Origin of the sequence: Pseudomonas sp., assembly GCF_002796985.1 — a bacterium.
GTDB lineage: Bacteria > Pseudomonadota > Gammaproteobacteria > Pseudomonadales > Pseudomonadaceae > Pseudomonas.
This window is the reverse complement of record NZ_PEKX01000007.1, coordinates 171,142-401,827: the sequence shown is the minus strand read 5'-3', so window position 1 is coordinate 401,827 and position 230,686 is coordinate 171,142. Positions and strand designations below refer to the sequence as shown.

At 64.1% G+C, this 230,686-nt stretch carries 205 protein-coding genes, 1 tRNA gene, 1 pseudogene and 2 riboswitches (2 of these 209 running past the window's edge); of the genes and pseudogenes, 88 read left to right on the top strand and 119 right to left on the bottom strand.

Annotated features, from left to right (window positions below; genetic code table 11):
* From CTR55_RS07365 to cmoB, 5 genes are all read left to right on the top strand, one after another.
* Positions 1–80 carry the end of a lysoplasmalogenase gene (locus tag CTR55_RS07365; RefSeq protein WP_296285264.1) on the top strand. Its footprint begins 595 nt before the window's first position, so the window shows 80 of its 675 coding nt (coding positions 596–675); the start codon falls outside the window, past its left edge; it ends in the stop codon at positions 78–80.
* A 1-nt stretch (position 81) separates the two neighbouring features.
* Positions 82–828 carry a transporter substrate-binding domain-containing protein gene (locus CTR55_RS07360; protein WP_296285263.1) on the top strand — a complete coding sequence of 249 codons (747 nt, stop codon included), beginning with the start codon at positions 82–84 and terminating at the stop codon, positions 826–828.
* Between the two features lie 87 nt (positions 829–915).
* Positions 916–1,488: a hypothetical protein gene (locus CTR55_RS07355; protein WP_296285262.1), complete on the top strand. Its 573-nt coding sequence runs from the start codon at positions 916–918 to the stop codon at positions 1,486–1,488.
* A gap of 113 nt (positions 1,489–1,601) precedes the next feature.
* Positions 1,602–2,342, top strand: a complete 741-nt coding sequence (cmoA, locus tag CTR55_RS07350) for a carboxy-S-adenosyl-L-methionine synthase CmoA (protein ID WP_296285261.1) — start codon at positions 1,602–1,604, stop codon at positions 2,340–2,342.
* A complete protein-coding gene (gene cmoB, locus CTR55_RS07345) occupies positions 2,339–3,307 on the top strand; it encodes a tRNA 5-methoxyuridine(34)/uridine 5-oxyacetic acid(34) synthase CmoB (protein ID WP_296285260.1) in 969 nt (322 codons plus the stop codon). The genes cmoA and cmoB overlap by 4 nt, the downstream gene beginning before the upstream one ends.
* Positions 3,308–3,422: 115 nt before the next feature.
* Here the strand turns inward: cmoB and pdxJ are convergent, their stop codons facing one another.
* The 12 genes from pdxJ to rpoE form a co-directional block, all read right to left on the bottom strand.
* Complete coding sequence (pdxJ, locus tag CTR55_RS07340; RefSeq protein WP_296285259.1) at positions 3,423–4,166, bottom strand: pyridoxine 5'-phosphate synthase; 744 nt, start codon at positions 4,164–4,166, stop codon at positions 3,423–3,425.
* A complete protein-coding gene (recO, locus tag CTR55_RS07335; RefSeq protein ID WP_296285258.1) occupies positions 4,159–4,863 on the bottom strand; it encodes a DNA repair protein RecO in 705 nt (234 codons plus the stop codon). The genes pdxJ and recO overlap by 8 nt, the downstream gene beginning before the upstream one ends.
* Positions 4,864–4,951: 88 nt before the next feature.
* Complete coding sequence (era, locus tag CTR55_RS07330; RefSeq protein WP_296285257.1) at positions 4,952–5,893, bottom strand: GTPase Era; 942 nt, start codon at positions 5,891–5,893, stop codon at positions 4,952–4,954.
* Positions 5,886–6,578 carry a ribonuclease III gene (gene rnc / locus CTR55_RS07325; protein WP_296285256.1) on the bottom strand — a complete coding sequence of 231 codons (693 nt, stop codon included), beginning with the start codon at positions 6,576–6,578 and terminating at the stop codon, positions 5,886–5,888. Before rnc ends, era begins: the two co-directional genes overlap by 8 nt.
* Positions 6,575–6,952 carry a DUF4845 domain-containing protein gene (locus CTR55_RS07320; protein WP_296285255.1) on the bottom strand — a complete coding sequence of 126 codons (378 nt, stop codon included), beginning with the start codon at positions 6,950–6,952 and terminating at the stop codon, positions 6,575–6,577. The genes rnc and CTR55_RS07320 overlap by 4 nt, the downstream gene beginning before the upstream one ends.
* 144 nt (positions 6,953–7,096) lie before the next feature.
* Positions 7,097–7,951, bottom strand: coding sequence for a signal peptidase I (gene lepB / locus CTR55_RS07315; protein WP_296285254.1), 855 nt, complete (start codon positions 7,949–7,951; stop codon positions 7,097–7,099).
* A 5-nt stretch (positions 7,952–7,956) separates the two neighbouring features.
* Positions 7,957–9,756, bottom strand: a complete 1,800-nt coding sequence (lepA, locus tag CTR55_RS07310; RefSeq protein WP_296285253.1) for a translation elongation factor 4 — start codon at positions 9,754–9,756, stop codon at positions 7,957–7,959.
* Between the two features lie 144 nt (positions 9,757–9,900).
* Complete coding sequence (locus CTR55_RS07305) at positions 9,901–11,322, bottom strand: DegQ family serine endoprotease (RefSeq protein WP_296285252.1); 1,422 nt, start codon at positions 11,320–11,322, stop codon at positions 9,901–9,903.
* A gap of 36 nt (positions 11,323–11,358) precedes the next feature.
* Positions 11,359–11,829, bottom strand: coding sequence for a SoxR reducing system RseC family protein (locus tag CTR55_RS07300; protein ID WP_296285251.1), 471 nt, complete (start codon positions 11,827–11,829; stop codon positions 11,359–11,361).
* Complete coding sequence (locus CTR55_RS07295) at positions 11,826–12,770, bottom strand: MucB/RseB C-terminal domain-containing protein (RefSeq protein ID WP_296285250.1); 945 nt, start codon at positions 12,768–12,770, stop codon at positions 11,826–11,828. Before CTR55_RS07295 ends, CTR55_RS07300 begins: the two co-directional genes overlap by 4 nt.
* A 21-nt stretch (positions 12,771–12,791) precedes the next feature.
* Positions 12,792–13,376 carry an RseA family anti-sigma factor gene (locus CTR55_RS07290; RefSeq protein WP_296285249.1) on the bottom strand — a complete coding sequence of 195 codons (585 nt, stop codon included), beginning with the start codon at positions 13,374–13,376 and terminating at the stop codon, positions 12,792–12,794.
* Between the two features lie 31 nt (positions 13,377–13,407).
* Complete coding sequence (gene rpoE, locus CTR55_RS07285; RefSeq protein WP_017516654.1) at positions 13,408–13,992, bottom strand: RNA polymerase sigma factor RpoE; 585 nt, start codon at positions 13,990–13,992, stop codon at positions 13,408–13,410.
* A 461-nt stretch (positions 13,993–14,453) separates the two neighbouring features.
* Between rpoE and nadB the strand changes: the two genes are divergently transcribed.
* Positions 14,454–16,070, top strand: coding sequence for an L-aspartate oxidase (gene nadB, locus CTR55_RS07280; RefSeq protein WP_296285248.1), 1,617 nt, complete (start codon positions 14,454–14,456; stop codon positions 16,068–16,070).
* Here nadB and CTR55_RS07275 read toward each other — a convergent pair.
* Together CTR55_RS07275 and CTR55_RS07270 are read right to left on the bottom strand one after the other, a co-directional pair.
* Entirely contained in the window at positions 16,039–16,491 is a 453-nt protein-coding gene (locus CTR55_RS07275) for a protein YgfX (protein WP_296285247.1), read from the bottom strand. The two genes, nadB and CTR55_RS07275, sit on opposite strands and share 32 nt — an antisense overlap.
* Positions 16,475–16,729 carry a succinate dehydrogenase assembly factor 2 gene (locus CTR55_RS07270; protein ID WP_296285246.1) on the bottom strand — a complete coding sequence of 85 codons (255 nt, stop codon included), beginning with the start codon at positions 16,727–16,729 and terminating at the stop codon, positions 16,475–16,477. Before CTR55_RS07270 ends, CTR55_RS07275 begins: the two co-directional genes overlap by 17 nt.
* A gap of 157 nt (positions 16,730–16,886) precedes the next feature.
* Between CTR55_RS07270 and CTR55_RS07265 the strand changes: the two genes are divergently transcribed.
* A complete protein-coding gene (locus tag CTR55_RS07265) occupies positions 16,887–17,822 on the top strand; it encodes a folate-binding protein (RefSeq protein ID WP_296285245.1) in 936 nt (311 codons plus the stop codon).
* A gap of 45 nt (positions 17,823–17,867) precedes the next feature.
* Positions 17,868–18,704 carry an HDOD domain-containing protein gene (locus tag CTR55_RS07260; RefSeq protein WP_192289745.1) on the top strand — a complete coding sequence of 279 codons (837 nt, stop codon included), beginning with the start codon at positions 17,868–17,870 and terminating at the stop codon, positions 18,702–18,704.
* Between the two features lie 160 nt (positions 18,705–18,864).
* On the opposite strand, the gene CTR55_RS07255 is transcribed toward CTR55_RS07260, so the two are convergent.
* Positions 18,865–20,271, bottom strand: coding sequence for a sensor histidine kinase (locus tag CTR55_RS07255; protein WP_296285244.1), 1,407 nt, complete (start codon positions 20,269–20,271; stop codon positions 18,865–18,867).
* Positions 20,264–20,935 (bottom strand): response regulator, encoded by a 672-nt coding sequence (locus CTR55_RS07250; RefSeq protein ID WP_024765529.1) that lies wholly within the window; start codon positions 20,933–20,935, stop codon positions 20,264–20,266. The genes CTR55_RS07255 and CTR55_RS07250 overlap by 8 nt, the downstream gene beginning before the upstream one ends.
* A 285-nt stretch (positions 20,936–21,220) precedes the next feature.
* On the opposite strand from CTR55_RS07250, the gene CTR55_RS07245 reads away from it, so the two are divergent.
* From CTR55_RS07245 to CTR55_RS07195, 11 genes are all read left to right on the top strand, one after another.
* Complete coding sequence (locus CTR55_RS07245; RefSeq protein ID WP_296285243.1) at positions 21,221–22,510, top strand: OprD family porin; 1,290 nt, start codon at positions 21,221–21,223, stop codon at positions 22,508–22,510.
* Between the two features lie 29 nt (positions 22,511–22,539).
* A complete protein-coding gene (locus CTR55_RS07240; protein ID WP_296285242.1) occupies positions 22,540–23,517 on the top strand; it encodes a tripartite tricarboxylate transporter substrate binding protein in 978 nt (325 codons plus the stop codon).
* A 49-nt stretch (positions 23,518–23,566) separates the two neighbouring features.
* Positions 23,567–24,034, top strand: a complete 468-nt coding sequence (locus CTR55_RS07235; RefSeq protein WP_296285241.1) for a tripartite tricarboxylate transporter TctB family protein — start codon at positions 23,567–23,569, stop codon at positions 24,032–24,034.
* A 10-nt stretch (positions 24,035–24,044) separates the two neighbouring features.
* A complete protein-coding gene (locus CTR55_RS07230) occupies positions 24,045–25,565 on the top strand; it encodes a tripartite tricarboxylate transporter permease (protein WP_296285240.1) in 1,521 nt (506 codons plus the stop codon).
* Between the two features lie 188 nt (positions 25,566–25,753).
* Positions 25,754–26,116, top strand: a complete 363-nt coding sequence (locus tag CTR55_RS07225) for a hypothetical protein (RefSeq protein ID WP_296285239.1) — start codon at positions 25,754–25,756, stop codon at positions 26,114–26,116.
* A 53-nt stretch (positions 26,117–26,169) separates the two neighbouring features.
* Positions 26,170–26,943, top strand: coding sequence for a hypothetical protein (locus CTR55_RS07220; protein ID WP_296285238.1), 774 nt, complete (start codon positions 26,170–26,172; stop codon positions 26,941–26,943).
* Between the two features lie 24 nt (positions 26,944–26,967).
* A complete protein-coding gene (locus tag CTR55_RS07215) occupies positions 26,968–28,773 on the top strand; it encodes a lipase family protein (RefSeq protein ID WP_296285237.1) in 1,806 nt (601 codons plus the stop codon).
* Positions 28,770–29,081, top strand: coding sequence for a hypothetical protein (locus CTR55_RS07210; RefSeq protein ID WP_296285236.1), 312 nt, complete (start codon positions 28,770–28,772; stop codon positions 29,079–29,081). Before CTR55_RS07215 ends, CTR55_RS07210 begins: the two co-directional genes overlap by 4 nt.
* A 4-nt stretch (positions 29,082–29,085) precedes the next feature.
* Positions 29,086–29,277 (top strand): hypothetical protein, encoded by a 192-nt coding sequence (locus CTR55_RS07205; RefSeq protein ID WP_296285235.1) that lies wholly within the window; start codon positions 29,086–29,088, stop codon positions 29,275–29,277.
* 43 nt (positions 29,278–29,320) lie between these two features.
* Positions 29,321–30,100: a hypothetical protein gene (locus tag CTR55_RS07200; RefSeq protein WP_296285234.1), complete on the top strand. Its 780-nt coding sequence runs from the start codon at positions 29,321–29,323 to the stop codon at positions 30,098–30,100.
* Positions 30,097–30,723 (top strand): hypothetical protein, encoded by a 627-nt coding sequence (locus tag CTR55_RS07195; protein WP_296285233.1) that lies wholly within the window; start codon positions 30,097–30,099, stop codon positions 30,721–30,723. The genes CTR55_RS07200 and CTR55_RS07195 overlap by 4 nt, the downstream gene beginning before the upstream one ends.
* Before the next feature lie 143 nt (positions 30,724–30,866).
* On the opposite strand, the gene ung is transcribed toward CTR55_RS07195, so the two are convergent.
* The 3 genes from ung to CTR55_RS07180 form a co-directional block, all read right to left on the bottom strand.
* Positions 30,867–31,559, bottom strand: a complete 693-nt coding sequence (gene ung / locus CTR55_RS07190) for a uracil-DNA glycosylase (protein WP_296285232.1) — start codon at positions 31,557–31,559, stop codon at positions 30,867–30,869.
* Between the two features lie 54 nt (positions 31,560–31,613).
* The gene (locus tag CTR55_RS07185) at positions 31,614–32,177 is read right to left on the bottom strand and encodes a hypothetical protein (RefSeq protein ID WP_296285231.1); all 564 of its coding nucleotides are present in this window, start codon (positions 32,175–32,177) and stop codon (positions 31,614–31,616) included.
* 111 nt (positions 32,178–32,288) lie between these two features.
* Entirely contained in the window at positions 32,289–33,167 is an 879-nt protein-coding gene (locus CTR55_RS07180) for an AraC family transcriptional regulator (RefSeq protein ID WP_296285230.1), read from the bottom strand.
* Between the two features lie 162 nt (positions 33,168–33,329).
* Between CTR55_RS07180 and CTR55_RS07175 the strand changes: the two genes are divergently transcribed.
* From CTR55_RS07175 to CTR55_RS07150, 6 genes are all read left to right on the top strand, one after another.
* Positions 33,330–34,493 carry an isobutyryl-CoA dehydrogenase gene (locus CTR55_RS07175; protein WP_296285229.1) on the top strand — a complete coding sequence of 388 codons (1,164 nt, stop codon included), beginning with the start codon at positions 33,330–33,332 and terminating at the stop codon, positions 34,491–34,493.
* A gap of 237 nt (positions 34,494–34,730) precedes the next feature.
* Entirely contained in the window at positions 34,731–35,549 is an 819-nt protein-coding gene (locus CTR55_RS07170) for an enoyl-CoA hydratase (RefSeq protein WP_296285228.1), read from the top strand.
* A gap of 10 nt (positions 35,550–35,559) precedes the next feature.
* Positions 35,560–36,663, top strand: a complete 1,104-nt coding sequence (locus CTR55_RS07165; protein WP_296285227.1) for an enoyl-CoA hydratase/isomerase family protein — start codon at positions 35,560–35,562, stop codon at positions 36,661–36,663.
* Positions 36,664–36,849: 186 nt separating this feature from the next.
* Complete coding sequence (mmsB, locus tag CTR55_RS07160; RefSeq protein ID WP_296285226.1) at positions 36,850–37,734, top strand: 3-hydroxyisobutyrate dehydrogenase; 885 nt, start codon at positions 36,850–36,852, stop codon at positions 37,732–37,734.
* 71 nt (positions 37,735–37,805) lie between these two features.
* Positions 37,806–38,438 (top strand): potassium channel family protein, encoded by a 633-nt coding sequence (locus tag CTR55_RS07155; RefSeq protein WP_296285225.1) that lies wholly within the window; start codon positions 37,806–37,808, stop codon positions 38,436–38,438.
* Positions 38,439–38,566: 128 nt separating this feature from the next.
* Positions 38,567–39,208 (top strand): NAD(P)-dependent oxidoreductase, encoded by a 642-nt coding sequence (locus tag CTR55_RS07150; protein WP_296285224.1) that lies wholly within the window; start codon positions 38,567–38,569, stop codon positions 39,206–39,208.
* A gap of 569 nt (positions 39,209–39,777) precedes the next feature.
* On the opposite strand, the gene CTR55_RS07145 is transcribed toward CTR55_RS07150, so the two are convergent.
* The 3 genes from CTR55_RS07145 to CTR55_RS07135 are packed head-to-tail and all read right to left on the bottom strand — an operon-like array spanning position 39,778 to position 44,677.
* Positions 39,778–41,148 carry an HlyD family type I secretion periplasmic adaptor subunit gene (locus CTR55_RS07145; protein ID WP_296285223.1) on the bottom strand — a complete coding sequence of 457 codons (1,371 nt, stop codon included), beginning with the start codon at positions 41,146–41,148 and terminating at the stop codon, positions 39,778–39,780.
* Positions 41,138–43,294, bottom strand: coding sequence for a type I secretion system permease/ATPase (locus CTR55_RS07140; RefSeq protein ID WP_296285222.1), 2,157 nt, complete (start codon positions 43,292–43,294; stop codon positions 41,138–41,140). Before CTR55_RS07140 ends, CTR55_RS07145 begins: the two co-directional genes overlap by 11 nt.
* A gap of 21 nt (positions 43,295–43,315) precedes the next feature.
* Positions 43,316–44,677, bottom strand: a complete 1,362-nt coding sequence (locus CTR55_RS07135; protein ID WP_296285221.1) for a TolC family outer membrane protein — start codon at positions 44,675–44,677, stop codon at positions 43,316–43,318.
* 338 nt (positions 44,678–45,015) lie between these two features.
* Between CTR55_RS07135 and CTR55_RS07130 the strand changes: the two genes are divergently transcribed.
* Both CTR55_RS07130 and CTR55_RS07125 read left to right on the top strand, forming a co-directional pair.
* A complete protein-coding gene (locus CTR55_RS07130; RefSeq protein ID WP_296285220.1) occupies positions 45,016–56,307 on the top strand; it encodes a retention module-containing protein in 11,292 nt (3,763 codons plus the stop codon).
* Between the two features lie 116 nt (positions 56,308–56,423).
* A complete protein-coding gene (locus CTR55_RS07125; RefSeq protein ID WP_296285219.1) occupies positions 56,424–56,753 on the top strand; it encodes a tryptophan synthase subunit beta in 330 nt (109 codons plus the stop codon).
* 728 nt (positions 56,754–57,481) lie between these two features.
* Here the strand turns inward: CTR55_RS07125 and lapD are convergent.
* The 3 genes from lapD to CTR55_RS07110 form a co-directional block, all read right to left on the bottom strand.
* Positions 57,482–59,425: a cyclic di-GMP receptor LapD gene (gene lapD, locus CTR55_RS07120; protein WP_296285218.1), complete on the bottom strand. Its 1,944-nt coding sequence runs from the start codon at positions 59,423–59,425 to the stop codon at positions 57,482–57,484.
* 60 nt (positions 59,426–59,485) lie between these two features.
* A complete protein-coding gene (gene lapG, locus CTR55_RS07115; RefSeq protein ID WP_296285217.1) occupies positions 59,486–60,247 on the bottom strand; it encodes a cysteine protease LapG in 762 nt (253 codons plus the stop codon).
* A 108-nt stretch (positions 60,248–60,355) separates the two neighbouring features.
* Entirely contained in the window at positions 60,356–62,329 is a 1,974-nt protein-coding gene (locus tag CTR55_RS07110; RefSeq protein WP_296285216.1) for an alkyl sulfatase dimerization domain-containing protein, read from the bottom strand.
* Positions 62,330–62,426: 97 nt separating this feature from the next.
* Here CTR55_RS07110 and CTR55_RS07105 point away from each other — a divergent pair, with 97 nt between their 5' ends.
* Positions 62,427–63,338 (top strand): LysR family transcriptional regulator, encoded by a 912-nt coding sequence (locus tag CTR55_RS07105; RefSeq protein ID WP_296285215.1) that lies wholly within the window; start codon positions 62,427–62,429, stop codon positions 63,336–63,338.
* 52 nt (positions 63,339–63,390) lie between these two features.
* On the opposite strand, the gene CTR55_RS07100 is transcribed toward CTR55_RS07105, so the two are convergent.
* Together CTR55_RS07100 and CTR55_RS07095 are read right to left on the bottom strand one after the other, a co-directional pair.
* Positions 63,391–63,555, bottom strand: coding sequence for a hypothetical protein (locus tag CTR55_RS07100; protein ID WP_296285214.1), 165 nt, complete (start codon positions 63,553–63,555; stop codon positions 63,391–63,393).
* A gap of 123 nt (positions 63,556–63,678) precedes the next feature.
* The gene (locus CTR55_RS07095) at positions 63,679–63,936 is read right to left on the bottom strand and encodes a DUF1145 domain-containing protein (RefSeq protein ID WP_081517603.1); all 258 of its coding nucleotides are present in this window, start codon (positions 63,934–63,936) and stop codon (positions 63,679–63,681) included.
* 267 nt (positions 63,937–64,203) lie between these two features.
* A riboswitch (guanidine-I (ykkC/yxkD leader) is annotated at positions 64,204–64,302 on the top strand.
* A gap of 57 nt (positions 64,303–64,359) precedes the next feature.
* On the opposite strand from CTR55_RS07095, the gene CTR55_RS07090 reads away from it, so the two are divergent.
* The 13 genes from CTR55_RS07090 (at position 64,360) to CTR55_RS07030 (ending at position 80,567) form a co-directional block, all read left to right on the top strand.
* Positions 64,360–65,424 (top strand): putative urea ABC transporter substrate-binding protein, encoded by a 1,065-nt coding sequence (locus CTR55_RS07090; protein WP_296285213.1) that lies wholly within the window; start codon positions 64,360–64,362, stop codon positions 65,422–65,424.
* A 203-nt stretch (positions 65,425–65,627) separates the two neighbouring features.
* Entirely contained in the window at positions 65,628–66,443 is an 816-nt protein-coding gene (locus tag CTR55_RS07085; RefSeq protein ID WP_296285212.1) for an ABC transporter permease, read from the top strand.
* Positions 66,440–67,246: an ABC transporter ATP-binding protein gene (locus tag CTR55_RS07080; protein WP_296285211.1), complete on the top strand. Its 807-nt coding sequence runs from the start codon at positions 66,440–66,442 to the stop codon at positions 67,244–67,246. Before CTR55_RS07085 ends, CTR55_RS07080 begins: the two co-directional genes overlap by 4 nt.
* Before the next feature lie 10 nt (positions 67,247–67,256).
* Positions 67,257–67,976, top strand: a complete 720-nt coding sequence (locus CTR55_RS07075; protein ID WP_296285210.1) for an urea amidolyase associated protein UAAP1 — start codon at positions 67,257–67,259, stop codon at positions 67,974–67,976.
* Positions 67,977–67,987: 11 nt separating this feature from the next.
* Entirely contained in the window at positions 67,988–68,623 is a 636-nt protein-coding gene (locus tag CTR55_RS07070) for an urea amidolyase associated protein UAAP2 (RefSeq protein WP_296285209.1), read from the top strand.
* A gap of 251 nt (positions 68,624–68,874) precedes the next feature.
* Complete coding sequence (locus CTR55_RS07065; RefSeq protein WP_296285208.1) at positions 68,875–72,681, top strand: 5-oxoprolinase/urea amidolyase family protein; 3,807 nt, start codon at positions 68,875–68,877, stop codon at positions 72,679–72,681.
* 332 nt (positions 72,682–73,013) lie between these two features.
* A complete protein-coding gene (gene atzF / locus CTR55_RS07060) occupies positions 73,014–74,822 on the top strand; it encodes an allophanate hydrolase (RefSeq protein WP_296285207.1) in 1,809 nt (602 codons plus the stop codon).
* A gap of 239 nt (positions 74,823–75,061) precedes the next feature.
* Entirely contained in the window at positions 75,062–76,138 is a 1,077-nt protein-coding gene (locus tag CTR55_RS07055) for a DUF2157 domain-containing protein (RefSeq protein ID WP_296285206.1), read from the top strand.
* Positions 76,135–76,968, top strand: coding sequence for a DUF4824 family protein (locus CTR55_RS07050; protein ID WP_296285205.1), 834 nt, complete (start codon positions 76,135–76,137; stop codon positions 76,966–76,968). Before CTR55_RS07055 ends, CTR55_RS07050 begins: the two co-directional genes overlap by 4 nt.
* Before the next feature lie 99 nt (positions 76,969–77,067).
* Positions 77,068–77,295, top strand: a complete 228-nt coding sequence (locus tag CTR55_RS07045) for a cysteine-rich CWC family protein (protein ID WP_296285204.1) — start codon at positions 77,068–77,070, stop codon at positions 77,293–77,295.
* On the top strand, positions 77,295–77,999 hold the full coding sequence (locus tag CTR55_RS07040) for a pseudouridine synthase (RefSeq protein WP_296285203.1): 705 nt from the start codon (positions 77,295–77,297) through the stop codon (positions 77,997–77,999). The genes CTR55_RS07045 and CTR55_RS07040 overlap by 1 nt, the downstream gene beginning before the upstream one ends.
* Positions 78,000–78,390: 391 nt before the next feature.
* On the top strand, positions 78,391–79,443 hold the full coding sequence (locus CTR55_RS07035; protein WP_296285202.1) for a L,D-transpeptidase: 1,053 nt from the start codon (positions 78,391–78,393) through the stop codon (positions 79,441–79,443).
* Between the two features lie 377 nt (positions 79,444–79,820).
* The gene (locus CTR55_RS07030) at positions 79,821–80,567 is read left to right on the top strand and encodes a murein L,D-transpeptidase catalytic domain family protein (protein WP_296285201.1); all 747 of its coding nucleotides are present in this window, start codon (positions 79,821–79,823) and stop codon (positions 80,565–80,567) included.
* Positions 80,568–80,631: 64 nt separating this feature from the next.
* Here CTR55_RS07030 and CTR55_RS07025 read toward each other — a convergent pair whose 3' ends face one another.
* A complete protein-coding gene (locus CTR55_RS07025; protein WP_296285200.1) occupies positions 80,632–83,505 on the bottom strand; it encodes an HD domain-containing phosphohydrolase in 2,874 nt (957 codons plus the stop codon).
* Between the two features lie 3 nt (positions 83,506–83,508).
* Positions 83,509–84,345: a transporter substrate-binding domain-containing protein gene (locus CTR55_RS07020; RefSeq protein WP_296285199.1), complete on the bottom strand. Its 837-nt coding sequence runs from the start codon at positions 84,343–84,345 to the stop codon at positions 83,509–83,511.
* A gap of 514 nt (positions 84,346–84,859) precedes the next feature.
* Here CTR55_RS07020 and CTR55_RS07015 point away from each other — a divergent pair.
* Both CTR55_RS07015 and CTR55_RS07010 read left to right on the top strand, forming a co-directional pair.
* Entirely contained in the window at positions 84,860–85,753 is an 894-nt protein-coding gene (locus tag CTR55_RS07015; protein ID WP_296285198.1) for an alpha/beta hydrolase, read from the top strand.
* 155 nt (positions 85,754–85,908) lie between these two features.
* A tRNA-Gly gene (locus tag CTR55_RS07010) sits at positions 85,909–85,982 on the top strand.
* Positions 85,983–86,129: 147 nt separating this feature from the next.
* On the opposite strand, the gene CTR55_RS27375 is transcribed toward CTR55_RS07010, so the two are convergent.
* The gene (locus CTR55_RS27375; RefSeq protein ID WP_363710651.1) at positions 86,130–86,300 is read right to left on the bottom strand and encodes a hypothetical protein; all 171 of its coding nucleotides are present in this window, start codon (positions 86,298–86,300) and stop codon (positions 86,130–86,132) included.
* A gap of 285 nt (positions 86,301–86,585) precedes the next feature.
* On the opposite strand from CTR55_RS27375, the gene CTR55_RS07005 reads away from it, so the two are divergent.
* Positions 86,586–86,795, top strand: coding sequence for a cold-shock protein (locus tag CTR55_RS07005; protein ID WP_296285197.1), 210 nt, complete (start codon positions 86,586–86,588; stop codon positions 86,793–86,795).
* Positions 86,796–87,106: 311 nt separating this feature from the next.
* On the opposite strand, the gene CTR55_RS07000 is transcribed toward CTR55_RS07005, so the two are convergent.
* The 5 genes from CTR55_RS07000 to CTR55_RS06980 form a co-directional block, all read right to left on the bottom strand.
* Entirely contained in the window at positions 87,107–88,096 is a 990-nt protein-coding gene (locus tag CTR55_RS07000) for a tyrosine-type recombinase/integrase (RefSeq protein ID WP_296285196.1), read from the bottom strand.
* Positions 88,096–89,391: a hypothetical protein gene (locus CTR55_RS06995; RefSeq protein ID WP_296285195.1), complete on the bottom strand. Its 1,296-nt coding sequence runs from the start codon at positions 89,389–89,391 to the stop codon at positions 88,096–88,098. Before CTR55_RS06995 ends, CTR55_RS07000 begins: the two co-directional genes overlap by 1 nt.
* Before the next feature lie 627 nt (positions 89,392–90,018).
* On the bottom strand, positions 90,019–90,408 hold the full coding sequence (locus CTR55_RS06990; RefSeq protein WP_296285194.1) for a hypothetical protein: 390 nt from the start codon (positions 90,406–90,408) through the stop codon (positions 90,019–90,021).
* Entirely contained in the window at positions 90,401–90,616 is a 216-nt protein-coding gene (locus CTR55_RS06985) for a hypothetical protein (RefSeq protein ID WP_296285193.1), read from the bottom strand. Before CTR55_RS06985 ends, CTR55_RS06990 begins: the two co-directional genes overlap by 8 nt.
* A gap of 22 nt (positions 90,617–90,638) precedes the next feature.
* On the bottom strand, positions 90,639–90,854 hold the full coding sequence (locus CTR55_RS06980; protein WP_023084896.1) for a hypothetical protein: 216 nt from the start codon (positions 90,852–90,854) through the stop codon (positions 90,639–90,641).
* Between the two features lie 126 nt (positions 90,855–90,980).
* On the opposite strand from CTR55_RS06980, the gene CTR55_RS06975 reads away from it, so the two are divergent.
* From CTR55_RS06975 to CTR55_RS06955, 5 genes are all read left to right on the top strand, one after another.
* Positions 90,981–91,256, top strand: a complete 276-nt coding sequence (locus CTR55_RS06975; RefSeq protein WP_296286482.1) for an XRE family transcriptional regulator — start codon at positions 90,981–90,983, stop codon at positions 91,254–91,256.
* Between the two features lie 89 nt (positions 91,257–91,345).
* Positions 91,346–93,352 carry an ATP-binding domain-containing protein gene (locus CTR55_RS06970; protein ID WP_296285192.1) on the top strand — a complete coding sequence of 669 codons (2,007 nt, stop codon included), beginning with the start codon at positions 91,346–91,348 and terminating at the stop codon, positions 93,350–93,352.
* A gap of 12 nt (positions 93,353–93,364) precedes the next feature.
* Positions 93,365–94,006, top strand: coding sequence for a hypothetical protein (locus CTR55_RS06965; RefSeq protein WP_296285191.1), 642 nt, complete (start codon positions 93,365–93,367; stop codon positions 94,004–94,006).
* Positions 94,007–94,534: 528 nt separating this feature from the next.
* Entirely contained in the window at positions 94,535–94,765 is a 231-nt protein-coding gene (locus CTR55_RS06960; RefSeq protein WP_296285190.1) for a hypothetical protein, read from the top strand.
* 84 nt (positions 94,766–94,849) lie between these two features.
* Positions 94,850–95,206: a YkgJ family cysteine cluster protein gene (locus CTR55_RS06955; RefSeq protein ID WP_296285189.1), complete on the top strand. Its 357-nt coding sequence runs from the start codon at positions 94,850–94,852 to the stop codon at positions 95,204–95,206.
* Between the two features lie 913 nt (positions 95,207–96,119).
* Here CTR55_RS06955 and CTR55_RS06950 read toward each other — a convergent pair.
* Positions 96,120–97,703, bottom strand: coding sequence for a choline dehydrogenase (locus CTR55_RS06950; RefSeq protein ID WP_296285188.1), 1,584 nt, complete (start codon positions 97,701–97,703; stop codon positions 96,120–96,122).
* Between the two features lie 142 nt (positions 97,704–97,845).
* Between CTR55_RS06950 and CTR55_RS06945 the strand changes: the two genes are divergently transcribed.
* The gene (locus tag CTR55_RS06945) at positions 97,846–98,892 is read left to right on the top strand and encodes an AraC family transcriptional regulator (protein ID WP_296285187.1); all 1,047 of its coding nucleotides are present in this window, start codon (positions 97,846–97,848) and stop codon (positions 98,890–98,892) included.
* A 24-nt stretch (positions 98,893–98,916) separates the two neighbouring features.
* Here CTR55_RS06945 and CTR55_RS06940 read toward each other — a convergent pair whose 3' ends face one another.
* From CTR55_RS06940 to CTR55_RS06930, 3 genes are all read right to left on the bottom strand, one after another.
* Positions 98,917–101,451, bottom strand: coding sequence for a LuxR C-terminal-related transcriptional regulator (locus CTR55_RS06940; RefSeq protein WP_296285186.1), 2,535 nt, complete (start codon positions 101,449–101,451; stop codon positions 98,917–98,919).
* A 149-nt stretch (positions 101,452–101,600) separates the two neighbouring features.
* On the bottom strand, positions 101,601–102,965 hold the full coding sequence (locus tag CTR55_RS06935) for a DUF1329 domain-containing protein (RefSeq protein ID WP_296286481.1): 1,365 nt from the start codon (positions 102,963–102,965) through the stop codon (positions 101,601–101,603).
* 22 nt (positions 102,966–102,987) lie between these two features.
* Positions 102,988–104,883 (bottom strand): DUF1302 domain-containing protein, encoded by a 1,896-nt coding sequence (locus CTR55_RS06930; protein ID WP_296285185.1) that lies wholly within the window; start codon positions 104,881–104,883, stop codon positions 102,988–102,990.
* 399 nt (positions 104,884–105,282) lie between these two features.
* Between CTR55_RS06930 and CTR55_RS06925 the strand changes: the two genes are divergently transcribed.
* Together CTR55_RS06925 and aspT are read left to right on the top strand one after the other, a co-directional pair.
* Positions 105,283–105,894 (top strand): hypothetical protein, encoded by a 612-nt coding sequence (locus CTR55_RS06925; RefSeq protein ID WP_296285184.1) that lies wholly within the window; start codon positions 105,283–105,285, stop codon positions 105,892–105,894.
* A gap of 78 nt (positions 105,895–105,972) precedes the next feature.
* Complete coding sequence (aspT, locus tag CTR55_RS06920) at positions 105,973–107,661, top strand: aspartate-alanine antiporter (protein WP_296285183.1); 1,689 nt, start codon at positions 105,973–105,975, stop codon at positions 107,659–107,661.
* A 43-nt stretch (positions 107,662–107,704) separates the two neighbouring features.
* Here aspT and betT read toward each other — a convergent pair whose 3' ends face one another.
* From betT to CTR55_RS06850, 14 genes are all read right to left on the bottom strand, one after another.
* Positions 107,705–109,678, bottom strand: coding sequence for a choline BCCT transporter BetT (betT, locus tag CTR55_RS06915; RefSeq protein ID WP_296285182.1), 1,974 nt, complete (start codon positions 109,676–109,678; stop codon positions 107,705–107,707).
* A gap of 129 nt (positions 109,679–109,807) precedes the next feature.
* Positions 109,808–110,335 carry a PqiC family protein gene (locus tag CTR55_RS06910; protein ID WP_296285181.1) on the bottom strand — a complete coding sequence of 176 codons (528 nt, stop codon included), beginning with the start codon at positions 110,333–110,335 and terminating at the stop codon, positions 109,808–109,810.
* Between the two features lie 29 nt (positions 110,336–110,364).
* Positions 110,365–112,005, bottom strand: coding sequence for an MlaD family protein (locus CTR55_RS06905; protein WP_296285180.1), 1,641 nt, complete (start codon positions 112,003–112,005; stop codon positions 110,365–110,367).
* Entirely contained in the window at positions 111,986–112,618 is a 633-nt protein-coding gene (locus CTR55_RS06900) for a paraquat-inducible protein A (protein WP_296285179.1), read from the bottom strand. Before CTR55_RS06900 ends, CTR55_RS06905 begins: the two co-directional genes overlap by 20 nt.
* A complete protein-coding gene (locus CTR55_RS06895) occupies positions 112,615–113,211 on the bottom strand; it encodes a paraquat-inducible protein A (protein WP_296285178.1) in 597 nt (198 codons plus the stop codon). The genes CTR55_RS06900 and CTR55_RS06895 overlap by 4 nt, the downstream gene beginning before the upstream one ends.
* The gene (locus CTR55_RS06890; RefSeq protein WP_296285177.1) at positions 113,208–115,718 is read right to left on the bottom strand and encodes a fused MFS/spermidine synthase; all 2,511 of its coding nucleotides are present in this window, start codon (positions 115,716–115,718) and stop codon (positions 113,208–113,210) included. Before CTR55_RS06890 ends, CTR55_RS06895 begins: the two co-directional genes overlap by 4 nt.
* A 124-nt stretch (positions 115,719–115,842) precedes the next feature.
* Positions 115,843–117,417 (bottom strand): arylsulfatase, encoded by a 1,575-nt coding sequence (locus tag CTR55_RS06885; protein ID WP_296285176.1) that lies wholly within the window; start codon positions 117,415–117,417, stop codon positions 115,843–115,845.
* A 110-nt stretch (positions 117,418–117,527) separates the two neighbouring features.
* Entirely contained in the window at positions 117,528–118,526 is a 999-nt protein-coding gene (locus tag CTR55_RS06880; protein WP_296285175.1) for an HAD family hydrolase, read from the bottom strand.
* A 14-nt stretch (positions 118,527–118,540) separates the two neighbouring features.
* Positions 118,541–119,863, bottom strand: coding sequence for a hypothetical protein (locus CTR55_RS06875; protein WP_296285174.1), 1,323 nt, complete (start codon positions 119,861–119,863; stop codon positions 118,541–118,543).
* The gene (locus tag CTR55_RS06870; RefSeq protein ID WP_296285173.1) at positions 119,860–121,434 is read right to left on the bottom strand and encodes a VWA domain-containing protein; all 1,575 of its coding nucleotides are present in this window, start codon (positions 121,432–121,434) and stop codon (positions 119,860–119,862) included. The genes CTR55_RS06875 and CTR55_RS06870 overlap by 4 nt, the downstream gene beginning before the upstream one ends.
* On the bottom strand, positions 121,434–122,441 hold the full coding sequence (locus CTR55_RS06865) for a VWA domain-containing protein (RefSeq protein WP_296285172.1): 1,008 nt from the start codon (positions 122,439–122,441) through the stop codon (positions 121,434–121,436). The genes CTR55_RS06870 and CTR55_RS06865 overlap by 1 nt, the downstream gene beginning before the upstream one ends.
* Positions 122,428–122,925, bottom strand: a complete 498-nt coding sequence (locus tag CTR55_RS06860; protein ID WP_296285171.1) for a DUF4381 domain-containing protein — start codon at positions 122,923–122,925, stop codon at positions 122,428–122,430. Before CTR55_RS06860 ends, CTR55_RS06865 begins: the two co-directional genes overlap by 14 nt.
* Positions 122,922–123,863, bottom strand: a complete 942-nt coding sequence (locus CTR55_RS06855; RefSeq protein ID WP_296285170.1) for a DUF58 domain-containing protein — start codon at positions 123,861–123,863, stop codon at positions 122,922–122,924. The genes CTR55_RS06860 and CTR55_RS06855 overlap by 4 nt, the downstream gene beginning before the upstream one ends.
* A 14-nt stretch (positions 123,864–123,877) precedes the next feature.
* Positions 123,878–124,858, bottom strand: coding sequence for an AAA family ATPase (locus tag CTR55_RS06850; RefSeq protein ID WP_296285169.1), 981 nt, complete (start codon positions 124,856–124,858; stop codon positions 123,878–123,880).
* Between the two features lie 242 nt (positions 124,859–125,100).
* Between CTR55_RS06850 and CTR55_RS06845 the strand changes: the two are divergent.
* The 4 genes and pseudogenes from CTR55_RS06845 to CTR55_RS06830 form a co-directional block, all read left to right on the top strand.
* Positions 125,101–125,241 (top strand): annotated as a pseudogene (locus CTR55_RS06845) (transporter); the annotation flags it as partial.
* A 167-nt stretch (positions 125,242–125,408) separates the two neighbouring features.
* Positions 125,409–126,080 carry a DUF3313 domain-containing protein gene (locus CTR55_RS06840; RefSeq protein ID WP_296285168.1) on the top strand — a complete coding sequence of 224 codons (672 nt, stop codon included), beginning with the start codon at positions 125,409–125,411 and terminating at the stop codon, positions 126,078–126,080.
* A 234-nt stretch (positions 126,081–126,314) separates the two neighbouring features.
* Entirely contained in the window at positions 126,315–126,773 is a 459-nt protein-coding gene (locus tag CTR55_RS06835; RefSeq protein ID WP_296285167.1) for an AraC family transcriptional regulator ligand-binding domain-containing protein, read from the top strand.
* Between the two features lie 172 nt (positions 126,774–126,945).
* Complete coding sequence (locus tag CTR55_RS06830; RefSeq protein ID WP_296285166.1) at positions 126,946–127,155, top strand: helix-turn-helix domain-containing protein; 210 nt, start codon at positions 126,946–126,948, stop codon at positions 127,153–127,155.
* Positions 127,156–127,182: 27 nt separating this feature from the next.
* Here the strand turns inward: CTR55_RS06830 and CTR55_RS06825 are convergent, their stop codons facing one another.
* Positions 127,183–127,854 carry a hypothetical protein gene (locus CTR55_RS06825; protein ID WP_296285165.1) on the bottom strand — a complete coding sequence of 224 codons (672 nt, stop codon included), beginning with the start codon at positions 127,852–127,854 and terminating at the stop codon, positions 127,183–127,185.
* A 611-nt stretch (positions 127,855–128,465) separates the two neighbouring features.
* Between CTR55_RS06825 and CTR55_RS06820 the strand changes: the two genes are divergently transcribed.
* Together CTR55_RS06820 and CTR55_RS06815 are read left to right on the top strand one after the other, a co-directional pair.
* Positions 128,466–128,762 (top strand): type II toxin-antitoxin system RelE/ParE family toxin, encoded by a 297-nt coding sequence (locus CTR55_RS06820; protein WP_296285164.1) that lies wholly within the window; start codon positions 128,466–128,468, stop codon positions 128,760–128,762.
* Positions 128,759–129,055, top strand: a complete 297-nt coding sequence (locus CTR55_RS06815; RefSeq protein WP_296285163.1) for an addiction module antidote protein — start codon at positions 128,759–128,761, stop codon at positions 129,053–129,055. Before CTR55_RS06820 ends, CTR55_RS06815 begins: the two co-directional genes overlap by 4 nt.
* 31 nt (positions 129,056–129,086) lie before the next feature.
* Here the strand turns inward: CTR55_RS06815 and CTR55_RS06810 are convergent, their stop codons facing one another.
* Both CTR55_RS06810 and CTR55_RS06805 read right to left on the bottom strand, forming a co-directional pair.
* Positions 129,087–130,307 (bottom strand): cytochrome c biogenesis protein DipZ, encoded by a 1,221-nt coding sequence (locus CTR55_RS06810; RefSeq protein WP_296285162.1) that lies wholly within the window; start codon positions 130,305–130,307, stop codon positions 129,087–129,089.
* A gap of 82 nt (positions 130,308–130,389) precedes the next feature.
* Entirely contained in the window at positions 130,390–130,662 is a 273-nt protein-coding gene (locus CTR55_RS06805) for a DUF2790 domain-containing protein (RefSeq protein WP_296285161.1), read from the bottom strand.
* Positions 130,663–130,887: 225 nt separating this feature from the next.
* Here CTR55_RS06805 and CTR55_RS06800 point away from each other — a divergent pair, with 225 nt between their 5' ends.
* From CTR55_RS06800 to CTR55_RS06785, 4 genes are all read left to right on the top strand, one after another.
* On the top strand, positions 130,888–131,628 hold the full coding sequence (locus CTR55_RS06800; protein WP_296285160.1) for a response regulator: 741 nt from the start codon (positions 130,888–130,890) through the stop codon (positions 131,626–131,628).
* Positions 131,625–132,935: an ATP-binding protein gene (locus CTR55_RS06795; RefSeq protein WP_296285159.1), complete on the top strand. Its 1,311-nt coding sequence runs from the start codon at positions 131,625–131,627 to the stop codon at positions 132,933–132,935. The genes CTR55_RS06800 and CTR55_RS06795 overlap by 4 nt, the downstream gene beginning before the upstream one ends.
* Before the next feature lie 118 nt (positions 132,936–133,053).
* The gene (locus CTR55_RS06790; RefSeq protein WP_296285158.1) at positions 133,054–133,692 is read left to right on the top strand and encodes a hypothetical protein; all 639 of its coding nucleotides are present in this window, start codon (positions 133,054–133,056) and stop codon (positions 133,690–133,692) included.
* A 94-nt stretch (positions 133,693–133,786) separates the two neighbouring features.
* Complete coding sequence (locus CTR55_RS06785) at positions 133,787–134,302, top strand: DoxX family protein (RefSeq protein ID WP_296285157.1); 516 nt, start codon at positions 133,787–133,789, stop codon at positions 134,300–134,302.
* A gap of 456 nt (positions 134,303–134,758) precedes the next feature.
* Here CTR55_RS06785 and CTR55_RS06780 read toward each other — a convergent pair whose 3' ends face one another.
* The 5 genes from CTR55_RS06780 to CTR55_RS06760 form a co-directional block, all read right to left on the bottom strand.
* Entirely contained in the window at positions 134,759–135,022 is a 264-nt protein-coding gene (locus tag CTR55_RS06780) for a hypothetical protein (RefSeq protein WP_296285156.1), read from the bottom strand.
* Between the two features lie 12 nt (positions 135,023–135,034).
* Entirely contained in the window at positions 135,035–135,808 is a 774-nt protein-coding gene (locus CTR55_RS06775; RefSeq protein WP_296285155.1) for a putative DNA-binding domain-containing protein, read from the bottom strand.
* The gene (locus CTR55_RS06770; RefSeq protein WP_296285154.1) at positions 135,801–136,646 is read right to left on the bottom strand and encodes a DUF692 domain-containing protein; all 846 of its coding nucleotides are present in this window, start codon (positions 136,644–136,646) and stop codon (positions 135,801–135,803) included. The genes CTR55_RS06775 and CTR55_RS06770 overlap by 8 nt, the downstream gene beginning before the upstream one ends.
* A gap of 61 nt (positions 136,647–136,707) precedes the next feature.
* Complete coding sequence (locus CTR55_RS06765) at positions 136,708–137,223, bottom strand: hypothetical protein (protein WP_296285153.1); 516 nt, start codon at positions 137,221–137,223, stop codon at positions 136,708–136,710.
* Positions 137,224–137,623: 400 nt separating this feature from the next.
* Positions 137,624–138,001: a RidA family protein gene (locus CTR55_RS06760; protein ID WP_296285152.1), complete on the bottom strand. Its 378-nt coding sequence runs from the start codon at positions 137,999–138,001 to the stop codon at positions 137,624–137,626.
* 448 nt (positions 138,002–138,449) lie between these two features.
* Here CTR55_RS06760 and CTR55_RS06755 point away from each other — a divergent pair, with 448 nt between their 5' ends.
* The 5 genes from CTR55_RS06755 (at position 138,450) to CTR55_RS06735 (ending at position 144,709) form a co-directional block, all read left to right on the top strand.
* Entirely contained in the window at positions 138,450–139,781 is a 1,332-nt protein-coding gene (locus CTR55_RS06755) for an OprD family porin (protein ID WP_296285151.1), read from the top strand.
* Between the two features lie 379 nt (positions 139,782–140,160).
* Positions 140,161–140,505, top strand: coding sequence for a hypothetical protein (locus CTR55_RS06750; protein ID WP_296285150.1), 345 nt, complete (start codon positions 140,161–140,163; stop codon positions 140,503–140,505).
* 192 nt (positions 140,506–140,697) lie between these two features.
* Positions 140,698–142,368 (top strand): sensor domain-containing diguanylate cyclase, encoded by a 1,671-nt coding sequence (locus tag CTR55_RS06745; RefSeq protein WP_296285149.1) that lies wholly within the window; start codon positions 140,698–140,700, stop codon positions 142,366–142,368.
* A gap of 385 nt (positions 142,369–142,753) precedes the next feature.
* Positions 142,754–143,557 (top strand): type 1 glutamine amidotransferase, encoded by an 804-nt coding sequence (locus tag CTR55_RS06740; RefSeq protein WP_296285148.1) that lies wholly within the window; start codon positions 142,754–142,756, stop codon positions 143,555–143,557.
* 378 nt (positions 143,558–143,935) lie between these two features.
* A complete protein-coding gene (locus tag CTR55_RS06735; protein WP_296285147.1) occupies positions 143,936–144,709 on the top strand; it encodes an SDR family NAD(P)-dependent oxidoreductase in 774 nt (257 codons plus the stop codon).
* Here CTR55_RS06735 and chrA read toward each other — a convergent pair.
* The 11 genes from chrA to CTR55_RS06680 all read right to left on the bottom strand — a co-directional run bounded on the left by chrA (position 144,706) and on the right by CTR55_RS06680 (position 160,319).
* A complete protein-coding gene (chrA, locus tag CTR55_RS06730; protein WP_296285146.1) occupies positions 144,706–145,902 on the bottom strand; it encodes a chromate efflux transporter in 1,197 nt (398 codons plus the stop codon). The two genes, CTR55_RS06735 and chrA, sit on opposite strands and share 4 nt — an antisense overlap.
* 58 nt (positions 145,903–145,960) lie before the next feature.
* A complete protein-coding gene (locus CTR55_RS06725) occupies positions 145,961–147,226 on the bottom strand; it encodes an RNA polymerase sigma factor (protein ID WP_296285145.1) in 1,266 nt (421 codons plus the stop codon).
* A gap of 308 nt (positions 147,227–147,534) precedes the next feature.
* A complete protein-coding gene (locus CTR55_RS06720) occupies positions 147,535–147,975 on the bottom strand; it encodes a nuclear transport factor 2 family protein (protein ID WP_296285144.1) in 441 nt (146 codons plus the stop codon).
* A 32-nt stretch (positions 147,976–148,007) separates the two neighbouring features.
* A complete protein-coding gene (locus tag CTR55_RS06715; protein ID WP_296285143.1) occupies positions 148,008–148,790 on the bottom strand; it encodes a DUF899 domain-containing protein in 783 nt (260 codons plus the stop codon).
* A complete protein-coding gene (locus tag CTR55_RS06710; RefSeq protein WP_167523265.1) occupies positions 148,787–148,939 on the bottom strand; it encodes a hypothetical protein in 153 nt (50 codons plus the stop codon). Before CTR55_RS06710 ends, CTR55_RS06715 begins: the two co-directional genes overlap by 4 nt.
* A 31-nt stretch (positions 148,940–148,970) precedes the next feature.
* The gene (locus CTR55_RS06705; protein WP_296285142.1) at positions 148,971–149,501 is read right to left on the bottom strand and encodes an SRPBCC family protein; all 531 of its coding nucleotides are present in this window, start codon (positions 149,499–149,501) and stop codon (positions 148,971–148,973) included.
* 39 nt (positions 149,502–149,540) lie between these two features.
* Positions 149,541–149,909 (bottom strand): YciI family protein, encoded by a 369-nt coding sequence (locus CTR55_RS06700; protein WP_296285141.1) that lies wholly within the window; start codon positions 149,907–149,909, stop codon positions 149,541–149,543.
* 261 nt (positions 149,910–150,170) lie between these two features.
* The gene (gene recD, locus CTR55_RS06695) at positions 150,171–152,213 is read right to left on the bottom strand and encodes an exodeoxyribonuclease V subunit alpha (protein WP_296285140.1); all 2,043 of its coding nucleotides are present in this window, start codon (positions 152,211–152,213) and stop codon (positions 150,171–150,173) included.
* The gene (recB, locus tag CTR55_RS06690; protein WP_296285139.1) at positions 152,210–155,914 is read right to left on the bottom strand and encodes an exodeoxyribonuclease V subunit beta; all 3,705 of its coding nucleotides are present in this window, start codon (positions 155,912–155,914) and stop codon (positions 152,210–152,212) included. The genes recD and recB overlap by 4 nt, the downstream gene beginning before the upstream one ends.
* Positions 155,911–159,378 (bottom strand): exodeoxyribonuclease V subunit gamma, encoded by a 3,468-nt coding sequence (gene recC, locus CTR55_RS06685; RefSeq protein ID WP_296285138.1) that lies wholly within the window; start codon positions 159,376–159,378, stop codon positions 155,911–155,913. The genes recB and recC overlap by 4 nt, the downstream gene beginning before the upstream one ends.
* A gap of 101 nt (positions 159,379–159,479) precedes the next feature.
* Positions 159,480–160,319 (bottom strand): DUF535 family protein, encoded by an 840-nt coding sequence (locus CTR55_RS06680; RefSeq protein WP_296285137.1) that lies wholly within the window; start codon positions 160,317–160,319, stop codon positions 159,480–159,482.
* Positions 160,320–160,613: 294 nt separating this feature from the next.
* Between CTR55_RS06680 and ppk2 the strand changes: the two genes are divergently transcribed.
* Positions 160,614–161,381 (top strand): polyphosphate kinase 2, encoded by a 768-nt coding sequence (gene ppk2 / locus CTR55_RS06675; protein ID WP_296286479.1) that lies wholly within the window; start codon positions 160,614–160,616, stop codon positions 161,379–161,381.
* Between the two features lie 49 nt (positions 161,382–161,430).
* On the opposite strand, the gene CTR55_RS06670 is transcribed toward ppk2, so the two are convergent.
* Positions 161,431–162,321: a LysR substrate-binding domain-containing protein gene (locus CTR55_RS06670; protein ID WP_296285136.1), complete on the bottom strand. Its 891-nt coding sequence runs from the start codon at positions 162,319–162,321 to the stop codon at positions 161,431–161,433.
* A 128-nt stretch (positions 162,322–162,449) separates the two neighbouring features.
* On the opposite strand from CTR55_RS06670, the gene CTR55_RS06665 reads away from it, so the two are divergent.
* A complete protein-coding gene (locus CTR55_RS06665; protein WP_296285135.1) occupies positions 162,450–163,067 on the top strand; it encodes a glutathione S-transferase family protein in 618 nt (205 codons plus the stop codon).
* A gap of 97 nt (positions 163,068–163,164) precedes the next feature.
* On the opposite strand, the gene CTR55_RS06660 is transcribed toward CTR55_RS06665, so the two are convergent.
* Positions 163,165–164,367 (bottom strand): MFS transporter, encoded by a 1,203-nt coding sequence (locus tag CTR55_RS06660; protein WP_296285134.1) that lies wholly within the window; start codon positions 164,365–164,367, stop codon positions 163,165–163,167.
* 185 nt (positions 164,368–164,552) lie between these two features.
* On the opposite strand from CTR55_RS06660, the gene CTR55_RS06655 reads away from it, so the two are divergent.
* Positions 164,553–164,783: a DUF2789 domain-containing protein gene (locus CTR55_RS06655; RefSeq protein ID WP_296285133.1), complete on the top strand. Its 231-nt coding sequence runs from the start codon at positions 164,553–164,555 to the stop codon at positions 164,781–164,783.
* 34 nt (positions 164,784–164,817) lie between these two features.
* On the opposite strand, the gene CTR55_RS06650 is transcribed toward CTR55_RS06655, so the two are convergent.
* The gene (locus CTR55_RS06650; protein WP_296285132.1) at positions 164,818–165,093 is read right to left on the bottom strand and encodes a metal/formaldehyde-sensitive transcriptional repressor; all 276 of its coding nucleotides are present in this window, start codon (positions 165,091–165,093) and stop codon (positions 164,818–164,820) included.
* A gap of 60 nt (positions 165,094–165,153) precedes the next feature.
* Here CTR55_RS06650 and dmeF point away from each other — a divergent pair, with 60 nt between their 5' ends.
* The 3 genes from dmeF (at position 165,154) to CTR55_RS06635 (ending at position 167,365) form a co-directional block, all read left to right on the top strand.
* Positions 165,154–166,122 (top strand): CDF family Co(II)/Ni(II) efflux transporter DmeF, encoded by a 969-nt coding sequence (gene dmeF / locus CTR55_RS06645; RefSeq protein WP_296285131.1) that lies wholly within the window; start codon positions 165,154–165,156, stop codon positions 166,120–166,122.
* A 99-nt stretch (positions 166,123–166,221) separates the two neighbouring features.
* Complete coding sequence (locus CTR55_RS06640; RefSeq protein WP_296285130.1) at positions 166,222–167,151, top strand: pseudouridine synthase; 930 nt, start codon at positions 166,222–166,224, stop codon at positions 167,149–167,151.
* Positions 167,152–167,230: 79 nt separating this feature from the next.
* Complete coding sequence (locus CTR55_RS06635) at positions 167,231–167,365, top strand: hypothetical protein (RefSeq protein WP_017519380.1); 135 nt, start codon at positions 167,231–167,233, stop codon at positions 167,363–167,365.
* Positions 167,366–167,662: 297 nt separating this feature from the next.
* Here the strand turns inward: CTR55_RS06635 and CTR55_RS06630 are convergent, their stop codons facing one another.
* Positions 167,663–167,968, bottom strand: coding sequence for a PsiF family protein (locus CTR55_RS06630; protein WP_296285129.1), 306 nt, complete (start codon positions 167,966–167,968; stop codon positions 167,663–167,665).
* A 224-nt stretch (positions 167,969–168,192) separates the two neighbouring features.
* Between CTR55_RS06630 and CTR55_RS06625 the strand changes: the two genes are divergently transcribed.
* From CTR55_RS06625 to CTR55_RS06615, 3 genes are all read left to right on the top strand, one after another.
* The gene (locus tag CTR55_RS06625; RefSeq protein WP_296285128.1) at positions 168,193–169,269 is read left to right on the top strand and encodes a sigma-54 dependent transcriptional regulator; all 1,077 of its coding nucleotides are present in this window, start codon (positions 168,193–168,195) and stop codon (positions 169,267–169,269) included.
* Between the two features lie 237 nt (positions 169,270–169,506).
* Positions 169,507–169,722: a hypothetical protein gene (locus CTR55_RS06620; protein WP_296285127.1), complete on the top strand. Its 216-nt coding sequence runs from the start codon at positions 169,507–169,509 to the stop codon at positions 169,720–169,722.
* Positions 169,723–170,007: 285 nt separating this feature from the next.
* A complete protein-coding gene (locus tag CTR55_RS06615) occupies positions 170,008–171,480 on the top strand; it encodes an inorganic phosphate transporter (RefSeq protein ID WP_296285126.1) in 1,473 nt (490 codons plus the stop codon).
* Between the two features lie 61 nt (positions 171,481–171,541).
* Here CTR55_RS06615 and CTR55_RS06610 read toward each other — a convergent pair whose 3' ends face one another.
* A complete protein-coding gene (locus tag CTR55_RS06610) occupies positions 171,542–174,322 on the bottom strand; it encodes a PAS domain-containing sensor histidine kinase (RefSeq protein WP_296285125.1) in 2,781 nt (926 codons plus the stop codon).
* 8 nt (positions 174,323–174,330) lie between these two features.
* A complete protein-coding gene (locus CTR55_RS06605) occupies positions 174,331–174,801 on the bottom strand; it encodes a TadE/TadG family type IV pilus assembly protein (protein ID WP_296285124.1) in 471 nt (156 codons plus the stop codon).
* A gap of 274 nt (positions 174,802–175,075) precedes the next feature.
* Between CTR55_RS06605 and CTR55_RS06600 the strand changes: the two genes are divergently transcribed.
* Both CTR55_RS06600 and CTR55_RS06595 read left to right on the top strand, forming a co-directional pair.
* The gene (locus CTR55_RS06600; protein WP_296285123.1) at positions 175,076–175,555 is read left to right on the top strand and encodes a prepilin peptidase; all 480 of its coding nucleotides are present in this window, start codon (positions 175,076–175,078) and stop codon (positions 175,553–175,555) included.
* Between the two features lie 151 nt (positions 175,556–175,706).
* Positions 175,707–176,540: a response regulator transcription factor gene (locus tag CTR55_RS06595; protein WP_296285122.1), complete on the top strand. Its 834-nt coding sequence runs from the start codon at positions 175,707–175,709 to the stop codon at positions 176,538–176,540.
* Between the two features lie 18 nt (positions 176,541–176,558).
* Here CTR55_RS06595 and CTR55_RS06590 read toward each other — a convergent pair whose 3' ends face one another.
* The 9 genes from CTR55_RS06590 to cpaB all read right to left on the bottom strand — a co-directional run bounded on the left by CTR55_RS06590 (position 176,559) and on the right by cpaB (position 185,828).
* Positions 176,559–178,259: a pilus assembly protein TadG-related protein gene (locus tag CTR55_RS06590; protein ID WP_296285121.1), complete on the bottom strand. Its 1,701-nt coding sequence runs from the start codon at positions 178,257–178,259 to the stop codon at positions 176,559–176,561.
* A gap of 17 nt (positions 178,260–178,276) precedes the next feature.
* Positions 178,277–178,558 carry a DUF3613 domain-containing protein gene (locus CTR55_RS06585; protein ID WP_296285120.1) on the bottom strand — a complete coding sequence of 94 codons (282 nt, stop codon included), beginning with the start codon at positions 178,556–178,558 and terminating at the stop codon, positions 178,277–178,279.
* Between the two features lie 19 nt (positions 178,559–178,577).
* Complete coding sequence (locus CTR55_RS06580; protein ID WP_296285119.1) at positions 178,578–179,375, bottom strand: tetratricopeptide repeat protein; 798 nt, start codon at positions 179,373–179,375, stop codon at positions 178,578–178,580.
* Positions 179,372–180,280, bottom strand: a complete 909-nt coding sequence (locus tag CTR55_RS06575) for a type II secretion system F family protein (protein ID WP_296285118.1) — start codon at positions 180,278–180,280, stop codon at positions 179,372–179,374. The genes CTR55_RS06580 and CTR55_RS06575 overlap by 4 nt, the downstream gene beginning before the upstream one ends.
* Before the next feature lie 10 nt (positions 180,281–180,290).
* Complete coding sequence (locus CTR55_RS06570; protein ID WP_296285117.1) at positions 180,291–181,178, bottom strand: type II secretion system F family protein; 888 nt, start codon at positions 181,176–181,178, stop codon at positions 180,291–180,293.
* Complete coding sequence (gene tadA, locus CTR55_RS06565; protein WP_296285116.1) at positions 181,175–182,422, bottom strand: type 4b pilus Flp biogenesis ATPase TadA; 1,248 nt, start codon at positions 182,420–182,422, stop codon at positions 181,175–181,177. The genes CTR55_RS06570 and tadA overlap by 4 nt, the downstream gene beginning before the upstream one ends.
* Positions 182,419–183,603 carry a type 4b pilus Flp biogenesis protein TadZ gene (gene tadZ, locus CTR55_RS06560; protein ID WP_296285115.1) on the bottom strand — a complete coding sequence of 395 codons (1,185 nt, stop codon included), beginning with the start codon at positions 183,601–183,603 and terminating at the stop codon, positions 182,419–182,421. The genes tadA and tadZ overlap by 4 nt, the downstream gene beginning before the upstream one ends.
* A 65-nt stretch (positions 183,604–183,668) precedes the next feature.
* A complete protein-coding gene (locus tag CTR55_RS06555; RefSeq protein WP_296285114.1) occupies positions 183,669–184,901 on the bottom strand; it encodes a type II and III secretion system protein family protein in 1,233 nt (410 codons plus the stop codon).
* 15 nt (positions 184,902–184,916) lie between these two features.
* Positions 184,917–185,828 carry a Flp pilus assembly protein CpaB gene (cpaB, locus tag CTR55_RS06550; RefSeq protein WP_296285113.1) on the bottom strand — a complete coding sequence of 304 codons (912 nt, stop codon included), beginning with the start codon at positions 185,826–185,828 and terminating at the stop codon, positions 184,917–184,919.
* 378 nt (positions 185,829–186,206) lie between these two features.
* Here cpaB and CTR55_RS06545 point away from each other — a divergent pair, with 378 nt between their 5' ends.
* Positions 186,207–186,416, top strand: a complete 210-nt coding sequence (locus CTR55_RS06545; RefSeq protein ID WP_296286478.1) for a Flp family type IVb pilin — start codon at positions 186,207–186,209, stop codon at positions 186,414–186,416.
* A gap of 163 nt (positions 186,417–186,579) precedes the next feature.
* Positions 186,580–188,475 carry a methyl-accepting chemotaxis protein gene (locus CTR55_RS06540; RefSeq protein ID WP_296285112.1) on the top strand — a complete coding sequence of 632 codons (1,896 nt, stop codon included), beginning with the start codon at positions 186,580–186,582 and terminating at the stop codon, positions 188,473–188,475.
* 216 nt (positions 188,476–188,691) lie between these two features.
* Here CTR55_RS06540 and CTR55_RS06535 read toward each other — a convergent pair whose 3' ends face one another.
* The 13 genes from CTR55_RS06535 to CTR55_RS06475 all read right to left on the bottom strand — a co-directional run bounded on the left by CTR55_RS06535 (position 188,692) and on the right by CTR55_RS06475 (position 199,754).
* Entirely contained in the window at positions 188,692–190,167 is a 1,476-nt protein-coding gene (locus CTR55_RS06535; RefSeq protein WP_296285111.1) for a helicase HerA-like domain-containing protein, read from the bottom strand.
* Between the two features lie 95 nt (positions 190,168–190,262).
* Entirely contained in the window at positions 190,263–191,462 is a 1,200-nt protein-coding gene (pncB, locus tag CTR55_RS06530; RefSeq protein WP_296285110.1) for a nicotinate phosphoribosyltransferase, read from the bottom strand.
* A gap of 91 nt (positions 191,463–191,553) precedes the next feature.
* Positions 191,554–191,778 carry a hypothetical protein gene (locus CTR55_RS06525; RefSeq protein ID WP_296285109.1) on the bottom strand — a complete coding sequence of 75 codons (225 nt, stop codon included), beginning with the start codon at positions 191,776–191,778 and terminating at the stop codon, positions 191,554–191,556.
* The gene (locus CTR55_RS06520; RefSeq protein WP_296285108.1) at positions 191,775–192,479 is read right to left on the bottom strand and encodes a lipopolysaccharide kinase InaA family protein; all 705 of its coding nucleotides are present in this window, start codon (positions 192,477–192,479) and stop codon (positions 191,775–191,777) included. Before CTR55_RS06520 ends, CTR55_RS06525 begins: the two co-directional genes overlap by 4 nt.
* A 3-nt stretch (positions 192,480–192,482) precedes the next feature.
* Positions 192,483–193,154 (bottom strand): class I SAM-dependent methyltransferase, encoded by a 672-nt coding sequence (locus CTR55_RS06515; RefSeq protein ID WP_296285107.1) that lies wholly within the window; start codon positions 193,152–193,154, stop codon positions 192,483–192,485.
* An 82-nt stretch (positions 193,155–193,236) separates the two neighbouring features.
* A complete protein-coding gene (locus tag CTR55_RS06510) occupies positions 193,237–194,511 on the bottom strand; it encodes a HAMP domain-containing sensor histidine kinase (protein ID WP_296285106.1) in 1,275 nt (424 codons plus the stop codon).
* Positions 194,501–195,184, bottom strand: a complete 684-nt coding sequence (locus tag CTR55_RS06505) for a response regulator transcription factor (RefSeq protein ID WP_296285105.1) — start codon at positions 195,182–195,184, stop codon at positions 194,501–194,503. Before CTR55_RS06505 ends, CTR55_RS06510 begins: the two co-directional genes overlap by 11 nt.
* Before the next feature lie 139 nt (positions 195,185–195,323).
* Entirely contained in the window at positions 195,324–195,644 is a 321-nt protein-coding gene (locus CTR55_RS06500) for a DUF190 domain-containing protein (protein WP_296285104.1), read from the bottom strand.
* 16 nt (positions 195,645–195,660) lie between these two features.
* Positions 195,661–196,044 carry a fluoride efflux transporter CrcB gene (gene crcB, locus CTR55_RS06495; protein ID WP_296285103.1) on the bottom strand — a complete coding sequence of 128 codons (384 nt, stop codon included), beginning with the start codon at positions 196,042–196,044 and terminating at the stop codon, positions 195,661–195,663.
* A gap of 63 nt (positions 196,045–196,107) precedes the next feature.
* Positions 196,108–196,170, bottom strand: a riboswitch (Fluoride riboswitch).
* 73 nt (positions 196,171–196,243) lie between these two features.
* A complete protein-coding gene (groL, locus tag CTR55_RS06490; protein WP_296285102.1) occupies positions 196,244–197,884 on the bottom strand; it encodes a chaperonin GroEL in 1,641 nt (546 codons plus the stop codon).
* Between the two features lie 48 nt (positions 197,885–197,932).
* Positions 197,933–198,226, bottom strand: a complete 294-nt coding sequence (locus CTR55_RS06485) for a co-chaperone GroES (protein WP_009617968.1) — start codon at positions 198,224–198,226, stop codon at positions 197,933–197,935.
* A 235-nt stretch (positions 198,227–198,461) separates the two neighbouring features.
* A complete protein-coding gene (locus CTR55_RS06480) occupies positions 198,462–198,929 on the bottom strand; it encodes an FxsA family protein (RefSeq protein WP_296285101.1) in 468 nt (155 codons plus the stop codon).
* Between the two features lie 87 nt (positions 198,930–199,016).
* Positions 199,017–199,754, bottom strand: coding sequence for a HugZ family protein (locus CTR55_RS06475; protein ID WP_296285100.1), 738 nt, complete (start codon positions 199,752–199,754; stop codon positions 199,017–199,019).
* A gap of 107 nt (positions 199,755–199,861) precedes the next feature.
* On the opposite strand from CTR55_RS06475, the gene CTR55_RS06470 reads away from it, so the two are divergent.
* Positions 199,862–200,620 (top strand): SDR family oxidoreductase, encoded by a 759-nt coding sequence (locus tag CTR55_RS06470; protein ID WP_024764082.1) that lies wholly within the window; start codon positions 199,862–199,864, stop codon positions 200,618–200,620.
* Between the two features lie 158 nt (positions 200,621–200,778).
* Here CTR55_RS06470 and CTR55_RS06465 read toward each other — a convergent pair whose 3' ends face one another.
* Complete coding sequence (locus CTR55_RS06465; RefSeq protein ID WP_296285099.1) at positions 200,779–201,780, bottom strand: DUF481 domain-containing protein; 1,002 nt, start codon at positions 201,778–201,780, stop codon at positions 200,779–200,781.
* 148 nt (positions 201,781–201,928) lie between these two features.
* Positions 201,929–202,960, bottom strand: coding sequence for a DUF481 domain-containing protein (locus CTR55_RS06460; protein WP_296285098.1), 1,032 nt, complete (start codon positions 202,958–202,960; stop codon positions 201,929–201,931).
* A gap of 195 nt (positions 202,961–203,155) precedes the next feature.
* On the opposite strand from CTR55_RS06460, the gene CTR55_RS06455 reads away from it, so the two are divergent.
* Positions 203,156–203,521, top strand: a complete 366-nt coding sequence (locus CTR55_RS06455) for an MGMT family protein (RefSeq protein ID WP_296285097.1) — start codon at positions 203,156–203,158, stop codon at positions 203,519–203,521.
* Positions 203,522–203,561: 40 nt separating this feature from the next.
* Positions 203,562–205,370 (top strand): AmpG family muropeptide MFS transporter, encoded by a 1,809-nt coding sequence (locus tag CTR55_RS06450; protein WP_296285096.1) that lies wholly within the window; start codon positions 203,562–203,564, stop codon positions 205,368–205,370.
* Between the two features lie 87 nt (positions 205,371–205,457).
* Here CTR55_RS06450 and CTR55_RS06445 read toward each other — a convergent pair whose 3' ends face one another.
* Both CTR55_RS06445 and CTR55_RS06440 read right to left on the bottom strand, forming a co-directional pair.
* A complete protein-coding gene (locus tag CTR55_RS06445) occupies positions 205,458–206,303 on the bottom strand; it encodes a mechanosensitive ion channel family protein (protein WP_296285095.1) in 846 nt (281 codons plus the stop codon).
* A 141-nt stretch (positions 206,304–206,444) separates the two neighbouring features.
* On the bottom strand, positions 206,445–206,924 hold the full coding sequence (locus tag CTR55_RS06440; protein ID WP_045209642.1) for a YajQ family cyclic di-GMP-binding protein: 480 nt from the start codon (positions 206,922–206,924) through the stop codon (positions 206,445–206,447).
* A gap of 155 nt (positions 206,925–207,079) precedes the next feature.
* On the opposite strand from CTR55_RS06440, the gene CTR55_RS06435 reads away from it, so the two are divergent.
* Genes CTR55_RS06435 through CTR55_RS06420 form a run of 4 tightly spaced genes read left to right on the top strand, consistent with a single transcriptional unit; the run spans position 207,080 to position 211,682 of the window.
* Positions 207,080–208,045, top strand: a complete 966-nt coding sequence (locus CTR55_RS06435) for a response regulator (protein WP_296285094.1) — start codon at positions 207,080–207,082, stop codon at positions 208,043–208,045.
* 38 nt (positions 208,046–208,083) lie between these two features.
* Positions 208,084–208,995 (top strand): putative 2-dehydropantoate 2-reductase, encoded by a 912-nt coding sequence (locus CTR55_RS06430; protein WP_296285093.1) that lies wholly within the window; start codon positions 208,084–208,086, stop codon positions 208,993–208,995.
* A 59-nt stretch (positions 208,996–209,054) separates the two neighbouring features.
* Positions 209,055–211,106, top strand: coding sequence for an ATP-binding protein (locus CTR55_RS06425; protein ID WP_296286477.1), 2,052 nt, complete (start codon positions 209,055–209,057; stop codon positions 211,104–211,106).
* 3 nt (positions 211,107–211,109) lie between these two features.
* On the top strand, positions 211,110–211,682 hold the full coding sequence (locus tag CTR55_RS06420) for a cob(I)yrinic acid a,c-diamide adenosyltransferase (RefSeq protein ID WP_296285092.1): 573 nt from the start codon (positions 211,110–211,112) through the stop codon (positions 211,680–211,682).
* Positions 211,683–211,803: 121 nt separating this feature from the next.
* On the opposite strand, the gene CTR55_RS06415 is transcribed toward CTR55_RS06420, so the two are convergent.
* The 4 genes from CTR55_RS06415 to secA form a co-directional block, all read right to left on the bottom strand.
* Positions 211,804–212,754 carry a Nudix family hydrolase gene (locus tag CTR55_RS06415; protein WP_296285091.1) on the bottom strand — a complete coding sequence of 317 codons (951 nt, stop codon included), beginning with the start codon at positions 212,752–212,754 and terminating at the stop codon, positions 211,804–211,806.
* Between the two features lie 71 nt (positions 212,755–212,825).
* Positions 212,826–213,455 carry a glutathione S-transferase family protein gene (locus CTR55_RS06410; protein ID WP_296285090.1) on the bottom strand — a complete coding sequence of 210 codons (630 nt, stop codon included), beginning with the start codon at positions 213,453–213,455 and terminating at the stop codon, positions 212,826–212,828.
* Positions 213,456–213,602: 147 nt separating this feature from the next.
* Positions 213,603–214,820, bottom strand: a complete 1,218-nt coding sequence (gene argJ, locus CTR55_RS06405; RefSeq protein WP_296285089.1) for a bifunctional glutamate N-acetyltransferase/amino-acid acetyltransferase ArgJ — start codon at positions 214,818–214,820, stop codon at positions 213,603–213,605.
* Between the two features lie 97 nt (positions 214,821–214,917).
* Positions 214,918–217,674, bottom strand: a complete 2,757-nt coding sequence (secA, locus tag CTR55_RS06400; RefSeq protein WP_296285088.1) for a preprotein translocase subunit SecA — start codon at positions 217,672–217,674, stop codon at positions 214,918–214,920.
* Positions 217,675–217,962: 288 nt separating this feature from the next.
* On the opposite strand from secA, the gene CTR55_RS06395 reads away from it, so the two are divergent.
* On the top strand, positions 217,963–218,430 hold the full coding sequence (locus CTR55_RS06395; protein WP_296285087.1) for a DciA family protein: 468 nt from the start codon (positions 217,963–217,965) through the stop codon (positions 218,428–218,430).
* A gap of 67 nt (positions 218,431–218,497) precedes the next feature.
* Here CTR55_RS06395 and lpxC read toward each other — a convergent pair whose 3' ends face one another.
* The 11 genes from lpxC to murF all read right to left on the bottom strand — a co-directional run.
* Positions 218,498–219,409, bottom strand: a complete 912-nt coding sequence (gene lpxC / locus CTR55_RS06390) for a UDP-3-O-acyl-N-acetylglucosamine deacetylase (RefSeq protein ID WP_296285086.1) — start codon at positions 219,407–219,409, stop codon at positions 218,498–218,500.
* 112 nt (positions 219,410–219,521) lie between these two features.
* Positions 219,522–220,706, bottom strand: coding sequence for a cell division protein FtsZ (ftsZ, locus tag CTR55_RS06385; protein ID WP_296285085.1), 1,185 nt, complete (start codon positions 220,704–220,706; stop codon positions 219,522–219,524).
* A gap of 53 nt (positions 220,707–220,759) precedes the next feature.
* A complete protein-coding gene (gene ftsA / locus CTR55_RS06380) occupies positions 220,760–222,007 on the bottom strand; it encodes a cell division protein FtsA (protein ID WP_296285084.1) in 1,248 nt (415 codons plus the stop codon).
* Positions 222,008–222,028: 21 nt separating this feature from the next.
* Positions 222,029–222,892 (bottom strand): cell division protein FtsQ/DivIB, encoded by an 864-nt coding sequence (locus tag CTR55_RS06375; RefSeq protein WP_296285083.1) that lies wholly within the window; start codon positions 222,890–222,892, stop codon positions 222,029–222,031.
* 3 nt (positions 222,893–222,895) lie between these two features.
* Positions 222,896–223,843, bottom strand: coding sequence for a D-alanine--D-alanine ligase (locus CTR55_RS06370; protein WP_296285082.1), 948 nt, complete (start codon positions 223,841–223,843; stop codon positions 222,896–222,898).
* A complete protein-coding gene (gene murC / locus CTR55_RS06365) occupies positions 223,840–225,294 on the bottom strand; it encodes a UDP-N-acetylmuramate--L-alanine ligase (protein WP_296285081.1) in 1,455 nt (484 codons plus the stop codon). Before murC ends, CTR55_RS06370 begins: the two co-directional genes overlap by 4 nt.
* A complete protein-coding gene (gene murG / locus CTR55_RS06360) occupies positions 225,287–226,360 on the bottom strand; it encodes an undecaprenyldiphospho-muramoylpentapeptide beta-N-acetylglucosaminyltransferase (protein ID WP_296285080.1) in 1,074 nt (357 codons plus the stop codon). The genes murC and murG overlap by 8 nt, the downstream gene beginning before the upstream one ends.
* Positions 226,350–227,549 carry a putative lipid II flippase FtsW gene (gene ftsW, locus CTR55_RS06355; protein WP_296285079.1) on the bottom strand — a complete coding sequence of 400 codons (1,200 nt, stop codon included), beginning with the start codon at positions 227,547–227,549 and terminating at the stop codon, positions 226,350–226,352. The genes murG and ftsW overlap by 11 nt, the downstream gene beginning before the upstream one ends.
* Positions 227,549–228,895 carry a UDP-N-acetylmuramoyl-L-alanine--D-glutamate ligase gene (murD, locus tag CTR55_RS06350; protein WP_296285078.1) on the bottom strand — a complete coding sequence of 449 codons (1,347 nt, stop codon included), beginning with the start codon at positions 228,893–228,895 and terminating at the stop codon, positions 227,549–227,551. Before murD ends, ftsW begins: the two co-directional genes overlap by 1 nt.
* 13 nt (positions 228,896–228,908) lie before the next feature.
* Complete coding sequence (gene mraY / locus CTR55_RS06345; RefSeq protein WP_296285077.1) at positions 228,909–229,991, bottom strand: phospho-N-acetylmuramoyl-pentapeptide-transferase; 1,083 nt, start codon at positions 229,989–229,991, stop codon at positions 228,909–228,911.
* Positions 229,992–230,686, bottom strand: the 3' portion of a protein-coding gene (gene murF / locus CTR55_RS06340) for a UDP-N-acetylmuramoyl-tripeptide--D-alanyl-D-alanine ligase (RefSeq protein WP_296285076.1). 670 nt of this gene lie beyond the right edge of the window; the window shows 695 of its 1,365 coding nt (coding positions 671–1,365); the start codon falls outside the window, past its right edge; it ends in the stop codon at positions 229,992–229,994.

Below are 230,686 nucleotides of genomic sequence, written 5' to 3'. Positions count from 1 at the left end.
AGTTCGGTATCGCCGCGTCCGTCAAATCCCGTCATATCGCTCTGCCATACTCGGAAGGACCAACTACTTCCCGAGCCTGACATGCTGCGAATTGCTTCACCGCTGCTGCTCCTCTGTTCGGCGCTGGCCAGCGCCGAACCCCTGCGCCTGGCCGGCGACGACTGGTGCCCCTACCTCTGCCCAGGCGATCCGGACAAGCCCGGTCTTCTCCTCGAAGCCCTCGGCCAGGTGCTGCCGCAACCACCGCTGTTCGAGCTCCTGCCCTGGCCGCGCGCGCTGCAGATGGCCCGCGAGGGGCTGGTGGACGGCGTAATCGGCGCCTACAGCGAAGAGTCCGCGGAACTGCTGATCGGCGACGAACCCATCGGCTGGGTGACCCTGCGTTTCTACGTGCGCAACGACAACCGCTGGACCTGGAACGGCCCGGCCTCATTGAGCAGCCAGTCCATCGGGCTCGCCCAGGGCTACTCCTACGGCCAGGAGCTGGACGCCTGGCGTGATGAGCACCTGGCGAATCACGAGCAGGTGCAGGTGCTCAGTGGCGAAAAGGTACTCGAGCGCAACATCCAGAAACTGCTGCTCGGGCGCATCACGGTGCTGCTCGAAGACAGCCAGATCGTCGAGCACTACCTGCACCGCCACGGCCTGTCGGAGCGAGTTCAAGCCGCCGGTGAGCTCGCCGATAAACGCCCCATGTACGTCGCGCTGAACCCACGCCTGGAAGACGTGCAGGAGCGCCTGGCCGACCTCGACGAAGGCCTGCGTGAACTGCGCCGAAACGACCAGTGGAAACCGCTGATGCAGGGTTACGGCATCGCCGTTGACTAGTCCTACAAAGGCGTGAGAAAAGTCCGGCAGAGCCCTCTGTCATCGGCTATAGATCAATCATAAGAGACTGGGAAAAAGGGGAGCTCCATGCGTGCAGTAGTTCGCTCGATGTTGTTGCTGGGAGCCTGCCTGACTCTCTCGGCCTGTGGCAGCCTGTTGCCCAGCGAACGCGCGGAAGTGCAGTCACCATTCCTGGATTACCAGGATGCACAGAGCCGCTACAACCAGGTCGACGCTGGCAAGACCACCAAGTCGCAGCTCTACGCGCTGGGCTTCGATCCGCTGTCCCAGGGTAATGCCAAGATGCTCTCGTTCATCGACGTGCGCCTGCTCTTCGTGCAGCCCAACATCCCCATCGACTACCTGCCCGACGGCCTGGTGACCTGTCTGCAGGCCAAGGACCGCTGCGTGGGCTACGCCTTCGACTTCAACAAGACCGACAGCCAGCGCGTGGGCAGCTTCTGGGCCGATATCTTCAACTTCCGCAAGCGCCGCCAGGTGCAAGGCTGGTCGTTCCGCCCGGTGTTCGTGCTGATCGACGACGTAGTCGTGCACAAGACCAGCAACGGCGAGCCGAACATCCGCCGCATGGAAGACAAGAAGAACCCTCTCGGCCCGTTGCAGGGCGCCGGCGAATACTTCTCCGACCAGCTCAAGTGACCCTCGTCCGCTAACGGTTGGGCACACCTCGCGCCTCGGCTACAATGCGCGCCCCGGCAAACCGGGCGCGCCGCGCCCTGCTGCCTGTTCCGTGCAACGAGGCCCCATCCAGCGTGAGCGAGTCCGACCGCATCTTCGCCCAGCCGCACCCCCAGGTTCCCGACTTCACCTTCAACGAGGACGTGGTGCGCGTCTTCCCGGACATGATCAAGCGATCGGTGCCGGGCTACCCCACCATTGTCGAGAACATCGGCGTGCTCGGTGCGCGCTTCGCCGCCCCGAACAGCGTGCTCTACGATCTCGGCTGCTCGCTGGGCGCCGTGACCCAGGCGCTGCGCCGCCATGTAAAGACCGAAGGCTGCCGTGTCATCGGCGTCGACAACTCCGCACCGATGATCGAACGCTGCGGCGAATACCTGCGCGCCCAGGACGCCATGCACCAGGAGTTGCTGCCGGTCGAGCTGATCGAGGCGGACATCCTGACGCTGGACCTCAAGCCCTGCTCGCTGATCGCGCTGAACTTCACCCTGCAGTTCATCGCTCCCGATCAACGCCTGGAACTCCTGACTCGCCTGCACAACAACCTGCTGCCAGGCGGCGCGCTGATCCTCTCGGAAAAACTGCGCTTCGCCGACGAGCAGGAGCACGAACTGCTCACCGACCTGCACATCGACTTCAAGCGCGCCAATGGCTACAGCGAACTGGAAATCGCCCAGAAGCGCACCGCCATCGAGAACGTCATGCGCCCCGACACCCTGGAAACCCACCGCGAACGCCTACTGGCCGCCGGCTTTTCCAAGGTCGTGCCCTGGTTCCAATGCCTCAACTTCGCCTCTCTGATTGCCCTGCCATGATCGAACGCTTCGACCTCGACCGCCTGCGCCTTGAACTGGCCGGCACGCCACTGGAATCCTGGGCGACTTCGCTGCCCACGCAACTGGCCGCCAAGGTCGACGATGGCCACGGCGATCTGGAGCGCTGGCTGGCGGCGGTGGATCGCCTGCCGCAGCTGCAAGCCGCCGCCGTCGAACTGCGCGAGCGCTTCAACCTCGAAGGCGCCTGCGACGAAGACACCCGCGCGCAACTCAAGCTGGCCCTGCAAGGGCTGATCCCGTGGCGCAAGGGGCCATTCAATCTGTTCGGCGTGCACATCGACACCGAATGGCGCTCGGACTGGAAATGGGAGCGCGTCTCGCCGCACATCGACCTGGCGGGCAAGCGCGTCCTCGACGTTGGCTGCGGCAACGGCTACTACCAGTGGCGCATGCTCGGCGCTGGCGCGCGCAGCGTGGTGGGCGTCGACCCAAACTGGCTGTTCTTCTGCCAGTTCCTCGCCATGAAGCACTACCTGCCGGGCTTACCGGCCTGGCACCTGCCCTTCGCCCTGGAAGACCTGCCGGCAAACCTGGAAGGCTTCGACACGGTGTTCTCCATGGGCGTGCTCTACCATCGCCGCTCGCCCATCGACCACCTGCTGGCGCTCAAGGACTGCCTGCGCCGTGGCGGCGAACTGGTGCTGGAAACGCTGGTGGTGGAAGGCGACGTGAACACCGTGCTGGTGCCCGAGGACCGCTACGCGCAGATGCGCAACGTGTGGTTCCTGCCGTCGGTGCCGGCGCTGGAGCTATGGCTGCGCCGCGCGGGCTTCACCGACGTGCGCAGCGTCGACATCAGCCTCACCTCGGTGGAAGAACAGCGCGCCACCGAGTGGATGCGCTACCAGTCGCTGCCGGACTTCCTCGACCCGGACGACCACAGCCGCACCCTCGAAGGCCTGCCGGCGCCCATGCGCGCCACGCTGGTAGCGCGCAAGCCCTGAGCGCTGCCCAGGTCGAATCAGAACGTAGGGCGCATAACGCCTAAGGCGTTATCCGCCGTGGTGGCGGATAACCCGTTCCAGGTTATGCGCCATACGGTTTCAAATCAGGTGGCGATCAGCGGTTCGCCGCCGCCACGATCAGCGCTTTCATCTCGGCAACCGCCTGCTTGAACCCCACGAACAGCGCATGGGCGACGATGGCGTGGCCGATGTTCAGCTCGTTGATCCCGGCAATCGCCGCTACCGGCTCGGCATTGTGGTAATGCAGGCCATGGCCGGCGTTGACGATCAGGCCATGGGACAAACCGAACTCCACACCATCGCGGATGCGCGCCAGCTCATGGGCGCCTTCGGCCGGGTTGTGGGCGTCGGCGTAGCGACCGGTGTGCAGCTCCACGGCCGGCGCACCGATGCGCGCGGAGGCTTCGATCTGGCGTTGGTCCGGGTCGATGAACAGCGACACTTCGCAGCCGGCGGCGGACAGGCGCTGCACCGCTTCGCGGATGCGCGCTTCCTGGCCGGCGACGTCCAGGCCACCCTCGGTGGTCAGTTCCTGGCGGGTTTCCGGAACCAGGCAGACGTGGGCCGGGCGAATGATCTCGGCGAAGGCCATCATCTCTTCAGTGACGCCCATCTCGAAGTTCATACGGGTCTGCAGCACTTCGGCCAGCACCCGCACGTCGCGGTCCTGAATGTGTCGGCGGTCCTCGCGCAGGTGTACGGTGATGCCGTCGGCGCCGGCTTCCTCGGCGTCCAGCGCGGCTTTCACCGGGTCGGGATAACGGGTGCCGCGGGCCTGGCGCAGGGTGGCAACGTGGTCGATGTTCACGCCGAGCAGGATACGGTTGGCTTCAGTCACGGGAGTTGTCCTTGCGATTCATGAAGAGCTCGCGGCTGACCAGCGGTCGGCCGCCAAGATGGGGCGCCAGGGCCTGGCGCATCAGGCGCTTGGCCGCCGCCAGGGCGCCGGGAGCGCTCCAGTCGGCCTCAGCCATGGCCAGAAGGTCGGCGCCGTGGAACAGGCCCGGTTGCAGGCTGCCAACCGGCTCCAGACCGGCGTCGGGCAGCAGGCGGTAGAGACCGTCGGGCGCCACGCTCTGGCCAACGATATCGGTGTCCAGGGAAAAACCATAACCCAGGTCATCCAGCAGCCGCCATTCGAAGGAGCGCAGCAAGGGCTCCAGCGGACTGCCGGCAGCCAGCAGCGGCAGGGTCGCACGGTAGTGCTCGAACAGCGCGGGATGCGGGTCTTCCGCCGGCAGCAGGCGGACCATCAGTTCGTTCAGGTACAGGCCGCTGAACAACGCTTCGCCACCGAGCAGATTGGGGATGCCGTTGGGCTCCAGGCGCACGACATTCTTCAGGTCGCTGCGCCCACGGAATTCGGCTTCCAGCGGCACGAAGGGCCGCGCCAGCGCCCCCGCCTTGCCCCGCGCACCACGCAGCACTGCGCGCAAACGCCCCTGCGGGGTGAAGAAATCCACCAGCGCGCTGGTTTCCTTGTAGGGACGGCTGTGCAGGACGAACGCGGCTTGGGCAGTAGAAGCGAGGCTCATGGCGCTGCGCCTGGAGTGGGAGTCGGGAGGTAGGCGCGCTCAGGCGCCCGAAGGGAACGCCCCGCAAAGACTCGCGGGGCGCCAGGGGTCAGAGGTCGCCGTAGCCCAGCGAACGCAGCGCGCGCTCGTCGTCGGACCAGCCGCCCTTCACTTTCACCCAGAGGTTGAGCATGACCTTGGAGTCGAACAGCACTTCCATGTCCTTGCGGGCGTTCTGGCCGATGCTTTTGATGCGCTCGCCCTTGTCGCCGATGATGATTTTCTTCTGGCCATCACGCTCCACCAGGATCAGTGCGTGGATGTGCAGGATCGGGCCGTCCTGCTTGAACTCTTCAATTTCCACGGTGACCTGGTAGGGCAGCTCGGCGCCCAGCTGGCGCATGATCTTCTCGCGCACCAGTTCGGCAGCAAGGAAACGGCTGCTGCGGTCAGTGATCTGGTCTTCGGGGAAGAAGTGCTCGTTCTGCGGCAGGCGCTCGGCGACCAGGCCTTCCAGTACGTCGAGATTCTGCCCGTGCTGGGCGGAAATCGGCACCACTTCGGCGTTGGGCAGTTGCTCGGCCAACCACTGCAGGTGCGGCAGCAGCTCACCCTTGTCTTCCATGCGATCGACCTTGTTCACCGCCAGCAGAACCGGGCAGCTCACGTACTTCACCTTGTCGTAGACCATCTGGTCTTCGTCGGTCCAGCGGTTGCGGTCGACGACGAAGATCACCACATCGACGTCCTTCAGCGCGGCGCTGGCCGAACGGTTCATGTAGCGGTTGAGCGCCTTGTCGTTGTCCTTGTGCAAGCCGGGGGTGTCGACGTACACGGCCTGCACATCACCCTCGGTCTTGATGCCCAGCAGGGTGTGGCGGGTGGTCTGCGGCTTGCGCGAGGTGATCGCCAGCTTCTGCCCGAGGATATGGTTGAGCAGGGTCGACTTGCCGACGTTGGGGCGGCCGACGATGGCGACGTAGCCGCAACGAACGGCTCCTGCTTCATCGTGCTCGGATGGGTCGTGCTGGTCTTGCTCGTGCTCACTCATGGCCATTCTCCACGCCCAGGGCTGCCAGCGCGGCGGCGGCGGCCACCTGCTCGGCAATGCGGCGACTGCCGCCGTGACCGTGGGTCTTGTCGTTCAACAGGGCAACCTCGCACTCGACGAAGAAGGTGCGGCAATGCGGTTCACCCTGGATATCCACCACGTCGTAGCGCGGCAGGTCGCACCCGCGGGACTGCAGGAATTCCTGCAGGCGGGTCTTGGGATCCTTGTTGGTATCCACCGGGGTCAGCTCGCGCAACTGAGGGCCGAGCCAGCCCATGATCCGCTCGCGAGCGGAATCCATACCGGTGTCCAGGTAGATGGCGCCGATCAGCGCCTCCATGGCGTCAGCCAGGATCGACTCGCGGCGATAACCGCCGCTCTTCAGCTCGCCCGAGCCCAGTCGCAGGTAATCCCCGATTTCGAAACCGCGGGCCAGCAGTGCCAGGGTCTCACCCTTCACCAGACGCGCACGCAGACGCGACAGCTGGCCTTCGCGGGCCTGGGGGAAGTGGGTGAACAGGGCTTCGCCAATGACGAAGTTGAGGATGGCGTCACCGAGGAACTCCAGGCGCTCATTGTTGCGCCCGGCGAAACTGCGATGGGTCAGCGCCAGGACCATCAGGTCCGGGTCACGGAAGGTGTAGCCAAGCTTGCGCTCGAGTCGATCCAGGCTGTTGTTACTCACGGCATTCGTACACGGAATTCTTTGTCAAATTTGACCACCAGGTCGATGTTCTGCACCAGTGGCTCGCGTTTTTCATATTTCAGGTGGGCGCGGAACTCGTTGTTCTCGAGCTTCACGTCCAGCGCATCGTCCAGTTTGAGATCTCGTATCCCGTTGATCGTCAACGCCTTGCTCACATAAGCATAGAACTCGGGAACGGTACGTACTTCCGCCGCCTTATCGGTTTCCACCGAGGTGATGGCCTTTTCGATGGCGTAGTAGTCCAGGTAATGCGGGATAACCTTGAACGCGGCGCTGGCGAGAAACGCCACGATAGCGAGCACGACCAGCCAACCCAGCAACGACATTCCCTTCTGCGAACGTGCGTACGTCATATCGACCTCATGTCGGTATCTTTCTTATTTGCCCGCCATTCGCGGCGGGTCCAAGTGAAGCGGGGCTGCCTCGCTCCCCGCGTGCAGCCCCGCCCTTTTTTCTAGCACCGATCCAGCCCTGTTGGCCTGGAGCGCCTCACAAGTTTAGTGAATCACACCGACTCGCGAGAAATTCGGTAGATTGCGCATTTTCGGATCCGGCCAGCTCATCCACACCGCAAACGCCTTGCCGACGATATTGCGGTCCGGAACCATGCCCAGCAGATTCTTCGGGATCTTCGGGTCGTTCCAGTAGCGGCTGTCGTTGGAGTTGTCGCGGTTGTCGCCCATCATGAAGTAGTGCTCTGCGGGGACTTTCCACTGCTTGCCCGGCTCGATGCGGAAACGGGTCATTTCCTTGCGGATCATGTGCTCCGCAGCGCCAAGCTTCTCCTGGTACAGGGTCACGCTGCCCAGGGTACCCGGCTCCTCGCCTACCAGCGACTCGGCCACCGGCTGGTCGTTGATGTACAGGCGCTTGTCACTGGTGTAACGGATGGTGTCGCCCGGCACGCCGACGACGCGTTTGATGTAGTTGATGTTCGGGTCGCTGGGGTAGCGGAACACCATGACATCGCCACGTTGCGGGTCTCCCACCGGGATCACCTTGGTGTCCAGCACCGGCAGGCGGATGCCATAGGCAAACTTGTTCACCAGGATGAAATCGCCCACTTCCAGCGTCGGCTTCATCGAGCCCGACGGGATCTGGAAAGGCTCGACCAGGAACGAACGCAGCACCAACACGATGAACAGTACCGGGAAGAACGACTTGCCGTATTCGACCAGTATCGGTTCCTTGTTCAGCTTCTCCAGCACTTCCGGGTCGGCTTCGCCGACCGTGCCTTCATAGGCGGAAATGGCCGCCCGGCGGCGCGGTGCGAACAGCACCAGATCCACCAGGGCGAGAACACCGCAAACAGCAACGGCAATCACCAGCAACAGCGGGAAATTCAGGGTCATAGGGTTCAACTGTCCACTTTGAGCACGGCGAGGAAGGCTTCCTGCGGAATCTCCACGCTACCGACCTGCTTCATCCTTTTCTTACCAGCCTTCTGCTTCTCCAGCAGCTTGCGCTTACGGCTCACGTCACCACCGTAACACTTGGCCAGCACGTTCTTCCTGAGCGCCTTGACCGTCGAGCGGGCGATGACCTGCCCACCGATAGCCGCCTGAATCGCGACGTCGAACATCTGCCGCGGAATCAGTTCTTTCATCTTTTCCACCAACTGACGCCCTTTGTACGGGGCGTTATCGCGGTGAACGATCAGGGCGAGGGCGTCAACCTTCTCACCGTTGATCAGCACATCGAGACGTACCAGGTTGGCCGGCTCGAAACGATCGAAGCTGTAGTCCAGCGAAGCATAGCCACGACTGGTGGACTTCAGGCGATCGAAGAAGTCCAGCACCACTTCGTTCATCGGCATATCGTAGATCACCTGGACCTGGCCGCTGAGGAAGTGCATGTCGCGCTGAACGCCGCGCTTTTCGATGCACAGGGTAATGACGTTGCCCAGGTGCTCCTGAGGCACAAGGATGGTGGCGCGGCAGATCGGCTCGCGCATTTCATCGATGGACGAGATATCGGGCAGCTTGGACGGGTTGTCGACGTAGATGATCTCGCCGTTCTTCTGCACGATCTCGAAGATCACGGTCGGTGCGGTGGTGATCAGGTCCAGGTCGTATTCGCGCTCCAGGCGCTCCTGGATGATCTCCATGTGCAGCATGCCGAGGAAGCCGATGCGGAAGCCAAAACCCAGGGCTTCGGAGCTTTCCGGCTCGTATTGCAGCGCAGCGTCGTTCAGCGTCAGCTTCTGCAGGGCTTCGCGGAAGTCCTCGAAATCATCTGAACTGACCGGGAACAGGCCGGCGTAAACCTGCGGCTTGATGCGTTTGAAGCCCGGCAGCACGTCCACGTCGGGCGTGCTGTTCAGGGTCAGGGTATCGCCCACCGGCGCACCAAGAATCTCCTTGATGCCGGCGATGATGAAGCCCACTTCGCCGGCCTTGAGGTCCGGAGTCTCGGTGTGCTTCGGGGTGAAGACGCCGACGCTGTCCACCTGGTGGACCTTGCCGGTGGACTTCACCAGGATCTTGTCGCCTTTCTTGACGCGGCCGTGTTTCACACGCACCAGCGAGACCACGCCCAGGTAGTTGTCGAACCAGGAGTCGATGATCAGCGCTTGCAGCGGTGCATCGATATTGCCTTCCGGAGCGGGAATGGTGGCAACCAGGCGCTCCAGCACCTCGTCGACGCCCATGCCGCTCTTGGCCGAGCAGGCCACGGCGTCGGTGGCATCGATACCGATGATGCTCTCGATCTCGTCTTTAACGCGGTCCGGGTCGGCCTGCGGCAGGTCCATCTTGTTCAGCACGGGCATGACTTCCAGGCCCTGCTCGATGGCGGTGTAGCAGTTGGCGACCGACTGCGCTTCCACGCCCTGGCCGGCATCGACCACCAGCAGCGCGCCTTCGCAGGCGGCCAGCGAACGGCTGACTTCGTAGGTGAAGTCGACGTGGCCGGGGGTATCGATGAAGTTCAACTGGTAGGTCTTGCCGTCCTTCGCCTTGTAGTGAAGGGTCACGCTGTGCGCTTTGATAGTGATGCCGCGCTCGCGCTCCAGGTCCATGGAGTCCAGTACCTGGGCCTCCATCTCGCGATCGGACAGGCCGCCGCACATCTGGATGAAGCGGTCTGCCAGCGTCGACTTGCCATGGTCGATGTGGGCGATGATGGAGAAATTGCGGATATGACTCAGGTCACTCACGGCGAACACACTCGGAAGGCTGAAGGCGGCGGTCCGCCGAAAAATAGCGGGGGAGTTTACCTGAATACAGCCGGACGCGTCACGCCGCGCCGGGCACAGGCATGAAAAAGGGCGACCGAAGCCGCCCTTTCTGGTGCGCCGACCTTACTCGGTCAGCTTGAACGTGATGAAGCTGGCACGTCCCTGGCGCAGCACGCGCATGGAAATCGAACGGTCCTTGGGCAGCGCCTTGGCGATATCGCTGAAGGTTTTCGAAGAATCCACCGCACGGTTGTTCAGGTGAGTGATGACGTCTCCCGGACGCAGGCCGATCATGGCTGCCGGGCCACCCTGCACTTCCTTGATCACCACGCCGCCCTTGATGTCCATGGACTTGCGCTGCTCGGAGGTCAGTTCCGCCACGGTCACGCCCATACGGTTGCTGCTGCGCTCGGCGCCCTTGCCCTCGACGGCGGCGACGGCATCGTCGTCGTCCGGCAGGCTACCGATGGTCATATTGAGGGTCTGGCGCTTGTTGTCGCGAATGACTTCCAGAGCCGCCTTGTCGCCCGGTTTCATGTTGCCCACCAGGTGCGGCAGATCGGCGGATTCGTTGATGGTCTGGCCGTTCAGACTCAGGATCACATCACCCACCTGCAGGCCGCCCTTGGCCGCCGGGCCGTCTTCCACCAGTTGCGCCACCAGCGCGCCGGACGGCTTGTCGAGACCGAAGGATTCGGCCAGATCCTTGTTCACTTCCTGGATCACCACGCCCAGCCAACCGCGATTGACCTTGCCGCCGGCTTTCAGCTGATCGGCGACGTTCAGCGCCACATCGATCGGGATTGCGAAGGAAAGCCCCATGAAACCGCCGGAACGGGTGAAGATCTGCGAGTTGATACCCACCACTTCGCCCTGCAGGTTCAGCAGCGGGCCGCCGGAGTTGCCCGGGTTGATCGCCACGTCGGTCTGGATGAACGGCACGTAGTTCTCGTTCGGCAGGCTGCGGCCCTTGGCGCTGACGATACCGGCGGTCACCGAGTGGTCGAAGCCGAACGGCGAACCGATGGCCAGCACCCACTCGCCGACCTTCAGCTTGTCCGAGTCGCCCAGCTTGAGCGTCGGCAGGCCCTTGGCGTCGATCTTCAGTACCGCCACGTCGCTACGCGGGTCGGCACCGACCAGCTTGGCCTTGTGCTCACTGCGATCGGACAGGCGCACGAGGATTTCGTCAGCGTCGGCCACTACGTGGTTGTTGGTGAGGATGTAGCCATCATCGGAAATGATGAAGCCCGAGCCCAGGGATTGGGCCTCGCGCTGCTGACCACGGGGCGCCTGGCCCTGGCCGCGGGGAATGCTGCGCTCGAAGAATTCACGCAGGCCCGGCGGCAGACCATCGAGGTCCGGAATGCCCATCTGCGCGTTAGAGCGATCGGGAAGCTTCTGGGTGGTACTGATGTTGACCACCGCCGGCGAGGCCTTCTCGACCAGCGGAGTGAAGTCCGGTAGTTCAGCCCGCGCGGTGACCGACAGGCTCAGGGCCAGCAGGGCGACCAGCGCAGCCATGCTGCGTTTCAGGGTTTGCATTGACTACAGCTCCCGTGATGTTGATTGGGAAGATCACTAAACAGGGCCGGGCGGCCCACCGACCAGCGCACGCAGCACAACCGGTTGCATCGCCGGATCATTCGAATGGCGCCGCGCGTAGCGACGCACGAGCAGCCAGGCCAGCAGAAAACCCGCCAGCCCGGCCACGATGATAAGAGGTTCTCCCAAATCAAGGCGCGACGCCAGCAACGCCAGCGCGAACAGCCCCAGCATAGGGGAGAGATAGAAAAGCAGGGCACTTTTCAGCAGAAGGTGTTCGTCCACGCCCAGTACGACTTCGTCGCCGGGCGCCAATTCCTGTGAAGCCAAATGCCGCGAAGGCAGCGCGCGCACCTGACTGCGCTCTCGCGCAACGCCGAGCCGCTCCAGAAGGCCCTGGCCGCAACCGGCGCCGGCTGAACAACCTGAGCAGGTGGAGCGACGTAGCGTTTCGACCTGGAAAGCTCCAGACTCGACCGCAATCACCCTCCCCCACTCTTCGATCACTGTGGCTGGGCTCCCGCTGGCCGCATGGACAACGCCACACGTTCAGCCGTGCCACTGGGTATCTCGCCAACCACGGTCACCATCGTACCGCCGTCGTCACTGGCGAACCGCCTCGACACCACAGTGGTCGGGCCCAACTGGGTGCGGGCATCGTCGACCTTGGCACCGTGCAACGGCTCGAGGAATACCGAGAAACGCGCCAGGCCGTCGCCATAAGCGAGGCACAGCACCTGGTCATTGGAGACCGGGCTGCGCTCCTGCAGCGTACTGTTCAGGGTAAAGCCCGGCGGCACCCATTCGGAATGCCAGTTGGTCTTCACCTCGGCAACCTTGGTTTCCTTGACCGGCTTGCAGGCCGCAGTCGGCTGCAACTCGCCGTCATCCGGCGCCGCCATGTCGACACGGGTGAACTGCAGGCGCTCGATGATCTGACCCTTGTCGTTGAGCAACAGGGACTTGAGCGGCAGGCCGGTCTCCTTGTCCAGATGCAGCTCGAAACCGTAGCGATGCTGGTCGCGCGGGATCACGGCCAGGACCACCGCAGAACGATCGGCAATACGTGACTCCCCAGCGACGCGAATGTCATACCAGGAGGCCAGTTCGGTCGGGTTGAGTTTGCGTGCCGGCCACATCTCACTGGTCGATACCTGACCCGACATACCGCCGCCCACGCACTGAGTGGCGCCGTTGATGCGCACCACCTCCTGACGCGGCCCGTCGACCTGGACCAGATGTTCGCGCACCGAGCCGTCGCTCTCCACCCGATGCCAGACATCGTGGGTGGTGAAGGCGCCACTGCGCTCGTAGATGAAGGTGCCCTGGAAGTTCTGTTTCTGATCAGCCTCGGAGAGGCGCTTGATCCAGTCCAACGCATCGGCGGCCTGGACTGGCAATGCCAGCAGACCGCCAAGGAAGAACAACAGTGCTGTCGTCGCGCGCATGTCGCTCCTTAAGGTCGCAAATCAGCGGCTTTCCAGGCTCGCAGCGCGCGCGTAAGGCAGAGCGCTATCGGTGCCGCTGACAGCGGACTGCTGCGCGTGTTGACGCAGGTAACCCGGAAGACGCTGCTCGTGCCAGGTGGTCTGCCCGCCCTGGGCATTGGTGATCACCTGCGGCGCCTCGTCCTGAGTGTAGCCTGCCAGCACCGCCGGGCCTTGCACTTGCGGCAGGGCGATCTGCGGAGTAGCGCCTTGCTGGGCAAGGCCGTTGGCGACACTGTCATCCTGATGGTACATGCGCACACCAGCCAGCACGGCCAGGGTCACCGAAGCGGCAACCGCCAGACGACCGACGTTGCGCCACGGATTGCGGCTGCGCGGCGCCGGTGCGGCCTCATCGGCCAGCGCGGCGGACACAGCGGCGGCGATGTCCAGCTTGGGCATAGCCGGCTCGCGGTGCATCACTGCACTGGCCAACTGGTAACGGGACCAGGTGGCCCGCAATTCGGCGTCCTCGCCGCAGGCTGTCAGCACACGCCGCAGCTCCAGCTCATCCGCTTCGTTATCCATAACAGCGGACAGCGACTCCTGCAGGGCTTCACGACTCATAGCGGTACCTCTCTTGGCTTTTGCCGCTGTATCAGACTTCATCATGCAGCAACGGCTGCAAAGCTTTGTCGATCGCTTCCCGCGCACGGAAGATCCGTGAGCGGACTGTTCCCACCGGACACTGCATCACGGTGGCGATATCTTCATAACTCAGGCCTTCGAACTCACGCAGGGTCAAAGCCGTGCGCAAATCATCAGGCAACTGCTGGATGGTGCGATGGACCGTTTCCTCGATCTCATCCCGCAGCATGGCTCTTTCCGGCGACTCGATGTCCTTCAGGGCGTGGTCGCCGTCGAAGAACTCCGCATCCTCTGCCGTGACATCGCTGTCCGGCGGCCGCCGACCGCGCGCCACCAGATGGTTCTTCGCGGTATTGATGGCGATACGGTACAGCCAGGTATAAAAGGCACTGTCACCCCGGAAGTTACCCAAGGCGCGGTACGCCTTGATGAATGCTTCCTGTGCAACGTCCTGGGCTTCCTGGGCGTCGTGCACGAAACGCACGATGAGCCCCAGAATCTTGTGCTGGTACTTCAATACCAACAGGTCGAAAGCCCGTTTGTCTCCGCGCTGTACCCGTTCAACCAGTTGCTGATCCTGTTCCTGGGTTAGCATGAATGCTCCTCTACGAGCCTGGAGGAGCTTCGAGCACCCTGGTAAATCGTCCTGCCAAGATAGACTCGGGTCTTTTGCAAAAGTTCTCCCCTCCAAGCATGCGCCGCACAGTTTTTTCACATTGGCGGCAATCGGACCCCGACATGCGTCCGAAGCCCGTCAAATTCAACTGTACCGGGCGGAACACCCGCTCTCCTTCCGCGCAATGTCAATCTGCGCGCAAAGTAGATTGGGTATTCCGTGTTTGAACCGGAACGCCTGAAAAAGTTCCGGTGATTGGCTGTGATCAGTCAATGACTTCGATACCAGCCCTGGCGTCCGCCGGGCCAGCTTGAGCGGGGGAGAAGGCCTCCCGCCCTGTGACTGCCGCCCCACCGCACGCACCTTCAGTGTCATCGGTTCGCCAGTATTGTGCCGTGGCCCCCTTCTATATACTAGGGCGCCATTTTGTGGAGCCGGGTATGAGTCAGCATTTCCAGCACGACGTCCTAGTGATCGGCAGCGGGGCCGCCGGCCTGACGCTGGCTTTGACCCTGCCTTCGCACCTGAGGATCGCCGTGCTGAGCAAGGGCGAACTCTCCCAGGGCTCTACCTTCTGGGCCCAGGGCGGTGTCGCTGCCGTGCTGGATGACGCCGATACCGTCGAGTCCCACGTCGAGGACACCTTGGTCGCCGGCGCCGGCCTGTGCCGCGAGGATGCGGTCAAGTTCACTGTCGAGCATAGCCGCGAGGCTATCCAGTGGTTGATCGAGCAGGGCGTGCCCTTCACCCGCGACCATGAACCGGGTCGCGAAGACGGCGGCTTCGAATTTCATCTGACCCGCGAGGGCGGCCACAGCCACCGGCGGATCATCCACGCCGCCGACGCCACCGGCGCAGCCATCTTCAACGCCCTGCTGGAACAGGCGCGGCAGCGGCCGAACATCGAGCTGCTGTCACAACGGGTCGCTGTCGACCTGATCACCGAGCCGAAACTCGGGATAGAGGGTCAACGCTGCCTGGGCGCCTACGTACTGGATCGCGCCACCGGCGAAGTGGACACCTTCAGCGCGCGCTTCACCGTGCTCGCCTCTGGCGGCGCCAGCAAGGTCTACCTCTATACCAGCAACCCCGACGGCAACTCCGGCGATGGCATCGCCATGGCCTGGCGCGCCGGCTGCCGGGTCGGCAACCTGGAATTCAACCAGTTCCATCCGACCTGCCTGTACCACCCGCAGGCCAAGAGTTTTCTGATCACCGAGGCGCTGCGCGGCGAAGGCGCCCTGCTCCGCCTGCCCAATGGCGAGCGCTTCATGCCGCGCTTCCACGCCCTGGGCGAACTCGCCCCGCGCGACGTGGTAGCCCGCGCCATCGACCACGAGATGAAGCGTCTGGGGATCGACTACGTCTACCTGGACATCAGCCACAAGCCGGCCGAGTTCATCCGCGAGCACTTCCCCACCGTCTATGAGCGTTGCCTGGACTTCGGCATCGACATCACCTGCGAGCCCATCCCGGTGGTGCCAGCGGCGCACTACACCTGCGGCGGCGTGCTGGTGGACTCCCGGGGCCGCACCGACGTGCCGAACCTCTACGCCATCGGCGAAACCACCTTCACCGGCCTGCACGGCGCCAACCGCATGGCCAGCAACTCGCTGCTGGAGTGCTTCGTCTACGCCCGCTCCGCCGCCGCCGACATCCTCGCCGAGCTGCCCAAGGCGCAAGACCTGGTCGCACTGCCCTGCTGGGACGCCAGCCAGGTGACCGACTCGGACGAAGACGTGATCATCGCGCACAACTGGGACGAGCTGCGGCGTTTCATGTGGGACTACGTGGGCATCGTGCGCACCAACAAGCGCCTGGCGCGCGCCCAGCACCGGGTGCGCCTGCTGCTGGACGAGATCGACGAGTTCTACTCGAACTACAAGGTCAGCCGTGACCTGATCGAGTTGCGAAACCTCGCCCAGGTGGCCGAGCTGATCATCAACTCCGCCATGCAACGCCACGAGAGCCGTGGACTGCACTACACGCTGGACTACCCGGACCTGTTGCCCGAGGCTCGCGACACTATTCTGGCGCCGCCCACCTATGGCGGCTGAAGCGCAGCCGCACGCGCAAACGCCGGTGCAGCTCCGGCGCCAAGGCATCAGCAGGGACGCAAACGCTGCGCGCCAGCCAGTCGCCGGGGCGACGAAAGCGCAGAACGATCAAAGCAGGCAGCGCCAGGCTGTCCGACATCAGCCGCACCGGCTGAAAGCCTTCCCGCTCGCTCCACAGCTGCCAGCCCTCGGCGTTGTGGCGCAGCGCACGCACCGAGTCCGGCGCGCGCAATAGAATCTGCCGCGGCACAACCCAGCAGGCATGCAATAGGCAGAGGCTCAGGCCGAGCGTTTTCCAGTGAAGGGGAACGTCCGCGAGCAGCAGCGCCAGGATGGCGCAGCACTGCGCGGCAAGGTAGGCCGCCAGCAACCCGATAGACGGTTGCCAGCGACACTCGAAGGGGTCACTTCGGCTGGACACGGTCCAGGATCATGCGAACGATGATGCGCAGGTCGGCATCTTCCGGCTCGCCACGCTGCATGAACCAGCCGAACATGTCCTGATCCTCGCTTTCCAGCAGCTTGCGGAAACGCGCCTGATCTTCAGCCGGCAGGCCCGGATAGGCCTCCTGGAGGAAGGGCACCAGCAGGACGTCCAGTTCCAGCATGCCGCGACGGCTGTGCCAGAAAAGGCGTTTGAGTTCGGTTTCGTCGTTCATCTGCGGGGTCCTCTCGTGTACATCGGGGCGCTCGCGTAGTCGACGCACCGCGCGAGCCGAGCGGCATTATACGCATGCTCGGCTCCCCCGGCACCCGCTGACAAGGCACGGCCCGAGCTCTATCATGAGGCCCCTAACTTTCTTCCAGCGAACCGTGATGACCGACTCCGTTTTCTTCACCGAACTCAATCACGAAGGGATTCTCGCCGTACGCGGTGCGGACGCCGCGAAATTCCTCCAGGGCCAGCTGACCTGCAACCTCAATTACCTCAACGCCGAATATTCCAGCCTCGGCGCCCGCTGCACGCCCAAGGGCCGAATGACCTCCAGCTTCCGCATCCTCGCCGAGGGCGATGGCTTCCTGCTGGCCATGGCCAACGACCTGCTGGACAGCCAGCTGACGGACCTGAAGAAATACGCGGTGTTCTCCAAGGTCACGCTGTCCGATGACAGCGCCCAGCGGGCGCGCTTCGGCCTGAGCGGTGCCGATGCCGTACTTGCCGAACTAGGCCTGACATTGACCGGCGAAGCCGACCAGGTGGCGCGGGCCGACGGCCTGATCGCCATCGGCCTCGGCCAGGGCCGCGTCGAACTCTGGGTGCCGGCCGAACGTGCCGCCGCCATCGCCGACCTGCTGCAGGCTCGCCTGCCCCATGGCGAACTCAACGACTGGCTGCTTGGCCAGGTGCGCGCCGGCGTCGGCCAGGTGTTCGGCGCCACCCGCGAGCTGTTCATTCCGCAGATGATCAACCTGCAGGCCGTGGGCGGCGTGAGCTTCAAGAAGGGCTGTTACACCGGCCAGGAAATCGTCGCGCGCATGCAGTACCTCGGCCGCCTCAAACGCCGCCTGAAGCGCCTGAAGCTCGACGGCGCCGAACTGCCGGAGGCGGGCCGCGAGCTGTTTTCGCCGGTGCACTCCAGTAGCGTGGGCGAAGTGGTGCTGGCCGCCCGCGCGGCCGACGGCGTGGAGCTGCTCGCCGTGCTGCAGGAAGACGCCGCTGCCGATGGCAACGTGCGCCTGGGCGATGACCAGCCCCTGCGCCTGCTGGATCTGCCTTACGTTCTGGACAGCGACCGCGAGATCCAGCGCTGAATTTTGTGCCGGGCGGGGAGCCCGGTTTTCCCTGAAGGACACTTCATGAGCAAGCTTGCCGAAAAAGTACAACAGGAACTGCTGCGGGCCATCGACAACGATGAGCTGGTGCTGCCGACGCTGCCGGAAGTCGCCCTGCGCGTCCGTGAAGCGGCGGAAGACCCGGACATCAGCATCCAGGACCTCAGCAAGGTGATCGGCAACGACGCTGCGCTGACCGCGCGCATCATCAAGGTGGTGAACAGCCCACTGCTGCGCACCAACAAGGAAATCACCGACCTGCAGATGGCGATCAGCCGCCTGGGGATCAACTACACCTGCAACCTGGCCACCGGTCTGGCCATGGAGCAGATGTTCCAGGCCACTTCCGACGTGGTCGACCGCAAGATGCGCGAGGTGTGGAACAAGAGCACCGAGATCGCCGGCATCTGCCACGCCCTGTGCCGCCACTACACCCGCCTGGCGCCGGATCAGGCGACCCTCGCCGGCCTGGTGCATCAGATCGGCGTGCTGCCGATCCTCACCTACGCCGAGGAGCACAGCGAGTTGCTGGCCGATTCCATCAGCCTCAACCATGTGATCGAGCGCATCCACCCGGTCATTGGCGACCGCATCCTCAAGGCCTGGGACTTCCCGGCGCCGATTGCCGCCGTGCCGGGCCAGCACCTGGATTTCAGCCGCGACTCGGCCAAGGTCGACTATGTGGACATCGTCCAGGTCGCCACCCTGCAGAGCTACCTCGGCAGCCAGCACCCCTACACCGAGTTGGACTGGGCGACCATTCCGGCCTTCGCCAAGCTGGGCCTGGACCCGAAGGCGGACGTGAAGGAAGACGAAGACCTCTCCGCCGCCATGGAAGCGGCGATGAGCATGTTGCAGTAAGCGACGTCACAAGCGAGCCGGCGGCAGCGGCCAATCTGTAGTAGCGAGCTTGCTCGCGAACGGATTTCGCTGGAGAACGGTTCGCGAGCAAGCTCGCTCCTACGAAGAGCCCTTGCCACCGTCGAAACCCGCCCCTACCGGCGGGTTTTGCATTTCCGGCTCAGCTGTTTTCCGCCGGGAAGGTCACCCGCACCAGCAGGCCGCCCAGCTCGCCCTGGCCCAGCTCGATATGCGCACGGTGCGCGCTGCAGATCTCGCCGACGATGGCCAGCCCCAGACCGGTACCCTGCTGGCGGCGGCGGTAGAAGCGGCGGAACACCTTGTCGCGCTCCTCCGGTGGGATACCGGGGCCGTCGTCCTCGACTTCCAGCTCGGCCGGCGAGCGCACGCGGATGATCACATTGCCGTCTGCCGGTGCATGGGCGATGGCGTTGTCCACCAGGTTGCTGAGCAGCTCGTTGAGCAGCGTCGGATCGCCCTTCACCCAGGCCGGCTCGTCTGCCTCCAGCGCCAGCGACACGCCGCGCGAATAGGCCAGCGGCGCCAGCGCCAGACCGAGTTCGCGAGCCAGCTGGCCGAGTTCAATGCTCTCCCCTGCCCCCTCGGCAATCGCGCGGGCGCCGCTTTCCACCCGCGCCAGAGACAGCAACTGGTTCGCGAGCCCGGTCACCCGGTCGGTGTTCTGCACGGCCTCGGCCAATGTCGCGCGCCACTGCTGCGGGTCCTGCTCACGCAGGCCCAGTTCCAGCCGCGCCTTGAGCGCCGCCAGCGGGGTACGCAACTCGTGAGAGGCCTCGGCAATGAACTGCGACTGGCGGTCGAACAGCCCGCGCAGGCGCACAGTGAAGTGGTTGAGCGCCGCCACCAGCGGGCGCAACTCTTTCTGTACACGGACTACCGGCAGCGGCCGCAAGTCGTCCGGCTGGCGCTCCTCCACCGCTTCGCGCAACCGATCCAGCGGGCGCAGGCCGGCGCTCACCGCGTACCAGACCATCATCAGGGCGGCGATGGCCGACAGCGCGAGGTTGAGCAGCGTGTCGGCGAGCAGGGTGCGCGCCAGCCGCTCGCGGGCGCCCATGGTTTCGGCGACACGGATTTCCGCCATGCCGCTGACCGTCGGCTGGCTCACTGGCTGCAACAGGCTGACCACCCGCACGCCCTGCCCTTCATAGGAGGCGTCGTAAAACTTGGCGAGCGCCGGGTAATCGTCGGTGCGCGGCGTGGTCGGCAGCGGCGCCGGCAGGTTCTCGTAGCCGGAGATCATGTTCCCCTGGGGATCGATCACCTGGTAGAAGATGCGCCCGGCGCTGTCGTACTCGAAGCTGTCCAGCGCCACGTAGGGCACGTTGGCGCGCAGGGTGCCGTCGCTGGCGTAGAGGCCGTCGGCGATGTCGCGCGCCGAAGCCAGCAAGGTGCGGTCATAGGCAATGTCGGCGGCATGCCGGGCACGCCAGTAAGTCGCCGCGCTGCCGATCAGCAGCAACACCACCAGCAACCCGCCGAGACGCCAGAGCAGCCGGCCGCGCAGGCTGCCGGCGCCGAGAAAACCCCAGCGCCGCTCAGCCATCCTGGGCCTCGAGCAGATAGCCCAGGCCACGGAAGGTGACGATACGCACCGAACTGCCTTCAAGTTTCTTGCGCAGACGGTGCACGTAGATTTCGATGGCGTCCGCGCTGGCGTCCTGGTCCAGGCCGAACACCTGGGCCGCCAGTTGCTCCTTGCTCATCACCCGCCCCGGCCGCGCGATCAGCGCCTCCAGCACGGCCTGCTCGCGGGAGGTCAGGTTCATCGCCTGCTCGGCCAGGGTGAAGCGCCGCGCGCCGAGGTCGTAGACCAGCTCGCCGCAGCGCTGCTGCTGTTCGCCACCCAGCACACTGCGGCGCAGCAAGGCCTTCACCCGCGCTTCCAGCTCGGTGAGCTCGAAGGGTTTGGCCAGGTAGTCGTCGGCGCCCAGGTTCAGCCCATGCACGCGGTCGCGCACTTCGCCGCGCGCGGTGAGCATCAGCACCGGCAGGGTCTTGCCACGCTCGCGCAGGCGCGCCAGCACCTGAAAGCCATCGAGCCGCGGCAGGCCGACATCAAGGATCGCCAGCGCATAGTCCTCGCTGGCAAGGGCCAGGTCGGCCGCTACGCCGTCCTGCAGCAGGTCCACGGTCCAGCCGGCGCCCTTGAGCGCCTGGGCGACGCTTTCGCCAAGCTGCGGATGGTCTTCAACCAGGAGGATTCGCACGCGTTTCTACCCCTCGGACTACAGGTTCGGGCCGGCAGTTTACCCATCCGCGAGCCGCTGTGAATGGGGGAAATTCGCTGAAATCACTGCGAAAGGTGACTGAAAGCCTGGCGAAAGCTTAGCCCGTTAGCATCGCCAACGAGCCGCCTCCCACCCCCCGATTTTCAGCGCCGACTGCCCAGGCGCAACGGTGGGAGAAGCAGGCTCGACGACGGCAAAGACCGTCAACAGAGCGGAAGGCGGCGTGGTGCCCTTTCGCGACAACAACAAGAATGGAGACCACAGATGACCACCGCCCGGCCTTTGGCTGCACCGGCTTTCGCCAAGCCCAACTCCCGCTGTCTGACACCCGCCCTGCTGGCTTTCGCCGGGGTCGCCCCGTTGTGCGAAGCCGCCGGCTTCATCGAAGACAGCAGCGCCACGCTCAGCACCCAGAACATCTACTTCAACCGTGACTTCCGCGACGGCGCCGGCCAGTCCAAGCGCGAAGAATGGGCGCAGGGTTTCATCCTTGATTTCCAGTCCGGCTACACCCCCGGCACCATTGGCGTCGGCCTGGACGCCATGGGCATGCTCGGCCTCAAGCTCGATTCGTCCCCGGACCGCACCGGCACCGGCCTGCTTCCGACCCACGATGACGGTCGCGCCGCCGACGAATACAGCAAGCTCGGCCTGACCGCCAAGTTCAAGGCCTCCGAGACGGAGCTGAAGATCGGCAGCCTGATCCCCGACCTGCCAACCCTGCAGCCCAACGACAGCCGACTGTTCCCGCAGACCTTCGAGGGCGGCTTGCTCAACTCCACCGACCTGCCCGGCCTGAACTTCACCGGCGGGCGCCTGGAGAAAGTGAAAGACCGCGACTCCACCGACTGGCAGGACCTCGCGCTGAACAACAAGAACAAACGCTTTTCCGGCGGCAACGCCGAAGGCAAGCACTACGACCTGGCCGGTGGCGACTACAAATTCACCGACCACCTCACCGGCCGCTACCACTACGCGCAGCTGGACGAGGTCTACCGCCAGCACTTCGTCGGCCTGCTCGCGGCCTACCCGCTGGGCCCAGGCAAGTTCAGCGCCGATTTGCGCCTGGCCCTCAGCGACGACCAGGGCGCTGCCCGAGGCGGGGAGATCGACAACCGAGCCTTCAACGGCATGCTCGGCTACGCCCTGGGCGCCAACAAGTTCAGCCTCGGCTGGCAACAGATGAACGGCGACACGGCCTTCCCCTACATCGACGGCAGCAACCCCTACCTCGTCAACTTCGTCCAGGTCGGCGACTTTGCCGACGCCGAGGAACGCTCCTGGCAGGTGCGCCACGACTACGACTTCGCCGGCCTCGGCATCCCCGGCCTGACCCTGATGAATCGCTACATCAGCGGTGACAATGCCAAAATCAACGGCATGGACGGTCACGGCAAGGAATGGGAGCGCAACACCGACATCAAGTACGTGATCCAGAGCGGCCCGCTCAAGGACGTCGCGGTGCGCGTGCGTAACGCCACCTACCGTTCCAGCTTCGCGCGGGACGCCGACGAGACGCGTGTCTACCTCAGCTACTCCCTGGCGATCTGGTAAACCGACAACAACAAGAGAGGAATCGCACCATGTCCACCGTCCTGCGCAACCTGACCCTCGCCGGCGCCACCCTGCTCGCCGCCAGCCAACTGATGGCCGAGCCCAAGCGCCCGGAATGCATCGCCCCGGCCTCTCCCGGCGGCGGCTTCGACCTCACCTGCAAGCTGGCGCAGAGCGCCCTGGTAGACGAGAAGCTGCTGACCAAGCCGATGCGCGTCACCTACATGCCCGGCGGCGTCGGCGCTGTGGCCTACAACGCGGTGGTCGCCCAGCGTCCGGCCGACGGCAACACCATCACCGCCTTCTCCAGCGGATCCCTGCTGAACCTGGCCCAGGGCAAATTCGGCCGATTCGACGAGAACGCCGTGAAGTGGCTGGCCGCCGTCGGCACCAGCTATGGCGCCATCGCCGTGCCGAGCGACTCGCCATTCAAGAACCTCAGTGACCTGGTCGCCGCGCTCAAGGCCGACCCGAGCAAGGTGGTGATCGGCTCCGGCGGCACCGTCGGCAGCCAGGACTGGATGCAGACCGCACTGATCGCCAAGGCCGCCGGCATCGACCCGAAGCAACTGCGCTACGTCGCCCTGGAAGGCGGCGGCGAAATCGCCACGGCGTTGCTGGGCGGGCACATCCAGGTGGGCAGCACGGACATCTCCGACTCCATGCCGCACATCCGCGCCGGCAAGATGCGCCTGCTCGCCGTGTTCGCCGAGGAGCGCCTGAAGGATGAAGGCATGACCGACATCCCCACCGCCAAGGAACAGGGCTACGACATCGTCTGGCCGGTGGTGCGCGGCTTCTATGTCGGCCCGAAGGTGAGCGACGAGGACTACGCGTTCTGGAAAGGCGCCTTCGACAAGCTGCTGGCCTCGGAAGACTTCGCCAAGCTGCGTGACCAGCGCGAGCTGTTCCCCTTCGCCATGACCGGCCCGGAGCTGGACGCCTACGTGAAGCAGCAGGTCGCCCAGTACAAGCAGTTGGCCCGCGAGTTCGGCCTCATCCAGTAACGCCCCGAGCGGCGCCGCCTTCAGCGAAGGCGGCGCCAGGAGACTCCCCATGTCCCGTACCAGCCTCTTCCAGCGGCTGTTCGCCGGCGCCTGGCTGCTCGCCTGCGTCGCCTTCGCCCTGATCGCCTGGCACCTCCAGGCGCCCTTCTCCTACGAACCGGTCGGCCCGCGCGCCTACCCGCTGCTGTGCCTGTGCCTGATGGCCATCGGACTCGCCTGGCTGATCGCGCGCCCCACGCCGATCAAGCGCGAGGAAGACGAACCCGCGCTGGAAGGCGCGCTACTGGCCAAGGTGGTGCTCTGCGTCGCTCTGCTGGCGGTCTATGCCGGCCTGTTCGAGCCGCTGGGCTTCATCCCCGCGAGCGCCCTGGTCGGCACCTTCATCGCGCTGATCTACGGCGGCCGCCCGCTGGCCAGCGTGATCACCGCGACGCTGCTCGCCGTCGGCCTCTACGTGCTGTTCGACCGCACCCTGGACGTCCCGCTGCCGCTGGGCATCCTCGATCCCCTGCTCTGAGGAAACCGTCATGGAAACATTGAGCTACCTCGGGCAAGGCTTCGGCGTCGCCCTGAGCCCGTACAACCTGATCACCGCGCTGATCGGCACCCTGATCGGCACCGTCGTCGGCCTGCTGCCGGGCCTGGGCCCGATCAACGGCGTGGCCCTGCTGATCCCCGTCGCCTTCGCCCTCGGCCTGCCGCCGGAATCGGCGCTGATCCTGCTCGCCGCCGTGTACCTGGGCTGTGAATACGGCGGACGGATTTCCTCGATCCTGCTGAACATTCCCGGCGAAGCCTCCACCGTGATGACCACCCTCGACGGCTATCCCATGGCACGCAACGGCCTGGCCGGCGTGGCCCTGTCGCTGTCGGCCTGGAGTTCCTTCATCGGCGCCTTCATCGCCACTTGCGGCATGGTGCTGTTCGCCCCGCTGCTGGCGAAATGGGCGATCGCCTTCGGCCCGGCGGAATACTTCGTGCTGATGGTCTTCGCCATCGTCGCCCTCGGCGGGCTGGCCGGCGACCGCCCGCTGAAGACGCTGCTGGCGGCGCTGCTCGGGCTGTTCCTGTCCAGCGTCGGGATCGACGCCAACAGCGGCGTCTACCGCTTCACCTTCGACAACATCCACGTCTCCGACGGCATCCAGTTCGTGGTGCTGGTACTGGGCCTGTTCTCGGTGAGCGAAATCCTCCTGCTGCTGGAGAAGACCCACCACGGCCACAAAATGGTCGAGGCCAGCGGGCGCATGCTGTTCAACGTGAAGGAAGCAGCCTCGGTGGCCGTGGTCAACGTACGCTGCGGCCTGCTCGGCTTCATCATGGGTGTGCTGCCCGGCGCCGGCGCGACCCTGGCCAGCGCCGTGGCCTACATGACCGAGAAGAAACTGGCCGGCGACTCGGGCAAGTTCGGCAAGGGCGACCTGCGCGGCCTGGCCGCCCCGGAAACCGCCATCGGCGCTTCCGCCTGCGGCGCCCTGGTGCCGATGCTGACCCTCGGCGTCCCCGGCTCGGGCACCACCGCCGTGATGATCGGCGCGCTCAGCCTGTACAACATCACCCCCGGCCCGCTGCTGTTCCAGGAACAGCCGAACATCGTCTGGGGCCTGATCGCCTCGCTGTTCATCGCCAACGTCATGCTGATCATCCTCAACGTGCCGATGGTGCGGGTGTTCACCCGCATCCTTTCGGTGCCGAACTGGGCGCTGGTGCCGGGCATCGCGATCATCACCGCGATCGGCGTCTACGCCGTGCACGCCACCACCTTCGACCTGTTCCTGATGGTCGCCATCGGCATCCTCGGCTACCTCCTGCGCAAGCTGGACTTCCCGCTGTCGCCGCTGCTGCTGGGGTTCATCCTCGGCGGGCTGATGGAGCAGAACCTGCGCCGCGCGCTGTCCATCTCCAACGGCGAACTGGGCATCCTCTGGTCCAGCCCGATCACCCTCGGCACCTGGGCACTGGTCGCACTCATGCTCGGCCTGCCGCTGTACCGCGCCTGGCGCAAGCGCACCCGCCGTGCCCGCGAGGCCGTGGCTGACGCCGCGTAAAGCCACCACGCTCGCCGCGTCGAGACGCGCGGCGACTTTCAAGGCCCGCCTCTGTGCGGGCCTCTTTTTTGGCGGGATGACGGAAAAAACTGACGCTGATTCGGCTAACGCTTTAGGACAGGTCCTATCGCCACAGAAGTGCATGATTGCGTAAAAGCGGGACTCTCTCCGACAAGGATGCCTGCCAGATGAATTTCCGCGCCTTCGCCGCCTCCGCAATTAATAACCGTCCTCCAACTAATAGCACCCCGACCAAACTCCGGATCGTAAAAGCTATCCAGACTTCGACGCTGGCACTTCTGTTCTCGACCCTTCTCGGCTGCGGCACCCTGGGGGCAGCAGTATCCTATGGCCCAACCTGCCCATATCAAGGATTGTCGTGGGACTTCGCCGCCATGACTGATTGGTCGGCGATAAAGAGCACACTTGGCTTCAATATCTTGCTGGGCGCTCTCGATACGCCGTTCTCCTTTATTGCCGACACACTCACCCTGCCGCTGACGGACTGGAGTGAAGAGGATCTTTCGCAATGCCCGCGGCACTTCAACTGATAGTGACAAGCCTATATCCAAGCAATTATGACAACCTCTTTCCGGAGAATTAAATGAAAACACCTGGATTATTCACGGCATCGGCCGCCTTCCTGTTATTCAGTCTCGGCGGTTGCGCCCAAGAGGCCGTATTTTCTCCCCCGCCCAACAGCGAGCAAGTCACGGTCAGCGTCAAAGTGCCCAAGGATCTGGCAGCGGACACGATGCACGTGATGTACCGCTCGGCCAAATGCCCGAGCAAGGAATCTGCCGATGGCGTGCCCTACGAGATAGACGGCTTCTACCCCATCGACGTGGCGCCCCGGCAGGTGGGGCAGAGCGACCTGTATGAGGCCAAGTTGGCCAGGGACGGCGGCGGCGCCTGCCAATGGAAACTTAGTAACGTGACCTTTGGGGTGCATTACGAGAATACGGCGCAGTTTGGGGGGGGTGTTAAGTACGGGCGCGGGGGGGGAGTAATTGTAATCTTTGATAACAATCATCCCCAAGAGCAAACAGGCGAAGGCATCGAAATTGTGGAAGGTGACTTATCAATAAGAAAGGAATACTACCCATGGATCATTGAGAATTTCCTTAGTGGCCATCGTGTAAAGATAAATATATTCGGAATAAAAGACACAGAAACATATCTCGCAAAAAAAGCGAAACAAATCCATTTCGAGCCAATTTTACACGACAACCTAATCGTAAAAACCTTGGGCGTAAGGGATAGAAATAGCAATGAGCAAGCAAAAAATTCATATCCCGACGGCACAATATCTGACAGTAACTCAAGGCCAAGATTTCAAAAGCTACAAGAGCTAACCCCCCCAAAGCCAACCGATTAAATAGCTCGTCATGGAGGACTCCCCATGTCTGAATACTCCCATCGTACCGATACCATCTGCGCAGTCAAAACAGTCATCGTTCGTGGCAAGCAGATTCGCCACTGGCTGGAACTCCAGTTGCTCGACGAACAAGGTGACCCGCTGCCGCACCAACCTTATCGAGCGAGCAACGAGGCAACGCGCTGCGGATTGGTCCCCGAGTTCAGCGGCCAAAGCGATGGTCAGGGCGTGATCCGCTTGGAAGGCCTCCATCCCATTGCCGTGACCTTGTGGCTGACTGCCGATCCGCTGGCTGAGGTCATGCAGACCCGCCGCTTGCGCGCCACGCGCGGGGAAAAGCTGCGGGAGCCGCTGTACGCCTATAGCTACGGTCCGCCAGCACCGGGCTCTCGAGCGGAAAAGCTGGCGCGGGAAGCCGGCAATGCCCATCACTACCTACGCATTGGTCAACTGTGCGACCGCTTACCTAAGATTAAGCCTGAGTGGACTGGCAACCAACTGCCCGCCTTCCATTTCCCTGATCCCAAGTTCAGCGGCTTTACCATCGCAGCTGACGCACTGAACCGCCGCCATGTGCTGGAAATCTGCCCGTTCCGCGCCTGGAACCTGGTGCTGCACCACCAGCCCGAATACAGCATGGCCAATGCCTACAACCTGGGGCTGATGGCGGACCTCTCCTACACCGATGTGACCTTCAAGGCACGCAAGCAGCGCGTGCTCACTCCTGCGGAAGAACTGCGCGGCTCAGTAGAGGAGTTCTTCTTCCGGCAATGCCTGGACCTCTCTCGAACGCCCTCCTTCCCGCCCCCCACGCCCGGCGGGCTTTGGCCAGCGGCGCTGGTGGTAGATGTGCCCTTCAGCGAGCGCTACACCACGGCAGTGATGCTGGATGCGCGCACGGTGTCGGTGCCCAAGAGCGAACCGAACATTCCGCTGCGCATCATCGAGGACACCCAGCTGTTCTATGTCAGCAACAAGACCCAACTGCTGGTGGCCTGGCGCGGCACCTCGGAGTTCTGGGACTGGCTGACCGATGCGCAGTACCAGCCGGTGCTGGCCGATGGCACGCGCTGTGAAACCAAGGCGCCCTGCACGCAACTGACCAACAAGGGCAAGGTGCATTTCGGATTCCTACAAGCTTTCGAAGTTGCCAAAAAACTATTTGGTGAGCGCCTTGAGGAAATACAGGAACAAGCTCGCGATAAGAAGCTATTCATCTGTGGCCACAGCCTGGGCGGCGCCTTGGGTCTGATCCACTCGGCCGAACTAAAAGACTTCAACCCCCTGCTCTACACCTATGGCATGCCGCGTACCTTTACCGCCATGGCCATGCAATATCTGCGCTTCACGCACTACCGCCATATCAACGACGCCGACCTGATCCCCTGCGTGCCGCCGGAAGCCGAGCTGGACAACTGGCTGTACCAGGCGCTCGGCCCGCTGGGGCCGGACCTGGGCTACCTGTGGTCCACCGGCGAGCTGCTGGCCAGCAAGATCGTGGAGTTCGGCGACCCGTACTGGCACCACGGCAACCCGGTGCTGTTCTTCACCGCCCAGCAGACGATGCAAAGCAACGACACACAACCCGCCGTCCAGGGCGGCAATGACGGCCCGCGCATGCCGCAACAACGCGTACTGACCCGGCGCTTGGCGAAAATCACCAAGCTCTACCTGGTGCCCAGCCTGAGCGATGAAAAGAGCCAGTACGCCAGCGAGCAGCAAAAGGCCTTCATCCAATCGCTGTCGAGGGACAGCCTGAAGCAGTATTTCCCGCCCTACAGCAACCCCGAACCGGTTCCCATCGCGTCAGCGCCACGGACCATTTCATGAGTTCGCAGTACCTGCCCTTCCTGCACAACCAGTTGCTGGAACTGTGCGCCCCAACCATGCCACTGGAACGCAAGAAAGAGCGCGCCGCCTTCATGGAACAGATGGCCAGTGGGTCTGCGAAAAGCCCCGAGGAGGAGCGCAAGCGCAACGAGCTGTTCCTCGCCCTGCAACAGTTACTGCCCCAGGCAATGGTGATGACCGAACAACTGGAAGGCGGCGGCGACGCGATCGAACGCTTCGCCGGCCTGGAGCGACCAGTCGGCGAGCCCACCGAAAACATCTACCGCAAGCGCCCAACCGAGGAGTGACAGCATGAGCAACATCCTGATCCACCCCGGCCAGTTCCCGCTCCACCAGGTGACCTACCAGGTCACACAGCACAATGGTGGCCCGTACGCCTTTGTGCAGTACCGCATCACCACCCAGGAACACAAGGTCTACGAGGGGGTGGCCGACCAGCACGGCATGACCCGGGCCATCCCACCCGCTACCCCGACGAGCTGAGCATCACGCTGCCCAACAGCGTCAATGAAGAGGACCAGTGAGCATGAACTTTCTGATCAATAGCGCCAGCGGCACCCTGCTCGCGCTCGCCAGCCTCAGCGGCTGCGCGCAGCAACCAACATTCGCTCCGGCACCCGGCGGCGAACAGGTGACCATCACTATCAAGGTGCCACCGGACCTGGCGGCGGACAGCATGCGGGTGATGTACCGCTCGGCAAAATGTCCAAGCAAGGAGTCAGCCGATGGTGTTCCTTACGAAGTCGACGGGTTCTACCCTATCGAAGTGCAACCACAGCGCCAGAGGCAAAGTGATCGCTATGAAGCCAAGTTAGCCAGGAATGGTGGCGGTGCCTGCCAGTGGAAGCTGAGCAACGTTACTTTTGGGGTTAGCTACCAGAACACAGGGCGCTTCGGGGCAGATGTTCAATCAGGTCGAGGGGGGGGGGTCATCGCTATTTTTGATGACAACTATCCCCAGCAACGCTCATACCCCGATCAGACACAGGACATCGTGGGCAATTTATTGATACAGGAGGACTACTACCCTTGGGTGGATGAAGAGTTCCTAGGCCCCTACAGGAAGCAAGTTCGCTTGTTAGGAGATGGTGATATCTATAGGTCTTATAGAGTTCCCACTGCGCAACGTGTCGACTTTGAACCTGCACTGCACGCTGGTTACGTAGTTTATTCAGCGGGACCGAAGGTGAAAAAGGAGGGTAACCATACTCAATTCACCTACCCAGACGGCAGCATCATCGCCGACGGCAGCAGCGAGCCCGACTTCGACAAACTCCAAGCTATCCGCCTGGGGCAATCGAAATGAGTCCGTCGCAAAGCAGGTTCATATCTGTTTTGTCACTTGGGAGTCTCTGCCTGGGTCTTGCCGCTTGCAGTCAGAATAGCCTCGCCCCACCACCGGACAGCCCGCAGCTGTCGGTGGCGGTGAAGGTGCAGCCAGGCTCTTCCATTCTGCCTGCGGTGGCGTTCTATGTGTCCAAGCACTGTGAATCGAATCAGCGAGTAGCTATGGGACTTGAGCCAGAACTCAAGATTGTCCAGGCGGAACTTCTGCAACAGGGCAGCAGCGACATCTACCGGACCCGTTTTTACCTGGATGGCGGCGGCCGCTGCCAGTGGAAATTGAACCACGTCATGCTTAGAACGAAGTACTCCCTGGCAGCAGAAGGACGAACGATCACCGGGAATTTGGAGGAACTTTTTGTCGTTGAGGAGCGACGTACAACATCCGATCAAGTCCCCAGAGAGAAGAGAGCCCCATTGTTGGTCATTCAAAAGAAGTACATCCCCTTCATCACCACGGACGAATTCGACAGGGAGACGCTGGATTTCAAGCGTAAAGACGAATGGCCACGCTTTTCATTTGATGCTATCGGGGCAGAGGCCATTCGCTTCGAACCCTGGGTTTCACAATTACAAGGCAAGTAAGCACGGCTGCGTAGTCGATCTCGTAAAGCCATAGATCGACTCGCTGGAACGATGATTGTCGACAAGGGAGCCGGCAGCGAGTCAGCTCCCGCCAAGCACAAGGCCCGGCAGCACTGCTAGCCACACGCGCCGGAGCATCGGCATCACACCGGCGGCAGCGACCAGTCGATAGGCGTCAGGCCGTTCTGTTCGAGGAACTTGTTGGTGCGGCTGAAGTGGCCGTTGCCGAGGAAGCCCCGGTAAGCCGACAGCGGCGAGGGGTGCGCGGACTTGAGCACCAGGTGCTTCTGCGCGTCGATCAGCTTTTGCTTGCTCTGCGCGTGGGCGCCCCAGAGCAGGAACACCAGGCAGTCGCAGCGCGCGCTGACGACTTCGATCACCTTGTCGGTGAACGGTTGCCAACCGGCATTGGCGTGGGAGCCGGCATTGGCCTGCTCGACGGTGAGCGAGGTGTTGAGCAGCAATACGCCCTGCTCGGCCCAGTGCTGCAGGTAGCCGTGGCTGGGGATCGGCAGGTTGAGGTCGCGATGCAGCTCCTTGTAGATGTTCTGCAGCGACGGCGGCGTCGGCACGCCCGGCTGCACCGAGAAGCACAGACCGTGGGCCTGGCCGGGGCCGTGGTACGGGTCCTGGCCGATGATCACGACCTTGATGCGCTCCAGCGGCGTGCTGTTCAGCGCATTGAAGATCAGCGGACCGGGCGGGAAGATCACCTTGCCGGCGGCCTTCTCCGTGCGCAGGAACTCGCCCAGCTGCTTCATGTAGGGCTTTTCGAATTCCTCATGGAGGGCTTCTTTCCAGCTGGGTTCCAGCTTGATCCGGTCTTCGTTGGTCATGGTGCATCCGCCTGGTAAAACGAACCGGCACGCTAAGCAAGCGCCCCGGCTAAGTCAAGGCGACTTGTGCCGCGCTGCCCATGCGCCCGGCAAACGCGGCAAAGCGCTGCCCAGGCCGGCAAAAATCCACGCCACGACGGCGACCGTCAGCCCCAGGTGGAACAGTTCGCGACGCGGCAAACCGGCCAGTTCGCCGCGGGTGCCGATCAGCAGGCCGCTGCCGATGAACAGCAGCGCGCCGAGCAATGCCATCGCATAGCGCCGGGAACGGCCGGGCCAGGCGATCACCAGCAGTGCGATCAGGTTGCTCACCAGCGAGAGCTGCGCCAGGAACACCAGCAGCACGCCGACAACCAGCACCAGCGCCTGCCGGCCGAGGCCGCCAGACAAGCGCCCGAGCGCGATCAACGGCAGGCCCACGGCGCCGGACACCACGCTCGCGACGTGATGCGCGTCGGCCAGCCCGACGGCGCCGCCATATTCCAGCGCACCCAGCAGTGCCGCGATGCCCATGGACAGGAAACCCAGCGCCCGCCAGCCCATTTTCTCGCGCAGAGCGAGCCAGGCGGCGATGGCGCAGGCCAGGGTCAGTAGCAGTTCGGCGATCACGGGCAGCATGGGACAGGCTCCTCTTCTTGTGGTCGTCGCAGACTAGCGAGCCTTGAGCTGACGTGCACGGTGGTGCACGCCAGCACGGCAGACGCACCACGCCACGTGCCCATTTCAGAGTCAGCCGGTATGCAGCGCACGGTAGTGACTGGGTGCCATGCCCACCACGCTCTTGAACAGCCGCGAGAAGTAGTACGGGTCGGCGTAGCCCAGTTGCTCGGCAACCTGCCGTACTTCCAGGTTGCCCTGGTCGAGCAGGCGGCAGGCATGGGTCATCTTCAACCGGATGAAATCCTGGATCGGCGCCTGGCCGGTCAATGCGCGATAGGTCTTGGCGAAGTGGAAGCGCGACAGGCGGAACTGCGCCGCCAGCTCGTCGAGGTTCAGCGCGTCGTGCAGGTGCTCGCGCATCATTGCCTGCACCGCTTCCACGTCCAGTACCCGCCCGGACTTCAAGCGCGCCCGCGCCGGGCGCAGGGCCAGCGAGGTCAGCAGGCTTTGCAGCAGGTGCGCGGCGTGAATGAAGTGCGGCAGGCTCAGGCCTTGCCGACGCAGCGCCAACAGCGCATCGAACTCACCGAGAATGCGCGGCTGCACGCCCACGCGCAGGCGCGGCGACTTGCCCAGCGGGCGCAGGAAGTCTTCGGCCAAGCGGCCTTCCAGGTGCACCCAGAAGATCGACCAGGGCCGCTGCGGGTCAGCACCGTAGGCGTGGGCGTGGCCCTTGGGCAGCACGAGAAAATCGCCGCCGACAACCTCGAATCGTCCATCCGCTGTTTCCAGCCAACCCTGCCCGGCGCTGCAATAGATCAGCAGGTGGTCATCCGGCTTCTCTCGCTCCATGCGGTGCCCCACCGCCGCCGGGTAGTACCCCAGAGCCAGTGGATAGCAGGCCTGACCCAGCGGGTGGCGATCCAGTGCGCGGCGCAGGCGCGGTGGCGTGATGAAGCGCACGCCCTGCTGCGGCAGCGGCCAGGTGGAGATCAGTGGACGGGACATGGGCACGAATCCAGATGCGGCAATGCCAAGATCGTCCATCCCTTACACAAGATCGTCAATCCACAGCCGTCGGCGCAACGGCTATAAACGGAGGACTCTCTATCGAAGAGAATCGTGCCCGGCACGACGCTGTAGCCGACAAGAACAAACAGAGGTAGCTGCATGCATTTCGATCTGTCCGAAGAACAACGCCTGCTGGTGGACAGCGCCCGCGCCTTCGCCAGCCGCGAACTGGCGCCCCACGCCGCCGACTGGGACCGCCAACACCACTTCCCGGTGGAAGTGATCCGCCGCGCCGCCGAGCAGGGCTACCTGGGCCTGTACATCGCCGAGGAAGACGGCGGCCTGGGCCTGTCGCGCCTGTCTGCCTCGCTGATCTTCGAGCAACTGGCCGCCGGCTGCGTTGCCACCACCGCGTACATGACCATCCACAACATGGCCAGTTGGATGCTCGCCAGTTTCGGCGACGCCGCGCTCAAGGAGCAGTGGCTGCCGGGGTTGATCGGCGGCGAACTGCTGGCCTCCTACTGCCTCACCGAGCCGGATGCCGGCTCCGACGCCGCACGCCTGCGCACCCGCGCCAGGCGCGACGGTGACGAGTACGTGCTCGATGGCGCCAAGACCTTCATCTCCGGCGCCGGCAGCACCGACGTGCTGATCGTCATGGCGCGCACCGGCGAGGAAGGCGCCAAGGGCATCTCCTGCTTCCTGGTGCCGGCCAACGCCGAGGGCGTCCGCTACGGGCGCAACGAGGACAAGATGGGCTGGAAGGCGCAGCCGACCCGCACCATCACCTTCGAGGGCGTGCGCATCCCGGCGGGTAACCGCATTGGTCCGGAAGGCCAGGGCTTCGTCTACGCCATGAAGGGCCTGGACGGCGGCCGCCTGAACATCGCCAGTTGCTCCCTCGGCGCGGCCCAGGCAGCGCTGGAGCAGTCGCTGCGCTACGTCGAGGAGCGCAAACAGTTCGGCAAGGCGCTGGCCGAGTTCCAGGCCCTGCAATTCAAGCTTGCCGACATGCTCACCGACCTCACCGCCAGCCGGCAGATGGTGCGCCTGGCCGCGCACAAGCTGGACCACAAGGACGGCGAGGCGACCCTGTACTGCGCCATGGCCAAGCGCTTCGCCACCGACCGCTGCTTCACCCTGTGCAACGAGGCGCTGCAACTGCATGGCGGCTATGGCTACCTCAACGACTACCCGCTGGAACGCTGGGTGCGCGACAGCCGCGTGCACCAGATTCTGGAGGGCACCAACGAGATCATGCGAGTGATCGTTGCCCGCCGCCTGCTGGAGCAGGGCGGGATGCTGGACCGCCTGCTGTGAGATCCCCCCTGTAGGAGCGAGGGGGACGCCATCGTTATTGCTCGCGAACATTCACCGCTGCGGGGTTGGTTCGCGAGCAAGCTCGCTCCTACGAAAAGCGAAGATCAAAAGCACTGGAAAAACCGCCCGCCCACGCGAGCGCAATCGAACAGATCGGACATGGACGCGCGGCGCCGGGCGCGCCTAGAGTCCATGCCCATACTCCCGCCCACAGGCGGTACCGACCAGGAGATGCCCATGAGCAATGCCCTCGAGCCCTACAAGCCCGGAGTCTTCGACCTGACCCACAAGCTGACGGTGGAGAAGCACGGCCATACCGCGCTGATCACCATCAACCATCCGCCGGCCAACACCTGGGACCGCGACTCGCTGATTGGTCTGCGCCAGCTGATCGAGCACCTGAACCGTGACGACGACATCTACGCACTGGTGGTGACCGGCCAGGGCCCGAAATTCTTCTCCGCCGGCGCCGACCTGAACATGTTCGCCGACGGCGACAAGGCCCGCGCCCGCGAGATGGCCCGCCGCTTCGGCGAAGCCTTCGAGGCGCTGCGCGATTTCCGTGGCGTGTCCATTGCCGCGATCAACGGCTATGCCATGGGTGGCGGACTGGAATGCGCCCTGGCCTGCGACATCCGCATCGCCGAGCGCCAGGCGCAGATGGCCCTGCCCGAAGCCACCGTGGGCCTGCTGCCCTGCGCCGGCGGCACCCAGGCGCTGCCTTGGCTGGTCGGCGAAGGCTGGGCCAAGCGCATGATCCTCTGCGGCGAGCGTGTCGATGCCGACACCGCGCTGCGCATCGGCCTCATCGAGCAGGTTGTCGATACCGGCGAAGCGCGCGGCACTGCGTTGCTGCTGGCCGCCAAGGTCGCGCGGCAGAGCCCGGTGGCGGTGCGCACCATCAAGCCGCTGATCCAGGGCGCCCGCGAGCGTGGCCCGAGCACCTGGCTGCCGGAAGAGCGCGAGCGCTTCGTCGACCTGTTCGACGCCGACGACACCCGCGAAGGCGTGAATGCCTTCCTGGAAAAACGCGACCCACACTGGCGCAACCAATAAGGCTCTGACCATGAATGTGATGTTCGAGGAACGCCCCGGCCTGCACGGCTTCCGCATTGGCGTGGTAACGCTGGATGCGGAGAAGAGCCTCAACGCCCTGAGCCTGCCGATGATCGAGGCGATGAACCACCGGCTGCGTGCCTGGAAGGACGACGCGCAGATCGCCTGCGTGGTCCTGCGCGGCAACGGCGGCAAGGCCTTCTGCGCCGGCGGCGACGTGCGCAAACTGGTCGACGCCTGCCGCGAGAAGCCTGGCGAGGTGCCGGAACTGGCCCGCCGCTTCTTCGCCGACGAATACCGCCTGGACTACCTCATCCACAGCTATCCGAAGCCGCTGATCTGCTGGGCCCACGGTTACGTGATGGGTGGCGGTATGGGGCTGATGCAGGGTGCCGACGTGCGCATCGTCACCCCGAGCAGCCGGCTGGCGATGCCGGAGATCAATATCGGCCTGTACCCGGATGTCGGCGCCAGCTGGTTCCTTGCCCGCCTGCCCGGCAGCCTCGGGCTGTTCCTCGGGCTGACCGCGACGCAGATGAACGCCCGCGACGCGCTGGACCTGGACCTCGCCGACCGCTTCCTGCTCGACACCCAGCAGGACGATCTGATCGAAGGCCTGGAGCAACTGAACTGGCGTGAACAGGCGGATGTGCAGATACATAGCCTGCTCCAGGCGCTGGAGCACGAAGCCCGCGGTGAAATGCCCGAGGCGCAGTTGCTGCCGCGTCGCGAGCGTCTGGATGCGGTACTCGACAGCGCCAACGTCGCCGAAGCCTGGCAAGCACTGACCGCGCTCACCGAGGACGCCGATGCACTGATCGCCCGAGGCGCGAAGACCTTGGCCGCGGGCTGCCCGCTGACCGCTCGTCTGGTCTGGGAGCAGATCCGCCGCGCGCGCCATCTGTCGACTGCCGAGGTGTTCCGCATGGAGTACGCGATGAGCCTGAACTGCTGCCGCTATCCGGAATTCCCGGAGGGCGTGCGGGCCCGGTTGATCGACAAGGACAACACCCCGCACTGGCACTGGCCGGATATCGCTGCCATACCTGATGCTGTGGTGAATGCGCACTTCGACGCGACCTGGGAGGGCGAGCATCCGCTGGCGGACCTGTAACCGCCACGGTCGACCCCTGTAGGAGCGAGCTTGTGACCCACAGGAATGTGGGAAATGCCGAACCCCGTCGGGAACCGATTCGGCCTCGCGAACCCGCCCCGCTACGAGGCTGTTCGCGAGCAAGCTCGCTCCTACAAGAGCAAAAGCGCTGGAGTGCCTGTCGTCGTTGAACAGGAGGAAACCAGCATGCAAACCATCGCCTTCATCGGCCTCGGCCACATGGGCGCCCCCATGGCCGCCAACCTGATCAAGGCCGGCTACCTGCTGCGCGTGTTCGACCTGGTCCAGAGCGCCATCGACGGCCTGGTCGTCCAGGGCGCCAGTGCTGCGCGCAGTGCCCACGACGCGGTGGACGGCGCCGATGTGGTCGTCACCATGCTGCCGGCCAGCCAGCACGTCGAAGGGCTCTACCTCGGCAAGGAAGGCCTGCTGGCACACATCACCCCCGGCACCCTGGTGCTGGAATGCTCCACCATCGCCCCGGCCTCGGCGCGCAAGGTGCATCAGGCCGCCGCCGAACTCAGGATTCCCATGCTCGACGCTCCGGTCTCCGGCGGCACCGGCGGCGCCATCGCCGGCACCCTGACCTTCATGGTCGGCGGCGACGCCGAGGTGCTCGAACGCGCCCGCCCGGTACTTTCCGCCATGGGCCGAAACCTCTTCCACGCTGGCGGCGACGGCGCCGGGCAGGTCGCCAAGGTGTGCAACAACCAATTGCTCGCCGTGCTGATGATCGGCACCGCCGAATCCCTCGCCCTCGGCACCGCCAATGGCCTCGACCCGGCGGTGCTGTCGGAGATCATGCGGCGCAGCTCCGGCGGCAACTGGGCGCTGGAGGTCTATAACCCCTGGCCTGGCGTGATGGAGAACGCCCCCGCGTCACGCGGCTATACCGGCGGCTTCATGACCGCGCTGATGACCAAGGACCTGGGACTCGCCCTGGAAACCGCCCAGGTCAGCGGCAACAGCACGCCCATGGGCAGCCTGGCGCTGGCTCTCTATCGTCTGCTGGTGAAACAGGGCCATGGAGAACAGGATTTTTCCGTCGTGCAGAAGCTGTTCGATTCCTAGCCGCAGGCATGGCATTGCGCTCGTAGCCTGGTCGAGACTGGCCGCCCCTTGAAGACAGAGGGCCACTGGCCTTGAATTCATTCCTACTGCGCTATCGCTTTCGCCTGCTGCTCAACAGCGTCCTGCTGTTGCTGGTCGTCCTGGCCTTTCCATCGCCCAACCCGCTGCTGGAACTGTGCAGCCTGTTGCTGATGGTGCTGGCCGGCCTGAACACCGTCCGCAGCCACAGCATGCTCTTCAGTTTCATCAGCGTGATGGGCGTGCTCAGCCTGTTCATGCTGTTCGCCCCCACCGCATGGCATGTGCATCCCGCACTGCAGCGTGGCATTCCCCAATTGATCTTCATTCAGTTGCTGGTCGTCGCCCTGTTCCGTCGCGTTACCCAGGAGCGCCCCGTCACCGGCGAGCTGCTTTACGGGCTCTGCGCCCTGTACCTGAACTTCGCCCTGTCCTTCGCCCTCGCCTACAACCTGATCGAGGACCTCTGGCCCGGCAGCTTCCAGACCAACAACGGAGCGCTGCACCTGGATGCCTTCATCTACTTCAGCATGATCACCCTGACCACCATCGGCTATGGCGACATCGTCCCGGTGCAGCCACTGGCGCGCCTGCTGGCGGGCAGCGAGGCGATCATGGGCGCGCTGTTCATCGCCCTCGCCGTGGCGCGGGGGCTGAGCCTGATGAGCGACGACAGCAAGGACTGATTGTGAAGCCGGGCTTACGAGTGCATGGCGTCAGCCCGTCTTTATCGCCGGCCGCACGGCGACGAAGATGAATCACCCGCCGGCAATACACACTCAGGCGCGGCACTCCATCCCACGAAGGTGATTCCATGAACATTGCCCTGATCGGCGCCACCGGCCATGTCGGCCATTACTTCCTCGAAGAAGCCCTGCGTCGCGGGCACCAGGTTACTGCGCTGGTGCGCGACCCGGCGAAACTGCCGGCGCGCGACAACCTCACGGTGGTGCAGGCCGATATCTACGACCCGGCCCAGGTCGCCCGCGCCGTGGCAGGGCAGGACGTCGTGGTCAGCGCGTTCAACGCTGGCTGGGGCAACCCGAATATCCGCGAGGCCCACGCCAGCGGCAGCCGCGCCATCCTCGACGGCGTAAAGGCCGCCGGCGTGAAGCGTCTGCTGGTGCTCGGCGGCGCCGGCAGCCTGGAGATCGCCCCCGGCCAGCGCCTGGTGGACAGCCCGGAATTTCCCGAACAGTGGAAGCAGGGCGCACTGGGCGCCGCCGACGCGCTCGACCAGTTGCGCGCGGAAAAGGCGTTGGATTGGGCGTTCCTCAGCCCGGCGATGCTGCTCGACGGCGAAACCCGCACCGGTAGCTTCCGCATTGGCGGCGACCAGGTGCTGTTCGATGGCAACGGCGAGAGCCGCATCTCCCTGCCGGACCTGGCGGTGGCGATGATCGACGAGGCCGAGCAGGCCAACCATCACCAGCAGCGGTTTACCGTGGCTTATTGATCGGGGCCGTGGGTTCGCGAGCAAGCTCGCTCCTACAGAAAGCTGCTCCGTTCTGGCTCTGGCTCTGGCTCTGGCTCTGGCTCTTGAAGTCTTCCAGAGAAACATCCAAACGCGCCGAACGCCCCTTTCAGGAGGCCTCGTTGAGGCGGAGTTTCAGGGGTTGAGCGACATGGATGTCGCGAGAGCCACGCTGGGCCAGGGATGGCCCGTCGTGGCGAGCCCCTGAAACTGTGATTCAACGAGGGAATTTTTCGCCTAAGCGAAAAACCGGATGGAGGGGCAAGCCTTCTTGGTTACTTCTTTGGGGGCGGCCTTCCGACGTTTGGAAGAAGTGACTCGCCGAGAGGCGAAACAAAATATCCCAGCGCACGCCAAGGCGGCGCGGAAACACCCGATCAGCAGCAAGAGCATCGCGGAGAAGCTCCGCTCCTGTGTGAAGTCCTGGGCAAGAGCCGGCCCTCACCCTAACCCTCTCCCAGAGGGAGAGGGTACCGTTCGGCGCAAAGGGCGATCCTGGTATCAGCCGGTACGAAGCGTCCCTCGACGGCGCTCTTGCGGACTGACCACGATCACCGCTCCCGCAATGCCTCCGCCTTGGCCCGCAGGATGGGCTTGAGCAGGTAGCTGAGGATGCTCTTCTTGCCGGTAATGATATCCACCGTGGCAATCATCCCGGGGATGATCAGCAGCGGCTTGTCGTCCGTACCCAGGTGGCTTTTGCGGGTGCGCAGCTTGATCAGGTAGAAGCTGTTGCCATCGTCGTCGGTGACGGTATCGGCGCCGATCTGCTCCAGGTCCGCCTGCAGGCCGCCGTAGATGGTGTAGTCGTAGGCGGTGAACTTGACCATGGCGTGCTGGCCAGGGCGCAGGAAGGCGATGTCCTGCGGACGGATGCGCGCCTCTACCAACAGGGTGTCGTCCAGCGGGACGATCTCGATCAGGTCGCTGCCGGGCTGGATCACCCCGCCAATGGTATTCACCAGCATCTGCTTGACGATGCCGCGCACCGGCGAGGTGACCAGGGTGCGGCTGACGCGGTCTTCCAGCGCCTTGCCGGTGGCCGTGGCCTTGCTCAGTTCGGTGCGGGCTTCGTTGAGCTCCTTCAGCGCATCGCTGCGGAAGCGCGAGCGGGTCTCGGCGACCTTGCGCTCCACTTCCTTCACGGCGGCCTCGGCACGGGGTATCGCCAGGGTAGTGGCGTCGAGCTGGCCACGGTTTTCCACTTCACCACGCTTGAGACGCAGCAGCTCCACCTGGGACATGGCGCCCTGGGCCACCAGCGGCTCGGACATGGATATTTCCTGACGCAGCAGGCTCAGGCTGTTGCGGTACTGCGCCTGCTTGGAAATGAACTCGCGCAGCTCCTGCTGCTTCTGTACCAACTGCTGCTGCAGGCCGCCGGTTTCATCCGTGAGCTGCTGCTGGCGGCTGTGGAACAGCGCCTCTTCACTGCGGGCCTGGTTCGGCACCTTGGCGCGCACGTCGTCGGGAATGTTCAGCGGGCGCTCTTCCACCTCGGCGGACAGACGCTCCACCCGCAGGAACATCGCCAGGCGGTCGGCCTCGGTTTCGCCGACGTTGGACTGGAAGCGCGTCGGGTCCAGGCGCATCAGCTGCTCGCCGGCCTGCACCACCTGTCCTTCGTGGACGAATATCTGCGAGACGATGCCGCCTTCCAGGTTCTGGATCTTCTGCACCTTGGACGAGGGAATCGCCTTGCCCTCGCCACGGGTGACCTCGTCGATCTGCGCGAAATGCGCCCAGAGCAGGAGGAAGGCAACGAAGCCGATCAGGATCCAGATGGTCAGGCGCACCACACGCGGCGCGTCTTCGATCAGTGCCTTGCTGACTTCCGGAAGTGGCTGCCCGGAGAGGTTGTCGCCGCCCTTGAAATAGCCACGGACAGAGTGGCGGATACTGCCCAGAGGATTAAGCGACACTGATCTGCCCCTTCTTCAGTGCATCCATGACCACGTCCTTCGGACCGTCGGCGATGATGCGGCCCTTGTCGATGATCACCAGACGGTCCACCAGGCTGAGCATGGAGGCGCGGTGGGTGACCAGCAGCAGTGTCTTCTCGCCCATGATCGCCTGCAGGCGCTGTTTCAGGCGCTCCTCGCCGGCGTTGTCCATGGCGCTGGTGGGTTCGTCCAGCAGCAGGATCGGTGGGTCGAGCAACAGCGCGCGGGCCAGGGCGACGTTCTGCCGCTGGCCGCCGGAGAGGTTGTGGCCCCGCTCGCCGACCTGCAGCTCGTAACCCTGCGGGTGCAGGCGGGCGAACTCGTTCACGCCGGTCAGCTCGGCCACTTCCAGCACGCGCTCGTCATCGATGTAGCGCGCTCCCGCGACCAGGTTGTCGCGCAGGGTGCCGCTGAACAGGCTGATGTCCTGCGGCACATAGCCGATGTTGTGGCGCAGCTCGCTGATGTCCAGCTGACGCACGTCGGCGCCGTCCACCAGCAGGTTGCCGTTGTCGGGTTGGTGCAGGCCGACGATCAGCTTGGCCAGGGAGCTCTTGCCCGAGCCGCTGCGGCCGATGATGCCGATCTTCTCGCCAGCGCGAATCTGCAGGTTGATGCCGTGCAGCGCTGCGACCTGCTGGTTCGGGTAGGCGAAGTCGAGGCCGCGCATTTCGATGCCGCCGCGCAGTTGCGAGCGGGTCAGCGGACGCTCGTCGGCGTTGCGTTCCTGCGGCAGCTCCATCATCTGGTTGGTGGTGGCCATCGACAGGCGCGCCTGCTGGTAGCGCTGGATCAGCCCGGAGAGCTGGGTCAGCGGGCCGAGGGCGCGGCCGTTGAGCATGTAGCAGGCGATCAGGCCGCCCATGGACAGGTCGCCGGCAATGATCAGGTAGACGCCGCCGATGATCATGATGACCCCGGCCAGCGCCTGGATCAGCACGGTGATGTTCATCGCCAGAGTCGACAGCAGCTTGACTCGCAGTTCCAGCCGGCTGAGGGTGCCGATGGTCTGCTCCCAGAGGTACTGGCGCTCGCTTTCGGCGTTGTTGACCTTCACCGCGTCGAGGCTGGCGAGGGTCTCGATCAGGCTCGACTGGCGCTCGGCGGCCAGCGCCATGGTGCGGTTCATGGTTTCCACCAGCGGCTTCTGCAGCAGCCAGCCGAGGCCCGCGGCCAGCGGGAAGGCGATGAGCGGGACGAACAGCAGCGGCCCGCCGATGATGCCGATCACCAGCAGGATCAACAGGGTGAAGGGCATGTCGATCAGGGTGGTGAGCGTGAGCGAGTTGAGGAAGTCGCGCAGCGTCTGGAATTCGTGGATGTTCTGCGCGAACGAGCCGACGCGCGCCGGGCGGTACTTCATGCTCATGCCGACGATGCGCTCGAACAGGGTCGCCGAGATGATCAGGTCGGTCTTCTTGCCGGCGAGGTCCAGGCACAGGCCGCGCATGGTCTTGAGCAGCAGGTCGAACAGGTAGGCGCCGCTGATGCCGATGGCCAGCACCCAGAGGGTGGCAGCGGCCTGGTTGGGTACCACGCGGTCGTAGACGTTCATCACGAACAGCGGCGCAGCCAGGGCGATCAGGTTGATCAGCAGGCTCGCGGCCACGGCGTCGACATACAGCCAGCGCGAGCGCTTGAGGGTGTCGCGGAACCAGCTCTTGGCGCGCGGGATCAGCTCGCCGTGTTGCAGGTCGAACTTGTGCTGCGGCTGGGCGAAGAAAGCCAGGCCGGCATAGTCCTCGCTGAGCAGTTCGCGGCTGACGCACACTTCACCGCCGTCACTCTCGGACAGCAGCAGGCGCGCATCGCCATTGCTTTCCCAACCCAGCAGCACCGCGCAGCGCCCTTCGCGCAGCAGCAGCATGGCGGGCATGGCCAGGGCGGGAATCTGCTCCAGCTTGCGTTGCAGCAAACGCCCCTGCAGGCCGGCACGGGCCGCCGCGCGCGGCAGCAGCTCGGCGGACAGACGCTGCCCCGGCAGCGGCAGGCCGCTGGTGAGCATGGCGCGACTGGCGGGCTTCTGGTGCAGCTGACAGAGCGTCAGCAGGCTGTCCAGCAGCGGGTCGTCGAGCAGACCGCGCGGATCATGGCTTAGGGGTACTGCGCTGACTTCTTGATCCACGCGGATGCTCTCTCGGGCAGGTTAGTTAAGGCCGGGCAGCTGGACGGTCGGTTTGATGTCTTCGGAAGCCACCGCCGCCATCGGCGCTACTACGCCCTGGCTCTTGAGCAGCTCGCCCAGGGTGGCCTTGATGCGGTACTGGGTGAACAGTTCGGTGTACTTCAGGTCGACCAGGCGGCGCGAAGCGTTGAACAGCTCATTTTCACTGTCCAGCAGATCGAGCAGGGTGCGCTCGCCGATGGTGAACTGCTTCTGGTAGGCCTCGCGCACGCGGGTGCTGTAGTCCACGTACTGGCGGGCAATCGGCAACTGGCCGCGGGCGTTGTTCAGGGCGTTCCAGGACAACCCGAGTTCCTCGTTCAACTGACGCAGGGCGTTGTTGCGGATATCCAGAGCCTGGTTCGCCTCATAGGACTTGGCTTCCAGCTCGGCCTTGTTGCTGCCGCCGGCGAACAGGTTGTACCGCATGCGCAGCATGGCCTGCCATTCGTTGTTGTGGCCTTCTTCGCCGTCGAGGTTGTTATCGGCACCGCGGGAAAGTTCTGCATCGAATCTCGGATAGAAGGTCGATTTCGCTGCGTCGTACTGTTTCTCGGCGGCGGCCACGTCGGACTCCGCGGAACGCAGGATCGGGCTGTTCTCCACCAGTTGCCGACGGGCCGCCTGCAGGTCTTCCGGCAGTTGGCCAACCAGCCCGGTCGGCTCGCTCAGTTCGAGCGGATCGCTGCCCACCACGCTGTAGTAGTTGGTACGCGCATCGGCCAGGTTGGTCTGCTCGGTCATCAGGTTGTTCTGCGCCTGGGCCAGACGGGCCTCGGCCTGGTCCTGGTCGGCGAGGCGGCCGACGCCACGGGAGCTGCGCAGGCTGATCTGGTCATAGACGCGCTGGTGGCGCTTCAGGTTTTCCTCGGCCAGACGAACCATTTCCTGACGACGCAGCACATCGGTGTAGACCTGGGCGACGTCCAGCGCGGTGCGCTCGGAGGTACCGAGCAGCGCATAGGCGCGGGAATTCACGTTGGCCTGCTGGCGGCCGACTTCGCTGGAGGTGGCGAAGCCGTCGAACACCATCTGGCGCAGGGCCAGGTTGGATTCGCCACGGTTCAGGGTGTCCCAGTGGTCGCCCTGGCCACGCGTGGTGGTGTTGTCGGAGCCCTCACGGCCATACCCCGCGGTCAGGTCGACGGATGGCAGATAACCACCCTTCGCAGCGCGCAGCTGCTTGTCCGCAGCGAGACGGGAATTCACGCCAGCCTGGATTTCCGGGTGGTACTCCAGGGCCTTTTGCATGGCCTGGTTGAGGGTGTCGGCCTGAACCGGCAAAGCAACGGGAATGACGAAAGCCAGGGCGAAGGGCACGACGTGAGCGAATCGCATGCGCATGAGGAAAACATCCTTATCAGTGAGATAGCCGCAGCGATTCGATTGCCGCAATCAGCGTCAAAAGACCGGCGAATGGCTGCAAAAAAAGCATCAAAAAGCGTGATGGATTTCACGCTAAATATTTTTGGGCGAACCACCGATATCAAAGTGACATCGATTTGCCAATTGTTTAGGATGGCAATCGAATGGTCAATAGATTGGCATATAGGTAATTTCAACTCGCTATAAGCCTATTTTTTGACGCCAAACTTTTGCTCTAAAAATGACAAGGGAATGCCTCCTGATCCGACCGCCCTACGGCCGGTCGGCAACCAGGCAAGCCTCACCAGGAGAAATGCATGAGCAGCGTCGTCGCGGTCGTAAAAAGCATCATCGGCCAAGTGATTGCGGTAACCCCCGAAGGCGCACAGCGCGTCCTCGTCGAAGGTGATCGCATCTACCAGGGCGAACAGCTGCTCACCGGCGCCTCCGGCGCGGTGACCCTGGATGTCGGCAAGGGCAAGCTGGTGGACCTGGGCCGTGACAGCCAGTGGAGCAGCGCCGACCTGCCGCAGGCCGAGGCATCCCACGCCGCCACGCAGCCGAATAACGCGCCGAGCACCGAGGACTTGCAGAAGGCCATCGCCGCCGGCCTCGACCCGACCCAGGCGCTTGCCCCCACGGCCGCCGGCCCGAGCGCCGCGCCTTCGTCTGCCGGCAATGGTGGCGTTGGCGGCGGCCACAGCTTCGTGGTGCTGGATGCCACCGCCGGTCGCGTCGACCCGAACATTGGCTACACCACCGCCGGCCTGGACAACGGCGGCGCAGCCGCTGGCGAGCGCCAGGGCGAACTACCGCCCAATCTCGCCCCCCAGTTCATCGACGGCGGCAATGGCGGCGGCAATGGCGTGCTGAACCTCACCACCGCCGAAGACACCCTGCTCACCGGCGCCTTCTCCGCCCGCGATCCGAACGGCGACCTGATCTCCTACAGCCTCGGCCAGCCGCCGGCCAACGGCCTGCTGGTGCTCAACCCCAACGGCACCTGGCAGTACAACCCCAATGGCGACTACAACGGCGTCGACGGCTTCACCGTGATCGTTACCGACAGCCGTGGCGCGTCCAGCACCCTGGTGGTGAACGTCGGCATCACCCCGGTGAACGACGCTCCGGTGGCCACTGGCACCTATACCAGTGCCATCACTGACACCTCCGCCAACGACAGCTTCGCCGACATCAAGGGCCAACTGACCGCCACCGACATCGACGACAGCCACCTGACCTGGAGCGGCAGCGCCAAGGGCGCCTTCGGCGAGCTGACCGTCAACGCCGACGGCAGCTACACCTACGTGGTCGACGCCAATGCGGTGAACGCCCTGCCGCTGGGCCAGAACCCCAGCGAAAGCTTCACCGTCACTGTCACCGACCCGTCCGGGGCGACCGACACCCGCGTCATCACGATCAACGTCCAGGGTGCCAACGACACCCCGGTTGCCCAGGATGGCCAGGCCAGCGGCAATGAAGACAGCGTGATCGGCGGCCAACTGGAGGCCACCGACCGCGACACCGGCAGCACCCTGACCTTCACCGGCAACGGCAACCCGCCAGCAGGCTTCACCCTGAAGCCGGACGGCAGCTGGACCTTCGATGGCAAGGACCCGGCCTACCAGCACCTGACCGAGGGCGAGACCCTGGTGGTACAGGTGCCCTACACCGTCACCGACGAGCACGGCGCGACCAGCACCGCCACCCTTACCGTGACCCTGACCGGCACCAATGACGCGCCGGTCGCCCTGCCGGGCGCGGCCACCACCGAAGAAAACACCGTTCTCAACGGCCAGGTCCCTGCCGCCTCCGACATCGACGGCAACGTGACCGGCTATCAGTTGGCCACCGACCTCGGCCAGGGCAACGGCAACCTGACCTTCAACCCGGACGGCAGCTACAGCTTCAACCCCGGCAAGGACTTCGACAGCCTGGCCCAGGGTGAAACCCGCGACGTCACCTTCACCTACCAGGCGAAGGACAACAACGGCGCCCTGAGCGACCCGCAGACCATCACCATCACGGTCACCGGCACCAACGACGCGCCGGTCGCCCTGCCGGGCGCGGCCACCACCGAAGAGAACACCGTTCTCAATGGCCAGGTGCCGGCCGCCTCCGACGTGGACGGCAGCGTCACCGGCTACCAGCTGACCACTGACGTCGGCCAGGGCAACGGCAGCCTGACCTTCAACCCGGACGGCAGCTACAGCTTCATCCCCGGCAAGGACTTCGACAGCCTGGCCCAGGGTGAAACCCGCGACGTCACCTTCACCTACCAGGCGAAGGACAACAACGGCGCGCTGAGCGACCCGCAGACCATCACCATCACGGTCACCGGCACCAACGACGCAGCCGTGATCACCGGCCAGACCAGCGGCAGCGCGGATGAAACCAACGCCCCGGTCACTATCGATGGCAAGCTGAACATCAGCGACTTCGACGGCCCGGCCAGCTTCCAGGTCCAGACCGGCACCGCTGGCGACTTTGGCAAGTTCAGCGTCGCCGCTGACGGCAGCTGGACCTACGTCACCAACGAGGCCTTCAACGCGCTGAAGGACGGCGAGCACCAGACCGAATCCTTCAACGTCCTGGCCGCCGATGGCACCAGCACCACCGTGACCGTGACCCTAATCGGCACCAACGACGCGCCGGTCGCCTCTGCCGACACCGCCACCACCGAAGAGAACGCCGTTCTCAACGGCCAGGTTCCGGCCGCCACCGACGTGGACGGCACCGTCGTCAGCTACCAGCTGACCACCGACGTCGCCCAGGGCAAGGGCTCGCTGACCTTCAACACCAACGGCAGCTACAGCTTCAACCCGGGCACCGCCTTCGACCATCTGGCCGCCGGCGCCCAGGAGACCGTGACCTTCACCTACCAGGCGCAGGACAACAACGGCGCCCTGAGCGACCCGCAGACCATCACCATCACCGTCACCGGCAGCAACGACGCGCCGGTCGCCAGCGCCACCAGCGGCGCGGTGAAGGAAGATGCGCAGATCAGCGGCCAGCTCGCCGCCACCGACGCCGACAACGGCGCCCAGCTCAGCTACGCCCTGGACAAGGCCGCCCCGGCCGGCTTCAGCGTCGATGCCGACGGCAAGTGGACCTTCGATGCCAGCGGCAGCGAGTACCAGCACCTGAAGGCCGGCGCCACCCAGACCCTGAGCATCCCGTTCACCGTCACCGACGAGCACGGCGCCACCAGCTCCAGCAGCCTGACCATCACCATCACTGGCACCAACGATGCACCGGTGGCCAATGCGGCGTCCGCCAAGGCCAGCGAAGACAAGTTCAGCGCCGGCAAACTGACCGCCAGCGACGTCGACGACGGCGCCAGGCTCAGCTTCAGCCTCAACGACAAGGCACCGGCCGGCTTCACCCTGTTCAAGGACGGCAACTGGGTCTTCAGCGGCCTCGACCCGGCCTACCAGAGCCTGGCTGCCGGCGAGACCAAGGTTCTGAAGATTGACTACACCGTCACCGACGAACACGGCGCCACCAGCACCAACACCCTGACGCTGACCGTCACCGGCACCAACGACACGCCGATCGCCCTGCCCTCGCTGCTCAATGGCGTCAAGGAAGATGCGCAGATCAGCGGCCAGCTGAAAGCCATCGACCTGGACAATGGCGCACAGCTCACCTACAGCCTGAACAAGGCCGCTCCGGCGGGCCTGACCCTGGGCAGCGACGGCAAGTGGAGCTTCGACGCCAGCGATGCCGCCTACCAGCACCTGAAGGCCGGCGCGACCCAGCTGATCAGCGTGGGTTACACCGTCACCGACGAACACGGCGCCAGCACCCAGAGCGTGCTGGTGATCACCGTCACCGGCACCAACGATGCACCCAAGGCTGACGCCGCCACCGCGGCCGCCCAGGAAGACGCCGTCAGCAAGGGCCAGCTCACCGCCACCGACGTCGACGATGGCGCCAAGCTGAGCTTCAGCGTTTCCGGCAACCCGCCGGCCGGCTTCACCCTGAAGACCGACGGCAGCTGGACCTTCGACGGCAAGAACCCGGCCTACCAGTCCCTCGCCGAGGGCGAGACCCAGGACATCCAGGTCAAGTACATCGTCACCGACGAGCACGGCGCCACTGACACCCAGACGCTGACCCTCACCGTCACCGGCACCAACGACCCGGCCGTCATTGGCGGCGTGGCCAGCGTTCGTGTCGATGAGACCGATGCCCCGATCACCACCAGCGGCCAACTGACCGTCAGCGATGTCGACGGCTTGGCCAGCTTCCAGGCCCAGAGCAACGTCGCTGGCCTGCACGGCACCTTCAATCTTGGCGCCGACGGTGCCTGGACCTACACCGCCAACGATGCCTACAACGAGCTGAAGGCAGGTGAAGAACTGACCGACAGCTTCGTCGTCAAGGCGGCCGACGGCACCAGCTCCACCGTGACCGTCACCCTCGTCGGCACCAACGACGCACCGGTAGCCAACGCCGATGTGGCCAAGACCGCGATCAACGTCGGCCTGAACAACATCGATGTGCTCGGCAACGACACCGATGCCGAGAAGGACGGCCTCAGCGTCACCCAGGCCACACTGCAGAACCCCGCCCAGGGCAACGTCAGCATCAACGCCGACGGCACCCTGAACTTCGTGCCGGGCAGCAACGTCAGCGGTCCGGTGGTGATCACCTACCAGATCAGCGACGGCCACGGCGGCACCCACAGCAGCACCCTGATCGTGAACGTCGGCGCAAACACCGCGCCGGAAGGCACTGATGGCCACGAGACCCTCGACGAGGACAGCAGCCACAGCTTCAGCGCAGCGGACTTCGGCTTCACTGACGCCGATGCCGGCCAGCAGCTGCAGGCCGTGCGCATCGACAGCCTGCCTGGCGCGGGCAGCTTCACCTTCAATGGCAACCCGGTCACCGCCGGTACCGTGATCGCGGTCGGCGACCTGGGCAACCTGCACTACACCCCGGACGCCAACGGCAACGGCACGCCCTACGCCAGCTTCACCTTCAGCGTGCAGGACAGCGCCGGCGACTTCTCTGCCACACCGAATACCTACGTATTCGACGTCACCCCGGTGGACGATCCTTCCGTGCTGGCCCCGGACACCGGCAGCGCCCAGGAAGACCACGACGCCACCGGCAACGTGCTGATCAACGACCACGACGTCGACAGCACCCTGTCGGTCGCCAGCTTCAGCATCAATGGCGTCAGCGGCAGCTTCACCGCCGGCACCACCGCCACCATCGCTGGCGTGGGTGACTTCACCCTCAACGGCAACGGCAGCTACCTCTTCACTCCGGTGAAGGACTGGAACGGCGACGTTCCGCAGATCACCTACACCACCAACACCGGCTCCAGCACCACCCTGGACATCAACATCGCGCCCGTGCAGGACGCGCCGGTGGCCAACGACGATCACTTCACCATCGCCGAAGACACCTCGCTGGTGCTGAATGCCAGCACGCTGAACACACTGGTCGGCAACGATACCGATGCCGATGGCGATTCCCTCAGCGTCTACATGGTGGGCAACGCCACCCATGGCACTTTGGAGTTCAAGGGCGGAGAGCTAGTCTTCACTCCGGACGCCAACTACAACGGCCCGGCCTCGTTCACCTACTGGATCACCGATGGCCAAGGCAACACCGCCTCGGCGACCGTCAATATCACCGTGACCGCCGTGGATGATCCGTCCGTCCTCGGCGCGGACACCGGCTCTGCCCAGGAAGACCACACCGCCACCGGCAACGTGCTGAGCAACGACAGCGATGTCGACAACACCCTGAGTGTGGCCAGCTTCACCATCGCCGGTGTCAGCGGCACCTTCACTGCCGGCGCCATCGTCACTCTGGCCGGCAAGGGCGAGTTCACCCTCGCCGCCGATGGCCAGTACAGCTTCACCCCGGCGAAGGACTGGAACGGCGCGGTGCCGCAGGTCACCTACACCACCAACACCGGCTCCAGCACCACCCTGGACATCAGCATCACCCCGGTGAACGATGCCCCGGTGGCCAACGACGACCACTTCACCATCGCCGAAGACACCTCGCTGAGCTTCAGCCTGAACAACCTCACTGCGCTGACCGGCAATGACTTCGACGTTGATGGCGACAACCTCACCGTCGTCGCGGTCAGTGGCTCCAGCCACGGCACCCTGAACATCGTCGGCGGGCAACTGGTCTTCACCCCGGACGCCAACTTCAACGGCCAGGCCTCCTTCACCTACACCATCAGCGACGGCCACGGCGGCGCGGCAACCGGCACTGCCATTATCACCGTCACCCCGGTAAACGATGCACCGACCACCGCCAACCAGGCCGTCAGCGGCGCCGAAGACACGCCGATCCCCGGCCAGATCGTGGCCAACGATGTCGACGGCGATGCCCTTAGCTACGCCGTTGCCGCCGGCAAGGGCCCGGCTCATGGCAGCCTGACGCTGAACAGCGCCACCGGCCAGTACGTCTATACCCCGAATGCCAATTACCACGGCGGAGACACCTTCACCGTCGGCGTCAGCGATGGCCACGGCGGCTACGTCGAATCCGTGGTGAGTATCACCGTCACCCCGGTCAACGACGCGCCGACCACTGCCGATCAGGCCAAGTCCACCGCCGAAGATACTGCTGTCAGCGGCCAGATTGCCGCCAATGACATCGACGGCGACAGCCTCAGCTACGCCCTGGCTGCTGGCAAGGGCCCAGCCCATGGCAGCCTGACCCTGGACAGCGCCACCGGCCAGTACGTCTATACCCCGGGCGCCAACTACCACGGCAACGACAGCTTCACCGTCGGCGTCAGCGACGGTCACGGCGGCTACGTCGAATCCGTGGTCTCGATCACCGTCACTCCGGTGAACGACAACCCGGTTGCCGCCAACGACAGCGCCAGCGTCCGCGAAGACGAAAGCGTCTCCATCGACGTGCTGCAAAACGACAGCGACGTGGACGGCGACCCGCTGACCGTGACCACCGCCAGCGCTGGCAACGGCAGCGTGGTGATCAACCAGGACGGCACCCTGAGCTACACGCCCAAGGCGAACTTCAGCGGCACCGACACCATCACCTACCAGGTCAGCGACGGCCACGGCGGTACCAGCAGCGCCACCGTCAACGTCACCATCGAAGCGGTGGCGGACAAGCCCGACCTGAACCTGGATGCCAGCGCCAGCCACCCGAAGGCTACCGGCCTGAACGTGGAGACCTGGACCGGCCTGGCCCTGGGTAACGGCGGCAACGGCGCGGCGCCGGCCGACCTGCAGGCGAAGATCGATGCAGCCGGCACTCCGGGCACCCATGGCTCCACCGACAGCGTGCGCAACACCGACGTCACCGCCGGCACCGCCACCAAGGTCAGCGGCCTGATCTTCCTCGAGGCCGGCCACACCTACACCTTCAGCGGCGTCGGTGACGACAGCGTGCGCCTGGTGGTCGGTGGCAGTACCGTCGCCGAAGCCACCTGGGGCGGCTCCAGCGGCAAGTTCAGCGGCACCTTTACCCCGAGCGAAAGCGGCTACTACCCGATCGCCTTCTACCAGCACAACCAGAACGGCCCGGGCAGCTACACCCTGAGCGTCTCCGACAACGGCAGCGCCGCCCAGGTGCTGGGCACCGGCAGTGCGCAGGTGTTCCACGACGTCAGCGAACTGACCGCCGGCGGCGAGCGTCTGTCCGACCTGAGCAGCAGCGGCCAGAGCCACTACAAGGTCTTCGGCCTCAACGAAGGCAATGAAGACACCGCGATCAACCTGTCAAAGGTCAAGGCCGCCCTGGTCGACACCGACGGCTCGGAAACCCTGTCGGTCAGCATCGGCAAGATTCCTGCCGGCGCCACCCTCTCCGACGGAACGAACACCTTCACCGCCGACGCCACCCACGACAGCATCAACCTCAAGGGCTGGAACCTCGACACCCTGACGCTGACGCCGCCGGCCGACTTCAACGGCACCATCCAGCTGGAAGTCAGCGCCACCGCGACCGAAGGCAGCAACAGCGACGCCGCCACTCGCACTGTCGACCTGAATGTCACCGTCTACCCGGTGAACGACGCTCCGACCGTCAGCAGCGCGCAGAACCTCACGACCGACGAGGACACTTCGGTCTCCGGGCAGATCCATGCCAGCGACGTCGACGGCGACAACCTCACCTATGCCTTGAAGAACGGCAGCAGCCCGGCCCACGGCTCCGTGAGCTTCGGCAGCGACGGCCAGTACACCTACACCCCGTCGAAGGACTACAACGGCAGCGACAGCTTCACCGTGGTGGTCAGCGACGGCAAGGGCGGCAGCGTCGAGCAGGTGGTCAACGTCGGCATCAAGCCGGTGAATGATCTGCCGGTGTTCGATGCCCCCAACAACACCAGCACACCGGAAGACAAACCGCTCGACAGCCGCGTCACCGCGACCGACGTCGATGGCGACAGCCTCAGCTTCAGCCTCAAGTCCGCCCCGACTCACGGCTCCATCGTGCTCAATGCCGATGGGCGCTACACCTACACCCCATCCAAGGATTACAACGGTACCGACAGCTTCACCGTCACCGTCAATGACGGCAAAGGCGGCCTGGTCGATCAGGTGGTGAACCTCAGCGTCACCCCGGTGAACGACGCACCCGAGGCGAAGAACGACAGCACATCCACCGGCGAAAACAGCTCGGTCAGCGGCCAGGTTCCGGTCGCCACCGACATAGACAGCGCCGTGGACGGCAATGGCTACGCGCTGGTCAGCGGCCCGAGCGCGGGCACCCTGACCTTCAACGCCAACGGCAGCTACGTGTACAACCCGGGCACCGCGTTCGACTCGCTCAACGTCGGCGAATCGCGCGAGGTGACCTTCACCTACACCGCCAAGGACGTCCAGGGCGCGATCAGCGCTCCGGCCACCGTGACCATCACCATCAACGGCGAGAACGACGCCCCGACCGGTGCCAACAACACCGTCAGCCTGAACGAGGATGGCAGCCGCGGCTTCAACGCCGCCGACTTCGGCTTCTCCGACAAGGACGCCGGTGACGCGCTCAAGGCGATCCGCATCGACAACCTGCCCACCGCTGGCAGCCTGACCCTCAATGGCCAGTCGGTGACCGCCGGCCAGGTGATCGCCGTCAGCCTGCTCGCCAGCCTGGTCTACACCCCGATCGCCAATGCCGCAGGCGCCGCCTACGCGACGTTGAACTTCTCGGTGCAGGACAGCCACGACAGCTTCTCCAGCTCGTCCAACACCCTGACCTTCACGGTCAACGCGGTGAACGATGCGCCGCTGTCGGCGGACGGTTCGGCCAGCCTCTACGCCGGCAAGGCCTACACCTTCAGCCTCAAGGACTTCGCCTTCAGCGACACCGCGGACTCCGCCAACGGCCAGAACCACAGCCTGCAGAACGTCGTCATCAAGGCCCTGCCGGACTCCGGCAGCCTGCTGCTCAACGGCATCGCCGTGAAGGCTGGCCAGCCCATCAGCGTCAGTGACGTGGCCGGCGGCAAGCTGACCTTCGTGCCGGACGCCTCCGGCGCCAACGCGCACTTCAGCTTCGCCGTGCAGGACAGCGGTGGCGTGGCCAACGGCGGCGTCGACACCTCGCCGACCTATGGCTTCGACCTCCACGTCGGCCAGGTGCAGATCCCCGGCACCACCCCCAACGGCGACAACACCCTCACCGGCGGCTCGGGCGACGACGTGATCCTCGGTGACGTGGGCGGCCTGCTGAGCAACACCCAGCCGGGCACCAACTACAACATCGCGCTGGTGGTCGATACCTCCGGCAGCATGGCGTACAACCTCGCAGGCGCCAATGGCGCGGCCTACGCCGACTCGCGGATGAAGCTGGTCAAGGATGCGCTGATCAACCTGGCCAACACCCTGAAGGGCCATGACGGGGTGATCAATATCAGCCTGATCGGCTTCTCCGGCACCGCCAGCATCAAGGTCAGCGTCGCCGATCTGAATAGCGGCAACGTCGACCAACTGATCACGGCTATCGGCAAGACCCAGTACGCCGGTCTGCAGGCCGATGGCGGCACCGACTACCAGGCGGCCTTCGAGCAGGCAGTGAGCTGGTTCAACGGCCAGAAGAACGGTTACGAAAACCTCACGCTGTTCCTCACCGATGGCAACCCGACCGAATCGCGTAACGACAACAACGGCCAGAACACCACCTACACCGTGGTCAAGGATTCGGTCGAGGCCTTCGCGAACCTGTCTGCACTCGGCGAGGTGCACGCCATCGGTATCGGCACCAGCGTCAACGAAAACCTGTTGAAGTTCTTCGACAACAGCAATCTCACCGGTACCGGCTCACTCAACTTTGGCACCACGAGCAGCACCAGCACCCTGTTCGACTTCAACAATGGCAGCGTGGCCGGCTGGACGCTGAGCAGCGTCGGCTCGGGCAACGGCACCACCGCCCCCAACAGCTGGAGCCTGTTCAACGGCTGGCAGGGCGAAATGAAGATGGTCGACAGCAACGGCAACGCGGCCCCCACGCAGGCGATCAGCCCTGGCTTCAGCGTCGCCGAAGGCGCCAGCGCTACCTTCAGCTTCGATTTCGACAAGTCGATGAACAACCGCGACACCTTCGTGTGGAAACTGGAAAAACTGGTCAGCGGCAACTGGAGCACGGTTTCCGAATCCGGGACGCTGACCTTCCAGTCCGACAGCACCACCATCACCACCAAACCGGTTGGCGAAGGGACGTACCGTTTCGACTTCATTCTGACCGACAACAGCAACGGCAGCGGTAACAACAGCAGCGCTACGGTCTACATCGACAACATCAAGCAAACCACCTCGACCACGACCGTGGTCGAGGGTCCCACCGGCGAAGTGGAAATCGTCAAGCAGGCCAGCGACCTCACCGCCGCCCTGCACGGCGGTTCCAGCAGCTCGGAACTGGCGCCTTCGGGCAACGACACCATCCACGGTGGCGCGGGTGATGACATCCTCTTCGGTGACGCCATCAACACCGACAACCTGCCCTGGGGCGCCAACGGCAACCCGGCCAAACCGGCCGACATGCCGGCGGGCTCGGGCGTCAGTGCGCTGTCGGCGTTCCTGGAGCTGAAGAACGGCCATGCCGCCACCAGCGCCGAGATGTACGACTACATCAAGAACAACCACACGTTGTTCAACGTCGAGGGCGACACCCGTGGCGGCAGCGACCACCTGTACGGTGGCGAGGGCAACGACATCCTCTACGGCCAGGGCGGCAACGACTTCCTGTTCGGCGAGAATGGCAACGACATCCTCATCGGCGGTACCGGCGATGACCAGCTCACGGGCGGCAAAGGCAATGACATCCTTACCGGCGGAGCGGGTGCCGACCTGTTCATCTGGAAGGCCGGCGATGTCGGCAACGACACCATCACCGACTTCAAGGCCGGCGAAGGCGACCGCATCGACATCAGCGACCTGCTGCCGGACACCGCGCACAACGACATCCTCAGCTACCTGAAGGTGGATACCGCCACCGCGACCCTGCAGGTGAGCACCACCGGGCAGATCAACAACGGCGGTGCGGCGGACGTCACCATCAAGCTGAGCGGCGTGGATCTCTCAGCCTACGGTTCGACCTCCACGGAAATCGTCAACAAGCTGGTGGCGGGCTCCGATCCGGTGGTCAAGACTGAGCATCACTGATCCGCGGTTGCCGCAAGGCAAGCAAAGAGTCAGGCTCTGACACGGCGACAGCGGGGCCACCCTTCGGGGTGGCTCCGCTGTCGTTCCTTCACATCACAAGAATTGGGGACGGGCCGATGCTGTACATCCAGCGCAACGCCGACGGAAAGGTCTCGCGCGTCGAGGACAACGAGTTCGACGGGATGACCGGCAGCCTGCCGGCGGACCATCCGGACATCCAGGCCTGGGCGGCCGAGAGCAGCCTGCTGCAGCTCAAGCAGAGCGACCTGGACATGATCCGGGTGCTGGAGGACTTGATCTCGGTATTGATCACCAAGGGGGTGATCCGCATCACCGACCTGCCGCCGGCGGCGCGCTCCAAGCTGCTCAACCGGACCCAGGCCCGTGAGGCGCTGGGCGGGCTGACCCGGCTGATCAACGATGACGAGGAAACGGGGCTGATCTGAGCCCCGTTTTTTTGGCGCCGCCGTTGCCTGTAGCGAGCTTGCTCGCAAACCGCCCCACCACGGTGGTTCGAGGACAACGCTTTCGTAGGATGGCGTGGAGCGCAGCGATACCCATCGCTCCGAGGCACCGACAGCAGGGGTATCGCTGCGCTCCACCCACCCAGCAAGGGTGTCATGCCGGACAAGACGCGACTCGCTGAGGGATTCGCGAGCAAGCTCGCTCCTACGAAAAGCGCCCCGGCCGGATGTCGATCACCAAGGCGCCGGCCCACCAAACAATTGCCCCTGCACGCCCTGAATCCCCATCTCCTTCAACACGCGGAACTCCCCCGCCGTCCCCACACGCTCGGCAATCAGCCACGACGGCGGATAACGCTGGCGCGTTATGCGCCCTACGCCCCTGCGCAACCGTGAACTCCGGCATCAACCTGTAGGAGCGAGCTTGCTCGCGAACCGTCGGCCAGACCGGCATCGCAAGCGCGAACTCAGATCACCAAGGCGCCGGCCCACCAAACAATTGCCCTTGCACGCCCTGAATCCCCATCTCCTTCAACACGCGGAACTCCCCCGCCGTCTCCACACGCTCGGCGATCAGCCACGACGGCGGATAACGCTGGCGCGTTATCCGCCCTACGCCCCTGCGCAACCGTGAACTCCGGCATCAACCTGTAGGAGCGAGCTTGCTCGCGAACCGCCGGCCAGGCCGGCGTCGCGAGCGCGAACTCAGATCACCACGGCGCCGGCCCACCAAACAATTGCCCTTGCACGCCCTGAATCCCCATCTCCTTCAACACGCGGAACTCCCCCGCCGTCTCCACACGCTCGGCGATCAGCGGCAGGTCAATGCTGTGCGCCGCGCGCTGCATGGCCTCGATGAACAGGCGCTTGTCGTTCTCCTGGTCGATGTGGCGGATGTGGCTGCCATCGACCTTGAGGTAGGCCAGCCCCAGCCGCGCCAGGTTGCCGATCATGCTGAAGCGCCCGCCGAAGTGCTGCAGGCTCAGGCGATAGCCCAGCTCGCCGAGGCGGCGGGTCAGGACTTCAAGCACCGCTTGCGCCGGCAACTGGTCTTCCTCCAGCTCCAGGGTCAGGCGCCCGGCGAATTGCGGGTGCTGGCGCAACAGGTCGAACACCCGAGTGGTCGCCCATTCATCACGCAGCAGCGCGGCGGACAGGTTCAGCGCCAGCGGGCGGTTGTGCTTGGCCATGTCCGCCAGCACGCTTTCCAGCATCAGCAGGTCCAGCCGCGCGGTCCAGCCGAAGCGGTCCAGCCAGGGCAGGAAGCGCCCGGCGGCAATGCTGCCGCCCTGCCCGTCCGGCAGGCGCGAGAGTACCTTGTAGTGCAGCACCACCTGCGGGTCGGCGCAGGACACCACCGCCTGGAAGTGCAGCTGGAAACGCTTGTGCACCAGCGCCTCGTCCAGCAACTGGTGCCAGCTGTGGCGCTCCTCGGCGACCGGCTTGGCGCCGCCCTGGAGGAAGGCCCAGCAACTGTCGTTCTGCCGTTCGGCCTGCACCAGCGCCTCGTCCGCGCGCTGCAGCAACGCCTGCGCCGATTCGCCGGAAACGAACGGCACCAGCCCCAGGCACGCCACTGGGCTGACATCGCTGGCACCGGTGCTGGCCAACGCAGCGAGCATGCCCTCCAGGCGCATGGCCAAGGCCGGCGCGTCCTCGGGCATCAGCCCCGGCGCCAGCATCACGAACTCGCCACCCCGGCTGCGCGCCAGGGTCAGGCCAGCCCCCAGGCCCTGCCCGGCCAGGCGCAATTGATCGGCCACGGCCTTGAGCAACTGGTCGACGCGCTGGCCACCCAGGCGCTGGTTGAGCCCGGCCAGGTCCTTCACCCGCAGCACCAGCAGCACGCCGCTGCTGACCTGGTCCTCGGCACTCAGCCGGTTGTGCAGTTGCATGTCGAAGAAGCGCCGGTTGCCCAGCCCGGTCAGGCTGTCCTGGTAGGCCTCGTCGCGCAGGCGTTCGCTGCGCTGGGCCTGCTCCTGGAACAGCGCCTTGAGCTTCTCCACCATCTGGTTCATGGCCTGCACCACGCGGCGCAGCTCGGGTGTGCGCGGCAGTTCCGGCAGGCTGAGGAATTCACGGCGGGCGATGGCGTGGGACTGCTCCACCATGTAGTCCAGCGGCTTGAGCTGGCGGCGCAGCAGGATGGCGCCGAGCACGGCACTGGCGATACCGCACAGCACCAGCCAGAGCAGGCTGCCCAGGGCGCTCTGCCAGAGCTTGGCGATGGCGAACATCGGGTGGCTGAGCACCTCGACCCGCGCGGCCTGGGTCCAGCCGCGGCTGACGATGGCGTCGCCACCGGCCGAGTGCAGGTCGATCAGCGAGATGAACCATTGCGGCACCTTGGCCGCCACCGCGTCGGGCACCCCGGTGCGCTCGACCATCACCTTGCCGGTCGAGAGGTCGATCACCCGGATGCTCTCGAAGTAGCCGCTGTCGAAGATCGAACTGACCATCAGCTCGACCATCGCCGGGTCGTCGATGTTCGGCGTCAACGACAGGCCCAGCGCGGTGGCCGCGTCCTGGGCATGGGAGCGCAGCTGGTTGCCGTACTGCTCTCGCGAGCTTTCCAGGCCGACCATGAAGCTGCCGCTGAAGGCAACCACCAGGAACAGGCAGATGGCGATCAACAACTGTTTGAACAGGGACATCGTGTCTCCAGGCTCCCCCCGCGGGAGCTATTCGAGTCGGTTCAGCTTTTCGTTCTGTAGCTATTCATTCAAGGGAAAGCCTTCGGCCTTCATCTTCTTCAACAGATCCTGCCAGCGTGACAGCCGCTTGCTGTCGCCCACCTGCTTGCCACCGCCAGCGCCATTGCCGGCAAGCCACAGGCCCTCGCCGTTGAACGCGTAGACCGGCTGCAAATCATTGCGCTGGCTGGCCGGCAGGATGCTGCCGATCAGGTTGTCCAGCACCAGCGGCACGGCGTCGGGCCGTGGGTAATACGTGAGGACCATATGCGCCTGGTTCAGGCGCAACGCCTTGACGTAGGTAATGCGCAGCTTCTGCGCCGGCACGCCCAGATGTCGCAGGCTGATGTACTTGGCGACGGCGAAGTCCTCGCAATCACCCGCTCCCTGGTGCAACGCCTCCACCGGCGTGGCCCAGTAGTCCACTTCGCGCCAGAGGCTGAGGTCATCGGTGAAGCGCAACTGGTCGTTGAAGAAACGATTGATCGCCTGCAACTGGTCGCGCTCGCTCGCCGTGGACTGCTGCACGAGCAGCTTTTGCCAGGCGTCGATGCGCACCTGGCCTTCGCCCAGCGGGCCATAGAGCCGTGCGGACTGTTGACCGATCAGCTTGAAATCCCACTCGGCCTGCTGCGCCCCCGCCAGGACGCCGAGCGAAGTCACCAGCACCAGGGCCAACGACCCCGGCCAGCAACGGCGCAACACCCTGCAACAACGGCTGAACACGATCACGACTACTCGACTGCGAGCGCCGGCAACCAGCTGCGGGCGCAGGGGTTGCATGGTGCAGACTGGCCGCGGAAAAAACAATGGCACAATGCAATCACTGCATTGTGCCATCCAGAGGAGACGCGGCCTGGCGGGGAGCCGGCCGCGTAGATGGGGAAAGAATCAGCTCTTTTGCGGCGGGGTGACGACGTCGAACCAGAAGTTGAAGTCTTCCAGCATGCCGAACAGCTTGGCCAGCAGCAGCGGGTTGCCCGAGCTCTTGAGCTTGCCCTCGAACACCAGGCGCACCGGCGAGACTTCCTTGAGCATCAGGCGATTGAGGTCGGCGCGGTCGATGGTCACGGTCTGCCCGGCGTTTTCGTTCTGCACACCCTTGATGTTGTTCAGGTGCGAGTTCTTCAGCTCCAGCAGGTATTTCTCGTTCTTGTCCGGCAGCACCAGGTTGATGGCGAAGTCCTCGCCCTCGGCCTTCTCGGCATTCAGGCGCACGCCGAGGTAATCGAACAGCAGGCCGGTGTCCATCGCCGCCAGCGCGTCGGGACTGCCCGATTTCATGGTCGGCATGTCACGCGGCACGCCATTGCGCAGTTCCTGTGCGGCGGTCAGGTAGCTGTTGCGCCAGCCGGCGTTTTCCGCCTGGTAGCCGAGCTGCTCCAGGGCATCTGCCTGCAGGCTGCGCGCCGCCTGGTTGGTCGGGTCGGCGAAGACCAGCTTGTTGACCACCTCCACCACCCAGCGGTACTCGCCCTTGTCGAAGGACGCCTTGGCCATCTGCAGCAGGTGATCGGCGCCGCCCATGAACTCGACGTACTTCACCGCCGAGTCCTCCGGCGCCAGCGGGTTCAGGGTCGCGGGGTTGCTGTCGTAGTAGCCCAGGTACTTGTTCACCACGGCGCGCACGTTGTGGCTGACGCTGCCGTGGTAGCCACGGTTGAACCACTCGTTGGCCAGCTCCGGCGGCACTTTCAGGCGCTCGTGGATCTGGTTGATGGTCACCCCGTTGTTGGCCAGGTGCAGGGTCTGGTCGTTCAGGTAGCCGTACATGTCGCGCTGCTTCTCCAGGGTGCGGACGATGTCCTCGTGCCCCCAGCGCGGCCAGTTGTGCACGGCGAACATCACCTCGGCCTTGTCGCCGAAGCGATGCAGCGCCTCGTTGATGTACTTGCTCCAGCCCAGCGGGTCGCGGGTCTCGGCGCCGCGCAGGGTGTAGAGGTTGTGCAGGGTGGCGGTGACGTTCTCGGCCATCAGCAGCGCCTTCTGCTGCGGCAGCCAGACGTTCATCTCCGCCGGCGATTCGGTGCCCGGGGTGTTCTGGAAGGTCACAGGCACGCCGTCGATCTCCATCTCCACCAGCGAGCCATCGACGGTCTTGGTCGGCGCGATGATGCTCATCGGGCCCTTGGCGACGGCCTTGCCGATGGCCATGTCGACGTGGCCTTCCGGGCCCTGCGGCAGCATGGTGCCGTACTGGTAGGTGGCACGGCGCAGCATGGCGTTGCCGGCCAGCACGTTCTCCTTGATCGCCGCTTCCATGAAGCCCTTGGGCGCGATGATCTGCACCTCGCCCTTGTCCACCTGCTCCTGGCTGACCAGGCCCTTCACGCCGCCGAAGTGGTCGATGTGGGCATGGCTGTAGATGATCGCGCGGATCGGCTTCTGCCCCAGCTCCTGGCTCACCAGGGCGTAGGCGGCCCTGGAAGTCGCCGGGGTGGTCAGGGTGTCGATGACGATCCAGCCGGTCTTGCCTTCGATGAAGGTGGTATTGGCGAGGTCGAAACCGCGCACCTGGTAGATGCCGTCGGTGACCTTGAACAGGCCGTAGCTGAGGTTCAGCTGGGCCTGGCGCATCAGGCTCGGGTTGACGCTGGCGACGTCCCTGGCGGCCTTGAGGAAGTCGTAGCCACCCAGTTGCCAGGCGACCGTGCCGTCCTCGTTCTTGATCACCAGGTTCTCGGGGCGCTTGACCAGGCCTTTCTCCACCCGGTCGAAATCGGCACGGTCACTGAACGGCAGCGACTGGCGCACCTGCTCCTGCGCGGCCTGGGTGAAGGAAGTCGGGGGCTTGGGCTGTTCGGCGGCGACCAGCAGGCCGGGGCAGAGGCTGGCGACCAGCACGGCTGCAGAAAGACGGGACATCGGAGGGCTCCGGTATTTGTTGTTGTGCTCGCACTATGCCGGCCGTCGCGCTAATAATTCCAATGCATTCCAAATTCACAATCAATGCAGGAAGCGCATGAGCGATCTCCGCCAGCTACGCCACTTCGTCGCACTCGCCGAGCACGGCCACTTCGCCCGTGCCGCCGATGCGGTGAATCTTAGTCAACCCGCCCTGTCGCGGAGCATCCAGGCGCTGGAAGGCCAGTTGAGCTGCCAACTGGTGGACCGCAACCCGCGCGGCATCACCCTTACCGCCCACGGCCGGCTGGTGCTGGAACACGCGCGCCGCCTGCTGGCCGGCGACCGCGCGCTGAAGAACGCGGTGCTGCAACTGGCCGACCTGGAAACCGGCGAACTGCGTCTGGGCGCCGGCCCCTTCCCCGGCGCACGGCTGATGCCGCAGGCGCTCGCGCGCTACAGCAGGGCGCACCCCAAGGTGACGGTCCTGCTGTCCATCGAGAACTGGAGCGAGCTGCACCAGCGCCTGCTGGACGACGAGCTGGAGCTGTTCATCGCCGACTACCGGGAACTGGAAGGCGACAGCCGCCTCGACATCCTGCCGCTGCGGGTGCACCGGGGCGTGCTGTTCTGCCGGCCGGGGCATCCACTGGTGGGCACCAGAGCATCGGTGGAGCGCGTGCTCGACTACCCGCTGGCCGGCCCGCGCCTGCCGCGTGACGCCCATGAGGGCATGGTGCGTACCCTCGGCCGCGAGCAGCCGTTGAGCGTGCAATGCGATGACGTGCTGATGCTCAAGGAACTGGTGAAAAGCAGCGACGTGCTCTGCCTCGCCACCTGGGATGTGGTGGCTGCGGATGTGCAGGCCGGGCGACTGGCGGTGCTGCCCTGGCCCAATGGCAGCGATGTCTCGGGGCGCGGCTCCGCCTACGCCCTGGTGCGCCATGCCAGCCGCAGCCTCTCGCCTGCGGCCAGCCAGTTCGTCGAGTTGTTGCTGGAAGAAGACGCGGCGTTCAACACCGCGTCATAAGCGCTTTTCGTAGGATGGCGTGGAGCGCAGCGATACCCATCAGGACCACCCCTCAACGGTGCCAGCCCTGGTACGGGCCACCGTAGTAAGCCGGCGGCGGCGCCGGGCGGTAGTAGTGCGGCCGGTCGCGCCAGCCACCGCGATCGTGGTCATGCTCGTAGACCACGCAGCCGGTCAGCGGAAGGATCATCAGTACAGCAGCGAAGAAACGACGCATGGCGCCTCCATCAGGCGAGCCGGCCGCCCCGCCGGGATGCGGGGCGTACATTCTTCCGGTCTCACAGGATCAGACATATCCGTCAGAAGACGGTGCCACGCGCCAAGGTAAAGCTTGGGTAAATCAGCCGTTTACAGTGGCCAGCCGGCGCACCTTCCGGCTCTGCAGATGCAGCACGCCGAACAGCAACACCTGCACCTGCTCCAGCCAGGAGCGACGGCGCGCCAGCAACAGCACCTCGCCCACATGCACCACCAGCAGGATCGCGGAGAGCCACAGCAGCGGGCGATGCAGCTCGCCGAAGGGATAGATCAGGTTGAGTACGGCGGCGACCCAGAACATGGTCAACGCACCCTTGGCAAAGCTCAGCAACTCGGACATGGCGATGGATTCCTCAAGGTGAAGGTCGCTGCAGTCTGCCGCCCGGCACGCCCGGCACGCTCCTGCCTTTCGACTGGCCCCGCGCACCAGGATGCGGCGGCGCGCCTCATTTGAGGGCGGGCCCCCGCCCTCCGTTGCAGCGAAAAATCCGCCCCGATTCGCCGCAGCCCTTCTGCCCCGGCACTTTCGCCAACTTGGCACGCCGCTCGCTTTGTTCCCGCTGTGCAGGAACGATCCGAACCATTCGGACAGCGGCACCACAATCTGACAATGGATGACTAGGGTTCCGGCTCGCGCAGCGAGTGACTGGTCCGAGAGTCATCGACCTCCAGCGAGGTTACACGGCGGGACAAAAGCCCGGGAGACGAGAGCGACAAGTGCCGCCCGACTCCTGCCTGCCCGCCAATCGACTGGAGATGCTCCATGCACAAGCCCCTTCTGACCGCCCTGTTCGCCGCCGGCCTCGCGGCCTTCAGTCTCTCCGCTTCCGCCGCCGCGAAGAACAGCTTCAACCTCTGCTGGACCCTCTACGCCGGCTGGATGCCCTGGGAGTACGCGGCCAGCCACGGCATCGTCGACAAGTGGGCGAAGAAGTACGGCATCGAGATCAAGGTCACCCAGCTCAACGACTACATCGAGTCGATCAACCAGTACACCGCCGGCCAGTTCGACGGCTGCACCATGACCAACATGGACGCCCTGACCATCCCCGCCGCCGGCGGCGTCGACTCCACCGCGCTGATCGTCAGCGACTTCTCCAACGGCAATGACGGCATCGTCGTCAAGGGCGAAGGCAAGACCCCGGCCGACCTCAAGGGCATGAACGTCAACCTGGTGGAGCTGTCCGTCTCCCACTACCTGCTCGCCCGCGCCCTGGAAAACGCCCGTCTCAGCGAGAAGGACGTGACCACGGTGAACACCTCCGACGCCGACATCGCCGCCGCCTTCAATACCGACGACGTGCAGGCCGTGACCACCTGGAACCCGATGCTCGCCGAGGCGCGCGCCAAGCCGGGCACCACCGAGGTGTTCAACTCCAGCCAGGTCCCCGGCGAGATCATGGACATGATGGTGGTCAACAGCGCCGTCCTGAAGGACAACCCCGCGCTGGGCAAGGCGCTGGTCGGAGCCTGGTTCGAGACTGTCGCGCTGATGCAGGGCGACAGCGCCGAAACCCGTGCCGCGCTGGAGCACATGGCCAAGGCCTCGGGCACCGACCTCGCCGGCTACCAGAGCCAGCTCGCCACCACCAGGCTGTTTGCCACGCCGAAAGAAGCGCTGGCCTTCGCCACCAGCCCGAAACTGCCGGCGACCATGGACAAAGTCGCGGCCTTCTCCTTCGCCCACGGCCTGCTGGGCGAGGGCGCGAAAAGCGCCGAAGCGGTCGGCATGAGTTTCGCGGCCGGCCACACCACCGGCGATGTGCAGAACCTCAAGCTGCGCTTCGACCCAACCTACGTGCAGATGGCGGCTGACGGGAAGCTCTGAGGCTCTTGGGCCTTTCGTAGGAGCGAGCTTGCTCGCGAACCGCATGGCACCTGAGTGCCAGGCGGAACTCTGTTCGCGAGCAAGAACTGGGCGTCCCCCTCGCTCCTACAAGAGCCCCTCTCCCCACCCTGGCTGCGCGCCCCGCTCCGAATGGAGAGGGTTAGGGAGAGGGCGCTTCACACAGAAATCCACAGGTACGACCCATGCGCCTGATCAACCGAACCCCCGACCGCAGCAGCCGCCTGTTCCTGGTACTGCTGCCCTTCGCCCTGCTGCTGTTCGCCTATTTCGCAGGCTCCACATCGCGGCTGGCGGAGAACCCCAATGACAAGCTGCTGCCCAGCGCCGTGCAGATGGCCGACGCGGTGAACCGCCTGGCCTTCAGCGAAGACAAGCGCACCGGCGAAGTGCTGTTCTGGAGGGACACCGGCGCCAGCCTGCAACGCCTGGCAATGGGCCTCTCCATCGCCGCCCTGCTCGGCCTGGTGCTGGGCATCGCCGCCGGCAGCGTGCCGCTGTTCGGTGCCCCGCTGTCGCCGCTGCTCACCGTGCTGTCGATGATTCCGCCACTGGCGATCCTGCCGGTGCTGTTTATCGTCTTCGGTCTCGGCGAGCTGTCCAAGGTGGTGCTGATCGTCATCGGCGTCGCCCCCTGCATCGCCCGCGACATCGAACAGCGCGCCCGGGAAATCCCCCGCGAACTGCTGATCAAGGCGCAGACCCTGGGCGCCAGCACCTGGACGCTGATCCTGCGCGTGGTGCTGCCGCAACTGATGCCCCGCCTGCTGATCTCCCTGCGCCTGATGCTCGGCTCGGCCTGGCTGTTCCTCATCGCCGCCGAGGCCATCGCCTCCACCGACGGCCTGGGCTACCGCATCTTCCTGGTGCGCCGTTACCTGGCCATGGACGTGATCCTGCCCTACGTGGTGTGGATCACCGCACTGGCCTGGCTGATGGACTGGGCGTTGCGCGCGCTCACCCGGCGCGCCTTCCCCTGGTACGAAGGAGCCAAGGCATGAGCTTCATCCAGGTGAAGAACGTCTGGCAGGAATATGACGGCAACGTGGTACTCGAACGCCTGAACCTCGAAGTGCAGGAAGGCGAGTTCTGCACCCTGGTCGGCGCCTCCGGCTGCGGCAAGTCCACCTTCCTGCGCCTGCTGCTCGGCCAGGAACGTCCCAGCCGTGGCGAGCTGCTGCTCGAAGGCCGGCCACTGGTGGGCGAACCCGACCCGAGCCGTGGCGTGGTGTTCCAGCGCTACTCGGTGTTCCCGCACCTGTCCGTGCTCGACAACGTCGCCCTCGGCCTGGAACTACCGCGCTCGCCGCTGCTCGGCCGGCTATTCGGCGCGGCCAAGCGCGAGGCGCGCGAACAGGCTGCCGAATTGCTCCAGCGCGTCGGCCTCGGCCATGCGTTGCAGCAGTATCCGAGCGCCCTCTCCGGCGGCATGCAGCAACGCCTGGCGATCGCCCAGGCGCTGGTGATGAAGCCGCGCGTGCTGCTGCTCGACGAACCCTTCGGCGCGCTGGACCCGGGTATCCGCAAGGACATGCACGCCCTGCTGCTGGAGCTGTGGCAGGAAACCCGGCTCACCGTGTTCATGGTCACCCACGACCTCGCCGAGGGCTTCAGCCTGGGCACCCGCCTGCTGGTCTTCGACAAGGTCCGCCACGACCCGCAGGCGCCCAGCGCCTACGGCGCCCGCATCACCTACGACATCCCGCTCAACACCGACCGCCGGGCTGCCCGCGCCGCCCTGCCGGCAACGCTCGCCGCGCGCCTGCAACCCGCCGCCGAGCCCGCGATCACGCCGGCCTACTAAGGAGCCCGCCATGAACGAACTGCGCACCACCCTCTTTGAGGAAACCGTCCCCGGTGGCGGCCACACCTCCTTCATCCTCAAGCGCGGCCAGGTGCTGCGCCTGACCGACCTGGAAGGCGGCGGCAACGCCAGCGTGCTGCTGTTCAACGCCGCCGAGAAAAGCGAGCGGCTGAACCTGCCTGACAGCCTCAAGTGCCAGCACACCGCGCGCCTCACCGCCGGCCACTGCCTGTACTCGGACATGGGCCGCGTGCTGGCCGCCATCAGCGCCGACAGCTGCGGCTGGCACGACAGCTTAGGCGGCGTGCTGAACGCCGCCGAGGTGCAGGAGAAATACGGCGCGGGCCGCTACCAGGAACTGCGCAACGGCTTCCACCGCAACGGCGTGGACAACCTGCTGGTGGAAATGGGCAAGTGGGACATGCGCCTGCAGGACCTGCTGATGTGCCTGAACCTGTTCAGCCGCGTGGACGTCGACGCCGACGGCTGCCTGCGCTTCGCCCAGGGCAACTCCAAGGCCGGCGACTACGTCGAGCTCTACGCACCGATGGACACCCTCGTCGTGCTCACCGCCCTGCAGCACCCGCTGGACCCGAACCCGCAGTACGCGCCCAAGCCCATCGGCCTGACCTGGCAGCAGGTCGCGTCCGACGGCATCAGCGTGCTCTGCCGCACTTCCCGCGCGGAGAACGGCCGCGGCTTCCACAACACCGAACGCCAGTACCTGTAAGGAGCGCGAGCATGCCCATCGTCCCCAGCGACAAACACCCCGAAGCCTGCGTCTCGCGCACCCTGATCCCGGCCGGCGAACCCAGCCTCACCGAACTCAAGGCCGGGCAGACCCTGCGCATCCTCGACCTGGAAGGTAACCAGGCGGTGGACACGCTGTTCTTCAGCGCCGCCAACCCGCGCGAGCGCTACGACGTGCAGCGCACCCTGCGCAAGCAGGGTCAGGTCTACCTCAGCGCCGGCAGCGTGCTCTGGTCCAACCTCGGCAACCCGATGCTGACCATCAGCGCCGACACCTGCGGCCGCCACGACACCCTCGGCGGCGCCTGCGCCCAGGAGAGCAACACCGTGCGCTACGCCCTGGAAAAGCGCTACATGCACAGCTGCCGCGACAACTTCCTGCGCGCCAGCCTGCACGACGGCCGCCTGACCAAGGCCGACATCAGCCACAACATCAACTTCTTCATGAACGTGCCGGTCACCGCCGAGGGCGGCCTGACCTTCGAGGACGGCATCTCCGGCGCCGGCAAGTACGTCGAGCTGCTCGCACACATGGACGTCATCGTCCTGATCTCCAACTGCCCGCAGCTCAACAACCCCTGCAATGGCTGGAACCCGACCCCGGCGGAGCTGCTGGTATGGGATTGACCACGCGCCTGCGCCAGTGGCTGTTCGCGCTCTGCCAGAGCCGCAGCGCCCAATGCAGCCCGACGCTGAAAACCTGTAGGAGCGAGGGGGACGCCATCGTTATTGCTCGCGAACAGACCTCGTCCGAGCACCGGAGCTAGGCCGGGTTCGCGAGCAAGCTCGCTCCTACGAAGTGCACTTCGACGCCACGGACGACCGCGGCGCGCACCGAATGACGGCGGGACGGCCCGCCACCCCATGGGGACGCCCTCATGTTCGACAAGCTCCTGATCGCCAACCGCGGCGCCATCGCCTGCCGCATCCTGCGTACGCTTCGTGACCTGCAAGTAGAGGGCGTGGCCGTCTACTCCGAAGCCGACGCCGCCAGCCTGCACATCCAGCAGGCCGCCCAGGCCATCAGCCTCGGCGAAGGCCCCGCGTCGAGCACCTACCTGGTGGTCGAGAAGATTCTCCAGGCTGCCCGCGACAGCGGCGCGAAGGCGATCCACCCCGGCTACGGCTTTCTCTCCGAGAACGCCGCCTTCGCCGAAGCCTGCGAAGCCGCCGGCATCGCCTTCGTCGGCCCGACGCCTGAGCAGCTGCGGGTGTTCGGCCTCAAGCACACCGCCCGCGCCCTCGCCCGTGAACAGGGCGTACCGATGCTCGAAGGCACCGACCTGCTGGAAGACCTCGACGCCGCCCTGCGTGCGGGCGAACAAGTCGGCTACCCGGTGATGCTCAAGAGCACCGCCGGTGGCGGCGGCATCGGCATGCGCGTGTGTCGCTCGGCAGAAGAACTGCGCGACGCCTTCGACGCGGTGAAGCGCCTGGGGCAGAACAACTTCAGCGACTCGGGGGTGTTCATCGAGAAGTACATCCAGCGCGCCCGCCACCTGGAAGTACAGGTGTTCGGCGACGGCCAGGGCGAGGTCATCGCCCTCGGTGTGCGCGACTGCTCGGTGCAGCGGCGCAACCAGAAAGTGCTGGAGGAAACCCCGGCGCCCAACCTGCCCGCCGGCATGGCCGAAGCCCTGTGCGCGGCGGCGATCCAGCTGGCGAAAGCCGTCAGCTACCGCAGCGCCGGCACCGTGGAATTCGTCTACGACAGCGAGGCGCAGCGCTTCTACTTCCTCGAAGTGAACACCCGCCTGCAAGTCGAACACGGTGTCACCGAGCAGGTCTGGGGTGTCGACCTGGTGCGCTGGATGATCGAGTTGGCCGCCGGCGACCTGCCGCCCCTGGCCGAGCTGGCCGCCGCGCTGAAACCCAGCGGCCACGCGATCCAGGCGCGCCTCTACGCGGAAGACCCCGGCCGCGACTTCCAGCCCTGCCCCGGCCTGCTTACCGCCGTGCAGTTCCCGGCCGCCGACGGCAAGACGCTGCGCATCGACACCTGGGTCGAGGCCGGCTGCGAGATTCCGCCCTACTTCGACCCGATGATCGCCAAGCTCATCGCCTGGGCGCCGACCCGCGAGCTGGCCAGCGCCGGCCTCGACCGCGCCCTCGGCGAAAGCCAGCTCTACGGCGTGGAATGCAACCGCGACTACCTGCGGCAGATTCTTGCCGATGTGCCCTTCGCCAGCGGCTCGCCCTGGACCCGCTGCCTTGAGGGCCTGCGCTACCACGCGCAGACCTTCGAAGTACTCAGCGCCGGCACCCAGACCAGCGTGCAGGACTACCCCGGCCGCCTGGGCTACTGGGCTGTGGGCGTACCGCCGTCCGGGCCGATGGACGACCGCGCACTGCGCCTGGGCAACCGGTTGCTGGGCAACCCCGAGGGCGCCGCCGCGCTGGAAATCACCATGAGCGGCCCGACCCTGCGCTTCAACACCGACGCGGTGGTGGCCGTCACCGGCGCGGCGCTGCCGATCAGCCTGGATGGCGTCGAACAGCCGATGGACACCTCGCTGTTCATCGCCGCCGGTTCCACCCTCAGCCTCGGCACCGTTGGCGGCGCCGGTGCGCGCAGCTACCTGTGCCTTCGCGGTGGCCTGCAGGTGCCGGATTACCTGGGCAGCAAAAGCACCTTCACCCTCGGCCAGTTCGGCGGCCACGGCGGCCGCGCCCTGCGGGCCGGCGATGTGCTGCACCTGGCGGAACTGGCGGACGACAGCCACGGCGCCAGCCTGCCGCCCGAGCTGCGCACCGATCTGCCAGCCGTGCGGCAGGTCCGCGTGATCTACGGCCCCCACGGCGCGCCGGAATACTTCACTCCGGCCTACATCGACACCTTCTTCGCTACCGACTGGGAAGTGCACTTCAACTCCAGCCGCACCGGCGTGCGCCTGATCGGCCCGAAGCCGGAATGGGTGCGCGAGAGCGGCGGCGAGGCCGGCCTGCACCCATCGAACATCCACGACAACCCCTACGCCATCGGCGCGGTGGACTTCACCGGCGACATGCCAGTGATCCTCGGCCCGGACGGCCCGAGCCTGGGCGGCTTCGTCTGCCCGGTGACGGTGATCGAGGCCGACCTCTGGCAACTCGGCCAGCTCAAGGCCGGGGACAGGGTGCGTTTCCTCCCCATCGACATCTCCACCGCCCGCGAGCTTGCGGCTTTTCGTAGGAGCGAGGGGGGCGCCTCAGCCCTTGCTCGCGAACCGCATGTCACCGGAGCGCCAGGCGAAACTGCGTTCGCGAGCAAGCTCGCTCCTACAGTCCAGCCCAACTCCGATGCCGCCGGTTTCCCCTCACCCCAGCCCTCTCCCGGAGGGAGAGGGAGCGGTCCGGCGTTGCCGGCGGGCACAGTGTTTCCCGGTGGCACGGACAGCCCCCTCTCCCGCTTGCGGGAGAGGGCGGGGGGTGAGGGCAGCCCGAGCACCAGTCTCCCCTCCCCCATCGTCCTCGACCTCGGCCAGGACGACACCCGCCTGGTCGCCCGTCTCTCCGGCGACACCCACCTGCTGCTGGAAATCGGCCAGCCCGAGCTGGACCTGGTCCTGCGCTTCCGCGCCCACGCGCTGATGCAAGCTCTGCAAGCGAGAGCCCTGGCCGGCGTGATCGACCTCACCCCCGGCATCCGTTCGCTGCAGGTGCACTACCAGCCGGAAACCCTGCCGCTGCAAAGCCTGCTGGAATCCGTCGCCGGCCTGTGGGACGCCGTCTGCGCGGCGCAGGATCTCAAGGTGCCGTCGCGCATCGTCTACCTGCCGCTGTCCTGGGACGACCCGGCCTGCCAGCTGGCCATCGAGAAGTACATGACCACCGTGCGCAAGGACGCGCCCTGGTGCCCGAGCAACCTGGAGTTCATCCGCCGCATCAACGAGCTGCCGGACCTGGAGGCGGTGTACCGCACCGTGTTCGAGGCCAGCTACCTGGTGATGGGCCTGGGCGACGTCTACCTCGGCGCGCCGGTGGCCACGCCGCTGGACCCACGCCACCGCCTGGTCACCACCAAGTACAACCCGGCACGCACCTGGACTGCGGAAAATTCCGTGGGCATCGGCGGCGCGTATATGTGCGTCTACGGCATGGAAGGCCCCGGCGGCTACCAGTTCGTCGGCCGCACCCTGCAGATGTGGAACCGCTACCGCGAGGTCGCGGCGTTCGACGGCAAGCCGTGGCTGCTGCGCTTCTTCGACCAGATACGGTTCTACCCGGTGTCCGCCGAGGAGCTGCTGCGCATCCGCCGCGACTTCCCGCTGGGCCGCTACCCGCTGCGCATCGAGCACAGCGAACTGCGCCTGGCCGACTACCAGCAGTTCCTCACCGAGGAAGCCGGGAGCATTGCCGCCTTCCGCAGCCACCAGCGCGCCGCCTTCGATGCCGAACGTGAGCGCTGGATCGCCTCCGGCCAGGCCCACTTCGAGAGCGACGAAGCCGCCGCCGATACCGGCGATGAGGCCCCGCTCGGCGCCGGCCAGCACGCCGTCGAAAGCCACATCGCCGGCAACCTCTGGCAGGTGCAGGTGGAAGCCGGCGCCAGCGTCAAGGCCGGCGACATCCTGGTGATCCTCGAATCCATGAAGATGGAAATCCCCCTCACCGCCCCGCGCGACGGTGTGGTCCGCGAGGTCCGCGTGCAGCCCGGCTCACCGGTGCGCGCCGGGCAGCGGGTGGTGGTGATGGAGGAGGCGTGAACGGGTCCGCGCAGAGCCAAGAGCCCCTCTCCCCAGCCCTCTCCCGCAAGCGGGAGAGGGAGTTGTTCGGAGCGAGAGGCAACTTCCGACTTCTCCTGAAAACTCATCGTTAGATCTCGCGCAGGAGCGCACTTCCCCCTCTCCCTTCAGGGAGAGGGCCGGGGAGAGGGTATCCGCCCAGCACCGGAACCCAAAACCACGGCCCACCGCCTGATGGGTCGTGCTTGGAAACAGACACCGCGCCGGACTGCTCTTCCCCCTCTCCCTCCGGGAGAGGGCCGGGGTGAGGGCAGTCTGAGCGAATAACTGACAGACCCCAAGGAATCCCGACCATGCCCCACCCCTTCGACCTCCGCCTCGCCACCCTGCGCACCGCCTACCGCGAAGGCCGCGCCACGCCGCGCCAGCTGATCGCCGAGCTGCGCAAAAAGGCCGCCGCGCTGAACCCGGACTACCACCTGTTCATCCACCTGCTGAGCCTGGAAGAACTGGAGCCCTACTTCGCCGCACTGGACGAGAAATCCCCCGAGGCGCTGCCGCTCTACGGCATCCCCTTCGCCATCAAGGACAACATCGACCTCGCCGGCATCCCCACTACCGCCGCCTGCCCGGCCTTTGCCTACACGCTGGAATCCTCGGCAACGCTGGTGCAGCAACTGATCGACCTGGGCGCCATCCCGCTGGGCAAGACCAATCTCGACCAGTTCGCCACCGGCCTCAACGGCACCCGCTCGCCCTACGGCGAATGCCGCAACAGCGTGCTGCCGGAGTATCCCTCGGGCGGCTCCAGCGCAGGCTCGTCGCTGGCCGTGGCACTGGGAGTGACGACCTTCGCCCTGGGCACCGACACCGCCGGCTCCGGCCGCGTGCCGGCGGCGCTCAACGGCCTGCTGGGGCTCAAGCCGAGCAAGGGCCTGCTGTCCAACCACGGGCTGGTGCCGGCCTGCCGCACGCTGGACTGCATCACCTACTTCACCGCCAGTGCCGCCGAGGCCAGCGAGCTGCTCGCACTCACCGCCCGGCTCGATCCACAGGACGGCTACAGCCGCGCCAATCCCGCCTGGAACGACGCCAGCGCCTTCGGTGCACCCAAACCCTTCCGCTTCGGCGTGCCCCGAGCCGATCAGCTGGAATTCTTCGGCTGCCACGAAGGCCCGGTGCTGTTCACCGACGCCCTCGACCAGCTCAAGGCCCTGGGCGGCGAGGCGCGGGAGATCGACTTCGCGCCCTTCCTCGAAGCTGCGCGCCTGCTCTACGAAGGCCCCTGGGTGGCCGAGCGCTACAGCGTGGCCGGCGAGCTGATCGAGCGCGACCCACAAGCCGTACTGCCGGTGATCCGCGACGTGCTGGCGAAAGCTCCGGGCGCCACCGCCGTGCAGGCGTTCCGCGCGCAGTACCGGCTGCAGGAACTCAAGGCTCAGTGCGATGCGATCCTCGCCGACCTCGACTGCGTGCTGACGCCCACCATCGGCCGCCCGGTGACCCTGGACGAGCTGCACGCCGAACCGGTAAAGCGCAATTCCGAGCTGGGCTACTACACCAACTTCATGAACCTGCTGGACTACGCTGCCGTCGCCGTGCCCAGCGCGATCATGGACAACGGCCTGCCCTGGGGCGTGACGCTGTTCGGCCGCGCCTTCACCGACCAGTACCTGCTCGGCGTGGCCGACGCCCTGCAACGCCGGCACAACCTGCCGCTCACCGGCGGCAACGGCATCGCCCCGGCGTCCTCCGCCAATGCCGCGCGTAACGACCGCGCGCGCCTGGTGGTGTGCGGCGCGCACCTCGACGGCCTGGCGCTGAACTGGCAACTGCGCCAGCGCGGCGCCCGCCTGCTGCGCGCCACTCAAAGCGCTCCGGCCTACAAACTCTATGCCCTGGCCGGCGGCCCGCCGCTGCGCCCCGGCATGCTGCGCGTGGCCGAAGGCGGCGTGGCCATCGAGGTTGAAGTCTGGGAACTGCCCAGCGCCGAGTTGGGCTCCTTCCTCACCGGCATCCCCGCGCCGCTGGGGCTGGGCAAGGTGCAGCTGGACGATGGCAGCTGGGAGACCGGCTTCATCTGTGACGCCTGGGGCCTGGACGGCGCCGAGGACATCAGCCGCTTCGGCGGTTGGCGCGCGTGGCTGCAAAGCCGTAGCTGATCACAGCGAGATTTCGTAGGGCGCATAACGCGCCAGCGTTATCCGCCGCGCAAGGTCGGCGGATAACCTGTCCCAGCTTATTCGCCCTACGTTTCTACAACGCTCCGAAAACGGGCCCGCGCGTAGGAGCGGACTTCGTCCGCGATGGTCCGCCCCCGCGAAATGGTTCCCTGGAATTCCATGGAACCCCGCCGCGCCACCAGCTAGAGTCCCAGCATCACCCGCCGCAAGGACCGGTCATGCCCGACCTCAGCCACCAGCAGGCGCAGCATCGCGTCAACGATATCCAGGCCTTCGAGCGCGAGCTCCAGCGCCTGCACGACGAAGGCGCCCTGGCCCTCGACAACGCCCAAAGCGAACGCCTGCACGACCACCAGCAACGCCTGCTCGCCGACTACCGCGCGCGCTTCGACATCGACCGCGACAGCCAGGACCATCGCCTCTCCCTGGGCATGCGCATCGCCTCCTTCCTCGGCGCGCTGGCCCTGGCCGCCAGCCTGTTCTTCCTGTTCTACCAGTTCTGGGGGCTGTTCGCGGAAACCGCCCAGGTGCTTATCCTCATCGCCGCGGCCGTGGGTAGCCTGCTGCTGACCCTCGCCCTGCAACGCCGCGATGCCTCTGGTTACTTCGCCAAGCTGGGCGCCATGCTCGCCTTCGCCTGCCTGGTGTTGAACGTGATCATGGTCGGGCAGATCTTCAACATCACCCCATCCGACAAAGCCCTGCTGCCCTGGGCCGCCTACGCCCTGCTGCTGGCCTACACCTGCAACACGCGCCTGCTGCTGAGCGCTGCGCTGATCTGCGTGATGGGCTACGTCGCCGCGCGGGTCGGCACCTGGAGCGGTGTCTACTGGCTGGACGTCGGTGAGCGCCCGGAGAACTTCTTCCCCGCCGCGTTGCTGATCTTCCTCGTTCCCTCGTTCATCACGCAGAACCGCTTCGACGGCTTCGCCACGATCTACCGGGTGTTCGGCCTTCTCGGGCTGTTCCTGCCGATGCTGGTGCTGGCCAACTGGGGAGGAGGCAGCTACCTGCCACAGGGCGTCAGCAACGTAGAGAACCTCTACCAGGTGCTCGGCTTCGCCGCCTCGGCGCTGGTCATCTGGCTCGGCGCGCGCCGCGAATGGCCGGAGGTGGTGAACACCGGGCTGACCTTCTTCGTGATCTTCCTCTACACCAAGTTCTTCGACTGGTGGTGGGAGGTGATGCCCAAGTACCTGTTCTTCCTCGTGCTGGGCCTCTGCGCGGTGCTGATCCTGCTGGTGCTGCGCCGCCTGCGCCGGGCCCACGGCCTGCTGGGAGGGCCTTCGTCATGAACTGGACGCGCACCCATGCCCTGATCGGCGGCATCGGCCTGATCCTGCTGGTCAACGCCGTCGCCCTCGCCGGCGTCGCCTGGAACCGCTCGGGCGAGCCGGACAGCGTGCTGCGCCTGAGCCAGCGCGAGCTGGACCGCAACAGCTCCTGGCACAACGAGAACAGCGGCCTGAGCCTGCGCCTGCGTTGGCGCACACCCACGCGGGACGAAAGCACGCGGCACAATCGCGGTTGGCTGCCAGCCATCGATGCGCAAAAGATGGCCAAGCTGGGCTTCGCCATGCCGGCGCAGGTGGATGACGACAGCGCCCCGCGCTTCGGCCGCCAGCAATCTCGCGACGCCCTGCTGGTCCTGGAGCTGAACGGCCCGCTGTACCAGCGCGAGGTTCAGCTGACGCGCAAGCGCCTCGACGAAGCCCGCCTCGCCGCCGACGCTGCGCCGCAGAATGCGCGCCTGGCCGACGAGCGCGACTTCATCCGCCGCGAGCTGGACAGCGAGGAGAAAACCGACACGCGCCTGCTGCTCAAGGACGTCGGCCTGGACCTGCAAACCCTGCGCGCCCAATACCCCGACCGCCAGCGCTACCTGATCGTCCACGGCCGCGTTCGCCCCATCTCCAACTACTACCAGCACATCTGGACGCTGGGCGGCACCGCCAGCTCGGTTGGCACCGACAGCCTCAACGTGCCGTATCCGTGGCGCGAACGCCTCGACCAGGTCTTCTCGCGACCTGCACGGACCGCGGACGGAAGCGCCCAGCCCTACACCGCCGAAGTCGCCTTCGGCCGGCGCCTGGAACCCTGGATCGAGCGTATCGACATCCCCTGACCAGGCCCCGCCGCGCCGATCCGAATCCGCTTGCGCGATGAGGGTCGGCGCTGCACCCTGTGCCCCCGCATCAACACCTTGTCCCCGCCCTGATCGGCCATGAATAACGTCATTCCCGACACCAGCCGCTGCCCGCTCTGCGGCCAGTCCAACCGTTGCACCCAGGCCGATCCGGCGCTGGCCGGCCAGAGCTGCTGGTGCTTCAGCACGCCCGTCGACCGCGAGGCGCTGGAGAGCATTCCGCCCGAGCTGGTCGACCGCGCGTGCCTGTGCCCGCGCTGCGCCGCCGGGCTTGCAGCGCCGAGCCCGGACGCCGAGAACGCCTGATGCGTCTGGACCGTTTCATCGCCAACCTGCCCCACCTGAACCGCCAGCAGGCCCGCCAACTGCTCGCCGAAGGTCGCCTGCGCGTCGACGGCCAGGTGGTGCGCGATAGCCGCCACGAGGTGCGCGAATTTTCCCGCGTGGAGCTCGACGACGAGCTACTGCAGGCCGGCAAGCCGGCGCGCTACTTCATGCTGCACAAGCCCGCCGGCTGCGTCAGCGCCACCCGCGACGCCGAGCACCGCACCGTGCTCGACCTGCTGGACGAGCCGGACAAGCACGAGCTGCACATCGGCGGCCGTCTGGACTACAACACCACCGGCCTGTTGCTGATCACCAACGACGGCCAGTGGTCACGGCGCATGACGCTGCCAGGGCGCAAGCTGCCCAAGGTCTACTACGTCGAGACTGAAGATCCGATCGAGGAACGCTACATCGCGACCTTCGAACAGGGCCTGTACTTCGCCTTCGAGGACCTCACCACCCTGCCCGCCCAACTGGAAATCCTCGGCTCCCACGCTGCTCGCCTGACCCTGCACGAGGGACGCTACCACCAGGTCAAACGCATGTTCGGCCACTTCCAGAACAAGGTGACTCGTCTGCACCGCGAGAGCATGGGGAGCCTCGTGCTCGACCCGGCCCTGCAAGCCGGCGAGTACCGCGTGCTGACCGCGTCGGAAATCGCTGAACTGGACCAGGGCATGTAGCAGCGGAATTCGTCCGCGATGGCTGGGCCCGGCACCGTCTGCCAGGCAGGAGCCACTGTTGAATCGATCGCGGACAGAGTTCGCTCCTACCTGAAATTCCGTGCCAAGGCATGCCCTCACCCTAGCCCTCTCCCAGGGGGAGAGGGGACAGTTCGGAGCAGGATAAAACCATGGCGTCAGCCGGCACATTCGGCCACCTCTCCGTGAGGGGCGGGTTGGGGTAAAGGGGACGCGCGGGCACGGGCTATCCAGAGGAAGACAGTTGCTCCTACGTCTCGCGCGCCGCTCGACGTTCAGAAAAAACCTACGCGCACCGCTCAGCCCGGCAGTTTGCAGCCACCGTCGCTGCTTGGCTAAGCTGCCTGCCATGCCCTCGTTCCAAGGAAAGGTAATGAAGAAACTGTCGGTAGCCCTGCTGATCGCCCTGAGCGCCAGCGTCGCCTTTGCCAGTCCGGGCAAGCCCTCGCCGCTCTCGAACCTGCAGGCCGCGCTGAAGACGCTCAAGCCCGGCCAGTTCCTCTGGTACCCGGAAATCTCCCCGGCGGGCCCGGTCACCCTGGTAGTCAGCCTCACCGAGCAGCGCGCCTACGTGTACCGCAACGGCATCGCCATCGGCGTGGCCACCGTCAGCACCGGGAAGAAGGGCAAGGAAACCCCCACCGGCGTGTTCTCCATCCTGCAGAAGAAAGTCGAGTACCACTCCGACCTCTACAACAGCGCGCCCATGCCCTACATGCAGCGCCTGACCTGGGACGGCATCGCCCTGCATGCCGGCAACCTGCCGGGCTACCCGGCGTCCCACGGTTGCATCCGCCTGCCCATGGCGTTCGCCAAGAAGCTCTACGAAGTCACCGGCTTCACCTCCACCACCGTGATCATCTCCGACGCCAAGAGTTCGCCCGTGGAGGTCTACCACCCCGGCCTGCTCGCCCCCATCGTCAGCGCCGGCCGCGCCGCCGGCCCGCACGAGGACAGCGGCATGGTGGTGCCGTTCTGGAGCGATCCGGGCGCGGAAAAGGGCCCGGTTTCCGTGCTGGTCAGCCGCGCCGACCGTCGCCTCTACGTCTACCGTGGCGGCCTGCAGATCGGCACCGCGCCGGTGGCCTTCGAACACCCCGAGGAAAGAACCGGCGTCGCCGCCTTCTCCCTGATGGAGAAGCCTTCCCCGGCCGAGATCGACAGTGTGAGCCCGAACCTGCGCTGGACCAGCGTGCAGGTCAGTGATCCGCAGCGCGGCCTGTCGCCCGCCGAGCAGTTGGGCAAGTTCAGCCTCGACCGGGAATTCCTGCGCAACCTGCTGGCCAGCATGGATGTCGGTAGCACCCTGGTGATCACCGACCTGCCGTCCACCCGCGACATGCGCAGCAACCCGGACTTCACCGTGATCACCACCAACGACCGCAAGGCGGAGCAGAAGCCGGTCAAGAACCAGTCCGTGGAGTAAGCGGATGAGCCGGAGCGGTGCCAGGCCGCTCCAGATTTCCCCTACAGCGTCTTCATCCTTCCACTGCGCCATCGACCGCCATCTCCCGCCACACTGCCAGCCCTCACCTGCGGACAGACGGCCTAATGCAGGCCGTGCAAGTAGCCGAAGAATCTCGAGACACAAAGAGTCAAGGCGCCTGTCCGGGGTGAGTTCTTTCCCGCTTTCCCGTGAGGAAACACAGCGCCTCAGGGCATTCTGCCGCAGCGGAGAGTTCGTAATTACCGACAGGCGGATCCATACTTGATTAAAAAACAACCACATCGCTGGTCAAAAATCGCGCACAATGCGGCGTTTCCCAGAAAAAACCATATCTATTCAACGGGAATGTTGTATTCATGCTGACTTTTTTGAAGTTACGGGGGTTCTTCCGGATTTCGCTCGCCAGTGCCGCGCTCTTCGCGATCGGTAGCTGGCAGACTGCGTCCGCCGCCCGCCTGCCCACGGCCGAGGAGTTGCACCGCCTCGCGCCCGCGACCAACACCGAAACCCTGCGCCTGGCGCTCAGCGCGCTGCAGTGCGCCAGCACCCAACTGGGTGGTCAGAGCAATGTGCTGACGGTGATCGACTACTCCAAGCCATCCCGCGACAAGCGCCTCTGGGTCTTCGACCTGAAGCAGCGCAAGCTCCTCTTCGAAGAGTGGGTCGCCCATGGCAAGAAGAGTGGCGACGACATGGCCACCTCCTTCTCCAACCGCCCGGAGAGCAACCAGTCCTCCATCGGCCTCTACCAGACCGGCCAGACCTACAGCGGCAAGCACGGCCGCTCCCTGCGCCTGCTGGGCCTGGAGCCGGGCTTCAATGACAACAGCGAAGAACGCGCCATCGTCATGCACGCCGCCGCCTACGCCGACCCCAAGGTCGTCTCCGGCCTCGGTCGCCTGGGCCGCAGCCTGGGCTGCCCGGCAGTACGCCCGCAGGTGGCGCAGAAGCTGATCGACACGGTGAAGAACGGCAGCTACGTATTCGCCTACTACCCGCAGCAGCAGTACCTGAAGACCTCGCAGTTCCTGGCCGGGCAAAGCTGCACCGTGGCGAAGAACCCGCAGATCAACCGCTACGCCAGCAACCTCGCCAAGCGCTGATCGACTTCCGCACCCCAAAACGCAAACCGCCGGCATCAGCCGGCGGTTTGCGTTTCAGGCGCTGCTACGCCTTCACCCCATCCAGTATCTGCAGGATCGCCCGCACATCCACAGCATCCATCTGCTCAGGGTGGAGGAAGCGCTCGCCGTACTCGCGGTACACCCCCTGGCTGATGAACAGACGGAACAGGTCCGCGTCGATGTGCTGGTCGCGGGCCATGAAGGCGAGGATCTTCAGGGACTCCGACAGCGTCTTCGGCGCCTTGTAAGGGCGATCGGCAGCGGTCAGCGCCTCGAAGATGTCGGCGATCGCCATCACCCGTTCCGGGATGCTCATCTGTTCGCGGGAGAGTTTGCGCGGGTAGCCGGTGCCATCCATCTTCTCGTGGTGGTTGGCGGCGATGGTCGGCACGCGGCGCAGGTTGCGCGGTAGCGGCAGGGTGGTGAGCATCATCAGGGTCTGGACGATGTGCTCGTTGATCTTGAAGCGTTCCTCATCGTTCAGCGTGCCACGGCGGATGCCGAGGTTGTACAGCTCGCCGTAATGGCTGGCGTAGGGCGGCAGGCGCATGTCGAAGCCCCAGATGTTGCGCGGGTCATCCTTCGTCACCGGCGGCTTGCGCTCGCCCCAGGGCACGCGATGTTCGGGCTTGTCGGCAAGGAGGAACTCCTCCGCCGGCAGCGGCCGCTCGGGCCGCCCCTGCAGGCGCTCGGCCTCGTCGTGGGAAATGCCCAGACGGTCGTCGAAATGGCGCAGCCAGCGGCGCTCGCCGATCTGCTTGAGGCGCTCGATGTCCTCATCCTTCATGAATTCGCCGCCGACATTGGCCTGGGCGACGAAGGTGTAGTCATCACGCAGCGACGCGTGCAACGCATCGCGCCGTGCGGCAAGCAGACCGATGTCATTGCCTTCGGCGATGCCGCGCCAGTAATCCAGCTCGATGTCGCGCCAGACCACCTCGAAGCGCATGCGCACTTCGTGCAGACGGTTGTACAGGGTCTCCAGCTTGGTTGCCTTGTCCACCACGTATTCGGGGCTGGTGATCTTGCCGCAGTCGTGCAGCCAGGCGGCAATCTGGAATTCGTAGCGCTCCGCATCGCTCATGGTGAAGCCGGCGTACTCGCCGTCGTGCGACTCGATGACCTTCTGCAGCAACAGGTCGGCCAGCTGCGGCACGCGTTCGCAGTGCCCGCCGGTGTAGGGACTCTTGGCGTCGATGGCATCGGCCAGCAGCTTGATGATGGCGTCCAGCAAACGCTGCTGGGCTTCGATCAGTTGGCGGGTCTCGATGGCCACGGCGGCGGCGCCGGAGAGTTCCTCGACGAAGCGCTTGAACGGTTTGCGCGGCTGCAGGCTGTGCACGCCCTCCTCGGCCAGTTGCAGTACCAGGATGCCCAACAGTTCATCCGAGCGGTTACGCAGGGAAACCTCCAGGTACTGCCCGCGGTTGGCCAACGCCTGGTCCACCCGTTCAGCGAGCTGCGCCTCGGTGAAGCCCTCGATCAGCATCGATTGCGGGTACTGCTCACCGTTCACCGCGCAGGCCAGGCGCAGGCGGCACTCATCGTCGTCCAGCAGGTAGACCGCGCCGCCCATCACGCCGGTGGCCTCCACCAGGCGCGAGAGCACGCCTTCGAGCATGCTCTCCAGGCGCGTCTCGCGGCTCAGGGTCAGGGTGATCGCCTGGAAGTTGTGGATGGTGCGCGACATGCTGCCCAGCACACTGCTCAAGTCGCGAACCTCGGCAATCTTCGACTCCACGCCCACCGGCCGGGCGAAATCGAAGGCCGCCAGCGCGCCAACCTGATCGGCCAGCGCGGTCAACGGACGAGCGATGCGCCGGCCGATGTACCAGCCGATCAGCAACAGTACCAGCACCAGCGTGCCGCTCCACAGGGCCTGGTTGAACAACAGTTGCCGCGCACCCGCCAGCAGCTCCGCGGCGGGAATGGCGATCAGCACCTTCACCTCGTTGCTGGTGAAGTTCGACAGCGGCACCCAGATGCCATACCAATCCTGGTCGTTGACCTGATAGGAAATCGGCGTACCTGACGGAGCCGCTTTGGTGTTGAGCTCGCTCAGGCTGGGCACGTTCAACTCGGCCAGTGTCGCCAGGCGCAGGTCCTTGCCCTCATGAATCATCAGCTTGGACAGGTCCGGGTAGGCGATCACCGTCCCCTTGCCGTCGACCACCGCCAGCTCGGTGTTGGCGGTCTGGCGCAGGTCACCCATCTCGCCACCCAGGTCGTTGACCGAGGCGTCCATGCCGATCACCGCCGCCCCGTCGACGCTGCGGTGCGCCAGGGTCAGGCCGATCTCGCGGGTGGTGAAGAACACGTAGGGCTGGGTCAGCACCGTCTTGCTGGTGAGGCGCGCCTCGTTGTACCAGGGCCGCTGACGCGGGTCGTAGCGGTATTCCGGGCGCTCCTGAGAGCGCAGCAGACGCAGTTCGCCATCGTAGAAACGCCATTCACCCAGCAGACCTCCCTGGCCGTCCAGGGTCTGGCTCTGCACCAGGTATTTGGCCGCGTCCGGCGCCTGCAGAGCGCGCCGGACCTCTGGAATACGCAGCGCGCGAACCAGCAGAAACTCGCCATTCGGATAACCGATATACACCGCGCTCAAGGTCCGGTTGGCGCGCAGGTTCTCCACCAGCATCGGCAAGCGCTCCAGTCGCGCCGGCAGGTTGTCGGTCTGCGAGATGGGGTCGTGGGTCAGCAGACGCAACGCGCTTTCCGCCGGATCGATCAGGCGTCGGATACGCTCGTTGATGGTCGCCCCCAGCTGGCTGGCCGATTCCCCGGCCGCCGTCACCAGCGCCCCTTCCACGCCTCGATACCCCTGGACCAGCAACGCACCCGCCAGCACCAGCATGCTGGCAATAATGGCCCCGGCCACCAGCAGTTGCAGCGGAATGCCCCGTTCGAATGCCTTCATCCTTTACCAGCCTCTATCCGTGGAGCCGTAACGATATCCACTATCGAGAAACTCCACCGCCAGCGGCGCCGGAGCATTCCTGTTCATGATCTTCAGCAGCCCGCCATCGAGCCACATGGCGTCTATTTCGCGCTGCCATTGCGCACTCTGCGCCGCGGTAAAACTCTTGCGTCCCAACACCAGGCCCAGCCCCAACGCCGGCCCCGGGCTCACATCCACCACACGAAAATGACTGCGCTGCTGAGGATCGAGAATGACGCTTCGCAGATTCATCTCGTGGCCAATGACCCCTTCGACCTCACCGTTGATCAGCGCACTGAAACGTGCGGCGTCATCGAGGTACTCCCTCACCCGCCCCTCTGTCCGCAACATCCGCAACATCGCATCGATGTAGGGACCATGGCGGTAGCCGGCAATGACCCCGATGCGCGCTCCCGGCATGTCATGAAACGCCTCCAGACTATTCAGGTCATCGCCCAGGTCGCGGGGCAGGATCAGCTTGTTACGCAAATACAGATAGGGGATGAAGTAGGCGATGGCACGGCGCTCGGCGGTAGAAATACCGCTGGTAGCCATGTCCAGATCACCGCTTTGCAGCGCCTTCCAAGTCTCCGCCCGCGGTTGCACCGAGAGTTCAAAACGGCAACCGGTACGCCTTGCCAACTCGGAGACAACATCCTGATCGATGCCACCGCCGTCGTGGTAGACCAGTGGATTACGGTAGAACGCCAGGCGGATTGGCTGATTGCAGCCCAGGCGATCCTCGGCCATGGCTTCCGCACACAGCCATACAGCCGGGCCCAGGACCAGCAGTGAAAGGAACCTTCGGTGAAGTGCCATGAACCCGCTCCGCACGCGGTATCGGCCTCAGGGGGAGCACGGCGAGATCGCTCGTCTTCGGCAGGGGGCGTTACAGCTATCACAAGAGTGTAATCCGGCTTCTCCAAAGCGCCGGACAATCGCGCGCAGAAATGTCATTTCGTCGGAATCCGCGCCACACACGTGACTCAACCGTCCGGCGGCGGTTGCGCCGCCTGAGCCAGGCTGCTTAACTCAGGCCAAAGCGTGACCGATGAGTCACACGCTACGTCCAAGAGAGCTTTCCGCGGCCCAGCGTCCCCCCAAAGCCGCCCCTTACCTGCCTGATCAAGAGCCCCAATCCGCGCCGTGAAACGGTATCGGAACTGAGCCTTTTGATGTCGTTTTTGTTTCGCAAGCATCTGAAAATCAAGAGATTGTTAACTTTCGTCGAGTGACATGAAGCTGTCACGTCAAGACGCTTTCCTCTGCCTGGGTACTTTCTTCGCATCCGATGGTGGGTGCGCACCATGACCTGCGTCTGGAGGAATACGACATGAGGCCGGAAACCGCCGTCGTCGAGATTCAGCAACACCGGGTACACACGGAGTTTCACGCCAACAGGGAAGCGCGGCAGACCATCATCCTGGTCAACGGCTCGCTGGCAACCACCGCCTCCTTCGCGCAAACGGTGAAATACCTGCAACCGCACTTCAACGTCGTCTGCTACGACCAGCCGTACGCGGGCCAATCCAAGGCCCACAACGACTGCCGGGAAGTGATCACCAAGGAGTACGAGGCGCAGCTGCTGGTCGACCTGATCGAACACTTCCGCGCCGACGTGGTGATGTCCTTCTCCTGGGGCGGCGTCGCCACCCTGCTCGCCCTGGCCCAGCGCCCAGCACGGATCCAGAAGGCAGTGATCAACTCCTTCTCACCGCTGCTCAACGCCGCCATGCTCGACTACCTGCACCGCGGCCTGGACTATCTCTCGGCATGCGACCGTATCAACATCGGCAACCTGGTCAACGACACCATTGGCCGCTACCTGCCGCATCTGTTCAAGCGCTACAACTTCCGCCACGTCGCCGGCCTCGACGAGCACGAATACCAGCAGATGCACTTCCACATCTGCCAGGTGCTCAAGCTCAGCGCGGACAGCTACATGGAGAAATTCGCGGCCATCGACATCCCGCTGCTGTTCCTCAACGGCGAGCTGGACATCTACACCACACCGGCCGAGGCGAAGCTGTTCCAGCAACTGATCCGTGACTGCGAGTTCCGCACCATCCGCAACGCCGGCCACTTCATCGACGTGGAACACAAGAAGGCCTGGCAGGAAACCCAGGACGCCCTCCTGACCTTCCTCCAGCCGCAGCCCCACCCGCCCCTGACCAGCCCCTACCTGCCCAGCAGCCAGGGCGTGCCCATCGCCGCCATGGTGGGCTGATGCAGCCAGCGCACACAGCCGGGGGGGCGGCCCCCAAAACCTTCCGCCCCCGGCTTTTTATTGCGCAGAATTCGTCACAGAGGTGACCCGGCCGGCACAGCACGCCAGCCAAGGCTTCACTAAGCCCCGTCCTTCTGGTAAAAAGGCACCCCCAAGCGGGCGTCGTATAATGGCATTACCTGAGCTTCCCAAGCTCATGACGAGGGTTCGATTCCCTTCGCCCGCTCCAGAACACCCTGCCAAACCCCTGAAATGCCTAGCGTTTCGGGGGTTTTGCGTTTTCTGGGCCGGAAAGGTGTCGAAAAAGTGTCGAGGAGCAGCGTGACTTACTCCGTTGCGCCCTGAGCAATACGTCCAGGGATAACGCGATAAGCAATCATGGCTCAGGTTTCTTAGCTATATCTTTGACCCATTCGGATCTTCTAATGGGTGGCTTATAACCAGTTTTACCTGGTCTGACCTCCTGAATTTCGCCGCCGTGCGACAAAAACTCTTCAGTTTTCGCAATTATCTCCGATCTCACTCGATCCAAATAAAGATTCGACATCAAAATATCCTCCTGCGAAAGCCAGATTGGCTACGCGTCTTGTTGACTATACCGACAACTGGACTACCTCCGAATTTAATTATTACCACCGGTCCGATTTAATCGATTCTCAAAATTAAAGGTATCCATCCCAAACCACCTCTGTATGATCATTATTGCCTGCTTTGTTAAGCGGCCCCGTTCTGATGATCTCAAGACTCGACGTACATCTCCTCGGCCACTTCACTTTGCACTCAGGAATCACCAGCCATCCTGGCTGGTATTTCAGTCTCTGGAGATAAAGTCATGTCAGACCGTCAAACCGGCACCGTAAAGTGGTTCAACGCAGTCAAAGGCTATGGATTCATCACACCGGAAAGTGGAGAGGACATATTCGTTCATTTCCGTGAAATAGTAAGCGATGGATATAAGTCCTTAGATGAAGGGCAAAGAGTCAGCTTTTCCCTTGGGTCAGGCCCTAAAGGAACTCAGGCCGAACAGGTCAGAGTAGTGTGAAGATAACTACCGTTGGCCCGGTAACGCTGGGCCAATGAGAGATAACACAAAGCAATTCAAATTAAATAGCAAGACACCCTAAAGGCCAGCACGCACATGGATGACGAACGATTCAATCAAAGTTTGCATATCGCGAGCTGCTGTTTAGGCCAAGCCCTTGATGATTTACTTATCGAAGAGCTCACCACTGGAAACTCTAACCAGAGACTCCATCTAAGGGACATCAGAAATCAACTTGAAAGCTGCTCAACAATACTGAGATCCCTCCAGAGAACTCGAAATGAACCATTAGAGTTCACCATTTCGAAAATCTAACCCTCTCGAAATAACGGATTCAGCCTTACTGCCTCAGTCAGGTGGTCTTGAGAGAGGTGAGCGTACCTCATTGTCATTGAGAGCGAGGCGTGCCCCAGGATGTGTTGCAACGTGACAATGTGCCCGCCGTTCATGATGAAGTGACTCGCGAACGTGTGGCGTAGCACGTGGCTGGCCTGCCCTCGCGGAAGCTTGATCGACGTCGACAGCAGCACGATGCGAAACACGCCAAGGCAGTTGGTGAACGGTCCGTGAGTCTGCCAGTGCTGACGAATCTCTTTGGCCAAGGCTTCCGAGATTGGCACCGAGCGAACGCGCTTCGACTTGGTGTTGGCGAAGATCACCGTGTTGCCCTTCAACCGATCCAGGGTCAGTGCCTGCGCTTCTCCCCATCGAGCACCGGTTGCGAGGCAGATGCGAGCGACCATCTTCGGATGCGGCGATGTGGTGCGAGCATCGAGCGCAGCAAGCAGCTCAGACACCTGATGCTTGGTCAGGTATGACAGCGGCTTCTCCTGAAGCTTCAGCGGGCGCATGCGTCCGACGGGATTCTCGTAGTCGATGGTCCCCAGCTGTCGTAGCTCGTTGTACATCGACTTGAGGTAGCCAAGGCGGTTGTTGGCGTACTTGCCCGACATGCCTTTAGCGACCTGCAAGGAACGCAAACGGGCCACTTTCGCCGGTTCCAGGGCTACCGCCACCGGGTCACCCAAATCCTTCGCAATCAGCCGCAGAATCGCCACACAGCGCTTACCGTTCGCGAGAGTCTGGCCATGCAGCTCGTACCAGAGTTCGACTAGCTCGGAGAGCTTGCGGCGATCCTTGGGCTTGATCGTCCAACCCGGATTCTCAGAGCACTTCTGGCGAGCATTGGCTTCAAACTGCTGCGCTTCCATCTTGGTCTTGAACCGCTTCCGGAAACGCTTGCCCTTGATCGGCTCTACATCGACGAACCAGCGACCATCTGGGAGCTTGGTGATACTCATCAGATGGCGTATCCCCGTCTCAAGTACCGATCATTGATCAGCCCGCAGATGTGCTTTTCGAGGTCGCGAGTGCTGTAGCCCTTGGCCGTGTAGTGGTCTTCGATCACATGCCAGAAGGGGAGCGTTCTCCCGACCTCAAGTGCCTTTTTTGAGGGGATGCGCTCCCGCGCAATCAGGCTGGCGAACTGGCCCAGGAACATCTCGCAGTTCTTGCCAGAGAAGCCCTGTGCGGTCTTGTAGTAGCGGCGATATTCGGTGCGCTCAATCAGCGGATCGGCCTCTACCTGGACCTTGGTTTCCAGGGTGATCAGCGACCAGAACGGGTCGTACCACTTCGGATCTTTCAGCAGCAGCCGGAAGCTGTCGCAGGCGTATTCCCACAGGCCTTGCAGATGCGGGCATAGGCCGGCATAGGTGCGGCAACCGATCACCTCACCTGAGGACAATTTGGAGCCTTCGGAGAACTGCTGGACTATGGAGTGATGGAAGCGGAACTCGATACGCCACACCGTTTCCTCCGGGTTGTAGGCGGGCTCCCCATCACCAAAGGGATCGCCATTGAGTGACGCCCATACGTTGCTCCAGTAATCGAGCTTGTCGGTGGCGCGTGCCTGGAGCGTTTTGTTGTAGATGCAGAGCTGCATGCCGTTGGCCGAGCCGAACATGAAGGTCTCACCACGCCCATACACCGAGGCGTTGCCATGGAACTCGATACGGTCGATGCCGCTGATCTGCCGCACACGAGTCGAACGACAGCGCATGCGCTCCACGATGTCCGCGGAAGGCGTCCAGCCCTGCACATCCAGCGCGAGATGCACGGCGCACTGGTTCGTTTCGCAGTGAGCGAGCACGGCACTAGCCAGGTCATCAAGCATGCCTTGAAGAGTCGCCGGATCAGCTCCGTCCAGGGCGTGTGGAGACACCTCAATCTTGAGGTGCGGCCCGATGTTCTCCAGCTTCACGTTGTGATTCTTGATCAGCAGGATCAGGCCTGTATCGGCGTTCTGCAGGCGGTACTGGTAGCCGGAGTCGCGCCCTACCCTGCCCTTGACCCATTGGAAGCCAGCGAACTCCACGATGTCTTCCGGCTCATCGAACAGCGCCATTACCTCCAGGCGGATCATGCCGTTGTACAGCTGGCGGACCGTATCGACGCCGCAGCGCAGCAGGCGCACGCCGGACAGATCAGTGAACTTGGCCAGCTTGTCGTCGAAGAACAGGCGCCCCTCGGGCGACTCGTAAATCTCGCCAGCGGACTTAACCGTGACACGGACTTGATGCTTTGGCTTGGTCATTGAAGTGCTCCAAATAGCTACGTAATGAAACAGTGATCAGTGGGTTATCCGACGTGTTACAGGGGCGTCGGCCGCGCCCTCCGGCAGGGCGCTCGTGCCTTACGCTACTTGCCGGGGGCGCGGCCAACGCCCAGCTCTCGACCCTCAATAGGGAAACGCCACCGCAGGCGACGAAGACCCCAGGACCGAGAGCGCGCCCAACAGGAAGGCCAACACCAACAGCACAAGGTCATAGGTCCAATCGGGTAGTTGCATCGCGCTGCCTCCTTTGCCTTTTCGCAGGCATGAGCTGGCCCGGCACGGATAAACAGGCGCGCTCGCCAGTTCATCTGCGCTATCGAGGTTTTGCAGTGGGATATGGGTATTGAATCAAACAGCCGGCGGCGCGACCAATTGTTTGAATTGATGGCTGAAAGCCCGTTCTAGACGCACTGGAATGAATAGTGACGGAACGACATTCAAGGTTTTGAGGAGGCGTTCCGAGCTATCAATTCCGTTGATGGCTGATGCCACCAACACACCAAGGGCGCTGCCCTTGTCATCCCGCTCTTGCCGCCGAGGGCTCGGGAGCGCGGGGCGGAGAAGCTGCCCCACACTCACCGGCCGAGGCTGATGAGGAGCATGCGTTCAAGGGTTCGCTCCGCCCGTGCTTCCGTTCGCCGGAACGGTGGGGCTGTTCCGACGAGCCGGGAGCGCGGCCCTTGAGCGCGAGTCGTCAGGGTGGGTGACGCGGCCCAGTACGTTGCCGGAACCCTGCCGGTCGCGGTACCGCATCACCCGGATCGTGCGGATGTTTTCCCAGAAGGCTTCATCCGCGAATGCTTTGTCTGCACCGAGCTTCAGAGTGAGGAAGTGCGGACCGCCGCGCAGACCTTCCGCAGGCAGGACGACGCCGACAACGCGGACCCAACGCCAGATCGGTTCCGGCTCCTCGTCCCACACCATTTCCATCAGAACAGTCTGCCCCAGGTAGCGCACTGCACTTTGAGCATCCAGGGTGATGGGTGAGTTAGTCATGGCTGTAGTCCCCTGCGCCGAAGGTGGCCTTGCCGCGCTCCATGTCATCGCGGAAGCGAGCGAGGTTGATCATGCGAAAGCAGCCCATCTGGATACTCGGGACAGTTCCGTCTTCTGCCCACTGGGCCGCTTCGTCGTACGTCACGCTGCACATTTCCGCGAAGGTGGAGATGCCGCACAGGTCCAGATTCCATTTCTCCTTGCTCACAGTCGTTCTCCCTTTCTGTCGTTCATGCCGTCCACTCCTGTTCCAGCAACCAGGCGCGGAGCAATGCACTGTTCACAACGCGCAGCTTGCCGAGCTTCACCGAAGGCAGGATGCCCCGGTATACCCACGCTCGAGCAATGCCGTAGCTGATGCCGTTTCGGTCAGCCCACTTCTCGATGCGCTCCAAATCTTGCTGCGGCCCTACCAGGGCGCTGGGGTTCAGCTCTTCCAGTTCCATGCTCGTTCCGTCACTATTCGTTTCAATAAAGCGATTCGCCTTAGGGTGATCCAAATTGGATCAACTTAAGCTGGATAGTGCATGGATTTATCCGTTTTGGATAGATCACCAATAGATCATTTCATTATGATAAAGGCACGTGTTATAGAAATTTTGAAAAGCTCTGGCATGCGTCTGCCGGAGCTGGAAGACCGCACGGGAATCAGCCGCTATACGTGGAATAACCTGAAGAACCCGGCACGCAATCGTGAAATCAAAGAAGAGGAAATCTTGGCCATCGCCCAGGTCTATCCTCAATACCGCTGGTGGCTACTCACCGGCGAGGTAATGCCAGAAATCGGGCAAACTAGCCCGGAATATGACGAAGCTCATTCAAACTTGCCCAGTCAGAGCGCGGGATAGCAATTACGCAAAAAGTAGCTAGGCAATGGTACGCCCGAGTCAAGTGCGCAAAAAAGTGAGCAATTAGCAACCCCACGGAAGAACATGCCATGAGTAGCTATGTATTCACCGATACAGATGTAAGCGCCGCAGCAGAAGGTTTCATGCAGGAGCTAACTAATTGGTGCGCCGAAAAATACATTCAATGCTATGTGCTAAAAAAACCTCTTATTGAGGTTAAATCCGACTATCCGGGCGGCGACAGCTATGCAGTTCTAATTCCAAAAAGAAAAATTCTTTTTGTGAATTTCGATCAAAACAATAATGCCTTCGATGAATATGTTGAAGACTTTATCGAAGACATTGGATACATCTCGAATAAATACAACTACAAAGAAAAAATTGGCCGCCCCAAGAACTGGACAGATGACTTAACTGTTGAAATAAGAGTTAAGGAAAGTTTAGGTATTGAAGAGTACCTTCAAAAAACCGATCTAAATGACCTGTTTCACCAGCGGGTTTCAGAGCTTTTAGTTTCACTCGTCACCGGCAGCATTAACGATATCGACCGCGTCGGCGTAAATGTCCCAGAAAACGACCTTGACCGTATAAAAAGAAACATCCTCCTATTTGATGGCGATCAAACTCGTTTTGTTTATCAGAAACTAAAACAAAAAGTAATCCGAATCCAGGGCCTATCAGGAACAGGAAAAACTGAGCTTCTTCTGCACAAGCTTAAAGAGCTGTATGTTTCCGAAGGCAAAAGCAAAATAATAATGACATGCCATAACAAAATATTGGCAGCCAATTTAAGACGAAGAATCCCTGGATTCTTTAACTTCATGAAAGTTGAGCAACAAATTGAATGGGATAAAAGACTATATTGCGTCCACGGCTGGGGCTCCCAAAACGACCCAACGAGTGGATCGTATGCTGCAATATGCGGCCATTACAACCTAACTTTTTACCCCTGGTCGAAATTGATGGACTTCGACAGGGTTTGTAAGTTAGCGCTCAAAGAGCTCGACGAAAAAGGAATTCCCGAAGGCGACTACGCCTTTGATTACATGCTAATAGATGAGAGTCAAGACTTCCCCGAGAGCTTTTTTGAGCTTTGCGGAAAGGTCACCAGAAACTCAATCTATATCGCAGGCGATATATTCCAGAGTATTTTTGATGAGCGGAAGGAAGCTGGCGGACAGCCAGAATTCATTCTCAGTAAATGTTACAGAACTGCTCCGGCAACCCTCATGTTCGCACAGGCACTGGGCATGGGGTACTTTGAGCCGAAAAAGCTGAATTGGTTATCTAACGAGGACCTTGAGGCTTGCGGCTATCTGAGCAAGACTGATAACGCGACGAAAGAAATAATTCTCAAGCGTGAGCCTATCAGTAGATTCGAAGACATTAAGGACGAGAACGAAAGTGTCAACTTAATTCGAATCAGCGGAAATTATATTGCTCAGTGCTCATCCACAATAATTAAATGTCTCCATGAGATAAAAAAATCTTACCCTAATGTTGAGCCAGCAGATATCGGCATTATTATGATCGACAGGGGAAAGTCTTCATATGAAATTTCCGACCTACTCGCGACAATGATTCCACGAGAAATGGGCTGGCCTGTAAACAAAGCATATGAAACTCGCCAACCAAGTAGAGCGGGAGAGATATTCCTAAGCAACACCAACCATGTTAAAGGCCTAGAATTCCCATTTGTTATCTGCGCCACTCACAGTCTTTCCGATTCGTTCAGCCATCGAAACTCCTTGTACATGGCTATTACACGATCGTTCTTAAAAACCTATTTTATTGTTAGAGAAGACTCCAACACAGAAGCTCTCAACAACATTCAAGCTGGCCTTAATAACATTCTAAAAGAGCATGTACTCCGAGTCACTCCGCCTTCAGAAGCCGAGCAAGAGCAAATCAAGGCCAACGTTAAATGGCAAGGAAGCTTAAAAACATTCGACGAGGTGGCCATGGAGGTCCTAATTGAGCTCAATGTTACCGGAAAAAACGCAGACAAGCTCTTGAGCGCAATGAAGATAATGCTCGATGCGAATTCGGAAAGGGATGAGATCCTTAAACTTGCAAAAAAACTGATCTCAGAATAGAGGGAGTACCACATGACTTCCTACTCATTCGCTATAGATCAATTCCAACATGCGAGAGCCGTCAAGGTAATTCGCAGCAGATTTGATGTTCTAGAAATTTGGATGGAGCTAGCAAAACTCATAATAAACTACTACCCTCCGAGCAGAGAGTCCATTTACGCATCGGTAGAAGTAATTTGCACTCGAATGAACCGAGTCTTTGTGCGAACGGACGAAAAAGTATTTTCAATTGCATTTCCGTTCCGAATAGAGCGGGAAGGAGAACAATATCAGCTAACTTCATCTCACGGGGTTCAGATTGACAGCCAAGTGACATCGGAAGTTCTTTTGGCAATCTCTGCATTCAAGGGAGGTGGAATCCAAACCGAGTGGGATTTAATACAATACTTCGATGACCAGGGCGGGGCATCCGAGGGATTTTGGGCGTTATTCACAGAGATGCTTGATTCTGAGGACGGTTATCTAAGATTTGACTATGACCCCGCCCAGGAAGACGGCCATATTCACCCGCTCAATCATGCCGATATCTTCTATACAAATCGATCCACATTTAAAGTCGGATTCAAGGAGCGGCCAAACATAGAGAGGATGATCGACATTCTCGATAGAGAAACGGACTGCCACTACCTTGAACTGCCACAGACAGGGCGATGACGACTTGTAGGCTCCTTACACGCTCTACCCTGTCGGTGTCGAAAAAGTGTCGAAATTAACGGGCCGAATAGATACGTTTTCCAACTGTGAGCCCTTGAGAAGACACGGAATGGAATACATTGGGACGTTCTGGAATGCAGGTCTCAAGGGTTCGATTCCCTTCGCCCGCTCCATATCAAATCCTGAAACCGCTCTAAAACGCGGCTTTCAGAGCGCAAAATGGTGAAAACGCAGATCAGGCAGGTCACGGAATCAATCATTTCGAATGACTGCCCATGTCACAGCGTACCGCTAACACCCCGCACATGACCTTCAGCCGCGACCGCGGTTTCCACTGCATCCCTCGGATGACCGCCTCCCCAAGCAGTTGCGCGGGTCGCTAGGCCAAAACCACGAAAGCCCCGCAACAGGGAATGCCTGGAACAGGTCACTGCAACGGCAGGGCTGCCTGTGCTGACTCAGTGCCGAGCCGATCCGGCGGCAAACCTGAGTAGCAATGTGCAAGTGCGGACCAGCATGAGGACTCAAGTGAAGCGCGACGATGTGAAAGCCCGGCATGCTGCAGGTATATTCTTTGACACGCATGTGATCGCAAACCCGATCAACACCAAGGAGTGGATCGTGTTCTTCAAGAAGAAGGCAGGACGAAGCTTTTTCCTGGTGGATGACAACGAGGAGGTAGAATCATTTGCCCACCTGGATGGCCTGATCGACGAACTACGCGATCTCGGCATCAAGAACGCAGAAATCCATTGCTGACCCGAAAGGCGCCATCATGCCAGTGAACACCCGGCCCTCTGCCCATCCGCGAATGGTGCACCGCCGCATCAGGCGAGCAAATCCGTGAGCTGCACCACCCGTCGAAAGATTGACCATTTGCGTCGACAGATTCCGTCTTTCGCCTGCGTACCTGGGTGTCACGATTGCTGCGGACCGGTGACCGCCTCGTCCGAGGAATTGTCACGATTACCGCGAAAAAGCGATGGCGAGCATGAGGCTGCCCTTGAGCAATGGAACTGCGTGCATCTGGGTGCCCAAGGCTGCGAAGTGTACGAGGAACGTCCACTGATCTGTCGTCTGTTCGGGACTACCCCGAACTTGCCATGCCCGCGCGGCCGCGGACCGGAAACCGCTACGGAGGAGCGTGTCGAGCGCCAGGTGCATCAATTGATTGCCTCCACCCGGCAAGTGCTCGTTTAGCCAGCGGATGCAGCGCAAACAGCACCGAGTGATAGCGGCGCCCATGAAGTGACCACAATCACTCTGACCTCTGCGGGCGCACACCAGAATCGATCGGAGCAGGTGGCCCAACGGCGCCCAGTGCGTAGGCGCTGGCCTTTTCCGTCTCGCTCGCCGAGCACCGGCCGCCACTGCTGAAGTACTCGCAGCCTTACAAGGGGCCTCACCGCACCGAAGAGACTCCGGCCCAGCCGCAGAGCGGTGATGGGTTGCTAGTCACTGACTGGATGCTTTTGAGTTCTGCCGTTCACGGTCATTCGTCCATGCTTGTGCAGTACCCAAGTGCATCAGCAGTAGCTCTCCGTACTATCAGCGGCCAAATGCAGACGAGCGGTGAACGCACCTTCTGCTTCATTGGATTAGCCCCGCCTGATGGCCGAGCCTTGGGCTGAGGACTAGGCGATCGTGAACCGGGGCATTGGCTCCAGTTGAACGGTAGCCCTGCCTTCCGAGAGCTCCGGCTGGACGCTGATCTCAGCTCTGGCTGGCGGCATGGGATTGGGAAGCTTGTACTCCAGACAACGCTGAGCGGCATCATGAGCCTGCGCTCGCATCGCCCAGTCCCTAGCTTCTGCCTCTGATTGGCAGTACCAGAAACACGTCCCCAGGAAGACCTTCCATGTGGGCGGATCTCCAGCCATGCATTCGATTCGAATATCCATGGCGACCCATTTTTTTTGCACGCAAAAGATGCCGTGTGGGATGGGGGCTCCCTAACGGCACAGTCGATAGAAAGTCAGCAAAAAATGAGACTAGCCTTGCTTGAGCAAAAGGCCAGCAATCACGCGCCCGCCCGGATGGGCGGGCGGGATACTTCAAGTGCGCTGAGGTAAACCGATCCTTTTCCTCATACGCGCCCGTCCTTCCGGCGAATTCACGCTGCCATGATCCACTCCGCTGCCCGCTCGGCGATCATGATGGACGGGGCATTGGTGTTGCCGCCGACCAACGTTGGCATGATGGAGGCGTCGACCACCCGTAGCCCCTCGATCCCGCGAACCCGCAGTTGCTCGTCCACCACCGCCATCTCGTCGCTCCCCATCTTGCAGGTGCCAACAGGGTGGTAAACGGTATCGGTGCGCTGGCGTAGCAGATCAATCAGTTGCTCATCGCTGGAGAGGTTCCGACTGTAGATGTCCTTCAAGCCATAGCGGGCCAGCGGGGCCTGCCCGACGATGTCCTTCACCATGCGATAGCCCTTCAGCAGGGTACTGACGTCGTCGTCGTGCCCGAGGAAGTTCGGATCGATTCGCGGCGCAGCAAAAGGATCGGCGGAGTGCAGGCCGACGCTGCCAATGCTCTTGGGCCGAAGCACGCAGACATGACAGCTGAAGCCATGCCCCCAGTGCAGCTTGCGGCCATGGTCATCGATCGGACCGATCACCGCATGCAGCTGGATATCGGGGCGCGAAAGGTCAGCAGAGGTTTTGAGGAACCCACCACTTTCGGCGCAGTTGCTCGCGAACGGCCCGGTGCGATGCCGGGTGTAATCGATGAAGGCCTTGCCCATTCGAACGGAACCCCTGGCAGAAATGCCCAGCAGGGAAGTGTCATGGCTCTTGTAGCAAGCCACGAAGTCCGGATGGTCCTGGAGGTTCTGCCCTACCCCTGGCAGTTCATGCTGCATGGCAATGCCGTGGGGTTTGAGGTCGGCGTCCGCGCCAATACCCGAGAGCATCAGCAGTTGCGGGCTGCCAAAAGCCCCGGCGCTCAGTAGAACCTCTTTGCGTGCCTTGATTTCCAGGCGCTCGCCTTTGACGGATATCTGCATGCCAATGGCGCGCTTGCCTTGCAGCAGGATGCGCTGGGCGTGGGCTCCGGTGATCACGGTCAGGTTGCCACGCAGCTCACGAATGGGCTTCAGGAACGCCGTGGCGGTGCTCCAGCGGCGCCCCTCGCGGATGGTGACGTCGTAATGCCCGACCCCTTCCTGCTCGACCCCATTGAAGTCCGCATTGCGCTGGTGCCCCGCTCGCTGGGCGGCATCCAGGAAGGCATTGGTGACCGGGTGAGCTTGCACCCGGCCGACATACAACTCGCCATCACCACCATGGAAATCACATCCGCCACGGTGATGCCCCTCGCTCTTTCGGAAGTAAGGCAGTACGTCCTCGTATGACCAGCCCGGGTTTCCCAGAGAGTGCCAGTCGTCGTAGTCGCTGCGATGCCCTCGGATGTAGATCATCCCGTTGATCGAACTACTACCGCCGAGGGTTTTTCCGCGCGGCTGATACCCGCAGCGGCCATTCAGGCCAGGCTGGGGAACCGTTTGAAATGCCCAGTTCACATGCCGCGTCGGCAGGATGGCCGCCACCCCGATCGGGGTATGAATGAGCGGAGAGGTATCTTCAGAGCCGGACTCCAGGAGACACACTCGCACCGACGGATCGGCGCTCAAACGGTTAGCCAATACGCAGCCGGCCGAGCCGGCACCCACGATGATGTAGTCGAATTCCATAATTATTCTTCTCGGCTCTCGGTTCACGGGCGATGGATGACGCACACCGAGCAGCTCTTCTCGGCGCAGCAGTCTGGAATTCTTCGCCGACTAAGCGCACATTAATTGACCTTTGACGACTTCATTTTGATTTTTAACGACTGTGACCGCACTCATCCGCACCACCTCGTTCATTGGCTTTCCGCAGCTGGTTGCACAGCTGGGCGGGGATTGCGCTCAACTGCTCCGCCGCTTCGAGATAGACCCACAGGCACTCGACGACGATGAGGCAAGAGTTCCGCTTCGCTCCCTGGTGGGTGTTCTTGAGTGCGCCGCCAACGAACTGGGCTGCCCCGATCTGGGCCTTCGCATGGCGGAGCATCAGGATCTGCAAGTGCTGGGACCTGTCGCTCTGATCGCCCGCAACTCGGCAACGGTAGGCCAGGCACTGGAGGAAATTTCGAGGTTCATCGGTTACCACAGCCCCGGCATCGATGTGCAACTCGATCGCGGTGATCCTGATGCGCCACGGCTGGTCATCGAGATTCGACTGCCAGGCTCCACGCGACTACGGCAGATGCAGGAGCTGGCACTGGGAGTGGGCTACAACACGATGAAACTGCTGTGCGGCAGTCAGTTCAGCGCCAGGTCCTTGCTGCTCAGTGGGGCTGGCTCGCTACCAGCGGCGCGATATCTGCGCTATTTCAAAACGGCGGCCTACTTCAGCCAGGACTGCAATGCCTTGGTCCTCAGCGAGGAACAGCTCGGCAGACGGATCGAACAACAGGACCCGCAGTTACACCGTGTGCTGCTGGACTACCTTCGCCCCTTCGACGCCCAGGCATCCGCCGGCCTGGTGCGGCAAGTAGAAAACCTGATTCTGCGGACATTGCCGACCCAGCGTTGCCGCATCAGCCTGATTGCCGAGCAGCTCGGTTTGCATGAGCGCGTACTGCAACGGCGCCTGGTCGATCTCGGAACAGGATTCGAAGCACTGCTGGAGCAAGCTCGACGCTCCTGCGCAGAGCGCTATCTTGCCGAGCGTCATATGCCGATGTCGCAAGTGGCAGGCCTGCTGGGGTACAGCGAACAGAGCGTCTTCAACCGGGCTTGCCGCCGCTGGTTCCAGGACACACCACGGGCAGTCCGCCGACAGCTGCTCCAGAGGAACGACGGCTCATCTCCCAATGGCCCGCCCAGCCACCTCTAGTCGGCGATCAGCGCGTCTTCAGCGCTATCTCACCAGCCCCAGTTCCTTGGCTCGGACGATTGCCTGAGTGCGCCGTGCCACGCCCAGCTTCACGTTGATTTTCTGCGCATGGCTCTTGACCGTGTGCAAAGAGATGAACAACTGCTCGGCGATGTCCTGGTTGGACAACCCCTGGGCAATCATCTTCAGCACTGACAGCTCGCGCGGGCTGAGCAAGACCGCTGCAGCTTGCTGATCGTCAGGCCTGAGTGACTCCTTCCCCCAGCGCACCAGGCCGGGATTGCGCAGGCTGCAGCCGTACTCTGCGCTGACCAGGCCTATCTGCCTGGATAGCGCCATCGCATCGAGCAAGGCCCGCTGCGCATTGCTCTGCTGGCCCTTGGCATAGTGCGCCTCGGCCAGGCCAAACCACAGTTCCACAGCCAGGCCACGCCGCTCCTGTTGCAGGGCTGCCTTGAGCATCTCCTCGAAGACCTCACAGACATCTTCGCCCGCCGCCAGACGTGCATGAACCAGCGCCAATTGCAGGTGCTGCACGAGCTCTGGATTACCGTACGGTGGTCTTTTGCGCTCAAGGCCGGTGTACTGCTGCAGGCATTCCTCCAACGCAGCACGAGCCCGTCCTGCATGCCCTTCCTGGATCCACAACCGGGCGTAACCGAGCACCAGCAGGTTCTGGTAGAGCGGCTCGGTGATATTGCGGAACTGCAACAGCCGCTCCGCATCGGCTAAACGCTGGTAAGCCTGCGCGGGCGCCTTATGCATGGCATCGAGTTCGGCCAGGCCGATGTAACCCCAGGAAGCGGCCGGGTCTTCGCAGTACAGGCACTCCTGCAGCCCGGCTTCAAAATGCCCACGAGCGACAGCGTAATGCCCCAGCCGGGAGAACAACGCCCCGAGGCGCAAACGTGTCCGACCACTCAGAGGGTTAGGCTCGCCTTTACCCTCAGCGCTCAGTTCCTGATGCAGTTGCTCAACCAGACGCAGCGCCTGCTTGAGCTCACCACGCATCTCCAGCAGCTGTGCCTGCTGCAGGAGTAACACAGCCTCCAGCATGCGGCTTCCGTTGCGGCGAGCCAGCTTGATGGCATCACGATGAAACTGCTGGGCCGTCTCCATCCGCCCGTCGACGATCGCCACCTCGATGAGTGCGGTGAGCACGATCACATGCTGTGCCCAGGCAGTCTCCGGCAGATGATCCAGCGCCTCGCGCATGTGCGGAGCGTCGACCTTGCCACGGTGATATTCAAGCTTCCCGGTCAGCGCCTGGCACTGCGCAAGAAGCTCGCGCTGACGCTGTGCTGTTGGCTGTGGCAGAAAGCGTTGAAGCTGCGCCGCACAGACCTCGGCCTCGTCAAGGCGGCCGCTGATGAGGAGCGCCCAGGAGTTCAGAATCAACAAGCGAGGCGTGCTGGAAATCAGCTCGCCAGGCAGCAGGTGTTGCCACCTGATCACTCGAGCCATCTGGCTACCCTGCAGCAGCCTGTCCCCCGTGAAGTGCTGCAGAAGACTCGCGGCTACCTCGGGTTGATCGGCGAGAAGCGCGTAGTCGATCGCCTGACGAATCCGGCTGCACCCTGCAGCCCATTGGCAGGCGTGGCGATACAGGGCCCGCTTGAGGTCCTGAGCAATTTCCGCCTCGAGAATACTGGCCACTGCAGGTCGAACCCGATGCAAACCTGAATCGCCATCGAGCGTTTCGATGAAGACGCCGGCCTCCAGTAACTGCTGAAGCAGTTGTTTTCCCTCGCCGGCCCCCAATACGTGATCGCACAGCGAAAAGTCGAAGTCCTGGAGACAGGACAATTTGCACAGCGCTTCGCGCAACTCGCTCGAGAGCTCTGCGAGCACTTCCTGTTCCAGGTAGCGCCGGACCAATGCATTGCCCTGCGCGGCCTCGGTAGGCTGACCGGGATCCCTGCCGTGCAGGCGTAAACGTATCCCCGCGAACCAGCCATCCGTCTGCATCATCAGGGCCTGGACAGTGGCGGGGGCGACCTCGCCATACAGGCTGCCCAGCAGCTCGCCCAATTCGGCGGCCGTCATGGCCAGATCGTCGGCGCCAAGCTCGAAAAGCTCCCCGTCGAGCAAGAGGCGCTCCAGCTTGCAGGCGGGGCGGCGGCGGCTGGCGATCCACCAGGACACACTCGGCGGCGAAGTGCGCAGCAAGAGTTCGAGGAGCCGGTCGAGGCGCTCATCCGCCACTCGCGGCAGATCATCGAGCATGACCCAGAGCGGGCGATCCTGACGCGCCAGGCGGTTGACCACGACACTGGCCTCACTGCTCTCAAGCTCGAGCGCCGAGGCCAGCAGCCTCAGGAGGGCAGGCTCATCCAGCAATAGCCCTTTCAGATCGAGCCACAGCACGCGCGTCCCCTCTGGCCGGGCCAGTGCACATTCGCGCAGCAACACACTCTTGCCGCTACCGGCAGGGGCGCAAATCAGCCGCAGCCGGCAGGGTGCAAGGAGAAGAGCCTGACTCAAACGGGGACGTGGCAGGAAGCTGGTTGGCAACGCGGGAGCGCGGCACGGGTCGGCGCAGATGTTCGCCGTGGGCATGGCGTTACTCACAGGGTTTCGAAAATGCAAAGACAGTCATGGTACGGCTTGCACCCATGGGCTGTATTGGGCTTGCCGACGATCTGGCATAAAAAAGGGCGGCTGATTGGCCGCCCAAACACGGAGTTGCTCAGTAAAGACGCTTGGCGTCAGCGGACACCGGTTTGACGCAAGGCCGCCGGGGTGTAGTCCGCGGCGAGCGCCTTGGCACCGAACACGATGCCCTGCTTCTCTTCGTTCTTCAGCCCCATGACCGAGTAGCGACCCGAGATGACGTCGTAGAGAGTCTCAGCGGTATAGCCCGGCACTTTCTGGTTGTAATACTGCTGGGCGTGCCCCTCACCGACGCGCCACAGCTGGCCGCGGCCATCGTAGTGATCGACTTCGGCCAGCTGCCAGGTGTCCTCGTCGAAGAACATGTGGCGCTTGGCGTAGATGTGCCGTTCGCCGCTCCTGAGCGTACCGACCACCTCCCAAACCCGATGCAGCTCGTAGCGGGTCAGATCCTGATTGATATGGCCCGGCTTGATGATGTCGTCGTACTTCAGTGACGGCGAGTCGAGCTTGTAGCTGTTGTACGGGATGTACAGTTCCTTCTTGCCGACCAGCTTCCACTCGTAACGATCAGGCGAGCCGTTGTACATATCGTAGTTGTCGGAGGTGGCCAGACCGTCGGCAGCCGTTGCCGGGCCGTCATAAGCGACCTGCGGCGCACGCCGCACACGGCGCTGACCCGCATTGTAGAGCCAGGCCTGGCGAGGCTCCTTCACCTGGTCGATGGTCTCGTGCACCAGCAGGACATTGCCCGCCAGGCGCGCCGGCGCAGTCACACGCTGGATGAAGTAGAAGAGAATGTTGTCGCCCTTGGCCTTGTCGAAATCGGGCAGATTGGCCGGATACGACACCTCATCCTCGAAGTGAACCATCGAGAACGAACCATCTACCTGCGGCTGCACCCGCGTGATGTAGCGATGGATGTTACCGCCGCGGTAACGCGTTTCGTGGTTCCACACCAGCTCCACACCGGTCTTCGGGATCGGGAACGCGTAGTAGTGGCTGTCGAAGTTTTGCAGGCCATTACCACCGCCTACCAGCTCGGTATGCTGGGCACTGCTCTTGATCGCGGCGTAGATGTTGTCGGGCAGCGCGGCCGTACGGTGTGTCGGATACACCGGAATCTTGTAGCTGTCCGGATAGCGCTTGAACATCGCCATCTGGCCTTCGGTCAGCTTGTCCTTGTACTGCTCGGCGTTGGTCGCCGTGATGACGAAAAGCGGCTTTTCGCTAGCGAAGGGATCGGCCAGGAAGCCCTTGGCGTCGACCACCCCGGCATCTACGGGCAAACCGCCGGTCCAGGCCGGGATGCTGCCGTCGGCATTGCCTGCCTTCTCGGCGCCCATGGGGGTGAGCGTACCACCCAGCTGCGCCACCTCGGCCGCAGGAGCCGCTGCCATCACGCTGCTCGCAAGCAGCGACAGCGCCAGCACGCCGGATTTCAACAGTGTTTTCTGAATATGCATTGCGGAGTCCCCTGCGTTAGAAGTTCACGCCAAAACTGAGTGCGACGAAGTCTCTGTCGACCGACGTGTTGAAGTCGCCGCCAAAGAAGTCGGTGTAGGAAAGACTGGTGGTGTAGGTGTTGGCGTAGTCCGCATCCAGACCGAAGCTGACGGCCTTGCTGCCTTCGTTGAACAGGCCGTTGGGACCGTAACCGTTGACGTCGTGCGACCAACTGATGTTCGGGCGCAGGTTCACTCCGGCGAAGACGCTGTTGTAGTCCCAGATCGCGCGGGCGCGGTATCCCCAGGAGGTGGCGGTGACGTAACCGTCATTGACACAGTTCGAGGTGAGGTTGGAGTAGTCGTTGTTGCCCACCGCGCCGGCGATGGTGGTCTGGTTCAGCGCGCGGCAGGTGTTGACTGATCCGGTGGCGGGCAACGGCCCTGGCCCATAGACCGGGTCGCGACCATAACGGGCATCACTGGTCGATTCCAACCCGCCGACATGCACCACGCCCACCTCGCCAACGAGCGTCAGGCGCTCGGCGCCCATGACCTGGTCGAAGAAGTGCGTCAGGGTCGTCTGGAACTGGGTGATTTCCTTGCGGCGATAGCCGTGCAGGTCACCGCCGGGAGTCGCCTGGAGCACCGAGGCATTACCGAATGCCGCATACGCGGCCGGGTTGATGGCGGCCAGTGGACCTACCCCGGAGAACAACAGGTCAGTCGTACTGAGCTGGACAGGGGCGTTCGGGCGGTAGCTCACCTCGCCACTCCAGGCCGTGCCTGTCGGCAGCGTCGTGGAGAAGCTCAGGCCATAGAGATGGATATCCTCCGGGTACTCCATGAAGTAGCCGGAGTTCCCCGCAACGACCAGAGGAGCCGCCGCGCCAGTGCGTCCTGCCACGTTGTAGACGCTTTGCGAGGGCGCCGTGACGCTAAGGAAGGGGGCGCGGCTGTGGTAGTTGATGAAGTACCCACCAAACTCGGTGTTCAGCGGATCGAACATGTAGCGCAGCGCCAGGCCCCACTGACCGCTATCGCGGGCATCGCGATCCGCTCCACGGCGAACCAGGGTGCCTTCGCTGTTCTGGTCGATATCCAGACTGGTCCCCGGCAACGCGGCATTGATTGCCTTGCCGGCCGCAAGGTTGTTGGTGAGCAGGCGCAGATTGTTGCTGCAACCGTCCGCCACCACATCGGCCTGGGAGAAGAAGGTGCCGCAGTTGTCGACGACCGTCTGATCCCACTCCAGCTGGTAGAAGGCTTCTGCCGAGAGGCTGTCCGTCAGGCTCTGCGATACGTAGAACATGTTCACCGGGATCAGGCCTTCCTTGATCTCGGCCCCCGGGCGGCGAAACGCGGCAACGTCGATCGGGTTGACCGAGTTGATGCTGTTCAGGATGAAGGTGCTCTCCCCCCAGCTCACCACCTGCTTGCCCAGACGAACCGACCCCGGCTGATTGGCAATCGTGTAGTTGTGGTAGACGAAAGCGTCCAGCATCTGGGCGCCCGCGGACTTCGCACCCTCTTTGCGCCCGCTGTCGTCGATATCCTTGAACGGCCGGCTTTCATCCTTGAGCTCAAAGTCGTACCAGTACTTGCCACGCAGGAACACGCCGGTGTCTTCGTACTTGAGCTCGAGATCGTGGATACCCTTGAAGATCTTCGAGAAGGTCTTGCCCTTCTTGAAGTTGAGGTGGCCATCATCGGTGGTCTGCGACAAGCCCTTGCCGCCATTGTTGACACCGATGAGGTCGGGATCACCACCGCGTAGCGCCCAACTGGCTCCCACGGACAGCGATGAGTCGAACGTTCCCTCGACCTCACCGATATTGAATGTGGCGGCCTGAGCCTGCGCGGCGCAGCCAAGTGCAATGGCTAGCGCCAGGGCGTTAGGGGTGAATCCGGCGCGCGCTGTTTTTGTTTTCATGCGGCTTTCCCGTGGTTGGTATTGGCCCGGGAAAACTAATCAGTGCGAGAGCACCACGTAAGCGACGAAGTAGGGATTCAGAAAATCATACTTAGGTATGAGCGGCTGAAATCGCAGAGGTTGGACGCGACGAAAACTACCGAATTGATCCGCGAAAACGCAGGCCAGGACTACCCGTTCAAGTGCATCTCCAGTGAGCAACTTGTCGTGAAATGCTCATTGCCTGATGTGATCGGCAAGCCGCTCCGGTCAGTATTTCTCATCCCCCCGTCTAAGCTATTGCCTGCGCTTGAGTCCGTTGTCCAGGTGCTGGCAGCAAGCCCCAGGGCCAAGTACAGAGCGGAAGTAGAAGAGCAACGAAATCAGGCGAGTACGTCTGGACGATCAAGGAGAGACCGTATGTTTCGCTTCATCAAGACAACCATTGCTGGTGGGTTGCTATTCATCCTTCCCCTGGTACTGCTCCTGGTACTGATCGAAAAGGCCATTCACTTGTTAAGCGGACCGTTACAGAAAGTGCTGCCGATCCTTGACAGCTTTTCTGTAGCCGGCGCCACGTCAGTGACGGTGGCCGCCATTTTCGTTCTTTTACTTTTTTGCTTCCTGGCAGGGCTGCTGGCAAAGACTGCGACGGCATCACGCGCACTGGAAACGCTTGAGGACAAGCTCCTCGGAAATCTTCCGGGGTATCAACTGCTGAAAGATGCAACCGCCCGCTTTACCGGCATGGAGAACATTGAAGGCGCCAGAGTCGTCATGGTCATTCAGGACAGCGGCTACCGGTTTGGGTTAACCCTGGAAAGTCGCGACGATTGGCTGCTTGTCTACATGCCCGATGGTGGCCCTGCCGGTGGCACGGCAGGAGAAGTGCAGTTGCTGTCGAACGATGCCGTCGTGATGACCGACATCCCCTGGCTGTCGCTGCTGGCATGCCTGCGCCGTGGGGGACGAGGAGCATTGGAGCTCGCCGCCCCCTATCTGAGCGAGACGGCTCAAGCCGCCCGCCCCTGACCCGCCAACACTCTGCGCCTATCCCTGCATGCACTTCAGGACCTCAACCGTGTGCCCATGCGACAAGGAGATCCGTTGATGGTCGACTACGTTCTACACGCATTACGCGCCAACCCCGAAATCGCCGTTTTCCTCGCCATTGCCCTTGGTGTGTTGGTTGGCAGAGTGCGAATAGGCGAGTTTCATCTGGGCTCCGTCGCCGGAGCGCTATTGATGGGGCTTCTGATTGGCCAAATCGGTCTGGAGATTCCTCACGAACTGAAGTCCGTATTCTTCGCGTTGTTCATCTATGCAGTGGGATTCAAAAGCGGGCCGGAATTCTTCGGCAGTCTCAATCGTGGCACGCTGAAGCTGGTCACGCTGTCAGTCGTTCTTTGTGCCACTGCGCTTGCCACGATCCTGGCCATGTACAGCATCTTTCACTTTGACGCAGGATTCACCGCAGGCTTAGGCGCAGGAGCCCTGACCGACACCGCCATCATGGGGACCGCGAGCAGCGCTATCGCGCAACTGAGCCTTGACGCTGCCAGCAAAGCGCAACTCAACAGTCATATGGCTGTTGCCTACGCAATCACCTACCTCTTCGGCACGATTGGTCTGATTGTCTTTGTCGGTAGCATTGCGCCAAAGCTGATGCGCATCGACTTGCGCAGCGCTGCCAAGGAGCTCGAGCAACAACTGGGGATCGAGCGCGAAGAGAATGCCATCAGCATCCCCTACACCCGTATTGTCGTGCGCGCCCACCGACTGCTAGCGGCCGACATCATCGGGAAGAGAATTGCGGAAATCGAAGAGCTCCACGCGTCACTGAGTATTGAGCGAGTCATCCGAGGCGATCAGGTGCTTGAGCGAGACCCGGAACTGCGCCTGGTTGCTGGCGATATTCTGGGAGTCTATGCATTGCGCGAGGCAGTGGCGGAACTGAGCCAGTGGATCGGACCTGAAGTCGATAATCAGGAGTGCATGTCCTTTTCGACTCGCGATGCTGACATCGTCCTGACTTCCCGCCATCTGGCGGGCAAGACTATCCACCAGATCAAGTCGGAGCTGATCGGTTCCGACCGCATGGGCTGCTTCATCCGAACCATCCGCCGGCAAGGTCTGGAGTTGCCCTTGCTCCCCCATACCGTCCTGCGCCGTGGTGACGTCATCACGCTGGTCGGACGCACAGCCAGCGTCGAGGCACTGGCGGCGCAGATCGGGCGCATTCGGGTAAGCAACTACAAGAGCGACATCGCGATCCACGCGCTGGGCATGGTGGCGGGCTCGCTGGTGGGCATGCTCTCCACCCACATTGGCATGATCCCCGTCGAACTGGGCGTGGGTGGGGGCGTGCTGTTGGCCGGCCTGTTGATCGGCTGGTACAACTCACGGCACCCGGAGCTGGGGGCATTGCCACCTGCGGCACAATGGGCGTTTTCCGAGTTCGGCCTGACAGCATTTGGCGCCGTCGTGGGCCTGCTCGCCGGCCCAGCCGCGATTGCAGCCATGCAGGAACAAGGCGCAGCGTTACTGCTGTCGGGCGCCCTGGTCACGCTTATCCCACCGCTGGTGACGCTGTATTTCGGACGCTACGTGCTGGGGCTGCACCCGATTATTCTATTCGGCGCCCTGGCCGGGGCGCAGACCGAAGCGGCCTCCATGAACAAGATCATCGAGCAGTCCGGCAGCAATACCCCGGTGATTGGTTTTACCGTGTGCTACGCCATCTCCAATGTGCTGTTGGCGGTTTGCGGGCCGATCATCGTCGCGATCACGGCTACCTGACGGCAATGCGCTTGCCCGCCAGGTAGCCGCTTGATCTTTTGCTTCAGCGCACCACATGCAGGTAGTGCAGGTGGCGTTCGTACTGATCGAGGATGTCGGCGATCACGTCGTCACGGCTCCAGCCCATGATGTCGTAGTCCTGCCCGCCCTCGCGCAGGTGCACTTCGGCGCGGAAGTACTTGCGCGCCTCCGTCCCCTCCTCTTCTTCCAGCAGCACGAAACTGGGGCTGGTGAAGGCCCGAGGGCGGACTTCGTAGCGGAAATGCGCTTCGCTCGAAGGCGACAGGTCGAGGCTGACGCGTCCGTCGTCGAGTTCGACGACGGTGACTTCCTGGCCCTGTTTGCGCAACTCCGTCGCCACCTCCTCGCAGGCCGGCCGCACTACCTCGGTGATGAACCGGGTGACGTGGGCGCGACGTGGTTTCAGGGCGATGTGGCGCAGGCGGCGCTGCCAACCGCCTTCGTGATGCGGCGCGTGGCGCGGTGCGGGCAGCGCCTGGTTGCGCAAGCCGCGTCGCGTGGCATCCAGGTGCAGCGCGCGGAATAAACCCCAGATCGATGCCAGCAGGATGATGGAGAACGGCAGCGCGCTGGCGATGGTCGCGGTCTGCAGCGCCTTCAGCCCGTTGGCCAGCAGCAGCGCCACGGCGACCACGCCGATGCTCACCGACCAGAAGATGCGCTGCCAGAGCGGCGAATGGGAATGCCCCGAGGAGGCCAGCATATCCACCACCAGCGCGCCCGAATCGGCAGACGTCACGAAGAACACCACCACCATCAGCACCGCCACCATCGACACCACGCTGGACAGCGGGAAATGCTCGAGGAAGGCGAACAGCGCCAGTGAGCTGTCCTGGTCCACCACCGCCGCCAGGTCCTTCACGCCTTCGTTGAGGATCATGTGGATCGCGGAGTCGCCAAACACGGTCATCCACAGCAGCGTGAAGCCGGCCGGCACGAAGAGCACACCGCAGACGAATTCGCGGATGGTCCGGCCACGGGAAATGCGCGCGATGAACAACCCCACGAAGGGCGACCAGGACAGCCACCAGCCCCAGTAGAGCAGCGTCCAGCCGCCGATCCAGTCGGTCGGCTGGTAGGCGTAGAGGTTGAACGTCTTGTTGACGATGTCCGAGAGATACGCGCCGGTGTTCTGCACGTAGGTTTGCAGCAGGAAGACAGTGGGGCCGAGCAGCAGCACGAAGAGCATGAGGATGACGGCCAGCGCCAGGTTCAGCTCGGAGAGGATGCGGATGCCCTTGTCCAGGCCGCTGGCGACCGACAGCGTGGCCAGGCCGCAGGTGACGGTGATGAGGATGATCTGCACCGTGGCGTTCACCGGCAGACCGAACAGGTGGTGGAAGCCGCTGTTGATCTGCAGCACACCGTAGCCCAGCGAAGTGGCGACGCCGAACACCGTGCCGATGATGGCGAAGACATCCACGCCGTGGCCGATCGGACCGTAGATACGCTCGCCGATCAGCGGGTAAAGCGCCGAGCGCAGGGTCAGTGGCAAGCCTTTGCGGAAGCTGAAATAGGCCAGGATCAGGCCGACGATGGCGTAGATCGCCCAGGCGTGCAGGCCCCAGTGGAAGAAGGTGATCTTCATCGCTTCACGGGCTGCCGCGACGGTGCCGGCTTCGCCCACCGGCGGGCTGGTGAAGTGCATGACCGGCTCGGCGACACCGAAGAACATCAGGCCGATGCCCATGCCGGCGGAGAACAGCATGGCGAACCAGCTGCTGCTGCGGTACTCCGGCTCGCTGTGGTCCGGGCCGAGCTTGATGTCGCCGTAGCGGCTGATGGCAAGGAACACCACGCTGATCAGGATCAGCGCCACGGCCAGGATGTAGAACCAGCTGGCGTTGCCAAAGATCCAGCGCTGGACGCTGTCGAACTGCGCCTGGGCCTGCGCCTGGAAGACCACGGCATAGAGCACCAGGAGGAAGATCAGGGCGGCGCTGGTGTAGAAAACCGGTGGGTTGAGGGTGCTGCGGGGGCGGGACGAAGTCTCCATCGAATGTTATCTCCTGTAACGCATTCACCTGCGCCAGACACAGGCGCAAGTGCTGCCAAGGGTAACCGAGTTCGGGAACGAGCGTTTTCGATGCGCTGCCCTGGCGACTTCCTCCCCTGCCGCTGGAGGTCAGGGACAGGCGTTCGCGGCGCTTGCCCGCGCCACCTGCTCCGCCAGCTGGCGCAGATTGCCCTGATGCGCGGCGACCAGGCCGTCGACGCTGTTGTCGGCCTGGGTCTGCAGGCTACTGCGGCAAATCAGCGGCTGGCCCGTGGCCGATTTCTGCAGCCGCCACTGCGCTTCGAGCAGCGAGTATTTTCCCGGTACCGAATCGAAACGCTGGACGTCCACACGCAACAGCGCCGCCCCGGCACTGGGCGCGCCGAGCTGGTCCTGCAGGGCATTGCCGAACTCGTCCACCAGGGGCGCGCCCCACCATTGGGTTTCGAGGATCGCCAGACCGCTGCTGCCCTGCCGGACGACGATCTGCGAGCGATCCACCTGGGGCGGCATGGTGACGCGCTCGACCCGCACCTTGCCGCTGGCGGGGCTGCCCGGCTGGGCCGGGACCAGGGTGTGATACTGGATCGGCGCGCTACTGCACCCCCCGAGCAGCGGGAACAGTCCTGCCAGGAGCAGCAAGGGTAACTTCGGCATGGGCTTTCTCTCCTCTATTGAGTGCGGTCTCAGGGTTGCAGGTTGTCCGCGTCCGCGCCCTTGGGTCGGCCGCGAAGAAGCGATTCAGGATGCCGCCCAAGGTAATCGGACAGGTCGCGCAGCGAGCGCGACATGCGGTCCAGCTCATTCAGCGTGTCACCCAGCTTCTGCCGCTGCGGCGAGTTCTCGCCCAGCGCGGAGTTGGCCGTGGCCAGCGTCGAACGCACCTCGTTCAAGGTACTGGTCACCGCAGGCAGGGTTTGGCCGTTGAACTGCTTGAGGCTCCCCTGCAACTCGCGCAGGTTGCCGTCGAGATTGTTGGCGATGCGTTCCAGCGGCAACTTGCGAATACGCTCCACCACCGCCTGCAACTGCTCCTGGAGCTTCTCCAGGCTGCTGGGAACCGTGGGAATGAGCAGCGGCCGGGCGTTGGCATCGAACGCCACGGCCTTCGCATCGGGATAGAAGTCCAGGGAGATGTACAGCTGGCCCGTCAGCAGGTTGCCGCTGCGGGCCTGGGCGCGCATACCGTGTTCGACGAAGCTGCTGATGACCCGGCTGACGCCGGCCTCTTCGCCTACCTTGCTGTCGAAAACCTTCAGCATCTTCTGGTGCACCGGCCCCAAGCGCTGCGGGTAGATCACCGCATCGACCAGGACCGGGAAGCTCTGCAGCTTCTCGTCGTAGTCCAGCTGGATGCCCGTCACCTTGCCGAACTCCACGCCCATGAACTCCACCGGCGCGCCAACGCTCAACCCACGCATCGACTGGTCGAAGCGCAGCCGCAGGTACTGCGCCAGGCCAGCCGGAGGCGCCAGGGCGCCCTCGCGGTCGGCGTACAGGTCAAACGGCTGGTTGTCGCTGGCGACTTCGGCCGCCGCACTGCCCTCGGGCGTACCGAAGGCCAGCCCGCCCACCAGCAGGGCCGAGAGCGATTCGGTATTGACCTTCAAGCCATTGGCGCCCACGTCGACGTCGACGCCGCTGGCGTTCCAGAAGCGAGTGTTCCGGGTGACGAAAGCGTCGTTCGGCGCATCGACGAAAATGCCCAGGTCCACGCCCTTGCCGTCGCTGCGCAAGGCATAGGAGGTCACCTGCCCGACCGGGATCTTGCGGTAGTAGATCGGCGAGCCGATATCCAGCGAGCCCAGGTCATCGGCGCGCAGCACGAAGCTCTTGCCCTTCTCGCCATAGGTGACTGGCGGCGGCGCCTCAAGGCCGGTGAAGCGCTTCTGCGGGGCACTCGATTCCCCGGCGTCGGCTCCGATGAAGTTGCCCGACAGCAGAGTGTCCACGCCGGTCACGCCGCCGGCGCCGATGCGCGGGCGCACCACCCAGAACTTAGCGCCCTGCGTGGCGAAGGACTCGGCCTCCTTGTTGAGTTTGATGCTGGCGTTGACGCTGTTCTTGTCCTTGGCCAGCTCGACCGCTTCGACTTCGCCAATCACCACGCTGCGGTACTTCACTTGCGTCTTGTGAGCGACCAGGCCTTCGCCGGTCTTGAAGGAAATCTCGATGGTCGGGCCCTGTTCCATCCAGTTGCGCACGATCAACGAAGCGCCGATCAGCAGCGCGACGATCGGCACGATCCAGACCAGCGAGACACTCCAGCGCCGGGTGTGGACCTGCGGTTGCCCCGGGGTATGACGTTCAGTTGTGTCCTGCGCCATCGCTAGCGTCTCCCTCGTCCCAAATGTGCCGTGGTTCGAAACTCATGGCGGAGAGCATGGTGAGCACCACCACCATGCCGAAGAACAGAATGCCGGCTCGCGGCTCGATGGTGCCCAACTCGCGCATCTGCACCAGCGCGGCCACCAGCGCGACGACCATGACGTCGAGCATCGACCAGTAGCCGATCAGCTCGACGAAACGATAAAGCTGCGAGCGCTGCCGGCGAGCCCAGGAGCTGCGGCGCTGAGCGGTGTACAGCAGCAGTCCCAGGGACAGGAATTTGATCGCCGGCACGCCGATGCTGGCGATGAAGATGATCAGCGCAATGTCCCAGGCACCGCTTTCCCAGAACTCCAGCACCCCACCACCGATAGTGCTGTCGATGCCCTGGCCGAGCATTTCCGTGTGCATGACCGGCAGTAGGTTCGCCGGCACATAGAAGACCAGCGCGGCGACCAGATAGGCCCAGCCGCGGTTGATGGCGTCGTGCTTGCGCGTGTGCAGCGCAGCGCCGCAGCGCTCGCAATGGTGGGCGCTGCGGATGTCGCAAGCCATGCCGCAGCCGTGGCAGAGGCACAGGTGCAGGTCGCTGGCCAGCGGTGGCGTAGTCATATCACCCCCCACAGGTCACGGATGTCCTTGCCGGCAATGGCGATGATCAGCACGCTCAACGCGGCCATGGCGACCAGGCCGATGCCGGGTATCACATCCAGCAGCCCCGCCAGCTTGATGACGGCGACCATGGTGCCCAGCAGACAGACTTCCAGCATGCTCCAGGGCCGCAGGGTTTCCAGCCAGCGCATGCAAAAGGCAAAAGCGGGGGCGCGGCGCCCGGTCAGGGCGAAGCTCAGCACCCAGATGAGCAGCGCCACCTGCAAGGCAGGCGCGAGGATGATGGCCAGACCGGTGACCAGTGCGATGAAGGTGATGGGGCCACTGCTGAGAATCAGCACCGCATCCCACAGCGTCGCCGAGTTGCTCAGGCCCTGCATGCTGATCGTCATCACCGGGTAGGCATTGGCGAAGGCCAGCAGCACCGCCCCGGTCACCGCCAGCGCCAGGCGCTGCTGTATCGAAAGGGCGTTGTGCCGATGCAGCACACCCCCACAGCGCACACACAGCGCGCGCTGATGGGGGTGCAGCGGTTGGCGCTCGTACACCGCATCACAGTATTCGCAGATGGTCAGCTCACCAACCTTGCTCATCGGCCACCCAGGAACCAGCGGTAATAGGGGTTATCCCCATCATCCATTGCGACCCGCCGCGCGTCCCGTGCCCAGGCCTGGCGGTCACCGCGGTAGGCGTGCAGGCTCAGGTCATAGAAGCGTCGCAGTCTCAGCCAGGAATCATCGACCGATGCGCGAACCGAGGGCAAGGCGTTTTCCAGCGGCGGCGGCGAACGTAGCGCCAACAGCGACGGCAGCACACGGGCGATTTCCTTCGGCCGCACCCAGGGCGCGTACTCGATGCGCGGATGGTCGTCGGTGACCGGAAGCGCATCACCGGCATAACGCTCAAGGCCAGCACGATCGGTGACCCAGGTGGCCAGCAATGCCTCCACCGAATCAATCCCCACTTCACTCAATGCAGCCGCCACATCGGGCTGCTCGAAGCGCTGGCGGATGGTGCTCATGTCGAGGTGGAGAGGCTCAGGCGAACCCACCAGGAGCATCTCGTGGAACTCTGTCGTCCAGAGCGTGGCGTACGGGAACACGTCGATGAAGCTGCGCACCAGGGAGCGGCTTTCCTCGTCGTTCTGCGTCGGCAGCGGCAGCCACTGGGCAACGATGCCACGCTCCTCCAGGCGCGAGGCGGCCAGTTGGTAGAAGTCGCGGGAATACAGGTTGACCACACCGGCCGCCGACGGCGGCGGCGGCTCCAGGGTGATCATGTCGTAGCGTTCGGTGCTGCGCAGCAGTTCGCGGCGGCCGTCGCGCAGGCGAATGTCCAGGCGCGGGTCGTGGATGGCGTCGAAGTTGCCCTGGAAGTTCGGAGCGGCGGCCAGCACCTCGGGCAACAATTCGGCGACCACCGGATGCTGCAGGTCGCGGTAGCGCAGCATGGCGCCGACGGTGATGCCGGTGCCAAAACCGATCACCAGGGCCGAGCGCGGCTCGCCATTGTGGATAAGCAGGGGCAACAGCGCCTGCAGACGCATGTAGCGCAGCGATGGCATCGCATCACCGGTGTTGGAGACGCCCTGGATGTACAGGCGGCTGAAGCGGTTGTCGCCTCTGCCCTGCTGCACCACCGCCACGGTGCCGCCACGGCCTTCGGCGTAGAAACTGATCTGGCCGTTGCGCGCTCCGGGCATCAGCTGCGCCAGGTGCTGCAGTGGCGTCAGCGCACCGATTCCCAGGGTCAGCACGGCGATGGCCGCCACACCCAGGCGCTGAAGCTTGCCCACGCCCTCGCCTCGCCAGACCGCCAGCAAACCCACGACAGCAGCCAACGCGCCGAGAACCGCCAAAGTGCGCACCAGGCCCAGGCCTGGCACCAGGACGAAGCCGGTCAGCATCACCCCCGCGATACCGCCCAGGGTGTTGAGCGCTACGACCACGCCCACATCGCGACCGACGTGATGGCGGTCCACCGACAACCGCAGGGCAATGGGAAACGCCGCGCCCAGCAGAGTCGTCGGCAGGAACACCACGCACAGCGCCGCCACGGCGAAGCGTGCGCACATTCCCATCAGCTCGCTGCCACCGGCTTGCAGCACCAGCCATTCGGCGCGAGTCTGCCAGTTGATCAGCCAGGCTCCGAGCCCGGCGATCTGCACGATGGCCAGCAGCCCGGCGGCGGCGATGAGCAGGCCGAACAGGCCCCACGGATCACGGATACGGTCCGCGCGGCGGGCGTACAGGGCACTGCCCAGCACCAAGCCAAAGAGGTAGGTGGCCAGCACGACGGCGAAGGCGAAGGTCCGGGTGCTCATGAACTGCACGATGGACTGCGTCCAGACCACCTCGTAACCCAGTGCCACGCCACCAGCGACGCAATACAGAGCGATGGCCAGACGTGCCGCTGGGCTGCGCGGTTCGGCCTTGTTCACGGGCTGAGCCAGGGGTTCGGCCGTCTCTCGGCGAATCAACAACGCCCCCGCCGCAGCGCACAGGTTGAACGCTGCCGCCGCACAGGCGCTGCCCAATACGCCCAGCAAGGGCAACAGAACGAAAGCCGCCACCAGCGTGCCGGCGATGGCCCCCGCCGTATTGGCGGCATAAAGGCCACCACCGGCACGGCCCATCTGGCCGGCGCCGGGCTCCACAGCGCGCACCAGCACCGGCAGCGTGCCCCCCATGAAGAAAGCCGGAACGCCCACCAACACGAACGGCAGCGCCCAGGCCAGGGCACCGAACGCGCTCTCCAGAAACGCGAAAGCACCGGCTGCATTGGCCAGCGCCACGGTAGCGGCCACGCCCAGCAGCGCCACCAGCAATTCCAGCCCGGCATACAGCCGCAGCGGCCGTCCCAGACGGTCCGCCAAACGCCCGAAGGCCAGCCCACCCAGGGCCAGCCCTGCAAAAAAGGCGCTGATGGCGGTGGTGACGGCGTACACCTCCACCCCTACCACCAGCGAAAGTTGCTTGACCCACAACACCTGAAACACCAACGCCGATCCACCCGAGGCGAACAGCAACAGCGCCGGCACCCACATCCCAAGCGTTAGCCGCGAACGGCTTGCCACCTGCTCGGCGCGAGGAGTGCTCATCGGAGGGGAACTGACCGCTGGAGGCATCGAAAGACCCTTGTCTGACAATGGAGCCCCCGCGATAGCCAGGCTATCGCGGGGGACGGGTTGGGCGCCTGGATTCGGGCGCCCCGATTGCAGATCACTACTTGGCGCCCTGCTTCATCTTCGCTTCGATCTTCGCGTCCACTTCCTTGCGCACCGACTCGATGCTGAAGCTGGCCGGTTTCTGGCTCGGCGGATAATCGACGAAGGTCTGCAGGAAGGCCGCTGCCTTGCGCTCGCCCTGGAAGAGCAGGTAGTCGTTCTTCGCCAGCCAGTCGTAGTACTGATCGGAGACAACGTCCGCCCGCTCGTAGGGGTCCATGCGCAGGTTGAACATCTTGGGTACCCGCAGGCAGGTGAACGGCTCGCTCCAGACCTTGAAACCGCCGGGAGCACGCTGCTCGCAGAACACCAGCTTCCAGTCGCCGAAGCGCATCCCCACCAGGTCGCCGTCATCGCTGAAGTAGTAGAACTCGTCGCGAGCGCTCTTGTCGGATTTGCCGGTCAGGTAGTCCAGCTGGTTATAGCCGTCCAGGTGCACCTTGAAGTTCTTGCCGCCGACATCCGCACCCTTGAGCAGGCGCTCCTTGATGTCGGTGTCACCCACCGCGGCCAGCAAGGTCGGGAACCAGTCCAGCCCGGAGAACATCTGGGTGGAAACGCTGCCCGGCTTCACATGGTTCGGCCAGCGAATGATCGCCGGTACGCGGTAGGCGCCTTCCCAGTTGGAGTTCTTCTCGTTGCGGAACGGCGTGGTCGCCGCATCCGGCCAGGACCACTGGTTCGGCCCGTTGTCGGTGGTGTAGACGACAATGGTGTTGTCGGCGATCTTCAGGTCATCCACCGCCTTGAGCAGCTTACCGACATCGCCATCGTGCTCGATCATGCCGTCGGCGTATTCATTGCCGACCATGCCGCTTTGCCCCTGCATGGATTCGCGCACGTGGGTGTAGGCGTGCATGCGCGTGGTGTTCATCCAGACGAAGAAGGGTTTGTCCGCCTTCACCTGTTTGTCCATGAAGTTGATCGCGGCCTGGGTGGTGTCGTCGTCGATGGTTTCCATGCGCTTCTTGGTCAGCGCACCGGTGTCCTCGATCTTGCCGTCGGCGGTGGCCTTCAGCACGCCACGGGGCGAAGCAGCCTTGATGAAGGCTTGGTCGTCCTTGGGCCAGTACGGGCGCTCCGGCTCCTCTTCGGCATTGAGGTGGTAGAGGTTGCCGAAGAACTCGTCGAAACCGTGCTTGGTCGGCAGATATTCGTCGCGGTCACCCAGGTGGTTCTTGCCGAACTGGCCGGTGGCGTAACCGTGAGCCTTGAGCGCCTGGGCGATGGTGACATCGCGGTCCTGCAGGCCGACCGGCACGCCCGGCATGCCGACCTTGGACAGCCCGGTGCGCAGCGCCGCCTGCCCGGTGATGAAGGTGGAGCGGCCGGCGGTGCAGCTGTTCTCCGCGTAGTAATCGGTGAACATCATGCCTTCCTTGGCGATGCGGTCGATGTTCGGCGTCTGGTAGCCGACCACGCCGAAGGCGTAGGCACTGATGTTGGTCTGGCCGATATCGTCGCCGAATATCACCAGGATGTTCGGCTTGTCCGCCGCACTGGCGACCGAGCACCCCACGATCGCCGTCGCCGCGAGGGCGAACTGCGATATCCATCTTCCCGTGCGCTTCATTGGTGTTTCTCCCTTCCAGTTACTCATCGTTTGCCACGACTGCGTTCACTGGTAATACCGAATGCCCGACTGGTAATCCCCGTGTCCCTGTGGTTTTGCTTGTTGGATTGTTACTGATCGAACGGATAGACCCGCTTCCACTCCTCTGCCATGTCCACTACCACCCACTCCTTGGCCCTGGCGATATCGAGTGCCTTGTCCAGACGCCCGACCTTGCTCTGTCGATCGTAGGCCCACTCGCGCTTTTCATCGGTGTGGTGCACCAGGCCGGCGAATCTCAACCCTTTACCTGCCGCGGTCCACTGCAGCATCTGCAAATCACCGTCGGAGTTGCCGAAGGCCAGGATCGGCCGGCGGCCGATGATGCTGTCGATGCTCTCCGGCTTGCCGGGGCCATCGTCGTTGTGGACCAGCTTGGGCAAACGCTGGATCGACAACTGGCCATCGCGATCCTCGAAACGGCTGCCCAGCGTGGTGCCGATCACCTGCTCGGGTGGAATGCCGTAGACCTCCTCGGCGAAAGCGCGCATGAACGCCACCTCACCGCCAGAAACGATGTAGGTCTTGAAGCCGTTGGCGCGCAAATAGCCCAGCAATTCCAACATCGGCTGGAAGACCATTTCGGTGTACGGCTTGCCGCTGCGCGGATGGCGCGCCGTGGCAAGCCAGCGCCGGGCATTGGCGATGAACTCATCGGTGCTCACGCCCGAATGGGTGGCGGCGACAATCTCCAAGATGCCCTTCATGCCACTGTCGGCCAGGGTCTTCCTGTCACCTTCAAGCACCGCCTTGAACGGTTGCTGGCCCTTCCACTCCGGGTGCTGTGGCGCCTGCCGCTTCACCTCGTCCAGGGCAAAGAGCACCTGGAAATACATCGGCTGCTCGCTCCACAGCGTGCCGTCGTTATCGAACACCGCGATGCGTTCGGCCGGGGCGACGAAGTCCTTCCCGCCGTCCTGGGTCACGGCCTTCACGAAGGCGATGATCGCCTGCCGCGAGGGCCCGTCGTTCCACGACGGCAGTTCATCGGCGGCCTGCGCCAGGAGCGGCAGCCCCAGCAACAGCAGGAGCATCCAGCGGGCAATCGGTCGAGCAAGGTACGAATTCATGTCACGTCCCTGGGTCACGGATTCAATGGTTTGAGGCAATGCGTCGGCAAGCTCGTCTGAGACCCCTGCCCCAGCCCCCGCTGGATATCGGGCAACGCCTGGATCAGTTGCGCAGGGTCCGCGCCCGACTGCGCACCGGGGCGCCCGTAGCGGGCCCTGAGAAAAGTTAGCAAAGGATCGCCGGCTTTGACGGAATGTTCAGGAATTGCCCTTCTCATTTCACGACAACCGGTTGTCCGGCGAAGCCAAAGGTAAAGCGCCCCCACTTGCGGCGGATCACCCTTGAGCTGGTTTCGTACCTGGCGCCAAGCGTAGGCAGGCGACTCTCTCCAGGCCTGGCGGCGGCGCTGCAAGGCGCCTTTCGCCCTGGCGCGCAATGCATCTCCCCAGGCGTGGATGGCATAGGCAATGGCCGCCAATACCACCAATACAGCCGCCAGCATCAGCCAGTGACTGGCGATGCGAACCTGGGCCCTGTGCCCCAGTTCGCGCAGATCGTCGCTGATGGAGAAAGGTGCCTGGTAGACCGCAGCGGCCTGGGCCGACAGCTTCAACGCGGGAACGGATGCCGAGCGCTGTTCGCCGCTGTCCGCAGCCCACCAGTGCACCTCGATGGCGGGAAGCTGGAAGTCCCCGGCCTGGGTGATCACATAGGTCACCGCATCCCTACGCTCGCCACCCAGGACGCCACCCCGGCCATCACTCAATGGCTGCACGATCGGTGATTGCACGTAGCGGCGCAGCCCCTCCACATCGGCGAATATCGGCGCGGGAATCAGCATGGCCTGGGCGCCTTCCGCGCGGACATGCAACGTACGCGTCACGCTATCGCCAACTCGCAGCGGCTCGTGAGACGCCTTGAGTTCCTGGCTGATGCTCACCTGGCTCGCTACCAGGCGCTGCCCCGCGCTGTCGCCCGCGCCTGCGGGCTGCTTGGCAATGAAGTGCAGCGCCGGGCTGCGCACCTGCACCGGCCCGCTGCCTTGCCCCGGTTGCAGATGAATGTCCAGCGGCGGGATGTCGAATGGCTGGGCGCCCTGCGGGGTGATCTGGTAGCGGTAGCGCAGGCCAAAAAAGGCCTTGCCGTCGATGGTCTCGTTGAGGTGCGTCGCCTCGCTGCTGGGCTCGGAGACCACCGCTCCGGCCAGCTTCAGCGGCGGCAATTGCGGCGGTTGGCTGAACCAGGTGTCCACCAGCAGATCGACCTGCAGGGTGAGCGTGCCACCCACCATTACCGAATCTCCCGGCAGCAGTTGGGCGCGAACCTTGACCTCGGGCTCGTCGGCCAGCCCGAGCAAGGGCAGGCAGAGCAGCAGGAAAGCCACGACGAATTTCATGATCCCGCCCCCCGCGCCGCGTCCTGCAGCATGAACTTGCGACGCAGGAATTGCGCCGGCGAGGTGCTGAGGTTGTTCAGCCACTGCTCATCCGACTCGGCCTGAGCTCCGGCGCGGGGCACGTTTTTCCCTTTGCCCGTCGTGTTGTCGAAGACTTCCTGGTCGGGCTTCTCGTCAGGCGGGCCGGCCTTTTGCTGATCCTCACGGTCCTTCTGCAGCGCCTGGGCCAGCGCCAGATTGGCCGTGGCCGCCGGGAAGTCGGCCTGGCGTGCCAGCGCCTGCCGATAGGCGCCGATGGCCTGGTCGAACTTCGACAGGCGCACATAGGTGTTGCCCAGGTAGAAATACGCAGGCGCCGAATCCAGTCGGGCAAAGCTCGCCAGGGCCAGCGGGTAATCGGCCGCGCGGTACGCGGCCAGCCCCTTCCAGAACGGATCACGAAAATGCGCCGCAGCCTGCGGATAGTGCTCGTGCTCGAACGCCCAGCGGCCCTGCTGATCCGCCGTGAAAAAGGCATCGGCGAGCGGCCCGGCCCGCGCCGGCTCCGGCAACCCACTTAGTCCCACAGCGAGCAACAGCGCGCTCATCCAGTGCACCTTCCACCCTTTGCGCACACTCAGCAGCACGAGCAGCAGCAAGGGCCAGCACAACCAATAGCCGGCATCCTTCCAGTGCAATTGCTGCTCGTCACCCTGGGCAGCCTGGAAGTGCTGCTGGGCATGCAACTCGATCCAGTCCAGGTCATCGTCGTTGAGCGTCAGGCTGCCCAGCGGCGCGTCGGCGGCATCCGCCAGGCCCTTCAAACCTTCCGCGTCGAAGGTCGCTAGCAAGGGGCGGTCCGCGGAGTCCTGCTGACCGCCGGAGAGCAGGCCGCCATCCTGGCTGCCGACCGCCAGCACCAGTACCTGCAGGTCGCTGCCGCGCAGCGCCTTGTCGATGGCGTCGAACTGCTCCTTGTCGGCGCCATCGGTCAGCAAGACGAGCGTGCCCGGCGCCTGCTCGGCGGCCAACAGCCGTTTGGCAATCTCGATGGCACCCAGCGCATCCTTGCCGCTGCGCTGGATCAGCCCCGGCGCCAGGGCCTGAAGGAAGCTGTCGAGCAACCCGGCATCCTGGGTGGCGGGCAGCACCAGGTGCGCACTGCCGGCGTAGGCGATGAGCGCCGTCGGGCTGCCCGGCCGGCGCTGGATGAGGTCGTGCAGTTTGTGCTTGGCCGCCTCGATGCGCGAGGGCGGCACATCGTTGGCGGCCATCGAAGGCGACAGGTCCAGGGCCAGGATCAACGGCGCGCGGTTCTCCAGGAAGGCCGGGCGGTCCTGCTCCCAGGTCGGCCCGGAAGCGGCCACCGCGCCGGCCACCAGCACGGCGCCGAGCAACTGCACCGGGCGCACGCGGTGTGGGTCGAGCGGGGTGATCACCAGGTGCTGCAGCAGGTGGGGCGCGATAATGCCATCGAGCCGCCGCGCCAGATCGTGGCGGCGGCTCCAGAGCAGCGGCAGCAGGACGCCCGGCACCAGGAGCAGCAGCCACCAGGGGCGCAGGAAGTGGAAGGCGCTGAGGTCGATGTCCATCAGCCCTCCGCTTCCTGGCCGGATTGCGACTGACGCGGCACCGCCAGCCGCCCGGCGACAGCGGCCAGGGCATGCGCCACCAGCAGCAACAGCAGCGCTGCGCCCAGCGGCAGCCAGAACAGGTCTCGCTTGGGTTGGTGGCTCAGAGTCTTCACCTGATGCGGAGTGATGCGGTCCAGCGTTGCGTAGACCGCCTGCAGCGCCTCGCGGTCGCCGGCGCGGAAGAACCGCCCGCCGGTGGTCCGGGCGATGTCCTGCAGGGTCCCGAGGTCCACCTTCGACTCGCCACTGGCGGCGGGATCGCCGATGCCGATGGTGTGTACCACCACGCCCCGCTCACGGGCCATGGCAGCCGCGTGGCTGGGAGTAATGGCGCTGCCGGTGTCATTGCCGTCGGTGAGCAGGACCAGCACCTTCTCCTGCTCAGGCGCCTTTTCGAGCAGCTTGATGGTCAGGCCGATGGCATCGCCCAGGGCGGTGTTCGGCCCCGCCATGCCGATGCCCACTTCGTCGAGCAGCATCAGCAGGCTGGCGTGGTCCAGCGTCGGTGGAGACTGCGCGAAGGCACCCGTGCCGAAGACGATGAGCCCGATGCGGTCCTCCTTGCGTTGCCCAATGAAGTCGCGCACCACACCCTTGACGATGCTCAGCCGGTCCACTCGCTGGCCGTTGGCGTCGCGGTAGTCATTGGTTGACATGGACTGCGAGATGTCGATGGCCAGCATCAGGTCGCGGATCGGCTGCACCCGCTGGATAGGTTTCTCCACCAGCACCGGGCGCGCGCACGCCACCAGCAGCAGGGCCCACACCAGCAGGTTGAGCGGCAACTGCCAGCGCCCGCCCGCAGCACCGCCACGGCTTGGCTCCTGCCCGGCGGCGTGGCTCATGGCGGCAAAGAAGGGTACCCGCAGGGCGCTGCGTGACTCGCGGTAGGCCGGCAGATAGCGCCAGGCGAGCCACGGCAGGGGCAGCAGGAGCAGCAGCCAGGGGTACTCAAGCTGCCACATGATGAACCTCGACCCATTGCCGACAGGCCGCCAGCAGAGCCTGCGCATCCTGCTCGCTCATGCCCTGGATACTTGCGTCCGGCGCGTAAGCCAGCACGGCCAGGTGGCGGTCGAGATCGGCGGGCAACGCCAGCGTGCTGCGCTGCTGTAGAAACGCCTGCCAATCAGCGCCGCCCAGAGGCGCTGATGCTCCGCCGTCGGGCATAGACAGCGCGACGCGCTTGATCAACGCCGGCAGCTGGCGCAACGCGGTCACGCGGTTCGACGGGTCTTTCGCCGCGGCGCCAAGCTCATCGAGCAGGGCCAGCGCCTCGCGCCGGTAGCGATCGCGCCGCCAACGCCGATAACGCCAGAGCGCCCACGTTGCCGCGGCCAACAGCAAGAGCAGCGCGAGCAGTGCCCAGGCCCAGGTCTGCGGCCAGTAACTGACCGTCGCAGGCGGCGCCGCCAATTCCTGGAGTTGATCGATGCTGGGAATGCTCATCGCGCCAGGCGCCCGAGTTCACCGCGCAATTGCTCCAGGCTGTCGCGTCCGCTGCTGAACATCATCAGCGGCACCTGGCTGCGGCGCAGCAGTGTCGCGACATCCTTCAACCGACCGGAAAGGAACTCGCCCAGCGGTCGATGAACCTGACGCCGACCGACTTCCAGCTCGACCTGCAACTCTCCCTGGGTCACCGTCACACGGCCCTTGTCGGGCAGTTTCAGGGCGATAGGGTCGAAGACCTGCAAGGCCAGCACGTCGTTATGCGCGCTCAACTGCCGTAACAGTTGCAGCGTCTGCTCGGTCACCCCGGCAAAGTCGCTGATGATCACCACCAGGCTGTCGTGCCCGGCGACACCCAGGCATTGGCGCAACACCCGGTCGAGCTGTCCGGGCGAGTCGTCGTCGCTGCGCGTGGCATGCAGCGCGTGATTATGCCGGACGATGGCCGCGCACAGCGCCTCCACCCGCGCTCTGCTGCGTAACGGTCGGATGTACTCGATGTGGCGGTCGCCGAAGACCAGCCCGCCGACCCGATCGCCGGCCTGCAAGGCCATCCAGGCGCCCAGTGCGCAAAGCTCTGCAGCGATCACCGACTTGAAGCTGCGCTTCGAACCGAAGTACATGCTCATGCGCTGGTCCACCAGCAGCAGGGTCGGCCGGTCCCGCTCCTCGGTGTAGCTGCGCACGAATGGCTTGCCGTAGCGCAGCGAGGCGCGCCAGTCGAGGTGGCGCAGGTCATCGCCGGGGTTGTACTGGCGCAGCTCGTCGAAGCTCAAGCCGCGCCCGCGCAAACGCGCCGCATGGCTACCCGACAGCACACTGGAAAGCGGTTGCCGCGAGAGAAAGCTCAGGCCGCGCACGCGATGCTCCAGCAGCATCAGCTGGTCCAGCGACGCGTAGACGTAACCATCGGCAACCGGCTGAGGTTCAGCCATGGGCGCGCTCCTCCTCAGGCTGGGATCGCGACTTTGTCGAGCAGCCGGTCAATCACCTGATCGGCGCCTACCCCATCGGCCACCGCGTCGTAGGACAGCAGCAAGCGATGGCGAAGAACGGGATGCACAACGGCTCGCACATCGTCGGGCGTGACGTAGTCGTTGCCGGCCATCCAGGCGTGCGCGCGGGAGACTCGATCCAGGCTGATGCCGCCGCGCGGGCTGGCGCCAACCTTCAGCCAGCGCGCCAGGTCGGCGTCGTAATCGGCCGGTCGACGCGTGGCGTGGATCAGGTCGATCAGGTAGCGGTCGATGGCCTCGGAAACGTGAATGTCTCCGACCTCTTTCCTGGCCGCGAACACGGCATCCTGCGCGAGCGGGGTGATCGCCTCGGCAGCCGCACCGGACTGCTGGCTGCGTTCCTCCGCGCGCACCAGCTGGAGCACGCGGGATTCGTCCTCGACTTTGGGGTAGTCGATCAGCAGCTTCATCAGGAAGCGGTCCATCTGCGCCTCGGGCAGCGGGTAGGTGCCCTCCTGCTCGATGGGGTTCTGCGTCGCCAGCACCATGAACAGCCCCGGCATGGGGTGCGTCTGCCCGGCCACCGTGATCTGGCGCTCCTCCATGGCTTCGAGCAGCGCGGCCTGTACCTTGGCCGGCGCGCGGTTGATTTCGTCAGCGAGGATGACGTTGCCGAACAGCGGGCCAGGCTGGAATTTCAGCTGGTTGCCCTGCTCCGTCTGCTGGAGGATTTCCGCGCCGGTGATGTCCGAGGGCAGCAGGTCGGGGGTGAACTGCACGCGGCTCATGCGCGCATCGAGGTGCCGGGACAGCGCCTTGACCGTACGCGTCTTGGCCAGCCCCGGCAGGCTTTCCAGCAACACATGACCATTGGCCAGAAGGCCCAGCAGAATGTGCCGGACGGTTTCTTCCTGGCCCAGTACCTGCGCCGATACGGCAGTTTCCAGGTCCGCAATCTGTTCACGCGTGGACACGGCTTGTTCCTTGTTCCGTCGAGATGAAGTCCTTGCCGATGGCGTGCTGGAACTGCGCCCCAGACACACGGCCATGCCACCGTCTGCGGGGTAACTGTAGCTAAGAACGGCCTCTCCACAATGGCCTCTGTCGTGAAATGAACAGGAAATCATGCAGAAATGCGTGCCCTCGGTTGCACAACCCAAGCCAGCATCTAGTCTGCATTACGTCGCCGCGCAAGCCTCGGGGGGGCTGCGGTGCAGGGGAGAAGGGCGGCAACACGCTGGAGTACCTGCCCGGCGCGAGCTGCTTCATTAGCCAGCAGAACGACGAGCGCAGCACCATCGGCTTTGGCACCTATGGCAATTTCGGCCTCGCCGTGGACTACGACGACGGCTGGGCGAGCTGGATGCCGAGCAGACCACGTCACGATCCGGCAACACCTTTTCCGCTATCAACAAGGACGTCGCCCTGCCTGGGCTGGGCGCTGGCGTCACCTGGCGCTTCCAGCGCCGGGGCAAAGCTCCCGCAAGCCAATCTCTGCCAGTCTCGAACACAAGGAGCAACTCCATGAAGTTGAAGTCGTTAGCGGTCTCGCTGTGCCTCACGTCCCTGGTGCTGTCCGGTTGCGCAAGCAAATATGTGGAGCCCGAGCAGTACTCGGGTTTCCTCAAGGACTACAAAGCGCTCAAGGAGGAGAAATCGCCCTCCGGTGAAGCGGTGATGCGTTGGGTCAAGCCTGGAGTCGATGTCAGCCAGTTCACCAGTGTCTACGTTGAGCCCAGCCAGCTCTACCCACTACCGCAACCGACCGAGAAGATTCCGCAGAGCACCCTGGACGGCATCACCCACTACTACGACCAGTCATTGAAAACCCAGTTTGCCAAGGCGTTGCCCCTGGCCGATGGCCCCGGCCCAGGCGTGCTGATCGTGCGCCCGGCCATTACCGCGGTCAGCGCCTCGACCAAGGGCCTGCAGCCCTATGAAGTGATCCCGATCGCCCTGATCGCCGCCGGTGTCAGCACCGCAACCGGCATCCGCGACCAGGACACCAGCATTGCCACCGAGGCCGCCTTCCTCAACGGTAACGACGGAACGGTGGTCGCCCAGGTCGTGCGCAAAGGTGCCGGCACCGAGCTGGACAACTCTTCCCAGGTGATGACCGCCAACGATGCCAAGGCGGTACTGGATGGCTGGGCGCGGGACATGCTCAAGTCCTTCGAACAGCTCAAGCACAAGTGACCGACGGGGCGCCCTGGCGGGCGCCCTTTTCCTGCACAGCGTGGCCCGCCTGGGAGGCGACCATGGACAGTATCCGAGGAACCGCCCTCCTGCAGTTCGGTGAACTGCTCGCTCAGCGGGGTGCGTCATTGCACGATCAGTTTGCCCCTCATCGCATCAGCCTGGATGTCGTGGGCGATTACGAGAAGACGCTCTCCTACAAGAGTCTGGTGCAAATCTTCGAAGGAACTGCCAATGCCCTGCAGATGCCAGAGCTGGGACTGGGGCTGGGGCTGGGCCTCCACGCTGCTCGGCCCGCTCCAGCATCTTGCCAGCACAGCCGCCACCGTCTGCGACTCACTCGTCGCGGTATTGCGCTACATGGGATTCTATAGCCCCTCCATCCATTACCGGCTGGAGCAACGGGCCGGGCGGGCCGTGCTGTACTTCGACAACGCCGTGCCTTGCCGTACGCAAATACCGCAGATCATCGAGAAATCGGCCCTGCATGGCTGCCTGATGATTTCCGAATTGCTCGACTCATCTTTCGGCCCCCAGGCCGCGCTGTTCCGCCACCAACCGCTCAGCGATCTGGTCAGCTACCAACACTATTTCAATTGCCCGGCGCTGTTTGGCCAGGACCACAACGCCCTCATGCTACGTTCCGAAGACCTCAAGCGGGCCGTGCGTCCATGCCAATGCGACGCTGCGTGAAATTGTAAGGTTCTACCTGGGTGCCCACTGCGCCCCGAAAGACAATCTCTATCTTCAACTCCAGCGCCATATCCAGGCGCTGCTGCCGAGGAATCGCTGCTCGCTCGAGGAAGTGGCACTCCTGATCCGCCTGCACTCCCGAACATTGCAGCGCCGTCTGGCCAGCAGCGGAATGGACTTCGAAGATCGCGTCAATCAGATTCGCCAGCAGCAAGCCTCCCAGCTAATGCGCGACACCCGCCTGACGGTTGCGCAGATCTCCCTGGAGCAGGGGTATCGACGCACTACTTCCTTCTGCCGCGCCCACCATCGCTGGTTCGGCATGACGCCGATGGAACATCACCAGCAGGCTCAACCGCGCGTCAAAGCAGCGCCCAAGTAGACAGCTATTCAGCCCGGTCGCTAAACCCTACTGGCCGCCGCTCAGGATGCGCTGGTACTCCTGCTGATACTGCTCATACGGCAGGTTGCGCTGCTGCAGGTCGGCAAGCTTCTGCTCGAGGGAGGCCTGTTCGGCCGCCTTCGAGGGAGGTGTCGGGATAGCCTCGGATCGCGCAAGCGCACTGGCACCGCGCACGTCCGCCACGATGGACCGAGACAGCGCCTCCAACTGCTTATCGGTCATCGCGGAAAGAATGCCTTCCCACGCACTCGAAGAGGTGTCGTAGTTACGCGAACCCATGAGCTTACCGGTCTGCCCATCGAGGTATTGCACCTCCGAATTGACCCAGGCATTACCGACCATCACCCCGAGGTTCACCCGCTCGCCGGTGGTCAGGTAACGGAAGTTCGTGACATTGATCTGCACCAGGGTGGCTGGCACTTGCGTCAAGCGCACTTCACCCACCTGCTCGGTGTACTTCAGGCCCGCCGCCGTGGCCTGGCGCTGCATGGCATTCATCCAGACATTGCGCAGCACGCCCCACTCGGCATTGTTCTGCACCCGTTCGGTGCCAGTGATGTTGAGCACCATGGACCCGCGCGTGTCGGAGTACAGTGCCAACGGCTCCTCGGCGGACTTCTTCACATGAGCGGAGCAGCCCGCCAGCAACACAATGAGCAATGCAGTAATCAGCCTCATACGACCTCCTTGTCAGCGATGAGCTCATTTTGACATCACCTGATAGAAGGCTGCACAGGTTTCTTGTGTTCGCCCTTTGCACTGTTGATTCAGCACTGAAGCCAGCGATGCTCAATCGCTGCGACCGTCGCCGCGCAACTTCCCCAACCACCCACCGACACCCGCCGATATCGTGCTGAACTTCGGCACGTCGTCCCAGGAAACCCACAGACGCCCCTGCCAGTCGAGGACCGTCACTCGGTCGGAGCGCCAGCTCATCTGGACGCGCCGGGGTCGCTGCGGATCGCCTCGCCCCTGATCGCGCAGCAGTGGGATCACTTCGTCCGACAACCAGCACGCCACCGCGCGGTACTCCGGATGGCCGTAGGTGAAGCTTTATCCGCAATATGCGCTGTGCGGATATCGAACAAGAGCAGCCGAATGCACTCGACAAGTAGGCCAACCACATGGGTGCGCTACTGAAACAGACTGCCGAGCGATGTATGTTTCTGAGCGGGAATTTAAGCCCTCAGAAACTGCCCACAACCGCCACGGAACGCTCCCCATCAGGAAATCATTTTTCAGCTGCAAACAGCATCGCCTAAGCGTATCCTTCTGGATACAGTCACCGCATGACCTACCAACTCAAGCAAACTGCCCAGTTTGATCACTGGCTCTCCGGACTTCGGGATGCCCGTGGGAAAGTCGCAATCCTACGTCGTCTGGACCGTGTCCGATCAGGTCACTTCGGCGATTTCCGGTCAGTAGGTATTGGTGTATCGGAAATCCGATTGGATATCGGTCCTGGCTATCGCGTGTACTTCACGCGCCGTGGCGATGTGGTGATCCTGCTGCTGTGTGGCGGGGACAAGTCTTCCCAGCAGCGGGATATCAAGCTGGCGCAGCAGCTGGCGGGAGCCATTGAATGACCATCGAACTGAGCGACTTCGACACCAGCCACTACCTGGACAACGAGGAAGTCATCGCCGAATACCTGTCCCAGGTCCTGGCTGACGGCGATCCCGATGAGTTGCTGCTGGCCATCGGCAACATCGCCAAGGCGCGTGGGATGACCAAGATCGCCAATGACTCGGGTCTAGGCCGGGAGAGCCTTTACAAGGTCTTCACGCCGGGCGCCAAGCCGCGCTTCGAGACGGTGATGAAGGTCATGCGGGCACTGGGAGTAGAGCTGCAAGCAAGGCCCGCCGGCAGCAGAAAATAAGAAGGGGCGGATGCGCCATCCGCCCCTTCACTCAGGCCCCAACCTTCGCCCCATCCCTCTCCTTCAACAACGCCTGAATCACCTGCTCCTGCTCCTCGTACCCGCCCTCGCCGATCGACAGGTGGCGAACTCGCCCCTGGGCGTCGATGAAGTAGTGCGCCGGCCAGTACTGGTTGGCGAAGGCGTTCCAGAGGCGGTACTGGTTATCCAGCGCCACGGGGTAGTGGATGTCGTGCTGCTTCACCGCTTCGCGGACGTTGGCCGGCACGCGTTCAAAGGGGTATTCCGGGGTGTGCACGCCGATCACCACCAGGCCCTGGTCCGCATACTTCTTCGCCCAGGCATTCACGTACGGCAGGCTGTGCTGGCAGTTGATGCAGTCGTAGGTCCAGAAGTCGACCAGCACTACCTTGCCGCGCAGATCGCGCAGGTTCAGTTCGGGGCTGTTGATCCACTCCACCGCGCCTTGCAGTTCCGGAGCCGGGCCGAGGTCGGGCAGGCGTTCGGCGCCGTGGGCCATGTCGCCGGGCATCAGTTTTGCGATGAGCGCAGGCACGCCGTCGACGACCTTGCGTTCCAGGCTGTTCACCAGCGTGGATGAGCTGCCGGAAGCCAGTTGCGCGCTGGTGCCGCTGGCGATACCGACCACCGCCAGCAGGGCGAGCACGCCGGTGGCGCGGCGCAGTCCTTCGATGACGGCCATGCGCGGCCGCAGGTGCTGCATCAGCCGGCGACCGGCGAAGAGCACCACACCCAGCACCGTGGCACTACCCAGACCGTAGGCGAACAGCAGCAGGCTGGTCTGCGCACTCGGCCCTTGCAGCATGGCGCCGGAGAGAATCAGCCCCAGCACCGGCCCAGCGCAGGGCGCCCACAGCAGTCCGGCAGCGAAGCCCAGCACCCAGGTAGAAAGCGCCGGCGGCAGGCGGCGGGATTCGCCCTGCAGGCGGTCGCCGATCCACGCCCAGGGCTTGGCCAGCCAGTCGCTGAAGCGCGGCCAGAGCAACGCAACGGCGGAAACCGCTAGCAGCACGAGGGCAAAGTATCGGCCCCATTCGCTGGCGGCGATCACCCAGTTGCTGGACACGGTCGCCAGACTCGCCAGCACGGCGAAGCCGCTGGCCAGGCCGAGCAGCGTGACCCACGGCGACCACGCCGGGCCGCCGGCGCGCTGCAATAGCAAGGGCAGTACGGGAAGGATGCAGGGGCTGAGCAGGGTCAGCACCCCGCCGAGAAAGGCGACGAGCAACATGGGCACCTCGATGGGCCATCGGCCCGTGGGGGTCACGCTGGGGATAAACGCCGCGGCCGTCCTTGGCCGGGGCCAAGGGGAATCAGCCGCCTTCGTTGCAGTCGGTGGCGAACTTGCGATAGGCCAGGCTGTGCGGCTGGCCATTGGAATCCAGGTAGTCCATGCGCGCGTTGACGATGCCGCAGTCGAAGGGCGAGGCGCTATCTTCGTGGATGGCCAGGACGCGCTTCACGTCCAGTTTCTGGCCGTAGTGGTACTGCTCGGCGGGTTGCGAGTCGGCAGCCTGGGCGCCGAAGCTGGCGAAGGCGGCAACGGCAGCGAAAAGGCAAGCGTTGGCGAGCTGGATGGCTTTCATGGTGGTTCTCCTGTCCTGTGTCGGGTTTGGCCGGCGAGGGCTGTATGCCTCGCCGTTGGTGCCCATTTCACGTTCAGGAGGTATCGGGCTTGTGTCGCGCAAGGCCCGGGTTTGCCGCGCCGGGTATCGGCGGCGGCCGTAGATACAGTGGAATACAAAGCGCGGCAGGCAAGCGTAGCGTGGCGCTATAAACTCGCTTCAACCCACCACAAACGAGGCACCGGCATGGACCATGTCGATCACGTACTGATCGTCGACGACGACCGCGAGATCCGCGAGCTGGTCGGCAACTACCTGAAGAAGAACGGCCTGCGCGTGAGCCTGGCGGCGGACGGTCGGCAGATGCGCGCCTTCCTCGACGGCAACTCGGTCGACCTGATCGTCCTCGACATCATGATGCCCGGCGACGACGGCCTGAAGCTGTGCCGCGAGCTGCGCGTGGGCAAGCACAGGTCCACCCCGGTGCTGATGCTCACCGCGCGCAACGACGAGACCGATCGCATCATCGGCCTGGAAATGGGCGCCGACGATTACCTCACCAAGCCCTTCTCCGCCCGCGAACTGCTGGCACGGATCAACGCCGTGCTGCGCCGTACCCGCATGCTGCCGCCGAACCTGCAGGTCAGCGAGGCGAGCCGGCTGATCGGCTTCGGCCGCTGGAAGCTGGACACCACCGCGCGCCACCTGCTGGACGAGGACGGCACCCTGGTCGCCCTGAGCGGCGCCGAATACCGCCTGCTGCGCGTGTTCGTCGATCACCCGCAGCGCGTGCTCAGCCGCGAACAACTGCTGAACCTCACCCAGGGCCGTGAGGCGGATATCTTCGACCGCTCCATCGACCTGCTGGTCAGCCGCCTGCGCCAGCGCCTGCTGGATGACGCCCGCGAGCCGGCCTACATCAAGACGGTGCGCAGCGAGGGCTATGTCTTCGCCCTGGCCGTCGAATTGATCGAGCCCAACGAATGAAATCCGTCCTGCACTGGCCACGCACGCTGGCCGCGCGCCTGGCGCTGATCTTCCTCGCCGGGTTGGTGTTCGCCTACAGCCTGTCGTTCTGCTCGCAGTTCTACGAGCGCTACCAGAGCGCGCGCAACATGATGCTGGGCAACCTGGAGACCGACGTCAGCACCGCCGTCGCCCTGCTCGACCGCATGCCCAAAGATGAGCGCGAAGCCTGGCTGCCCATGGTGCAACGGCCCAATTACCGCTACCTGCTCAGTGAAGGCCAGCCCGGCGAGCCGATGAACATGGCGCAGGCGCCGATGGCCGCCATGTCTATCGCCGATGTCGTCGGGCCGCGCTACCCACTGCGCTTCGAGACTATTCCCGGTGCCATCCCGCACTTCCAGGTGCACCTTAAACTCAAGGACGGCAGCCCGCTGACCATCGACGTAACGCCCAAGGGCGTGCCCGTGGCGCAATGGTTGCCCTGGGTGCTGATCGTGCAACTGGCGCTGCTGCTGTTCTGCACCTGGATCGCCGTGCGCCTGGCGATTCGCCCGCTGACGCAACTGGCCGAAGCCGTCGACCATCTCGACCCGGATGCCCCGGCGCCAGAACTGGACGAGCGCGGCCCCAGCGAAGTTATCTACGCCGCCCGCGCCTTCAACGCGCTGCAGGGGCGTATCGGCTCCTACCTCAAGGAGCGCATGCAACTGCTCGCCGCCATCTCCCATGACCTGCAGACGCCCATCACGCGGATGAAGCTGCGCGTCGAGCAGATGGACGACTCGCCCGAGCGCGAACGCCTGTGGAACGACCTGGAGGAGATGCAGCACCTGGTCCGAGAAGGCGTGGCCTACGCGCGCAGCATGGACGGCGCCAGCGAGGCGGCGGTGAAGGTCAACCTCGACGCCTTCCTCGACAGCCTCGTTCTCGACTACCAGGACAGCGGCCAGGCCGTGGAGCTGCACGGCAATAGCAACGCCGTGCTGGAAACCCGCCCCCACGCGCTGCGCCGGGTGCTCACCAACCTGGTGGACAACGCCCTGAAATTCGGCGGTTCCGCCCAGGTGGAAGTCGAGCGCGATGCCCGGGGCGCTGTGTATATTCGTGTGCTCGACGACGGCCCGGGCATTCCGGAGGATGAGCTGAGCGAAGTGGTGAAACCCTTCTACCGGGTGGAAAGCTCGCGCAACCGCAGCACCGGCGGCACCGGCCTGGGGCTGGCGATCGCCCAGCAGCTGAGCCAGGCACTGGGCGGTACGTTGACCCTGTCCAACCGCGCCAGCGGCGGGCTGTGCGTGCAGCTGGAACTGCCGCCCGCCCGATAATGTACAGAGAGATACAAGACGGCCTTCCCCGGACACATCCGGGATAAGGCCCGTCGACAAGATGGCTCCACGAACAGCGGCGGCACGCCGCCCGCCGCGTTCCCCAAAGGAGCCCGCCATGAATCGTCCCGCCGAACCTGCCCGCCTGCATGGCTGGCGCCTGTTTTCCCTGTTGTCGCTGCTGGTACTGATCGCCGCCGCGCTGGCCCTGTGGGCCCAGCCGCAATGGGTGGAAGCGCTGCGCAGTTCGATCCGCGTCACCGCCCGCACCTCCTTCGCGCTGTTCCTCGCCACTTTCCTCGCCTCGTCCCTGGCAGCGCTGGTGCCGAGCGACCTCACCCGTGGCCTGCTGCGTGAGCGACGCTTCCTCGGCCTGGCTTTTGCCTTTTCCCATGCCGTGCACGCGGTGCTGATCATCCTCTACGTAAAGTTCTTCCCCGAGACCTTCTGGCACGGCCGCAGCGCCGCCGCGAATATTCCCGGCTCGGTCGGTTACCTGTTCATCATCCTGCTGACCATCACCTCCTTCTCCTACGCGGTGAAGCTGCTCGGCGCCCGCCTCTGGAAGGGCCTGCACAGCACCGGCACCTGGGTGATCGCCGGGGTGTTCTTCCTGTCGTTCTACAAGCGCCTGCCGATGGGCTCCTGGTACCCGCTGGGCTTCGGCCTGATCTTCAGCGCCATCGTCTTCAAGCTCATCGCCAAGCTGGCCGCGCACCTGCGCCGTAGCGCACGCCCCGCGCTACCGAACGCCTGATATCGAGCTCCTCCGCCGCGGGGCCAAGCCATCGCCCGGCCGCCCCCGCCTTGCCCACGACCAATTGCCCACAACATTACCCACGAGGTGCACCATGACCCTGCTGACCCTGAACCCGATCAAAGCCGCTTTCGAGCAACTCGACCGCCTCGCCACCTGGGGCTGGGACATTCCGTTACGGCTGTTCCTGGCCTGGGAGTTCTTCGAATCGGGCCTGGAGAAATGGCACGGCGACAACTGGTTCGAACAGATCCACGCCAGCTTCCCCTTCCCCTTCAACCACTTCTCCGCCGGCTTCGACTGGCAGGTGTCGATGTGGGCCGAGCTGATCGCGCCGGTGTTGCTGCTCCTGGGGCTGGCCACCCGCTTCGCCTCGGCCTCGCTGATCGTCGTGACCCTCGTCGCCATCGCTGCGGTGCACTGGCCGGCGCAGTGGTCGAGCCTGGCGGAACTGGCCCAGGGCTACTCGATCACCGACCATGGTTTTGGCAACTACAAACTGCCGCTGATCTACCTGGTGGCGTTGGTGCCGCTGGTGTTGAAGGGGGCGGGAGCACTGAGTGTGGATGGGCTGGTGGGGCGCTTCCTGGGCGCTTCGCGGACAGTCTGATCAGCTAGCGATTCGTCTGATTTACCAGCGACGCCCTCTCCTTTGGAGAGGGCGTTTTTGTTTGTCTGCGGGAACGCTCTGTGGAGCGGCTGAGCAACGGCACGGACTGGCCTTGGGAAGGTCAATGAAGACGCAGCGTATGAATATGCAGGACGTCGGCGAGCTATGTAGCCGTAGGGTGCATAACCGTGCGCGGTTATCCACCACCGATACATCGGCCGGCGCATTCATTGTGAATGTGAAATGGATGGCGGATAACGCCTGTGGCGTTATTCGCCCTACGGGTTCGATCCAGACAACCGAGATGGGCCAAAACTGTAGGAGCGAGCTTGCTCGCGAACGGATTCACCGACGACTCCGAAGCGGGGCGGGTTCGCGAGCAAGCTCGCTCCTACAAAAAGCAAAAGCCCGCACACCGATGAAGGTGCACGGGCTGCGCTGTGGACGAAGGATCAGTCAGGGAATAACGAACCCAACCTCGATATTGCCGCGCGATGCCTTGGAATACGGGCAGATCTGATGGGCTTCATCGACCAGCTTCGCCTTGTCCTCTGCCTCCAATCCCGGCAGGTGCGCGGTGAGCTGGGCGGCCAGTACGAAGCCGCCGTCGGCGGTGTTGCCCAGAAAGACATAGGTGGTCTGGCCGCGGCCGTCGCGGCCGCCGCTGGTATGGGTATGGGTATGGGCGGTGTAGATCACGGTTGCCAGGGTATCGGGCATGACGCTTCTCCCTCAGGGGCGAGCCAATGGGGGACGGCGGGGAGTGGTGCAATTGGGGCGGGTGCCGAGCACCACGCCTTGTTCTTTCAGGCTGCGCAGCAGGGCAATGCCCTGCCCTTCGATGGCGTCCGGTTCGACGCCGGCGATTTCCGCCAGCGCCTTGAGGTGTTGGCGACCGGTGAGCTGCCACTGTTGCAGCGACACCAGCAGAGCATGGGCCAGCGGTGCCAGGCGCGAGAAGTACACCTTCAGGTCACTACCCCGACGGGCCAGCAGCAGGGTCGGCTCGGCCGGAGCTTGCAGCGGGATGTGCTCAGGGCCGAGGTGGCTGACCGGCCAGGCATAGGCCAGCGGCGCGGCGAGACTGGAGAGTAGTGGCACGCCGTCGAGCAGGTCACCGTCCGGATCATGGGCCGGCTCACGTTTGTCGCTGAGCAGCAGCGCTGTTTCGATCCATTCGTAGTGCGCCAGTTCGGCGACCCAGCCGGGCTGCTCGCTGCGGCCATCCAGGTATTCGACGAACTCGCCGGCCACCTCGGTGAACAGCGGCGTCTGGCAGCGGAAGCCGGCATAGAAGTCCTCGGTCAGCGCCTGCCACTGTTCGCGCGGCAGGCTGGCGTGCAGCACCGGGAAGTTGCCGGCGAGCAACGCTTGCAGGTTGCCGAAGAACAGTTGCCGGTACACCGCCAGGCGCCGCGCGTCGATGCCGGGCGGCGGCTCGTTGGCTTGCGGGTCGCGGATGTAGCGGGTCATGCGCAATTGCTGTTCGCGCAGGGTCTCAGCCATGACGCACCTCCGGTTGGCGCGCGCTCGCTTGCAGGCTGCGGATGGTGTCCACCTCGCCGAGCAGTTCGGCCAGCGGCGGCAGATTGAAGTCGCGCTCCAGCAACGTCGGGACGCTGCCCAGGTGCTGGTAGGCGCTGGCCAGCAGGTTCCAGACGTCATCCCTCACGGCGGCGCCGTGGGTGTCGATCTTCAGCTCCGGCGCTTCGTCGTAGTGGCCGGCGACGTGCAGGCAGACGACGCGCTCGGCCGGTACGCGGGCCAGGAAGCCGGCGGCGGCGTAGCCGTGGTTGTGGGCGTTGACGTAGAGGTTGTTGACGTCCAGCAACAAGTCGCAGTCGGCCTCGCTGAGCACGGCGCGGAGAAAGTCGATCTCGCTCAGCGCCTGGTAGGGCGCGGCGTAGTAGGAGATGTTTTCCACAGCGATGCGCCGGCCGAGGAGGTCCTGCACTTCACGGATGCGGCTGGCGATGTGGCGCACGGCCTCGTCGGTGAAGGGCATGGGAATCAGGTCGTAGAGATGGCCTTCGTCGGAGCAGTAGCTCAGGTGCTCGCTGAACAGCGGCACGTTGTGCTGGTCGAGGAACGCGCGGACGCGGCCGAGGAATATGTGGTCCAGCGGCTCCGGGCCGCCCAGCGACAGCGACAGGCCGTGGCAGGACAGCGGGAAGCGCTCGGCCAGGCGGGCCAGCCCTTCGCCGTAGCTACCGCCAACGCCGATCCAGTTGTCCGGGGCGACTTCGAGGAAGTCCACGGCGCGGTCGTCGAGGGTCAGCAGGTCGGGCAACATCGCGCGGCGCAGGCCGAGGCCGGCTCCTTGCAGGGGAATGGCAGGGCTCATGGCGGTCTCCTTGGGCGAGGTGCCCTCCCCGGCCAATGGCGCGGGGAGGTAGCGGCTTGGCTCAGTTCCTGGCCTGGCTCAGCTTGCTGTACAGGTCGGACGGGAACGGCTTGCCGTTGGCGTCGAACTGGTTCTTGCGGAACTGAAAGACCTCGGCCTCAGAGAGGTAGCCGTCGTGGTTGGCGTCGATGGCGTCGAACTCGGCGCTGGCCTTGGGCGCCACGGCCAGCAGTTCGGTGCGGGAGACGCGGCCATCGTGGTCGGCATCGGTGCGGGCGAAGGAGGCGTCGCCGCACTTGCCTTCACCACACTTGCCCTCGGCGCCGGAGGCCTTGGCCTGGGCGCCGTCGGCACCACATTTGCCTTCGCCGCATTTGCCTTCGCCCTGGTTGGCCTTGGCCTCTTTGGCGGCGCCGCATTTGCCCTCGCCACACTTGCCCTCCCCGGCCTTGGCGGCGGAGGCCAATTGGTAACCCTGCGGCAGGGCTTCGACGGCGAAGGCGGAGGACGCCAGGTTCAGGCCACCGGCCAGGGCGACAGCGAGCAGGCCAAGCTGGGTTTTCGAGGTACGGGTCATGGTGCTTCTCCAGATGCTGTGGCGCGTGGTGCGCCGGGTCATGCCGCAAGGGCGAATCCCTGGAACGCAGCGCTGGAGGTATTCCCTCCCGAAGCGCCGTGTCGTTCGGGTAGGGCTATTTCGCCTTGGCGATGTATCGCGGGCGTATCGGCAACGGGAGGCTTTTGTATGCGTGTGTCCGCTCAGGGAGCGACAGATACAAAGGAATACATTCGGGAGGGCTGGAGCGGGTGCCGTTCGCGAGCAAGCTCGCTCCTACGAAGAGCAGCGTGGCGCGGACCTGTAGGAGCGAGGGGGACGCCTAGTTCTTGCTCGCGAACCAGAGGCGCGCTCAGGTCGAAGAAGCAGAACAAATAAAGAAAGGGCCGCAATGCGGCCCGATCCAGCAAAGGCGCGGAGATCAGCTCGCGCGCTTGGCCGCGATGGCGGTGACTTCCACCTTCATGCCTTCCACCGCCAGCTCGGAGATACCGACGGCAGCGCGCACCGGGTAGGGCTTGGCGAAGAAGCGGCAGTAAACCTCGTTGAACGCGGCGCGCTCGGCCATGCTGGTGAGGTAGATGGTCAGGTGCAGTACGTGGTCCAGGCCGCTGCCGGCCTTTTCCAGGGCCAACTGCAGGCTGCGCAGGGTAGCCTCGCTCTGGGCCTTGATGTCGCCCAGTTCCAGGCTGCCGTCCTCGCGGGTGGGGATCTGCGTGGAAACCAGCAGGCCGCCGAAACCGGCGACGTCGGAGGAAATGGATTCGGGGTCCGCGTCGGGGATGAAGGTAGGCGTCATGGGACAAATCTCTGCTGTCGGTGAATGAGGCACGTCGCCGCACGGGTGCGGCGGCTAGGTCGCGCAGCTTAGCCGCATCGCGCCGCCGCGCGCCATGTCACCGTGCCCGCAGCCCCCGGGAACAGTGACATTGCCTCTAGCCGCACAACTTACCGAGTACTTATTTCAATTCGACCAAAGTCCGGATTATTACAGTTTGAGACATAGACCTTTTCATAATCCGTTATTTAATCAGCGAACTCTTTGGGCATTATGACGTCGTCTTTTCGCGTCTGGAGCCATTCGCGAAGAGCGAAATACCAAGATCATCGCAACAATGCCAACGCAACTTCCTGCGACTTTCCGCCGTGGTTAATCCAGGAGCGGATTCATTGTGCCTGCCTATAAAAACGTCCGGCTCTCACGCACTTCACCGAGCCGGTCCTCCAAGACTCTAGGGGCAATATCCATGAAGCACCTCAAACGCAGCGCTATCGTGCTCGCTGTTTCCGCCGCCGCCAGCCAGTTCGCCAGCGCCGAACCCTTCGTCAGCGACCAGGCCGATGCCAAGGGCTTCGTCGAGGACGCCAAGCTCGACGTCCTGCTGCGCAACCAGTACTACGACCACGACGGCAAGAACGGCGGGGCCGACAACCGCGACTGGACCCAGGGCTTCCTGGCCAACTTCTCCTCCGGCTACACCCAGGGCACCGTCGGCTTCGGCGTGGACGCCTTCGGCTACCTGGGCATCAAGCTCGACGCTGGCGGTGGCCGTGCCGGAACCGGCAACCTGCCGGTGGGCAACGATGGCAAGCCGGACGACGACTACGGCAAGGCCGGCGGCGCACTGAAAGTGCGTATTTCCAAGACCGAGCTGAAATTCGGCGACATGCAACCGACCGCACCGGTGTTCGCCGCCGGCGGCACCCGCCTGATCCCGCAGACCGCCTCGGGCTTCAACCTGCTGAGCAGCGAGATCGACGGCCTGGACCTGGAAGCCGGCCACTTCACCTCCGGCACCAGCCCGATCACCACCGCTCGCGATGGCGGCATCTATGCCACCTACGCAAACGTCGAGGCGAATAGTGCCGACTTCGTGGGCGGCAAGTACGCCATCACCGACAACCTGAGCGTGTCGCTGTATGGCTCGGAACTCGAAGACATCTGGCGCCAGTACTACGGCAACGTGAACTGGCTGCTGCCGGTCGCCGATGACCAGTCGCTGGGCTTCGACTTCAACATCTACCGCACCAACGACTACGGCCAGGCCAAGGCCGGCGAGATCAGCAACACCACCTGGTCGCTGGCTACCGCCTACTCCTTCCTGCAGGCGCACACCGTCACCCTGGCCTACCAGAAGGTCCACGGCGATACCCCGTTCGACTATGTCGGCTTCGGCGACAACGGCGCTGGCGCCGGCGGCGACTCGATCTTCCTCGCCAACTCCGTGCAGTACTCCGACTTCAACGGTCCGGGCGAGCGCTCCTGGCAAGTCCGCTACGACCTGGCGATGGACACCTACGGCGTACCGGGCCTGAGCTTCATGGCCCGCTACATCAACGGTACCGGTATCGACGGCAGCCACATGGACTCCGACAGCCAGTACCTGGGCTATGGCTACGGCGAAGATGGCAGCCACCACGAGACCGACCTGGAAGCCAAGTACGTGGTCCAGGCAGGCCCGGCCAAGGACCTGTCCTTCCGCCTGCGCCAGGCCTTCCACCGCGCCAACGCCGACCAGGCAGAAGATGACAACAACGAACTGCGCCTGATCGTCGAATACCCGCTGTCGATTCTGTAATTCAGAGCGGATAACTACGCAGGGCAAACTTTCAGATTCATCTGGACGTTTGCCCTGCGTTTTCGTGTATCCCTACGATTATTGCGTCCGTGCAGAAAGTCTCTTCCCGGAATCACGGTTTATCCCGGCGGGACAACTTTCTAGAATGACCCCATCTTCCCGCTTCCGCACTTTCCGTGCGGAAGACAACTCCTGACGTTGATATTGTGATTGCTCCTTCGACGTCCTTCGAGCCGCTCCCCTGGAGCGGCTTTTTTTATGCTCGGGATTTATCGCTCAAATAAGCATCCGAACAAAAAGTGATCGAACCTTCTGACGCGGCAGTCCAACTCTCCGACGGCACGCTAATCCCGCCCGCGAACCCAGGAGGCTCCCCACCATGAGCGCAATGACCCTCGAAGGCTGGTGCAAGACGACCGCCGAACAGAAGCCCACGCCGCTGGAAGACATCCGTTTCTACCTGACCGCCGACGACCGGCTTCACCTGGAACAGGCCGAGGTCTACCTGCAGGAAAACGGCCAACGGGAAATGATGGTCGACGCCAACCCCGACACCCTCGAGCTGCACATGCCCGAAGGCTACGGACCGCTGGCCGACTGCATGTTCCGTGTGTACCTGAGCGGCACCGAACACCGCGGCCAGTTCCACCTGGTCGGCCACCGCGCCAGCGACGGCAGCCTGATCTACACCAATGCCGTGCTGATCGATCAACTGGTCAACTGATGCCCCCAACTCGCCGGGCACCGGTTCATCGGGTTCCCGGAGATGCACGCTCGTCGCCCGTATCGCAAGCGGAGATTGTGGCCACGGACCCGCCCGTGATTTCATAAAGCCACCTGCGTCCTCCCGCCGCACCTCTGGCGCGGACCGCAACCAAGAACTACGCCCATCCTCCGTTGAAGAAGCTGCTATCGGATGCGAACTTCCAGTAATCCTGCGGTAAAGGAGTACGGGCGATATGACGGCCTGCTGCGTCTCGCCCGCCAGGCAGGCGGCGATTGTGCCGTCCTGCTTATCGACCTGAGCGGTCAGTTGCTCGGCCAACTCGGCATCGATGGCGCCGGTGCGCTCTCCCTGGCCACCCTGCTCACCCTCAACGCCGCCTCCAGCCCCCTGAGCCACCAGGGCCAGCTCCTGCACCTGCTCGCCTGCGAGACACTGCGCGACCCGGAAGGCTTTCCCCAGGCGCGCCTGCTGCTGCTCAGCGGCAGCAACAAGGTACTCAGCCCGCCGCAGCAAACCTTGCTGGCCGATGTGCTGGAACTGGGTGAAGCCCTCCTCGATCGCGCCCGTGCACCACAGGAGGAAAGCGAAAGGCGCACGGCCCTGGCAGTGGACGGCAGCGGCACCGGCATCTGGGACCGCCACGTGCCCACCGGCCAGATCCACTACTCCAGCGCCTGGAAATCCCTGCTGGGCTATGCCGAGGACGAGATCGGCAGCCGCATCGAAGACGCCTACACCCGCGTGCACCCGGACGACCTCGAGTACGTGCAGAGCAGCATGCGCAACCACTTCGATGGCCACACCGAGGCCTACGAGGTGGAGCACCGCCTGCAGCACAAGGACGGCCATTACCTCTGGGTCTGCAGCCGCGGCAAGGTGGTGGAGCGTGATGCCGCCGGTAATGCCCTGCGCATGCTCGGCACCACCACCGACATCACTGCCCTGCGGGGCATGGCCGAGCAACTGCGCGAAAGCGTGCAACTGCTCACCGACCTGACCAACGAAATCCCCGGCATGGTCTTCCAGTTCCGCCGTCTGCCCGACGGCACCGGCACCTTCCCCTATGTCAGCGCGGGGGTGCTGGACATCTACGGCGTACCGGCCGAACAGATGCGCCATGACTCCGTGGTCCTGCGCGACCTGGTCCATCCCGAGGACCTGCCGGCCTGCCTCGCCTCGCTGGAAGCCTCCGCTGCACAGATGCAACCCTGGCGTCACGAATACCGGGTGCAGATCGCCGGCCGCGGCACGTTCTGGCGCCAGGGCAACGCCCATCCCAAGCGCCAGGCCGATGGCAGCCTGATCTGGCACGGCTTCATCACCGACATCACCGAACGCAAGCGCATCGAAGCCGAACTGCAATTGCTGGCGACCACCGACTATCTCACCCAGTTGCCCAATCGCGGCCACTTCATGCACCTGATCGAGGCCGAACTGGGCCGAGTGCAGCGCAGCATCGAACGCAACGCGGCGATCCTGATGTGCGACATCGACCACTTCAAGTCGATCAACGACCGCTGGGGCCACGCCGTGGGTGACGAAGCCCTGCGCCACTTCGCCAGCATCCTCGGGCGCGCCATCCGCCGCGTCGACTTCGCCGGACGCATGGGCGGCGAGGAGTTCGCCGTGGTGCTGGGCGATGCCGATATCGCCAGCGCACAGGTATTCGCCCAGCGCCTGCAGCAGCAATTGCTGGAGCAGCCATTGACGCAGGGCGGCCAGCGTATCCCGCTGAGCATCAGCATTGGCATTGCCGCGCTGGACGCCGCCGACGCGTCCGCCGAGGCCGGCCTCTCGCGCAGCGACACTGCGCTCTACCGGGCCAAGCAGAACGGCCGTAACCGCATCGAGTGCCACTGAAGGCAAACCCGCGAGGCAGAGCGCGCCGCCCGGCGCGGGCGTTGCCGATCCTGAACGGCCGCCGTGAAAAAGTGTGCGGAATTTTTCACCATTATGACCAGGCGTTTTAAATAATGGACTTTTCAGCACGCTTGGATATTTACAAAAATCCTTTAAAAACAATTAGTTGAAATAATTGTAAGACAGGATTTCGGCCATTATTTTTGACGCCCTTCACCGAATTCGTTTGACATATTTAACGGCTCTGGCAGGCTGGTAGGCAGGTTTCGACCGGGAATCATCGCCTTCTGTGCGCTCTCGGCAGTGCTCGAAACCTCAGGTAGCGCGCCCTCCAGCTGCGCGCCTGCACAAAATCGATGGGCTGCAGCCCATCCAAAGGTGACATATGTCCAACAGCAACATTGGCAACAAGAAACAGACCCTCCGTAAACCTGTCGTCCTGATGTCCATGGGCAGCCAAGAGCGCAAAGGCCACGACTATCAGGTCATGACGCACAAATACATCGTGCCCCTGGTCGAACAGTCCGATTGCGTGCCGGTGCTGGTACCGACCTGCTGCGGCATCGAAGACCTCGAGCAATACCTGGACATGGCCGACGGCGTGTACCTGACCGGCGCCGGCAGCAACATCGATCCGAGCCTGTACGGCCAGGAGAATGAAACTCCCGGCAAGGGCCAGGACAAGGACCGCGACAACTTCGACATCCCGCTGATCAAGGCCGCCATCGCGCGTGGCCTGCCGATCTTCGGCATCTGCCGCGGCATGCAGGAAATCAACGTGGCCCTGGGCGGCGATATCTACCAGAAGGTCTACGCCGAGCCCGGCTTCAACGACCATCGCGAGAACTCCGAAGACCCGGTCGACGTACAGTACAGCCCGGCCCACGGCGTTCGCCCGCTAGCGGGCAGCTGGCTGCAGAAGCTGCTGGGTGACGAGATCCGCGTCAACTCGCTGCACGGCCAGGGCCTGAAGAACCTGGGCAAGGGCATCGAAGCCATCGCCCACGCCGAAGACGGCCTGGTCGAAGCCATCCACGCCCCGACCCTTCCCTCCTTCCTCTTCGCAGTGCAGTGGCACCCGGAATGGCAGGCGGCGAAGAACCCCGACTCGGTGAAGATCTTCCAGGCGTTCGGCGATGCTTGCCGCGCACAGGTGAAGAAGAAGCAGACTCGCGCACTCGCTGCCTGATTCGCTTCCCGCGTCATGAAAAAGCCCGGCATCCGCCGGGCTTTTTCTTTGGTGTTCCCCGCGACGACAAGCCAACTGCATGGCGCGCTTCTGCAGGGTATTTCCGTGCTCGGATCTGCCCTCACCCTAACCCTCTCCCAGAGGGAGAGGGGACCATTCGTAGCAGGATGAAACCAAGGCATCAGCCGGCACAGCCTGCTCCCTCTCCCTGAGGGAGAGGGCTGGGGTGAGGGGGAAGTCCAGACACAGTTCTCCCCGCGAGAAGCCAGCCGCTCCCGCATCATTCGTACTGCGAATGGCGCACCCTGCACGCCCTTGAGAGCGCCTCGGGCTAACCTTGGCGGTCAGCGAATTCGCTCTGATGAACAAGGTGCAGCCATGAGCAACGACCTCTTTTCCCTTGCCGGCAAGACCGTACTGGTCACCGGAGCCTCCAGCGGCATCGGCGCACACCTGGCGCGGGTGGCCGCCCGTGCTGGCGCCCGCGTGGTACTTGCGGCACGGCGTACCGAGCGGCTGGCGCAGTTGGCCGAAGCGATCCGTGCCGACGGTGGCGAAGCCCATGCCGTGGCGCTGGACGTGACCGATCGCGCCAGCGTGGAAGCTGCCTTCGACAGCGCCGAGGCGCAGTTCGGTGTGGTCGAAGTGGTACTCAACAACGCCGGTATCGGTAATGGCCAGCGTGCGCTGGAGGTCAGCGAGGAGGACTGGCGCACCATGCTCTCGACCAACCTCGACGGCGTCTGGCGCGTTGCCCAGTGCGCGGCGCAACGCCTGGCCAAGGCCGGGCGCGGTGGCAGCATCGTCAACATCGCCTCGATCCTCGGCCTGCGCGTGGGCGGCGGCTACAGCCACTACTGCGCGGCCAAGGCCGGCGTGGTGCAACTGAGCAAATCCCTGGCGCTGGAGCTGGCGCGTTACAACGTGCGGGTCAATGCCATCGCACCGGGCTACTTCAAGACGGAAATGAACGACGCCTACTTCGACAGCGACAAGGGCCAGGCCTACATCCGCGACACGGTGCCGATGCGCCGCCTCGGCCAGTTGCAGGAACTGGAAGGCCCGTTCCTGCTACTGGCCAGCGATGCCGGCGCCTTCATGACCGGCGCGGTGCTGGCCGTGGACGGCGGGCACCTGGTCAGCAGCCTCTAGAGCGCCCCGGCCAAGCCTCCGCCCAGCGCTCCCAGCAGCACCAGCGTCCAGGGCGGAACCCGGCCGCTGAGCAGCACCCCGAAGGCTAGCGCGACGACGGTAATGTCGAGCAGGCCGCTAATGGTTTCGCTGCCGATGGGGTGGATCAGCGCCGCCAGCAACAGGCCGACCACGGCGGCGTTCACCCCGGCCAGTGCCGCGCGCAGACGACGCAGGCGGCGCAGGTTTTCCCAGAACGGCAAGGCGCCCAGTACCAGCAGGAAGGACGGCAGGAAGATCGCCACCAGGCAGAGCAGCGCCCCGGCGGCCCCGCCCGGTTCGGCCATGGTTGCGCCGAGGAAGGCGGCGAAGGTGAACAGCGGCCCCGGCAGCGCCTGGGCCGCACCGTAGCCGGCAAGGAAGCTCTGCGCATCGACCCAGCCGGGCTCGACCACCGCGCTCTGCAACAGCGGCAATACCACATGCCCGCCTCCGAAGACCAGGCTGCCGACCCGGTAGAAGGCGTCGAACTGCGCCAGCCAAGGTGCCTGCGATGCTGCCGCCAGCAAAGGCAGAAACACCAGCAGCACGAAGAACAGCAGCAGGTAGAAGCCACCCCGGCGACGGGATGTCTCAGGGCCTTGGATCCCAGAGCCGCTCGCAGCGGATGACTGCAGCCAGACCATGCCGATCAGCGCGGCCGCGAGGATCACCAGCAATTGCACGACCACACCGGGCCAGCGCAACGCCACGGCGGTCACCAGGATCATCAGCCCCTGGCGCTGCCAGTCCGGGCACAGCGACTTGGCCATCCCCCACACGGCATGGGCCACCACCGCGACCGATACCAGCATCAGCCCGTGCAGCGCCCCAGCCGGCAACCATTGCCCGTGACGCGACAGGCCCAGGGCGACCAGCAGCATCAGCAGGGCCGACGGCAGGGTGAAACCTACCCACGCCGCCAGCGCGCCCCACTGCCCTGCGCGCAAAGCCCCCAGCGCCATGCCCAGCTGGCTGCTGGCGGGGCCGGGGAGGAACTGGCAGAGGGCGATCAGATCGGCGTAGTGCGACTCGTCCAGCCAACGCCGGCGGCGCACGAACTCCTCGCGAAAATAACCCAGATGCGCCACCGGCCCACCGAAGGAGGTCAGGCCCAGGCGCAGGAAAATCAGGAAGACGGTCCAGAGGGAGTCGCGCGGTGTTGGCTCGGTCATGGGCGGCGTTCGGGGCAAGACAGTCGGACAGTCTGGCAGCTCGATGTTGCAGTGCCAATCAATCGCCTGCTACTTCATCCAGGTCGCGAATCCGCTGTTCGAGGAAGCGTCGCTCCGGTTCCAGCTTCGCCAGTTCCAGTGCCCGCCCGTAGGCTTCACGCGCCGCCTCGCGGAGCCCCAGACGCCGGCAGAAATCCGCACGGGCAGCGTGGGCCAGGTGGTAATCCTGCAGTTCGCCACGAGCGAGGATGGCGTCCACCTGCGCCAGCCCCGCTGCGGGGCCGTCACGCATGGCCAGGGCCACGGCGCGATTGAGCTCGATCACTGGCGATGGCTGCATCGCCAGCAGCAGGTCGTAGAGGCCAACGATTTCCGCCCAGTCGGTACCCGCCATGTCCGGGGCCGCTGCGTGGACGGCAGAAATGGCGGCCTGCAGCGTGTAGGGGCCGACTCGGCGGGTGGCCAACGCCGCCGTGATCAGCTGCTGCCCCTCTTCGATCAGCGCGCGACTCCAGCGTGAACGGTCCTGGCTTTCCAGCAGCACCAGTTCACCATCCTCGGCGGTACGCGCCTCGCGCCGCGACTCGTGCAGCAGCATCAGTGCCAGCAGGCCCATCACTTCGGATTCTGGCAGTAGCTCCAGCAATTGCCGGCCGAGGCGGATGGCCTCGGTGGAGAGATCCTGGCGCGTCAGCGAGTCGCCGGCCGAGGCCGAGTAGCCTTCGTTGAACACCAGGTAGATGACCCGCAGCACGCTGGCCAGGCGCTCGGGCAATTCGGCAGCCTCCGGGACCTGGTAGGGAATCTGCGCATCGCGAATCTTCGCCTTGGCGCGAACGATGCGCTGGGCGATGGTCGAGGGCGTGGCGAGATAGGCGCGGGCGATTTCCTCGGTCTTCAGGTCGCAGACCTCGCGCAGGGTCAGCGGCACCTGCGAGTCCGCCGGCAGCACCGGGTGGCAGCAGGTGAAAATCAGCCGCAGGCGATCGTCCTCGACGCTTTCGTCGGCCAGTTCCTCCACCGATTGCGCGTCGATTTCCAACTGCTCGGCAATCTGCGTCAGGGACGCATCGAAGCGCGAACGCCGGCGCAGGCCGTCGATGGCCTTGAAGCGCCCGGCGGAGACCAGCCAGGCGCGCGGGTTGGCCGGCACGCCATCGCGCCGCCACTGATCGACGGCGGCGACGAAGGCTTCGTGCAGCGCTTCCTCGGCCAGGTCGAAATCGCCCAGCAGGCGAATCAGCGTGGCCAGCACCCGACGCGATTCACGGCGATAGACCTCGTCCACCACGTCGCGCAGGGGCTGGGAGGCGTAGTCGTGCATGGGCCGAAGATCCTTGGCGGGGAAAGGGTCTGCCTATCCTGCACGCATTCCCTTCAAGACGGGAGGTGGTCGGACGGATGCGACGGGGGGATCGTTGCAGCGTGTTTCGTCGGGCCGGGAAGTTGGACCCAGGCATTGCGCGCCCCGCGAAGGGGCCGTGTGGTGGAAGCCGAGGTCGACAGGTGCGGCTTTTCGTAGGAACGAGCTTGCTCGCGAACCGCCTGACTCCATCGGTGCCAAGCGAGTTTCGCGAGCAAGCTCGCTCCTACAAGTCGAGGTCCAGGCCAGGGTTCGAGCAGAGGCCGAGGTCAGGGTTTGGCATCGAACAACAGCTGCCCCGTCGCCGGGTCGAAGGGAATCGAGAAGTGCTCATGGGCGATCTTCCACTGCCCGCCCTCGCGCCGCAGGCAAACGGTCACCCGCGCCCAGGAGGCGTTGTGCTGGCCTTTGTCGTCGGTGCCGCCGCAGTACGCCAGGTAGTGCCCGAAGGCCGTCTCGCCGCCGCCCTCGAAGCTCAACTCGTGTATCTCGAAGGTGGTCTCCTTGCACATTTGCGTGCAGGCGCGCCAATGGCTGGCATAAGCCTCGACGCCCTTGAACTGCAGTTGCTTCACCGCATCGAAGGCGAGGATGTCGCGGGTGTAGTGGCGGGTGATGCCCTCTACGTCAGCGGCGAGCACGGATTTCAGCCAGCTTTCCAGCAGTGCGTGCAGTTCGCCGTGGGTAGCGTTTTGTTCGGCAGCAGTCATCGGGAATTCCTCCTCGTGGCAACCGGGTCGGATCAGGAACCGCAGCAGCTGTGCGGTGGCGAGGCTTCGTCGTAGTCGTCGTGGAAGCGCGTCCAGTTCATGCCCTTGCCCTGGTAATCGGGCATGCCGCCCCAGCCTTCGCCACGTCCCAGCGGGGTGAGGTCGAGCAGGTGGTAGGTGAACAGCGGCGCCTCCAGCCCCCGACCATAGGTCGAGTAGCTGTGGAAGACCTGGTCGCCATCGCGCAGGAACACGCTCATGCCCGGCTGCTCGCCACGCACGTGGTAGTCCTGGCCGAGGCGCTCCAGCTCCGCCTTGTCACGATAGTTGTATTCCACCGGGGCGACCGACTCGTCGACGCTGACGTGGAAGTCGTAGTTGAAGTCGCTGCCGAACGACGAATACCAGGGAAACTGCCAGCCCATGCGGGTACGGAACGGCGCGATCTCCTCCAGCGGCGCGCGGGACACCATGGCGAAGGTGGTGCCACGGGCATGCAGGTGCTCCAGCCGGCCAAGGTTGTCGATCAGATAGGAACAGCCCTCGCAGCCCAGCCCCGAGTCGCGGTGGAACATGAAGTGGTAGACGATCAGCTGCGGCCGGCCGTCGAACAGATCGAGCAGGCGCAGCGGGCCGTGCGCACCCTCGAAGCGGTAGTCCTTGTCGATGCGCACCACCGGCAGCTCGCGACGCTGGGCGTTGAGCGCGTCGCGGGCGTGGGTGGCGGCCTTCTCCTGCTCCAGCAGGCGCAGGCGCGCCTGTCGCCAGGCGGCCGGGGAGACGACTCTTGGAAAGTCCTGATTGGCCAGTTTCATGTCGCACGCTCCTGGGGGCGCTCCCGTTGCTCGTTGGGCCGGGCGCGGCGCTTGCCGCGCAGGCGGGTGACGGCGAATGCGCTGACGCCGCCGGCGGAAAGGACGCTGGTGACCGCCAGCGTCAGGGTCGATACGCACAGTGGGCACATGGCTCACCTCCACGGTTGGCTGCGGGTGGAATCAGCTCTTTTCGGCCAGCCCCTTGAGGCTGGCCAGGCCCGCCTCGAAGTCCTTGCCGACCATGCTGTCCACGTCGAAGAACAGGTGCATGACCTTCGCCACAAAGGGCACCGGGCCGAACATCGCCCAGGTCACCTCGGTGCCGCCGTCACGCGGCGCCAGGGTGAATTCCGCGGTATTGCTGGCCTTGAACGGCTTGAGGAACTCCAGCGCGATGGTCACGCGGCGGCCGGGGTCGATCTCGACGACTTCCATCCGCCCAGCCCCGGCCTTGCCGTCGCCTGCCCAGGCGTACACCGCCCCACGCCCTTGCTCGGCACCGGAGAAGGTGCGCTGCATGGCCGGGTCGAGCTTCTCGAAGGGCGACCAGCGCGGCCACTGGTGGAAGTCTTCGATATAGCCCTGGACCTCCTCTGGCGGCGCCTGGATGTACGCGCTGCGCTCCACGCGGAAGGTGCCCGGCCGATTCGCCGCCAGCACCAGAACCACCGCCAAGGCCAATACCACCACCAACGCAATCCACTTGAGCATCACATCCTCCCGATGTCGGCTGCACGGACAGAACCGGGCTCAACGCCCGGCGAAATAGCGGTCCCAGTCACGGACCGGTCGGACTTCCACGGCGCCCAGGCGGCCGCTGGGAATTCGTTCGGCAAGCTGCAGCGCCTCGTTGAGGTCGCGGGCGTCGATCAGCACGAAGCCGCCCAGGTATTCGCGGGTCTCGGCGAAGGGGCCGTCGGTGATCGACAGCCCCGCCGCGCCGTGGCGCAGGGTGGTAGCGGTCTCCACCGTTTCCAGCGCCTCGGAAGCCAGCACCCGCCCGGCCCGGCGCTGGTACTCGTCGTTGGCGAAGCACTCATCCATCAGATGCCGGTATTCCGGCCCGGACAGACTGGAAAGCCGCTGGTCATCCACATAGATCAGGCAGAGGTACTTCATGCTCGTCTCCGGAGCGCTGTGCGCTTGCAGTTACCTCTTAGTCGAAGCGCGCAGGCGGGAATCGACAGCGGCAGGCAAGTTTTATCGCGCAGCGTGTGCCCGCGTGCCTCAGCAGCCTTTTTGCAAGGCTCTGCCACGGGCCTCGCAGCCGTTCGTCAGGCACAGCGTGTGCTGCGCGCCAGCGCATTCAGATTCGTTCCGAGCTTTCCGAAAGTTCCGATGGGGGGCTGGCCTGGGGGGAAAGCCTGCCCCCTCGTCACCTCACGACAAGTCCAGCAACCCGCTCGCCCGCTGCACGCGCCGCTCCGTTGCCGCTTCCAGCACCTGCCAGCCACGCCCGGCGCTGGCCAGGGTGAACCACTTCCGTGCACGGGTAATACCGGTGTAGACCAGCTCGCGGGTGAGGATGGGGTTGAGGCTGTCGGGCAGCAGCAGCGCGGTGTGAGTGAACTCCGAGCCCTGGGATTTGTGCACGGTCATGGCGAACACCGTTTCCACTGCCTGCAGGCGGCTGGGCAGGATCCAGCGGATGGCGTCGGTGCCGTCGCCCGCCGGGAAGGCCACGCGCGCCACCCAGCGCAGCGAGCCGTCGTCGGCCGCCTGCGGCAGCGCCAGGGTGATGCCGATGTCGCCGTTCATCAGGCCCAGGCCGTAGTCATTACGGGTGACCAGCACCGGGCGGCCGGCGAACCAGCCGCTTGCCAAGGGGATCAGTCCTTCACGTTGCAGCAGGTCGCCGATCAGACTGTTCAGACCTTCCACGCCCCAGGGTCCGCGACGCAGCGCGCAGAGCAACTGGAACTGGCCGTGGGCTTCCAGCACCTTCCTGGCCCAGGCATCCAGCGCGGCCTGATCGGCGTCGTCTGCCGGGCGCGAGCCATTGACCACGCGCAGGTAGTGCGCATAACCGACCGGGCCGAACAGGTCGCCACCGCGCCCGCCGTCGATCACCAGGTCGCGCAGGCTGCGGGTTTCCTGGGCGTCCACGGCGATGCGGGCGAGGTCTTCGTGCTGCGCCTTCCACACCTGGCGCAGGGCCGGGATATCGCCGGCGTTGACTGCTTCGGCCAACTGGCCGATACCGCTGTCGGCGCTGAAGCGGTGGCTGTGGCGGAGCATGGCCACGGCCTGGTCGAGGTCGCTGCCGGTGGTGTCCAGCAGCGTGGCGTCGATCTGTTCGCCGGTTACCGCCTCCAGCCAGTCGCGGCTGGCCGGGCGGTAGTGACCTTCACGGGCGCGGCTGCACAGTTCGCCGAGCACCGCCCCGGCCTCCACCGAGGCCAACTGGTCCTTGTCGCCCAGCAGAATCAAGCGTGCGCGCGGCGGTAGCGCCGCGAGCAGCGAGGCCATCATTTCCAGGTCGACCATGGACGCCTCGTCCACCACCAGCAGCTCCAGCGCCAGCGGGTTGCCGGCGTGGTGGCGGAACTGGCGGCTGTCCGGCCGGCTGCCGAGCAGGCGGTGCAGCGTGGTGACTTCGGTGGGGATCTCCTTCCGCACGGCTTCGCCATTGGACAGCGCTTCCAACTGCAGACCTTTCACCGCTCCGGAAATCGATTCGTTCAGGCGCGCGGCGGCCTTGCCAGTGGGCGCGGCGAGGCGAATGCGCAGCGGCCGACCGCCCTCCCCCAGCGCCAGGCTTTGCAGCAGGGCAAGCAGCTTCACCACAGTGGTCGTCTTGCCGGTGCCGGGGCCGCCGGTGACGATGCCGAAGGCGTTGCCGGCGACCAGTGCACAGGCGAGTTTCTGCCAGTCGGCCCCCTGGCTCTTCTGAGCAGCGCCGGGCTTTTTCGGGAACAGCGCATCCAGCGCCTGACGCAGTTGGGCTGTAGGCAGCGCTGCTCGCAATGCGTCGCCCTGCTGCAGGCGCTGGTCAATGCCGGCGCGCACTTCTCGCTCGTACTGCCAGTAGCGACGCAGGTACAGGCGGCGACCGGAAAGCACCAGTGGCGTGTCACCGGGGCCATCGCCGACCAGACGCGGGTCGCTGAGCACGGCACGCCAGGCGTCGAGATCGAAGCCGTCCAGCAGTACGCCAGGGAGCTCCGGTGCGTCCTTGACCGAGTCGCCTTCGGGCGGCAGGGACAGGGCGAAACGGCTGTCGGCCAACGTGGCTTGCAGGTCGAGGCAGACATGCCCGCGACCGAGCTGGTGGCTGGCCAGGGCGGCGGCAAGGATCAGCAGCGGGTTGGCATCCGGTGCGCGCTCGACGAGGAAAGTCGCGAAGGCGCGGTCCAGCTCGCGCAGCCAGCCGCGCTCGGCCCAGCGGCCAATCAGTTCGAGCATTTCAGCGGTGCTCTTCATGCTGACACCTCTGCGCGGAACAGGCGGTCCAGCTCGTCCATCAGTGCCTTGGGCGGGCGCTCCAGGGTCATGCCCTGGGTTGCCGAGGAGCTGCCACGCAGGAACAGGTACATCGCGCCTCCGATGTGGCGGTCGTAGTCATAGTCGGGCAGGCGCGCCTGCAGCAGCCGGTGCAGGGCGAACAGGTACAGCGCGTACTGCAGGTCGTAACGATGTTCCAGCAGCGCCTCGCGCAGCGCTGCTTCGGTGTAGGCCTCGTCGTCGGCGCCCAGCCAGTTGGATTTGTAGTCGGCCACGTAATAGCGGCCCTCGTGCTCGAACACCAGGTCGATGAAGCCCTTGAGCATGCCGTTGAGCAGGTTCGCCTGCAGCGTTGGCCGCGCCACGCCGCCAAGGGTATGGCGGGTCACGGCGTCGTCGAGGCGCCGGGTATCGACGTGGCGGGTGGAGAACCAGAACTCCATTTCCTTCTGGAACGTGGCCAGCCCGGCAAGGCTGACCGGCGTCGCACCGGGCACGCGGAAGGCGGTGCGCAGATACTGGCCAAGCCAGCCGGTAAGCGGCTCGATCCACTCCTGCCAGCCACGCAGGGCGCAGCGCCGGGCGATCTGGTCGCGCAGCTGTTGCTCATCGAACTCGAAATTTTCGTCGGCGGCCCACTCCAGCAAACCATGGAGGAAGCTGCCGGGGTTAGCGCCACGCGGGAAGGCGTGCAGACTGAAGGGCGCGGGCGCAGCTTCCAGCTCGCGGTGCTCTTCCAGGCTGCTTTCGCGCAGCAGGTCTTCACCGGCGCTGATGGGTTCATCGGCGGCCGGTGCCGGGGCGATTTCGCTGTCGTCCTCGGTGGCCCCCACGGACGTCATATTGGCCAGCGCCGAGTAGCTGGCGATCCACCACTTTTCCGCCACGCGGCGGCGCGGTTCGCGGGCCGCGCCCAGCTCGCCGGCCTGGACGCCGACGAACACTTGCGTGCCGACTTCCGGCGCCGGCTCCAGGGCGATTTCCGCCTGGCCGGCCTGCAAGTCGCCCAGCCGCGCGGACACGTCGTCGACACTCAGCGCGTTGCCGCCACCGAGCAGGTAGCCCATCGCGCCCTTGTGCAGTTCGGGGCTCTTGCTGTTGCTCATCACCAGCGGTGCCACGCCTAGCCACACCGCGTGGCGCGCACGGGTCAGGGCCACGTAGAGCAGACGCATGTCCTCGCTCAGGCGTTCGTCGTTGGCCAGCTGGAACGCGGCCTTGGCCAACTCCTTGTCGCGGGACAGCTCGACTACCCGCGATTCGCCGCACTGGAAGCTCGGCGGCGTGCCGCTCTTGCCGTCCAGTTCGCGCCAGGTACAGATGAAGGGCAGCAATACCAGCGGGTATTCCAGGCCCTTGGACTTGTGGATGGTCACCACCTTGATCAGGTCGGCGTCGCTTTCCAGGCGGAGGATTTCCTCGCTGGAGGGGCTCTCCAGCTGCTCGGCGAGTACCCGCAGCAGCGCGTGTTCGCCGTCCAGTTCCACGGCCTCGCGCTGCAGCCATTCAGCCAGGTGCAGCAGGTTGGTCAGGCTGCGTTCGCCATCGGTTTCACGCAGCAGGCGCGCTGGCAGGGCGAAGTCGGCGAGCAGGCGGCGCAGCATCGGCAGTACGCCCTGCTGCTGCCAGAGCAGGCGGTAGTCACGGAAGCGCAGGACCATGTTTTCCCAGAAGCGCTCGTCCTGGTTCAGCCGTTCCAGGGTCGCCCAGTCCAGCGCCAGGCTGCGGGTGGCCAGGGCGATACGCAGCGCGCCGTCGTCGCCAGGGTCAGCGCAGGCGCGCAGCCAGTGCAGCAGGTCGACCGCCTCGGGGCTGTCGAACACCGAATCGCGGTCGGACAGGTAGACGCTGGCGAGCCGGCGCTTGGCCAACTCGCTGCGCACCGCCTCGGCTTCGCTGCGGCCGCGCACAAGGATGGCGATGTCCGCCGGGCGCAGCGCACGCCAGTCTCCAGCGGCATCACGGAAGCCGCTCTGCGGGGAGCTCAGCCAGCGCTGGATAGCGCTGGCGGTGCGCTCGGCCATCTCTTCCCGATAGTCACCGGAGCGGCAAACTTCCCCGTTTTTCTCCAGCTGCCAGAAGGTCATGGCCGGCGTTTCGCTGCCTTCGAGCAGCAGGGTTTCATCGCGCCCGCGGGCGTCGACGTTAAGGAAAGGCACCGGGTTTTCCTGGCCTTCCACAGCAAAGCGGAACGCACCGCGAGGATGGTTTTCGGCGAACAGGAAGCAGCGGTTGGCCGCCTTCACCATGGCCAGCGTGGAGCGGTAGTTGGTGCCCAGCGTGTAGTGCCGCCCGGCAGTGGCAGCGCGGGCGCGCAAATAGGTATGGATGTCGGCGCCACGGAAGGCGTAGATCGCCTGCTTGGGGTCACCGATCATGAACAGCCCCAGTCTCTTTTCTGCAGAGCCTTCGGGGGGGCTCTCCGAAATGCGGTAGACGCGCTCGAAGATGCGGTACTGCAGCGGGTCGGTGTCCTGGAATTCGTCGATCAGCGCGATCGGGAACTGCTCGCGGATGCGCTCGGCCAGGCGCTCGCCGCTGCTGCCAGCCAGCGCGCGGTCGAGGCGCACCAGCAGGTCGTCGAAGCCCAGCTCCGCGCGTTTCTGCTTTTCCACCTCCAGGTTGTGGCGCACCTCGTCCAGGGCGTGCAGCAACAATTGCGGGGCAATCTCCGGGCGTTGCTCGGAGCGCTCGACCCAGGCGTCGATGGCTTGCAACGCGGGGTGCTCCGGCACCACAGCCTTGCCTTTCAGCTTGATCCGCGTCTGGCCGAACTTCGCCAGGTTGTCCGGCGCGTCGGCGCCGTCGCTCCAGGCATCCAGCGCCTCGATCCAGCCGGCGAACACGGCGTCGTCATCCTTGCCGCGATAGCTGTTGCCGTTGAGGTCGCCGCGCAGGTTGCGCAGCAGTTCGGCGAGGTTGTCGCGGTCCGCCGCCCAGGCTTCGCGGGCGCGAGTTTCGGCGGCGACGAGTTCGTCATAGAACTGGCCGGTGGTTTCCAGCAGCTCGCTGAGCGAGGCCGGGGCAGTCAGCGGCTGGTCGGCGTAGCGGAAGCCGGCCTCCTGCGCCGCCAGGAGCGGTTGCAGGGCGCGGGCCAACGCTTCGGGGCCGGCGTAGCAATGGCGCACGGCGTTGGCCGCCGCCACGCCCAGCGGGTAGAAGTTGCGCCGCCAGTAGTCGCGCACCGCTTCGGCGAGCAGTTCGCTCTGGTCGGCGGCAAGGTCCTGGGTGAACAGGCTGCCACTGTCGAAGGCGTGCTCGCGCAGCATGCGGTAGCACCAGCTGTGGATGGTCGAGACGGCGGCCTCGTCCATCCACTCGGCGGCCAGGCGCAGCAGGCGCGCGCAACCGGGCCAGCGCTCGGCGGCATAGCTGTCGCGCAGCTTCACCAGCAGGCCGTCGTGTTTCTGCTCGGGTTCGGCGAAGCAACGTGCCGCCTCGCCCAGGCGCGCGCGGATACGCTCGCGCAATTCCTGGGTGGCGGCTTCGGTGAAGGTCACCACGAGGATTTCCGGCGGGCTCAGTGGCCGGCCGAAAGCGGCCTGTTCGCCGCCATGGTCGAGGACCAGGCGTACGTAGAGCAAGGCGATGGTGAAGGTCTTGCCGGTGCCGGCACTGGCCTCGATCAACCGGCTGCCGTGCAGCGGGAAATCGAGAGGGTTCAGCTCGACGGCGCTCATTGTTCCGCCTCCTTGCGCTGCAGCAGTTCGAACAAGGGCCCGTAGAGTGCTTCGGCCCAGGCAGCAAATTCCCCGCTGGCGTTGAGCGCGGCGAAGTCCGGGTAGACCCGCGCCAGCGCCGCCGAGGACGCCGCCTCGCCGCTCAGGTTGAAGCCTCCGTCATAGCGCTTGGCGGCTTCGCGGGTGGCACGCTCTTCGTCCTCTCCAGCGGCCAGCCAGGCGAAAGCCGCCTTGCAGGCGACCGGCAGCGGTCGGCTCATGCCCTGGAACCAGGCATCCAGCAGCGCATTCAGTTCGGCGCGGGCTTCCTGCGCCGGCAACGGCGGGAATTCCAGGGTGCCGGTCAGGCCGACGAGCACGCTGGTCACCGGTTCGCCGCACAGTTGCAACGCGAGGTGGCGCACCCACGGGCGCACCAGCCCATGCCATTTGTAGCCCTTGCCCTCGTGCAGCTTGCCGCTGACCAGTTGCAGGCTGGCGAGCTGGCCGTCGGCGTTGCGGCGCAGGCCACCGAGCCAGTCGGCCAGTTCGATGTCGGCGTGCTCGTGGTTGAGCTCGCGCTGTTCGTCCTCCACCTGCGACCAGTGCTCCAGTTGCTCGCGGTAGCGCGCCAGCAGGTCATGTAACGGGGCGACCAGCGCCTGCGCAGAGAAATCGCCGAACGCCGCCAGCGGCAGCCGCCCTTCGCGGCGCAGCCGTTCTACCTGGGCGGTCAGTTGCCCGGCCAGTTGGTCGTCTTGCCAGTGCTGTTCCACCCACGGACGCAGGCGTTCGCAGAGTTCGAACTGCAGTTGCCAGACGTCCAGGCCGTTCAGCTCGAAAGGCTCTTCGTCCTGGCCGGTCAGTTGCTCCTCGGCAAAGCGCACCTTGAGGCGCTGCAGGAAGAAGGCGCCGACGGGGTTGGCGAGGAAGTCCGAGAGCACGCGCAGGCCGATGGGCGCGTCGAGCACCAGCAACGGCAGCGGCGCATTGTCCGTCTCGCCATCGTGCTCGCGGTGCACATCGCGCCACTCGCGGGCGTAGGTGTAGAGGCCGTCGATGCCATGGTCGGAAGGATGTTCGAAATAGGCGCGGCTGAAGGGTTGCAGCGGGTGTTCCTGGGTCAGGCCATGCAGCAGATCGCCGTCATTGGCGCTGTGCCAGCCGGCTGCGAGGTGGTCGCGCAGCTGGCCGACCAGCACCGAAGGCGGCCGGTCGGTGTTGTCGCGGATGCTCCGCCCGACCCAGCTGACATAGAGCTGGCGGCGCGCCGAGAGCAGCGCCTCGAGCAGCAGGTAGCGGTCGTCCTCGCGCCGCGAACGGTCGCCGGGGCGGTAGTCGTTGCGCATCAGGTCGAAGTCCAGCGGCGATTGCGGGCGCGGGTAGTCGCCGTCGTTCATGCCCAGCAGGCAGACCAGCTGGAAGGGAATCGCGCGCATCGGCATCAGCGTGCAAAAGCTCACCGCGCCAGCGAGGAAGCGCTGGTTCAGGCCGCCAGCATCCAGCCCGCTGAGCCAGGCCTCGCGCACGACCGAAAGCGGCAGCGGGTCACTGAAGCCGGCGTGGCCGCAGGTTTCCAGCCATTCATCACGCAGTTCGAGGAGTCTCTGGTGAAGTAATTCATCGTGTTCATCAGTGACCAGGAAGAAGCGCTGCAGGAGCGCGCCCAATCGTTCAACCCATTGCTCGGGTGTCGCTTCATCGGCCAGCTCTTCGCAAGTGATCTCCAGCGCCTGCAACAAGCCGGCCAAAGGGCCGAGCGCCGCAGCATCGAGCCCGCCGATTTCCGCGTAGGGCTGGATGCCCTGGAAGGCTTCGCCCTCGCCCACCGCAAAGCCCAGCAGCATGCGCCGCAGGCCGAAGCGCCAGCTGTTGGCTTCGGCGGCGGCGGGCAGGCCGAGGCGTTCACGCTGCTGGCCGTCGAGGCCCCAGCGCACGCCGGCACCGTCGATCCAGCGACGCAGCAGCGGCAGGTCGGCATCGGCCAGACCGAAGCGCGCACGCACGGCGGCGACGTCCAGCAGGTCGAGGATTTCACTCACCGCGAAACGGCTTTCGGGCAGCCGCAGCAAGTGTTCCAGCGCCACCAGCAGCGGTTCGCGGCCGCGCTGGCCCTGGTCGGCCAGGGTGTAGGGAATGAAGCGCTTGTCGTCGCGCGCCAGCTGGCCAAACACGGCTTCGATGTGCGGCGCGTAGGGGTTGATGTCCGGGACCATGACGATCACGTCGCGCGGGCGCAGTGTCGGGTCAGCGTCGAAACGGGCGAGCAACTGGTCGTGGAGAACCTCCACTTCGCGCTGCGCGCTGTGGGCGACGTGGAAGCGCACGGAGTCGTCGGCCTGCGGATCGACCGCCGGCCAGTGTTCGCGCGTCTCGTTGAGCGGACGCAGTTCGAGGATGTCGTCCTGCAGTTGACCGAGCAGGTTGCCGGGCTCGACTTCGCTGAACAGGTCGATGCGCCCGTTGCTCACGGCGCCCAGGCGCGCGCGGTAGCTTTCCGGATCGTCGTACTGGTCGAGCAGGTTGATGTAGTCGCGCCCCTGCTTGCCCCAGGCGGCCAGCAGTGGCTGGGCGTACTGGTGCTGCTGGTCGTCGCTGAGCAGCTCCGGGGTGCCGGCACGGCGGCGCTGGCGGCGGTATTCGTGGCGCAGCAGGTCCTTGTCGGCCACGATGTCGGCCCAGTGGTGACGACAGGGGTTGTGTACGCAGAGCAGCACCTGGGCGTGGCGCGCCAGCACGGCAAGGGCTTCCACCGTTTGCGCGGGCATGGCGGAGATGCCGAAGACCACCACGCGGCGCGGCAAACCAGGCAGGGGGTTCTCGGCGGCCTTGAGCTTCTCGATGAAGCGCCCGTGCACGCCGGCGCGGCTGGTGGCCAGGCCTTCCGGGCCGACGTCGTCGAGCAGCGCACGCCATAGGGCGGCCTGCCAGCGGTTGTCGGCTTCCAGCTCGCGCACGCTGCCGTTGGCCAGGCGCAGCTGATCGACGCCACGGCTCCAGTCTTCCAGCCAGTCGGCACGGTAGACCTGGTACTGGTCGAACAGGTCGGCCAGGCGCTCGGCCAGTTGGTGACGCTTGCGCAGGTCGGCGTCATCGGCGAGGAAGCGCTGCAAGGTGGCGAACTCGTCGCGTTCCAGCAGGGTCGGCAGCAGGCGCATCAGCCGCCAGGTCAGCGGGCCCTTGTCGAGCACCGAGACTTCGGGGATTTCATCGCGCCCCAGCGCACCACGGTAGGCGCGCCAGAGAAATTGCGCGGGCAATTGCACATCCAGCGCGGCGGTGACGCCACAGCCACCCTCTTCCACGTCGCGCCCCAGCGCCAGCTTCAGCCACTGGGCGATGCCGTTGCTCTGCACCAGGATGACTTCGTTCTCCAGCGGCGCCAGCGGGTGCAGGCTCATCCACTGCACCAGCAGGTCGCGCAGCGCTTCCGGATGGTTGCCGTGGATCACCATCAGGCCGGGGGTCAGTCGCTGCTCGCTCATCTTGTCTCCTGAAGGTGAGCGGGCAATGGGAGGCGCCCGCCGGGGATGACGGGCATTTCACCAAAAAAGCGTGACGGCGGGGCAGTTTTTTGCGCGGCGGCTCAGGCCGCCGCCGCGGCAACGGTTTCCTGACTCCAGGCCTGGCGGATGGCGCTGGAGATTTCATCACGCAGTGCCTCGCGACGACGAAACTCGCTGCGGCGCTGGCTTTTCACCTCGGCGATGTCGCGTACGGGCTCACGCTCGGGCAGGCGGTACCAGTGACGGTCGTGGCGGCTGGCCTGGGCTTCCTGCCAGAAGGTGTCGTAGCTGGACTTGAGCTTGTGCGAGCAGGTATGCGCGGCGTCGCTGATGCCCAGCAGTTGCCGGCCGCCCATCTGCTCGCCCAGGGTATAGAGCACGGTGAGCAGCAGGTTCTTCGGGCGCAGGCCGAACATCTCCTTGCCCAGCCATTTGACGGTGCCTTCGTCCATCGTGGTGCGCGGGCCCTGCAGCCCGCCGATCAGCAACTGGCCACCCTTGCCGAAGGTAAAGCTCAGGGAATACAGGCGCTCGCCTTCGCCATTGCGCATGTACAGGCCCAGTTCGCCCTCACGGTAGAAGTCCGACGGTTCCAGCAGCACTTCCAGCGCCTCACCACTCTTGAGGGGAACCTGGCAAAGGGAAACAGGCCCCAATGCCAGCAGTCTCTCCTTCCAGCTTCCAGGCAGGCAATCCAGTTGGGAATAGTGTTCGAGGAGCGCGGCGAGCCTGCGGCGGATGCTCCAGTGGCGGCACAGGTATTTTCGCCAATGCTTCTGAGCAGGCGGGAGCCCGCTCTTGTAAGACATCGACAATGCAGGGAGCTCCTGCACACAGCGCGACCAGCGCCAATGCAGATAGGGGAAGAAAGTGGCAGCCAACGCACGCTGGCCACCCTTGCGAATGGATTTCCAGCGCATGAGGCAGATCGATCCAGAGGGGGGAAAGACATCACGACCGCCTCTGGCTGCCGCAATAGTGAAGCGCCAGTGTGGTCGCGTATTCCTACTGGAAACATCGGCTGCCCTACCGCTGCGCCGAGTGATTTTTCTGATCAGCTTGCGGCAAACTCTGACCGTCATCACCACGCTTTCGCAGATGCTCGATAGCCAACCACCGCTATGCTCTGTGAGTCAGCCAAACGCCCCACCCTGGAGATCACGATGGGCAAGAAGAGCAAAACCAAGAGTCAGACTGTGGAACCGCAAGGCAAGATGAAGAACAGGGACTACGAGGAACACCTGCGCAAGCTGTCCGTGGAGCTGGTCAAACTGCAGGAATGGGTGGTGCACAAGGGCCTGAAGGTCTGCATCATCTTCGAGGGCCGCGACGGCGCGGGCAAAGGTGGCACCATCAAGGCGCTCACCGAGCGCGTCAGCCCGCGGGTGTTCCGTGTGGTGGCGTTGCCCACGCCCACCGAACGGGAGAAGTCCCAGCTCTACGCCCAACGTTACATCCGCCACCTGCCCTCGGCCGGTGAAGTGGTGATCTTCGACCGCAGCTGGTACAACCGCGCCGGCGTCGAGCGGGTGATGGGCTTCTGCACCGAGGAGCAGGCCGACAAGTTCCTCGCCGTGACCCCGCTGTTCGAGCGCATGCTCACCGAGTCAGGGATCGTCCTGCTGAAGTTCTGGCTGGAGGTCAGCCCCGAAGAGCAGGAGCGCCGCCTGAAGGACCGCATCACCGACGGCCGCAAGATCTGGAAGCTCTCGCCGATGGACGTGAAGTCCTTCACCCGCTGGGATGAATACACCCGCGCCCGCGACCTGATGTTCGCCGCCACCGACTCGCCCTGGGCGCCCTGGATCGTGGCGCCGTCCGAGGACAAGAAGCGCGTACGCCTGAACGTCATCAGCCACATCCTCAAGCACGTGCCGTACAAGGAAATTCCGCGCGAGGAAGTGAAGCTGCCCAGGCGCGGCAAGATCGGCAAGTACAAAAGCCCTGACTATCCGTTCCACTACATCGACGAAAACTTCTAAGGCCAACCGGGGCCGGCACGCGCCGGCCCCGGATCGTTCGCCATCGGCGTCAGCCGATATCCCGCAAGTAAGCTTCCACTTCGTCAGCGAGCCACCCGGCAAACGCGGCCACTTTCGCCTGCGTCGCCTCGCGCTCAGGCCATACCAGCCAGTAGGGAAAGCCATAGGGCACGCGCAGATCACTCAACGCGACCAGCTCGCCGCTTTCTAGCGCACCAGCGACCAGGCTACGACGCTCAAGACCCACGCCCTGCCCCATGCGCACGGCCTCGATACTCAGGTTGGAATCGTTCACCACGAACTCCGCGGGTTCCTGCGGCACCGCCACGCCCGCCGCCTGACACCAGCCCAGCCAGGATTCAAACCCGGTAACGCGCGGGCAACGGAGGATTTCCTCCGGCGTCCGTGGCAAGCGCCCACCGTTGAAGTCCGGCGCGGCCACGACCACCACTTCGTCCTCGAACAGGCGCTCCTGCGCCAGACCTTCCCAGTGCCCCTGGCCGATACGGATCGCCACGTCAGCCAACCCCTGGCGCAGGTCCATCACCTCCAGGCTGGCCAGTAGACGCAGGCGGTATTGTGGATAAGTCGCGCGGAAGGCCGATAGGCGCGGCAGCAACCACTTCTGGCCGAAGGACGGCGTCAGCGCCACGACCAGTTCGTCCTCGCCTGGACGCGCCTTCGCCAGACGGGTCGCCTCGGCGATGTCACGTAGCGCACCGCGGATCTGCAGGGCGTAGAGCCTGCCCTCCTCGCTCAAGCGCAACCCCCGGCCCTCACGCTGCAGCAGGGTGACGCCCAACAGGCTCTCAAGCTGGCGCACCTGCTGGCTGATGGCCGAATGCGTGACGTGCAGTTCGCTGGCAGCGAGGGTCACGCTGCCGAGCCGGGCCACGGCCTCGAAACTGCGCAGGGCGGAGAGCGGTGGCAGTGCACTCATGTAAGTTTTCCTAACCGAGTCGGTCATTAATCGTCGCTATTTCGCAGCGGTCAAAGCCGCTAGATTCATGGCCACGGCGTGGACCACCGCGCCCGTCACGATGCAATTTTCACTAACAGGATGTACCCATGCAACAGAAGCTTCCGCACCTGATCGGTATGCTCGACTCGCCCTACGTGCGCCGCGTCGCCATCACCCTGCGCCTGCTCGGCATCGAATTCAGCCACCAGTCGCTGTCGGTGTTCCGCACCTATGAGGAATTCCGCGGCATCAATCCGGTGGTGAAGGCGCCAACCCTGGTGCTGGGTGACGGCCAGGTGCTGATGGATTCCACTCTGATCATCGATTGCTTCGAACACCTGGCCGGGCGCAGCCTGATGCCCGCCGAGCCGGCCGCGCGGGTACGCACCACGCGCCTGCTGGGCCTTGCCCTGGCAGTGATGGAAAAGGCGGTGCAACGCTATTACGAGCAGCAGCGGCCGGAAGACAAGCAACTGGGCAGTTGGCAGGAGCGCGTCGACCAGCAGTTGCACGCCGCCCTGGCGCAACTGGAAAGCGAGCTGCGCGAGATGTCGCTGGATGCCGGCGCCCCGCTGGACCAGGCCGGCCTGAGCATTGCAGTGGCCTGGACCTTCGTGCAGCTGCTGCACGCTGAAGACATCCCGGCGGACAGCTACCCGGCGGTGCGCGACTGGACAGAGCAGGCCGAGGCCTTGGAGGTATTCAAGGCTTTCCCTCCGGCCTGACCTCTCACTGAGCGTAGGAGCGGACTCCGTCCGCGATAGCTCACAGGCGCGCCGGGAACCAATCGCGGACGGAGTCCGCTCCTACGCCGCCTGAGGCTTAGTCCTTCGGCAACTCCTCGTGCTGCTGCCGGGTGAAGCGCAGCAGGCCGAAGCAGATGAAGAAGCCGCACAGCGCCAGTCCCGCCGCCACAAGGAAGATCGACGCATAACCGTGGCGTGCGGCGACCAGCCCCATCAGCGGGCCGGCGACGCCCATCGCCAGGTCGAAGAACAGCGCGTAGGCACCCAGCCCGGCGCTGCGACTGCTGGCCGGGATGCGCAGCACCGCCTCGACACCCAGTGACGGATAGACCAGCGACAGGCCGCAACCGGTGAGCGCCGCGCCCAGCAGCGCGAAGCCCGGCCCAGGCGCCTGCCAGAGCAGCAGCAGGCCGAAGACTTCCACACCGAGGCAGGCCACCGCGACGGCGAAGCCGCCGAAGCGATTGACCATCCCTGAAAAGATCAGCCGCGCGCCGACGAAGCAGACGCCGAAGGCGGTCAGGCACCAGGCCGGATTCGCCCAGCCCTGGCTGCCGTAATAGAGGGTGATGAAGGTGGCCAGGGTGCCGAAGCCGATGGAGCCGAGCATCACGCACAGGCCATAGGGCAGTACGCGGCCGAGCACTGCATGGAAGGCCATGCGGACGCCCGGAATGGTCGGCACCTCCGCGCGGCCACGGGCCGCCAGCCAGCCCAGCGCGGTGAGCACCAGGATGCTCGCGCCCAGGCTCCACAAGCCCAGCGAGGCGGACATGGTCACCCCCAGCGGCGCACCGATGGCGATGCCGCCGTAGCTGACGATGCCGTTCCAGGAGATCACCTTGGCGGTGTTCTGCGTGCCCACCAGGGCAATGCCCCAGCTCGCCGTACCAATCCCCAGCAGCCCTTGCGCCAGACCGAACAGCAGGCGGCTGCCAAGTAGCAGTGCCAGGCTCAGCCAGGTCACCGACTCGACACTGGTGGACGCCAGCACCAGCACGCCGCCGGCGCCCAGCACGCCCAGGCCGTAGAGCACGGCGCGCTTGGCGCCGTAGGTATCGGCCACATAGCCCGCCAGCGGTCGCGACAGCAGCGTGGCGATGTACTGCAGGCCAATCACCCCGCCGGCAATCACCGTGGAATAGCCCAGGCCTTCGTGGACGAAGCCGGGCAGCACCGGCAACAGCAGACCGATGCTCAGGAACAGGACGAAAGTGAAGAAGACGGTGGCGAGAATGCGCAGGGTGACGGAGGCAGTTCGCTGCTCGGACGAGCTCATGGACGGGCCTGACGGTGGGTAGCGGAGCGAGTGGCGGGGACGATTGAAAGCAGGCTATCTATTTCCGCCTCGCTTGCCAATCCGAACCTTGCTTGCCCCCGAGTGCTTCTATAGTTGTTCCATTGCCGAGTTGTTCCATTGCCGCGCGCCGTGGCGGTGCGCTCCCTTCACTCAAGGAGATCGACATGGATACCAGCCAGCACAGCCTGGGCGCCCTGTTCAAGCAACTGGGCCTGCCCGATGGGCGCCAGGAGATCGATACCTTTCTCGGCAGCCACCGCCTCACCGAAGGCCAGAGTTTGCCGGATGCACCATTCTGGAATGCCGCGCAGTCACAGTTCCTGCGCGAGGCGCTACAGCAGGATTCGGACTGGACCGAGGAAGCCGATGAGCTGGCGGTGCGGCTGTCCAACTGACCCTGCTGGCTTCAGCGGATCGCGTTGAGGCGCTCTATTTCAGATAGGAGCGCAGCACGCCCATGACCTCTTCCAGGTCTTCGTGGCGCTGCGCGGCGGTGCGGTCCTCGGCGCCCAGGTGGTCACGCATGTGGCCTTCGAGCACCTCGGCCATCAGGCCGTTGACCGCACCACGGATGGCGGCGATCTGCTGCAGGATCGCCGTGCATTCGCTGCCCGCCTCCAGCGCTCGCTCCAGCGCCTCGCTCTGGCCCTTGATACGACGCACACGGGTCAGCAGCTTCTTCTGGTCCTTGATGGTGTGTCCCACGTCAAAACTCCTAAGGTATACTGGGGTATAGTATCCAGACTGATCCTACGGACCATCATCATGCAGCATGCCGCCCACCCGCAAGACGGTCGTCACGACCACCAGTTTCACGAAGGCAATCCCTTGGCCGAACGCAACACCCTGCGCGCGGCACTGCTGACGGTCGTGATGATGGTGGTGGAGATCGCCGGCGGTTGGGTCTTCAACTCCATGGCCTTGCTCGCCGATGGCTGGCACATGAGTTCCCACGCCCTGGCGCTGGGCCTGGCGTTCTTCGCCTACGTGGCGGCGCGGCGCTTCAAGGGCGACGCGCGCTTCGCCTTCGGCACCTTCAAGATCGAGATTCTCGCCAGCTACACCAGCGCCATCCTGCTGCTGGGCGTGGCGGCGCTGATGATGTTCGAGTCAGTGGCGCGGCTGCTCTCCCCTTCACCAATCCATTACCAGCAGGCCATCGCCATCGCGGTCATCGGCCTGCTGGTAAACCTGGCCTGCGCCTGGCTGCTGCGCGGCGAGCACCATGGCCATGGCCATGACCACGGACATGGCCACGATCACCACCACCATGGCCATGACCACCATCACGGCCACGACCATGGCCATGACCTGAACCTGCGCGCGGCCTACCTGCACGTGCTGGCCGACGCCGCCACTTCGGTGGCCGCGATCATCGCCCTGATCGGCGGCCTGATCTGGGGCGCCGCCTGGCTCGACCCGTTGATGGGCATGGTCGGCGCCGTGCTGGTCGCCATCTGGTCGGTCGGCCTGCTCAAACAAAGTGGGCGGGTACTGCTGGACGCCGAGATGAACGACCCGGTGGTGGAGGAAATCCGCGAGGTGGTCGCCGAACTGCCGCACCCCGCGCGTATCACTGACCTGCACCTGTGGCGCGTGGGCAAGTCGCGCTATGCCTGCATCCTCAGCCTCGCCAGCAGCGGCGACCTGACACCGGAACTGGTACGCCAGCGCCTGCAGGTGCATGAGGAGCTGGCGCACATCACGGTGGAGATCAACCCGGTCCCGGCTTGAGAACCGCCCCTGGAAAGACCGGGAGTCGTGGCGGCTTTGACGGGCGCCACGCCGCTGCGGCCTAATGCGCAGCCTGTCGAACCCCGGTTACCCCCGAAGATGTCCAGCCCTCGTTTCTCCGCCGCCCAGCAACGCGCCAGCACCCTGCACCTGCCCGCCGGCCCCTGGGCAACCGTGCTGGACTGCCTGTGCGCGCGCTTTCCGGCGATCAGCCGCGATACCTGGCTGGACCGCATGGCGCGCGGCAAGGTGCTGGGCAGCGACGGCCAGCCCATCAGCCCCGAGCATCCCTATCGCGAGGCGCTGCGCATCCATTACTTCCGCGAGGTACCGCAGGAAGCGCCGATCCCCTTCCAGGAAAACGTGCTCTACGCCGACGAACACCTGGTGGTGGCGGACAAGCCGCACTTCCTGCCAGTGACGCCCGCCGGCCAGTACGTCGAGGAAACCCTCCTCGCCCGCCTCGCCAAACGCCTGGACAACCCTTTGCTGGTGCCGCTGCACCGCATCGACCGGCTCACCGCCGGGCTGGTGCTGTTCTCCGCCCACCCGGACAACCGCGACGCCTACCAGGCGCTGTTCCGCGAGCGGCGCATCGACAAGCTGTACGAGGCCATCGCGCCGGCGCTGCCGCAACTGGAATTCCCGCGGGTGCATCGTTCGCGGATGGTAGAAGGCGATCCCTTCATCCGCATGCAGGAGGTAGACGGCACGCCCAACAGCGAAACGCGCATCGAAGTGCTGGAGCAGCGCGGCGACCTCTGGCGCTATGGCCTGCACCCGGTCTCCGGCAAGCGCCACCAACTGCGCGTGCACATGTCCGGCCTCGGCGCGGCGCTGTGCTTCGACCCGCTCTACCCGACGCTGCCGCCGCGCGGTGAGCGCCCGCCGGAAGACTTCGACAAACCGCTGAAGCTGCTGGCGCGCCAACTGGAGTTCACCGACCCGATCACCGGGGAGGCACGGCATTTCAGGAGCCAGCTGGAGCTCTCCTGGCCTTCCATCAATTTCATCGATGGTCACCCTTAAGGCGATCCATTTCCGTCGATAGCGGTCCGGGTGTTTTCATAACTCCACCCCAAGGAGAGAAAGCATCGGGAGCCCGATCATGAGCTACAGCGCCAAGTCCTTTTCCGCCCTCGTCAACGCCCTGCGTGCCGATGGCATTACCCGTCCCGAACAGATGGCCCGCCAGCCCTTCCGCAATGCCCAGGGCTTCTGGTCAGCGGTGGCGAAGAAATGAACCTCGTCCGGCGACTCCCGCCCGCGCTACGCATGGATGCGGTGATCGTCCTCTACGCCCTGGCCTCGGCCTGGCTGGTTTTTTCCGGGTTGTAAGACCGCGCTGAATAGCGCTCGCCGGGTGCTCCCGGCGCCCACTTCAAGACGTTCGCGAGCAAGCTCGCTCCTACGAAGAGCAAGCCGATGTGCGAGCTGGCTGTAAGAGCGAGCTGACTCGCGAACCGCTCAGCGAACCATTAAAAAGGGCAGCCATGGCTGCCCTTCTCGTCCCGCGCGGCCCTGCCGCGCTCCATCCTCACTACTTCTTCAGACAAGTGCTCATGAACGCCTTGCGTTCATCGCCCTTGAGCGCCTTGGTGGTCGCATCGGCGTTGCAGGTCTTCATCTTTTCCTGCTGCGGCGTCATGGCCTTGGTATCGCTGCCGGCCTTCAGGCAGGTGCTCATGAACGCCTTGCGCTCATCACCCTTGAGTGCCTTGGTGGTGGCGTTGGTGTTGCAGGTTTTCATCTTTTCCTGCTGAGCAGTCTGCGCGGCGGTGGCAGCGAAGCCTTGCACCGAAAACAGCAGAGCCAGTGCCAGCAACGGAATCCGAACGGTGGTCATGGAGTGGTCTCCCAGGATGGAATTGCCACTCTGAGCGTAGCTTGCAGCCCAGCATTCGCGAGGGCTGCGACGCATTACAGCAGCACCGGGGACGAAGCCCGTGACATTCGCCACGGCGCGAAAAGCACTTAAAGTTATATATAAATTCTAATTGATAATTTTTTGAAATAACAAAAATACCGCAGTATGGCGCTGCCACCCATTCGGTACGCCAGGAACCTGCCATGTCGCTGTTGACCCTTCCCAATGCCCGCGAGCAAACCAAGTCGGTCCGCGCCACGGTGCTGGTGTTCAAGGACCCACGCTCGCAGGAGCTGCTCAACCGTATCGAACGCCTGGCGCCCAGTGAAGCCAACGCACTGATCATCGGCGAGACCGGCACCGGCAAGGAGCTGGTCGCGCGCCATATCCACAAGCTTAGCCGCCGTAGTGGCGCGCCCTTTGTAGCGGTGAACTGCGGCGCGTTCTCCGAAACACTGGTGGAGAGCGAGCTGTTCGGCCACGAGAAAGGCGCCTACACCGGCGCCACCAGCAGCAAGGCCGGCTGGTTCGAGTCGGCCAACGGCGGCACCCTGTTCCTCGACGAGATCGGCGACCTGCCGCTGAACATGCAAGTCAAGCTGCTGCGTGTGCTGCAGGAGCGCGAAGTCGTGCGTCTCGGCTCGCGTACGCCGGTACCGATCAACGTGCGAGTGGTCGCCGCGACCAACGTCAACCTGGCCGACGCCGTGGTGGCCGGGCACTTCCGCGAGGACCTGTTCTACCGTCTGCACGTCGCCACCATTCGCCTGCCCCCACTGCGCGAGCGTCCCGGCGACATCCTGCCACTGGCCGAATTCTTCCTCGAAGAACATTGCCAGCGCCTGGGCTACAACCGCGCGTCCTTGAGCCCGGAGACCGAACGCAAGCTGCTGGGCCACACCTGGCCGGGCAACATCCGCGAGCTGGAGAATGCCATCCACCACGCCCTGCTGGTCTGCCGCAACCAGCAGGTACAGCCGGGAGATCTGCAACTGGCGGAGCTGCCCTCGGCGCCGCGCCACGATCAGTGGCGCCACGAATCCTCCCCCCATGCACTCGCCCCGCGTGTCGAGGCCACCCTGGAGCAGGCGCTGCTCGAACTCTTCGAGAGCAACAAGCCCGACCTCTACGAGCACGTCGAGGAAGTGCTGTTCCGCACCGCCTACCACTTCTGCCACGGCAACCAGTTGCAGACCGGCCGTCTGCTGGGCATCAGCCGCAACATCGTCCGCGCGCGCCTGGAAAAGATCGGCGAACTCAACCTCAGCCGCACCGGCTGAGGTCACCTCACCCCGCGCCAGCCCTGGCCGGAAACCGTCCGTCGGCGGTCCTCGCCCGATCTCCCCCCGCGAAAGGTTATAATCTGCGCCGTTTTCCGGCCGGCCCGGCAGTGCGCGACCCAACGTCTACACTGCAAGGGCGACGTCCCGCAGGGATGTCAAACGCCAGAACAGCCAACAGATTCAAGCCATCAGCTTCTAGTCATCATCATTTTCTAGTAGCCATCAGGAACCATCGTGACCAAAGACGAACTGCGCGCGGAACTGGAGCGCCAGGAGCAACGCTACAAGGATGAACAGGGCGGCGAAGTGACCCTTTATGCCGCCCAGGCCGAACCCGGCAAGAAACCCTGGCGCAAGCGACCCAGCGTGCAGGACAAGGCCTTCGACCGGGAACTGGAAAGAATCGAAGAAGAACGACTGAAAAAGGATCAGGAAGCCGCTTCCCTATAAATCGCAGATCCGGCCCCCGGTTGAGCGAACTGCCCCAAACTGTTGTGGGAAGTCGTCTCCGGAAGGGTAAGCAGCGCTCCGTGGGGGAGCCCGCCAACCGGCCTGCAAACACTCATCCGATGGGCCGGCGGCCCGCATGGAAGCATTGCAAATTTTTTCCACCCAGCCTGAAAGCGCCGTGCGACGAGGCGTCGCGCAAATTGGAGAAACCGTTTCAGCCTGAATACGGTGCTCCACGCTTCTGGCATAATCGCCGCCCCGTCTCCGACCGGTCATAGAATTTTCATGTTCGATCTCTTCAGCGGACTCGATGTCTGGGTGGGTATCAGCCTGGTGCTGGCACTCGCGTTCGTCCTGGCCTTCGAGTTCATCAACGGCTTCCATGACACCGCCAACGCGGTGGCCACGGTCATCTACACCAAGGCCATGTCCCCGTACCGCGCGGTGATCCTCTCCGGCATCTTCAACTTCCTCGGCGTATTGCTCGGTGGCGTCGGCGTCGCCTACGCGATCGTCCACCTGTTGCCGGTAGAACTGCTGATCAACGTGAACACCGGCCACGGCCTGGCCATGGTGTTCTCGCTGCTCGCCGCCGCCATCACCTGGAACCTGGGCACCTGGTACTTCGGTATCCCGGCCTCCAGTTCGCACACCCTGATCGGCTCGATCCTCGGTGTAGGCCTGGCCAACGCACTGATCAATGGCGTGCCGGTGGCCGACGGGATCAACTGGGGCAAGGCGATCGACATCGGCCTGTCGCTGATCTTCTCGCCGATGGCCGGCTTCATCGTCGCCGGCGCCCTGCTGATCGGCCTGAAGTGGCTGTACCCGCTGTCGAAGATGCACAAGACGCCGGAAACCCGCCGCGACGTCGACGAGAAGAAGCACCCACCGTTCTGGAACCGTCTGGTGCTGGTGATCTCGGCCATGACCGTGAGCTTCGTGCACGGCTCCAACGACGGCCAGAAAGGCATCGGCCTGATCATGCTGGTGCTGATCGGCATCGTCCCGGCCAAGTTCGTCCTCGACCTGAACAGCACCACCTACCAGATCGAGCGCACCCGCGACGCTGCCATTCACCTGCAGCAGTTCTTCAACCGCCACTCCGACACCCTTGGCGAGATGCTCGCCCTGGGCAAGGCCAGCGAAGCGGAGATGCCGGACCTGTACCGCTGTGAACCAAAGCAGACCGAAGCGACCATCAAGGGCCTGCTGAGCGACCTGCACGGTGTTTCCAGCTACACCGAGCTGAACGACGACGAGCGCGTGCAGGTACGTCGTTACCTGTTGTGCCTGGACGACACCGCGAAGAAAGTCGGCAAACTCTCCGAGCTGCCATCCCGCGAGAAGGCGGACCTGGAGAAACTGCGCAAGGACCTGACCACCACCACCGAGTACGCGCCCTTCTGGGTGATCATCGCGGTGGCCCTGGCCCTGGGCGTCGGCACCATGGTTGGCTGGAAGCGCGTGGTGCTCACCGTCGGCGAGAAGATCGGCAAGCAGGGCATGAGCTATGCCCAGGGCATCGCCGCCCAGCTCACCGCGACCGCCGCCATCGGCATGGCCAACATCTATAGCCTGCCGGTCTCCACGACCCACGTCCTGTCCTCAGGCGTGGCGGGCACCATGGTGGCCAACCGCAGTGGCCTGCAAAGCAGCACCGTGCGCAATATCCTCATGGCCTGGATACTCACCCTGCCCGTGTCGATCGCACTGGCTGCCGGCCTGTTCTGGCTGTCCTCGCGCTTCATCGGCTGACAGCGCGCGGCGCAGTATGAAAAACGCCTGCATCCGCAGGCGTTTTTCATTTCCGGAGGGATCAAGGATTCGTCGCCTGCTGTGGCAAGCGAATCACGAAGCGCGCGCCGCCCTTGAAGTTATCCACAGACAGGCTGCCGCCCATGTTGCGGATCAGCTCATGGCTCACCGACAGCCCCAGCCCGGTGCCCTTGCCGATGGGCTTGGTGGTGAAGAAAGCTTCGAAGATGCGCTCGATCACCACGGGGTCGATACCGCCGGCGTTATCGCGCACATGCAGTTCGATCCAGCCGGCATCGGTGCAGGCCTCCTGGGAGACACCGATCCAGCGCGCGCCCTCCCCGCTCCGTCCGAGCAGTGCATCGCGGGCGTTGGCCAACAGGTTGATCAGCACCTGCTCCAACTGGTCGGCATAACCACGCACCACCCCCCGCTGCGCAGGAGCTCGGCACTCGAGGGTGATGCCCTGCTGCGTCAGGCTTTCGCCCAGCAACGCGATGGCGCCTTCACAGGCGTCGTAGGGGTCGAAGGGTGCGGCTTCCAGCTCCGATTTGCGGCTGAACACGCCCATGTGGCTGATCACCCGCGAGAGCCGGTCGATCTGCGCGTCGGCGCGCTCCAGCTTCTCCTTCAGGTACTCCGGCTCACCCAGTTTCTGCCGCGCGTTGTAGAGGGACATGCGCATGACGTGCAGCGGCTGCTTCATCTCGTGGGCCATGCCGCTGACCATCTCGCCCAGACTGGCCATCTTCGCGCCCTGGGCCAGTTGCTGCTGGGCATGGCGCACCGCGGTGTTGTCGCGGCCCACGGCCTGGATTTCCACCAGCCGCCCCTCGGCATCCAGCAACAGGCGATCCGACCAGATCAGCCAGAGGTTGCGTTGACCGGGGAGGCTGAAGCGCAGTTCCCAGGAATCGTCCGCCGCGCCCTTGCCTCCGCCCACCAGGCGCGCGCGCAGAGCGCTGCAATCCTGTTCCGACAGCCACTCATCCAGCCGCCGGCCGAGTAGCGCTTCCACTGGCTCGCCCAGCACCTGGGCGAAAGTGTGGTTGACGAAGGTCAGTTGCAGGCTCGGGTCGTAGCGGCAGATCAGCGCTGGCGAGTCCTCCACCAGCACGCGGTAGCGCTCCTCGCTCTCGGCGATCTGCAACGCGGCGAGGTGCTGCTCGGTGACGTCCAGCCACAGGCCGACCGCCTCCTGCGGGATGCCCTGAATATCACGCAGCAGCTTGGCCTCGTCGTACAGCCAGTGCCATTCGCCGGCACTGTCACGCAGGCGGTATTCGGTGCGTACGCGGCCTTCGCGCAGCAGTTCACGGCCACGATCGAGGAAGGTTTCCAGATCCTCCGGGTGTACCCGCTCGGCCAGCGCCTGCCAGTTCTGCCCTTGCAGGTCGAGGCCGAGCAGGTTGCCGGCGCTCTCGCTGTAGAACTCGGGGATCAGGTGCCCCTCCTCCACGCGCTGCACATAGATGACCACGGGAGCACTGTCGATCAGGTTGCGCAGCCGGGCGTGGGCCGCCAGCGCCTGTTCCTCCTGCAATTTGCCCTCGCTGATATCCAGCAGCACGCCGTCCATCAGTTGGTCGCCGGCGCGAGCCTGGCGTCGGCCCTGCAAGCGCAGCCAGCGGCGCGGCTGGGTAGACGTCGCGCCGCGCAGGCGCAGGTCCTGGACCAACTGCCCACCCGGTTGCAGGTTGCGCAGGCGCAGGCTGAGTTCGTCGGCGTCGGCCGGGTGCAACTGGCTCAGCAGGTCGGCCAGTGCCAGCTGCAGTTGCCCGTCAGGCAACCCAAGGCTGGCCGCAACGGCCGGCGACAAGTCGAACAGGCCCTGGTCGACCTGCAGTCGCCACCAGCCGCCGCCGACCATGTCCTGCAGCAGGCTCAGGCGCCGACTACTGTCGCGCAGGCTGTGCAGCTCGGTGCGTTCGTGGACGAGGTTGCCGAGGATTTCCGCCAGGTACTGCCAGTCGCTGGGAGCCAGCACCGGCCAGGCGCTGGCGTGCTCCATCGGTTCGGCCAGCAGGCCGACCAGACGCCCACCCCGGACCTGCGCCGGGATCAGGTAAAGCTGCTCGCAGCAAAGCGCGCGGAGCAGCTCCGAAGGGCTGTCATCGGCCCCCAGCAACCGCGCGCCGGTGGCCGCTCGCAGCTCGTCGCTGGGCACCGCCAGATGGTCCCGCAGCAGGCTGTCGAATCCAGGCTGGATGTGGCAGGCGAAGACACGCAGGGTCTGGTCCGGCGCCTCCAGCAGCAAGGCCATGCTGCGCATGTGGAAGTTGCTGCAGAACGACTCCAGCACTTCGCCGACCGCTTCCCCCAGGCGACGGTGCGAGCTGTGCCGCAGACGCGCCAGCAGCAACTTGCTGAGGTTCAGGCATTGCAGCTTGTGTTGCTGGCTGTCGGACTGCCAGTTCAGGTCCGAGATGTCCGTGCCCAGCAGCAGGCAATGTTCGTTGGCCTGCAGGACCGCCTGGAAACGGCAGACCAGCGGCAGATCACCCGTGCTGCGCAGTACCAGGTCGAGACGCTCGCCGCCGCGCAGGCTGGATACCTGCATGCCCCCAGGAATTCGCCGGTCGAGGTAATCCCCGAGTCCCGGCGAATCGCCGTTGCCGGGCACGGGCGGCAACAGTCGATGGGCCTGGCTGCCGCCCCGGGCGACGACCCGATCACGGCTGTCCAGCTCCAGCCAGAGGTCCCAGTGGCCGGTCACCACCGGCTCAGCCACCGCTTCCGCCGGCAAATCCAGGCGGCGGCGTGCCGCCAAGGGCCGACTCGGCGCCGGGTGGTCATTCAACTCATGCTGGCCGCGAGGCCTGGAGCGCCAGAAGTCGAACATCCGGTGCCTCAGAGCAGGACGCTGGCTGTGCCGCTGAGCACGTCGGGCAGGCGCGGCACCGTACCGATTCCCGGCAGGGTCAGCAGCGGGACGATGGGCGAGGTGGCATAGGGATAACTGACACAGACATTGACACGAGTGTACTTGCGGCCAACCACCGTCACCTCTTCCGGCGCCTTCATGAAGGAGCCGCCGTAACAACCCTTGCGCCAGCCTTCAGGCATCCAGCTCAGGCGCTGAGTCACGGCAGTGTCCACTGCTTTCTTGAGTGCGTCGTCGTAGCCCCCCGGCGCCAGGGGATTCACCGAAACAGCCACTCGCGCGCCCGCCGCCGCGGCATCGTTGAACGACTGCAGCATCAGCAGGGGGACGCAATAACCGAGCAGCCCATAGAGAACAGCGAAGAACAGGACGAATACCGCGGCAAACTCGATTGCTACCGCACCTCGTTGTGTGCCACGCCCGCCGACTCCGTTCATGCGCAATACTCCTCGACCAACTTCCAACTTGAATGATCGTTCAACTTATCGGCGCCACTGGACATAACTGAAGATACCTGCCGTCAGACAACTACCGTTATCGACCAATACTAGGCGTTCCGCTGGAATTCGCCGCCACGGCATATCGGAATAACGTTTTGAGCCAAACTCGACTTCAATTGGCTTGAATTGCAATATAGCGCTGAAATACGAGATACCTTAAAAATCCATCTGTCTCCTTCGTCGTCGCCGCTCCGGGATAAGGATGTTCTCGATGCTGTTCAAATTCTGCCTGCTGGGCTGGTTCGCGGTATGCGCCTATCAGGACCTCACGCGGCTGCGTGTCAGCAACTGGCTGACCCTGGGTGGGGTGCTGATCGCGCTGCTGTTCCTGTTGCTCAAAGGGCACACGCTGACCGGCTATGCACCGCTGGCGGCCGCGGTGGCAGCGGTGTTGGCGGCGCTGCTCAGCGGGCCGGGCTACTGGCTGGGGAAGCTCGGCGCGGCCGACGTGAAACTGCTGGTAGCCCTGGGGCTGGCCAGTGACCCGCTGACGCTGCTCTACACCCTGGCGCTGGCCTGCCTGTTCTGCCTGGCACTGATGTTCGCCAGCAAACTTTTGATTGATTCGGACAGCGTTCCGGCTAATTTCAAAAAGAAATTAGCAAGACTGCAACCGTCAAAGTTCAAGTCATTTCCTTTCATATTTGCGCTGTTCGCCGGTCTTCTGACGACTTTATCTTTCATTCACTGAATGACCTCGGCGAGTGGCGCGATCCAAACTTAACGACTATATGCTAAGGGTTAATACCATCCGTCGCCTGATGGAAAAACCGGCTGCAGCAAGTTGAACAGCCGGCCGATAAAAACAACGAAAAAAGTAGTATTCCAAGGAGCGTGCAGTCATGGAAAAAACGGCCAATCGCCGTTTCAGCGTGCTAGTCATCGACGACGAGCCACAAGTCACTTCCGAGCTTTCCGAATTGCTGGAGAACAGCGGCTACCGCTGCGTGATCAGCGACAGCAAGGACAGCGCCCTGCAGAAATTCCGCGATGATGCCGCGATCGGTCTGGTGATCTGCGATCTCGGCCTGGGTCGCGACAACGGCATTTGTGTGGTCGAGGCACTCAAGGACGTGGCCGGCTCGACGCGGTTCTTCGAAACCATCATCCTCACCGGCCAGCAGGGTAGCCGGGAAGTCATCGAGGCCATGCGCGTGGGCGTCGCCGATTACTACCAGAAGCCGGTGGCGCCGATGGACCTGCTCAAGGGCCTGGAGCGCCTGGATGCCCGCCTGCACGAACGCATCCGCAGCCAGCTCAGCCTGAGTCATGTGAACCAGCGCCTGGAGTACCTCGCCGAATCGCTGAACTCGATTTCGCGGGATATCCACAAGATCAAGTACGAGGTCCACGGCGGCGGCCAGCCCGCCAGCAGCAGCGCCCTGAAGCAGGAGCAGGCGGAAGCGCCGGCCAGCTCCGCATCGAGCAACACCGAGCAGATCGCCCCGATGGTGAGCAACCCGCTGTTCAACAAGCTCTCGCCGCGCCAGCAGGCAGTGGCGCGCCTGGTGAGCAAAGGGCTGACCAACTACCAGATCGCCTACGACCTGGGCATCACCGAGAACACCGTGAAGCTGTATGTCTCCCAGGTGCTGCGGCTGATGCACATGCACAACCGCACGCAGCTCGCCCTCGCCATCTCCCCCAACGCGTCGCAGAGCAGCGCGGTGCACTGACGCTGCGCTAACCGACCTTCAGATCAGCAGCTCCGCGCCGCCGGTCTGGAGGTCGATGAGGCGCACGTCGATGGTGCCCAGTCCGACACCCAGCAACCTGAGCAACGGATCGAGGACGACGGTGCCCAGTGCAGAAATAGCTGGTGTGAGCAGCTTGAGCACGTCTGCGACCAACCAGCCCAGCGGCACTGGGATCCCTGCTACCTTCGTCGTCACCACCAAGGTCGAGCCCAGGGTATTCAGGGCATTGGCCAGTGACTGGCTGAGTTGGCTGGACGCCCCCTCTACCTCACTGGGCAGACCCGACGGCGGCGTCACCTTGTACTTCAAGGTCGTGGAGTCGGCACCACCGACCACGGCATTCGCCCCCACTTCGACATCTGCCACACCACTGAGCACGCTCACTTTGATAGGCGTCAGCGTCCCTCCGGTCTGGGGGCTCGCATACGTCCCCAACTGCAGCCTGGCAATCCCCGGTAACGCCTGGACTTCGACGCTCACTGGCTTGCCGACGCCAGCACAGGCGATGGTGTCCAGGGCAGCAGTACCTTGCGCGACGTCGAGTGCGAGGCCAAGATCGATACGCAAGACCAGCGGCAACTCGACTGCTCCAGCAACATTGGCCCGCAGCGCCGCCGTCCGAACCTGCGTCCGCCATTGCCCGTTGCTGCCCTTGCCGGGATAACCGAAGGCGATTTGAGGCGGCTCGATAATCCAGAGGTTGATCTTGGCGGACACCAGTCCTCCCAGATTGACCCCAGCATTGAGCGCCACCGCATGCTGCTTGTTCGCAACCATGGCCAACGCAGTGATCAAGTCCAGTGCATTGACCTTGCCTTGCAACGCCTCATCTTGCACGGACTCGGGCGCCACCACCGAAAGGATGCTGCCCAGCGTGACCGTCGCCGACTGGACCCCCGTCTTGATCAGTTGGTTTCTGAGGAGTGTGGTATCCAGGTCCAACACCTGGCTGGGATCGACCGCATCCACGGTCGCGCCCAGCAACTGAGCCAGCGTCGCCTGGGCCCCCAGCAGCGACTCCACCGACCCCGCCGCTACATCGACGCCCGCCGCCCGCAAGTTGTCCGACAGCCCCAACAGGCTGACATTGGCATTGGCCAGGCCTCTGTAGCCGGCCGCATTCAGCGACAGGTTGCTGCCCAGCAAGGCATTCAGCAGATTGTTCAGCAGCGGGGATTGCGAGCTGTCGAGTGAGGCCAGAGTCGTTCCCGCCGAGATACCCGCCATCGCAGTCCGCCTTGCCACGGCGCGAGCGCCGAGTTGTGTCGTCGCGGGAAAGTCACCGAATACGCTGGCGACATTGAGTACCAGGCTGGAAGGAACACTGCGGCTGACGCGAACCTCAACGGAGTCCTGCAGATCGCCGCCAGGGGTGAAGACCCGGTGCGAGTCCTTGCCGTATTCGTCATCGAAACTGATGCTACCCAGGGTCGCCACGAGATCACTGCTCGTGGCGGGCACAAAACCGTTGGATGCTGCGCTGCTCAGCGCGTAGCCGCGCGGGTCACTGTTGCTCGCCGCACACATGCCACTCTGCGTCGCCGTCTCCAGCGCCGCCATGTCCGCAACCCGCTGCAATTTGCGCTGTTCGTAATACAGGCGCCCGGTGTCGATCACCAGTGCCAGGCAGATCAGCGCCAGCAGCAGGGTGACCGCCGCCATGACGCCAATTGCGCCCCGCTGCCGTTCGCGTCCCATGGCACGCTCCCGAAGGATTACTTCTTGTCGGTGCTGAAACCGTTGTTGTCGTCGAGCAGATACTCGGGAATTTCGCGGGTATAGCTCTTCAGGTAGCGCTGGTAGGCGCGGTCGCGCTCGGCCGGCGTGGCGCTCTGCCGGTTGGCCGAGGCGGCCTGGCCGCTGCTTTGCAGTTGCAACCAGGTCAGCACTTCCTGCTGGTCACGGGCGGTGGTGCCTGCGACGGTATTCGCGCTGTCCATTGCCTGGGCCAGCAGCGGCGAAACCAGCAGCGCGCCGGCCAGAATCCATTGCTTCATCCTGTTCTCCCTGCCCGGCTCAGCGGGCCTTGACCAGTAGCTTGGCGTCGCGCGCCACAGCGGGTACCGACTCGACCGGGACCGGGTGCGCGTCCTCCACCGAATCGTCCACATAGCTCACGCTTTCCACTTCAATCGCAGGATGACTGGCCGGGCTGCCGGAGCTGGGAGCGCGCAGGTCCCTGGCCTGGTCCTGGGCTGCGCGCACCTGCTCCGAAGACAGCCCGACACTCTGGATCAGCCGGGTGGCCTCGCTGCTCTCGCCCTGGATGAGCATGACGCTGAGCAGGTTGGTCGCCGGCAGCTTGTCGTGCTCGTTCAGTTCCATGGCGGTGATGAACTCGAAGCGTGCCTTCTCCATTTCGCCACGCCGTAGCAGGACGTAACCCAGGTCGTTGCGCAGCGCGCTGTCGGTCGGCTGCAAACGCGCCGCCTCACGCAACTCGCGTTCCGCTTCCACGGTATTGCCACCGCGCATGGCGATCTGCCCCAGACCGTGATGGGCTTCGGCCGCCTTGCAGGTGCCGAGCAACCCCTGGTAGACGATCCGCGCCTTCGGGTCGCCGATGCGGCGCAGGGCCAGGGCCTTGCTTTCGCGCACTTCCAGCGAGTTCGGCGGCAGGGTTTCCAGATTGGCGAGCGCGGCATGCGCGCGGCCGTTGTCGAGCATCTCCCGCGCCAGGTTGAGTTGCAGCTCCACCGCCTGGCCCAGCTTTTCGTCGCAGTTCTGCCCGACGCTCGGCCCGCGGAGGGTGTCGAAATTGGCGCAACCGCCGAGCGCCAGGCCCAGCAGGCCGATCAAGCATGCGTTTCTCATCCCATTCTCCCCAAGGCCTTGGTAATCGCCAGGAAACCTGGCCCGGCAAGGATGATCAGCAACGCCGGAAACAGCAGCAGCATCATCACCAGGCTCATTTTTGCCGATAGCTTGCTGACCTTCTCCTGCAGGCCCGTGAGGCGCCGGTCCTCGAACAATTGCTTGAGCGTCAGCAGCGAGCCGCGCGCGCTGCCGCCCTGGCGGACCATCTGCCGCAGCACGTTGCAGCAGTCGCTCAACTCGGCAACCGCCAGGCGTTTGCTCAGCAGGTCCAGTTCGTCGGCCAGGTCCAGCCCGCTCTCGGCATGCGCCAGCACGCCGTCGAGCTCCACCACCAGCACCGGCACGATGCTCCGGCCCTCACGGCAGACCACACGCAGGCTCTGCTCCACGGTGAGGCCGGAATCGAAGAGGATGCGGATCAGCTGAATGAACAGGATCACCTCGTCCGCCAGGCGTTGCCGGCGTTTGCCGGCGAAGTAGGCCAGCACCCGCTTTGGCAGCAGGAAGCCAATACCTCCGGCAAAGGCCAGGGGCAATAACGGCGAGGTGTTGGCGTGGCTCGGCGCGGCGAGGACGACGAGCACGATGGCCAGCAGCAAGACCGGGCAGAGCACTACCGACATCAGATAAAGGCTGCGCGGTGTATTGCCGCTCCAGCCGGCCTGGTTCAGCAACAGCCGAACTTCCTCGTCGCGCAGTTGCAGGCGCTGGCCCAGACCACTGCCGCCCATCCGGTCGAGCGCCCGGGCGATCCGCTGGGTACCGTCGCGCGGCAACGCATCGCTCCCCAGGCGCTGTTCGATCAGGCGCTGCTCGCGCCCGGCAGCCCGACTTTGCGAGAGCAAAAGCAGGATTGCCGCAAGGGCCAGGATCAGCACCATCAGACCATAGAGCAAGGGCATGTCGGCCTCCTCAAATGCTCTTGAGCATGCGCCAGAGGGTGTAGCACCCCAGCACCTGCAGACCGAGGGACGTCAGCAGCAGCATCCGGCCGCCATGGTCGAGCCACATGTTCATCAGGTAGCCCGGATTGGTGAACAGGATGTAGCCGCCCAGGCTGACCGGGAGCACCGCCAATACCAACGCACTCAGGCGGGTCTCGCCGGTCATGGCGCGCAGTTGGCGGCCGAGCTTTTCGCGCTCGTGAATGACCTTGATGATGTTGTCCAGCAGGTCGGTGGTATTGCCGCCATAGCGATGGTTCACCGCCACGCCGAGGGAGAACACATGCAGCTCTTCCACGTCGTAGAGCTCGGCCACCTCCTGCAACGCCTCCGGCAGGCTGATGCCCAACAGGACGTGGTTGTTGACCAGGGAAAAGATCTCTCGCAGCGGATCGACGGAGACGCTCACCGCCTGGCTGATGGCATCGCCCAGGGTGCGCCCGGAGTGCAGGCTGCGGACGACCTGATCGAGGAAGTTCGGCATTTGCCGAATCATTTTCTGCAGGCGACGCCGGTAGAGCACGTTGAGCAGCAGGTGGAACCCCAGCACCACCAACAGCACACCGCCCAAGCCCCCCACCGGACCGAAAAGACGCATGCCGAGCAGCGCCAGCAGTATTGCCGCCACGGCACAACCCACCCACCACCGGCGCGCCTCGGCAATCCCCGCGCGGCGCATGCGGCGGGCCAGCCAGTGGCTACTGCGGGCCCGTGCAGCGCTCACTGCCGCATTCTCCCCAGTCAGGCGGCGCATCACCTGCTCGTTATGCCGCGCACGCCAACTCATTACGCCCACGATCGAACCGACAGCAGCCAGCACCAGGCTGGCCAGGCCCATCAGGATTGCGCCGCTCACAGCAGCACCTGGCGGAACTTCAGCCCGCTCGGCTGCGCAGTGCGGACGAACTCTCCGCTGCCGCGCCGGTCGAGGCTGAACAGGGAATTGGTGACGTAGACGCCGTCGCGAACCTCCAGCACTTCGAGGATCTCGCTGACGCAGCGGCGGCCGTTGGACAGGCGGGTGATCTGCACGACGATGTCCAGCGCCGAGCAGAGCATCTGCCGCAGGGTCTGCTCCGGCACGCGCTGGCCGGTGAGGCCCACCAGCATTTCCAGACGCAGCAGCGAGTCCATCGCCGAGTTGGCGTGCACGGTACTCATCGAACCGTCGTGGCCGGTGTTCATCGCCTGCAGCACGTCGAGCACTTCGACACCGCGGATTTCGCCGAGGATGATGCGGTCCGGGCGCATCCGCAGAGCGTTGCGGATCAGGTCACGGGCGCTGACTTCGCCGAACCCTTCGGCGTTCGGCGGGCGGGTCTCCAGGCGCACCACATGGTCGTGGCCCAGTTGCAGCTCGGCGGTGTCCTCGATGGTGACGATGCGCTCGCGCTCGTCGATGAAGCTGCTCATGACGTTGAGCAGCGTGGTCTTGCCGGTGCCGGTGCCGCCGCTGATAAGGATGTTGCAGCGGCTCGCCACCGCCTGGCGAAGGAACGCCAGCATTGCCTCATCGACGCTCTGGTAGGCCAGCAGGTCGCCGCTCTTGAGCAGCTCTTTGCTGAACTTGCGGATCGACAGGCAGGGGCCGTCCAGCGCCACCGGCGGGATGATCGCGTTGACCCGGCTGCCATCGGGCAGGCGCGCGTCCACCATCGGACTGGATTCGTCCAGGCGTCGCCCCAGCGGCGCGAGGATGCGCTGGATGACCCGCTGCACATGGTGGTCGTCGATGAAGCGCAGGTCACTCTGGTACAGCCGGCCTTCGTGTTCGATGAACACCCGGTCCGGGCCGTTGACCAGGATTTCCGAGATGCCCGGATCGCGCAGGAGGATTTCCAGCGGGCCGAAGCCGGTCAGCTCGTCCACCACCTCTTCGGCGAGGCGGTCCAGCTCATAGCGGGAGATCGCCAGCTGGCGGCGCGAGGCGTACTCGCAGACCTTCTCGGAGACGTACTGCGCCACCGCCGGCCGCGCGCCCTCCAGCAGGTTCATGCCGTCTTCGTCGATCTCGTCGATGATGTAGCGGTGCAGGCGCATCTTCAGCGTCTGCAAGTCCTGGTCGTGGCGACCCTGGCCGCCGCCGTAGTGCTGGCTCATGAACGCGCAGCCTTCGCGCGGCCGATCCAGCTGAACAGCCCGCGCTTCTCGGTTACGTCAGCCCCCAGCGCTTCGGCCAGGTCGCGCAGCTTCACCGTCAGCGGGTCGCGCGGCGCCAGGTCGAACAGGCTCTGGCCGACGTTCTTGGCGCGCAGGCGGGCTTCGGGCGAGGCCGGCAACACACCGAACAATTCCAGGCCGAACATCTTGCCCAGCGCCGGGGCATCCGGCGGCACCGAGGCCCAGTAGCGCTCGATCAAAAGTTCGATGCGCGGCAGCGAGGGCGTGCGCTCACGCAGGCGGCGCAGGCGCTCCAGGCCCTTCTTGCAGGAAGGCACGCTCTGGTCCACCAGCCACAGCACGCGGCTGGCCTGCATCAGCAGTTGCCCGCTGAGCTCGCCCTCGGCAACGCCGGTGAGGTTGATCAGGATATGGCTGAAGGCGCTACGCAGGTTGCCCAGCAACAGGTACAGCTCGGCGGTGGTGATGCGCTCCAGCACGCCGGGCTCATCCGACAGGCTGAGCACACGCAAGCCGGACTCGTGACGGGTGAAGGCGCTGTCGATCAGGGTCTGGTCCAGGCGCCGCAGGTTGCGCAGTGCATCGGCGAAGGTGAACGCGGGCTCCATGCCGAGAATGGCCAGCGCCTCGCCGGTGGGCTGGCCAATGTCCACCAGCAGCACCTGGTGATCCGGCTGGCGTTGCAGCGCCAGGGCCAGGTGCAGCGCGACGAAGGCGCCGTCGGCATCCGGCCGGGCGCTGACCAGGCTGATCAGTTCGCCCTGCTGGGCGGCGCTGACCGGCACCGTGGGCAAACGTCCGCCGAGACGACGGATCAGGCCGCTCAGCTCACTGGCGCGGGCACCGTAGGTGACGAAGTCCCGCGCCCCCGCGCGCATGGCGGCCAGCACCAGTTGGTTGTCCATGCCGTCGCCCACGGCCACCACCGAAAGCAATGGTCGCGCGGAAATCAGCCCTTCGATCAGCGATCCCTGGTTCACCAGGTTGGCCTTGTTCAGGCTGGTGAACAGCACCGTCGCGCCGGTGACGTCCAGCAGCGACAGCAGTTCTTCCAGGGTACCGCTATTGGCCAGCACCACCTGCCCGCAGCTGGCCAGGCTGCTCTGCAGCCACTCCTGCTCGCCGGGATGCTGGACCAGCGCCACAAAGGTCTGACTCATGCCCGTGCTCCCTTCCTTTGCCTTGCCTCCCGCTCTCTGGCGGGTCAGCGCTTCGTAGGTATCCATCAGTGCGACATCCCGCTGCTGGCCTTGCGCTTGTCGAAGCGACCGTCCTCGAGGAAGTAGAACTCGCCGAACCCCGGGTCGTAGTTGCGCAGCCCTTCACCCGGCAAGCTGGGCAACGCGGCATTGGCGGCCAGCGGCTGCACCAGGTGGGGGGTGACGATCATCAGCAGCTCGCGGTCGTCCTTGTCCAACTGCGAGGAACGGAATAGCGCGCCGATCACCGGGATGTTGCCCAGGAAGGGAAACTTGTCGACGTTGCTGATGGTGCTGCTGCTGATCAGGCCGCTGATCACGAAGCTCTCGCCGTCGGCCAGCATCACGCTGGTATCGGTGCGCCGCACGGTCAGCGCGGGCACGGCGATGTCGTTGGTGCGGATGCCGCTGGAGAAGTCCAGTTCGCTAACTTCCGGGGCAACCTTCAGGGCGATGCGCTTGTCATTCATCACCGTCGGGGTCAGGGTCAGGCGCACGCCGAACTCCTTGTACTCGATGGTGATGTTGTTGTTATCGCCGTTGGGCACGGGGATCGGGAACTCGCCGCCAGCCAGGAACGAGGCGCTCTGACCGCTGGTGGCGACCAGGCTCGGGCGCGCCAGGGTGTAGGCGAAGCCGCTGCCTTCCAGGGCGTTGATGAAGCCCAGCCACTTGCTGCTGCCACCGCCCCAGATGATGTTGAAGCCGCCGCTGGCGTTGCCGAAGGTGCCGTCGAGGTTGCCGACAGGATCGACCGACAGATTGCCCAGGCTGCCCGGCGCACCCAGTACGAAGGTGTTGGAGCCGCGCCGCACCAGCGAGGTGCTGGCCTGCTTGAGCTTGCTGCGGCTGACTTCGACGAAGCGGATGTCGGTCTGCACCTGGTTGGACAGGCTGGCGGCGCCAGCTCCAGCGACACCGGCCACATCGCCGACCGCGCGCGCTCCAACGCGCACCACGGTGCGCATGGGCTGGTCGCTGCAAGGGGTCCAGATCAGCAGGCTGGTCAGGCCCTCGGCCTTGCCGGTGACGAGGAAGTCGCGCTTGTCGAGCACCTGCACGTCGGCGATGTTCGGATCACCAATGGCCAGGCGCTTGATCGGCACCGGCAGTTGCTGGTCGCGCTGGGCGCCCTGCTCCACGTCGAGGTTCAGTTGCTGACCGGCGAACCCTGCGCAGGCGCTTGGTATGGCCTGTGCCGTAGAGTGAATGGCACAGGCCAGCAGTGCGATCAGGGGAAAGATGAAGCGCTTGGACATCGATGCACTCCTTGCTCAATGTGCTTCACGGGTAACGGTGGTGCCGCGGTAGACCACCACGCCGGCGTCCACCTGCGGCGCAGAGACCTGGCGCACGGCAGGAGCCTTGGCCGGCTGCGGTTTGCCGATCAGTTGTTCGAGCGTGATCGGCTGGCTGCCGGTGGCGCCGAGCGAAGCCTGGATATAGCGGCCCTGCTGCTCTTTCTCGTAGAGATTCTCGTCCTTGCTGCGCACGGCCAGGCGCAGGGAGCCGGCCTGGCTGGCAAGCATCAGGCGCGAGGCCGCTTCGGCGGGCACTGCCAGCACGGCAGTGCGCGGCGGCTTGGGAGTCTTGTCCTTGGGGTCGCCAGCGGTGCGCGCCTGGCCGTCAGTGGAAACGGCAATCTGCTCGCCATAGGTCAGCACCCGCACGCCGGGCAGCACCACCTGGGCGCTGAGGCTGCGCTCGGTACTCTGCTGGTCCTGGACAAAGAGCATGACGTCGACATAGTCGCCGGGCAGCACGAAGCCGCCGCCGCCGATGACTTCATCCACGGCAATGGCCATGGCACGCTCGTCCGGCCGGATGGTGCGGGCCAGTGGGCCGCCCGGCTCAGTCACGGCGGAAGTGAGGATGTTGCCCGCCGGAACGGCAACCCAGACGCGCTGGCCGATCAAGGCTTCGGGCTTGGGAAAGCTGCCGGCGGGTGCCGTGCGCAGCATCTCCACGCTGAGGTCGTCCTTGCTGATCACCGCCAGGGCCGGCAGGTCGCGTGCCGCCACCACGACGGCGGCACGCTGCAACTTGTCGGCCTCGGCCACCGCTGCCGGTGCCACGTCCTGCACCACCCCAGCGGCCGGCTTGCCGACCTTCAGCCCGAGATACCCCACCACACCGGCGCACACCAACAACAGCCCGGCGAATACCATCAGCACCTTGCTATTCATGACCACATCCTTGGGCGATCTCGGAAATGCGGACCGAAGGGTCCACGGCCTTTTCGTAAGAAGTTTCATCACCGACGGCGCCGGTGCTTGTCCTTCAGACCTTTATTGTTGTTTCGGCCAGACGAAGAAGTTCAATAAGAAGCATTCTTCATAATCAGTTTTTGTTTGTTCCAAAGCAGAATTTAGTAGCTGTGTTAATAGCGTCAACCACGCGCGTTAAATTTCCAACCCCCAGATAGTGCTACTTCGCCATGACTATAACTTTGGTATTAGCGCTATTTGTACAATTGCGTTTAGCCATACGACGCCTAGCCTGACGATGAAGTCGGGGCGCCGCCCCGGGGGTATTCAGAGGGAGCACCCGCGATGGACCTGAAGATAAAAGACCTGTCCCTGAAACTGTACTGCAAGGCCAAGGCATTCGTGGCCGACAAGGAAGGCGCCACCGCGATTGAATATGCGGTTATTGCCGGGTTGATCGCGGTGGTCATCATGGTGGGCGCAAAGGCCCTGGGAAAAGACCTGAGCGACCTGTTTACGAGCATCGGTAGCGCACTTCCCGCTGCATCTTCGGGGTCCACCCCCTAAATAAGCGGAAGAACAACTTCCGCCCATCGTTATATACCCAGATAATTTACACCCGACTGTCGCTCCATGCAGCCGGGTGTTTCTGCGTATTTATTCTTAAAGTAATCGGCCGACTGGCCGATAACTCCTGCTCAAACCCGTTTTACAGCAGGATGCTTTACCCATGCTTCGTTCGCTGTCCTTCTCCAGGAAGATCCTCCTGGCGGCCTCTCTGGTGGTCACCTTCGCCTTCGCCTGTTTCATCGTCTTCAACGACTTCCGCCAGCGCGAGGCGATCCACTCCGACACCGAGTCCTATCTCTCCGAAGTCGGCAGTCTGACCGCCAGCAACATCCAGAGTTGGCTGGAAGGCCGCATCCAGTTGGTGGAAGCGGAGGCCGCACAACTGGCCGATGGCGAGCCGACGCCAGAGCGCATCCAACACGTACTGGAGCAGGCGGTGTTCCAGAAGAACTTCGAGTCGGTGTACCTCGGCGAAGCCGCCAGCGGCGTGTTCACCATGCGCCCCTACTCGCCGATGCCCGATGGCTACGATCCGCGCACCCGTGGCTGGTACAAGGACGCCGTGGCCGCCGGCCGGCTGATCGTCACCGAGCCCTTCCTCGACGCCGGCACCAACGAGCAGATCCTCGCCATGTCGATGCCGGTCATGCGCAATGGCCAACTGGTCGGCGTGGCCGCCGGCGACATGAAGCTGGAAACCATCACCGCGATCATCAACTCGCTGAAATTCGACGGCGACGGCTACGCCTTCCTGGTCAGCGACGCCGGCAAGATTCTCCTGCACCCCGATAGCAGCCTGATCTTCAAGAGCCTCGGCGACGTCTACCAGCAAGGCGCGCCGAAGGTGCAGTCGGGCGTGCAGGAGGTCAGCATCAACGGTGAGGAGCAGCTGGTTTCCATGACCCCGGTGAAGGGCCTGCCGGGCGTGACCTGGTACGTCGCACTGGTGCTCAACAAAGACTCCGCCTACGCGATGCTCAGCGACTTCCGCAACACCGCGATCATTGCCACGGTGATCGCCATCGTTGCCATCCTCTTCCTGCTGGGCATGCTGATCCGCGTGCTGATGGCGCCGCTGACCGACATGGGCCGCGCCATGCAGGACATTGCCCAGGGCGAAGGCGACCTGACCAAGCGCCTGCAGGTCGCCAGCAACGACGAGTTCGGCGTGCTGGCCAATGCCTTCAACCGCTTCGTCGAGCGTATCCACGAATCCATTCGTGAAGTCGCCTCCACCGCACGCCAGTTGCACGATGTCTCGCAGTTGGTGGTGAACGCCTCCAACTCGTCCATGAGCAACTCCGACGAACAGGCCAATCGCACCAACAGCGTCGCCGCGGCGATCAACGAACTGGGCGCCGCCGCCCAGGAAATCGCCCGCAACGCCGCCGATGCCTCGCACCACGCCACCGATGCCTCGCACCAGGCCGGTGACGGTCGCCAGGTGGTGGAACAGAGCATCAGCTCGATGAACCTGCTGTCGGACAAGATCAGCTCGGCCTGCGCCAACATCGAGGCGCTGAACAGCCGCACGGTGAACATCGGGCAGATTCTGGAGGTCATCAAAGGCATCTCCGAGCAGACCAACCTGCTGGCGCTGAACGCTGCCATCGAGGCCGCCCGCGCCGGTGAAGCCGGTCGCGGCTTCGCCGTGGTGGCAGACGAAGTGCGCAACCTGGCGCACCGCGCCCAGGAGTCCGCGCAGGAAATCCAGAAGATGATCGAGGAGTTGCAGGTCGGTGCCCGCGAAGCCGTGGACACCATGACCGAGAGCCAGCGCTACAGCCTGGAAAGCGTGGAGATCGCCAACCGCGCCGGCGAGCGCCTGGCCAGCGTGACCCACCGCATCGGCGAGATCGACTCGATGAACCAGTCAGTCGCCACCGCCACCGAGGAGCAGACCGCCGTCGTCGACTCGCTGAACATGGACATCACCGAGATCAACACGCTGAACCAGGAAGGCGTGGAAAACCTCCAGGCCACCCTGCGCGCCTGCGCCGACCTGGAAAACCAGGCTGGCCGCCTGCGCCAGCTGGTGGACAGCTTCCGCATCTGATCGCGGTTGCATTGAAAAAGGCGCCTTCGGGCGCCTTTTTTTGTTCGCGCGCAAGCTCGCTCCTACGAAGAACTGCGGTTTCTGTAGAAGCGAGCTTGCGCGCGAACCGCCCCACGCAGAACCAACCAGTGCCCAGGGCGGATAACCCAGTGCGCATAATCCGGAACGGGTTATGCGCCAATACCACAACGGCGGATAACGCTGGCGCGTTCGATCTTACCGCCGCTTGCTGCCGCCCAGCAGCGCCCCCATCAGCCCGCGCACCAGTTGCCGGCCGATCTGGTTCGCCGCCTGGCGCACCACGGTCTTGCTGACCTGGCTGGCCAGGGAACCAAGCAGCTCGCCAGCGATGTCACCGAAGTCGGTGCCGGCGCTCTTCCCCTCGGTCGGCGCCATCTTGTCGTCGGCGCGACCAGTCAGTTTCTCGTAAGCGGACTCACGGTCGATCGGCTGGTCGTAGCGGCCGGCCAGCGGCGAGCGACGGATGACATCGGCACGCTCGGCATCGGTCAGCGGGCCGATGCGCGACTGCGGCGGCGCCACGGCCACGCGCTGGACCATCGCCGGCGTGCCCTTCTCCTCCAGCGTGCCGACCAACGCCTCGCCAATGCCCAGCTCGGTGAGCACCGTCAAGGTGTCGATAGCGGGGTTGGGGCGGAAGCCATCGGCCACCGCTCGCAGGGACTTCTGCTCCTTGGCGGTGAATGCGCGCAAGCCGTGCTGGATACGCAGGCCCAACTGCGCCAGCACGTCGTCCGGCAGGTCACCGGGCGACTGGGTGACGAAATACACACCGACGCCCTTGGAACGGATCAGCCGCACCACCTGCTCCAGGCGGTCCTGCAGGGCCTTGGGCGTGCCGTTGAACAGCAGATGCGCCTCGTCGAAGAACAGCGCGAGGATCGGTTTGTCCGCATCCCCGCGTTCGGGCAGTTGCTCGAACAGCTCGGCCAGCAGCCAGAGCAGGAAGGTGGCGTAGACCTTGGGCGCGTCATGCACCAGCTTGCTGGCATCCAGCAGGTGGATACGGCCCCGCCCGTCGGCCTCGGGGCGCAGCAGGTCTTCCAGTTGCAGCGCCGGCTCGCCGAAGAAGTCCTCGGCGCCCTGCTGCTCCAGCAGCGCCAGGCGCCGCAGCAGCGCCTGGGACGAGGCGGCGGTGAACAGGGCACGGTCCTCCCCGAGAACCTCCGGGTGCTCCTTGAAGTGGTTGAGCAGCGCCTTGAGGTCTTTCAGGTCGAGCAGCAGCAGACCTTCGCGGTCGGCCACCTTGAAGGCGGCAAACAGCGCGGCCTGCTGGCTTTCGGTGAGCTCCAGCAGGTTGGCCAGCAGCAGCGGGCCCATCTCCGACAGCGTGGTGCGCAGTGGGTGGCCAGTCTTGCCGGCAACGTCCCAGATGCTCACCGGGTAGGCCTGGGGCTTGTAGTTCAGCCAGGGCATGCTGGCAATTCGTTCAGCCACCTTGCCCTGCGGGTTGCCGGCGGCAGCGATGCCGCAGAGGTCGCCCTTGATGTCGGCGGCGAACACCGCGACGCCGGCGTCGCTGAAGGATTCGGCGAGACGTTGTAGCGTCACCGTCTTACCGGTGCCGGTGGCGCCGGCGATCAGGCCGTGGCGATTGGCAAGCCTCCAGGACTGGCCGACCGGCTGTCCGTCCGGGCCGGCACCGATGATGAGTTCGTTCGTGGCTGACATCCGTTGTTCCCCTTCAGTGGGTCTGTCGCGCCAGTGGGCCTGTCGCGTTGGCTGCTTGAGCAAGAGTGGCGTGTCCGGCTGCGCCGCGCAATCGGCTAACCCGGTACTTTGAAGACGTGCTTGAGGTAGTGCAGGAAGTTCTCGTCCTGACACTGGGTCTTGCCCGGTACGTCTGAGATCTTCGCCACCGGATGGCCGTTGCAGGCGGCCATCTTCAGCACGATGTTCATCGGCTGAACACCCGGCACATCGCAAGTGAAATGGGTGCCGATACCGAAGCTGACGTCGATGCGCTCGCGCAGCGAACGGTAAATCTCCAGCGCCCTCGGCAGGTTGAGCCCATCGGAAAACACCAGGGTCTTGGTCAGCGGGTCGATGCCCAGGCGCTCGTAATGCCGGATGGCCTTTTCCGCCCACTCCAGCGGGTCGCCCGAGTCATGACGCAAGCCATCGAAGAGCTTGGCGAAGTACAGGTCGAAATCAGCCAGGAAGGCGTCCATGGTGATGCAGTCGGTCAGCGCGATGCCCAACTGGCCACGGTATTCGCGGACCCAGGCGTCCAGGGCTGCGGCCTGGCTGTCGATCAGCCGTGGGCCGAGTTGCTGGTGCGCCATCAACCATTCGTGGGCCATGGTGCCCAGCGGTTTCACGCCCAGCTCGCGCGCCAGGTAAACGTTGCTGGTGCCGACGAAGTGGCCCGGAAAGCCATCGCGAAGGTCGCGCACCACCGCTTCCTGCACCGGGTAGGAGAAACGCCGGCGGGTGCCAAAGTCGGCCATCTTGAACCCGGCCAACTCTTCCGTGCTGGCCTCCTTGCGCAGCCAGTCGAACTTCTCCTGCAGGCGCTCGCGGACCAGCGTCAGCGTCATGCCCGGATGACGGAACCGGTTGCGCACTTCGCTGATGGTCGCCAGCAGCGGCACCTCGAACAGAATCACATGCAGCCAGGGGCCTTTCAGGCGCAGGAAGAATTCTTCGTTCTCCACGCCCAGTTGCACATAACTGGGGTTGAAGCGGAACAGGCCGAGAAAGCGGATGAAATCGGGTTTGAAGAAGGGAATACGCTCGAGGAAGGCCAGGTCCTGCGGCGAAAAACAGAGCTCAGCCAGGCACTCGATCTGCTCGCGCAGCGGGTCCAGGTATGCGCGCAGGTCCTCTTCGTTACGGCAGCGAAACTCCCATTCCACCTCGGCGTTGGGGTAGTTGTGCAGTACTGCCTGCATCATGCTCAGCTTGTAGAAATCGGTATCCAGCAGGTTCTGCACGATCCGCCGGGAAAATGCGCTGTCGCTCATGCTCGTCTCATTGCAGGCTTCGAACCGGCAGTCTAAACCCGTCGCCCACAAAAAACCCCGCCGAGGCGGGGTTTTGAGTTCGAATCAGAAATCAGCGGGCCTTGCTCTGTGACATCCCGAACAGGAAAAGCAACAGGTCGTCATCCGGGCGGATGTTCTGTTGCTTGGCGCGCAGGTTGGGCGGCATCGGGCAGCTGTCCAAGCCACCTTTTCCGGAAATGACCGAAGGACCCGGCTCATGCCAGGCCGCCGCCGCCAGGGTTGCCACCCCGAGCGCACCGACGAGGAGCAAACCTCGCGTAATTTCTAACTTCATGTCTGCAACCCTTTGATGGCGCTGCCAAACGCCGCTTGGTAACCATAGACAAAGGCCTGCCATTGCGCCTCTGTCCACGACGAGCGGCGTTTTACCTGGCGAAGATCGTGACGGGCGGCGCGCTGCGCGCTGAAGCGCTGGCGGGCTTTTTCCATGTCAATCAGAGCCACTTCGATCTTGTCGCCGTCCACCCGCACGAATACGTGCTTGAGGTAAAGGCAGCCATGCTGCCAACGACCGGCGTTGAGCTTGGCAAGGGTACTACCGTAATGTTGCAGAATTCTTTGGTGCAGAGCATCGCCCCAACGCTCCTGGTCGCCACGGGCGTAGCAATCTTCCAGGCTGCTGAAACCATCCAGGGACTCGGTGACCAACAGGGCCTGCCACTCGCCATCCACCTTGCGGCAGCCGGAATAGATCAGGGTCGGAACCTTTACGCCAAGCGCTTCGGCGGCCTTGAGCGCATTGCGCTCGCGGATGGCGGTCGGATAGCCGAAGGGGTGTAGCAGGTCGCGGTAGATGTGGCCGACCTGCTGCTTGCGGTAGAGCATCCGGCCGTCAGAGGTCAGGACTCGCTGCACACCGCTTTCGCCGCCGCGCCGACGGTTAGGCTCCTCGACCCACTTGCCGGGTACCTGGAGCCAACGGTCGATGGCGTTCTCACCGGAAATTTGCTGCAGCGATGCCAGATCAACGGCCATCCATCACTCCTTACGCAGAATGTAGACCCGCCACATATGTACGAGCGGGACGAAATCAATGTGATCCTGGACCTTGAAACCAGCCTGGCGGAACTCCGCCTCGACGGTCTTGGCGGGAATCACGAAGCGGTTCTGGTAGCTGTGCTTCTTGCGAGCCGACTCGGCGCGCGCACGCTTCCAGGACTTGAAGTTGCCATCCACCCACAGCGACAGGATCACCGAATCGCGGGTCACGCGGTGAAATTCGCGCAACATCGTCAAACGATCATCAGATTCGCCGATGTGGTGCATCAGGCGCATCGAGAAGATGCTGTCGACGGCGTTGTCCGGCAGATCGATGGCAAACGCCGAAGTCTGCAAAGGTCGGACGCGTTTTACAACCTCATTCGGTTGACCGGCGCAAGCCACGGCAATCATATCGGCGGAATTGTCCGCCCCGATGATCACCCGGTTCTCTTTCTCGGCCAACATCGGCCAGAAGCGCCCGGCGCCGCACGGCAGGTCGAGTACCAGATTGGGCTGGCCGGCAAGCTTGAGTGCCTGCCGGCCAATCTGGACATCTCGCCAGTGGGAAAGTTTTCGAGATAGTCCGGCCTGATGCTTACGCAGGTAACGCTCTGCGTGCTGGCGGTCGTACTTTTGGGAGAACTCCAGGTCGACGGATTTTTCACTCATCGGATTAATACCTTTCCCGAATTCAGGGCGAACGATACGAACCAGCCTGTCACAGCCGGGTCATGCACTTGTGAATATTTCGTCAAACGACGGCTAGGCGAACTTCGAAGCGACAGCCATGCGGGTCCACCGGGCGCAAGGTGACATCCCAACCCTCCGAGGCACAAATCCGCTTGACCAGTGAGAGCCCCAGCCCAAGCCCCTCACCACGCGGGTTCTGGCCGCGAACGAACGGTTGGAAGACGAGTTCGCGCTGCTCTTCGGGGATTCCGGCGCCGGTGTCTTCGACCCAGAATCCGTTCAGCCCAAGTTGTAAGCGGATGCTGCCGCTTTCGGTGTAATGCATGGCATTGCGCAATAAATTGCTCATTACTGAGCGTAGGAAAGAGGCGTTGAACTGTCCGAGCATTTCCTGGCTTGCGTCGTACTCCAGCGTAAGACCTTTCGCCTCAATGGGGCCTCGCCACTGTTCGACCAGTTCATCTCCGATCTGCCGCACTCCGGCCCGTGTGACGATGGACAGGTCCTTGCGCTGGGCGCGAGCCAGCATGAGGAAGGTTTGCACCAGATCGCGCATTTCCTCACAGGCGCTGCTCATGCGTGCCAGTTGGGCGCGCGCTCTCGGGCTGAGCCCCGGCTCTTCCGCCAACAGCTCGCAACTGGTGGCGATCACCATCAGCGGTGTACGCAGTTCGTGGCTGACATCGCTGGTGAAGAGTTTTTCCCGGGTCAGTACATCGTGCAGCCGTCCCATGGCGTAATCGAACGCTGCTGCCAGCTCGCCGACCTCGTCGTTGGCGTAGTCAGGCGACATGGGCGGCGCCAGCTCCAGCAACTGATCACGGTGACGCACCTGGCGCGCCAGGCGCGAAACCGGCTCCATGACCTTGCGCGACAGCAGCCAACCCAGCAGTCCGGAGAGCGTCAGGCTGAGTACATAGCCGGTGACCACGGCGGCGTAGAGGATCTGCTCGCGCGCCTCGAAGTCGCTCTGGTCCTGCAGCAGGACGAAACGACGGCCGTCGATATCGCGCGTCAGGGCGTGGAACGACAGCTCGCCATCGAAGACCTCGTGGAACCCGGCGTCCAGCCGGCGCAGCGCCGGCGGCATGGCGTAGACGCCTACGCCATCGCTGATGAAGAAGCGCATGCCCGGGTCGAGCTTGGGAGCCTGGCCGTTGCCCAGGTCTTCATTGATGATGCGATCCAGCTCACCGCCCAGGTCGCGGGAGATCAGTCGCTCCTCGACGATATGGACAACGCCGACGATTCCCACCGAGAACAGGCCGCCGACGGCGGCGGTCATGAGTACGAAGGCAAAGACAATCCGTCGGGAAAGGCTCTGCTTATACTCCATGCGTTTCCACCGCCAGCTTGTAGCCGACGCCATGCACGGTGTGAAGCAGGGAGGATGCGAAAGGTTTGTCGATCACCTGGCGCAGCTGGTGTACGTGGCTGCGCAGGCTGTCGCTATCAGGGCAGTCATCGCCCCACACAGCTTCTTCGAGCACGTCACGGCGCACCACGTGCGGGCTCTTCTGCATCAGCACCGCCAGCAGCTTGAGGCCGATGGGGTTGAGCTTGAGGGGCTTGCCGGCGCGGTTCACTTCCAGGGTATCGAGGTTGTAGCTCAAGTCGGCGACCTGCAGCTCGCGACGACCGCCGCCCTGGCTGCGACGCAGCACCGCTTCGATGCGTGCGGCCAGCTCGGACAGGGCGAAAGGCTTGAGCAGATAGTCGTCGGCGCCGGAACGGAAGCCCTGCAGGCGATCATCCAGTTGGTCACGGGCGGTGAGCATGATCACCGGAGTGTCGCGGCGCGCGTCCTCGCGCAGGCGGCGGCACAGGGTGAACCCGTCCAGACCCGGCAGCATCACGTCCAGCACGATCAGGTCGTAATGGGACGTCGCCGCCAGGTGCAATCCGGACAGGCCGTCCTGGGCGCAATCCACCGTGTAGCCCTTGAGGCCCAGGTAGTCGGCCATATTGGCCAGGATGTCCCGATTGTCTTCAACCAACAAAATGCGCATATGTTCTCCTCGAACGCAATGCACGTTAGCCTAACCAGCTTAAATAGAACTTAAACGCCTTTGACGAAATTTTCACATCTTGCTCGCCAAATCCCTGTCCGGCGAGCGGACGCGCCTTCCTGTGCTGAGTGCAGGGAACTCAGTCGTCCTCGCCCGTGACACCGAATTCGATCGGGGTCTTTACATAGAACAGCTTCACACCTGCCGTGCGGATGACCGCAAAGATCCGTTCCGACTCCTCCTCGCTCACCGCCATGGTGACTTCCTGCGGCTGGTCCGCCAGCTCGAAGAAGTGCGCGTAGTGGATACGCCCGGTCTTGCCAAACCCTTCACTCGCCGTCATCAGCGTCGCACCGCGAACACCTTGGCGCCGAGCCTCTTCCAGTAGCCACTGAGCCAGCGGCAGGCCGGCATGCTTGCGGTCCTGCTGGGTGAAGAACTTCAATTGGTAGCCGTTCATCTCTTCCTCCCGAGGCCTAACGGCCCATCAGCGCGTGCACCGACCAGAGTCCAGCCAGGGTCATCAACAGAGAACCGGCGAGGTGCGTGGCGACCGTACCCATCGCCCAGGTCAGTCGGCCCTGCTGCAGAAGGACGACGACTTCCGCCGAGAAGGTCGAGAAGGTGGTCAGACCGCCACAGAAACCGGTGATGATCAGTAACCGCCATTCTGGCGCCAAGCCGGGTGTGTTGGCGAAGAAGGCGATGGCCGCGCCGATGATGTAGCCGCCGACCAGGTTGGCGACCACCGTGCCGGGCGGCATGGAAGGCAGGAGGGTATTGAGCTTGAGCCCGAGGACCCAGCGCAGTAGTGCGCCAAGAGCGGCTCCGAGGGAGACGGCGAGAATGGATTTCCACATGGTCCTGTCCTGTAGAAGGTGTTTGGACAGGCTGCAGGCGAGCGCCTACGCGCCTTTCCAGGTCTATGCGTAGGCATCATCAGCCACAAGGGCGGTTGAAGGAGGAATGCCATCTCCTGCGGCGCAGTCTGGCATATCCGCCGCCCATGAAAAAGCCCCGCCTAGGCGGGGCTTTTTCTTACAGCAGGTGCCGGGTGGCTTACATCATGCCGCCCATGCCACCCATGCCGCCCATGTCCGGCATGGCCGGACCGGCCTTGTCGTCAGCCACTTCGGCAACCATGGCCTCGGTGGTGACCATCAGGCCGCCGATGGAAGCGGCAGCTTGCAGGGCCGAACGGGTGACTTTGGCCGGATCGAGAATACCCATCTCGATCATGTCGCCGTACTCGCCGGTAGCAGCGTTGTAGCCGAAGTTGCCCGAACCTTGCTTGACCTTGTCGACCACGACGCTCGGCTCGTCACCGGAGTTGGCAACGATCTGGCGCAGCGGCGCTTCGACTGCGCGACGCAGCAGAGCGATACCGACGTTCTGGTCTTCGTTGTCGCCTTTCAGGCCTTCGATGGCCAGCAGGGCGCGCACCAGGGCAACACCACCGCCAGGCACCACGCCTTCTTCCACTGCAGCGCGGGTTGCGTGCAGGGCGTCTTCAACGCGGGCTTTCTTCTCTTTCATCTCGACTTCGGTGGCTGCGCCAACCTTGATTACGGCAACACCGCCGGCCAGCTTGGCCAGACGCTCTTGCAGCTTCTCACGGTCGTAATCCGAGGAAGTCTCTTCGACTTGCTTGCGGATCTGCAGGACGCGAGCTTCGATGTCAGCCTGAGCGCCAGCACCATCGATGATGGTGGTGTTTTCTTTGCTCAGAACGACGCGCTTGGCGTTGCCCAGGTGCTCCAGGGTGGCGCCTTCCAGGCTCAGACCGACTTCTTCGGAGATGACGGTACCGCCGGTCAGGATGGCGATGTCCTGCAGCATGGCCTTGCGGCGGTCGCCGAAGCCCGGAGCCTTGACGGCCGCGACCTTGACGATGCCACGCATGTTGTTGACGACCAGGGTAGCCAGGGCTTCGCCTTCGACGTCTTCAGCCACGATCAGCAGCGGGCGGCCGGCCTTGGCGACAGCTTCCAGCACCGGCAGCATTTCGCGGATGTTGGAGATCTTCTTGTCGACCAGCAGCAGCAGCGGGCCGTCAAGCTCGGCAACCATGGTGTCCGGCTTGTTGATGAAGTAGGGGGACAGGTAGCCACGGTCGAACTGCATGCCTTCTACGACGGACAGTTCGTTTTCCAGGCCCGAGCCTTCTTCAACGGTGATCACGCCTTCTTTACCGACTTTTTCCATGGCTTCGGCAATGATGTTGCCGATGGAGTCGTCGGAGTTGGCGGAGATGGTGCCTACCTGGGCGATGGCCTTGGTGTCGGCGCAGGGCTTGGCCTGCTCCTTGAGCTGGGCAACGATGGCGATGGTCGCCTTGTCGATGCCGCGCTTGAGGTCCATCGGGTTCATGCCGGCAGCGACGGCTTTCAGGCCTTCGTTGACGATGGCCTGAGCCAGAACGGTAGCGGTGGTGGTGCCGTCACCGGCAGCGTCGTTGGCCTTGGAGGCAACGTCTTTCACCAGCTGGGCGCCCATGTTCTCGAACTTGTCTTTGAGTTCGATTTCCTTGGCAACGGAAACGCCGTCCTTGGTGATGGTCGGAGCGCCGAAGCTCTTGTCCAGGATGACGTTACGACCTTTCGGGCCGAGGGTTGCTTTGACAGCGTCGGCCAGCACGTTAACGCCGGTCAGCATTTTCTTGCGTGCGGAATCGCCGAACTTAACTTCTTTGGCAGCCATGTTCTGTTTCCTCTAAATCGAATTCGGTGGGGAGTGGACGGACTGGAATCAGTCTTCCAGGACGGCGAGGATCTCGGACTCGCCCATCACCAGCAGTTCTTCGCCGTCAACCTTGATGGCGTTGCTGCCCGAGTACGGGCCGAAGACCACCTTGTCGCCGACCTTCACGGCCAGAGCGCGAACTTCGCCGTTGTCCAGGACACGGCCGGCACCAACAGCAACCACTTCACCGCGGTTCGGCTTCTCGGCGGCGGAACCCGGCAGCACGATGCCGCCTGCGGTCTTGGTCTCTTCCTCGCTGCGACGGATGACGACGCGGTCATGCAGAGGACGAAGCTTCATAGTCGTAACTCTCCCAAACTGTGGTTTCCAGCGGCCGGATCGATGTCCGGCAGGTTTTATTGAATCCGGCGGGGCCGGTTTGCGTCCCGACGGGCGAGACGCGTAAAGAGCAGCCTGTCCGTGTGACAGGGACCTTGCGGTGACCGGTACATAAGGTCGCTGCGAGGCATTTCAAGTGTGTGACTAAAAAAATTTGCTAACGAAAGGAGCTTGGCCGACCGAAACCGCCCGAAGCTCAACGCAGATGGTCACGCTTTTCTTCGCGGCGCTGGTACTCGCCTTCGATCACGCGGGGGCCGCCAGGTTGCTGGGCGGCCGGATCGTCGGCGAAGGCGCGGCGACGCTCGGCCTGCTCCTGCATGCGCTGGCGCACACGGCCGAGCATCAGGCGGCGAGTGAAGGGGATCAGGCAAAGCAGGCCGAAAGCATCGCTGATGAAGCCCGGCAGCATCAGCAGGCCGCCACCGAGGGCGATCACCAGGCCTTCGAGCATTTCCTGTTCGGGAAGCTCGCCACGGTTCAGCCGCTCACGGGCACGCAGCGCAGTAGCGACGCCGGCCACGCGCAATACCGCGGCACCGATGAAGGCGCCAGCGATGATCAGCAGGAGGGTCCAGCCCACGCCGATCACGCTGCCGACCTTGATCATCACGGCCAGCTCGATCAGCGGGAACAGCAGAATCAGAAACAGGGGAACTCGCATCGATGAATCCTTGGCGGGGTCATTGCCCGGGTAGAAAGCTAGGTGGCGACGCCCCGCTCCGATTTCAAGGGAATGCCAAGGGATCACTCAGATCTGGATCACTTCGTTGCCCGGCCAGACGTCCGCCTTGGCCAATTGCACCAGCGCCTGGCGCACCGCGCCAGCGTTGCCGCAGGGCGCGGGGAACGGCAGCCAGTGCAGCCCCTGACCGATGCGCAGGTGGAAACCTTCTGTATCAATCCCTACCAACTGCGGGTCTTTGCCGGCGGGCAGCCCGGCCAGTTCGACATAGTGCGCGATAGCGTTGGCGTGGTCGCTGTTCATGTGCTCGACCATGCTCTTTTCCGCCTCGCCGACGAAGGGGTTGGCAAGCGGTACGCTGTTGGCGCCCAGCCAGTGGATATCGCCGAAGCCGCCGATGAAGCGCCACTGCACCGGCTCCAGGACCCAGAAATCAAAGTCGTGGACGATGTGGTAGTCCTGCGAGCCGGGGAAATAACGGTAGTAACGCTCGGCGGCGCCAGCGATGGCGTCGACATCCTCGATCATCAGCGCCTCGGCCAGCAGGGTCAGGCGGCCGGCGGCCTGGATGTCGTCGACGCCGCGCTCGCCGATGAGCAGCGAGCATTTGCCGTCCATCTGCAGGTTGTGGGTGTGCTGGGCGATGCGACTGATCAGGATCAGCGGCCGGCCCGCCTCGTCCAGGCAGTACGGCACCACGGAGCCGAAGGGGAACCCGGGCCACTTTTTCGAGTGGGTCGAGAGAACGCCGCGGTATTCCTTGAGCAGCAGTTCTCGGGCATGCTTGGCAGCTTTCACGCTCAACTTATGACTCCTCGCAAAGAATCCGTCGCAAACGGACGGGCAGGACTGACTCTGTGCACAGCTGCCGGCGGGGCCTTTCACCAGAAACTGTTCGTGGGGTTGTTCCGATGCAATTGAAAGACAAGGTCATCATCATCACCGGTGGCTGCCAGGGCCTGGGCCGCGCCATGGGCGAGTATCTCTCCGGCAAGGGCGCGCGCGTCGCGCTGGTTGACCTCAATGCCGAAAAACTGGACGAAGCCGTGGCAGCCTGCAAGGCCGCCGGCGGTGACGCCCGCGCCTACCTGTGCAACGTCGCCAACGAGGAACAGGTTACCCATATGGTGGCCCAGGTCGCCAGCGACTTCGGCGCCATCAACGGCCTGGTCAACAACGCCGGCATCCTGCGCGATGGCCTGACCATCAAGGTCAAGGACGGCGAACTGAGCAAGATGAGCCTGGCCCAGTGGCAGGCGGTGATCGACGTCAACCTGACCGGCGTGTTCCTCTGCACCCGCGAAGTGGCGGCGAAGATGATCGAGCTGAAGAACGAAGGTGCGATCGTCAACATTTCCTCCATCTCCCGCGCCGGCAACATGGGCCAGGCCAACTACTCCGCGGCCAAGGCCGGCGTCGCCGCCGACACCGTGGTATGGGCGAAGGAACTGGCGCGCTACGGCATCCGCGTGGCGGGCGTGGCTCCCGGCTTCATCGAGACCGACATGGTCGCCAGCATGAAGCCCGAAGCACTGGAGAAGATGACCTCCGGCATTCCGCTCAAGCGTCTGGGCAAACCGCTGGAAATCGCTCACTCGGTGGCCTACATCCTCGAAAACGACTACTACACCGGCCGCGTGCTGGAGCTGGACGGCGGCCTGCGTCTGTAATCCGCCCGCCCATGAAAAAGCCCCGCCAGGTGCGGGGCTTTTTCATGCTCGGAATTCATCTGTAGGAGCGAGGGGAACACCATCGTTATTGCTCGCGAATCATCCAAGCCACAGTGCCAGGCGCTTCGCGAGCAAGCTCGCTCCGACATAAAGCGGTGTTACCAGCCTACGCCCAGGCCGAGGGTGTAACGCCGCTCGTTGACATCGCCATCGTTGCCACTGAGCTTGTCCCACTCGGCCTTCAGACTCAGGGACGCCCAGGACGTCAGTTTGTAGCGGATGCCCGCCTCGCTCTCCAGTTCGTAGTCCACGTTGGACTCCAGCGGCTTGCTCACCTCACCGTTGGTGAACAGCTCGAACTGCTTGGCCAGCAGGTAGCGGTTGTAGTCCCACTTCACGCTGGAGCTGTAGAAGTGCGACTTCTCGTCATCGACGAATTCGTAGTCGTTGCGGTTGACCAGCGTGGCCAGGGAGAACGCGCCCAGCTCGTTATCCCAGAACTGGTAGCCCGGCCCCGTACCGACGGTACGCTTCTTCTGCAGGTCTTCGATCCAGTCACGCTTGTACTGCGCCTGGCCCTGCCAGAACCAGTGCTCGTCGAGGAAGCGGTCCAGCGCGTACTGCGCGGAGTAGTTGTTGGTGCTGACCGAATCGTCCTTCTTCTCGCGGTTGTACTCGCCCTGCAGGTTGTGGCGCCAGCGGCCGTGGCGGGCGTTGGTCTTGAAGTCGATGTCGTAATCCTCGACATCGTTCTCGGCCTGCTTGTGATCCAGGGAGAAGTCGACGTTACCGGTCCACACCCAGTCTTCGAGGATCGGCTTGGGCGGCATCATCTGCTCGATCTTCGCCAGGTCCACCGTGCGCGCCTCGCCGTTGACCAGCGTGACCTTGCCCTGGTCGGACGCTTTCAGGCCCTTGGAGTGCTCGCCGGATTCCTCGTCGTACTTCACCAGGAGGTTCTGGTCGCTCTCCAGCGTCTTGATCTTGTCCCACTTCAGGGCGATTTCGCCGCCATAGTCGGTCGCCAGCAGCAGCTTGCCGCCGTCGTACAACTTGATGGTGCCGGTGAGGCGGTCACCATTCTTCAACCAGATGGTGTCTGCGAGTGTTGTGAATGAAACGGACGCAAGGGCAACGGACAATAGAGTTCTGGAAAGCATGAGTAGGAATCGTCTGGATCTGATTAGGCAAAAAGCCGGGCATTATCCAGATACCCGACACCAGAGCAACGACTGACAGACCCATCCCGGCGGAGTTCACCACTTCTGACAGATGGAGGAAAATCCATCTGTCAGACTGCCCTCGCAATCACCAATTGATTCCCACCCCCATCACCAGGCGCCGATCGCTGTTGTCCGGAGCATCCGCCTTGAAGGTTATCTTTTCCCATTCCGTACGCACGTTCAGGGACGCCCAGGAAGTCACCTTGTAACGAAGTCCCAGCCGTCCTCGCGATATGGTGTCGATGTCGTACAAATACTCCGACTCCATTTTTTCCATCATTTTCTGGTAAGTGCCATCGCTGAACAGCTCAAGGCGTTTGGCTAGCAGAAAGTGCCTGTAGTCCCAACCAAGGGCTGACGAATAAACCTTCAGCTGTTCGGGATAAGTGAGTTCAAGCTCGCTGCGGTAGATCAGTGCCGTCAGGGAGAATGCGCCCGTTTCATCGTCCCAGAACTGATATCCCGGCCCGGTCGCCACATCCCGCTCAATCGCCAGTTCATCGACCCAATCGCGCCAGTACTCCAGGCGCCCCTGCCAGAACCAGTGCTCCCCCCAGAAGCGGTCGAGTGCGTACTGAAGGTTGTAATTGTCAGTGGCGACATTGGCATCCTTGACTTCGCGGTGATACTCACCCTCCAAGGTATTCCGCCAATTACGGTTACGCACGACCGTCTTGGCCCTTACGTCGACCTTGTCGGTGTCTTTCGCCGCCCGTTTCTGGTCCATGGCTGCATCGACGTTGCCACTCCACCGCCAATCCTTGGCGATTGGCGTGTGCGGCACGACTTGCCGAACATCGGCAAGCGCTACGGAGCGCGGAGCGCTGCCATCCAGGCCAACCTGCCCGGGCTGGCCAGCCTGCAATCCATGCAGCAGTTGTTGTTCACCTCCCTTGAAGCGGACCATCAGGTCCTGAACGCTTTCAACACTGGAAATCTTGCTGCCCTCGATCGTTATCACGCCTGCGAAGTCGGTGTTGAGCAACAACTTGCCACTGTCGTAGAGCTTGATCTTGCCGGAGAGACGGTCACCGCTCTTGAGCCAGACAGTGTCGGCGAGGCTCGGAAGGCTGTAGAGGCAGGCAGCGGCAAGGAACAGCAGGATTCTGGAAAACATCGCAGGGCAACGGGGACCAGGAAATGGCCGGAAAGTATCCGGGCGGGCACCGGCGATTAGCCGCCTCGGCCGGACGTACGACAGGCCGGATGCCCCGGCCGGGAGCGCGATCACATTTTGGCGGTGGCGTCCGCGGGTATGCCGCCTTGGCGCATCCAGCTATCCTGTGCAGCAAGCCGACACGCGTGATGCCCCATGCCAGAGCGATGTAAAGACTCACCCGCCGATCGCACCCAGGAAAGCCTGCAGATGCGCCGCGAAGCGATCTTCCTGGTGATCGCCCAAGTGCCCGAAGGCTGCGTCATCACCTACGGCGATGTCGCCCGCCTCGCCGGCCTGGGCCGCGCGGCTCGGCTGGTGGGCCGCACCCTCGGGCAGCTACCAGAAGGCACACGCCTGCCCTGGCACCGGGTGATTGCTGCCGGCGGGCGCATCAGCCTGCCCATCGGCACCGTCTCGGGGAACGAGCAGCGCGCACGATTGCGTGCGGAAGGTGTCAGAATCCATAACGATCGGGTGGACATACGTCGGCACGGCTGGCCTAGCGGCGAGCAGTCCTAGTAAAGTTCGCAAGAATTTTCGTCCTGCTGGAAAACACCCCATGAAAGAGCACTCCTGGCGAGAGGCATGGATTGCCTACAAGTCTCCCGCCAGCCTCGCGCTTTTGCTGCTGGGATTCGCCGCCGGCCTGCCTTACATGCTGGTGCTCTCCACCCTCTCGGTGTGGTTGCGTGAAGCGGGTGTCGCTCGGGAAACCATCGGATTCGCCAGCTGGATCGGGCTGGTCTACGCGTTCAAGTGGGTGTGGTCGCCCATGCTCGACCAATGGCGCCTGCCCTTCATCGGCCGCCTGGGTCGCCGCCGCTCCTGGCTGGTGTTCTCCCAGGGGCTGATCGCCATCGGCCTGCTCGGCATGGCCCTGTGCAACCCGCAAGCGCACCTGAACTGGCTGATCGCCCTGGCGATGGTGGTGGCCTTTGCCTCCGCCACCCAGGACATCGCCATCGACGCCTACCGCCTGGAAATCGCCGAGAACACTCGCCAGGCCGCGCTGGCCGCCTGCTACATGACCGGCTATCGGGTCGCCGTACTGTTCGCCACCGCTGGCGTGCTGTTTCTCGCCGAATGGGCCGGCTCCAGTGCCCTGCACTACAGCCAGTCGGCCTGGGCGCTGACCTATGCCGTGTGCTCGCTGGCAATCCTGCCCGGCCTGATCACCACGCTGCTGATGAAAGAACCGCCGGTCAACGTACAGCCGCAGGCTGGCAGTTCGGCTTTCGCCTTCAACCACCAACTGCTCTCGGTGCTGACCCTGCTGGTGCTGTTGATCTCCGTGCCAGCCATGCTCACTGCGCTGACCGCGCAAGCCTGGCCGCGCGCCGCGTTGTACGCGATCTTCATCGGCATCTGCATGACGCCCCACGGGCGCCGGCAGATCCGCCCGGTGCGCGAACTGCTGTCGAAAGTGCGCCGTCCGCTGCTGCTGGCCGTGCACGGGCGCGGCCTGCCGCAGTTCGATTTCGTGCACCAGGCCGTGTCGGTGATCGTGCTGATCATCCTGCTGGTGACCGGCGCCGCCTTCATCAACATGACCGAAGCTGGCAAGTGGTGGCTCGCCATCCTCTACCTGCTGATCGCCCTGAGTTGTATTTCCGCCCCCGGCCGCCTGCTGATGGCGCCGGTGCTGACCCCCATCACCGAGTTCGTCCGCCGCTACCGCTGGCAGGCGCTGCTGCTGCTCGGGCTGATCTCCACCTATCGCATGTCCGACACGGTCATGGGCACCATGGCCAGCGTGTTCTACATCGACATGGGCTTCACCAAGGACACCATCGCCACCGTCAGCAAGCTGTTCGGCGTGATCATGACCCTGGTGGGCGCGGCAGCCGGCGGTGTGCTGATCGCTCGCTTCAGCATCCTGCCGATCCTGTTCATCGGCGGTGCGGCCTCGGCGGCGACCAACCTGCTGTTCGCCATGCTGGCGCAGATGGGTGCGATCGATGACCCACACCTGTTGGGCCAGAACGTGTTTGCCCTGCTCAAGGTGCTGGAGCCTCACGTCACCATGCTGGTGGTGACCATCATGCTCGACAACTTCAGTGGCGGCCTGGCCACCTCGGCCTTCGTCGCCTACCTGTCGAGCCTGACCAACCTGAAGTTCTCCGCGACCCAGTACGCCATGCTCAGCTCCACCATGCTGTTGCTGCCGCGCTTCATCGGCGGTTATTCCGGCACCATGGTCGAGGGCATGGGTTACGAGCGATTCTTCTTCTTCACTGCCCTGCTCGGCGTCCCCACGCTATTGCTGATCGGCTGGCTGTGGCTGCACCGCAAGAACGACATGACCAACGGCGCCGCCGAGGAATCCACGGAAACCACAGCGCAGCACCCCAGCGCCGAACGTCACTGACCCTTGCCATGAAGCAGCGCCCACGAAAAAGGCCGGCAAATGCCGGCCTTTTTCGTTCACGCTCATGGCGGTCAGTCCGCCAGAACCTCAATCGGCGAGAACCGCGGCCTCTTCCCCTTTGACCACTCGCACCACCTTGTGAGGCGCCAGGTCGATAGCGGCGTCGCGCAGACGCAAACGTACCTGCTCGTTGAGCATGAAGGTGACGCCCCAGTAGTCGGAGTTGGCGGTCCACAGGCGCAGTGACAGGGTCACCGAGCTCTCACCCAAGCCAGCGACCACAACCACCGGTGCAGGCGATTTGAGTACGCGCGAATCGTCCGCCAGCTCCTTGAGAATGGCGCGCGCGCTTTCCAGGTCGGCGTCATAGGCCAGCTTCACGTCGAAGATCACCTGACGGGTCGTCTGGGTCGAAGTGTTGGTAATGATACCGTTGGACAGGGCGCCGTTAGGCACGACCACGGTGCGGTTGTCACCGGTGCGCAGTACGGTGTGGAAGATCATGATGTTGTCCACGGTGCCGGACACGCCCTGAGCCTCGATCCAGTCGCCGATCTTGAACGGGCGGAACAACAGGATCAGCACGCCACCGGCGAAGTTCGACAGGCTGCCCTGCAGCGCCAGGCCGATGGCCAGGCCGGCGGCGCCGATGGCAGCGACGAAGCTGGTGGTCTGGATGCCGATCATCGAAGCCACGCTGACCATCAGCAGGATCTTCAGGACGATATTCACCATGCTGCCAATGAAGCCCTGCAGCGCCTTGTCCACATGTTTGGTCGATAGCAGACCACCGATGCGACGGGTAAACAGATTGATCACCCACCAGCCGATCAACAGCGTCAACAGCGCCAGCACGGCATTGCCCAGATAAGCCAGGACCACCGGTGTCCACGCCTCCGCACTGTGCATGATCTGCTCGTAATTCATATCCATGGATGCAGGCCCCTTGTCTATTGCCATTCCAAAAACAAAACCGCCATGGCAAGCCATGGCGGTCGGGAGTTCGCCGAGCGACTCTTAACTGCGACGTCGCGCGAGCGATGAGGTTCCCCAGCTTTTCTTCAGTTGCGTATATCAGTCGCGGAAATTGTTGAACTGCAGCGGCATGCCGAGGGACTCGCCGCGCAGCAGCGCGATGGCTTCCTGCAGGTCATCGCGCTTCTTGCCGGTGACGCGTACCTGCTCACCCTGGATGGCGGCCTGGACCTTGAGCTTCTTGTCCTTGATCAGGGCGACGATCTTCTTCGCCAGGTCCTTGTCGATGCCCTCGCGGAAGTCGACTTCCTGCTTGACCACCTTGCCGGAGGCGAAGGAATCCTTGATCTCCATGCACTGCGCGTCAATCTTGCGTTTGACCAGGCTGGAGCGAAGAATGTCGAGCATCTGCTCGAGCATGAAATCCGCTTCGGCGGTCAGGGTGATGGACTTTTCCTTGGCCTCGAAGCTGCACTTGCCCTTCAGGTCGAAACGGCGGTCCAGTTCCTTGGTGGCGTTATCCAAGGCGTTGGTCAGTTCGTGTTTGTCCAGTTCGGACACCACGTCGAACGAAGGCATGACATCTCTCCAGATGGACGGCGCGATGCGGTTCACAGACCGCATCGAGCCTGGCTTGACGATAAAAATGCGCGGTCATTATAACTGACAGACAAGACTGCGCCCGGCCTCTGACATGACGAGCCGGCATTTCCTACCCGTTTCCGAGACAATCCATGCCAACCAACCATCTCAGCATTCTGGTGGTCGACGACGCCAAGTTTTCCAGCGCCATGATCGGCCGCGCGCTGAGTCAGGCCGGTTACCAGAACGTGCGCTTCGCCAGCAGTGCCAGCGAAGCGCTCGACCTGCTGGAAAAGGAACCGGTCAGCGTTCTCCTCGCCGACTGGCTGATGCCCGAGATGGACGGCCTGGAGCTTACCGCCCGGGTGCGTCAGCTCGACGAGAGCGGCGACCACTACACCTACATCATCCTGCTGACCGGCAAGGAGGGCGACAACGCCCTGGCCGAGGCCTTCGACCGCGGCGTGGACGACTTCGTCAGCAAGTCGTCGATGAACGAGCAACTGGTGCCCCGTGTGCTGGCTGCCGACCGCCTGAGCAACACCCTGCAGCGCCTGCTGATGGAAAACCGCCTGCTGACCGAAAACATCACCAGCCTGGAAGAACGCAACCTGGTGGACAGCGCCACCGGCCTGGGCAACCAGCGCTACCTGAAGCAGAAGCTGGCGGACAGCATCCGCCAGGTAGAGTCGCGCGGTGGCGCGGTGTGCTACATGCTGATCGGCCTGCCGGAGCTGGCCGAGCTGGGTCAGAAGCACGGCCAGCCGTTCCAGAACGAACTGCTTCATGGCGTCGCCCGCCGCCTGCAACAACTGGTGCGACCGCTCGACGTGCTGGCGCGCCTGGACAGCCAGCACTTCGCCCTGATCACCCTGCTCGAAGACCTGCAGGAGTGCTCCCCGAGCAGTTTCCGCCGGCTGCACGAGGGCCTTAACCTCAAGGCCTTCAAGACCAGCGAAGGCTTTATCACGCTCAAGGCTGGCATCAGCCTGGTCGGCCTGGACGCCAAGGCGCTGCCGCTGGAGGTCGAGCACCTCATGCAGCAAGGCCGTGCGCTGCTGCCCGACGCCTTCGCCAGCGGACGAATCAACGCCAGCCGCCTGACCGGCCTGCGCTAAACTTCGCGGTAAGCCCCCGAACCCGCGAAGTTCTTCCCATGACCTGGACCATCCTCGGCGCCGGCAGCCTCGGTTGCCTGTGGGCCGCCCGCCTGTCCCGCGCCGGCTTGCCGGTGCGCCTGCTGTTGCGCGACCGCCAGCGCCTCAACGCCTACCACGCCCTCGGCGGCATCACCCTGGTGGAGGACGGTCGCGAAAGCCTCTACCCGATTCCAGCGGAAACTGCCGCCCAGGGTGCGCCGATCCAGCGCCTGTTGCTGGCCTGCAAGGCCTATGACGCCGAGTCCGCCGCCGCCAGCGTGGCCGCGCGCCTGGCTCCCGGCGCCGAGTTGATCCTGCTGCAGAACGGTCTGGGCAGCCAGCAGGCGGTCAGCGCCCACCTGCCGCGCGCCCGCTGCCTGTTTGCCTCCAGTACCGAAGGTGCATTCCGCGAGGCCGACTTCCGCGTGGTGTTCGCAGGTGCTGGGCAGACCTGGCTCGGTGACGAACAGGACGGCCCCGAACCTGGCTGGCTGGCCGATCTGCACCGCGCGGAGATTCCCGTGCAGTGGAGCGGCGACATCCTCGAACGGCTGTGGCGCAAGCTCGCCCTGAACTGTGCGATCAACCCGCTCACCGTGCTGCACCAGTGCCGCAACGGCGAACTGGCCAGCCACCCCGACGAAGTGGCCGGGCTCTGTGACGAACTCGGCCAGCTGCTCCATGCTGGTGGCTACTCCACCGCCGCGCATGAGCTGCAGAGCGATGTGGAGCGCGTGATTGCCGCCACCGCCGCGAACTTCTCCTCCATGTACCAGGACGTCGCCAACGGCCGGCGCAGCGAAATCGCCTACCTGCTCGGCCACGCCTGCCGCGAAGGCGACCGCCTGCACCTGAAACTGCCGCAATTGCGGGCCCTGCACGAGCGCCTGCGCGCTTGCCTGCTGGCGCGCGGATTGCCCGACAACTGATCGCGGGCTACCCTGCCCGCCTCCCCTGTTTTCTCTTTGACACGCCCATGCCTTCACCGATGAACCTGCGCCAGCGCCTGGAAGACCTGCCGGTCGGCCAGAAAGTCCTCGCCGCCCTGCTGGTATTGCTGGCAACCGTGATGCTGGTCGCCAACCTGGCCTTCATCAGCGCGGCCTACTGGATTTCCCAGGACAGCGTCGCGCCCCAGGCCCTGCAGACCATCGGCCGGCTGATCGCCAACCCGGCGCTCAGCGAGCCGGCGCTGTCCTCGCCAACCCAGGCCCAGGTGCTGCTGCGCCAACTGGACGACTACCAGCCCCTGCGCGCCGCCGCGCTCTATGACAGCAACGGCGAGCGCATCGCCCAGACGCCGAGCAACGGCCCGGTCGCCCTGCCCGAACGCCTGGACCACCTGGAACGCTGGCGCCAACACGAATACCGCCTCAACGCCCTGTTCGAGCTGCCGCAGGCCGGCCGCAACAGTGGCTACCTGCTGCTGGTGGCCAGCAGCGAGCTGCCGGGTGCGTTCTACACCGGCACCCTCACCGCCAGCCTGGTGATTCTGGCCGTCTCGGTGCTGCTATGGATGCTCATCGCCCAGCAGATCCGTCGCCTGATTACCCGGCCGATCCGCAGCCTGGAAGAGCTTTCGCGCCAGGTCACCCGCGAAGAGAACTACGCCCTGCGCGCCGAACGCGGCAACGCCGACGAAATCGGCCGCCTGGCCGACGCCTTCAATACCATGCTGACCCGTATCGAGGCCCGCGAGCAGCAGCTCAAGCGCGCCCGCGACGACGCACAGGAAGCCGTGGAGCAGGCCCAGTCGCTGGCCGAGGAAACCCGTCGCTCAAACCGCAAGCTGGAGCTGGAAGTCCAGGTGCGCAGCAAGATCGAGAAGAAGCTCACCGGCTTCCAGCACTACCTCAACAGCATCATCGACTCCATGCCCTCGGCGCTGATCGCAGTGGACGAGCAGCTCTACGTCACCCAGTGGAACCAGGAAGCCAGCCAGCTCTCCGGCACCAGCCTGGACGACGCCGTGAACCAGCCGGTATTCCTCGCCTTCCCGTCGCTCAAGCCCTTCCTGCCGCAGCTCACTCGCGCGGCAGAGCAACACAAGGTCGAGCGCGTCGAGCGCGTCACCTGGGCCCTTACCGACGCGCCGCGCCACTATGCGCTGACCTTCTACCCGCTGATGGGCGGCACCGGTCGCGGCGCGGTGATCCGTATCGACGACATCACCGATCGCCTGGGCATGGAAGAAATGATGGTGCAGTCGGAGAAGATGCTCTCCGTCGGCGGCCTCGCCGCCGGCATGGCTCACGAGATCAACAACCCATTGGGCGCCATCCTGCACAACGTGCAGAACATCCGTCGCCGCCTGTCGGCGGACCTGCCGAAGAACCTCGAAGTAGCCGGCGAAGTGGGCGTGCGCCTGGACGACCTCAACCACTATCTGGAGGCGCGGGAAATTCCCAAGCTGATGGACGGCATCCAGTACGCCGGCTCCCGCGCGGCGAAGATCGTCACCCACATGCTTTCCTTCAGTCGCCGCAGCCACCGCCAGATGGCCGCCTGCGAGCTGCCGGCACTGCTGGAGCAGGCCGTGGAGATCGCCGGCAACGACTTCGACCTCACCGGCGGCTTCGACTTCAAGTCGCTGGAGATCGTCCACGAATACGATCAGCGCCTGGGCCCGGTGCCGGTGATCGCCAACGAGATCGAACAGGTCCTGCTCAACCTCTTGAAGAACGCCGCCCAGGCCATCCACCTGCGCGACGACGAGGAGGAAGGCGAGTTCGGCCGCATCATCCTGCGCACCCGGCTCAATCCGCCGTGGGCGGAAATCCAGGTGGAAGACAACGGCTCCGGCATGCCGGAGAGCGTGCGCAAGCGCATCTTCGAGCCCTTCTTCACCACCAAGGAGGTCGGCCAGGGCACCGGGCTGGGCCTGTCGGTCTCGTATTTCATCGTCACCAACAACCACAAGGGACAGATGGAGGTGCAGTCCGAACTCGGCCTGGGCACCTGCTTCACCCTCCGCCTGCCGCTGGGCAGCGAGATTTCTCCGCCGCTGCCGCTGCTGGCGCGCGATGACCAGGAGCATTGAGCCATGGGCAACCGACTGTCGAAGATCTACACCCGCACCGGCGACGCCGGGGAAACCGGCCTGGCCGATGGCCGCCGCGTGCCCAAGCACCACCCGCGCGTGGAGGCCATGGGCGCGGTCGACGAGCTGAACAGCCACCTCGGCCTGCTACTGGCCGGGCTGCACGAGGCACGTAGCAGCGCGCTGGAAGAAGTGATCAGCGTGCTGGCACCGATCCAGCACCGCTTGTTCGACCTGGGTGGTGAGCTGGCGATGCCGGAATACCGCGCGCTGAACGATGCGGAAGTGGAGCGTCTGGAGCAGGTGATCGACCGCTGGAACGAAGAGCTCGGTCCGCTGAAGAACTTCATCCTGCCCGGCGGCTCGCGCCTGGTTGCCCTCGCTCACCTGTGTCGCGCCCAGGCGCGCAACGCCGAACGCCGCTGCCAGCAGCTGAATGCCGAGGAGCCGCTGGAGGGTGCGGGCCTGCGCTACCTGAATCGGCTGTCCGACCTGTTGTTCGTCGCCGCGCGCTTCATCGCCCGGCGCCAGGGCGTGGAAGAGATACTCTGGCAGGCCGCAGAAAAGCCCGTCTGATCGATACACGGGCTGGAAACTGACCTGCAGGAGCGAGCTTGCGCGCGAACCGCGCGGCACCGTAGCTCGGCCTGTTCGCAAGCAAGCTCGCTCCTACGAAAAGCGCTCGTTGCGCCTCTGATCAGCCTTCGCTTTTCGGCCAGAACGCACGAATCCCCGCCACACCCTGCGCACCGGCCTGCCAGGCGCGCTCGATGTCCTGCGGACCGACACCGCCGAGCAGGAACACCGGCTGGTTGAAGCCGTCGATCAGCTCCTGCGCCGCATCCCATCCCAATGCCGGCTCGCCCGGATGGCTCTCGGTGGGCTGCACTGGCGACAGAGTGACGAAATCCACCCCCATACGCGCCGCCAGCTCCAATTCCTCGGCGCTGTGGCAGGAAGCCGCCAGCAGGCGCTCGCGAGGGAACGGCCGGCCGTCGGGCGCGTACTTGCGCAGTTGCTCGGAGGTCAGGTGCCAGCCGGCCGCCGGGAAGTCTCCCAGCCACTCCAGCGGGCCCTTGAGCATCAGTTGCGCCTTGCCGGCGCAGAGGCCCTGCACATCAACGGCAAGGTCACGGTACTCGGGGCTGTACATGTTCGGCGCGCGTAGCTGGATCAGGCGGATGCCGCTGGCAACGGCCGCCCGCACACCCTGTACCAGTTGCGGGATTTCCAGACCTTCCGGAGTGATGAGGTAGCGATCCGGCAAGCGCGCAGCCTGCACGATCGGCTCATTGGCGGCCGGGAATTCGTAGTCCGGCAGGTCGCGCGGAGCAACCCAGGCCAGCGGCTGGCCCTCGGCGCCGTGGGGTGCGCCAGAGAAGGCGGAGACTTCCCATACATCCAGCAGCACGTGCTTGTCGCTGTAGTCATGCTGCACGCGAATCAGCGGGCGCGCCTGCTCGACATCGATACCCAGCTCCTCCTTCAGCTCGCGGGCCAGGGCGGCCTGCACCACTTCGCCCTCCTCCACCTTGCCGCCAGGAAACTCCCAGAGACCACCCTGGTGCTTGTCGTCCGGACGGCGGGCGATCAGCACCCGGCCATCGAGTCCGCGAATCACGGCGGCGGCGACATGTACTCGTTTCACAGTGCTACTCCTCAATCCGATTCAGGCAGGGCCCGCGCAGACGGGCATTCTACCGTCATTGGCGGTCGGGATCAGGCGCGTTCGACCATCGCCGCGTCCAGCCAGGGACGGAAGGCCGGCCAGGCGTAGATCGCATCGACATAGTTCTGCGCCTCGATGGGCAGGGTCACGCAGTAGCTGCGCAGGCGCGTTGCTACGGGAGCGTAGAAGGCGTCGGCAATGCTGGCGTGGCCAAACAGGAACGGGCCGTCCTGGCCGAACTGCTGACGGCACAGCGACCAGAGTTCGACGACGCGGGCGATATCCGCCTCTACTGCTTCGGGCACTTCCGCCAACGGCTGGTTGCGCTGGAGATCCATGGGCATGTTCGAACGCAGCGCCATGAAACCACTGTGCATCTCGGCGCAGACCGTGCGCGCCAGGGCGCGGGCGGCTTCGCCACGGGGCCAGAGGTGCGCTTCGGGGAAACGTTCGGCGAGGTATTCGGCGATCGACAGGGAATCCCAGATCAGTCCGTGCTCACACTTGAGCGCCGGCACCTTGCCGCTGGGAGAGTGCTCGCGGATGCGCCGAGCGGTGTCTTGGCCGCCCAGGGGAATGAGGATTTCCTCGAACTCGGCGCCGGTGAGCTGCATGGCCAACCAGCCGCGCAGGGACCAGGAGGAGACGTTCTTGCTGCCGATGATCAGGGTGAGGGACATGGAGGCGATGCTCTTGAGGGTCTGTCAGGAGACCTTAGAGCGCGGCAGCCATGAAAACAAATTCCCGATTTTCATCCATCGATGAAAATCAGGAATCCGAGTGGAGCGAGGCGCCGACGTGGGACGGCGCCTGAGCTTACGCAGCGATCAGGTGCGGTATTCAGCGTTGATCTTTACGTACTCATGGGACAGGTCGGTGGTCCAGATGGTCTCGCTGCAGGTGCCACGGCCGAGATCGATACGGATGGTGATCTCTTCCTGGGCCATGACCTTGGCGCCCTGGTCCTCGGTGTAGCTGCTGGCACGGCAGCCGCGGCTGGCGATGGCTACGTCATCGAGGAACACGTCGATCAGGCTGACATCCAGGTCCGGTACGCCCGCACGGCCGACAGCAGCGAGGATGCGGCCCCAGTTCGGGTCCGAGGCGAACAGTGCGGTCTTGATCAGCGGCGAGTGCGACACGGCGTAGCCGACGTCCAGGCACTCCTGGTGAGTGGCGCCGCCGTTCACCTGCACGGTGACGAACTTGGTGGCGCCTTCGCCGTCACGGACGATGGCCTGGGCCAGTTCCATGGAGACTTCCAGCACGGCCTGCTTCAGCGCGGCGAACAGCGCGCCGCTGGCGGCAGTGATTTCCGGCAGCGCAGCCTGGCCGGTGGCGATCAGCATGCAGCAGTCGTTGGTGGAGGTATCGCCGTCGATGGTGATGCGGTTGAAGGACTTGTTCGATGCATCGCGCAGCAAGTCCTGCAGCACGCCCTGGGCGACCTTGGCGTCGGTGGCGATGTAGCCGAGCATGGTGGCCATGTTCGGCTTGATCATGCCGGCGCCCTTGCTGATGCCCGTGACGGTGATGGTCACGCCGTCATGCTGGAACTGACGGCTGGCGCCCTTGGGCAGGGTGTCGGTGGTCATGATGCCGGCAGCCGCGTCGGCCCAGTTATCCACAGACAGGTTGGCCAGCGCGGCGGGCAGCGCGGCTTCGATCTTCTCGACAGGCAGCGGCTCACCGATCACACCGGTGGAGTACGGCAGCACGGCGCTTTCCGCTACGCCGGCGAGTTCCGCCAGTTTGGCGCAGGTGCGGGTGGCATTGGCCAGGCCCGGCTCGCCGGTGCCAGCGTTGGCGTTGCCGGTGTTGGTCAGCAGATAGCGCACCGGGCCGAGGAAGCGGCTGCGTGCCAGGATTACGGGAGCGGCACAGAAAGCGTTGGTGGTGAATACGCCAGCCACGCTGGAGCCCTCGGCACATCGCATGACCACGATGTCCTTGCGGCCGGGTCGCTTGATGCCGGCAGACGCGATGCCGAGTTCGAAACCGGGGACCGGGTGCAGGGTGGACATGGGGCCGAGACCAACAGCCATGTGGCGCGCTCCTTTCTAGTCAAATCAGTGGATCGGATGAGAAAAACGCCGCGAGCGGCAGGGCCGGTCGCGGCGTTGGTATCAGGGTCGGGAGAGGTTATTCCACCTGACCATGACAGTGCTTGTACTTCTTGCCGGAACCGCACGGGCATGGCTCGTTGCGGCCGATTTTCGCTTCGTTGCGCACCGGCTCCATGGGCACGACGTTGCCGGTGCCTACAGGCAGTTCGCCCTCATTCTCCGGCTCGTCGGTGACCTGGTCCATGGACGGCGCGGCGGCATGCTGGAATTGCATGCGCTTGGCCATTTCCTCGGCTTCGCGGCGCAGGCGGGCTTCTTCCTCGGCCGGGTCTTCGCGGCGGACCTGGACGAAGGACATGACGCGGATGGTGTCACGCTTGATGGAGTTCAGCAGTTCCTGGAACAGGTTGAACGACTCGCGCTTGTATTCCTGCTTCGGGTTCTTCTGTGCGTAGCCGCGCAGGTGGATGCCGTGGCGCAGGTGATCCATGGTCGACAGGTGGTCTTTCCACAGGTCGTCCAGCACGCGCAGCAGCATCTGCTTCTCGAAGGTACGCAGGGCTTCGGCGCCAGCGAGGTCTTCCTTCTCGTGGTAGGCAGCCACCAGCTCGGCGAGAATCTTCTCGCGCAGGGTTTCTTCGTAGAGCTTCTCGTCGTCGTCCAGCCACTGCTGGATCGGCAGCTTCAGGCCGAAATCGCTGTACAGCGCGGCTTCCAGACCAGCGACGTCCCACTGTTCAGGCAGCGACTGCGGCGGGATGTGCTCGCTGACGGTGTTGTTCAGGGTCTCTTCGCGGAACTCGGCGATGGTCTCGCCGATGTTGTCGGCCGCGAGCAGGGTGTTGCGCATGTGGTAGATCACCTTGCGCTGCTCGTTGGCGACGTCGTCGAACTCCAGCAGTTGTTTGCGGATGTCGAAGTTGCGGCCTTCAACCTTGCGCTGGGCCTTTTCGATGGCGCTGGTCACCATGCGGTGCTCAATCGCCTCGCCCGGCTGCATGCCCAGGGCTTTCATGAAGTTCTTCACCCGGTCGGAGGCGAAGATGCGCATCAGGTGGTCTTCCAGCGACAGGTAGAAGCGGCTGGAGCCCGGGTCGCCCTGACGGCCGGCACGGCCACGCAGCTGGTTGTCGATACGACGGGACTCGTGGCGCTCGGAAGCGATCACATGCAGGCCGCCCGACTCGATGACCTGCTGGTGGCGCTTCTGCCAGTCAGCCTTGATCTGCGCGACCTGTTCGTCGGTGGGGTTCTCCAGCGCGGCGACTTCCACTTCCCAGTTGCCGCCCAGCAGGATGTCAGTACCCCGACCGGCCATGTTGGTGGCGATGGTGACCGAGCCCGGACGACCGGCCTGGGCGATGATCTCGGCTTCCTTCTCGTGGTACTTGGCGTTCAGTACCTTGTGCTCGATACCGGCGCCCTGCAGCAGTTGCGAGACGTACTCGGACGTCTCGACCGAGGCGGTACCCACGAGGATCGGACGGCCCAGTGCCTGGCACTGCTGCACGTCGGTGATGATGGCGGCGTACTTCTCGTCCTGGGTCAGGTAGACCAGGTCGTTGAAGTCCTTACGGGCGACCGGACGGTGGGTCGGGATCACCACCACGTCGAGGCCGTAGGTCTGACGGAATTCGAAGGCCTCGGTGTCGGCGGTGCCGGTCATGCCGGCCAGCTTGGTGTAGAGGCGGAAGTAGTTCTGGAAGGTGGTCGAGGCCAGGGTCTGGCTCTCGGCCTGGATCGGCAGGTTTTCCTTCGCCTCGATGGCCTGGTGCAGGCCCTCGGAGAGGCGGCGGCCCGGCATGGTACGGCCAGTGTGCTCGTCGATCAGCAGGACCTGGTCGCCCTGGACGATATATTCCACGTTGCGGTGGAACAGGGTGTGGGCACGCAGCGCGGCGTAGACGTGGGTCAGCAGGCTGAGGTTGTGCGCCGAGTAGAGGCTCTCACCCTCGGCCAGCAGGCCGTTCTGGGTCAGCAGTTCCTCGACGTAGGCGTGGCCCTGCTCGTTGAGTTCGACCTGGCGGGTCTTCTCGTCGATGCTGTAGTGGCCCTGCTGGGTCACCTGGCCTTCGACTTCCTCGATGTGGCGCTTCAGGCGCGGAATCAGCTTGTTGATCTTGATGTACAGCTCGGAGCTGTCTTCGGCCTGGCCTGAGATGATCAGCGGAGTCCGCGCCTCGTCGATGAGGATGGAGTCCACTTCGTCGACCACGGCGAAGTTGAGCTCGCGCTGGAACTTGTCTTCCAGGCTGAACGCCATGTTGTCGCGCAGATAGTCGAAGCCGAATTCGTTGTTGGTGCCGTAGGTGATGTCGGAGGCGTAGGCGGCGCGCTTTTCTTCCGGCGGCTGGAACGGCGTGACGATGCCGACGGAGAGGCCGAGGAACTCATACAGCGGACGCATCCAGTTGGCGTCACGACGGGCCAGGTAATCGTTCACCGTAACCACGTGCACGCCTTTGCCGGACAGGGCGTTCAGGTAGACGGCCAGGGTACCCACGAGGGTCTTGCCCTCACCGGTACGCATCTCGGCGATCTTGCCTTCGTGCAGGGTCATGCCGCCGATCAGCTGGACGTCGAAGTGGCGCATGCCCATCACGCGCTTGCCGGCCTCGCGGGCGACAGCGAAGGCTTCCGGAAGAATCTGGTCGAGGGTCTCACCCTTGGCGACACGTGCCTTGAACTCTTCAGTCTTGGCCTTCAGTTGCTCGTCGGAAAGCGGGACCATCTGGGGCTCGAGTGCATTGATGGCCTGGACCTGCTTGGCCATGCGCTTCACTTCGCGCTCGTTCTTGCTTCCAAAGAGTTTTTTCAACAAAGGCGCAAACATATCGACTGGGTCATCCGAACTGGAGAATTGGAGGGCTGCCCGACTGGCTGGCCGCGGCGCGGAACGGCAATGAAGCGGGCATTCTACCCGGAAACTTCCGGGAAAAAAGTGCCGAAGTCATCCTCCGAAGCTTCGCATTCTGCGAGCTCCGGAGCAATGCATAGGCGGACAACTTTGAGTCCTGGTTGGGAATATGGTGACGCAGCAGCCCAACTTCAAGGCTGGGCGGTGGCATCTGGCCCACGCCGCATCTGTTACCATCCCCCTTCATTCATCCCGGTGCTCCTCATGGCCTTCCGCCCCCTGCCCGCCAAGGCGATGACCAAGCTGCTGCGCGAAGCCAAGCCGCTGCAGTCGCTGTTTGCCGAAGCGCAACGCCTCTCGCACCTGCAGGAACTGCTCGACTCGCAATTGCAGCCCGCCGCGCGCCCCTACTGCCGCATCGCCTCCTGGCGCGAGGGCAGCCTGCTGCTGATCGTCACCGACGGTCACTGGGCCACGCGCCTGCGCTACCAGCAGAACCGCCTGCTACGGCAACTGGCTGCATACGAAGAGTTCAAGGGGCTGGCGCGCATCCTGTTCAAGGTGCAGCCCGTGACCCAGACGCCGGCGCCGGTGAACACCAACCGAATCACCGCCTCTGCCTCAGCCACTCTGCACGAAGCCGCCGAAGGCATCAGCGACCCACAACTCAAGGCCGCCCTCGAGCGCCTCGCCAGCCGCAGCCGCAAGCCACCGGAGCAAGGCGGGGAATAAAACCACAGGCATAAAAAAAGGCCACCCGAGGGTGGCCTTTGAATGTATAGCTGAAGGAGGAGGTTACTTATACGGCCGCAGCGGGTCGCATATAGGAGATCGGCGCAGTCTTGGCGTCGTCGAAAGTCACCACTTCCCAAGCGTCCTTGTCTGCGATGAGGGTACGCAGGAGACGGTTGTTCAGGGCGTGACCGGACTTGTAGCCGATGAACTCGCCGATGAGGCTGTTACCCAGCAGGTACAGGTCTCCAATGGCGTCCAGGATCTTGTGCTTGACGAACTCGTCCTCATAACGAAGACCATCTTCGTTGAGCACTCGATACTCGTCGACCACGATGGCGTTCTCCACGCTGCCACCCAGAGCCAGGTTCTGCGAACGTAGCATCTCGATGTCACGCATGAACCCGAAGGTACGGGCGCGGCTGACTTCCTTCACGAAGGAAGTGCTGGAGAAATCCACCACAGCTTTCTGGGTGCGACCACGGAAGACCGGGTGATCGAAATCGATCTCGAAGCTCACCTTGAAGCCGTCGAACGGAACGAAGGTGGCGCGCTTGTCGCCCTCTTCCACCGTCACTTCGCGCTTGATGCGGATGAACTTCTTGGCCGCTTCCTGCTCTTGCAGGCCAGCGGACTGGATCAGGAATACAAAGGGTCCTGCGCTGCCGTCCATGATCGGTACTTCCGACGCGGACAGCTCGACATAGGCGTTGTCGATACCCAGGCCGGCCATGGCCGAAAGCAGATGCTCCACGGTATCCACTTTGACGTCACCCTTGATCAGGGTGGTCGACATGGTGGTTTCGCCGACGTTCGAGGCCCGGGCGGGAATTTCCACCACGGGGTCAAGGTCAGCCCGGCAGAACACGATGCCAGTATCGACGGGAGCCGGCTTCAGGGTCAGGTAAACCTTCTCCCCGGAGTGCAGGCCGACACCGGTCGCCCGGATGATGTTCTTCAAGGTGCGTTGTCTGATCATGGCTTTGGCCGCTTTCGCGCAAGTTGCGAACTGTTGTCAACAATGGGCGGCGATGATAGCAGAACCGCCCTTTGCTGAACACCAATCACATTGATACTCCTGATAAATCGACTCAATCGGCCTGACGACGCAGGAAGGCCGGGATGTCCAGGTAGTCCAGATCATCCTGCGGATTCAGCTTGGCCGCGGTGGCAGCGCCGCCGTGGTTCTGATTACGCATGACGGTCGGACGATCCAGGTCGCGGTAGTTCACCGACTGCTGCTCGCGCTGAACCGGAGCCTGGGAACTGACGGCCTGGGTCTGCACGGTGTTGTCGACGACCTTGACCGGCTTCTCCAGACGAGCGCCCAGACCGGTGGCGACGACGGTGACGTGCAGTTCGTCGCGCATGTCCGGATCGATCACGGTGCCCACTTTTACAGTGGCGTGTTCGGAAGCGAACTGCTCGATGATGTTACCCACGTCGGAGTACTCGCCCAGGGACAGGTCGGGGCCGGCGGTGATGTTCACCAGGATGCCGCGAGCGCCCTGCAGGTTGACGTCTTCCAGCAGCGGGTTGCGGATCGCGGCTTCGGTAGCCTCGCGAGCGCGGTTCGGGCCGCTGGCGCAGCCGGTGCCCATCATCGCCATGCCCATTTCGCTCATGACGGTTTTCACGTCGGCGAAGTCGACGTTGATCATGCCCGGGCGCTTGATGATGTCGGAGATACCGCGAACGGCACCGGCCAGTACATCGTCAGCCTTGGCGAAAGCGGCCAGCAGGCTCGCATCCTTGCCCAGGATGGTCAGCAGTTTTTCGTTCGGGATGGTGATCAGCGAGTCGACGCTTTCAGCCAGCGAGCGGATGCCTTCATCGGCGATCTGCATGCGCTTGCGACCTTCGAACGGGAACGGACGGGTGACCACGGCCACGGTGAGGATGCCCATTTCCTTGGCAACCTCGGCGATGATCGGCGCAGCACCGGTACCGGTACCGCCACCCATGCCAGTGGTGATGAAGACCATGTCGGCGCCTTCCAGAACCTCGGCGATACGCTCGCGGTCCTCTATGGCGGCCTGGCGGCCTACTTCAGGGTTGGCGCCAGCGCCCAGGCCCTTGGTCACACCCGGGCCGAGCTGCAGCACGGTGCGCGCGGCGATGTTCTTCAGCGCCTGCGCATCGGTGTTGGCGCAAATGAATTCGACGCCATCAACGTTGTTCTTGGCCATGTGATTCACGGCGTTGCCGCCGCCACCACCCACGCCGATAACCTTGATGACTGCTGTAGTTGGGACGTTATCTACCAGTTCAAACATTTCCCCTCTCCTTCCTTTCTAGTTGTGTCGCCTACGTTTACCGCGGTGGTAAATCAGAAATTGCCCTGGACCCAGCGTTTAAGCTTTTCCAGTACCGGTGTCTTGGGTTCGTCGCTGCTGAAGCTGCTACCGGACATGGAGATGCCGTCGGACTGTTTTTGCAGTCCATAGAGAAGCAGCCCCACGCCGGTGGAATAAATCGGATTGCGCACGACGTCGGCCAGTCCTTTGACACTGTGAGGTACGCCCAGGCGTACCGGCATGTGAAAGATCTCTTCGGCCAACTCGACGGCGCCTTCCATCTTGGAGGTGCCACCGGTCAGGACGATGCCGGCTGGAATCAGGTCTTCGTAGCCACTGCGACGCAGCTCCGCCTGAACCAGGGTGAAGAGCTCGTCGTAACGCGGCTCGACCACTTCGGCAAGCGCCTGGCGTGACAGTTCCCGCGGCGGTCGATCACCGACGCTGGGAACTTTGATGGTTTCGCCGGGGCCGGCCAGTTTGGCCAGGGCGCATGCATACCGAATCTTGATTTCTTCGGCATATTGGGTCGGGGTGCGCAGCGCCATGGCGATGTCGTTGGTGACCTGATCGCCGGCGATCGGGATAACGGCGGTGTGACGGATGGCGCCTTCGGTGAAGATCGCAATGTCGGTGGTGCCGCCACCGATGTCCACCAGGCACACGCCCAGCTCCTTCTCGTCCTCGGTGAGCACGGAGTAGGCCGAGGCCAACTGCTCAAGGATGATGTCGTCCACTTCCAGGCCACAACGGCGCACGCACTTTTCGATGTTCTGCGAGGCGTTCACCGCGCAGGTCACCACGTGCACCTTGGCTTCCAGGCGTACGCCGGACATGCCCAGCGGCTCGCGCACGCCTTCCTGGTTATCGATCACGTAATCCTGGGCCAACGTGTGCAGCACACGCTGATCGGCCGGGATAGCCACGGCCTGGGCCGCGTCCAGTACACGCTCGATGTCCGCGCCGCTCACTTCGCGGTCGCGAATCGCCACGATGCCGTGGGAATTCAGGCTGCGGATATGGTTGCCAGCGATGCCGACGAAAGCCGAGTGGATACGGCAGCCCGCCATCTGCTGGGCTTCATCGATGGCGCGCTGGATCGACTGCACGGTGGACTCGATGTTTACCACCACGCCCTTCTTCAGGCCGCGCGACGGATGCGTCCCGATGCCGACGATTTCCAGCTTGCCATCGGCCGCCACCTCACCCACCAGCGCCACCACCTTGGAGGTGCCGATGTCCAGGCCGACGACCATTTTGCCGCTCTGCACGCTTGCCATGTTTATCAAAGTCTCCTCAACTCACTGCACGCCGGTGGTCTGGGCCACCGTCGTTTCCGGCACCGGGTCGCGCCACGCCACGGCCAGGCCGTTGGGGTAGCGCATGTCGATGCGGGCAATTTTCGTAATCTGTTCTTTCAGCGCCTTGTCGTAGATGGTCACGAGCCGGCGAATCTGTTCTACCGCATGATCGCGCCCCAGCATGATCTCCACGCCCTGCGCAGTGCCCAGGGTCCAGGCGCCGCGTGAGCTCATGTCCAGGCTGGCGATGGTGAAGCCCAGCGGGCGGAGCATCTGGCTGAGAATCTGGTACTGCTGCATCACTTGCTGCTGGGCACGCTGCGGGCCGGACAGGCGCGGCAGGTGCTCGTAGTTGGCTACTTCACGCGGGGCGAAAGCCTGACCCTGGTTGTTCAGCAAGGCTTCATCCCCCCAACGGGCGATGGGCAATTGTTCGTCCAGGCGGACAACCACCTGGTCGGGCCATACGCGACGCACCTCGGCGTGGGCGATCCAGGGCATCTGCTCCAGCTCCTGGCGCATACCGGCCAGGTCGATGGTAAAGAAGCTGGCCGAAACGTAGGGGCTGATCCGCTGCTGCACCGCCGCCTGGCTGATGTAGCTGAGGTCGCCTTCCACGCTGACCTTGGCGATCGGCCGGTCCGCATAGGGCAGCACGTACTGTGCGCCGTAGTAAGCACCACCGCCGAGCACGCCCAGCACCAGAGGCCACAACAACACTTTCAGGAAGCCGAAGCTGGGCTTGGGCATGCGGGCGCTGAGCGGCTCCTTGGCCACCAGACGGCTGGCGCCGCGCGGCACCGGCTTGCGTGCGGGAGCACGGCCGATTCCGGGGTTCTGGTGACGAAGCTGCGCGCCGTTCATGACTTACCCCCTTGCCTCTACGCTGTCGGCGAGGATCGCCAGCACCAGTTGCTGGAAATCCAGGCCGGCCGCGCGTGCGGCCATGGGCACCAGGCTGTGATCGGTCATGCCTGGTGCGGTGTTCACTTCCAGCAGCCAGAAGCGCCCTTGGGCGTCCTGCATCACGTCGGCCCGGCCCCACCCCTGGATGCCGAGAGCATCACAGGCGCGCGCGGTCAGGTCTTTGAGTTCCTCTTCCTTGGCAGCGTCGAGGCCACAGGGAATCTGGTACTGGGTATCGCTGGCGAGATACTTGGCGTCGTAGTCGTAGAAGGTGTGCGGGGTGCCCAGGCGAATGGGCGGCAGCACCTGGCCACGCAGGATCGCGACGGTGAATTCCGGACCGCTGATCCACTGTTCGACGAGGACCTGCGAGTCGTACTTCGCAGCGCCCGCCCAGGCAGCGATCAGCTCTTCCACGCTGTTCACCTTGGCCATGCCGATGCTGGAGCCTTCGTTGGCCGGCTTGACGATCAGCGGGAAACCCAGCTGCGATGCGGCAGTGCGGCAATCGGCTTCGCTGCCGAGCACGGCGTGGTCGGGCGTCGGCAGGCCCAGGCTCAGCCACACGCGCTTGGTGCGCAGCTTGTCCATGGCCAGCGCGGAGGCCAGCACACCGCTGCCGGTGTAGGGAATGCCGGCGATTTCCAGCAGGCCCTGCATGGTCCCGTCTTCACCGCCACGACCGTGGAGGATGATGAAAGCGCGATCGATCTTCTCGCGAGTCAGACGCTCCAGCAGATCGTCACCCACGTCGATGCCGAAGGCATCCACACCCGCACCCTGCAGAGCCTGCAGGACCATGGTGCCGGACTTCAGCGACACCTCACGCTCGGCGCTCTTGCCGCCGAACAGCACGGCGACGCGACCGAAGGCGCGGGGCTCGAGGGCGGATTTGAGGGCGTCACTCATGGCTGCTTCTCCTCGGAGCCAGCATCAGTGGCGCCGAACATCGGATTCTTGATCAGTTGCGGAGCCAGCCCGCCGATATCGCCGGCGCCCTGGCAGAGCAGGATGTCGCCCGGACGCAGCAGCGGCTTGAGCAGCGAAGCGAGATCACCGCCACGCTCCAGGTAGATCGGATCGAGCTGGCCGCGCTGGCGGATGCTATGGCACAGATGACGGCTGTCGGCACCGGGGATCGGCTCCTCGCCGGCCGGGTAGACCTCCATCAGCATCAGCACGTTGGCCTCGCCCAGTACCTGCACGAAGTCGTCGTACAGGTCGCGGGTACGGGAATAGCGGTGCGGCTGGTAGACCATCACCAGACGGCGCTCCGGCCAGCCACCGCGCACAGCCTTGATCACCGCCGCGACTTCGCGCGGGTGGTGGCCGTAGTCGTCGACCAGCATCACGCTGCCGCCTTCCACCTGCAGGTCGCCGTAGACCTGGAAGCGTCGGCCGACGCCCTGGAAGCCGGACAGCCCCTGGACGATGGCTTCGTCAGAGATGCCTTCGTCGGTGGCGATGACGATGGTTGCCAGCGAGTTCAGTACATTGTGCAGGCCGGGCATGTTCACCGAGACGTCCAGAGGCTCGCGCTCGGGGCGAAGCACGGTGAAGTAGGTGCGCATGCCTTCCTGGCGGATGTTGATGGCGCGGACGTCGGCGTCCTCGCTCAGGCCGTAGGTCACGGTCGGGCGGGCAACCTGCGGCAGGATTTCGCGCACGACCGGGTCGTCCACGCAGACTACGGCCAGGCCGTAGAACGGCAGGTTGTGCAGGAAGTCGACGAAGGTGCGCTTGAGTTTGTTGAAGTCGCCGCCGTAGGTGCTCATATGGTCGGCGTCGATGTTGGTAACCACCGAGACCATCGGCTGCAGGTGCAGGAAGCTGGCGTCGCTCTCGTCGGCCTCGGCCACCAGGTAGCGGCTGGTGCCCAGCTGCGCGTTGGTGCCGGCGGCGTTCAGACGGCCACCGATGACGAAGGTCGGGTCCAGGCCGCCGGCGGCGAATACCGAAGCGATCAGGCTGGTCGTGGTGGTCTTGCCATGGGTACCGGCTACGGCGATGCCGTGGCGATAGCGCATCAGCTCGGCGAGCATCTCGGCGCGCGGCACAACAGGCACACGGCGGTCCAGCGCGGCGGCGACTTCCGGGTTCGACTTGTTCACGGCGCTGGAAACCACCAGCACGTCGGCGCCGTCGGAGTTCTCGGCGCGGTGACCGATAAAGATTTCCGCGCCGAACTTTTCCAGTCGCTCGGTGACTGGCGAAGCCTTGAGGTCGGAGCCGGATACTTCATAACCGAGGTTGAGCAGCACTTCCGCGATGCCACACATGCCCACGCCACCGATACCGACGAAGTGGATACGACGGATACGCCGCATGGTGCGGGTAACGCCGGTGGGTTCTTTAACCACGGGCCACCTCCAGGCAGGCATCGACTACCGTGCGGGTAGCCTCGGGCTTGGCCAGGCTGCGAGCGCGAGCGGCCATGCGGGTCAGGGAATCGGGATGCATCAATACCTCGGACAACTGCGCGGCCAGTTCGGCGGCGCTGGTAGATTTCTGCGGCAGCAGGTGGGCCGCGCCCTCCCGCACCAGGAATTCGGCATTCTTGGTCTGGTGGTCGTCGATCGCATGGGGCAGTGGCACCAGGAAGGACGGCAGGCCGGCGGCGGTCAGTTCGCTGACGGTCAGCGCACCAGCGCGGCAGATCACCAGGTCGGCCCAGGCGTAGGCGGCCGCCATGTCTGCGATGAACGGAGCTACGTCCGCTTCGACCCCGGCGGCGCGATAACGCTCCGCGGTAACTTCGTCGTGCTGACGACCGGCCTGATGGCGAATGGCCGGACGGATTTCGCTGGCCACTTGCGCGAGCGCTTCCGGCAGCAGCTTGTTCAGCGGCTCGGCACCCAGGCTGCCACCCAGTACCAGCAGGTTGACTCGACGGCCGGCCAGCGGCGCGCGGGCGCCCTCTTCCAGGAACAACTCGACGCGCACCGGGTTGCCGGTGGTCAGACGCTTGGCGCTGCTGTCAAAGGTATCCGGGAAGGCTTCGCAGACACGCTTGGCCAGCGGCGCGAGGCTGCGGTTGGCGGTGCCGGCGACGGCGTTCTGTTCGTGGATCACCAGCGGCACGCCGGACAGCTTGGCGGCCAGGCCGCCGGGGCCAGTGACGTAGCCGCCCAGACCCAGCACGCAGACCGGCTTGAGCTGGCGAACCACGCCCAGGGCCTGGAACAGCGACTTGAGCAGATCGAACGGCGCGCGCAGCAGCGACTTGATGCCTTTGCCGCGCAGGCCGCTGACGTTGATCAGGTGCAGCGGCAGACCGGCTTTGGGCACCAGATCGTTTTCGATACCACGCGGGGTGCCCAGCCAGTGCACGCTGTAACCGCGCGCCTGGAACTCACGGGCACAAGCCAGGGCCGGGAACACGTGTCCTCCGGTACCGCCGGCCATGATCAGGACGTTACCTTTCATCGGCAAAGTCCTCTTCGCTGAATTCATATTCCTCGCTGCCCATCACGGTGCGGCGTTCCCATTCGATGCGCAGGAGCATCCCCAGGGAGGCGCAGCAGATCACCAGCGAGCTGCCGCCGTAGCTTAAGAACGGCAGGGTCAGCCCCTTGGTCGGCAACAGGCCGACGTTTACGCCGACGTTGATCAGGAACTGGCCAATCCAGAGGAAGGCCAAACCGTAGGCGACGTAAGCGGAGAAGTACTGTTTCGACTGCTCGGCCCAGATGCCGATGTACAGCGCGCGCAGGCTGACGAAGACGAACAGCGCTACGGTGGCCATGGCGCCAACGATGCCCAGCTCTTCGGCAAGCACGGCGAACACAAAGTCCGTGTGCGCTTCGGGCAGGTAGAACTGCTTCTGGATGCTGTTGCCCAGGCCCATGCCGGTCCAGCCGCCACGACCGAAGGCGATCAGCGCCTGGCTGAGCTGGTAGCCCGCGCCGAACTGGTCGGCCCAGGGATCGGTGAAGTTGGTCAGGCGCGCCATCCGGTAAGGCTGGGTCTGGATCAGCAGCACCACCGCACCGACCGCCAGCGCAACCATCAGGCCGAAGCGGAACAGGCCCACGCCGCCGAGGAACAGCATCGCGGCGGCCGCACCCATCATCACGACGGTGGCGCCGAAGTCGGGCTCGCGCAGCAGCAGGCCGGCCATCGGCAGCAGCACCACGAAGGGTTTGAAGAAGCCCAGCCAGCTCTCGCGTACTTCTTCCTGACGGCGCACCAGGTAGCCGGCCATGAACACCACCACGAAGACCTTGGCGATCTCCGAGGGCTGGATGTTGAACAGGCCAAAGCCGATCCAGCGCATGGAACCGTTCACCTCGCGGCCGATTCCGGGGGTGATCACCATCACCAGCAGCGCGAAGGCTACCGCCAGCAGCTTCCAGCTCCAGCGTTGCCAAGTTTCCATCGGCACCATCATGGTCACGCCACAGGCGACGAAACCGATGGCGAGGTAGATCAGGTGGCGAACCGAGAAGTACAGCGGATTGCCGGACTGCGCCGCAGCGACCTCGGACGATGCCGAGGTGACCATCACCAGTCCCAGACCGAGCAGCGCCAGGCAACCCGCCAGCAACGGGAAGTCGATATCAATGCCGTTGCGGCTGATCAGCGGGGACGGATACGGGCGCAGGAAGGAGAACATCAGGCGAGCTCCTCCACGGCCTTGGCGAACAGGCGTCCGCGTTCTTCGTAGTTCTTGAACATGTCCAGGCTCGCGCAGGCCGGTGACAGCAGCACGGCATCACCCGGCAGAGCTAGCTCGGCAGCGTGCTCGACAGCTTCGTCCAGGGTGCTCACGCGGACTTTGGGGATAGCGTTGCCAAGGGCGGCGCTGACCAACTCGGCGTCGCGGCCCAGCAGTACCACCGCGCGGCAATGCTGCGCGACCGGGCTACGCAGATCGTGGAAATCGGCGCCCTTGCCATCGCCGCCGGCGATCAGCACCAGCTTGCCGTCGATATCGGCCCCCAGGCCTTCGATGGCGGCCAGGGCAGCGCCAACATTGGTAGCCTTGGAGTCGTCGTAGTAATTCACACCGTTGCGCTCGCGCACCCACTGGCAGCGGTGGGCGAGACCGGCGAATTCACGCAGGGTCGCGAGCATCGGCTCAAGCGGCAGGCCAACGGCATGCCCGAGCGCCAGCGCAGCCAGGGCGTTGGACTGGTTGTGCGCACCGCGAATCTTCAGCTCGCGGACCGACATTAGCTTGTCGAACTGGAAGGCGAGCCACTTCTCACCGTCTTCTTCGATCAGACCGAAGCCCTTGAAGTCCGGCTTGTTGGTACCGAAGGTCCAGCACGGTACGTTGTCGGCGATCAGCGGGCGGCTCAGCGCATCGGCGCGGTTCACCACCACCTGCCTGGCGCCACGGAAGATGCGGTGCTTGGCCAGGTGGTAGTCGGCCATGCCGTCGTAGCGGTCCATGTGGTCTTCGCTGACGTTCAGGCAGGTGGCGACTTCCGCACCGAGGCGTTCGCAGGTTTCCAGCTGGAAGCTCGACAGCTCCACCACGTACAGCTCGACGTCGTCGGCCAACAGGTCCAGTGCCGGGGTGCCAAGGTTGCCGCCAACGGCAACACGCTTGCCTGCAGCCCTGGCCATGTCACCCACCAGGGTGGTGACAGTGCTCTTGGCGTTGGAACCGGTAATGGCGACGATCGGTGCCTTCGCATGGCGCGCGAACAGGTCAACGTCGCCGGACATGCGCACGCCACGGGCGGCGGCTTCGATCAGTGCAGGAACGCGCAGCGACAGACCGGGGCTCACGTAGAGCTCCTGGGCGCGGCAGAGGAAATCGGCGTCAAGGTCGCCACAACGCACCTCGACCTGCGGGTACTGCTCGCGCAGGGTCGCCAGCTCCGGCGGATTCGCGCGCGTATCGGCCACGGCAAAAGGCACACCTTGGCGCGCCAGGTAGCGCACCAGGGACATGCCGCTCTTGCCGAGGCCGACAACGATGCGGAATTGGTCGGAAGCGATCAGGCTCATGCTCGATCAGTCCTCAACGCAGTTTCAACGTGGCCAGGCCGATCAGCACGAGAATCACCGTGATGATCCAGAAGCGCACGATCACGCGCGGCTCCGGCCAGCCTTTGAGTTCGAAGTGGTGGTGGATCGGCGCCATGCGGAACACCCGCTTGCCGGTCAATTTGAAGGAGGCGACCTGGATCACCACCGACAGGGTTTCCATGACGAACACGCCACCCATGATGAACAGCACGATTTCCTGGCGGACGATCACCGCGATGGTGCCCAGCGCGGCGCCGAGCGCCAGCGCACCAACGTCACCCATGAAGACCTGTGCCGGGTAAGTGTTGAACCAGAGGAAGCCCAAGCCTGCGCCGACGATGGCGCCGCAGAAGATGATCAGCTCGCCCGCCCCTGGAACGCTTGGAATGAACAGGTATTCGGCGAATTTGATGTTGCCCGACAGGTAGCAGAAGATGCCTAGCGCGCCACCGACCATCACGGTGGGCATGATGGCGAGGCCGTCGAGGCCGTCGGTCAGGTTCACCGCGTTGCTGGAGCCGACGATCACGAAGTAGGTCAGCACCACGAAGAAGATGCCCAGCGGGATTTCGACGCTTTTCAGCATCGGCACGATCAGGGTGGTCTCGACGGGCGTCTCGGCGGTCATATAAAGGAAGATCGCTGCCCCCAGGCCGAACACCGACTGCCAGAAATACTTCCAGCGGCTCGGCAGGCCGCGGGAGTTCTTCTCGATCACCTTGCGGTAGTCATCCACCCAGCCGACAGCACCGAACAGCAGGGTTACGGCGAGTACGACCCAGACGTAGCGGTTCGACCAGTCCGCCCACAGCAGGGTGCTGATGGCGATGGCGGTGAGGATCAGCGCACCACCCATGGTCGGCGTGCCTTTCTTGGACAGGTGCGATTGCGGGCCGTCGTTGCGCACCGACTGGCCGATCTGGCGGATCTGCAGCGTGCGGATCATCCACGGGCCAAGCCAGAGCGACAGGACGAGCGCGGTCAGCACACTCAGGATGCCGCGCAGGGTCAGGTACTGGAAGACGCCGAAGCCCTTGTAGAACTGTTGCAGGTACTCGGCGAGCAGCAGCAGCATTTAGTGACTCTCCTCGGAGGAACCGCACAGCGCCGCAACGACTTTGTCCATCGCCGCGCTGCGGGAACCCTTGATCAGAATGGTGGTGGTCGAAGTTTCTGCGGCCAGGGCGCTGATCAGGCTGGCCTGATCGGCGAAATGCCGGCCCGCGGAACCGAACGCCTGCACGGCGTGGCTCATCAGCGGTCCGACGGCATAGAGCGCGGTGACTTTGCCAATGGCGTAGGTCCCCACTTCGCGGTGGGAAGACTCCGCCCAGGCACCCAACTCGCCCATGTCCCCGAGGACCAGGACGGTCCGGCCGGAAAAGCCGGCGAGTATATCAACCGCCGCGCAAATTGAAGCCGGGTTGGCGTTGTAGCTGTCGTCGATCACACGCATGCCATTCGTCGCCAGCTGGGCTACGGCGCGACCCTTGACCGGCTGCAGGTTCTGCAGGCCGGAAACGATCCCGACCAGCGGCACGCCCAGGGCATGAGCAGCGGCGGCAGCGGCCAGTGCGTTCGTGACGTTGTGCTCACCTAGCAGATTCAGCTGAACGGCAGCCTCGCCAGCCGGGCCGTGCAGGGTGAAGCCAGGGCATCCACGGGCGTCACGCCGCACCTCACTGGCGCGAAAGTCGGCGCGAGCATCATGCAGGCCAAAGCTGGAAATGCGGCGGCCGGCGGCACGGGACTGCCAGGTATCGAAGGCCT

Bases quoted from the DNA above. Each gene is read 5' to 3' on its own strand.
- CTR55_RS07360 (WP_296285263.1), top strand. From the start codon at position 82: ATGCTGCGAATTGCTTCACCGCTGCTGCTCCTCTGTTCGGCGCTGGCC.
- CTR55_RS07355 (WP_296285262.1), top strand. From the start codon at position 916: ATGCGTGCAGTAGTTCGCTCGATGTTGTTGCTGGGAGCCTGCCTGACT.
- cmoB (WP_296285260.1), top strand. From the start codon at position 2,339: ATGATCGAACGCTTCGACCTCGACCGCCTGCGCCTTGAACTGGCCGGC.
- recO (WP_296285258.1), bottom strand. From the start codon at position 4,863: ATGAGCCTCGCTTCTACTGCCCAAGCCGCGTTCGTCCTGCACAGCCGT.
- era (WP_296285257.1), bottom strand. From the start codon at position 5,893: ATGAGTGAGCACGAGCAAGACCAGCACGACCCATCCGAGCACGATGAA.
- CTR55_RS07320 (WP_296285255.1), bottom strand. From the start codon at position 6,952: ATGACGTACGCACGTTCGCAGAAGGGAATGTCGTTGCTGGGTTGGCTG.
- lepB (WP_296285254.1), bottom strand. From the start codon at position 7,951: ATGACCCTGAATTTCCCGCTGTTGCTGGTGATTGCCGTTGCTGTTTGC.
- CTR55_RS07305 (WP_296285252.1), bottom strand. From the start codon at position 11,322: ATGCAAACCCTGAAACGCAGCATGGCTGCGCTGGTCGCCCTGCTGGCC.
- CTR55_RS07295 (WP_296285250.1), bottom strand. From the start codon at position 12,770: ATGCGCGCGACGACAGCACTGTTGTTCTTCCTTGGCGGTCTGCTGGCA.
- CTR55_RS07290 (WP_296285249.1), bottom strand. From the start codon at position 13,376: ATGAGTCGTGAAGCCCTGCAGGAGTCGCTGTCCGCTGTTATGGATAAC.
- rpoE (WP_017516654.1), bottom strand. From the start codon at position 13,992: ATGCTAACCCAGGAACAGGATCAGCAACTGGTTGAACGGGTACAGCGC.
- nadB (WP_296285248.1), top strand. From the start codon at position 14,454: ATGAGTCAGCATTTCCAGCACGACGTCCTAGTGATCGGCAGCGGGGCC.
- CTR55_RS07270 (WP_296285246.1), bottom strand. From the start codon at position 16,729: ATGAACGACGAAACCGAACTCAAACGCCTTTTCTGGCACAGCCGTCGC.
- CTR55_RS07265 (WP_296285245.1), top strand. From the start codon at position 16,887: ATGACCGACTCCGTTTTCTTCACCGAACTCAATCACGAAGGGATTCTC.
- CTR55_RS07260 (WP_192289745.1), top strand. From the start codon at position 17,868: ATGAGCAAGCTTGCCGAAAAAGTACAACAGGAACTGCTGCGGGCCATC.
- CTR55_RS07255 (WP_296285244.1), bottom strand. From the start codon at position 20,271: ATGGCTGAGCGGCGCTGGGGTTTTCTCGGCGCCGGCAGCCTGCGCGGC.
- CTR55_RS07245 (WP_296285243.1), top strand. From the start codon at position 21,221: ATGACCACCGCCCGGCCTTTGGCTGCACCGGCTTTCGCCAAGCCCAAC.
- CTR55_RS07240 (WP_296285242.1), top strand. From the start codon at position 22,540: ATGTCCACCGTCCTGCGCAACCTGACCCTCGCCGGCGCCACCCTGCTC.
- CTR55_RS07235 (WP_296285241.1), top strand. From the start codon at position 23,567: ATGTCCCGTACCAGCCTCTTCCAGCGGCTGTTCGCCGGCGCCTGGCTG.
- CTR55_RS07230 (WP_296285240.1), top strand. From the start codon at position 24,045: ATGGAAACATTGAGCTACCTCGGGCAAGGCTTCGGCGTCGCCCTGAGC.
- CTR55_RS07225 (WP_296285239.1), top strand. From the start codon at position 25,754: ATGAATTTCCGCGCCTTCGCCGCCTCCGCAATTAATAACCGTCCTCCA.
- CTR55_RS07220 (WP_296285238.1), top strand. From the start codon at position 26,170: ATGAAAACACCTGGATTATTCACGGCATCGGCCGCCTTCCTGTTATTC.
- CTR55_RS07215 (WP_296285237.1), top strand. From the start codon at position 26,968: ATGTCTGAATACTCCCATCGTACCGATACCATCTGCGCAGTCAAAACA.
- CTR55_RS07210 (WP_296285236.1), top strand. From the start codon at position 28,770: ATGAGTTCGCAGTACCTGCCCTTCCTGCACAACCAGTTGCTGGAACTG.
- CTR55_RS07205 (WP_296285235.1), top strand. From the start codon at position 29,086: ATGAGCAACATCCTGATCCACCCCGGCCAGTTCCCGCTCCACCAGGTG.
- CTR55_RS07200 (WP_296285234.1), top strand. From the start codon at position 29,321: ATGAACTTTCTGATCAATAGCGCCAGCGGCACCCTGCTCGCGCTCGCC.
- CTR55_RS07195 (WP_296285233.1), top strand. From the start codon at position 30,097: ATGAGTCCGTCGCAAAGCAGGTTCATATCTGTTTTGTCACTTGGGAGT.
- ung (WP_296285232.1), bottom strand. From the start codon at position 31,559: ATGACCAACGAAGACCGGATCAAGCTGGAACCCAGCTGGAAAGAAGCC.
- CTR55_RS07185 (WP_296285231.1), bottom strand. From the start codon at position 32,177: ATGCTGCCCGTGATCGCCGAACTGCTACTGACCCTGGCCTGCGCCATC.
- CTR55_RS07180 (WP_296285230.1), bottom strand. From the start codon at position 33,167: ATGTCCCGTCCACTGATCTCCACCTGGCCGCTGCCGCAGCAGGGCGTG.
- CTR55_RS07175 (WP_296285229.1), top strand. From the start codon at position 33,330: ATGCATTTCGATCTGTCCGAAGAACAACGCCTGCTGGTGGACAGCGCC.
- CTR55_RS07170 (WP_296285228.1), top strand. From the start codon at position 34,731: ATGAGCAATGCCCTCGAGCCCTACAAGCCCGGAGTCTTCGACCTGACC.
- CTR55_RS07165 (WP_296285227.1), top strand. From the start codon at position 35,560: ATGAATGTGATGTTCGAGGAACGCCCCGGCCTGCACGGCTTCCGCATT.
- mmsB (WP_296285226.1), top strand. From the start codon at position 36,850: ATGCAAACCATCGCCTTCATCGGCCTCGGCCACATGGGCGCCCCCATG.
- CTR55_RS07150 (WP_296285224.1), top strand. From the start codon at position 38,567: ATGAACATTGCCCTGATCGGCGCCACCGGCCATGTCGGCCATTACTTC.
- CTR55_RS07135 (WP_296285221.1), bottom strand. From the start codon at position 44,677: ATGCGCATGCGATTCGCTCACGTCGTGCCCTTCGCCCTGGCTTTCGTC.
- CTR55_RS07130 (WP_296285220.1), top strand. From the start codon at position 45,016: ATGAGCAGCGTCGTCGCGGTCGTAAAAAGCATCATCGGCCAAGTGATT.
- CTR55_RS07125 (WP_296285219.1), top strand. From the start codon at position 56,424: ATGCTGTACATCCAGCGCAACGCCGACGGAAAGGTCTCGCGCGTCGAG.
- lapD (WP_296285218.1), bottom strand. From the start codon at position 59,425: ATGTCCCTGTTCAAACAGTTGTTGATCGCCATCTGCCTGTTCCTGGTG.
- lapG (WP_296285217.1), bottom strand. From the start codon at position 60,247: ATGCAACCCCTGCGCCCGCAGCTGGTTGCCGGCGCTCGCAGTCGAGTA.
- CTR55_RS07110 (WP_296285216.1), bottom strand. From the start codon at position 62,329: ATGTCCCGTCTTTCTGCAGCCGTGCTGGTCGCCAGCCTCTGCCCCGGC.
- CTR55_RS07105 (WP_296285215.1), top strand. From the start codon at position 62,427: ATGAGCGATCTCCGCCAGCTACGCCACTTCGTCGCACTCGCCGAGCAC.
- CTR55_RS07100 (WP_296285214.1), bottom strand. From the start codon at position 63,555: ATGCGTCGTTTCTTCGCTGCTGTACTGATGATCCTTCCGCTGACCGGC.
- CTR55_RS07095 (WP_081517603.1), bottom strand. From the start codon at position 63,936: ATGTCCGAGTTGCTGAGCTTTGCCAAGGGTGCGTTGACCATGTTCTGG.
- CTR55_RS07090 (WP_296285213.1), top strand. From the start codon at position 64,360: ATGCACAAGCCCCTTCTGACCGCCCTGTTCGCCGCCGGCCTCGCGGCC.
- CTR55_RS07085 (WP_296285212.1), top strand. From the start codon at position 65,628: ATGCGCCTGATCAACCGAACCCCCGACCGCAGCAGCCGCCTGTTCCTG.
- CTR55_RS07080 (WP_296285211.1), top strand. From the start codon at position 66,440: ATGAGCTTCATCCAGGTGAAGAACGTCTGGCAGGAATATGACGGCAAC.
- CTR55_RS07075 (WP_296285210.1), top strand. From the start codon at position 67,257: ATGAACGAACTGCGCACCACCCTCTTTGAGGAAACCGTCCCCGGTGGC.
- CTR55_RS07070 (WP_296285209.1), top strand. From the start codon at position 67,988: ATGCCCATCGTCCCCAGCGACAAACACCCCGAAGCCTGCGTCTCGCGC.
- CTR55_RS07065 (WP_296285208.1), top strand. From the start codon at position 68,875: ATGTTCGACAAGCTCCTGATCGCCAACCGCGGCGCCATCGCCTGCCGC.
- atzF (WP_296285207.1), top strand. From the start codon at position 73,014: ATGCCCCACCCCTTCGACCTCCGCCTCGCCACCCTGCGCACCGCCTAC.
- CTR55_RS07055 (WP_296285206.1), top strand. From the start codon at position 75,062: ATGCCCGACCTCAGCCACCAGCAGGCGCAGCATCGCGTCAACGATATC.
- CTR55_RS07050 (WP_296285205.1), top strand. From the start codon at position 76,135: ATGAACTGGACGCGCACCCATGCCCTGATCGGCGGCATCGGCCTGATC.
- CTR55_RS07045 (WP_296285204.1), top strand. From the start codon at position 77,068: ATGAATAACGTCATTCCCGACACCAGCCGCTGCCCGCTCTGCGGCCAG.
- CTR55_RS07040 (WP_296285203.1), top strand. From the start codon at position 77,295: ATGCGTCTGGACCGTTTCATCGCCAACCTGCCCCACCTGAACCGCCAG.
- CTR55_RS07035 (WP_296285202.1), top strand. From the start codon at position 78,391: ATGAAGAAACTGTCGGTAGCCCTGCTGATCGCCCTGAGCGCCAGCGTC.
- CTR55_RS07030 (WP_296285201.1), top strand. From the start codon at position 79,821: ATGCTGACTTTTTTGAAGTTACGGGGGTTCTTCCGGATTTCGCTCGCC.
- CTR55_RS07025 (WP_296285200.1), bottom strand. From the start codon at position 83,505: ATGAAGGCATTCGAACGGGGCATTCCGCTGCAACTGCTGGTGGCCGGG.
- CTR55_RS07020 (WP_296285199.1), bottom strand. From the start codon at position 84,345: ATGGCACTTCACCGAAGGTTCCTTTCACTGCTGGTCCTGGGCCCGGCT.
- CTR55_RS07015 (WP_296285198.1), top strand. From the start codon at position 84,860: ATGAGGCCGGAAACCGCCGTCGTCGAGATTCAGCAACACCGGGTACAC.
- CTR55_RS27375 (WP_363710651.1), bottom strand. From the start codon at position 86,300: ATGTCGAATCTTTATTTGGATCGAGTGAGATCGGAGATAATTGCGAAA.
- CTR55_RS07005 (WP_296285197.1), top strand. From the start codon at position 86,586: ATGTCAGACCGTCAAACCGGCACCGTAAAGTGGTTCAACGCAGTCAAA.
- CTR55_RS07000 (WP_296285196.1), bottom strand. From the start codon at position 88,096: ATGAGTATCACCAAGCTCCCAGATGGTCGCTGGTTCGTCGATGTAGAG.
- CTR55_RS06995 (WP_296285195.1), bottom strand. From the start codon at position 89,391: ATGACCAAGCCAAAGCATCAAGTCCGTGTCACGGTTAAGTCCGCTGGC.
- CTR55_RS06990 (WP_296285194.1), bottom strand. From the start codon at position 90,408: ATGACTAACTCACCCATCACCCTGGATGCTCAAAGTGCAGTGCGCTAC.
- CTR55_RS06980 (WP_023084896.1), bottom strand. From the start codon at position 90,854: ATGGAACTGGAAGAGCTGAACCCCAGCGCCCTGGTAGGGCCGCAGCAA.
- CTR55_RS06975 (WP_296286482.1), top strand. From the start codon at position 90,981: ATGATAAAGGCACGTGTTATAGAAATTTTGAAAAGCTCTGGCATGCGT.
- CTR55_RS06970 (WP_296285192.1), top strand. From the start codon at position 91,346: ATGAGTAGCTATGTATTCACCGATACAGATGTAAGCGCCGCAGCAGAA.
- CTR55_RS06965 (WP_296285191.1), top strand. From the start codon at position 93,365: ATGACTTCCTACTCATTCGCTATAGATCAATTCCAACATGCGAGAGCC.
- CTR55_RS06950 (WP_296285188.1), bottom strand. From the start codon at position 97,703: ATGGAATTCGACTACATCATCGTGGGTGCCGGCTCGGCCGGCTGCGTA.
- CTR55_RS06940 (WP_296285186.1), bottom strand. From the start codon at position 101,451: ATGCCCACGGCGAACATCTGCGCCGACCCGTGCCGCGCTCCCGCGTTG.
- CTR55_RS06930 (WP_296285185.1), bottom strand. From the start codon at position 104,883: ATGAAAACAAAAACAGCGCGCGCCGGATTCACCCCTAACGCCCTGGCG.
- CTR55_RS06925 (WP_296285184.1), top strand. From the start codon at position 105,283: ATGTTTCGCTTCATCAAGACAACCATTGCTGGTGGGTTGCTATTCATC.
- aspT (WP_296285183.1), top strand. From the start codon at position 105,973: ATGGTCGACTACGTTCTACACGCATTACGCGCCAACCCCGAAATCGCC.
- betT (WP_296285182.1), bottom strand. From the start codon at position 109,678: ATGGAGACTTCGTCCCGCCCCCGCAGCACCCTCAACCCACCGGTTTTC.
- CTR55_RS06910 (WP_296285181.1), bottom strand. From the start codon at position 110,335: ATGCCGAAGTTACCCTTGCTGCTCCTGGCAGGACTGTTCCCGCTGCTC.
- CTR55_RS06905 (WP_296285180.1), bottom strand. From the start codon at position 112,005: ATGGCGCAGGACACAACTGAACGTCATACCCCGGGGCAACCGCAGGTC.
- CTR55_RS06900 (WP_296285179.1), bottom strand. From the start codon at position 112,618: ATGACTACGCCACCGCTGGCCAGCGACCTGCACCTGTGCCTCTGCCAC.
- CTR55_RS06895 (WP_296285178.1), bottom strand. From the start codon at position 113,211: ATGAGCAAGGTTGGTGAGCTGACCATCTGCGAATACTGTGATGCGGTG.
- CTR55_RS06890 (WP_296285177.1), bottom strand. From the start codon at position 115,718: ATGAGCACTCCTCGCGCCGAGCAGGTGGCAAGCCGTTCGCGGCTAACG.
- CTR55_RS06885 (WP_296285176.1), bottom strand. From the start codon at position 117,417: ATGAAGCGCACGGGAAGATGGATATCGCAGTTCGCCCTCGCGGCGACG.
- CTR55_RS06880 (WP_296285175.1), bottom strand. From the start codon at position 118,526: ATGAATTCGTACCTTGCTCGACCGATTGCCCGCTGGATGCTCCTGCTG.
- CTR55_RS06875 (WP_296285174.1), bottom strand. From the start codon at position 119,863: ATGAAATTCGTCGTGGCTTTCCTGCTGCTCTGCCTGCCCTTGCTCGGG.
- CTR55_RS06870 (WP_296285173.1), bottom strand. From the start codon at position 121,434: ATGGACATCGACCTCAGCGCCTTCCACTTCCTGCGCCCCTGGTGGCTG.
- CTR55_RS06865 (WP_296285172.1), bottom strand. From the start codon at position 122,441: ATGTGGCAGCTTGAGTACCCCTGGCTGCTGCTCCTGCTGCCCCTGCCG.
- CTR55_RS06860 (WP_296285171.1), bottom strand. From the start codon at position 122,925: ATGAGCATTCCCAGCATCGATCAACTCCAGGAATTGGCGGCGCCGCCT.
- CTR55_RS06855 (WP_296285170.1), bottom strand. From the start codon at position 123,863: ATGGCTGAACCTCAGCCGGTTGCCGATGGTTACGTCTACGCGTCGCTG.
- CTR55_RS06840 (WP_296285168.1), top strand. From the start codon at position 125,409: ATGAAGTTGAAGTCGTTAGCGGTCTCGCTGTGCCTCACGTCCCTGGTG.
- CTR55_RS06835 (WP_296285167.1), top strand. From the start codon at position 126,315: ATGCCCTGCAGATGCCAGAGCTGGGACTGGGGCTGGGGCTGGGCCTCC.
- CTR55_RS06830 (WP_296285166.1), top strand. From the start codon at position 126,946: ATGGACTTCGAAGATCGCGTCAATCAGATTCGCCAGCAGCAAGCCTCC.
- CTR55_RS06825 (WP_296285165.1), bottom strand. From the start codon at position 127,854: ATGAGGCTGATTACTGCATTGCTCATTGTGTTGCTGGCGGGCTGCTCC.
- CTR55_RS06820 (WP_296285164.1), top strand. From the start codon at position 128,466: ATGACCTACCAACTCAAGCAAACTGCCCAGTTTGATCACTGGCTCTCC.
- CTR55_RS06815 (WP_296285163.1), top strand. From the start codon at position 128,759: ATGACCATCGAACTGAGCGACTTCGACACCAGCCACTACCTGGACAAC.
- CTR55_RS06810 (WP_296285162.1), bottom strand. From the start codon at position 130,307: ATGTTGCTCGTCGCCTTTCTCGGCGGGGTGCTGACCCTGCTCAGCCCC.
- CTR55_RS06805 (WP_296285161.1), bottom strand. From the start codon at position 130,662: ATGAAAGCCATCCAGCTCGCCAACGCTTGCCTTTTCGCTGCCGTTGCC.
- CTR55_RS06800 (WP_296285160.1), top strand. From the start codon at position 130,888: ATGGACCATGTCGATCACGTACTGATCGTCGACGACGACCGCGAGATC.
- CTR55_RS06795 (WP_296285159.1), top strand. From the start codon at position 131,625: ATGAAATCCGTCCTGCACTGGCCACGCACGCTGGCCGCGCGCCTGGCG.
- CTR55_RS06790 (WP_296285158.1), top strand. From the start codon at position 133,054: ATGAATCGTCCCGCCGAACCTGCCCGCCTGCATGGCTGGCGCCTGTTT.
- CTR55_RS06785 (WP_296285157.1), top strand. From the start codon at position 133,787: ATGACCCTGCTGACCCTGAACCCGATCAAAGCCGCTTTCGAGCAACTC.
- CTR55_RS06780 (WP_296285156.1), bottom strand. From the start codon at position 135,022: ATGCCCGATACCCTGGCAACCGTGATCTACACCGCCCATACCCATACC.
- CTR55_RS06775 (WP_296285155.1), bottom strand. From the start codon at position 135,808: ATGGCTGAGACCCTGCGCGAACAGCAATTGCGCATGACCCGCTACATC.
- CTR55_RS06770 (WP_296285154.1), bottom strand. From the start codon at position 136,646: ATGAGCCCTGCCATTCCCCTGCAAGGAGCCGGCCTCGGCCTGCGCCGC.
- CTR55_RS06765 (WP_296285153.1), bottom strand. From the start codon at position 137,223: ATGACCCGTACCTCGAAAACCCAGCTTGGCCTGCTCGCTGTCGCCCTG.
- CTR55_RS06760 (WP_296285152.1), bottom strand. From the start codon at position 138,001: ATGACGCCTACCTTCATCCCCGACGCGGACCCCGAATCCATTTCCTCC.
- CTR55_RS06755 (WP_296285151.1), top strand. From the start codon at position 138,450: ATGAAGCACCTCAAACGCAGCGCTATCGTGCTCGCTGTTTCCGCCGCC.
- CTR55_RS06750 (WP_296285150.1), top strand. From the start codon at position 140,161: ATGAGCGCAATGACCCTCGAAGGCTGGTGCAAGACGACCGCCGAACAG.
- CTR55_RS06745 (WP_296285149.1), top strand. From the start codon at position 140,698: ATGCGAACTTCCAGTAATCCTGCGGTAAAGGAGTACGGGCGATATGAC.
- CTR55_RS06740 (WP_296285148.1), top strand. From the start codon at position 142,754: ATGTCCAACAGCAACATTGGCAACAAGAAACAGACCCTCCGTAAACCT.
- CTR55_RS06735 (WP_296285147.1), top strand. From the start codon at position 143,936: ATGAGCAACGACCTCTTTTCCCTTGCCGGCAAGACCGTACTGGTCACC.
- chrA (WP_296285146.1), bottom strand. From the start codon at position 145,902: ATGACCGAGCCAACACCGCGCGACTCCCTCTGGACCGTCTTCCTGATT.
- CTR55_RS06725 (WP_296285145.1), bottom strand. From the start codon at position 147,226: ATGCACGACTACGCCTCCCAGCCCCTGCGCGACGTGGTGGACGAGGTC.
- CTR55_RS06720 (WP_296285144.1), bottom strand. From the start codon at position 147,975: ATGACTGCTGCCGAACAAAACGCTACCCACGGCGAACTGCACGCACTG.
- CTR55_RS06715 (WP_296285143.1), bottom strand. From the start codon at position 148,790: ATGAAACTGGCCAATCAGGACTTTCCAAGAGTCGTCTCCCCGGCCGCC.
- CTR55_RS06710 (WP_167523265.1), bottom strand. From the start codon at position 148,939: ATGTGCCCACTGTGCGTATCGACCCTGACGCTGGCGGTCACCAGCGTC.
- CTR55_RS06705 (WP_296285142.1), bottom strand. From the start codon at position 149,501: ATGCTCAAGTGGATTGCGTTGGTGGTGGTATTGGCCTTGGCGGTGGTT.
- CTR55_RS06700 (WP_296285141.1), bottom strand. From the start codon at position 149,909: ATGAAGTACCTCTGCCTGATCTATGTGGATGACCAGCGGCTTTCCAGT.
- recD (WP_296285140.1), bottom strand. From the start codon at position 152,213: ATGAAGAGCACCGCTGAAATGCTCGAACTGATTGGCCGCTGGGCCGAG.
- recB (WP_296285139.1), bottom strand. From the start codon at position 155,914: ATGAGCGCCGTCGAGCTGAACCCTCTCGATTTCCCGCTGCACGGCAGC.
- recC (WP_296285138.1), bottom strand. From the start codon at position 159,378: ATGAGCGAGCAGCGACTGACCCCCGGCCTGATGGTGATCCACGGCAAC.
- CTR55_RS06680 (WP_296285137.1), bottom strand. From the start codon at position 160,319: ATGCGCTGGAAATCCATTCGCAAGGGTGGCCAGCGTGCGTTGGCTGCC.
- ppk2 (WP_296286479.1), top strand. From the start codon at position 160,614: ATGAAGAACAGGGACTACGAGGAACACCTGCGCAAGCTGTCCGTGGAG.
- CTR55_RS06670 (WP_296285136.1), bottom strand. From the start codon at position 162,321: ATGAGTGCACTGCCACCGCTCTCCGCCCTGCGCAGTTTCGAGGCCGTG.
- CTR55_RS06665 (WP_296285135.1), top strand. From the start codon at position 162,450: ATGCAACAGAAGCTTCCGCACCTGATCGGTATGCTCGACTCGCCCTAC.
- CTR55_RS06660 (WP_296285134.1), bottom strand. From the start codon at position 164,367: ATGAGCTCGTCCGAGCAGCGAACTGCCTCCGTCACCCTGCGCATTCTC.
- CTR55_RS06655 (WP_296285133.1), top strand. From the start codon at position 164,553: ATGGATACCAGCCAGCACAGCCTGGGCGCCCTGTTCAAGCAACTGGGC.
- dmeF (WP_296285131.1), top strand. From the start codon at position 165,154: ATGCAGCATGCCGCCCACCCGCAAGACGGTCGTCACGACCACCAGTTT.
- CTR55_RS06640 (WP_296285130.1), top strand. From the start codon at position 166,222: ATGTCCAGCCCTCGTTTCTCCGCCGCCCAGCAACGCGCCAGCACCCTG.
- CTR55_RS06635 (WP_017519380.1), top strand. From the start codon at position 167,231: ATGAGCTACAGCGCCAAGTCCTTTTCCGCCCTCGTCAACGCCCTGCGT.
- CTR55_RS06630 (WP_296285129.1), bottom strand. From the start codon at position 167,968: ATGACCACCGTTCGGATTCCGTTGCTGGCACTGGCTCTGCTGTTTTCG.
- CTR55_RS06625 (WP_296285128.1), top strand. From the start codon at position 168,193: ATGTCGCTGTTGACCCTTCCCAATGCCCGCGAGCAAACCAAGTCGGTC.
- CTR55_RS06615 (WP_296285126.1), top strand. From the start codon at position 170,008: ATGTTCGATCTCTTCAGCGGACTCGATGTCTGGGTGGGTATCAGCCTG.
- CTR55_RS06610 (WP_296285125.1), bottom strand. From the start codon at position 174,322: ATGTTCGACTTCTGGCGCTCCAGGCCTCGCGGCCAGCATGAGTTGAAT.
- CTR55_RS06605 (WP_296285124.1), bottom strand. From the start codon at position 174,801: ATGAACGGAGTCGGCGGGCGTGGCACACAACGAGGTGCGGTAGCAATC.
- CTR55_RS06600 (WP_296285123.1), top strand. From the start codon at position 175,076: ATGCTGTTCAAATTCTGCCTGCTGGGCTGGTTCGCGGTATGCGCCTAT.
- CTR55_RS06595 (WP_296285122.1), top strand. From the start codon at position 175,707: ATGGAAAAAACGGCCAATCGCCGTTTCAGCGTGCTAGTCATCGACGAC.
- CTR55_RS06590 (WP_296285121.1), bottom strand. From the start codon at position 178,259: ATGGGACGCGAACGGCAGCGGGGCGCAATTGGCGTCATGGCGGCGGTC.
- CTR55_RS06585 (WP_296285120.1), bottom strand. From the start codon at position 178,558: ATGAAGCAATGGATTCTGGCCGGCGCGCTGCTGGTTTCGCCGCTGCTG.
- CTR55_RS06580 (WP_296285119.1), bottom strand. From the start codon at position 179,375: ATGAGAAACGCATGCTTGATCGGCCTGCTGGGCCTGGCGCTCGGCGGT.
- CTR55_RS06575 (WP_296285118.1), bottom strand. From the start codon at position 180,280: ATGCCCTTGCTCTATGGTCTGATGGTGCTGATCCTGGCCCTTGCGGCA.
- tadA (WP_296285116.1), bottom strand. From the start codon at position 182,422: ATGAGCCAGCACTACGGCGGCGGCCAGGGTCGCCACGACCAGGACTTG.
- tadZ (WP_296285115.1), bottom strand. From the start codon at position 183,603: ATGAGTCAGACCTTTGTGGCGCTGGTCCAGCATCCCGGCGAGCAGGAG.
- CTR55_RS06555 (WP_296285114.1), bottom strand. From the start codon at position 184,901: ATGTCCAAGCGCTTCATCTTTCCCCTGATCGCACTGCTGGCCTGTGCC.
- cpaB (WP_296285113.1), bottom strand. From the start codon at position 185,828: ATGAATAGCAAGGTGCTGATGGTATTCGCCGGGCTGTTGTTGGTGTGC.
- CTR55_RS06540 (WP_296285112.1), top strand. From the start codon at position 186,580: ATGCTTCGTTCGCTGTCCTTCTCCAGGAAGATCCTCCTGGCGGCCTCT.
- CTR55_RS06535 (WP_296285111.1), bottom strand. From the start codon at position 190,167: ATGTCAGCCACGAACGAACTCATCATCGGTGCCGGCCCGGACGGACAG.
- pncB (WP_296285110.1), bottom strand. From the start codon at position 191,462: ATGAGCGACAGCGCATTTTCCCGGCGGATCGTGCAGAACCTGCTGGAT.
- CTR55_RS06525 (WP_296285109.1), bottom strand. From the start codon at position 191,778: ATGAAGTTAGAAATTACGCGAGGTTTGCTCCTCGTCGGTGCGCTCGGG.
- CTR55_RS06520 (WP_296285108.1), bottom strand. From the start codon at position 192,479: ATGGCCGTTGATCTGGCATCGCTGCAGCAAATTTCCGGTGAGAACGCC.
- CTR55_RS06515 (WP_296285107.1), bottom strand. From the start codon at position 193,154: ATGAGTGAAAAATCCGTCGACCTGGAGTTCTCCCAAAAGTACGACCGC.
- CTR55_RS06510 (WP_296285106.1), bottom strand. From the start codon at position 194,511: ATGGAGTATAAGCAGAGCCTTTCCCGACGGATTGTCTTTGCCTTCGTA.
- CTR55_RS06505 (WP_296285105.1), bottom strand. From the start codon at position 195,184: ATGCGCATTTTGTTGGTTGAAGACAATCGGGACATCCTGGCCAATATG.
- CTR55_RS06500 (WP_296285104.1), bottom strand. From the start codon at position 195,644: ATGAACGGCTACCAATTGAAGTTCTTCACCCAGCAGGACCGCAAGCAT.
- crcB (WP_296285103.1), bottom strand. From the start codon at position 196,044: ATGTGGAAATCCATTCTCGCCGTCTCCCTCGGAGCCGCTCTTGGCGCA.
- groL (WP_296285102.1), bottom strand. From the start codon at position 197,884: ATGGCTGCCAAAGAAGTTAAGTTCGGCGATTCCGCACGCAAGAAAATG.
- CTR55_RS06485 (WP_009617968.1), bottom strand. From the start codon at position 198,226: ATGAAGCTTCGTCCTCTGCATGACCGCGTCGTCATCCGTCGCAGCGAG.
- CTR55_RS06480 (WP_296285101.1), bottom strand. From the start codon at position 198,929: ATGCGAGTTCCCCTGTTTCTGATTCTGCTGTTCCCGCTGATCGAGCTG.
- CTR55_RS06470 (WP_024764082.1), top strand. From the start codon at position 199,862: ATGCAATTGAAAGACAAGGTCATCATCATCACCGGTGGCTGCCAGGGC.
- CTR55_RS06465 (WP_296285099.1), bottom strand. From the start codon at position 201,780: ATGCTTTCCAGAACTCTATTGTCCGTTGCCCTTGCGTCCGTTTCATTC.
- CTR55_RS06460 (WP_296285098.1), bottom strand. From the start codon at position 202,960: ATGTTTTCCAGAATCCTGCTGTTCCTTGCCGCTGCCTGCCTCTACAGC.
- CTR55_RS06455 (WP_296285097.1), top strand. From the start codon at position 203,156: ATGCCAGAGCGATGTAAAGACTCACCCGCCGATCGCACCCAGGAAAGC.
- CTR55_RS06450 (WP_296285096.1), top strand. From the start codon at position 203,562: ATGAAAGAGCACTCCTGGCGAGAGGCATGGATTGCCTACAAGTCTCCC.
- CTR55_RS06445 (WP_296285095.1), bottom strand. From the start codon at position 206,303: ATGGATATGAATTACGAGCAGATCATGCACAGTGCGGAGGCGTGGACA.
- CTR55_RS06440 (WP_045209642.1), bottom strand. From the start codon at position 206,924: ATGCCTTCGTTCGACGTGGTGTCCGAACTGGACAAACACGAACTGACC.
- CTR55_RS06435 (WP_296285094.1), top strand. From the start codon at position 207,080: ATGCCAACCAACCATCTCAGCATTCTGGTGGTCGACGACGCCAAGTTT.
- CTR55_RS06430 (WP_296285093.1), top strand. From the start codon at position 208,084: ATGACCTGGACCATCCTCGGCGCCGGCAGCCTCGGTTGCCTGTGGGCC.
- CTR55_RS06425 (WP_296286477.1), top strand. From the start codon at position 209,055: ATGAACCTGCGCCAGCGCCTGGAAGACCTGCCGGTCGGCCAGAAAGTC.
- CTR55_RS06420 (WP_296285092.1), top strand. From the start codon at position 211,110: ATGGGCAACCGACTGTCGAAGATCTACACCCGCACCGGCGACGCCGGG.
- CTR55_RS06410 (WP_296285090.1), bottom strand. From the start codon at position 213,455: ATGTCCCTCACCCTGATCATCGGCAGCAAGAACGTCTCCTCCTGGTCC.
- argJ (WP_296285089.1), bottom strand. From the start codon at position 214,820: ATGGCTGTTGGTCTCGGCCCCATGTCCACCCTGCACCCGGTCCCCGGT.
- secA (WP_296285088.1), bottom strand. From the start codon at position 217,674: ATGTTTGCGCCTTTGTTGAAAAAACTCTTTGGAAGCAAGAACGAGCGC.
- CTR55_RS06395 (WP_296285087.1), top strand. From the start codon at position 217,963: ATGGCCTTCCGCCCCCTGCCCGCCAAGGCGATGACCAAGCTGCTGCGC.
- lpxC (WP_296285086.1), bottom strand. From the start codon at position 219,409: ATGATCAGACAACGCACCTTGAAGAACATCATCCGGGCGACCGGTGTC.
- ftsZ (WP_296285085.1), bottom strand. From the start codon at position 220,706: ATGTTTGAACTGGTAGATAACGTCCCAACTACAGCAGTCATCAAGGTT.
- ftsA (WP_296285084.1), bottom strand. From the start codon at position 222,007: ATGGCAAGCGTGCAGAGCGGCAAAATGGTCGTCGGCCTGGACATCGGC.
- CTR55_RS06375 (WP_296285083.1), bottom strand. From the start codon at position 222,892: ATGAACGGCGCGCAGCTTCGTCACCAGAACCCCGGAATCGGCCGTGCT.
- CTR55_RS06370 (WP_296285082.1), bottom strand. From the start codon at position 223,843: ATGAGTGACGCCCTCAAATCCGCCCTCGAGCCCCGCGCCTTCGGTCGC.
- murG (WP_296285080.1), bottom strand. From the start codon at position 226,360: ATGAAAGGTAACGTCCTGATCATGGCCGGCGGTACCGGAGGACACGTG.
- ftsW (WP_296285079.1), bottom strand. From the start codon at position 227,549: ATGTTCTCCTTCCTGCGCCCGTATCCGTCCCCGCTGATCAGCCGCAAC.
- murD (WP_296285078.1), bottom strand. From the start codon at position 228,895: ATGAGCCTGATCGCTTCCGACCAATTCCGCATCGTTGTCGGCCTCGGC.
- mraY (WP_296285077.1), bottom strand. From the start codon at position 229,991: ATGCTGCTGCTGCTCGCCGAGTACCTGCAACAGTTCTACAAGGGCTTC.